The 223,446-nt window shown below is 59.5% G+C and carries 217 protein-coding genes, 4 tRNA genes, 3 pseudogenes and 1 riboswitch (2 of these 225 only partly in view); of the genes and pseudogenes, 114 read left to right on the forward strand and 110 right to left on the reverse strand.

Features of this window, described 5'->3' with window-relative positions; translation table 11 throughout:
• The 3 genes from mprF to J3D54_RS14705 form a co-directional block, all read right to left on the reverse strand.
• A protein-coding gene (gene mprF / locus J3D54_RS14695; RefSeq protein ID WP_253419348.1) for a bifunctional lysylphosphatidylglycerol flippase/synthetase MprF crosses the window boundary here: on the reverse strand, positions 1–690 show its start. 1,953 nt of this gene lie to the left of the window's left edge; only the first 690 of its 2,643 coding nucleotides appear in the window; the start codon lies at positions 688–690; its stop codon lies off the left edge, out of view.
• Between the two features lie 277 nt (positions 691–967).
• A tRNA-Met gene (locus J3D54_RS14700) sits at positions 968–1,044 on the reverse strand.
• 221 nt (positions 1,045–1,265) lie between these two features.
• A tRNA-Met gene (locus tag J3D54_RS14705) sits at positions 1,266–1,342 on the reverse strand.
• A gap of 301 nt (positions 1,343–1,643) precedes the next feature.
• On the opposite strand from J3D54_RS14705, the gene dinB reads away from it, so the two are divergent.
• On the forward strand, positions 1,644–2,705 hold the full coding sequence (dinB, locus tag J3D54_RS14710; protein ID WP_253419350.1) for a DNA polymerase IV: 1,062 nt from the start codon (positions 1,644–1,646) through the stop codon (positions 2,703–2,705).
• Positions 2,706–2,820: 115 nt separating this feature from the next.
• On the opposite strand, the gene J3D54_RS14715 is transcribed toward dinB, so the two are convergent.
• The 4 genes from J3D54_RS14715 to J3D54_RS14730 form a co-directional block, all read right to left on the reverse strand.
• Positions 2,821–3,774 carry a hypothetical protein gene (locus tag J3D54_RS14715; RefSeq protein WP_253419353.1) on the reverse strand — a complete coding sequence of 318 codons (954 nt, stop codon included), beginning with the start codon at positions 3,772–3,774 and terminating at the stop codon, positions 2,821–2,823.
• 17 nt (positions 3,775–3,791) lie between these two features.
• Complete coding sequence (locus J3D54_RS14720) at positions 3,792–5,507, reverse strand: proline--tRNA ligase (protein WP_253419355.1); 1,716 nt, start codon at positions 5,505–5,507, stop codon at positions 3,792–3,794.
• 135 nt (positions 5,508–5,642) lie between these two features.
• Entirely contained in the window at positions 5,643–7,211 is a 1,569-nt protein-coding gene (locus J3D54_RS14725; RefSeq protein WP_253419358.1) for an AmpG family muropeptide MFS transporter, read from the reverse strand.
• 44 nt (positions 7,212–7,255) lie between these two features.
• Positions 7,256–7,609 (reverse strand): MGMT family protein, encoded by a 354-nt coding sequence (locus J3D54_RS14730; protein ID WP_018926938.1) that lies wholly within the window; start codon positions 7,607–7,609, stop codon positions 7,256–7,258.
• 164 nt (positions 7,610–7,773) lie between these two features.
• Here J3D54_RS14730 and J3D54_RS14735 point away from each other — a divergent pair, with 164 nt between their 5' ends.
• The gene (locus J3D54_RS14735) at positions 7,774–8,781 is read left to right on the forward strand and encodes a DUF481 domain-containing protein (RefSeq protein WP_253419361.1); all 1,008 of its coding nucleotides are present in this window, start codon (positions 7,774–7,776) and stop codon (positions 8,779–8,781) included.
• 122 nt (positions 8,782–8,903) lie between these two features.
• On the opposite strand, the gene J3D54_RS14740 is transcribed toward J3D54_RS14735, so the two are convergent.
• Both J3D54_RS14740 and J3D54_RS14745 read right to left on the reverse strand, forming a co-directional pair.
• Entirely contained in the window at positions 8,904–10,349 is a 1,446-nt protein-coding gene (locus tag J3D54_RS14740) for a toxin-antitoxin system YwqK family antitoxin (protein WP_253419364.1), read from the reverse strand.
• Positions 10,350–10,480: 131 nt separating this feature from the next.
• Positions 10,481–10,690 (reverse strand): cold-shock protein, encoded by a 210-nt coding sequence (locus J3D54_RS14745; protein WP_002554837.1) that lies wholly within the window; start codon positions 10,688–10,690, stop codon positions 10,481–10,483.
• A 354-nt stretch (positions 10,691–11,044) separates the two neighbouring features.
• Here J3D54_RS14745 and dcd point away from each other — a divergent pair, with 354 nt between their 5' ends.
• Complete coding sequence (dcd, locus tag J3D54_RS14750) at positions 11,045–11,611, forward strand: dCTP deaminase (RefSeq protein WP_253419367.1); 567 nt, start codon at positions 11,045–11,047, stop codon at positions 11,609–11,611.
• A gap of 107 nt (positions 11,612–11,718) precedes the next feature.
• Positions 11,719–11,925, forward strand: a complete 207-nt coding sequence (locus J3D54_RS14755; protein WP_253419370.1) for a hypothetical protein — start codon at positions 11,719–11,721, stop codon at positions 11,923–11,925.
• Between the two features lie 125 nt (positions 11,926–12,050).
• On the opposite strand, the gene J3D54_RS14760 is transcribed toward J3D54_RS14755, so the two are convergent.
• From J3D54_RS14760 to J3D54_RS14800, 9 genes are all read right to left on the reverse strand, one after another.
• Entirely contained in the window at positions 12,051–12,815 is a 765-nt protein-coding gene (locus J3D54_RS14760) for an ABC transporter ATP-binding protein (protein ID WP_253419373.1), read from the reverse strand.
• 13 nt (positions 12,816–12,828) lie between these two features.
• Entirely contained in the window at positions 12,829–13,947 is a 1,119-nt protein-coding gene (locus J3D54_RS14765) for a succinylglutamate desuccinylase/aspartoacylase family protein (protein WP_253419376.1), read from the reverse strand.
• A 12-nt stretch (positions 13,948–13,959) separates the two neighbouring features.
• On the reverse strand, positions 13,960–14,670 hold the full coding sequence (locus J3D54_RS14770) for an ABC transporter permease (protein WP_019580964.1): 711 nt from the start codon (positions 14,668–14,670) through the stop codon (positions 13,960–13,962).
• Positions 14,667–15,395, reverse strand: a complete 729-nt coding sequence (locus J3D54_RS14775) for an ABC transporter permease (RefSeq protein ID WP_253419379.1) — start codon at positions 15,393–15,395, stop codon at positions 14,667–14,669. The genes J3D54_RS14770 and J3D54_RS14775 overlap by 4 nt, the downstream gene beginning before the upstream one ends.
• 56 nt (positions 15,396–15,451) lie before the next feature.
• Positions 15,452–16,234 carry a transporter substrate-binding domain-containing protein gene (locus J3D54_RS14780; RefSeq protein ID WP_253419382.1) on the reverse strand — a complete coding sequence of 261 codons (783 nt, stop codon included), beginning with the start codon at positions 16,232–16,234 and terminating at the stop codon, positions 15,452–15,454.
• Between the two features lie 385 nt (positions 16,235–16,619).
• Positions 16,620–18,308: an ATP-dependent DNA ligase gene (locus J3D54_RS14785; RefSeq protein WP_253419386.1), complete on the reverse strand. Its 1,689-nt coding sequence runs from the start codon at positions 18,306–18,308 to the stop codon at positions 16,620–16,622.
• Positions 18,305–19,336, reverse strand: a complete 1,032-nt coding sequence (locus tag J3D54_RS14790) for a ligase-associated DNA damage response exonuclease (protein ID WP_253419388.1) — start codon at positions 19,334–19,336, stop codon at positions 18,305–18,307. The genes J3D54_RS14785 and J3D54_RS14790 overlap by 4 nt, the downstream gene beginning before the upstream one ends.
• A 252-nt stretch (positions 19,337–19,588) precedes the next feature.
• Positions 19,589–22,039 carry a penicillin acylase family protein gene (locus J3D54_RS14795; protein WP_253419390.1) on the reverse strand — a complete coding sequence of 817 codons (2,451 nt, stop codon included), beginning with the start codon at positions 22,037–22,039 and terminating at the stop codon, positions 19,589–19,591.
• A gap of 310 nt (positions 22,040–22,349) precedes the next feature.
• On the reverse strand, positions 22,350–22,994 hold the full coding sequence (locus J3D54_RS14800) for a glutathione binding-like protein (protein WP_253419392.1): 645 nt from the start codon (positions 22,992–22,994) through the stop codon (positions 22,350–22,352).
• Between the two features lie 146 nt (positions 22,995–23,140).
• Here J3D54_RS14800 and J3D54_RS14805 point away from each other — a divergent pair, with 146 nt between their 5' ends.
• The gene (locus tag J3D54_RS14805; protein WP_253426625.1) at positions 23,141–23,698 is read left to right on the forward strand and encodes a cysteine hydrolase family protein; all 558 of its coding nucleotides are present in this window, start codon (positions 23,141–23,143) and stop codon (positions 23,696–23,698) included.
• Between the two features lie 199 nt (positions 23,699–23,897).
• Here J3D54_RS14805 and J3D54_RS14810 read toward each other — a convergent pair whose 3' ends face one another.
• The 4 genes from J3D54_RS14810 to J3D54_RS14825 all read right to left on the reverse strand — a co-directional run bounded on the left by J3D54_RS14810 (position 23,898) and on the right by J3D54_RS14825 (position 25,638).
• Complete coding sequence (locus tag J3D54_RS14810; RefSeq protein WP_007906737.1) at positions 23,898–24,107, reverse strand: SEC-C metal-binding domain-containing protein; 210 nt, start codon at positions 24,105–24,107, stop codon at positions 23,898–23,900.
• Positions 24,104–24,598, reverse strand: coding sequence for an LEA type 2 family protein (locus tag J3D54_RS14815; protein ID WP_253419394.1), 495 nt, complete (start codon positions 24,596–24,598; stop codon positions 24,104–24,106). Before J3D54_RS14815 ends, J3D54_RS14810 begins: the two co-directional genes overlap by 4 nt.
• Before the next feature lie 61 nt (positions 24,599–24,659).
• Entirely contained in the window at positions 24,660–25,136 is a 477-nt protein-coding gene (locus J3D54_RS14820; RefSeq protein ID WP_253419397.1) for a YchJ family protein, read from the reverse strand.
• Positions 25,137–25,140: 4 nt separating this feature from the next.
• Positions 25,141–25,638 carry a DUF6231 family protein gene (locus J3D54_RS14825; RefSeq protein ID WP_253419399.1) on the reverse strand — a complete coding sequence of 166 codons (498 nt, stop codon included), beginning with the start codon at positions 25,636–25,638 and terminating at the stop codon, positions 25,141–25,143.
• Between the two features lie 179 nt (positions 25,639–25,817).
• On the opposite strand from J3D54_RS14825, the gene J3D54_RS14830 reads away from it, so the two are divergent.
• The 4 genes from J3D54_RS14830 (at position 25,818) to J3D54_RS14845 (ending at position 28,515) form a co-directional block, all read left to right on the forward strand.
• Complete coding sequence (locus tag J3D54_RS14830) at positions 25,818–26,513, forward strand: OmpA family protein (RefSeq protein ID WP_253419402.1); 696 nt, start codon at positions 25,818–25,820, stop codon at positions 26,511–26,513.
• 90 nt (positions 26,514–26,603) lie between these two features.
• Positions 26,604–27,323 (forward strand): OmpA family protein, encoded by a 720-nt coding sequence (locus J3D54_RS14835; RefSeq protein ID WP_253419404.1) that lies wholly within the window; start codon positions 26,604–26,606, stop codon positions 27,321–27,323.
• A gap of 162 nt (positions 27,324–27,485) precedes the next feature.
• On the forward strand, positions 27,486–27,764 hold the full coding sequence (locus tag J3D54_RS14840; RefSeq protein ID WP_253419407.1) for a DUF1145 domain-containing protein: 279 nt from the start codon (positions 27,486–27,488) through the stop codon (positions 27,762–27,764).
• The gene (locus J3D54_RS14845; protein ID WP_253419410.1) at positions 27,757–28,515 is read left to right on the forward strand and encodes a collagen-like protein; all 759 of its coding nucleotides are present in this window, start codon (positions 27,757–27,759) and stop codon (positions 28,513–28,515) included. The genes J3D54_RS14840 and J3D54_RS14845 overlap by 8 nt, the downstream gene beginning before the upstream one ends.
• Before the next feature lie 223 nt (positions 28,516–28,738).
• Here J3D54_RS14845 and J3D54_RS14850 read toward each other — a convergent pair whose 3' ends face one another.
• Positions 28,739–29,203: a CopD family protein gene (locus tag J3D54_RS14850; protein WP_253419414.1), complete on the reverse strand. Its 465-nt coding sequence runs from the start codon at positions 29,201–29,203 to the stop codon at positions 28,739–28,741.
• Positions 29,204–29,302: 99 nt separating this feature from the next.
• Between J3D54_RS14850 and dinG the strand changes: the two genes are divergently transcribed.
• The 5 genes from dinG to pdxH all read left to right on the forward strand — a co-directional run bounded on the left by dinG (position 29,303) and on the right by pdxH (position 37,229).
• The gene (gene dinG, locus J3D54_RS14855; RefSeq protein ID WP_253419417.1) at positions 29,303–31,447 is read left to right on the forward strand and encodes an ATP-dependent DNA helicase DinG; all 2,145 of its coding nucleotides are present in this window, start codon (positions 29,303–29,305) and stop codon (positions 31,445–31,447) included.
• Positions 31,448–31,543: 96 nt separating this feature from the next.
• Complete coding sequence (locus tag J3D54_RS14860; protein WP_253419419.1) at positions 31,544–34,048, forward strand: beta-galactosidase; 2,505 nt, start codon at positions 31,544–31,546, stop codon at positions 34,046–34,048.
• Between the two features lie 264 nt (positions 34,049–34,312).
• Positions 34,313–35,458 (forward strand): serine hydrolase domain-containing protein, encoded by a 1,146-nt coding sequence (locus J3D54_RS14865; protein WP_253419421.1) that lies wholly within the window; start codon positions 34,313–34,315, stop codon positions 35,456–35,458.
• Positions 35,459–35,573: 115 nt separating this feature from the next.
• A complete protein-coding gene (locus J3D54_RS14870; protein WP_253419423.1) occupies positions 35,574–36,557 on the forward strand; it encodes an OmpA family protein in 984 nt (327 codons plus the stop codon).
• Positions 36,558–36,581: 24 nt separating this feature from the next.
• Positions 36,582–37,229 carry a pyridoxamine 5'-phosphate oxidase gene (gene pdxH, locus J3D54_RS14875; RefSeq protein ID WP_105348464.1) on the forward strand — a complete coding sequence of 216 codons (648 nt, stop codon included), beginning with the start codon at positions 36,582–36,584 and terminating at the stop codon, positions 37,227–37,229.
• 5 nt (positions 37,230–37,234) lie between these two features.
• Here the strand turns inward: pdxH and J3D54_RS14880 are convergent.
• Positions 37,235–37,472 (reverse strand): annotated as a pseudogene (locus J3D54_RS14880) (hypothetical protein).
• Between the two features lie 169 nt (positions 37,473–37,641).
• On the opposite strand from J3D54_RS14880, the gene J3D54_RS14885 reads away from it, so the two are divergent.
• A complete protein-coding gene (locus tag J3D54_RS14885; protein WP_253419425.1) occupies positions 37,642–38,106 on the forward strand; it encodes a glycine zipper 2TM domain-containing protein in 465 nt (154 codons plus the stop codon).
• Positions 38,107–38,188: 82 nt separating this feature from the next.
• Here the strand turns inward: J3D54_RS14885 and J3D54_RS14890 are convergent, their stop codons facing one another.
• The 3 genes from J3D54_RS14890 to nhaA form a co-directional block, all read right to left on the reverse strand.
• On the reverse strand, positions 38,189–38,425 hold the full coding sequence (locus tag J3D54_RS14890; RefSeq protein ID WP_253419427.1) for a hypothetical protein: 237 nt from the start codon (positions 38,423–38,425) through the stop codon (positions 38,189–38,191).
• A complete protein-coding gene (locus J3D54_RS14895; protein ID WP_253419429.1) occupies positions 38,422–39,603 on the reverse strand; it encodes an S-type pyocin domain-containing protein in 1,182 nt (393 codons plus the stop codon). The genes J3D54_RS14890 and J3D54_RS14895 overlap by 4 nt, the downstream gene beginning before the upstream one ends.
• Before the next feature lie 121 nt (positions 39,604–39,724).
• Entirely contained in the window at positions 39,725–40,912 is a 1,188-nt protein-coding gene (gene nhaA / locus J3D54_RS14900; protein ID WP_253419433.1) for a Na+/H+ antiporter NhaA, read from the reverse strand.
• Positions 40,913–41,162: 250 nt separating this feature from the next.
• On the opposite strand from nhaA, the gene J3D54_RS14905 reads away from it, so the two are divergent.
• Positions 41,163–42,257 carry a PLP-dependent cysteine synthase family protein gene (locus J3D54_RS14905; RefSeq protein ID WP_253419438.1) on the forward strand — a complete coding sequence of 365 codons (1,095 nt, stop codon included), beginning with the start codon at positions 41,163–41,165 and terminating at the stop codon, positions 42,255–42,257.
• Between the two features lie 159 nt (positions 42,258–42,416).
• Here J3D54_RS14905 and J3D54_RS14910 read toward each other — a convergent pair whose 3' ends face one another.
• The 3 genes from J3D54_RS14910 to J3D54_RS14920 all read right to left on the reverse strand — a co-directional run bounded on the left by J3D54_RS14910 (position 42,417) and on the right by J3D54_RS14920 (position 45,484).
• Positions 42,417–44,030 (reverse strand): NAD(P)/FAD-dependent oxidoreductase, encoded by a 1,614-nt coding sequence (locus J3D54_RS14910; RefSeq protein WP_253419440.1) that lies wholly within the window; start codon positions 44,028–44,030, stop codon positions 42,417–42,419.
• A 95-nt stretch (positions 44,031–44,125) separates the two neighbouring features.
• Positions 44,126–44,791 carry a COG3650 family protein gene (locus J3D54_RS14915; protein WP_253419442.1) on the reverse strand — a complete coding sequence of 222 codons (666 nt, stop codon included), beginning with the start codon at positions 44,789–44,791 and terminating at the stop codon, positions 44,126–44,128.
• A 93-nt stretch (positions 44,792–44,884) separates the two neighbouring features.
• Positions 44,885–45,484 (reverse strand): short chain dehydrogenase, encoded by a 600-nt coding sequence (locus tag J3D54_RS14920; RefSeq protein ID WP_253419444.1) that lies wholly within the window; start codon positions 45,482–45,484, stop codon positions 44,885–44,887.
• A gap of 106 nt (positions 45,485–45,590) precedes the next feature.
• Here J3D54_RS14920 and J3D54_RS14925 point away from each other — a divergent pair, with 106 nt between their 5' ends.
• The gene (locus J3D54_RS14925) at positions 45,591–46,505 is read left to right on the forward strand and encodes a LysR family transcriptional regulator (protein ID WP_019580939.1); all 915 of its coding nucleotides are present in this window, start codon (positions 45,591–45,593) and stop codon (positions 46,503–46,505) included.
• A 41-nt stretch (positions 46,506–46,546) separates the two neighbouring features.
• On the opposite strand, the gene J3D54_RS14930 is transcribed toward J3D54_RS14925, so the two are convergent.
• From J3D54_RS14930 to J3D54_RS14970, 9 genes are all read right to left on the reverse strand, one after another.
• On the reverse strand, positions 46,547–47,032 hold the full coding sequence (locus J3D54_RS14930) for a DoxX family protein (RefSeq protein ID WP_253419446.1): 486 nt from the start codon (positions 47,030–47,032) through the stop codon (positions 46,547–46,549).
• Complete coding sequence (locus J3D54_RS14935) at positions 47,029–47,790, reverse strand: DUF2063 domain-containing protein (RefSeq protein WP_253419448.1); 762 nt, start codon at positions 47,788–47,790, stop codon at positions 47,029–47,031. Before J3D54_RS14935 ends, J3D54_RS14930 begins: the two co-directional genes overlap by 4 nt.
• Positions 47,787–48,641 (reverse strand): DUF692 domain-containing protein, encoded by an 855-nt coding sequence (locus tag J3D54_RS14940; RefSeq protein WP_253419450.1) that lies wholly within the window; start codon positions 48,639–48,641, stop codon positions 47,787–47,789. Before J3D54_RS14940 ends, J3D54_RS14935 begins: the two co-directional genes overlap by 4 nt.
• Positions 48,642–48,666: 25 nt before the next feature.
• Entirely contained in the window at positions 48,667–48,972 is a 306-nt protein-coding gene (locus tag J3D54_RS14945) for a DUF2282 domain-containing protein (protein WP_019580935.1), read from the reverse strand.
• A 295-nt stretch (positions 48,973–49,267) separates the two neighbouring features.
• Positions 49,268–49,969: an ABC transporter ATP-binding protein gene (locus J3D54_RS14950; RefSeq protein ID WP_030128348.1), complete on the reverse strand. Its 702-nt coding sequence runs from the start codon at positions 49,967–49,969 to the stop codon at positions 49,268–49,270.
• Positions 49,970–50,737, reverse strand: coding sequence for a high-affinity branched-chain amino acid ABC transporter ATP-binding protein LivG (gene livG / locus J3D54_RS14955; RefSeq protein WP_253419453.1), 768 nt, complete (start codon positions 50,735–50,737; stop codon positions 49,970–49,972).
• Positions 50,734–51,990: a high-affinity branched-chain amino acid ABC transporter permease LivM gene (locus tag J3D54_RS14960; RefSeq protein ID WP_253419456.1), complete on the reverse strand. Its 1,257-nt coding sequence runs from the start codon at positions 51,988–51,990 to the stop codon at positions 50,734–50,736. Before J3D54_RS14960 ends, livG begins: the two co-directional genes overlap by 4 nt.
• On the reverse strand, positions 51,987–52,910 hold the full coding sequence (livH, locus tag J3D54_RS14965) for a high-affinity branched-chain amino acid ABC transporter permease LivH (protein ID WP_253419459.1): 924 nt from the start codon (positions 52,908–52,910) through the stop codon (positions 51,987–51,989). Before livH ends, J3D54_RS14960 begins: the two co-directional genes overlap by 4 nt.
• A gap of 231 nt (positions 52,911–53,141) precedes the next feature.
• Positions 53,142–54,269 carry a branched-chain amino acid ABC transporter substrate-binding protein gene (locus J3D54_RS14970; RefSeq protein WP_253419462.1) on the reverse strand — a complete coding sequence of 376 codons (1,128 nt, stop codon included), beginning with the start codon at positions 54,267–54,269 and terminating at the stop codon, positions 53,142–53,144.
• 350 nt (positions 54,270–54,619) lie between these two features.
• Between J3D54_RS14970 and J3D54_RS14975 the strand changes: the two genes are divergently transcribed.
• Positions 54,620–54,925, forward strand: coding sequence for a DUF2288 domain-containing protein (locus J3D54_RS14975; protein ID WP_367399651.1), 306 nt, complete (start codon positions 54,620–54,622; stop codon positions 54,923–54,925).
• Between the two features lie 297 nt (positions 54,926–55,222).
• On the opposite strand, the gene J3D54_RS14980 is transcribed toward J3D54_RS14975, so the two are convergent.
• Positions 55,223–57,418: a hypothetical protein gene (locus tag J3D54_RS14980; protein ID WP_253419466.1), complete on the reverse strand. Its 2,196-nt coding sequence runs from the start codon at positions 57,416–57,418 to the stop codon at positions 55,223–55,225.
• A gap of 197 nt (positions 57,419–57,615) precedes the next feature.
• On the opposite strand from J3D54_RS14980, the gene J3D54_RS14985 reads away from it, so the two are divergent.
• The gene (locus J3D54_RS14985; RefSeq protein WP_253419469.1) at positions 57,616–58,512 is read left to right on the forward strand and encodes an NAD(P)-dependent oxidoreductase; all 897 of its coding nucleotides are present in this window, start codon (positions 57,616–57,618) and stop codon (positions 58,510–58,512) included.
• Here the strand turns inward: J3D54_RS14985 and J3D54_RS14990 are convergent.
• The gene (locus tag J3D54_RS14990; protein ID WP_253426627.1) at positions 58,403–60,685 is read right to left on the reverse strand and encodes a bifunctional diguanylate cyclase/phosphodiesterase; all 2,283 of its coding nucleotides are present in this window, start codon (positions 60,683–60,685) and stop codon (positions 58,403–58,405) included. The genes J3D54_RS14985 and J3D54_RS14990 overlap by 110 nt on opposite strands.
• A gap of 149 nt (positions 60,686–60,834) precedes the next feature.
• Complete coding sequence (locus J3D54_RS14995) at positions 60,835–61,200, reverse strand: YkgJ family cysteine cluster protein (protein ID WP_253419471.1); 366 nt, start codon at positions 61,198–61,200, stop codon at positions 60,835–60,837.
• A gap of 281 nt (positions 61,201–61,481) precedes the next feature.
• On the opposite strand from J3D54_RS14995, the gene J3D54_RS15000 reads away from it, so the two are divergent.
• Complete coding sequence (locus J3D54_RS15000) at positions 61,482–62,831, forward strand: MFS transporter (protein WP_253419473.1); 1,350 nt, start codon at positions 61,482–61,484, stop codon at positions 62,829–62,831.
• A 114-nt stretch (positions 62,832–62,945) separates the two neighbouring features.
• On the opposite strand, the gene rapA is transcribed toward J3D54_RS15000, so the two are convergent.
• Positions 62,946–65,792 (reverse strand): RNA polymerase-associated protein RapA, encoded by a 2,847-nt coding sequence (gene rapA / locus J3D54_RS15005; RefSeq protein WP_253419476.1) that lies wholly within the window; start codon positions 65,790–65,792, stop codon positions 62,946–62,948.
• Positions 65,793–66,021: 229 nt separating this feature from the next.
• Between rapA and J3D54_RS15010 the strand changes: the two genes are divergently transcribed.
• The 3 genes from J3D54_RS15010 (at position 66,022) to ccoM (ending at position 66,890) form a co-directional block, all read left to right on the forward strand.
• Positions 66,022–66,363 (forward strand): aspartate-semialdehyde dehydrogenase, encoded by a 342-nt coding sequence (locus tag J3D54_RS15010; RefSeq protein ID WP_105348394.1) that lies wholly within the window; start codon positions 66,022–66,024, stop codon positions 66,361–66,363.
• Between the two features lie 104 nt (positions 66,364–66,467).
• Positions 66,468–66,629: a hypothetical protein gene (locus J3D54_RS15015; protein ID WP_253419479.1), complete on the forward strand. Its 162-nt coding sequence runs from the start codon at positions 66,468–66,470 to the stop codon at positions 66,627–66,629.
• Between the two features lie 144 nt (positions 66,630–66,773).
• Entirely contained in the window at positions 66,774–66,890 is a 117-nt protein-coding gene (gene ccoM / locus J3D54_RS30330) for a cytochrome c oxidase subunit CcoM (RefSeq protein WP_018926882.1), read from the forward strand.
• A 317-nt stretch (positions 66,891–67,207) separates the two neighbouring features.
• Here the strand turns inward: ccoM and J3D54_RS15020 are convergent, their stop codons facing one another.
• Positions 67,208–68,683 carry an inorganic phosphate transporter gene (locus J3D54_RS15020; protein ID WP_253419481.1) on the reverse strand — a complete coding sequence of 492 codons (1,476 nt, stop codon included), beginning with the start codon at positions 68,681–68,683 and terminating at the stop codon, positions 67,208–67,210.
• 378 nt (positions 68,684–69,061) lie between these two features.
• Complete coding sequence (locus J3D54_RS15025) at positions 69,062–69,262, reverse strand: hypothetical protein (RefSeq protein ID WP_084321752.1); 201 nt, start codon at positions 69,260–69,262, stop codon at positions 69,062–69,064.
• A gap of 210 nt (positions 69,263–69,472) precedes the next feature.
• On the opposite strand from J3D54_RS15025, the gene J3D54_RS15030 reads away from it, so the two are divergent.
• The 12 genes from J3D54_RS15030 to pcaC all read left to right on the forward strand — a co-directional run bounded on the left by J3D54_RS15030 (position 69,473) and on the right by pcaC (position 80,938).
• A complete protein-coding gene (locus J3D54_RS15030; RefSeq protein ID WP_253419484.1) occupies positions 69,473–69,670 on the forward strand; it encodes a hypothetical protein in 198 nt (65 codons plus the stop codon).
• A gap of 250 nt (positions 69,671–69,920) precedes the next feature.
• Positions 69,921–70,763, forward strand: coding sequence for a pca regulon transcriptional regulator PcaR (gene pcaR, locus J3D54_RS15035; protein ID WP_253419487.1), 843 nt, complete (start codon positions 69,921–69,923; stop codon positions 70,761–70,763).
• Between the two features lie 294 nt (positions 70,764–71,057).
• Positions 71,058–72,404 (forward strand): MFS transporter, encoded by a 1,347-nt coding sequence (locus J3D54_RS15040; RefSeq protein WP_253419489.1) that lies wholly within the window; start codon positions 71,058–71,060, stop codon positions 72,402–72,404.
• A gap of 210 nt (positions 72,405–72,614) precedes the next feature.
• Positions 72,615–73,472, forward strand: coding sequence for a CoA transferase subunit A (locus J3D54_RS15045; protein WP_253419492.1), 858 nt, complete (start codon positions 72,615–72,617; stop codon positions 73,470–73,472).
• On the forward strand, positions 73,472–74,251 hold the full coding sequence (locus J3D54_RS15050) for a CoA-transferase subunit beta (protein ID WP_253419495.1): 780 nt from the start codon (positions 73,472–73,474) through the stop codon (positions 74,249–74,251). The genes J3D54_RS15045 and J3D54_RS15050 overlap by 1 nt, the downstream gene beginning before the upstream one ends.
• Positions 74,248–75,453 (forward strand): 3-oxoadipyl-CoA thiolase, encoded by a 1,206-nt coding sequence (gene pcaF, locus J3D54_RS15055; protein WP_253426629.1) that lies wholly within the window; start codon positions 74,248–74,250, stop codon positions 75,451–75,453. Before J3D54_RS15050 ends, pcaF begins: the two co-directional genes overlap by 4 nt.
• 53 nt (positions 75,454–75,506) lie before the next feature.
• Positions 75,507–76,211, forward strand: coding sequence for a protocatechuate 3,4-dioxygenase subunit beta (pcaH, locus tag J3D54_RS15060; protein WP_253419498.1), 705 nt, complete (start codon positions 75,507–75,509; stop codon positions 76,209–76,211).
• Between the two features lies 1 nt (position 76,212).
• Positions 76,213–76,779 carry a protocatechuate 3,4-dioxygenase subunit alpha gene (gene pcaG / locus J3D54_RS15065; RefSeq protein WP_253419501.1) on the forward strand — a complete coding sequence of 189 codons (567 nt, stop codon included), beginning with the start codon at positions 76,213–76,215 and terminating at the stop codon, positions 76,777–76,779.
• 231 nt (positions 76,780–77,010) lie between these two features.
• Positions 77,011–78,306, forward strand: a complete 1,296-nt coding sequence (locus J3D54_RS15070; RefSeq protein WP_253419504.1) for an MFS family transporter — start codon at positions 77,011–77,013, stop codon at positions 78,304–78,306.
• A 45-nt stretch (positions 78,307–78,351) separates the two neighbouring features.
• Positions 78,352–79,716, forward strand: coding sequence for a 3-carboxy-cis,cis-muconate cycloisomerase (locus J3D54_RS15075; protein ID WP_253419507.1), 1,365 nt, complete (start codon positions 78,352–78,354; stop codon positions 79,714–79,716).
• A gap of 11 nt (positions 79,717–79,727) precedes the next feature.
• Positions 79,728–80,534 carry a 3-oxoadipate enol-lactonase gene (gene pcaD / locus J3D54_RS15080; RefSeq protein WP_253419509.1) on the forward strand — a complete coding sequence of 269 codons (807 nt, stop codon included), beginning with the start codon at positions 79,728–79,730 and terminating at the stop codon, positions 80,532–80,534.
• Between the two features lie 11 nt (positions 80,535–80,545).
• Complete coding sequence (pcaC, locus tag J3D54_RS15085) at positions 80,546–80,938, forward strand: 4-carboxymuconolactone decarboxylase (protein ID WP_253419512.1); 393 nt, start codon at positions 80,546–80,548, stop codon at positions 80,936–80,938.
• 156 nt (positions 80,939–81,094) lie between these two features.
• On the opposite strand, the gene J3D54_RS15090 is transcribed toward pcaC, so the two are convergent.
• A complete protein-coding gene (locus J3D54_RS15090; protein ID WP_253419515.1) occupies positions 81,095–82,354 on the reverse strand; it encodes an OprD family porin in 1,260 nt (419 codons plus the stop codon).
• Positions 82,355–82,971: 617 nt separating this feature from the next.
• Here J3D54_RS15090 and J3D54_RS15095 point away from each other — a divergent pair.
• The 4 genes from J3D54_RS15095 (at position 82,972) to J3D54_RS15110 (ending at position 86,980) form a co-directional block, all read left to right on the forward strand.
• Positions 82,972–83,232: an Os1348 family RiPP precursor gene (locus J3D54_RS15095; RefSeq protein WP_253419517.1), complete on the forward strand. Its 261-nt coding sequence runs from the start codon at positions 82,972–82,974 to the stop codon at positions 83,230–83,232.
• 109 nt (positions 83,233–83,341) lie between these two features.
• Positions 83,342–83,818 (forward strand): GNAT family N-acetyltransferase, encoded by a 477-nt coding sequence (locus J3D54_RS15100; protein WP_253419519.1) that lies wholly within the window; start codon positions 83,342–83,344, stop codon positions 83,816–83,818.
• A gap of 14 nt (positions 83,819–83,832) precedes the next feature.
• Positions 83,833–84,993, forward strand: a complete 1,161-nt coding sequence (locus J3D54_RS15105; protein WP_253419521.1) for an HEXXH motif-containing putative peptide modification protein — start codon at positions 83,833–83,835, stop codon at positions 84,991–84,993.
• A gap of 16 nt (positions 84,994–85,009) precedes the next feature.
• Positions 85,010–86,980 carry a DUF692 family multinuclear iron-containing protein gene (locus J3D54_RS15110; protein WP_253419523.1) on the forward strand — a complete coding sequence of 657 codons (1,971 nt, stop codon included), beginning with the start codon at positions 85,010–85,012 and terminating at the stop codon, positions 86,978–86,980.
• Positions 86,981–87,051: 71 nt separating this feature from the next.
• Here J3D54_RS15110 and emhC read toward each other — a convergent pair whose 3' ends face one another.
• Genes emhC through J3D54_RS15125 form a run of 3 tightly spaced genes read right to left on the reverse strand, consistent with a single transcriptional unit; the run spans position 87,052 to position 92,834 of the window.
• Positions 87,052–88,512, reverse strand: a complete 1,461-nt coding sequence (gene emhC, locus J3D54_RS15115) for an efflux RND transporter outer membrane subunit EmhC (protein WP_253419526.1) — start codon at positions 88,510–88,512, stop codon at positions 87,052–87,054.
• Complete coding sequence (emhB, locus tag J3D54_RS15120; protein WP_253419529.1) at positions 88,512–91,673, reverse strand: efflux RND transporter permease subunit EmhB; 3,162 nt, start codon at positions 91,671–91,673, stop codon at positions 88,512–88,514. The genes emhC and emhB overlap by 1 nt, the downstream gene beginning before the upstream one ends.
• 3 nt (positions 91,674–91,676) lie before the next feature.
• Entirely contained in the window at positions 91,677–92,834 is a 1,158-nt protein-coding gene (locus J3D54_RS15125) for an efflux RND transporter periplasmic adaptor subunit (protein ID WP_253419534.1), read from the reverse strand.
• Between the two features lie 264 nt (positions 92,835–93,098).
• Between J3D54_RS15125 and emhR the strand changes: the two genes are divergently transcribed.
• The gene (gene emhR, locus J3D54_RS15130) at positions 93,099–93,731 is read left to right on the forward strand and encodes an efflux system transcriptional repressor EmhR (RefSeq protein ID WP_253419537.1); all 633 of its coding nucleotides are present in this window, start codon (positions 93,099–93,101) and stop codon (positions 93,729–93,731) included.
• Between the two features lie 300 nt (positions 93,732–94,031).
• Here emhR and J3D54_RS15135 read toward each other — a convergent pair whose 3' ends face one another.
• Genes J3D54_RS15135 through J3D54_RS15145 form a run of 3 tightly spaced genes read right to left on the reverse strand, consistent with a single transcriptional unit; the run spans position 94,032 to position 96,601 of the window.
• Positions 94,032–95,081 (reverse strand): alkene reductase, encoded by a 1,050-nt coding sequence (locus J3D54_RS15135; protein ID WP_253419540.1) that lies wholly within the window; start codon positions 95,079–95,081, stop codon positions 94,032–94,034.
• Positions 95,082–95,102: 21 nt separating this feature from the next.
• Positions 95,103–96,272 carry an MFS transporter gene (locus tag J3D54_RS15140; RefSeq protein WP_253419543.1) on the reverse strand — a complete coding sequence of 390 codons (1,170 nt, stop codon included), beginning with the start codon at positions 96,270–96,272 and terminating at the stop codon, positions 95,103–95,105.
• 26 nt (positions 96,273–96,298) lie between these two features.
• Positions 96,299–96,601 (reverse strand): helix-turn-helix transcriptional regulator, encoded by a 303-nt coding sequence (locus J3D54_RS15145; protein ID WP_105348352.1) that lies wholly within the window; start codon positions 96,599–96,601, stop codon positions 96,299–96,301.
• Positions 96,602–96,756: 155 nt separating this feature from the next.
• Between J3D54_RS15145 and J3D54_RS15150 the strand changes: the two genes are divergently transcribed.
• Positions 96,757–97,335, forward strand: a complete 579-nt coding sequence (locus tag J3D54_RS15150; RefSeq protein ID WP_253419546.1) for an ACP phosphodiesterase — start codon at positions 96,757–96,759, stop codon at positions 97,333–97,335.
• A gap of 45 nt (positions 97,336–97,380) precedes the next feature.
• Here J3D54_RS15150 and J3D54_RS15155 read toward each other — a convergent pair whose 3' ends face one another.
• Together J3D54_RS15155 and olsB are read right to left on the reverse strand one after the other, a co-directional pair.
• Positions 97,381–98,172 (reverse strand): 1-acyl-sn-glycerol-3-phosphate acyltransferase, encoded by a 792-nt coding sequence (locus J3D54_RS15155; protein WP_253419549.1) that lies wholly within the window; start codon positions 98,170–98,172, stop codon positions 97,381–97,383.
• Positions 98,172–98,927, reverse strand: coding sequence for an L-ornithine N(alpha)-acyltransferase (gene olsB / locus J3D54_RS15160; protein WP_019580897.1), 756 nt, complete (start codon positions 98,925–98,927; stop codon positions 98,172–98,174). The genes J3D54_RS15155 and olsB overlap by 1 nt, the downstream gene beginning before the upstream one ends.
• Before the next feature lie 154 nt (positions 98,928–99,081).
• Here olsB and J3D54_RS15165 point away from each other — a divergent pair, with 154 nt between their 5' ends.
• The 5 genes from J3D54_RS15165 to J3D54_RS15185 all read left to right on the forward strand — a co-directional run bounded on the left by J3D54_RS15165 (position 99,082) and on the right by J3D54_RS15185 (position 103,426).
• Positions 99,082–99,969, forward strand: a complete 888-nt coding sequence (locus J3D54_RS15165; protein ID WP_253419551.1) for an acyl-CoA dehydrogenase family protein — start codon at positions 99,082–99,084, stop codon at positions 99,967–99,969.
• 182 nt (positions 99,970–100,151) lie between these two features.
• On the forward strand, positions 100,152–101,246 hold the full coding sequence (locus J3D54_RS15170) for a serine hydrolase (RefSeq protein WP_253419554.1): 1,095 nt from the start codon (positions 100,152–100,154) through the stop codon (positions 101,244–101,246).
• Positions 101,243–101,569, forward strand: a complete 327-nt coding sequence (locus J3D54_RS15175; protein ID WP_253419557.1) for an amidase — start codon at positions 101,243–101,245, stop codon at positions 101,567–101,569. Before J3D54_RS15170 ends, J3D54_RS15175 begins: the two co-directional genes overlap by 4 nt.
• Before the next feature lie 107 nt (positions 101,570–101,676).
• On the forward strand, positions 101,677–102,267 hold the full coding sequence (locus tag J3D54_RS15180; RefSeq protein WP_253419560.1) for a YceI family protein: 591 nt from the start codon (positions 101,677–101,679) through the stop codon (positions 102,265–102,267).
• A gap of 1 nt (position 102,268) precedes the next feature.
• Entirely contained in the window at positions 102,269–103,426 is a 1,158-nt protein-coding gene (locus J3D54_RS15185; protein ID WP_253419563.1) for a phosphatidylserine/phosphatidylglycerophosphate/cardiolipin synthase family protein, read from the forward strand.
• A 160-nt stretch (positions 103,427–103,586) separates the two neighbouring features.
• Here the strand turns inward: J3D54_RS15185 and bglX are convergent, their stop codons facing one another.
• The gene (bglX, locus tag J3D54_RS15190; protein ID WP_253419566.1) at positions 103,587–105,878 is read right to left on the reverse strand and encodes a beta-glucosidase BglX; all 2,292 of its coding nucleotides are present in this window, start codon (positions 105,876–105,878) and stop codon (positions 103,587–103,589) included.
• Positions 105,879–106,124: 246 nt separating this feature from the next.
• Here bglX and J3D54_RS15195 point away from each other — a divergent pair, with 246 nt between their 5' ends.
• The 4 genes from J3D54_RS15195 (at position 106,125) to J3D54_RS15210 (ending at position 109,534) form a co-directional block, all read left to right on the forward strand.
• On the forward strand, positions 106,125–106,736 hold the full coding sequence (locus J3D54_RS15195; RefSeq protein ID WP_253419568.1) for a LemA family protein: 612 nt from the start codon (positions 106,125–106,127) through the stop codon (positions 106,734–106,736).
• Positions 106,737–106,779: 43 nt separating this feature from the next.
• On the forward strand, positions 106,780–107,520 hold the full coding sequence (locus tag J3D54_RS15200) for a YgcG family protein (protein ID WP_253419571.1): 741 nt from the start codon (positions 106,780–106,782) through the stop codon (positions 107,518–107,520).
• Between the two features lie 48 nt (positions 107,521–107,568).
• Entirely contained in the window at positions 107,569–108,186 is a 618-nt protein-coding gene (locus tag J3D54_RS15205; protein ID WP_018926845.1) for a TPM domain-containing protein, read from the forward strand.
• A gap of 133 nt (positions 108,187–108,319) precedes the next feature.
• A complete protein-coding gene (locus tag J3D54_RS15210; protein WP_253419574.1) occupies positions 108,320–109,534 on the forward strand; it encodes an SAM-dependent methyltransferase in 1,215 nt (404 codons plus the stop codon).
• 59 nt (positions 109,535–109,593) lie between these two features.
• Here J3D54_RS15210 and J3D54_RS15215 read toward each other — a convergent pair whose 3' ends face one another.
• Complete coding sequence (locus J3D54_RS15215) at positions 109,594–110,499, reverse strand: DMT family transporter (RefSeq protein ID WP_253419577.1); 906 nt, start codon at positions 110,497–110,499, stop codon at positions 109,594–109,596.
• Between the two features lie 304 nt (positions 110,500–110,803).
• On the opposite strand from J3D54_RS15215, the gene J3D54_RS15220 reads away from it, so the two are divergent.
• The 3 genes from J3D54_RS15220 to J3D54_RS15230 all read left to right on the forward strand — a co-directional run bounded on the left by J3D54_RS15220 (position 110,804) and on the right by J3D54_RS15230 (position 112,142).
• Positions 110,804–111,385 carry a DJ-1/PfpI family protein gene (locus J3D54_RS15220; RefSeq protein WP_253419580.1) on the forward strand — a complete coding sequence of 194 codons (582 nt, stop codon included), beginning with the start codon at positions 110,804–110,806 and terminating at the stop codon, positions 111,383–111,385.
• 14 nt (positions 111,386–111,399) lie between these two features.
• Positions 111,400–111,705 carry a ribbon-helix-helix domain-containing protein gene (locus J3D54_RS15225; RefSeq protein WP_007935755.1) on the forward strand — a complete coding sequence of 102 codons (306 nt, stop codon included), beginning with the start codon at positions 111,400–111,402 and terminating at the stop codon, positions 111,703–111,705.
• A gap of 92 nt (positions 111,706–111,797) precedes the next feature.
• The gene (locus tag J3D54_RS15230; RefSeq protein ID WP_253419585.1) at positions 111,798–112,142 is read left to right on the forward strand and encodes a YegP family protein; all 345 of its coding nucleotides are present in this window, start codon (positions 111,798–111,800) and stop codon (positions 112,140–112,142) included.
• Positions 112,143–112,272: 130 nt separating this feature from the next.
• Here J3D54_RS15230 and J3D54_RS15235 read toward each other — a convergent pair whose 3' ends face one another.
• Together J3D54_RS15235 and J3D54_RS15240 are read right to left on the reverse strand one after the other, a co-directional pair.
• Positions 112,273–113,160, reverse strand: coding sequence for a dihydrodipicolinate synthase family protein (locus tag J3D54_RS15235; RefSeq protein ID WP_253419588.1), 888 nt, complete (start codon positions 113,158–113,160; stop codon positions 112,273–112,275).
• Positions 113,161–113,189: 29 nt separating this feature from the next.
• Positions 113,190–113,972 carry an aldolase gene (locus tag J3D54_RS15240; protein WP_253419590.1) on the reverse strand — a complete coding sequence of 261 codons (783 nt, stop codon included), beginning with the start codon at positions 113,970–113,972 and terminating at the stop codon, positions 113,190–113,192.
• A 109-nt stretch (positions 113,973–114,081) separates the two neighbouring features.
• Here J3D54_RS15240 and J3D54_RS15245 point away from each other — a divergent pair, with 109 nt between their 5' ends.
• A complete protein-coding gene (locus J3D54_RS15245) occupies positions 114,082–114,624 on the forward strand; it encodes a helix-turn-helix domain-containing protein (protein ID WP_253419593.1) in 543 nt (180 codons plus the stop codon).
• 153 nt (positions 114,625–114,777) lie between these two features.
• On the opposite strand, the gene J3D54_RS15250 is transcribed toward J3D54_RS15245, so the two are convergent.
• Positions 114,778–115,797, reverse strand: a complete 1,020-nt coding sequence (locus tag J3D54_RS15250) for a DUF4917 family protein (RefSeq protein WP_253419596.1) — start codon at positions 115,795–115,797, stop codon at positions 114,778–114,780.
• Between the two features lie 156 nt (positions 115,798–115,953).
• Here J3D54_RS15250 and yiaY point away from each other — a divergent pair, with 156 nt between their 5' ends.
• Complete coding sequence (gene yiaY, locus J3D54_RS15255) at positions 115,954–117,102, forward strand: L-threonine dehydrogenase (protein WP_253419599.1); 1,149 nt, start codon at positions 115,954–115,956, stop codon at positions 117,100–117,102.
• Here the strand turns inward: yiaY and J3D54_RS15260 are convergent.
• The gene (locus J3D54_RS15260; RefSeq protein WP_253419602.1) at positions 117,099–118,265 is read right to left on the reverse strand and encodes an MFS transporter; all 1,167 of its coding nucleotides are present in this window, start codon (positions 118,263–118,265) and stop codon (positions 117,099–117,101) included. The two genes, yiaY and J3D54_RS15260, sit on opposite strands and share 4 nt — an antisense overlap.
• Before the next feature lie 19 nt (positions 118,266–118,284).
• Positions 118,285–119,520, reverse strand: coding sequence for an aminotransferase class I/II-fold pyridoxal phosphate-dependent enzyme (locus tag J3D54_RS15265; protein ID WP_253426631.1), 1,236 nt, complete (start codon positions 119,518–119,520; stop codon positions 118,285–118,287).
• Between the two features lie 240 nt (positions 119,521–119,760).
• Between J3D54_RS15265 and J3D54_RS15270 the strand changes: the two genes are divergently transcribed.
• The 9 genes from J3D54_RS15270 to J3D54_RS15310 all read left to right on the forward strand — a co-directional run bounded on the left by J3D54_RS15270 (position 119,761) and on the right by J3D54_RS15310 (position 128,136).
• Positions 119,761–120,669, forward strand: a complete 909-nt coding sequence (locus J3D54_RS15270; RefSeq protein ID WP_253419605.1) for a LysR substrate-binding domain-containing protein — start codon at positions 119,761–119,763, stop codon at positions 120,667–120,669.
• A gap of 185 nt (positions 120,670–120,854) precedes the next feature.
• Positions 120,855–122,048 (forward strand): CaiB/BaiF CoA-transferase family protein, encoded by a 1,194-nt coding sequence (locus J3D54_RS15275; protein WP_253419608.1) that lies wholly within the window; start codon positions 120,855–120,857, stop codon positions 122,046–122,048.
• A complete protein-coding gene (locus J3D54_RS15280; protein ID WP_253419611.1) occupies positions 122,045–122,971 on the forward strand; it encodes a hydroxymethylglutaryl-CoA lyase in 927 nt (308 codons plus the stop codon). Before J3D54_RS15275 ends, J3D54_RS15280 begins: the two co-directional genes overlap by 4 nt.
• Positions 122,972–123,157: 186 nt before the next feature.
• Positions 123,158–124,489 carry an MFS transporter gene (locus J3D54_RS15285; RefSeq protein WP_253419614.1) on the forward strand — a complete coding sequence of 444 codons (1,332 nt, stop codon included), beginning with the start codon at positions 123,158–123,160 and terminating at the stop codon, positions 124,487–124,489.
• Between the two features lie 226 nt (positions 124,490–124,715).
• On the forward strand, positions 124,716–125,132 hold the full coding sequence (fos, locus tag J3D54_RS15290; RefSeq protein WP_253419617.1) for a fosfomycin resistance glutathione transferase: 417 nt from the start codon (positions 124,716–124,718) through the stop codon (positions 125,130–125,132).
• 62 nt (positions 125,133–125,194) lie between these two features.
• Positions 125,195–125,833: a LysE family translocator gene (locus tag J3D54_RS15295; protein WP_253419620.1), complete on the forward strand. Its 639-nt coding sequence runs from the start codon at positions 125,195–125,197 to the stop codon at positions 125,831–125,833.
• Positions 125,834–125,936: 103 nt separating this feature from the next.
• Positions 125,937–127,286 carry a diguanylate cyclase gene (locus J3D54_RS15300; protein WP_253419624.1) on the forward strand — a complete coding sequence of 450 codons (1,350 nt, stop codon included), beginning with the start codon at positions 125,937–125,939 and terminating at the stop codon, positions 127,284–127,286.
• Between the two features lie 116 nt (positions 127,287–127,402).
• Entirely contained in the window at positions 127,403–127,558 is a 156-nt protein-coding gene (locus J3D54_RS15305) for a stress protein (RefSeq protein WP_253419626.1), read from the forward strand.
• A 74-nt stretch (positions 127,559–127,632) separates the two neighbouring features.
• A complete protein-coding gene (locus tag J3D54_RS15310; protein WP_253419628.1) occupies positions 127,633–128,136 on the forward strand; it encodes a DUF4142 domain-containing protein in 504 nt (167 codons plus the stop codon).
• A gap of 49 nt (positions 128,137–128,185) precedes the next feature.
• Here J3D54_RS15310 and J3D54_RS15315 read toward each other — a convergent pair.
• A pseudogene (locus J3D54_RS15315) lies at positions 128,186–128,417 on the reverse strand (low affinity iron permease family protein); the annotation flags it as partial.
• A gap of 247 nt (positions 128,418–128,664) precedes the next feature.
• Between J3D54_RS15315 and J3D54_RS15320 the strand changes: the two are divergent.
• Positions 128,665–129,752: pseudogene (locus J3D54_RS15320) on the forward strand (type I restriction endonuclease).
• A 188-nt stretch (positions 129,753–129,940) separates the two neighbouring features.
• On the opposite strand, the gene J3D54_RS15325 reads toward J3D54_RS15320, so the two are convergent.
• Together J3D54_RS15325 and J3D54_RS15330 are read right to left on the reverse strand one after the other, a co-directional pair.
• The gene (locus J3D54_RS15325) at positions 129,941–130,480 is read right to left on the reverse strand and encodes an AidA/PixA family protein (protein WP_253426633.1); all 540 of its coding nucleotides are present in this window, start codon (positions 130,478–130,480) and stop codon (positions 129,941–129,943) included.
• Between the two features lie 123 nt (positions 130,481–130,603).
• Positions 130,604–131,107 (reverse strand): inclusion body family protein, encoded by a 504-nt coding sequence (locus tag J3D54_RS15330; protein WP_007903283.1) that lies wholly within the window; start codon positions 131,105–131,107, stop codon positions 130,604–130,606.
• A 442-nt stretch (positions 131,108–131,549) separates the two neighbouring features.
• Here J3D54_RS15330 and J3D54_RS15335 point away from each other — a divergent pair, with 442 nt between their 5' ends.
• The 3 genes from J3D54_RS15335 (at position 131,550) to J3D54_RS15345 (ending at position 135,031) form a co-directional block, all read left to right on the forward strand.
• On the forward strand, positions 131,550–131,879 hold the full coding sequence (locus J3D54_RS15335) for a hypothetical protein (RefSeq protein ID WP_253419630.1): 330 nt from the start codon (positions 131,550–131,552) through the stop codon (positions 131,877–131,879).
• Between the two features lie 71 nt (positions 131,880–131,950).
• Positions 131,951–132,721: a trans-aconitate 2-methyltransferase gene (gene tam, locus J3D54_RS15340; protein WP_253419632.1), complete on the forward strand. Its 771-nt coding sequence runs from the start codon at positions 131,951–131,953 to the stop codon at positions 132,719–132,721.
• A gap of 183 nt (positions 132,722–132,904) precedes the next feature.
• The gene (locus J3D54_RS15345) at positions 132,905–135,031 is read left to right on the forward strand and encodes a TonB-dependent siderophore receptor (RefSeq protein ID WP_253419634.1); all 2,127 of its coding nucleotides are present in this window, start codon (positions 132,905–132,907) and stop codon (positions 135,029–135,031) included.
• Between the two features lie 133 nt (positions 135,032–135,164).
• Here J3D54_RS15345 and J3D54_RS15350 read toward each other — a convergent pair whose 3' ends face one another.
• Entirely contained in the window at positions 135,165–135,512 is a 348-nt protein-coding gene (locus J3D54_RS15350) for a hypothetical protein (RefSeq protein ID WP_253419636.1), read from the reverse strand.
• A gap of 318 nt (positions 135,513–135,830) precedes the next feature.
• Between J3D54_RS15350 and J3D54_RS15355 the strand changes: the two genes are divergently transcribed.
• The 5 genes from J3D54_RS15355 to J3D54_RS15375 are packed head-to-tail and all read left to right on the forward strand — an operon-like array spanning position 135,831 to position 140,860.
• Complete coding sequence (locus tag J3D54_RS15355; protein ID WP_253419638.1) at positions 135,831–137,303, forward strand: cytochrome c oxidase subunit II; 1,473 nt, start codon at positions 135,831–135,833, stop codon at positions 137,301–137,303.
• A 48-nt stretch (positions 137,304–137,351) separates the two neighbouring features.
• Complete coding sequence (gene ctaD, locus J3D54_RS15360; protein WP_253419641.1) at positions 137,352–139,127, forward strand: cytochrome c oxidase subunit I; 1,776 nt, start codon at positions 137,352–137,354, stop codon at positions 139,125–139,127.
• Entirely contained in the window at positions 139,124–139,810 is a 687-nt protein-coding gene (locus J3D54_RS15365) for a cytochrome c oxidase subunit 3 (RefSeq protein WP_253419645.1), read from the forward strand. Before ctaD ends, J3D54_RS15365 begins: the two co-directional genes overlap by 4 nt.
• A gap of 6 nt (positions 139,811–139,816) precedes the next feature.
• On the forward strand, positions 139,817–140,530 hold the full coding sequence (locus J3D54_RS15370) for a heme-copper oxidase subunit III family protein (protein WP_253419648.1): 714 nt from the start codon (positions 139,817–139,819) through the stop codon (positions 140,528–140,530).
• 12 nt (positions 140,531–140,542) lie between these two features.
• A complete protein-coding gene (locus J3D54_RS15375; RefSeq protein ID WP_007935708.1) occupies positions 140,543–140,860 on the forward strand; it encodes a cytochrome C oxidase subunit IV family protein in 318 nt (105 codons plus the stop codon).
• A 51-nt stretch (positions 140,861–140,911) separates the two neighbouring features.
• On the opposite strand, the gene J3D54_RS15380 is transcribed toward J3D54_RS15375, so the two are convergent.
• From J3D54_RS15380 to J3D54_RS15440, 13 genes are all read right to left on the reverse strand, one after another.
• Positions 140,912–141,466 carry a magnesium transporter gene (locus tag J3D54_RS15380; protein WP_253419650.1) on the reverse strand — a complete coding sequence of 185 codons (555 nt, stop codon included), beginning with the start codon at positions 141,464–141,466 and terminating at the stop codon, positions 140,912–140,914.
• Between the two features lie 256 nt (positions 141,467–141,722).
• Complete coding sequence (locus tag J3D54_RS15385) at positions 141,723–143,255, reverse strand: Fic family protein (protein ID WP_253419653.1); 1,533 nt, start codon at positions 143,253–143,255, stop codon at positions 141,723–141,725.
• Positions 143,256–143,584: 329 nt separating this feature from the next.
• Positions 143,585–143,658, reverse strand: a tRNA-Gly gene (locus J3D54_RS15390).
• A gap of 182 nt (positions 143,659–143,840) precedes the next feature.
• Positions 143,841–144,725 carry an alpha/beta fold hydrolase gene (locus J3D54_RS15395; protein ID WP_253419656.1) on the reverse strand — a complete coding sequence of 295 codons (885 nt, stop codon included), beginning with the start codon at positions 144,723–144,725 and terminating at the stop codon, positions 143,841–143,843.
• Positions 144,726–145,042: 317 nt separating this feature from the next.
• Positions 145,043–145,735 carry a pseudouridine synthase gene (locus tag J3D54_RS15400; protein WP_253419659.1) on the reverse strand — a complete coding sequence of 231 codons (693 nt, stop codon included), beginning with the start codon at positions 145,733–145,735 and terminating at the stop codon, positions 145,043–145,045.
• Between the two features lie 45 nt (positions 145,736–145,780).
• Positions 145,781–145,999 carry a cysteine-rich CWC family protein gene (locus J3D54_RS15405; protein ID WP_253419662.1) on the reverse strand — a complete coding sequence of 73 codons (219 nt, stop codon included), beginning with the start codon at positions 145,997–145,999 and terminating at the stop codon, positions 145,781–145,783.
• Between the two features lie 121 nt (positions 146,000–146,120).
• A complete protein-coding gene (atzF, locus tag J3D54_RS15410) occupies positions 146,121–147,899 on the reverse strand; it encodes an allophanate hydrolase (protein ID WP_253419665.1) in 1,779 nt (592 codons plus the stop codon).
• A gap of 25 nt (positions 147,900–147,924) precedes the next feature.
• On the reverse strand, positions 147,925–151,557 hold the full coding sequence (uca, locus tag J3D54_RS15415) for an urea carboxylase (protein ID WP_253419668.1): 3,633 nt from the start codon (positions 151,555–151,557) through the stop codon (positions 147,925–147,927).
• A gap of 215 nt (positions 151,558–151,772) precedes the next feature.
• Positions 151,773–152,414, reverse strand: a complete 642-nt coding sequence (locus J3D54_RS15420) for an urea amidolyase associated protein UAAP2 (protein WP_253419671.1) — start codon at positions 152,412–152,414, stop codon at positions 151,773–151,775.
• Positions 152,415–152,425: 11 nt separating this feature from the next.
• Positions 152,426–153,151: an urea amidolyase associated protein UAAP1 gene (locus J3D54_RS15425; RefSeq protein ID WP_253419674.1), complete on the reverse strand. Its 726-nt coding sequence runs from the start codon at positions 153,149–153,151 to the stop codon at positions 152,426–152,428.
• Between the two features lie 12 nt (positions 153,152–153,163).
• The gene (locus tag J3D54_RS15430; protein WP_253426635.1) at positions 153,164–153,952 is read right to left on the reverse strand and encodes an ABC transporter ATP-binding protein; all 789 of its coding nucleotides are present in this window, start codon (positions 153,950–153,952) and stop codon (positions 153,164–153,166) included.
• A gap of 20 nt (positions 153,953–153,972) precedes the next feature.
• On the reverse strand, positions 153,973–154,788 hold the full coding sequence (locus tag J3D54_RS15435; RefSeq protein WP_253419678.1) for an ABC transporter permease: 816 nt from the start codon (positions 154,786–154,788) through the stop codon (positions 153,973–153,975).
• Between the two features lie 17 nt (positions 154,789–154,805).
• Positions 154,806–155,873 (reverse strand): putative urea ABC transporter substrate-binding protein, encoded by a 1,068-nt coding sequence (locus tag J3D54_RS15440; protein ID WP_253419681.1) that lies wholly within the window; start codon positions 155,871–155,873, stop codon positions 154,806–154,808.
• A 62-nt stretch (positions 155,874–155,935) separates the two neighbouring features.
• Positions 155,936–156,036, reverse strand: a riboswitch (guanidine-I (ykkC/yxkD leader).
• 281 nt (positions 156,037–156,317) lie between these two features.
• Here J3D54_RS15440 and J3D54_RS15445 point away from each other — a divergent pair.
• Both J3D54_RS15445 and J3D54_RS15450 read left to right on the forward strand, forming a co-directional pair.
• A complete protein-coding gene (locus tag J3D54_RS15445; protein ID WP_018926798.1) occupies positions 156,318–156,554 on the forward strand; it encodes a hypothetical protein in 237 nt (78 codons plus the stop codon).
• A gap of 212 nt (positions 156,555–156,766) precedes the next feature.
• Complete coding sequence (locus J3D54_RS15450) at positions 156,767–157,192, forward strand: hypothetical protein (protein ID WP_253419684.1); 426 nt, start codon at positions 156,767–156,769, stop codon at positions 157,190–157,192.
• A gap of 50 nt (positions 157,193–157,242) precedes the next feature.
• On the opposite strand, the gene J3D54_RS15455 is transcribed toward J3D54_RS15450, so the two are convergent.
• Entirely contained in the window at positions 157,243–158,355 is a 1,113-nt protein-coding gene (locus J3D54_RS15455) for an enoyl-CoA hydratase/isomerase family protein (RefSeq protein ID WP_253419687.1), read from the reverse strand.
• A 132-nt stretch (positions 158,356–158,487) separates the two neighbouring features.
• Here J3D54_RS15455 and ung point away from each other — a divergent pair, with 132 nt between their 5' ends.
• Entirely contained in the window at positions 158,488–159,180 is a 693-nt protein-coding gene (ung, locus tag J3D54_RS15460; RefSeq protein ID WP_253419690.1) for a uracil-DNA glycosylase, read from the forward strand.
• Between the two features lie 160 nt (positions 159,181–159,340).
• On the opposite strand, the gene J3D54_RS15465 is transcribed toward ung, so the two are convergent.
• From J3D54_RS15465 to J3D54_RS15485, 5 genes are read right to left on the reverse strand one after another with little or no spacing between them, the layout of a single operon-like run.
• Positions 159,341–160,381, reverse strand: coding sequence for an AbrB family transcriptional regulator (locus J3D54_RS15465; protein WP_253419693.1), 1,041 nt, complete (start codon positions 160,379–160,381; stop codon positions 159,341–159,343).
• Entirely contained in the window at positions 160,374–161,888 is a 1,515-nt protein-coding gene (locus J3D54_RS15470; RefSeq protein WP_253419696.1) for a tripartite tricarboxylate transporter permease, read from the reverse strand. Before J3D54_RS15470 ends, J3D54_RS15465 begins: the two co-directional genes overlap by 8 nt.
• A 1-nt stretch (position 161,889) precedes the next feature.
• Positions 161,890–162,348, reverse strand: coding sequence for a tripartite tricarboxylate transporter TctB family protein (locus tag J3D54_RS15475; RefSeq protein WP_253419699.1), 459 nt, complete (start codon positions 162,346–162,348; stop codon positions 161,890–161,892).
• 58 nt (positions 162,349–162,406) lie between these two features.
• On the reverse strand, positions 162,407–163,384 hold the full coding sequence (locus tag J3D54_RS15480) for a tripartite tricarboxylate transporter substrate binding protein (RefSeq protein WP_018926791.1): 978 nt from the start codon (positions 163,382–163,384) through the stop codon (positions 162,407–162,409).
• Between the two features lie 38 nt (positions 163,385–163,422).
• Positions 163,423–164,715, reverse strand: coding sequence for an OprD family porin (locus J3D54_RS15485; protein WP_253419702.1), 1,293 nt, complete (start codon positions 164,713–164,715; stop codon positions 163,423–163,425).
• 234 nt (positions 164,716–164,949) lie between these two features.
• On the opposite strand from J3D54_RS15485, the gene J3D54_RS15490 reads away from it, so the two are divergent.
• Both J3D54_RS15490 and J3D54_RS15495 read left to right on the forward strand, forming a co-directional pair.
• Entirely contained in the window at positions 164,950–165,621 is a 672-nt protein-coding gene (locus J3D54_RS15490; protein WP_017336961.1) for a response regulator, read from the forward strand.
• Positions 165,614–167,002, forward strand: coding sequence for a sensor histidine kinase (locus tag J3D54_RS15495; RefSeq protein WP_253419704.1), 1,389 nt, complete (start codon positions 165,614–165,616; stop codon positions 167,000–167,002). Before J3D54_RS15490 ends, J3D54_RS15495 begins: the two co-directional genes overlap by 8 nt.
• A 44-nt stretch (positions 167,003–167,046) precedes the next feature.
• Here the strand turns inward: J3D54_RS15495 and J3D54_RS15500 are convergent, their stop codons facing one another.
• Positions 167,047–167,868, reverse strand: a complete 822-nt coding sequence (locus J3D54_RS15500; RefSeq protein WP_019580846.1) for an HDOD domain-containing protein — start codon at positions 167,866–167,868, stop codon at positions 167,047–167,049.
• Positions 167,869–167,903: 35 nt separating this feature from the next.
• On the reverse strand, positions 167,904–168,845 hold the full coding sequence (locus J3D54_RS15505) for a folate-binding protein YgfZ (protein WP_253419706.1): 942 nt from the start codon (positions 168,843–168,845) through the stop codon (positions 167,904–167,906).
• Positions 168,846–168,994: 149 nt separating this feature from the next.
• On the opposite strand from J3D54_RS15505, the gene J3D54_RS15510 reads away from it, so the two are divergent.
• Both J3D54_RS15510 and J3D54_RS15515 read left to right on the forward strand, forming a co-directional pair.
• Positions 168,995–169,249: a succinate dehydrogenase assembly factor 2 gene (locus J3D54_RS15510; protein ID WP_007898624.1), complete on the forward strand. Its 255-nt coding sequence runs from the start codon at positions 168,995–168,997 to the stop codon at positions 169,247–169,249.
• Complete coding sequence (locus J3D54_RS15515; RefSeq protein WP_253419708.1) at positions 169,233–169,685, forward strand: protein YgfX; 453 nt, start codon at positions 169,233–169,235, stop codon at positions 169,683–169,685. The genes J3D54_RS15510 and J3D54_RS15515 overlap by 17 nt, the downstream gene beginning before the upstream one ends.
• On the opposite strand, the gene nadB is transcribed toward J3D54_RS15515, so the two are convergent.
• Positions 169,654–171,270 (reverse strand): L-aspartate oxidase, encoded by a 1,617-nt coding sequence (gene nadB / locus J3D54_RS15520; protein WP_019580843.1) that lies wholly within the window; start codon positions 171,268–171,270, stop codon positions 169,654–169,656. The two genes, J3D54_RS15515 and nadB, sit on opposite strands and share 32 nt — an antisense overlap.
• A 558-nt stretch (positions 171,271–171,828) precedes the next feature.
• On the opposite strand from nadB, the gene rpoE reads away from it, so the two are divergent.
• Genes rpoE through J3D54_RS15535 form a run of 3 tightly spaced genes read left to right on the forward strand, consistent with a single transcriptional unit; the run spans position 171,829 to position 173,999 of the window.
• A complete protein-coding gene (gene rpoE, locus J3D54_RS15525; RefSeq protein ID WP_003172477.1) occupies positions 171,829–172,410 on the forward strand; it encodes an RNA polymerase sigma factor RpoE in 582 nt (193 codons plus the stop codon).
• 30 nt (positions 172,411–172,440) lie between these two features.
• Positions 172,441–173,028 carry a sigma-E factor negative regulatory protein gene (locus tag J3D54_RS15530; RefSeq protein WP_253419710.1) on the forward strand — a complete coding sequence of 196 codons (588 nt, stop codon included), beginning with the start codon at positions 172,441–172,443 and terminating at the stop codon, positions 173,026–173,028.
• An 8-nt stretch (positions 173,029–173,036) separates the two neighbouring features.
• The gene (locus tag J3D54_RS15535) at positions 173,037–173,999 is read left to right on the forward strand and encodes a MucB/RseB C-terminal domain-containing protein (RefSeq protein ID WP_253419712.1); all 963 of its coding nucleotides are present in this window, start codon (positions 173,037–173,039) and stop codon (positions 173,997–173,999) included.
• Between the two features lie 5 nt (positions 174,000–174,004).
• Here the strand turns inward: J3D54_RS15535 and J3D54_RS15540 are convergent, their stop codons facing one another.
• Entirely contained in the window at positions 174,005–174,211 is a 207-nt protein-coding gene (locus J3D54_RS15540; RefSeq protein ID WP_253419715.1) for a hypothetical protein, read from the reverse strand.
• Positions 174,212–174,245: 34 nt separating this feature from the next.
• Here J3D54_RS15540 and J3D54_RS15545 point away from each other — a divergent pair, with 34 nt between their 5' ends.
• Positions 174,246–175,673 (forward strand): DegQ family serine endoprotease, encoded by a 1,428-nt coding sequence (locus J3D54_RS15545; RefSeq protein ID WP_253419717.1) that lies wholly within the window; start codon positions 174,246–174,248, stop codon positions 175,671–175,673.
• Positions 175,674–175,748: 75 nt separating this feature from the next.
• On the opposite strand, the gene J3D54_RS15550 is transcribed toward J3D54_RS15545, so the two are convergent.
• A complete protein-coding gene (locus tag J3D54_RS15550; protein WP_253419720.1) occupies positions 175,749–177,182 on the reverse strand; it encodes a M48 family metalloprotease in 1,434 nt (477 codons plus the stop codon).
• 98 nt (positions 177,183–177,280) lie between these two features.
• On the opposite strand from J3D54_RS15550, the gene J3D54_RS15555 reads away from it, so the two are divergent.
• Both J3D54_RS15555 and J3D54_RS15560 read left to right on the forward strand, forming a co-directional pair.
• Positions 177,281–177,520 carry a sulfurtransferase TusA family protein gene (locus tag J3D54_RS15555; RefSeq protein ID WP_253419723.1) on the forward strand — a complete coding sequence of 80 codons (240 nt, stop codon included), beginning with the start codon at positions 177,281–177,283 and terminating at the stop codon, positions 177,518–177,520.
• Between the two features lie 31 nt (positions 177,521–177,551).
• Positions 177,552–178,622, forward strand: a complete 1,071-nt coding sequence (locus J3D54_RS15560) for an AI-2E family transporter (RefSeq protein WP_253419726.1) — start codon at positions 177,552–177,554, stop codon at positions 178,620–178,622.
• 106 nt (positions 178,623–178,728) lie between these two features.
• Here the strand turns inward: J3D54_RS15560 and J3D54_RS15565 are convergent, their stop codons facing one another.
• Together J3D54_RS15565 and J3D54_RS15570 are read right to left on the reverse strand one after the other, a co-directional pair.
• On the reverse strand, positions 178,729–179,202 hold the full coding sequence (locus tag J3D54_RS15565; protein ID WP_253419729.1) for a peroxiredoxin: 474 nt from the start codon (positions 179,200–179,202) through the stop codon (positions 178,729–178,731).
• A 10-nt stretch (positions 179,203–179,212) separates the two neighbouring features.
• On the reverse strand, positions 179,213–179,773 hold the full coding sequence (locus J3D54_RS15570) for a glycine cleavage system protein R (RefSeq protein WP_007898662.1): 561 nt from the start codon (positions 179,771–179,773) through the stop codon (positions 179,213–179,215).
• A 327-nt stretch (positions 179,774–180,100) separates the two neighbouring features.
• Between J3D54_RS15570 and dapA the strand changes: the two genes are divergently transcribed.
• The 5 genes from dapA to J3D54_RS15595 all read left to right on the forward strand — a co-directional run bounded on the left by dapA (position 180,101) and on the right by J3D54_RS15595 (position 183,791).
• On the forward strand, positions 180,101–180,979 hold the full coding sequence (gene dapA / locus J3D54_RS15575) for a 4-hydroxy-tetrahydrodipicolinate synthase (RefSeq protein ID WP_007941448.1): 879 nt from the start codon (positions 180,101–180,103) through the stop codon (positions 180,977–180,979).
• A gap of 17 nt (positions 180,980–180,996) precedes the next feature.
• Positions 180,997–182,112, forward strand: coding sequence for an outer membrane protein assembly factor BamC (gene bamC, locus J3D54_RS15580; RefSeq protein WP_253419732.1), 1,116 nt, complete (start codon positions 180,997–180,999; stop codon positions 182,110–182,112).
• Between the two features lie 4 nt (positions 182,113–182,116).
• Positions 182,117–182,875: an MBL fold metallo-hydrolase gene (locus tag J3D54_RS15585; protein WP_253419734.1), complete on the forward strand. Its 759-nt coding sequence runs from the start codon at positions 182,117–182,119 to the stop codon at positions 182,873–182,875.
• 28 nt (positions 182,876–182,903) lie between these two features.
• Positions 182,904–183,617, forward strand: a complete 714-nt coding sequence (gene purC / locus J3D54_RS15590) for a phosphoribosylaminoimidazolesuccinocarboxamide synthase (RefSeq protein ID WP_007898671.1) — start codon at positions 182,904–182,906, stop codon at positions 183,615–183,617.
• Positions 183,618–183,701: 84 nt separating this feature from the next.
• Positions 183,702–183,791 (forward strand) — tRNA-Ser (locus J3D54_RS15595).
• 225 nt (positions 183,792–184,016) lie between these two features.
• On the opposite strand, the gene J3D54_RS15600 is transcribed toward J3D54_RS15595, so the two are convergent.
• Together J3D54_RS15600 and J3D54_RS15605 are read right to left on the reverse strand one after the other, a co-directional pair.
• Positions 184,017–184,259: a hypothetical protein gene (locus J3D54_RS15600; RefSeq protein WP_019580101.1), complete on the reverse strand. Its 243-nt coding sequence runs from the start codon at positions 184,257–184,259 to the stop codon at positions 184,017–184,019.
• 12 nt (positions 184,260–184,271) lie between these two features.
• The gene (locus J3D54_RS15605; RefSeq protein ID WP_253419738.1) at positions 184,272–184,772 is read right to left on the reverse strand and encodes a hypothetical protein; all 501 of its coding nucleotides are present in this window, start codon (positions 184,770–184,772) and stop codon (positions 184,272–184,274) included.
• A gap of 318 nt (positions 184,773–185,090) precedes the next feature.
• Between J3D54_RS15605 and J3D54_RS15610 the strand changes: the two genes are divergently transcribed.
• The 3 genes from J3D54_RS15610 (at position 185,091) to J3D54_RS15620 (ending at position 186,800) form a co-directional block, all read left to right on the forward strand.
• Positions 185,091–185,282, forward strand: a complete 192-nt coding sequence (locus tag J3D54_RS15610) for a DUF1508 domain-containing protein (protein ID WP_253419741.1) — start codon at positions 185,091–185,093, stop codon at positions 185,280–185,282.
• Between the two features lie 170 nt (positions 185,283–185,452).
• Complete coding sequence (locus tag J3D54_RS15615) at positions 185,453–186,382, forward strand: LysR substrate-binding domain-containing protein (protein ID WP_253419745.1); 930 nt, start codon at positions 185,453–185,455, stop codon at positions 186,380–186,382.
• Positions 186,383–186,437: 55 nt separating this feature from the next.
• Positions 186,438–186,800: a 5-carboxymethyl-2-hydroxymuconate Delta-isomerase gene (locus J3D54_RS15620; RefSeq protein WP_019647992.1), complete on the forward strand. Its 363-nt coding sequence runs from the start codon at positions 186,438–186,440 to the stop codon at positions 186,798–186,800.
• 3 nt (positions 186,801–186,803) lie between these two features.
• Here J3D54_RS15620 and J3D54_RS15625 read toward each other — a convergent pair whose 3' ends face one another.
• The 3 genes from J3D54_RS15625 to J3D54_RS15635 form a co-directional block, all read right to left on the reverse strand.
• Positions 186,804–187,739: a LysR family transcriptional regulator gene (locus tag J3D54_RS15625; protein WP_253419748.1), complete on the reverse strand. Its 936-nt coding sequence runs from the start codon at positions 187,737–187,739 to the stop codon at positions 186,804–186,806.
• Positions 187,740–187,886: 147 nt separating this feature from the next.
• Positions 187,887–188,834 carry a DMT family transporter gene (locus J3D54_RS15630; protein WP_253419751.1) on the reverse strand — a complete coding sequence of 316 codons (948 nt, stop codon included), beginning with the start codon at positions 188,832–188,834 and terminating at the stop codon, positions 187,887–187,889.
• 15 nt (positions 188,835–188,849) lie between these two features.
• Positions 188,850–190,034, reverse strand: a complete 1,185-nt coding sequence (locus tag J3D54_RS15635; RefSeq protein ID WP_253419754.1) for a cyanate transporter — start codon at positions 190,032–190,034, stop codon at positions 188,850–188,852.
• 529 nt (positions 190,035–190,563) lie between these two features.
• On the opposite strand from J3D54_RS15635, the gene J3D54_RS15640 reads away from it, so the two are divergent.
• The 6 genes from J3D54_RS15640 (at position 190,564) to J3D54_RS15665 (ending at position 197,098) form a co-directional block, all read left to right on the forward strand.
• On the forward strand, positions 190,564–191,946 hold the full coding sequence (locus J3D54_RS15640; RefSeq protein WP_253419757.1) for a glutamine synthetase family protein: 1,383 nt from the start codon (positions 190,564–190,566) through the stop codon (positions 191,944–191,946).
• Positions 191,947–192,112: 166 nt separating this feature from the next.
• Positions 192,113–193,762, forward strand: a complete 1,650-nt coding sequence (locus J3D54_RS15645; RefSeq protein WP_253419760.1) for a phosphoethanolamine transferase — start codon at positions 192,113–192,115, stop codon at positions 193,760–193,762.
• 73 nt (positions 193,763–193,835) lie between these two features.
• Positions 193,836–194,498 (forward strand): class I SAM-dependent methyltransferase, encoded by a 663-nt coding sequence (locus J3D54_RS15650; RefSeq protein ID WP_253419763.1) that lies wholly within the window; start codon positions 193,836–193,838, stop codon positions 194,496–194,498.
• A gap of 123 nt (positions 194,499–194,621) precedes the next feature.
• Positions 194,622–195,755 (forward strand): ribonuclease D, encoded by a 1,134-nt coding sequence (gene rnd, locus J3D54_RS15655; RefSeq protein ID WP_007942204.1) that lies wholly within the window; start codon positions 194,622–194,624, stop codon positions 195,753–195,755.
• Complete coding sequence (locus J3D54_RS15660) at positions 195,752–196,045, forward strand: YcgL domain-containing protein (protein WP_253419765.1); 294 nt, start codon at positions 195,752–195,754, stop codon at positions 196,043–196,045. The genes rnd and J3D54_RS15660 overlap by 4 nt, the downstream gene beginning before the upstream one ends.
• A 120-nt stretch (positions 196,046–196,165) precedes the next feature.
• Positions 196,166–197,098: a D-2-hydroxyacid dehydrogenase gene (locus tag J3D54_RS15665; RefSeq protein WP_253419768.1), complete on the forward strand. Its 933-nt coding sequence runs from the start codon at positions 196,166–196,168 to the stop codon at positions 197,096–197,098.
• A 185-nt stretch (positions 197,099–197,283) separates the two neighbouring features.
• Here J3D54_RS15665 and J3D54_RS15670 read toward each other — a convergent pair whose 3' ends face one another.
• Positions 197,284–197,877, reverse strand: a complete 594-nt coding sequence (locus tag J3D54_RS15670; protein WP_253419771.1) for a nitroreductase family protein — start codon at positions 197,875–197,877, stop codon at positions 197,284–197,286.
• Positions 197,878–198,152: 275 nt separating this feature from the next.
• Here J3D54_RS15670 and J3D54_RS15675 point away from each other — a divergent pair, with 275 nt between their 5' ends.
• Positions 198,153–198,602, forward strand: a complete 450-nt coding sequence (locus J3D54_RS15675; RefSeq protein ID WP_007942199.1) for a YcgN family cysteine cluster protein — start codon at positions 198,153–198,155, stop codon at positions 198,600–198,602.
• 95 nt (positions 198,603–198,697) lie between these two features.
• Positions 198,698–199,927, forward strand: coding sequence for a hypothetical protein (locus tag J3D54_RS15680; protein ID WP_253419774.1), 1,230 nt, complete (start codon positions 198,698–198,700; stop codon positions 199,925–199,927).
• A 121-nt stretch (positions 199,928–200,048) separates the two neighbouring features.
• On the opposite strand, the gene J3D54_RS15685 is transcribed toward J3D54_RS15680, so the two are convergent.
• The 4 genes from J3D54_RS15685 to J3D54_RS15700 form a co-directional block, all read right to left on the reverse strand.
• Entirely contained in the window at positions 200,049–200,426 is a 378-nt protein-coding gene (locus J3D54_RS15685; RefSeq protein WP_253419777.1) for a DUF2892 domain-containing protein, read from the reverse strand.
• An 80-nt stretch (positions 200,427–200,506) separates the two neighbouring features.
• Positions 200,507–200,977, reverse strand: a complete 471-nt coding sequence (locus J3D54_RS15690; RefSeq protein WP_007942196.1) for an RNA methyltransferase — start codon at positions 200,975–200,977, stop codon at positions 200,507–200,509.
• A 208-nt stretch (positions 200,978–201,185) separates the two neighbouring features.
• Positions 201,186–201,560 (reverse strand): YajD family HNH nuclease, encoded by a 375-nt coding sequence (locus J3D54_RS15695; RefSeq protein ID WP_007942195.1) that lies wholly within the window; start codon positions 201,558–201,560, stop codon positions 201,186–201,188.
• Positions 201,561–201,609: 49 nt separating this feature from the next.
• The gene (locus J3D54_RS15700; RefSeq protein WP_056742522.1) at positions 201,610–202,296 is read right to left on the reverse strand and encodes a spermidine synthase; all 687 of its coding nucleotides are present in this window, start codon (positions 202,294–202,296) and stop codon (positions 201,610–201,612) included.
• A gap of 95 nt (positions 202,297–202,391) precedes the next feature.
• Here J3D54_RS15700 and J3D54_RS15705 point away from each other — a divergent pair, with 95 nt between their 5' ends.
• Positions 202,392–202,676 carry a hypothetical protein gene (locus J3D54_RS15705; protein ID WP_253419780.1) on the forward strand — a complete coding sequence of 95 codons (285 nt, stop codon included), beginning with the start codon at positions 202,392–202,394 and terminating at the stop codon, positions 202,674–202,676.
• Here the strand turns inward: J3D54_RS15705 and J3D54_RS15710 are convergent.
• Both J3D54_RS15710 and J3D54_RS15715 read right to left on the reverse strand, forming a co-directional pair.
• The gene (locus J3D54_RS15710; RefSeq protein WP_019580817.1) at positions 202,673–203,140 is read right to left on the reverse strand and encodes a cyclic nucleotide-binding domain-containing protein; all 468 of its coding nucleotides are present in this window, start codon (positions 203,138–203,140) and stop codon (positions 202,673–202,675) included. The genes J3D54_RS15705 and J3D54_RS15710 overlap by 4 nt on opposite strands.
• A 212-nt stretch (positions 203,141–203,352) precedes the next feature.
• Positions 203,353–205,407, reverse strand: coding sequence for a S9 family peptidase (locus J3D54_RS15715; protein WP_253419783.1), 2,055 nt, complete (start codon positions 205,405–205,407; stop codon positions 203,353–203,355).
• Positions 205,408–205,709: 302 nt separating this feature from the next.
• Here J3D54_RS15715 and J3D54_RS15720 point away from each other — a divergent pair, with 302 nt between their 5' ends.
• The 3 genes from J3D54_RS15720 to J3D54_RS15730 are packed head-to-tail and all read left to right on the forward strand — an operon-like array spanning position 205,710 to position 207,572.
• The gene (locus J3D54_RS15720; RefSeq protein ID WP_253419786.1) at positions 205,710–206,207 is read left to right on the forward strand and encodes an MFS transporter; all 498 of its coding nucleotides are present in this window, start codon (positions 205,710–205,712) and stop codon (positions 206,205–206,207) included.
• A 32-nt stretch (positions 206,208–206,239) separates the two neighbouring features.
• Positions 206,240–207,016 (forward strand): class II glutamine amidotransferase, encoded by a 777-nt coding sequence (locus tag J3D54_RS15725; protein ID WP_007934123.1) that lies wholly within the window; start codon positions 206,240–206,242, stop codon positions 207,014–207,016.
• A 13-nt stretch (positions 207,017–207,029) separates the two neighbouring features.
• A complete protein-coding gene (locus J3D54_RS15730) occupies positions 207,030–207,572 on the forward strand; it encodes a DUF2937 family protein (protein WP_253419789.1) in 543 nt (180 codons plus the stop codon).
• Positions 207,573–207,651: 79 nt separating this feature from the next.
• Here the strand turns inward: J3D54_RS15730 and J3D54_RS15735 are convergent, their stop codons facing one another.
• From J3D54_RS15735 to J3D54_RS15750, 4 genes are all read right to left on the reverse strand, one after another.
• Positions 207,652–209,763: a TonB-dependent receptor gene (locus J3D54_RS15735; RefSeq protein ID WP_253419792.1), complete on the reverse strand. Its 2,112-nt coding sequence runs from the start codon at positions 209,761–209,763 to the stop codon at positions 207,652–207,654.
• Positions 209,764–209,777: 14 nt separating this feature from the next.
• Entirely contained in the window at positions 209,778–210,989 is a 1,212-nt protein-coding gene (locus tag J3D54_RS15740) for an MFS transporter (protein WP_253419795.1), read from the reverse strand.
• Positions 210,979–212,901: an IucA/IucC family siderophore biosynthesis protein gene (locus J3D54_RS15745; RefSeq protein WP_253419798.1), complete on the reverse strand. Its 1,923-nt coding sequence runs from the start codon at positions 212,899–212,901 to the stop codon at positions 210,979–210,981. The genes J3D54_RS15740 and J3D54_RS15745 overlap by 11 nt, the downstream gene beginning before the upstream one ends.
• Before the next feature lie 109 nt (positions 212,902–213,010).
• A complete protein-coding gene (locus J3D54_RS15750; RefSeq protein ID WP_253419799.1) occupies positions 213,011–213,940 on the reverse strand; it encodes a LysR family transcriptional regulator in 930 nt (309 codons plus the stop codon).
• 160 nt (positions 213,941–214,100) lie between these two features.
• On the opposite strand from J3D54_RS15750, the gene J3D54_RS15755 reads away from it, so the two are divergent.
• The 4 genes from J3D54_RS15755 to J3D54_RS15770 all read left to right on the forward strand — a co-directional run bounded on the left by J3D54_RS15755 (position 214,101) and on the right by J3D54_RS15770 (position 217,833).
• A complete protein-coding gene (locus J3D54_RS15755; RefSeq protein ID WP_253419803.1) occupies positions 214,101–215,387 on the forward strand; it encodes an MFS transporter in 1,287 nt (428 codons plus the stop codon).
• A gap of 78 nt (positions 215,388–215,465) precedes the next feature.
• Positions 215,466–216,218, forward strand: a complete 753-nt coding sequence (locus J3D54_RS15760; protein ID WP_253419806.1) for a 5-oxoprolinase subunit PxpA — start codon at positions 215,466–215,468, stop codon at positions 216,216–216,218.
• Complete coding sequence (pxpB, locus tag J3D54_RS15765; protein WP_253419809.1) at positions 216,215–216,919, forward strand: 5-oxoprolinase subunit PxpB; 705 nt, start codon at positions 216,215–216,217, stop codon at positions 216,917–216,919. The genes J3D54_RS15760 and pxpB overlap by 4 nt, the downstream gene beginning before the upstream one ends.
• The gene (locus J3D54_RS15770; RefSeq protein ID WP_253419812.1) at positions 216,916–217,833 is read left to right on the forward strand and encodes a biotin-dependent carboxyltransferase family protein; all 918 of its coding nucleotides are present in this window, start codon (positions 216,916–216,918) and stop codon (positions 217,831–217,833) included. The genes pxpB and J3D54_RS15770 overlap by 4 nt, the downstream gene beginning before the upstream one ends.
• Positions 217,834–217,993: 160 nt before the next feature.
• Here the strand turns inward: J3D54_RS15770 and J3D54_RS15775 are convergent, their stop codons facing one another.
• Positions 217,994–219,172, reverse strand: coding sequence for a VWA domain-containing protein (locus tag J3D54_RS15775; protein ID WP_253419815.1), 1,179 nt, complete (start codon positions 219,170–219,172; stop codon positions 217,994–217,996).
• Positions 219,173–219,193: 21 nt separating this feature from the next.
• Complete coding sequence (locus tag J3D54_RS15780; protein ID WP_253419818.1) at positions 219,194–220,039, reverse strand: MoxR family ATPase; 846 nt, start codon at positions 220,037–220,039, stop codon at positions 219,194–219,196.
• 202 nt (positions 220,040–220,241) lie between these two features.
• Between J3D54_RS15780 and J3D54_RS15785 the strand changes: the two genes are divergently transcribed.
• Positions 220,242–220,472: a DUF4160 domain-containing protein gene (locus tag J3D54_RS15785; RefSeq protein ID WP_253419821.1), complete on the forward strand. Its 231-nt coding sequence runs from the start codon at positions 220,242–220,244 to the stop codon at positions 220,470–220,472.
• Positions 220,460–220,963, forward strand: a complete 504-nt coding sequence (locus tag J3D54_RS15790) for a DUF2442 domain-containing protein (RefSeq protein WP_253419824.1) — start codon at positions 220,460–220,462, stop codon at positions 220,961–220,963. The genes J3D54_RS15785 and J3D54_RS15790 overlap by 13 nt, the downstream gene beginning before the upstream one ends.
• On the opposite strand, the gene J3D54_RS15795 is transcribed toward J3D54_RS15790, so the two are convergent.
• Entirely contained in the window at positions 220,960–222,036 is a 1,077-nt protein-coding gene (locus J3D54_RS15795; protein ID WP_253419827.1) for a DUF748 domain-containing protein, read from the reverse strand. The two genes, J3D54_RS15790 and J3D54_RS15795, sit on opposite strands and share 4 nt — an antisense overlap.
• Before the next feature lie 126 nt (positions 222,037–222,162).
• Between J3D54_RS15795 and cysK the strand changes: the two genes are divergently transcribed.
• Both cysK and J3D54_RS15805 read left to right on the forward strand, forming a co-directional pair.
• On the forward strand, positions 222,163–223,137 hold the full coding sequence (cysK, locus tag J3D54_RS15800) for a cysteine synthase A (RefSeq protein WP_253419830.1): 975 nt from the start codon (positions 222,163–222,165) through the stop codon (positions 223,135–223,137).
• A gap of 211 nt (positions 223,138–223,348) precedes the next feature.
• Positions 223,349–223,446 carry the beginning of an aspartyl/asparaginyl beta-hydroxylase domain-containing protein gene (locus J3D54_RS15805; protein ID WP_253419833.1) on the forward strand. The gene runs 841 nt beyond the window's last position, so the window shows 98 of its 939 coding nt (coding positions 1–98); its start codon is at positions 223,349–223,351; its stop codon lies off the right edge, out of view.

Below are 223,446 nucleotides of genomic sequence, written 5' to 3' on the forward strand. Positions count from 1 at the left end.
GGTGCGGCGGCCGACCTTGACCAGCAGGTTGTCCGGGTAAGGCTGTTCCGGCAAGCGACGACGGTAGATGCCGATCGCCAGTACCGTGGTGAGCAGCAGCACGCCCATTGCAATCGCACCCAGCAACGTCTCGGAGAAACCCAGGGCCAGTGAAGCGGCAGGCAGGTTGCTGAGGGTGGCGAGGGCGGCCAGGGGCGGGAGGGCACAGCCGAGCGAGAGGCTGGCAAACAGCGTCATGTGTGCGACTTCCGAAGCCCCCACGCCATGCCGTGCATATAGACGGTAGCGAACCGAGCCCCCCGACAGCAGCGACAGACCGATGGCATTGCCGATGGCGAAGGCGGTGAAACCGCCCAGCGCCACGACTCGCGGTGCCAGCGTCACGCCGGCATAACGACTGGCCGACCATTCGTAACCCAGCAGAATGATGAAGCCGACGACGGTCGCGCCTAACGCACCCAGCAAGGCCGGTCTCGGCACTTCCAGGATCGAGTCGTGCAGCGCGTACAGATCGAGTTCGCTCAGCAGATGACGACAGGCAATCAGCGCGATAGCGAACAGCAGCAAAGTGACCGCCAGACCGATGGGTTGACGGTATTTGCTGATTCGATCCAGCAAGCGCAGACGCTCCGCTTTGATCGGTTGTGTCGCTGTGACGGTGTCTTGTGGATCAGACGAGTTGGCGCGCATCAATCACCTCTTGGATTGTGCGCGACAGGATGGGGGTATCCAGCCAAGTTACCAATCCCTGTAGAAAAAAATAATCACAAATATTAACGCGTCTCACCGGGTATCGGCGATGGCGCATCACCAGTCATCAAGGGTTTTCCTTGCGGTTCAGCCTCGTCTGAACTCACAGTCTGGCGACCCCGAACGGCTCACTGCACAGTGACAGATCATTGTTGCGAAAGGACTTTTTCAACAGATACAAAAAAGGCCACTCTTTCGAGTAGCCTTTTTTGATGTTTGGTTGCGGGAGCCGGATTTGAACCGACGACCTTCGGGTTATGAGCCCGACGAGCTACCAGACTGCTCCATCCCGCGTCTGTGTGGCGGCATTCTACAGGCGAATGCCGGAGTGTCAACCGTTAATCCAAGTATGGTTCAAATAAACCAGAATTAGCGGCGAACGGTCGCCGAGGAGCGCTAAGTTATGGAATCAGAACGATTTCTCGTTTCTGCTCGGTAAAGCATGAAACGCTGATTTTTTATAAAACAGGCGCGCACAAAAAAGGCCACTCTTTCGAGTAGCCTTTTTTGATGTTTGGTTGCGGGAGCCGGATTTGAACCGACGACCTTCGGGTTATGAGCCCGACGAGCTACCAGACTGCTCCATCCCGCGTCTGTGTGTCGGCATTCTACAGAGGATCGCCGGGCTGTCAACCTTCAATTTTGGTAAAACCTCTTCCTGTTCAATCGCTTAGGTGAAAACAGGGGAGGGTGATCAGGCTGAAACGCAGGCAGGGCAAGGCTTTAGGCTCTATCGGTAGGTGGCTTTCGATTGAGAAAATAAATTCCTCCGGTACTTTTCCTACCGCTTGAAAAGAAGATTCAGACTACTGGTGCTATATACAGGTGTCAGTGAGATACTGCCGGCACGATACATCGATACTTCATTTCTTCGCCATGAACACTGCTTTTATATGACGCAGCGAAAAATCATCCACGTCGATTGTGACTGCTTCTACGCCGCCATCGAGATGCGTGACGACCCACGCCTGGCCGGTAAGCCTTTGGCGGTGGGCGGCTCGGCGGATCGGCGTGGGGTGATTGCTACCTGTAACTATGAAGCGCGGGCGTATGGCGTGCGCTCGGCCATGTCTTCCGGGCATGCCTTGAAACTGTGTCCGGACCTGACCATCGTCAAGCCGCGCATGGAGGCCTATAGAGAAGCGTCGAAGGAAATTCATACGATCTTTCGCGATTACACCGACCTGATCGAGCCGCTTTCCCTGGACGAGGCTTACCTCGACGTGTCAGACAGTGCGCATTTTGGCGGCAGCGCCACGCGAATCGCCCAGGATATTCGCCGCCGGGTGTCCAACCAGTTGCACATCACCGTGTCGGCCGGCGTGGCACCGAACAAGTTTCTCGCCAAGATCGCCAGTGACTGGAGGAAGCCCAATGGCTTGTTCGTGATCACGCCCGATCAGGTGGACGACTTTGTCAGCGGGTTGCCGGTGAGCAAGCTGCACGGTGTTGGCAAAGTGACTGCCGACAAACTGGGCAAGCTCGGCATCGTCGATTGCCTGCAATTACGCGAGTGGAGCAAATTGGCGCTGGTGCGTGAATTCGGCAGCTTCGGCGAGCGACTCTGGAGTCTGGCCCGTGGGATCGATGAGCGGTTGGTGCACAACGACAGTCGTCGGCAGTCGATCAGCGTTGAAAACACCTACGACGTGGACCTGCCGGATCTGGTGAGTTGTCTGGATAAGTTGCCCGAGCTGCTGGAGTCCCTGAATGGCCGCATGGCACGGATCGACAGCAGCTATCGCCCGGGCAAGCCATTCGTCAAAGTGAAGTTCCATGATTTTACCCAGACTACGTTGGAGCAAGCCGGGGCAGGGCGGGATCTGGGGAGTTATCAGCTGCTGCTGACCCAGGCTTTCAATCGCGGCGGGAAACCGGTGCGGTTGTTGGGGGTTGGGGTGAGGCTGGAGGATTTGCGGGGCGGGTTTGAGCAGTTGGAGTTGTTTGAGCGGTAGGGGCAGGGTTTTGATGCGGTGGGGAATGTCAGGCCGCCTTCGCGGGCAAGCCTCGCTTCTACAGGTATTGCATAGTTCCTTGTAGGAGCGAGGCTTGCCCGCGAAGCTTTTGACTTTAATTCGGCCCCGGATCCGCCACCAGTCGCCCGGCATCCTTGGTCAGTGACTTGAGGAACTCGGCTTGCAACTCGGGATCGTTGCGGGTCAGTTCGATCAGGCTCTGTTCCAGTTCGCTGGCTTCTTCTTCCAGACCCAGTTCCGACAGACGTTTGACCCGGTGCACCCACTGGCTGACTTCGTCGTCTTCGAGATCGTCGTAAATCAGCCCATGGGCTTCGAGCAACTTGCCACGCAAGTTGTTGCTGATCGCCAGGGACGAGTCGGTGTGCACATCGTCCTTGCTGTCCTCGACACTGATCTGCAGCTTGCCCAGATGATTGAGGTCATGTTCGGCGAACGGGCTGTCCAGCAGGTTCAGGCGCAACACGCCGTTGCGGTCGGTGTTCATATCGAACGTGTCCTTGCCGGCCTTGACCTGCACCGGACGCTCGCTCCATGGCAGGCTCGAATATTCCGTGCGCTTGTCGCGCTGGACTTCGTCGATGCCCGCCAGGTTCTGCTGCGCGCGACCGTGAGACTGCACGTTCATGAACGGGTTGAGTCCGGCAAAACCATAGCTGAGCCAATCCTTCGTCACGCTGTCCGGCAGATTGCCGAGGGCGAACACGTTGACCACGTTCGCACCGACACCGGCCACCACTGCCACCGCCCCCAGCGGGATCTCATAGATCTCCCTCCAGGGTTGGTAAGGCGTGTAACGGTCATAGTGGCGTGTGACTTCGAACTCGGTGACTTCGAAGGTCTTCTGCTCGTGGATTTTCACCCGACGTTGCGGCAGCTCCAGCACTTTGGGTTCGCCGACATCGATCTGCAGGCTGTGATCGAGCAATTTACGCTCGACCCGCTCTTCGTGCTCGCTGCGTTGTGACATGTGATTGGCACAGCCGCTGACCAGCAGGGCGCCGCACAAGGCGGCACCACCGAGGCCTAAGGTGTTTCGCTTGAACATGACGTCTCTATCTGGTGTCAGCGGCGGATACGGGCCTGGAGGAAAGACAGCACGTCAGCGACCGGCAGCGCTTGCGCTTCAGGTTCGGTGCGGCTCTTGTATTCCAGATTGCCGTCGGCGAGGCCGCGGTCACTGACCACGATCCGGTGTGGAATGCCGATCAGCTCCATGTCCGCGAACTTGATGCCCGGGCTGGTTTTCTTGTCGCGGTCGTCCAGCAGCACGTCGAAGCCGGCAGCAGTCAGTTCTGCGTAGAGCTTGTCGGTGGCTTCACGTACCTGTTCGGTTTCGTAGCGCAGCGGTACCAGAGCAACCTGGAACGGGGCCAGAGCATCGCTCCAGATGATCCCGTTGTCGTCGTTGTTCTGTTCGATGGCGGCAGCCACCACGCGGGATACGCCAATGCCGTAGCAGCCCATTTCCAGGGTGACTGGTTTGCCGTTCTCGCCCAGCACTTCGCACTTCATCGCTTTGCTGTACTTGTTGCCCAGCTGGAAGATGTGCCCAACTTCGATGCCGCGCTTGATTTCCAGAGTGCCTTTGCCATCCGGGCTTGGGTCGCCAGCGACGACGTTGCGCAGGTCGGCAACAGTCGGAACCGGCAGATCGCGCTCCCAGTTCACGCCGAAGTAGTGCTTGTCGTCGATGTTGGCACCGATGCCGAAGTCGCTCATCAGCTCGACGGAACGGTCGATGATGATCGGCAGTGGCAGGTTCAACGGGCCGAGGGAGCCGGCGCCGGCGCCAATGGCGTCGCGCAGTTCGGCTTCGGAAGCCATGACCAGCGGGCTGGCAACGCCAGGCTGGTTGGCGGCCTTGATTTCGTTCAGCTCGTGGTCGCCACGGATGATCAGGGCAATTAGCTTGCCTTTTTCTTCAGCGTGCACCACCAGGGTCTTGATGGTTTTTTCGATCGGCAGGTTGAAGCCTTCGACCAGTTGCGCGATGGTCTTGGCGTTCGGGGTGTCGACCAGACGCAGCTCTTCGGCTGGCGCAGGGCGAGACGTTTCGCGCGGTACGGCTTCTGCCTTCTCGATGTTGGCGGCGTAGTCGGAGCCGTTGCTGAAGACGATATCGTCTTCGCCGGATTCGGCCAGTACGTGGAACTCGTGGGAGCCGGCACCACCGATCGAGCCGTTGTCGGCTTCAACCGGACGGAATTTCAGGCCCAGACGGGTGAACACGTTGCAGTACGCCTGGTGCATGCGGTCGTAAGTGACTTGCAGCGATGCCTGGTCGGCGTGGAACGAGTAAGCGTCTTTCATGATGAATTCGCGGCCGCGCATCAAACCGAAGCGTGGGCGGATTTCGTCACGGAATTTGGTCTGGATCTGGTACAGGTTGATCGGCAGCTGTTTGTAGCTGCTCAACTCGTTGCGCATCAGGTCGGTGATGACCTCTTCGTGAGTCGGGCCGGCGCAGAAGTCGCGACCGTGGCGATCCTTGAAGCGCAGCAATTCAGGGCCGTATTCTTCCCAGCGGCCGGATTCCTGCCACAGCTCAGCCGGTTGAGTGCTCGGCATCAACACTTCGAGAGAACCGGCGGCGTTCATTTCTTCACGCACGATGGCTTCGACCTTGCGCATCACTCGCAAGCCCATCGGTAGCCAGGTGTACAGGCCCGAGGCGAGTTTGCGGATCATGCCGGCGCGCAGCATCAGCTGATGGCTGATGACGACCGCGTCGGAAGGCGTTTCTTTCTGTGTGGCGAGCAAAAATTGACTGGTGCGCATGGTTGGCCGTTGTCGGTTGCTGATAACGAGAATTGATGGGGCATTGTACGGGCGAGATCTGCTGGCGTACAGGCGTGCGGCCGGCAGGGTGGCTGGAGGGCGAGAATCTGCTCGCCCTCTGCGATGCTTCCTACATCAAAGAGGCTGCGATTCTTCCGTGACCGGGGTCTGAGCCGGTTCAGGCGTCGGGGGCGGACCGATGCGGCGGTTTTCCTGGAACCAGTGCAGGGCGATCAACAGCAGTGTCGGAACGCCCAGCAGGGCGGTGATCAGGAAGAAGTTGTGGTAGCCGAATTTTTCTACCATGACCCCTGAATAGCCGCCGATCAGGCGTGGCAACAAGAGCATGATCGAGCTGAGCAGGGCGTACTGGGTCGCGGAGAATTTGAGGTTGGTCAGGCTCGACAGGTAAGCGACGAACGCTGAAGTCGCCAGGCCCGAGCTGAAGTTATCCAGGGAAATGGTGACGATCAGCATCTGCAGGTTGGCGCCCATGTCCGTGAGCATCAGGAACAGCAGGTTGGTGGTCGCCGATGCGGCGCCGCCAATGAACAGGATGGGCAGAATGCCGAAGCGCACGATCAGCAGGCCGCCCATGCCGGCGCCGACCAAGGTCATGATCAGGCCGAAAAGCTTGCTGACGCTGGCGATCTGATCCTTGGTGAACCCCTGGTCGATGTAAAACACGTTGGCCATCACGCCCATGACCGTATCCGACATCCGATAAGTGGCGATCAACCCGAGCAGCAGCAGGGCTTGCCAGCGGTAACGCAGAATGAAGTCATTGACCGGTGTCAGCACTGGCGCCAGGCCACGACGGCCCATGGTCGACAGGCACAGTGCGGTGAGCGTGGTATAGAGGATCGCCCGCAGGAATGCGCGGTCTTCGAGCAACAGGTCGAGCAGGCTGACGCCGTTGAACAGTACGCTGGCGAAGTCAGTGTTGTAGAGCTGGGTGAACATGGCTGGTACGGACACCAGCAGCACGATCAGCACGAACACTGACGCCAATTGGTGCACAAAGCTGTAGCGCCCGGCCTGAAGCTGAGTGCGTAGGGGCACCGGCGGTTCGCGCATGAACAGGGAGGTCAGCAGCGCCGGGATCATCAAGACGCCGAACAGCACATAGGTGCCGGTCCACGCCCCATGCTTGTAGTTGAAACCGGTGGAGCCGAAGCCTTCGGCGAAGAACAGTGCGCCGGCCGTCGCCAGCAGGGCCGCGACCCGATAACCGGCCATGTAGCTGGCCGCCAGTGCAGCCTGGCGGGTGTCGTCGGCGATTTCCAGGCGATAGGCGTCGATGGCAATGTCTTGCGTTGCCGAAGCGAAGGCGACTACCACGGCAATGGCGATCAGCCAGGACAGGTGCTTTTGCGGGTCGCAGAAACCCATGCCGATCAGGCCGAGGATCACCAGTGCCTGGGCCAGCACCAGCCAGGAGCGTCGTCGACCGAGCTTGCCGAGCAGGGGCAGGCGCCATTGGTCGAGCAGCGGGGACCAGACCCATTTAAAGGCGTAGGCCAGGCCGATCAGGCTTGCATAGCCGATGGTTTCGCGAGCAACACCGGCTTCGCGCAGCCAGACTGAAAGTGTCGAAAACACCAGCATGTAGGGCAAGCCGGCGGCGAAACCAAGCAGCAACAGCACGAGCGTCGAGGGGCTGGCATAGGCGGCGAGCGCGGCGCGCCAGGTTTTACGGGGCATGGGCTGAAGTCTGCCTCAAGAGTTACGGAAACAAAGCGCGCACTCTAACCGCTGTGCTCTACCGGGCGCCAGCCATGACGCTGAATATCAACACGATTGTTCAGGACACTGATGCCTTCCATGCGCAATCGGGCCCGCTGTTCATCCCCCGAAGGGCTGCCTGCGGGCAGGCTGATCCGGCCGCCGGCACCCAGTACACGATGCCAGGGCAATTTAGTGTCACCGGGCAGTTGGCTCAGTGTTCGCCCGACCCAGCGGGCAGCGCGCCCCAGTCCTGCCAGCTCGGCGAGCTGGCCGTAACTCACGACTTTGCCCTCGGGCACTTGTGCCAGGGTCAGGTAGAGTGCCGTGCGTCGGATTTGCGCCGCGCTTTCAGTTTCAGCGGTTGAGTCGGTCACGTCCGGGTTCCTGAAAAAAATCGTATTGACCGTCTGTAGAGTAAATCCTGGATTGTCGGTTGAGAAATGAACTCAATATAAATAGTCGGGTCAGTCCTTGCCAGGGCCTTATTTCCAGGAATGATGCCGACTTTTTTTCGCAAAGTTGAGCTTTCGATTCGCTTATGTTGTCCAGAACCTTGCTGTGCCTCGCTGTCGTCAGTACTTCCACTCCCTTGCTCGCCGATACGGTCTGGTTGAAGAACGGTGACAAGCTGAGCGGCAAGATTACGCTCTTCGACGGCGGCAAGCTGTTGATCCAGACCCCATATGCCGGGGCGGTCCCGATTGACTGGAAAGAGGTCAAAACCCTGGAAAGCGATCAGCAAATGCTGGTCAAGCAGGATGCCTATACCGGCGAAAAGGCCAAGTCGCTGCACGCGGCGGAGGACGGCAAGGTCACCCTGGCCAATGGTGATGGTCCCAAGACTGTGGAGTTGGCCAGTATTCAGCAGATGCTCAAGCCCAAGCCGGTGGTCGAAGATTTGGTGTGGAAAGGTAATGTCGACATGGCCCTGGATTATCGGCGGGCGGAAAAGGATACCGATGATTATGATGTCCGCTTCAAAACCAGCGCGCGTCATGGTCGGTGGCGTCATACGGCGGAAGGTGAGTACAATCGCGAGTTCCAGGATAACGTGGTCACCACTGATAACTGGCGTGCCGAGTATTCTCTCGACCGCTTCCTCACTGAGAAGTGGTTCTGGCAGGGGCGTTTGAATTACAAGCGCGACAAGGTCGAAGAGCTTTCCCGTCAGCGCACCGTCGGTACCGGTCCTGGTTATCAGTTTTGGGATGACGAACTGGGCGCCTTCTCCCTGGGCTCGCTCCTCAACCGCACGGACTACGAATATTCCGATGGCGGAAAGCAAAACTTCTACTCGCTGGCCATGAAGTGGAACTACAACCGCTACCTGATCGGCAAGAAGGTTGAGTTCTTCACCAGTGGTGAAGTCGGCAAGCCGCTGTCCGGTGTCGCGGATTACGCACTCGATGCCGAGGCCGGCCTGCGTTACAAAGTCACCGATTGGGCGTCGCTGAACCTGAAGGCCGAGAAAAACATCATCAGTGGCGCTGACAATGCAGACCTGAATAAGACCCGATATACCGCAGGGTTTGGCGTGGCCTGGTAAGTCGCCAAAAAAGATCGCACCTGTAGGCGTTGCCGAAGGGTGCGATCTTTTGATCTAAAAACTCGCAGGCACGAAAAACGCTTTTGAGGAGGCGTTTTACTAAACCGGGTCTCGTTCTCGGTTTATGCCTTGGGTTTCGTGCATTCGCTTTGGCGGACACCTGCGTCGTAGTGACATTCCATAGTCACGCTGCCATCCGGCGCCCAGAAGTGGCTGACACCCTGCTCAATGCCATTCTTGTATTCCACCGACGAATTCATCTGACCACTTTCGTACCAGGTGAGGGCGGTGCCCTCAAGCTTGCCATCTTTGTAGATCTTGTGATCCTTGAGTTGGCCAGTGCCATACCACTCTTTGAAGTCGCCCTGTTCGCGGTGTTGTTCATCCCACTGCCATTGCACGGTTTGCACGCCCTGGTCAGTCCACGTTGCGTAACTACGCTGCACGTTTTGTTCGTCGTTGAAGACCTTCTGTTTCACTTTTCCGTTGGGGTGGTATTCGATATGCCAGCCCAGGGGTTTGTTGTCGACATAGTCCCCGCTGCTTTGTAGCGTGCCGTCCGGGTAGTAAGAGGGGCTTGGGCCAACCTTTTTGCCTTCGACAAACTGACCGCGATACTTGATCTTGCCGTCTGGGTAATAGCCGAAAATCGGACCGTCCGGTACATCGTTGCGATAGCTGACGCGGCCGATCAAGGCGCCGTTTTCGTCATATTCCAGGTACTCGCCGTCCACCCGCCGACCTGAATGCCAGTTGTAGGACTCCGATTTCTTGCCGTTATCGTGGTAGGTGGTTTCCCAACCTTCCAGTTCGTCGTTCAAGTAATGGGTGCGCTTGGTGACAATACCGCTGTCGGAGTAGGTCAGCATTTCGCCCTGACGCTGCCCCTTCATGTCGTACTTGATGGTTTGGCCGATCTTTGCGTCCGGGTAGTAAGTTTTCGACTCAATCACGGGCTTGCCTGAAGCGAAATCCTTGGTGTCGACGAAGTAGTCGCGGCGTACTGTGCCCGATTCGATGTAAAAAACTTTGGCATGCCAGGCTTTGCGCTTGCTGTCGTAGGTCAGCGGCATCGGCAAGAAATAAGAAGCCTGGCCCTTTGTTGTTGGCGCGTACTGCTCATCCAGATACAGCTTGCCGTCCACCAGTGATGCGGTCATTGCGCTGCACTCTTCTGGCGTACAAGCGCGTACCTTTTCGAAAAAGGCCCGTTTGCCGTCGCACTCCGAAAGCGTCAGCAGCAGTGGGGTTTCATCGTCGATCAGTTGCTGAACTTCGTCGAGGAGCCTGCCAAACGACTCATTGGGGATGCCCACCGATTCTGGTGTGAGGTAGACCTCGTTGCTGCCGCAGGCATGCGCCGTGGAGAGGGTCAGCAATGCCGCAGCTCTCAATTGGGCCTGGGGAACGCCCTGTATTTCCGGGCCTTTGCCGATATACGTTGCGTTAGGGTCCATGCCGATAATGATTGTCGGATGATCCGGTCGGGGGGCATCGGCGTGAGTCGAGAAGGAGAGCGTGAGTGTGATCAGCGCTGCGCCCAGCGACTTCCATTGCTTGTATTGCATCCTGCTGCTTCCATATGATTTTCCAGGCGGCGAATCATATAGATGACAGACGGTCGGTGTAAGGGGAAAACAGACGCCCACAAAAAAGCCCCGCTTTTGAGGGCGGGGCCTTTTACTAACGCAAGTACAAGTTAGATAACTTGAACTTCTTCAGCTTGCATGCCTTTCTGACCGCGGGTAGCGATGAAAGAAACCTGTTGGCCTTCTTTCAGGCTTTTGAAGCCGTCGGATTGGATAGCTTTGAAGTGAACGAACAGGTCGTCACCGGATTGTGGAGTGATGAAGCCGAAGCCTTTTTCATCGTTGAACCACTTAACGGTACCGGTTTGGCGATTAGACATGGTGTAACTCCTTGAACAAAGATAACTGCGACTCAGGAAGAACCCTGGCCGAGACTGAGTGCAAAGAGCAGGAAAAATTCTTGTAGATGGTTGGATCGAAATTCAACATATCGTGTAGAGATTCTCAGTGACACAAGCAGCACAGTGGCGCCACCTTAACCCTTTTTCCGGAACGTGCCAATGGTTCTTGCGAAGGTTTCTCTTTTTTAATGACTGACGGTGCATAACATGGCGGTGAGGCCCCGGAATTCACGGGGGATCGGCGGGAATTGTCTCCCGGACTTTGAACCCGGAGCGCCTGCCCGGTAAGATGCCGGACAGAATTTTTCCACCTCGCTATTCAGGACACCCGCCATGAGCATCAAATCGGACAAGTGGATTCGCCGCATGGCGCAAGAGCACGGCATGATCGAGCCCTTCGTGGAGCGCCAGATGCGCGGCGAAGGCGCCGAGCGGCTGATTTCCTATGGCGTTTCGAGCTATGGCTACGATGTGCGCTGTGCCGACGAGTTCAAGGTGTTCACCAACATCAATTCGGCAACCGTCGATCCGAAGAATTTCGACGAGAAGAGCTTCGTCGACGTCAAAAGCGATGTCTGCATCATCCCCCCGAACTCCTTCGCCCTGGCGCGCACCGTGGAATTCTTCCGTATTCCGCGCAACGTGCTGACCATTTGCCTGGGTAAAAGCACCTACGCTCGCTGCGGCATTATCGTCAACGTCACGCCGCTTGAGCCCGAGTGGGAAGGCCATGTGACCCTGGAGTTCTCCAACACCACCACCTTGCCGGCGAAGATCTACGCTAACGAAGGCGTGGCGCAGATGCTGTTCTTCGAATCCGACGAAGAGTGCGAAGTCTCCTACAAGGACCGTGGCGGCAAGTATCAGGGCCAGCGTGGCGTGACCCTGCCGCGTACCTGAGTCAACCGTCTGACAAACCGTTGGAATTCCTGAGCGGGCGTACACTCTATGGGGTGTACTGCTCCGATTCGCGCAAGGCGGATCGGGCCATCGCTCAGGAGTGCTTCATGAAGATCGATCCACGAATAAGTGCCGAACTGGCAAGGCTTGAGCCCAATCAGGTTGGTGTGCTGGCCTGGTCCTTGTTGGCACATCCGCCAGTCATGGCAGGGGGCATCCCTACTCAGCCGGATCCCGACACGCCCAACGAAGAGCCACAAGAACCCGGAGAGCCCACTGTGCCGGACAAGCCACCGCCCGCGCCTGTGGCCTGATATCTGTTAACGAAATCCGCTTTTGTAGGAGCGAGGCTTGCCCGCGATGAAGGCAACGCGGTCTATATGATGACCGCGTTATCGTTCTTCGCGGGCAAGCCTCGCTCCTGCAGGACGGTGGCGTTTTATTTCAGGTTACCGCTCAAAAACTGCTGCAACCGCTCACTCTTCGGATTGCCCAGCACGTCTTCCGGTGCGCCTTCTTCTTCCACCAGCCCCTTATGCAGGAACAGCACCTGGCTCGACACCTTGCGAGCGAAGCTCATTTCGTGGGTGACCATGATCATGGTCCGGCCTTCTTCGGCCAGGCCCTGGATCACTTTCAGCACTTCGCCCACCAGTTCCGGGTCCAGCGCGGAGGTCGGTTCGTCGAACAGCATGACTTCCGGCTCCATGGCCAACGCGCGGGCAATGGCTACCCGTTGTTGCTGGCCCCCTGAAAGGAACGCCGGGTACTGATCCGCCACACGCGGCGCCAGGCCAACCTTGTCGAGGTAACGTCGGGCACGGTCCTCGGCTTCCGCCTTGCTGCAACCGAGTACCCGCCGCGGGGCCATGGTGATGTTTTCCAGCACCGTCATGTGGCTCCACAGGTTGAAGTGCTGAAACACCATGGCCAGGCGGGTGCGGATCCGTTGCAGCTCATCGGGGTCGGCTACATGGATGCCGTGACGGTCCTTGACCATGCGGATGTTCTGGTCGTCCAGGCTCATGGTGCCGTCGTTGGGTTGCTCTAGAAAGTTGATACAGCGCAAAAAGGTGCTTTTGCCCGAGCCGCTGGCGCCGATCAGGCTGATGACGTCGCCGGTTTTGGCCTTGAGCGAAACGCCTTTGAGCACCTGATGATCGCCATAGCTTTTATGCAGGCCTTCGATGGTCAGTTTGTACATGGGGCATGCATCCTCAAGGCGAAAGTAGGTAGCCGCTGCGATAGGCTTCGGTGCCCGCGACATGGGCGATCACCATGCCCGCAGTGGCCATGCGGCGCAGCGAACGGGCGTACATCAGCCCGGCGGCGGTGCAACGAACAGGGGTGACGCGATCATTGATCGGGTCGATGATTTCGGCGATCAGTTGCCCGGCCTCCAGGTATTCCCCGGGCAGGGCAGTGAACACCAGCAGCCCGCCCACGGGGGTCGCGACCGGCTCGACACCGGCCAGCGGCGTGGCCGGGTAGGGCAGTTCCGGTAAGGGCGCAGGCTCACCGGCAATCGCGCCGAAGTGAATCAGATAATCGATCAGCGCCTGGCAGTCGAGGCTGGCCAACGGGTGGTTGACGTCGCCCTGGCCACGCAATTCGACGGTGACCGAAAAGCTGCCCAGCGGAATATCGAAATGCTCGCCGAAGCGTTCTTTCAACTGCCACCAGAGCAGAGTGAAGCATTCATCGAACGACTGGCCGCCAGAGTCGGTGGCCAGCAGGCTGGCTTCGGCACCGATGTAACGCGCCAGCGGCTCGACCTGAGGCCAGGCCTCGGGCGTGGTGTAGAGGTGCGCGACGGCTTCGAAATCGCAATGCAGGTCCAGCACCATGTCCGCATCGCAAGCCAGCCGTTGCAGGGTCAGGCGTTGGGATTGCAGTTGCGTGCCAGCGGTCTGGCGCGCCAATGCGTCGCGCAGGCTGCTGCGGATCAGTTCGAGGTTACGTTGCGGATCGTCGCCCAGCAGGCCTTCGATCGCATTGCCGACGTCTTCACTCAAGTCGACGAACCAGCGATTGAAGTTCTGCCCGCTTTCCAGCTCGTAGCGGCCCAGTGGCACGTCCATCAACACTTGTTCCAGGCCGACCGGGTTGGCCACGGGCACCAGCACGATTTCGCTGCGCAGGCGGCCGGCGGCTTCCAGCTCTGCCAGACGCTGTTTGAGGTGCCAGGCCACCAGCATGCCGGGCAATTCATCGGCATGCAGGGAGGACTGAATGTAGATCTTGCCTTTGGCCGCCTGGGGGCCGAAGTGGAAGCTGTGGATCTGTCGCACGGTCCCCGGCAGTGGGGCCAGCAGGTCATGAATCTGGTGGCGCATGTACGAATTGTCCTAGTGAGTCGGCCCGAGGAAGGCCAGCCATCGGCGTTCGGCGAGGCGGAACAGGCCGACCAGCGCAAAGGTAACGGTCAGGTAGATCAGCGCGGCGATGCCGAACGACTGGAACGTCAGAAAGGTCGCGGAGTTGGCGTCGCGAGCGACTTTCAGGACGTCCGGGATGGTCGCGGTGAACGCCACGGTGGTCGAGTGCAGCATCAGGATCACTTCGTTGCTGTAGTAAGGCAACGAGCGACGCAGCGCCGACGGCATGATGATGTAGGCATAGAGCTTCCAGCCTGACAGACCGTAGGCCTTGGCCGCCTCGACTTCACCGTGCGCCATGCTGCGAATCGCCCCGGCGAAGATTTCCGTGGTGTAGGCGCAGGTGTTCAGGGCAAAGGCCAGGATCGTGCAGTTCATCGCATCGCGAAAGAACGCATCAAGGACGGGCTGCGCGCGCACGGCCGCCAGGCTGTAGATGCCGGTGTAACAGATCAGCAGTTGAATATAGAGCGGCGTACCCCGAAACAGATAGGTGTAGAACTGTACCGGCCAGCGCAGATAGAACTTGGGGGAAACCCGAGCGATGGACAGCGGGATCGACACCAGAAAACCGATGAAGATCGACGCACTGAGCAGCCACATGGTCATGGCCAGGCCGGTGATGTTGTAGCCGTCGGTATAAAGGAAGGGTTTCCAGTATTCCTGCAAGAGTTCGATCATCGTACGGCCTCCCGGGAACCGGCGGCGTAGCGACGTTCGAGCCGGCGCAGGACGACGTTGGAGGCGCTGGTGATCAACAGGTAAATCAGTGCGGCGAGCACCAGGAAGTAGAACAGTTGATAGGTGCTTTTACCGGCGTCCTGCGCGGCCTTGACCAGGTCGGCGAGGCCGATGATCGAGACCAGCGCGGTGGCCTTGAGCATCACCATCCAGTTGTTGCCGATACCCGGCAGAGCGAAACGCATCATTTGCGGGAACACCACGAAGCGAAAACGTTGGCCGCGTTTGAGGCCGTAGGCGGTGGCGGCTTCGACCTGGCCCCTTGGCACGGCGAGGATCGCCCCGCGGAACGTTTCGGTGAAGTACGCACCATAAATGAAGCCCAGGGTGATGACCCCGGCGCTGAACGGGTTGATCTCGATGTACTCCCATTCCATGAAATCGGTAAATGAGGTCAGCCAGGTTTGCAGGCTGTAGAAGATCAGCAGCATCAGCACCAGATCCGGCACCCCGCGAATCAGCGTGGTGTAGAGCTGGGCCGGTACCCGCAGCAGTTTGACTTTTGACAGCTTGGCACTGGCGCCCAGCAGGCCGAGCAACACGGCCACCAATAGCGACAACACCGATAATTTGATGGTCATCCAGGTGCCTTCCATCAGCAACGGACCGAAGCCCTGAAGGCTGAAGGCTGAGAGCCCCAGGTTTTGTAAGAGGTTTTCGAACATAAATCAGCAACCTGATCGGATAAAAAAAGCGCCCATCGCGAGATGGGCGCCGGGCATTATTTGCCGCTGTACAGATTCAGATCGCCAAAGTGTTTCTTCTGAATGGTGGCGTAGGTGCCATCGTCGTGTAACGCTTTGATACCTTTATCCAGAAGCGCCTTGAGGTCTTTGTTACCTTTCGAGATACCGATCGCTATTTTGGCAGGCAGCAATTCGCTGTCGACCGGCTTGCTGATTTCGTAATCGGCGCCTTTTGGCGACTTCAGGAAGCCCAGTTCGGCTTGCAGCATGTCCTGGATTGCTGCGTCGAGACGGCCGGAAGTCAGGTCGGAATACACCTGATCCTGGTTTTGATAGGCCTGGGTTTTCACGCCCGCCTTGTCCAGCACGGCTTTGGCATAGGATTCCTGAATGGTGCCTTGCTCGTAACCGACGGTTTTACCCTTCAACGAAGCGACATCTGTGCTCAGACCGGAGCCTTTCTTGAACACGTAGGCGGTAGGGCCGGAGAACAGCTCGCTGGAGAAGTCGATGACTTTTTCGCGGGCGGGCGTGACGGTCATCGAAGAGATCACACCGTCGAATTTATTGGCCTTGAGGCCCGGAATCATGCCGTCGAAATCGCTTTCGACCCATTTACACTTGACCTTCAACTCGGCGCAGATCGCATTGCCCAGGTCGATGTCGAAGCCTACCAGACTACCGTCGGCTGCTTTGGACTCGAACGGCGCGTAGGAAGGGTCAACGCCAAAACGCAATTCTTTGTATTCCTTTGCCAGCGCGGAGCCGGCAGCCATGCACAACGCCAGTGCAGAAAGGGTCAGCAATGCTTTTTTCATTATTCAATCCCTAAGAACCAATATGAGCGCTTGTGGCGCAGAAGTACTGTTACTGAAAAGCGTAAGACCCATTAAAAGTAGCAATTTCCGAACCAGAGTCCCGAACAAGCGTTTTAAAAGATGACTCAGGAAATGGCAAAGCGGGATTTGTGCACGAAAACGGGCATTGCCGGATTCCTGCGCCTGGATGGTGCGCAGAGTGGCGAGAGGCGAGCCCTGAGGCCGTTAAGTTAAGACGCAAATACTGTAGGAGCGTGGCTTGCCCGCGAAGAATGCACCGCGGTTTTTCAGGTATTACGCGTCATCGTTCTTCGCGGGCAAGCCACGCTCCCACAGGTTCTGTGCCTGACTTCCCGGCATCAGGGCTTGCCCCTTCGCCACCGGATCAGGCCAGCAAATCCTGCAACGTCGCCAGGCTGTCAGCTTCTTCCACCGATTTATCCAGTCGCCAGCGCAACATCCGCGGAAACCGCACCGCTATCCCGCTCGGGTGCCGTTTCGACGGGGCAATGCTCTCGAATCCCAGCTCAAACACCAGGCTCGGTTTCACCCGGATCACCGGTCCGGATTGTTCCACCGTGGTCTTGCGTACGATGCTGTCGATCTGGCGGATTTCTTCGTTGGTCAACCCGGAGTAGGCCTTGGCGAAAGGCACCAGTGTTCGCTCGCTGGCATCGGGTGGGCCGTCCCACACGGCGAAGGTGTAATCGGTGTAGAGACTGGCCTGGCGGCCATGACCCTGCTGGGCATGGATCAAAACTGCATCGACACTGAACGGGTCGACTTTCCATTTCCACCATACGCCCGTGTCTTTGTTCCGCCCGACGCCATACTGCGCATCGCGGGCCTTGAGCATCATGCCTTCGACCCCCAGTTTGCGAGAGGCTTCCCGTTGGCGTGCGAGGTCGAACCAGTCTTCGCCGATCAACATGGGCGAGGCCAGTAACACCGGGTTTGCGCAGGTGGTGACGAGGTGTTCCAACTGAGCGCGGCGCACGGCCTGAGTCTGGTTGCGCAAATCCTGACCCTGCCATTCCAGCAGGTCAAAGGCCTGGAGGACCACGGGCACCTCATTGAGGATTTTCTTGTCCAGTGTGTTACGGCTGCCGCGTTTTTGCAGCAGGGCGAAGGGCTGCACCGCCAGCGATGTTGGCGATTGCCGGCCGGAAGCGTTCCCGGAGCCCGAGGGCGCGGTTTTCCAGGCGACGATTTCACCGTCGATCACCGTGCCGTCGGGCAAGCCGTGGACCAGGCTGCCCAGTTCAGGGAAACGTTCGGTCACCAGTTCTTCACCTCGCGACCAGACCCACAAGCGCCCATCGCGCTTGACCACTTGGGCGCGGATGCCGTCCCATTTCCACTCCACTTGCCATTGGCTGGCCGGGCCGAGCAGGGCTTCGAACTGCTCAACCGGTTGCGACAACGCGTGGGCAAGGAAAAACAGGTAGGGCTGGCCACCCCGTTGGGCCTGTTCATCGGCTGCTTCAGGGGCAATCAGCTTCAGGTAACTGGCGGCGTTCGGGCGGTGCGACGGGTCGGTGTAACCCACCAGCCGTTGCGCTAGGCATTTGCTGTCGAGCCCGGCCGTGGCTGCCACGGCGCGGGTGAGCAGCGATTTGGAGACACCGACACGGAAACTACCGGTGATCAGTTTGATGCACAACATCAGGCTCTGGCGATCCAGTTGCGCCCACAGCGCGGGCAGGCGTTCGGCGAGGACCCGCGGAGGCGCGCTGCGCAACGGAAGCAGTTTGTTTTCAATCCACACCGTCAGTCTGTCGGTGGACGTGTGAGGCGTTTCGGGCAGCACCAGCGAAATGGTTTCCGCCAGATCACCCACCGCCAGGTAGCTTTCCTCGAACAACCAGGGCGAGAGCCCGGAACACGCGATTGCCACGTCGCGCAGCACCCGTACCGGCACCCCTTGCCGAGGCCGCCCGCCGGCCAGCAAATACACCGCCCAGGCGGCGTCTTCGGGCGTGGCCTGGGCAAAGTAATGCTGCATCGCCGCCAGTTTGGCGTTGCTTGAGGTGGTGGCATCGAGTTCGGCATACAGCTCGGCGAAGACTTTCATGCCTGCACCTCGTCGCTCTCGGGTTCGAGGGCTGCGTTGCCCTCGTCGTCGCCGTATTCGGTGCCGATTCCTATGGCATCGAGGCCCTGTTCGCGCAGATGCCGCACCAGCACGCCGATCGATCCATGGGTGACCTTCACCCGCTCGGCCCCGGACTGCTCGATGGCCCAGAGCAGGCCAGGCCAATCGGCGTGATCGGAGAGCACGAAACCACGATTCACGCCATGCCGCCGCCGCGTGCCGCGCAAACGCATCCAACCGCAGGCGAGGGCATCGCTGTAGTTGCCGAAGCGCCGTGCCCAATTGCTGGCGCCAGTTGCAGGCGGCGCGAGGACCAGCGCTTTGCGCATCATCGGATCCTGCTTTTTTACTTCGCAGGCATAAATCGTTGGCGGTAAATAGATACCGCTCTGGCGATAAAACTGATTGATCGGTTCAACCGCGCCATGCACCAGGATGGGGCCCAGGCTGGCATCGATGCCATGAAGAATCCGCTGAGCCTTGCCGAGGGCATGGCAGAGCAGCACGCTGGTTTTGTCGACTGCGGCATTGCTCTGCCACCACTGATTGATCTCGGCAAGGATCTGCGCCTGGGGTTGCCAGCGGTAAATCGGCAGGCCAAACGTCGATTCTGTGATGAAGGTGTGACAGCGCACCGGTTCGAACGGTGCACAGGCGCCGTCGGGCTCTGTGTTGTAATCACCGGAGGCGACCCAGACCTCACCGCCGCATTCCAGCCGCACCTGGGCTGAGCCGAGCATGTGGCCTGCGGGGTGAAAACTCAGTTTCACCCCGTGATGCAGCAATTGCTCGCCATAGGGCAGCGTTTGCAGGTTGATGTCCTGGCCCAGCTGCGCGCGCAGGATGCCTGCACCCGGTGCCGCCGCCAGATAGTGTTGATTGCCACGGCGAGCATGGTCGCTATGAGCATGGGTGATGACTGAACGCTCGACGGGGCGCCACGGGTCGATATAAAAATCCCCGCGCGGACAGTACAAACCTTCAGGACGTGCGATAACAAGGTCCATATTGTTACCAGAATGGAGAGGCCTGTTAGCTAGGAGATTTGCCTGAGACGAGAAGTTCTATTTATTTTCAAGGAAAAATGAAGGCGTTAATCCGGCCGCTTTCGCGAGCAGGCTCGCTCCCACATTTAACAGGTGTCATGCACAGAATCTGCGCCTGGTCCGGTCAACTAATGTGGGAGCGAGCCTGCTCGCGATGACGATGTCCGGCTCGCTGATAAAATCGAACGAGAGGCCGCTATCGCGAGGAGGGAGTTACTTGCCAGGCGTCAACGTCAGTCGCGTCTTGCCATACACCTTGTCAAAGTTCTGCGGCTGCATCGGCAGGCTCATGTATTGACCCTTGAGCCATGCATCGACGCTGTCGAGATAGTGCGGGCTGGCCGGATTGCCGGATTGGCCGGTAGCGTTCTGGCCCATCAGCGGTTCGGCCTGGCCGAAGTCGACGATAAAGCGCATGGCCGGGGCCTGCGTGGTGTTGAAGTCCTGACCCCAGGCGAATGAGGCGGTGTTGAGCGTGGTGTGATCGCCGCCGGCCGCCAGTGGACCGCGCACGGTCTGGCCGATGGCGTTTTTCCACTCGTAGCGGTGCAGTTTGCCCCACTGCCAGGCTTTGTGATCACCGCCCAACTGACTGTCACCCGCGCTGATAGCGGCCGCGAGACTACGAGCCAGGATCGCCGGTTTGTCTTCTTTCTGCGCGGTGCGTACGTCATCCCAGAACGGGCTGTCCTCACGCCCAAGCAGGTGATCGGCCTGGGCGGCGTAGGATAATTTGCCGTTGGCGATAAAGGCTTTCCACGCCGGGCTGCTTTCCGGGCCCAGTTCGTCGAGGAAAATCTGTTTAGTGCTTTCCTGCAGGAACAACTCGTAAATCGCCGCGTCGGCGGAAGTCGGGCTGAGTTTGCCGTCGAAGGCCATCAAGCGGGTATAAGCCTCGCGAGCCTTGCCGCGATCGGCCACCGGCAACGCTTCGATGGCCTGTTTGAGCGGCTGGGACATGCCCGGCGCTTCAAACATCTTCTTCAGTTTGGTGGCGAAGGTGGTGGTCTGGTCATATTGCATGGCGATCAGGCTACGGGTGTCGTGTTTGCCCACGCCCGCCAGTTCGGCCATGCGTTCGCCACGCTCCGGAGCCGCCCAGGAATTGGACAATTGCATGCCGTAGCCATGGGGAATGACCCGCTGGTTGGCGGTGCCGAGCCAGCCTTGTGCCGGGTCCTGGTCATACGGATGGAGCATCGGGTCGGCGTAACCGTCCCAGTCGTAGCGACCTTCCCAGCCCGGCGACGGCAGCAAGCCTTCGCCTTCGCGACGGTTCGGGTAGCGACCGGTGACTTGCCAGCCGATGTTACTGGCATCGGCAAACACCAGATTCAGGGCGATGGCGCGTATTTCACGGCTGGCGTCCGATGCCTTCTCGGCGCTCTGTGCCCGGGACAGGTCGAAAAACGCATCCAGGGTTTTGTCGTCAGTGAAGTCCGGCGCCTGCAAGGCCAAGCCGAAACCATTCGCAAGCGCAGTGCCTTGGGCGCTGTTGAGCAGTGGCCCGTGGCGGGTTTCGTACACCGCTTCGCGAATCGATCGCTGGCCTTTGACGAAGTAAGTTTCGTTGCGCACGATCGCCGGCTGCCATTTGCCGCCCACTTCGTAGGCAAGGCCATTGCCCTGGCGTTTGATTTTTTCCAGGAACAGGTCCTGGTTGTCGCCCATGACCGTGGTCATGCTCCACGCCACTTTGCCGTTGAAACCAGCGAGCACCATCGGTAGTCCGGCAATGGTTACGCCGGAGGCCTGGTATTTCGGTGCACGAATCTGCACGTAACTGAACAACGACGGGACGCCCAGCGGTCCATGGCTGTCGCTGGCCAGCAGGCTTTTGCCGCTGCGGCTGCGTTGCGGTGCGATCGCCCAGTTGTTCGAGGAGGTAGCGCCCAGCAGATTCAGATCCGACAGTTGGCCGGTGGCCTTGCTGATTTCGTTCAGCCCTGGGATTTGCCCGGTGAGTTTGATGCCCTGAAGTTTTTCAGCTTCAGCCACCGGCAGTTTTTCGTCGGGGGCCGAAGGTGTCAGCCACACCAGCTTGTCGGTGCTGACGGTCTGGGCCAGCAGCAGCGAGGAAATTTCTTCCGGCAGGTTCGCCGATTGGCTGAAATTCAGCAGGCAGAATATCAGCGCCGAATCTTCCGGCTTCCAGTATTCAGGCTTGTAGCCGGTGGCCGCGAGGTCCGCAGGCAGTTTGTCGCGATAGCGGAACAGGTAGGCGTTGACCCCGCGGGCATAGACTTCGAAGAACCGCTTGAGGCGTGGCGACGAGGCCTTATACAGCTCATCCGCGCTTTTCTTCAGATTGACCGCACGCATGTAGCGGTCGGCATCGAGCAGGTCCGCGCCGGACATCTCCGCCAGACGGCCCTGGGCCAACAGGCGCAGAGTGACCATTTGGCTGATGCGGTCGCTGGCGTGCACGTAGCCGAGGGTGAACAGGGCATCGTGGAAGCTGTTGCTCTCGATCAGCGGCATGCCCATGGCATTGCGACGAACCGAAACGTTCTGCGCCAGACCCTTGAGCGCTTGCACGCCAGAGGTGGGCGGGAGGGTGTCCTGGGCGTTCCAGGTCTGACAACCGGTCAGGCTCAAAACACCGGCCACTGCTGCGGCAACGCCGAACCGGGGAAGAAAATGTGTAAGGGCTGGCGAGGCCATGGCAAAGCTCCTGCGGGGGTAGTGACGCGATAAAGGCGCTACGTTAGTGAGCAGGAGGTGGCCGCGCAAGCGGGGTATGAGGTTATTTCAGGAAATGTCTGATAAACCCTGACTGGCGAGCGACGCGCCCCCGTGGCGAGGGGGCTTGCCCCCGTTGGAGCGCGCAGCGGTCCCAAGAACAATCACCCTGTTTACTTGAAGAAACGAGGTGGCAGGTTCCACGACTGCTGCGCAGCCGAACGGGGCGGTGCGGCGGTCCGACAAGCCCCCTGCCACAACAAGCTTCCCCACTACAGGGTTCGGGTTTTCCTCAGGATTTCGGCGGGTTGACCTTGGCCACCAACGCATACGCCTTTACCGTCGCCGGGCGGTTCTGGATGTGGTTGAACCAGCGCAGCACGTTGGGGAAGTCTTCCAGGTTCTGGCTCTGCCATTTATGGGAAACGATCCACGGGTAGATCGCCATGTCGGCAATGCTGTATTCACTGCCGGCAACAAAGTCATTATTCGCCAGTTGTTTGTCGAGCACTCCATACAGGCGGGCGGTTTCGTCGATGTAGCGCTTGATCGCGTAAGGGATTTTCTCCGGCGCGAACCGGCTGAAGTGATGATTCTGCCCGGCCATCGGCCCCAAGCCGCCCATCTGCCAGAACAGCCATTGCAGCGCTTGCTGGCGCCCGCGCAGGTCCTTGGGCAAAAACTTGCCGGTTTTCTCCGCCAGGTACTGAAGAATCGCCCCCGACTCAAACACCGACAATGGAGCACCGCCGTCGGCCGGCTCATGGTCGACGATGGCCGGGATTTTATTGTTCGGCGAGACTTTCAGGAATTCGGGTTTGAACTGCTCGTTCTGGCTGATATTGATCGGGTAAACGTTGTACGGCAGGCCGGCTTCTTCCAGGAATAGCGAAATCTTGTGGCCGTTGGGGGTGGTCCAGTAATACAGGTCGATCATGAAGTACTCCACATCAAGAGACATCGTCAGGTACGGACAGCGACCGTCGGCATCAGGTCGTCCTGTTTGCGTTTGATGGCTTGCCAGTAGCAAGAGGTGATGCTGAAGTGCGGATAATTCAATGATCTCGCATGAGAAAAGACGGCATGGAGCTTAAGACCAACGCGGCGCTGATCATCATCGATCAACAAAAAGGCATCCTGCATCCCAGGTTGGGGCGTCGAAACAACCCTCAGGCCGAAGAGCGCATCCTGGAATTGCTGGGGCACTGGCGTCGAACCGGGCGGCCGGTGATTCATGTGCAGCACCTTTCCCGCTCAGCGGATTCGGTGTTCTGGCCGCAGCAATCGGGGGTGGAGTTTCAAGAACGTTTTCAACCCTTGAGCGGCGAGCAAGTGGTTCAGAAGCAGGTGCCGGATGCATTTTGTTCGACCGGGCTGGAAGCGAGTCTGCGCGAGGCGGAGATTGATCAGGTGATCATCGTTGGCGTGGCGACCCATAACTCAGTGGAGTCTACGGCGCGAACGGCCGGGAATCTGGGGTTTGAGGCGTGGGTGGCGGAGGATGCGTGCTTTACCTTCGACAAGGCGGACTTTTTCGGCAATGCCCATTGCGCCGAAGAAGTGCATGCGATGTCGCTGGGGAATTTGCATGGGGAATATGCGACGGTCGTCAGCACCGCAGAAATATTAAAGACTGGCTGAACACCTGTGGGCGCGCGCTTGCTCGCGATAGCGGTGTGTCAGGCTCGGGGATGTTGGATGTACCACCGTCATCGCGGGCAATCCTGCTCCCACAGAGATTTGTGTCGTACGCGGAATCTGTGAACGACGATAACCCCTGTGGGAGCGGGCTTGCCCGCGATAGCGATTCAAAAGGCGAGAAAAACGCTCGCCCGAAGCCTCAAGCGCCGTGGCACTTCTTGAATTTCTTGCCGTTGCCGCACGGGCAAGGGTCGTTACGGCCGACGTCTTTCAAGGCATTGCGCACCGGTTCCTGGTGGGCGTGGCCGCAGTTTGGGCCGTGGACATGGCCATGGTCGTGATCATGGTGGTCGTGATGGTCATGATCGTGGTTGCAGTCAGGGCCATGGACGTGGGGTTGCTGAGTCATCGGGGTCGCTCCGGAATTAAATCGGCGGCGATTATCACGCCATTGCGCGCCAGGTGCACGTAGTGCGCGATGAATAAACCGGTTTCCAGCGTTCCTTCCAGGCGATAGGGGATGGGTTGGTCGGGTTTTTTCAGTAATTTCACCAGGTCCCGGACTTTGGGCCACAGGTTGGTGCGGATCGGTACCTTGAAATAGGCGCTGCGTTTGGGGCCGACAGTGAACCAATGTTCGTGTTCGCCTTCGGCCAGCAGGATGTCCCCCAGGTGAATGCGATATTCCAGAGCGCGCACCGTCAGGTCTTCGTCATTGGGGTTGTCGACGCGAAAATGCAGCAGGAATTTCTGCTCCAGCAACTTGGCCCGGACCACCTCGACCTTGACCAGATGCACTTGTGGATCCGGCAGGTCGTTGCTGAACCACGAGGCGCAGCCGCCGAGTCCCAGGAACAGAAGCAGGGCGGTTAGCTGCAATGCGCGCCGGCGGGTGGTCATGGTCGTATTTCTCCTTTTGTAGCAGCAGCCTCGCAAGCTCGACAGCTGCTACAGGGGCACCTCAAGCGCCGAAATAACTTGCACAACACTTCTTGAACTTCTGCCCGCTGGCGCACGGGCACGCATCATTGCGCCCGGCCTTGAGTGGCACGGTAGGGTCGATGAAGTACCAGCGGCCGGCGTTCTGGACAAATGACGAACGTTCTCGGTGGCTGTGTTCGCCGCTGCTGTCGTGCCAGCGAGCGGTAAAGGTGACAAAGGCGTGCTCCGGCTGGCCGCCGAAGACCTCGGCGCTTTCCACCTCCAGGCCCAGCCAGGTGCTTTGGGCGCTCCAATCGCTGATCGACTGGCGATCCAGGCCGGCCTGTTGCGCGGGCAGGGTGGTGGTCACCAGATAGTCGATCAGCCCCAGTACATAGGCGCTGTAGCGCGAACGCATCAGGACCTCGGCGCTAGGGGCCGGATGGCCGGCATGGTAATGGCCGCAGCAGGCATCGAGCAGCGTGCCGCTGCCGCAAGGGCAAATGGATGTACTCATTGCGTTACCACCAGTATTTCCCGAAGTTTTCCGGATTGGCCCAGAAGCGTGAGTTGAGCCAGTCGGGCACCTGTTTGTAGTCAAGCAGATCGTAGGTAAACAGCGTCAACACTTGATCATCGCGCTGGAAGCGTTCGCTGGCTTGCAAGGCCAGGGAGAAAAAATCCGTCTCTTGCCAACCGCTGGCCGGCAAGTCGGCCAGCACCGCAATGCGACTGGCATTGAGGTTGCGTATTCCGCCGAGCAGATTCAGGCCGTCGCGCTTGGGCAAGTGTTCGAGGCAATCGACCACCAGCGCCAGATCAAACCGCTGCGCCGCCAGTTCGGCCGGCAGTGGTCCGGGTGCGGCAAAGGCGACGATGCTCTGCGGGTGCGCGAGTTTGAACGCCTCAAGCGCGGGGAACTCACTGGCGCCAATCAGCAACAGACGCGTCGGGGCGTAACGATCAAGCAAAGCGGCCAACGCCTGTTGGGGCGTGCGCGAAGAAATACCTGCAATCATCGAAAATCCTCAATCAGAACGCCAAGACTAACTTGTCTTGCAGAGTGGGTTTAAGCAAAAAGCAGCGATCTTCCGCGAACATAGGGCGAAACAGCAATGGCCTATTGCTGGCGGAGATTAAAAGTCCAGTCTTTACTCCTTGAAATCGGTTATTAGCCGATCCCTCAGGAGAAAACTAGATGAGCATAGTTCGGACAGCATTACCTTTGGTTCTGCTAACCAGTGTGTTGACTGGTTGCGCAGGTTTGCAGAAAACCGACTGGCCGACCTGTGCTGCGGTCGGTGGTGTCGTCGGTGCGGGGCTCGGTGCGACAGAGAGCTCTTCATGGGCGGGGTATGGCGCGCTGCTGGTCGGCGGCACGGCAGCAGCGTATTGCTGGGTGCATGGCGATGGCGACGAAGACGGCGATGGCGTGCCGGACAGCCGCGACAAGTGCCCGCACACACCTAGAGGCGTGCGAGTCGATGCCGACGGCTGTCCTCCACCCGCGCCTGCGCCAGTGGTCGAAGAGAAGGCGGTGGTCAAGGAAGAAGTCATCGTTATCCGTGATGTTCACTTTCAGTTCGACTCGGCCAAGCTCACCCCTTCCGATAAAGAGGTACTCAACACCGTTGCCACGCGCCTGAAACAGGAACCCGCCAGCGCCCGGTTGACCGTGACCGGTCATACCGACAGCGTCGGCAGCGATAAGTACAACCAGAAACTGTCGGACAAGCGCGCCCATTCGGTAGTGGAATACCTGATTTCCCAAGGCGTGCCACGCAGCAGTTTCGTGTCTGTGACCGGTGCCGGTGAAAGCCAGCCAGTGGCCGATAACAAAACCGCTGACGGCCGCGCGCTGAACCGGCGTACGGAAATCAAAATCGACCGCTAACCCCCTTGTATTCCGCGGCTTGTACAGTCGCGGATGCGGGTCTTTACTCCTGTGTGACCGGTATGAGCCGGTGACACAGGAGCATTCACAATGAGCGTTCTCACAAGGACCGTCTTGCCGGTTCTGCTGCTTGGCAGCCTTCTGACCGGTTGCGCGACTCACAGCGATGGCACTGCCCCCTTGAATCAACGTACCTGGCCGATCTGCAGTGTCATTGGCGGACTGGTTGGCGGCGGTTTGGGCGCGATCGAAAGTGGCGGTTGGGCGGCAGGCGGAGCGGCGCTTGGCATCTTGACCGGTGGCTTGATCTGTTATGCCCAGGATGGCGATGAAGACGGCGACGGTGTCTTCGATCGCCGCGATCGCTGCCCCGATACGCCTGCCAATACACCTGTCGATCATCACGGTTGTCCGCTGCCGCAGTACCCGGCCAGCGTGAAACCGGCTGAACCCGAAGCCGCGAAATCCGAAGTCATCACCCTGAGCAGTAAAGTGTTGTTCGCGTACAACAAATCCGACCTGACGCCCGCAGCACGCAGCGCGCTCGATTCGCTGATGCCCAAATTGCAGAGCGCCGATGTGGTGAGCGTCAAGGTCGTCGGCCATACCGACAGCCAGGGTTCGGACGCCTATAACCAGAAACTGTCGGAACGGCGTGCCAGCAGCGTGGCGGCCTACCTGTTGAGCCAGGGGCTGGCACCGAACAAAATCACTAGCGAAGGACGGGGCGAAGCCCAGCCGGTGGCCGATAACGACACGGAAGAGGGGCGGGCGCAGAATCGTCGCGTGGAGTTGCACATCAATCGCTAGGCTCGGCGATCAAGAGGCCCGTGATAGAGCCGTCGGATGACCATCAAGGTGGGTCCGGCGGCCATTCGATGCCTTTCGGAAGAATTTTCTGCTGCCCTCTGGCTTATCCCGCGCGTATGCCGTTACTGTGCGTGCAAATAAAAATTCTCGACGGGGGAGCGTATGAAGGTGTTTTGGGGGCTGGGGAAGTTGTTGACCCTGTTGTTCTGGTTGGTGGTGCTGGTCAATCTGCTCATACCGTTTGTTCGTCCACTGCACCTGTTGGTCAACCTGACCGGCAGCCTGTTGGCGCTGGCTCATCTTCTGGAGCTGGTGTTCTGCAATCGCAGCCTCAAAGGTAGAGCCCACCCCTGGCGTGATCGCCTGAAGATTGTCTTTTTCGGCGTTTATCACCTGCAAACCATTCCGGCCCCGGCCACTGCGAAGGCTTCCCATGCGTAAACTCTGTCTGCTTGCCGCACTCATCAGCCCATTGGCCTGCGCCCAAGTGGTGAGTGTCGAAACCAATTCGCTGATGCGCTTGCCCAACACTGCCAGTTCCTTGCAACTGGAACGACTGGAAGTCGCCGATTACGGCACTTTATTAATCCCCTCGAACGTGACCGAAGTGACGGTCGGGGAGCTGCACCTGGGGCGCGACGCGCGGATCGCCGTTGTGCCGAGCGAACAGGCTCTGGAACTGAAGGTCAACCGTGCCGAGTTTGCCGAAGGCAGCCAGATCACAGCGCGGGGCGCTCCCGGAACGTATCTCAAGGCCGCCCGCTCAGGGCGCAATCTGAATGTGCAGATCAAAGCGCTGAAGGCGCCGCAATTGTTGGTGGACGCTCGCGGTGGCGCGGGCGCCCCGGGTTTTGTCGGTCTTGACGGGGCCAACGGCCAAGCACCGGGTTGCACCTGGGGCCAGGCTGGTCGCGGCGCCGACGGCAGTGATGGCAGCGACGGCCAGCCAGGTGCGCCGGGGGCGCTGGTTCGGCTGGAAGTGCCGCGTGACTATCCGGCGCAGCAGATCAAGGTCGAGGTGGAGGGCGGTGTCGGTGGCGCGGCCGGACCGGGTGGCAAACCGGGAGCGGGCGGCAAGGCCAAGGGCTGCATTGTCTATAAAGCCGATGGCGGCAAGAGCGGTCGCCCCGGTGTCGACGGCCAGCCAGGGCCTGCCGGGGCGGCAGGTTCGGTGAGCATTCAGCGGTTGTAAGAACTCACAAATCACTCTGTGGTGATGGAGCTTCTGTGGCGAGGGGGCTTGCCCCCGTTGGGTCGCGAAGCGGCCCCAAAACCAGCGATCCCATTTTTTCTGAATGAATGCGGTGACTGGTTTACGACTGCTTCGCAGCCGAACGGGGCGGTGCGGCGTTCCGACAAGCCCCCTCGCCACAGAAAAGCCATTTTCACAGGCAAGTCCGTCACCACGAGCCGCCTCAGAACATCGGCCGAGCCGCAGCAATCGCCACCAGCACCAATCCGACCATCAGGTTAACTCCCACCAACCGGCGAATCTTGCCCAGCGTCGCCGCGCCCGTCGGCCAATCCTGAGCCGCTACCGCCGTGCGCAGTTCCGGCAACAGCAATGCCTGAATCCGGATGAACAGCGCCGTCATCACCACATACAATCCCATCATCGCCTGCACATACCGCGGTGCCGCTTCAAACCCGGTGAACTGCAAATGAATCATGCCCACACCGCTGATCGGCAAAAGCACCACCGCGACCCAGACCCAGCGGAAAAAACCTTGAAACACTTCCACCCACAGCTTCAACCGGGCAGGGCCTTCCAGCGCCTTCATCGCCGCCGGGCGCAGGACCATCCAGGCGAAAAACATGCCGCCGACCCACATCAACGCGGCCAGGACATGCAGGGTATAAACGATGCCAAAAGGTGTCATTGAGGTACTCCGTTCTGCGCGGGATTAATTAGCGGGGTATGATAGCGGCCGATCCGAACCACTGAAAATTTATCCAGCCTTTTTTGCGCCCGACAATCCATGATCAGCACTGAACTCAAAACCACGATCCAGGGCGCTTACTCGCGTTTTCTCGAAGCCAAGAGCCTCAAACCGCGCTACGGCCAACGCCTGATGATCGCCGAAATTGCCAAAGTCCTCGGTGACATCGACACCGACGACGAAGGTCGGCGCAGTGGCGACCCCGCGATTGTCGCGGTGGAAGCCGGCACCGGTACCGGCAAAACCGTGGCCTACAGCCTGGCGGCCATCCCCGCTGCCAAGGCCGCCGGCAAGCGTCTGGTGATCGCCACGGCCACCGTGGCCCTGCAAGAGCAGATCGTCTACAAGGATTTGCCCGACCTGATGCGCAACAGCGGGCTGAATTTCAGCTTCGCCCTCGCCAAGGGCCGAGGGCGCTACATGTGCCTGTCCAAGCTCGACATGTTGCTCCAGGAAGGTCACGCGCAAACCGCCACCGCCCAGCTGTTCGAAGAAGAAGGCTTCAAGATCGAGGTCGATGAGGCCAGTCAGAAGCTGTTCACCAGCATGATCGAGAAACTTGCCGGCAATAAGTGGGACGGCGACCGCGACAGTTGGTCCACCGCGCTCGAAGACGCCGACTGGGCGCGCCTGACCACCGATCACAGCCAGTGCACCAACCGCCATTGCCCCAACTTCGGCCAGTGCGCTTTCTACAAGGCCCGCGAAGGCATGGGCAAGGTCGATGTGATCGTCACCAACCACGACATGGTCCTGGCCGACCTGGCCCTGGGCGGCGGTGCGGTTCTGCCGGATCCGCGTGACACGATTTACGTGTTCGACGAAGGCCATCACCTGCCGGACAAGGCCATCGGCCACTTCGCCCATTACACACGCCTGCGTTCCACCGCCGACTGGCTGGAAACCACCGCCAAGAACCTCACCAAATTGCTGGCCCAGCACCCGTTGCCGGGCGATCTGGGCAAGTTGATCGAGCAGGTGCCGGAGCTGGCGCGGGAGATCAAGACCCAACAGCAGTTCATGTTCAGTGCCTGTGAGCAGGTTGCCGACTTCAAGCCCGGCGAAGACGTCGAAGGCCGCGAGCGACCGCGTCACCGTTTCGTCGGTGGAGTGATTCCTGAGCACATGCGTGAAATGGGCATCGAGCTGAAAAAGGGCTTTGCCCGGCTGACCGACCTGTTCACCCGGCTCACCGAACTGCTCAAGGAAGGCATGGACGGCGAGGTCAACATCGGCATCGCCAGCAACCAGGCCGAAGAATGGTATCCACTGTTCGGTAGCCTGCTGTCGCGCTCTTCGGGCAACTGGGAGTTGTGGACCGCCTTCACCGTCGAAGACCCGGAAGATAACCCGCCCATGGCCCGTTGGCTGACCCTGGCCGAAAGCGGTTCGCTGTTCGATATCGAGGTCAATGCCAGCCCGATCCTCGCGGCGGACATGCTCCGGCGCAACCTGTGGAACGTGGCTTACGGGGCGCTGGTGACATCGGCGACCCTGACCGCTCTTGGCGCCTTCGACCGTTTCCGCATGCGCGCCGGCCTGCCTAAAACCGCCGTGACCGCAGTGGTCCCGAGCCCGTTCCATCATGCCGACGCCGGTGTGCTGCGGGTGCCGGACCTGAAAGCCGACCCGCGCGATGCACCGGCTCACACCGCGGCGATCATTCGCGACTTGCCGGAACTGGTCGAGGGCTCCCGTGGCACCTTGGTGCTGTTCTCCTCGCGCAAACAGATGCAGGACGTGTTCGACGGGCTGGATCGCGACTGGCGCAAGCAAGTGTTCATTCAAGGCAACCTGTCGAAACAGGAAACCCTGAACAAGCACAAGGCACGGGTCGATGGCGGGGATTCCAGCGTGCTGTTCGGCCTGGCGAGTTTCGCCGAAGGCGTGGATTTGCCCGGTGCCTACTGCGAACACGTGGTGATCGCCAAGATTCCATTCTCGGTGCCCGACGATCCGGTCGAAGCCGCACTGGCTGAGTGGATCGAGGCTCGCGGCGGTAACCCGTTCATGGAAATCTCCGTGCCGGACGCCTCGCTGAAACTGGTCCAGGCCTGCGGCCGCCTGCTGCGTACCGAAGAAGACCGCGGCACCATCACCTTGCTCGACCGTCGTTTGGTCACGCAGCGCTACGGTAAAGCTATTCTCAATGCATTGCCGCCATTTCGTCGTGAAATTTCCTGATGCGCCGGTGGGCAAATTTGCCCACCGCGTTGTCTACCTCACTGCCACTGCCTTTCCACTGGCCCATTGATGGTCGTTAGGGAGAACCACGTTCTTATGATTCGCCGTTCGTTGCCCGCTGTTTTTGCCTTGATGTTCGCAGCGCCTTTGCTGGCGGCCCCTGCCGGCCAGCAGACGCTGTTCAACTTTGTGCGTCCTGCTGACGTGGTTCAGGTGGCGACTCAGGACGCCAGCCTGCCGCAATCCAATGCGGAGCAAACGGCCGAAGGCGAAGTGCTGCGCCGTGTGACCTTCAATCCGGTTGCCCAGCCGACTTTGCGCCTGACGCCGCAGACCGGTGCCTGGGACTGGTCGCAGTCGGGCGTCATGAGTTTGCGGATCCAGAGCGCGATGGACTGGGCCGTGACCCTGTACGTGAAAATCCAGAGCAACGACGGCAAGACCCTGGTCAGCCGTGTCGATCTGCCGGCCGGCCCGGCGCAGACCTTGCTGGTGCCGCTGCAGCCGAGTTCGCCGCTGAGCCAGGGCATGAAAGCCGGCCCGCCAATGCCGATCAACTTCGAAGGGCAGCGTGTATTGCTGGCCAGCAGCACCGGTGAGCTGGATCGCAGCCAGGTGGTGTCGGTGACCTTGTCGATGGATCAGCCGAAAGTCGCCCAAAGCATCCTGCTCGAGCGCTTCGGCGTGCAGGACGGCGAGGCCGTGACCAAAGCCGCTTATGGCGGTCTGGTGGACGCTTACGGTCAATCGACCCGGGCCAAATGGCCGGAGAAGATCAGCAACGACGAACAACTGAAATCCGCCGCTGGCAAAGAACAGCAACAACTGAAAACCTGGCTGGCCGAGCGTGAGAAGGCATCCCTGGACAAGTTTGGCGGCTTGAATAAAGGCCCGGTGTTCAAGGCCAGCGGCTTTTTCCGCACCGAAAAGCGTGACGGTCGCTGGTACCTGGTGACTCCGGAAGGGCATCCGTTCTATTCCCTCGGCGTCAACACCGTGACTCCGAGCGTCAACCAGACCTACGTCGCCGGGCGCGAGTGGATGTTCGAGTCCCTGCCCAAACCCGACGAACCCCTGGCCAGCCACTATGGCGAAGGCGATAACCGTGGCGGCAATGGTGCCGATCAAGGCCGAGGCTACAGCGCCGGTCGTTGGTACGATTTTTATGGCGCCAACCTACAGCGGCTGTACGGCAAACCTTGCGCACCGGGCGGTGATATCAAGGCCGGTGTTGCCGAAGCAGCCAAGGCCGAGGCGGTGGAGGCGACGGCTGACAAGGCCGCCGAACAATCAGCCGCTCCTGCGCCCACCGAGTCTAGCGCCGGTGTAGCCGAAGCGGCCAAGACTGGCGCGGTTGAAGCGTCGGTCAAAAATGCGGCCGTCGAGCCCTGCAAAGTGGCTGTCGACGAGCAACGCTGGGCCAGTCACACCCTCGACCGTCTGCAGGCCTGGGGTTTCAATACGCTCGGCAACTGGAGCGCACCGGTGTTGGGCAACGCTGACCGTGTGCCATACACCTTGCCGCTGTCGATCGTCGGCGATTACGCCAGCATCAGCACCGGCACCGATTGGTGGGGCGGCATGCCCGACCCGTTCGATCCGCGTTTCGCCATGGCTACCGAACGCGCCGTGGCCATTGCTGCCCGGGATCATCGCGACGATCCGTGGCTGATCGGTTACTTCGCCGACAACGAACTGGCCTGGGCCGGTCCCGGTGACGACCCGAAGGCCCGCTATGCGCTGGCCTACGGCACCTTGAAAATGACCACCGACGTGCCGGCCAAACGCGCCTTCCTCAAACAATTACGCGACAAATACCGCAACCAGGAGGGGTTGTCGAAAGCCTGGGGCATTGATCTGCCAGCCTGGGAATTGATGGAAGACCCTGGTTTCGTGCCGCCGCTGCCGAGCGCCGAACACCCGGAAATCGAAGCCGACTTCAAATACTTCCAGAAGGTCTTCGCCGACACCTACTTCAAGACCGTTTCCGACTCGCTCAAATGGCATGCGCCGAACCAGTTGTTGCTGGGGGGGCGCTTTGCCGTCAGTTCCCCTGAGGCGGTCGAGTCCTGTGCGCAATACTGCGACGTATTGAGCTTCAACATGTACACCCTGCAACCTCAGGATGGTTACGACTTCGCCAAACTGCGCAGCCTGGACAAACCGGTGCTGATCACCGAGTTCAATTTCGGCTCGGCGGATCGCGGCCCGTTCTGGGGTGGCGTGACGCAGCTGGCGAAGGAAGAAGACCGTGGCACGGCCTACGCCCACTTCCTCAAACAGGCGATGAGCGAACCGTCGATTGTCGGGGTGCATTGGTTCCAGTACCTCGACCAACCGGTGACCGGTCGCCTGCTGGATGGCGAAAACGGGCACTTCGGTCTGGTGGGCATCACTGATTTGCCGTTCCAGGGCTTTGTCGACAGTGTGCGTAAAAGCAATGTGCAGATCATTGATCAACTCGGCAAAGAAGCCGAGAAGGCCCGCGCTGAAGCGGATAAAGCCAGTCATGATCTCGAGGGCGGCAGGAAAGGCGAGGCAGGCAAAGGCCCGGGCAAGGGTGCTGGCCATGCGGGTGGGCATTCGGGCAATGGTCACTGAGTTCTTATAGACCCGTGGCGAGGGGGCTTGCCCCCGTTGGGCTGCGAAGCGGCCCCCATGCTTACAGATGCACCGCGAATACAGGTTTTTGCGACCGCTTAGCAGTCGAACGGGGGCAAGCCCCCTCGCCACAGGGATCGCATCGTTGATGTCTGTGGCATTTCCATAATTGGGCGACCACCCAGCCCGATCTTGTTCCCAAATCCCTCAAGGACTGGAACAATGCGGGCCACTTTGTAGAGCGTTTATCCGGGAGAGTTGCGGGTGCAGATTCAGGGTCATTACGAGCTTAAGTTCGAAGCGGTGCGCGAGGCGTTTGCAGCACTGTTCGACGATCCTCAGGAACGTGGCGCGGCGTTGTGCATCCGGATCGGTGGTGAAACCGTCCTCGACCTTTGGGCCGGTACCGCCGACAAGGATGGCCATGAGGCCTGGCACAGCGACACCATCGCCAACCTGTTCTCCTGCACCAAAACCTTCACCGCCGTGACGGCGCTGCAATTGGTGGCTGAAGGCAAGCTGCAACTCGATGCCCCGGTCGCCCGTTACTGGCCCGAATTTGCCGCTGCCGGCAAAGAATCCGTGACCCTGCGCCAATTGCTCTGCCATCAGGCCGGACTGCCGGCCCTGCGCGAGTTGCTGCCCCCTGAAGCGCTTTACGACTGGCACACCATGGTCGATGCCCTGGCCGCCGAAACGCCGTGGTGGACGCCGGGTGAAGGTCACGGTTATGCGGCAATCACCTATGGCTGGCTGGTTGGCGAATTGCTGCGTCGTGCCGATGGTCGTGGGCCGGGCGAGTCCATCGTGGCGCGGGTCGCCAAGCCTTTGGGGCTGGATTTCCACGTTGGCCTTGCCGACAGAGAGTTCCATCGCGTGGCGCACATCGCCCGTGGTAAAGGCAACGTCGGCGATGCCGCGGCCCAGCGCTTGCTGCAAGTGACCATGCGTGAACCGACGGCCATGACTACTCGGGCCTTCACCAACCCGCCTTCAATCATGACCAGCACCAACAAACCGGAATGGCGGCGCATGCAGCAGCCGGCCGCCAATGGCCATGGCAATGCCCGCAGCCTGGCCGGTTTCTACGCCGGTCTGCTCGATGGCAGCCTGCTGGAAAGCGAAATGCTCGACGAGCTGACCCGTGAACACAGCGTTGGCGAAGACAAGACTTTATTGACCCGGACCCGCTTCGGCCTGGGTTGCATGCTCGATCAACCGGACGTCCCCAACGCCACCTACGGCCTCGGCCCACGGGCGTTCGGTCACCCGGGTGCTGGCGGCTCCGTCGGTTTTGCCGATCCGGAGCATGATGTGGCCTTCGGCTTTGTGACAAATACCCTGGGACCGTACGTCTTGATGGATCCACGAGCCCAAAAACTTGTGCGAGTACTGGCCACTTGTCTGTAAATCACGCTTAAGGGGGCCAGGGCCGGAACCCGAAAGCTTTTGTGGTTTCAAAGCGTCTGTTTAACCGGGGGCAACTCCGGTCTGACTTTTCATTACCTCATTTTGTGGATATCCAATGTCGTCCAATAAAACCCTCGCCCTGGCCCTGTGCTTCGCTATCACCGGTTGTGCACAAACCCCACAAAATGATGCCGCAGGTGGCAGCAGTTGGTGGCCGTTCGGTTCTTCCGACAAGGTTGCGACTAAAGAACCCGCCCCGGCCCCGGCGCCCCTGAAACCTGCTGCCACAGCACCCGTCGCCAAGACTGAAGCCGATGCCGGTGGCAAATGGTGGTGGCCGTTCGGCGGCAAGGAGCAGAGCACCGCCAAAGTCGTGCCGATGCCCGACCCGAAAGTCACCCAGGCCTGGCTCGACGACTATGAACCGCGCCTGCGCGAGGCGATCAAGGGCAGCAACCTGCAACTCGAACGCCGTGAAAACGTGCTGGTCGTCACGGCTCCGGTAGAAGGCTCGTTCAACCCTGACCGTCCGGCCATGTTGCTGCCGGTGACCCTTGGCCCATTCACCCATGTCGCGAAAATCCTCGAAGCCGACCCAAAGACTGCCGTGCTGGTACTCGGTCACAGCGATACGTCGGGTTCCGCACCGGCCAACGTGAAACTGAGCCAGGAGCGCGCCCAGGCAGTGGCGGCGATCTTCCGTCTCAGCGGTCTGCAGCGTGATCGCCTGATGCTGCGCGGCATGGGCGGTGAGGCACCGCGTGCCGCCAACGACAGTGCTGAAGGTCGTGCCTTGAACCGTCGTGTCGAGTTGCTGGTGACGCCGGCAAACACCATGGTCGCGTTGTTGAGCAAGTACAACATGCCGGCTCCGGCGCCGCTGACCAAGGTCGTCGCGCAAGACGTCAAGCCAGCGGCCACGCCTGTGACCCCGGCACCTGCTGCGAAAAAAGCGGCTGCCCCGGCGAAGAAAAAGGCACCGGCCAAGAAAGCGGCCGCCAAGGCTCCAGCCAAAAAGGCACCCGCGAAAAAGACCGCGCCGGCCAAAGCCGCTGTCGATTCGAAGAGCACCACCGCCACCGATGCCACAAAGCAGTGATTCGTTAACCAAAAGGAATGCGCCATGACCCGGCCCTTGGCAGATATGCGTCGCGACTACACCCGAGATGGCCTGACCGAGGCGCAAGCCCCGGCCGAGCCGTTCGCGCTGTTCCATCAGTGGTTCGCCGATGCGGTGAAAACCGAGCAGGCGCCGGTGGAGGCGAATGCCATGACGTTGGCCACCGTCGATCAGGACGGTCGGCCGCATTGCCGCATTTTGCTGCTCAAGGGCCTGGACGAGCAGGGCTTCACCTTCTTCACCAACTACGAAAGCGATAAAGGTCAGCAATTGGCAGCCAATCCATTTGCAGCCATGACGTTTTTCTGGCCGGCCCTGGAGCGCCAGGTGCGCATCGAGGGGCGGGTGGTGAAGGTCACGCCTGAAGAGTCCGACGCCTACTATCAGGTCCGCCCTCTGGGCAGTCGTCTCGGTGCCTGGGCATCGCCCCAGAGCCGGGTGATTGCCGATCGCGGCGAACTGGAAGCGCTGCTCAAGGACACCGAGCAGCGTTTCAGCGACACCCAGCCGCACTGCCCCGAGCATTGGGGCGGTTATCGCTTGCTACCCGAGCGCATCGAGTTCTGGCAGGGCCGTCCGAGCCGTCTGCACGATCGCCTCAACTACCGCTTGCAGGGCGCCGACTGGGTTCGTGAACGCCTGGCTCCCTAAACGGTCTACCGATCGGGATACCCTGCCGCAGCGGCCTCAAGCCACTGTGGCAGGTCTCGACGCTTGATCTTCTGCGCTTGAGCGTTCGCCAATTGCTGGAGCATGAAGACTCTTTTTTTGTGGGTCTTTATCCGCCAGTGACAACGCCAGATCGCGGTCCCCCCAGCGTTTTATCCGCACGTACAACCACCAATGGAAGTACAAACCGGCGATGGTCGTGACGACAATGATGAAGTAATCCATAAAAATCCTTGGGTCTGCGGCGCAGATTTCGTAATGTGACGCTACTGTGTGGTGAGTTCGAGAAAGTGCCTGTACCAGGCCTGAATGAAACCAATTTTATCCGGGCGATGCCGTGACAGGCGTCAAGCTGCGGGTTTTAATGGATACCTGTCCTATGGAGTTTGATGCTATGCGTAAGTCTGTTCTGCTGGTTGCTTCCTTTTCCACGATGGCGATGTTGCTCACTGGCTGCCAATCGAGCCTGACCGGTGACTCCTACTCCCGTGACGAAGCGCGTCGTGTGCAGACGATTCGCATGGGCACCATCGAATCCCTGCGTCCAGTGAAAATCGAAGGCACCAAAACCCCAATCGGCGGCGCTGCGGGCGCAGTCGTGGGTGGTGTCGGCGGTAGCGCCATCGGTGGTGGTCGCGGCAGCATCGTCGCAGCGGTCATCGGCGCTGTAGCGGGTGGCCTGGTGGGCTCGGCTGCCGAAGAAGGCCTGACCCGTACTCAAGGCGTTGAAATCACCGTGCGCGAAGACGATGGTAGCATGCGCGCCTACGTGCAGGAAGTTCAGCCAAACGAAGTGTTCCGTGTGGGTGAGCGCGTGCGGATCTCCACCGTGGGTGGGACCAGCCGCGTTTCGCACTAAGCGGGAATGTAGGGTAAAAGAAAACCCCGATCGGGTGACTGGTCGGGGTTTTGTTTTTGGCTGTGGGGTTGAACCAGAGCGTTTACTTGCTTGCATAGCAACCGAGCTGAAAATCGTATTGTGGATCGTAGAATGATCGACCGACTAACGTTTCCAGTTTTGTTATCTGCTGAGAATCAAGGTCATAGCCATAGATTTCTTCTTCAGCTTCAGTCCAACTCATTATCTCCCTAAGCTGTTCAATGTTGTCTGCGGGGACGGGCACTTCGAATACCAGCGCTTCTGTTTCTTTATCAAAAGCATAAATTACGTGGTTCACGGTTCTATCCTTCTTTTCGGATCTGCCGGCTTGTTTTGATTACCTGTTTCAGCATCAAACTCACCAAGATGGCGACCTCGTTTGTCGTACATTTCTACTGCTCCATGCTGATAATCCCATTCTAGAATTCGCCCTTCAGCAGTTCTCCAGCGCATTCGGGTACCTCTACCTTTGCCCCGTGTCTTCTGTTTTGCCGGTGTGGCATCAGGAAAAGCGGTAAGCCCCTTTGGCGCCGGATGATATTTGTGGTCCGCAATACTCACCACAATATAAACCGGCAACACCCCCGAATCCGCCGGAAACACAAGAATGAAATCCTTGTACTCCGGCGGATACACCGGGTTCACGATGATGCTGTCAGCCGCTTTCGTCGGCGGGTAAACCCAGATGTGCGGCGCTTGTGGTGCGGCTTCCAGGGCGGGGATACCGAGGATATTTGAACCGTCCTCGACCGGCGTCCATATCAGCTCGACGCCGTCCCCGAGATCAGCCACTTGCTGACTGCGGCGCAAGGTGAACTGCACGACATCGACCATCTCCCAGTCGCGGTTTTTGCCGGTGTAGAAACCGTATCCCTTGAGACTGCCGTCAGCCTGTTGCTCGATCCGCAGGCGAACGCGAGTGCGGGCCTGTTTGAGGGCGCGCAGTTGGTCTTCGGTATAGAGCGAGCTGTCGCCAAGGCTCGACGGCATGACCAGGGCCATCAGTCCTGCCAGGGTGGCCGCAGCGGTGCTGGCGGCGATGCTGGGTAATGCGGCGAATGCAGAACCACCCAGGGCGAAGCTGCCGAAACCCGCTGGAATGGCGGTGCCACTGATTTTCTTCAGCGGCACCACACCGGTTTCATCAGCCTCGCGAGCGCCGAGCAGCACCAGTTCGCCGTAGTCTTTCAGGCTATCAGTCGGAACAACGCCAGAGGTGTTCGTGTAGTCGATGATTGCATCGGGCAGCTTGCAGGACTTGGCGAACACGCATCCCGCGCGGGCAACGTTGTCCTTTTTCGCTGCGACTTGAAGGCCGTCTTCGAAGGCTTGCTGCCTCGCGAGCATGGCGTCGTAGGCGTTTTGTCTCGCATCGCGCTCGGCCAGCTCGGTGGCCGTCATGTAGCGGTGAGTGATGTGATGACCGTCGCCTGACGGTGGGTTTTGCACCCGGGGGATGTCCTTGTGGCCAGCCACTGATTGTCCTTTCGCTCGTCCATCGGCAACCCCCGAAAGAGGGGCTGCACGACGTTAACGAACGTGGTTAATCGTGACTGTAGGACGAATCCTCAATGTCGCTAAGAGTGTTCTCTATCGCTCAGGAAGGCAGCGCAGCGCTCTTGCGACTCGCCGCCGCCGTCACTGCATAACCGATCAATGCCGCCAGGATCGAGCCGGTCAGAATCCCCATCCGATCCATCCCGGCGTATTCACTAGCGCCTGGTACGAAGGCCAGGGAGCCGACAAACAGACTCATGGTGAAACCGATGCCGCAGAGGATCGCTACGCCCATAATCTGGCCCCAGTTGGCGCCTTGGGGCAGGGCAGCGATGCCGATTTTTACCGCCAGCCAGGTCAGGCCGAAGACACCGACGGTCTTGCCCAGCAGCAGGCCGACGGCGATGCCCATCGGCACGTGGTGGGTGAAACTTTCGACGGTCACGCCGCTCAGGGACAGGCCGGCGTTGGCGAAGGCGAACAGTGGCAGGATGCCGTAGGCCACCCACGGATGCAGGGCATGTTCCAGGGTCAGCAGCGGCGACGGCTCGGCGTTTTTCGTGCGCAGCGGAATGCAGAAGGCCAGGGTCACACCGGCCAGTGTGGCGTGCACGCCGCTTTTGAGCACGCACACCCAGAGGATCAGCCCGATGATCATGTACGGCCCGAGCTTCACCACACCGAGTCGGTTCATCCCGATCAAGGCTGCGATGCAGGCCGCGGCCAATGCCAGGGACAGGGTCGACAGTGCGCCGGAATAGAAGATCGCGATGATGATGATCGCGCCCAGGTCATCGATGATCGCCAGGGTCATCAGGAACAGTTTCAGCGACACCGGCACGCGTTTACCCAGCAGGGCCAGTACGCCGAGGGCGAAGGCGATGTCGGTGGCGGTCGGGATGGCCCAGCCACTCAGCGCGGTCGGGTTGTCACGGTTCAAAAACCAATAGATCAGCGCCGGCACTACCATGCCGCCAATCGCCGCCGCGCCGGGCAGGACGATCTGCGAGGGTTTCGACAGTTGACCGTCGAGGACTTCGCGCTTCACTTCCAGGCCGATCAGCAGGAAGAACAGGGCCATCAGGCCGTCGTTGATCCACAGCAGCAGCGGCTTGGCGATCTTCAGCGCGCCGATCTGCGCCACCACGGGGGTGTCCAGCAGACCGCTATAAAGCCATGACAGCGATGAATTGTTGATGATCAGGGCGAGGACAGCCGCGGCGATCAATAACAGACCGCTGGCAGCTTCCAACTGAAAGAAACGCGTGAACGTGCTACGCAGAGGCAAGGTCGCTCTCCATCGATGAATTCATAAGGTGGCACACCCTAACCCGTACCGTTAGTTGTTAAAACAAAAGTTATATTCTTTTTTGTTATATGTCGTTACAACGTGGTCGGTCAGCAAAGGCCTGAGCCTAGCAGTTACCGGACGTATTGGACCCCAGCTGTATCTGTGCGTGATGTAGGATTTTTCCTAAGCTTGTGGACTGAGCCTTGCGACAAGGCCGACTCTTGCCTGATTCAACGAGAAAACCACCATGAGCGACAACCGACAGTGGGCCCGCGAAGCCATCCGGATCATCGAAGCCGACTTTCAGCGCAGCGCCGACACCCACCTGATCCCGTTGCCGCTGCCGGGGTTGCCGGGCATCGAGTTGTACTTCAAGGATGAGTCGAGCCATCCCACCGGCAGCCTGAAACATCGGTTGGCCCGCTCGTTGTTCCTCTATGCGTTGTGTAACGGCTGGCTCAAACCCGGTGCACCGGTGATCGAAGCCTCCAGCGGTTCGACGGCGATTTCCGAGGCGTACTTCGCCCGTTTACTGGGGTTGCCGTTCATTGCGGTGATGCCTGCGAGCACGTCCAAGGAAAAAATCGCGCAAATCGCTTTCTACGGTGGCAAGAGCCATCTGGTGGACGATCCGACGCAGATTTACGCTGAATCCGAACGCCTGGCTCACGAACATGACGGGCATTTCATCGACCAGTTCACCTACGCCGAACGCGCCACCGACTGGCGAGCGAACAACAACATCGCCGAATCGATCTTCCAGCAGATGCGCTTCGAGCAGCACCCGGAACCGAGCTGGCTGATTTCCAGCCCTGGCACTGGCGGTACCACCGCGACGCTGGGTCGTTACGTGCGCTATCGCCAGCATTGCACTCGAGTGCTGTGTGCCGATGCCGAGCGTTCGGTGTTCTTCGATTACTACAAGACCGGCGACGCCAGTCTGCGCCTGGATCATGGTTCACGGATTGAAGGCATTGGCCGGCCGCGGGTGGAAGCGTCGTTCCTGCCTAAAGTGATCGATGCGATGGTCAAAGTGCCGGACGCGCTGTCGCTGGCGGCCATGCATTATCTGGCTCAGCGTTTGGGGCGACGGGTTGGCGGATCGAGCGGGACCAACCTGATCGGCGCCTTGATGGCGGCCCAGCAGATGGTGGCGGCGGGGGAGTCGGGGTCGATCGTGGCGATTCTGTGCGATGGCGGCGAGCGCTATGCCGACACCTATTACGATCAAGTCTGGCTCAAGGCCCAGGGGTATGAGTTGAGTGGTTTGATGGATGCCGTGGCGGCCAGCGTCGAACGCGGAGAGCCGCTGCCGGCCAGCGTGTTGCGCGCAAATATCTGAGATATCTCAGACGCTGAAGACTCTTGTGGGAGCCGGCGGTGCGACGATCCGACTTGCCCGTGATGGCGGATTCAAATTCAACAGAGATGTTGACTGAAGCACCGCTATCGCGGGCAAGCCCGCTCCCACAGGTTATGTGTTGTTTCGGTGATTTGTGTATCAGGCCTCGAGGCCAAGGATGTCTCGGGCCACCGCTTCAGCAATCCGGATCCCGTCGACGCCCGCCGACAGAATCCCGCCCGCGTAACCCGCGCCTTCACCGGCCGGGAACAAGCCCTTCACGTTCAGGCTCTGCATCGACTCGTTACGGGTAATCCGCAGTGGCGATGAGGTGCGCGTCTCGATCCCGGTCAACACCGCGTCGTGTAGCGAGTAGCCACGAATCTGCTTCTCGAACGCCGGCAAGGCTTCGCGAATCGCTTCAATGGCGAACGCCGGCAGGGCCAGGGCCAAATCACCCAAGGCAACGCCCGGTTTGTAGGACGGCTCAACGCTGCCCAATGCGGTCGACGGTTTGCCGGCAATGAAGTCGCCGACCAGTTGCGCCGGTGCTTCGTAGTTGCTGCCGCCCAGCACAAAGGCGTGGGATTCCAGGCGTTCCTGCAATTCGATGCCGGCCAGCGGGCCGCCCGGGTAATCGACTTCCGGGGTGATGCCGACGACGATCCCGGAGTTGGCGTTGCGTTCGTTACGCGAGTATTGGCTCATGCCGTTGGTGACCACGCGGTTCGGCTCGGAGGTCGCCGCCACCACGGTGCCGCCCGGGCACATGCAGAAGCTGTAGACCGAACGACCGTTCTTGGCGTGGTGCACCAGTTTGTAGTCGGCAGCGCCGAGTTTCGGGTGGCCGGCGTATTTACCCAGGCGCGCGCGGTCGATCAGCGACTGCGGGTGTTCGATGCGGAAACCCACCGAGAACGGCTTGGCTTCCATGTACACGCCACGGCCGTGAAGCATGCGGAAGGTGTCCCGCGCACTGTGGCCGAGGGCCAGAATCACGTGCTTCGAATGGATCTGTTCGCCGCCATCGAGTTCGACGCCAACCAGTTGGCCGTCGTCGATCAGCACATCGGTCACCCGCTGCTGGAAGCGCACTTCGCCGCCCAGGGCGCGAATTTGCTCACGCATGTTTTCCACCACACCGGTCAGACGGAACGTCCCGATGTGCGGCTTGCTGACGTAGAGGATTTCTTCCGGCGCACCGGCCTTGACGAATTCGTGCAGCACCTTGCGACCGAGGAATTTCGGGTCCTTGATCTGGCTGTAGAGCTTGCCGTCGGAGAACGTCCCCGCGCCACCTTCACCGAACTGCACGTTGGATTCGGGGTTGAGCACACTTTTACGCCATAGGCCCCAAGTGTCCTTGGTGCGCTGGCGCACTTCGGTGCCGCGTTCGAGGATGATCGGATTGAAACCCATCTGCGCCAGCAGCAGGCCGGCGAAGATCCCGCACGGGCCGAAACCGACCACGATCGGACGCTGGCTCAGGTCCGCCGGGGCCCGGCCGACCACTTTGTAGCTGACATCCGGCGCCACGTTGACGTTACGGTCATCGGCGAACGTGCGCAGCACCGCCGCCTCATCGCGAACGTTGAGGTCGATGGTGTAGATGAAACACAGTTCGGAGGACTTTTTGCGCGCATCGTAGCTGCGCTTGAACAAGGTGAAATCGAGCAGGTCATCACTGGCGATGCCCAGGCGCTGCACGATGGCAGGGCGCAGGTCTTCTTCGGGATGGTCGATCGGCAACTTGAGTTCGGTGATTCGTAACATGACGGGATCCGGTTCGCGGGGCGCACAACTGCGCCAGGGCGTTTGAAGCCCGCGATTATAAGCCTCAAAGGATGATTCCAGTGAGGATAAAACGATCAGTCGTTACGCGATCCGCCGAAATACCCGCAGCCGCGTTGCACCTGGCCGTCGATACGCAGCTCGGCGCTCATGTGCTGCACGCTGCCGGTGCTGCTGTCGACACAACGTTGCGGCGCGACCCAGAGTTCGATGCGTTGATTATTGGCTTCGGTGCTGAGGTTGAAGCGACCATCGCCCAGTTGTTCTTCAACGTACGGCAGGGCCAGGGGCGGCTGACCGGCGCGGTCGATGACCATGCCCTTGCCGCTGACTTTGACGTTCCACTCGGGGCCATGGCCGGTGGCGCGCAGGATCAGCTGTTTGAAATTGGGATCGTCGCATGCGGTGCCCGAGCGCTCGACGCGGTACAACTGCGTAAGGTCGAGCTGGCTGTCAGCGCCACTGGCAACGATCCGACCGCGCACGTCGGCGAACAGCTTGCCTTGATCATCGGCGAGGGTCGCGGCCTCTTGCAGGATGCTGCTACCACCAGTGTCATTGACCACATAGCTGCGTAGCTCATTACACGGCTGGAACAGCAGCTTGCCGTTTGCCGCCGTCAATTGGCCCTGCATGCGGGTCTGGCCCACATGGGAAGCACTTTGCCGTGGGCCATCAAGCAACTGGCAGGCGGCGAACAACGGAAGCAGGGCAACAAGCACTAAGGAACGGGCAACACGCATCTTTGAGTCTCCTGACAAGTGCCGCCACGTTACTCAGCCTGACTGTTCATCACAACCCTGCAATGTTCTCGCTTTCCTGTGGGCGAGTTTGGTTTAGCCGACGCGGTAGGTCTGGCCGGTCTGCAAGCCTTCCACGCTTTTGGCGTAGGCCAGCGCCACGTCGGCGGCGGGAACCGGTTTGAAACCACGGAAGTACGGCGCATAGCTGCCCATGGCTTCGACCAGCACGTTCGGGCTGACCGAGTTGATACGCAGGCCGCGTGGCAGTTCGATCGCCGCCGCACGGACGAAGGCGTCCAGGGCGCCGTTGACCAGGGACGCGGAGCTGCCGGTACGAATCGGATCGTGGCTGAGGATGCCGGTGGTGAAGGTGAATGACGCACCGTCATTGGCGAATTCCCGGCCGATCAGCAGCAGGTTGACCTGACCCATCAGCTTGTCCCGCAAGCCGAGTTCGAAGTCTTGTGCGGTCATGGTGGCCAACGGCACGAAGTTGACGCTGCCAGCGGCGCAGATCAGTGCATCGAAGTTGCCGGTCTGTTCGAACAGTTTGCGGATCGAGGCGCAGTCACTGATGTCGACCTGGAAATCACCGCTTTTACGGCCGATACGGATGATTTTGTGGCGCTGGGACAGTTCATAGTCAATGGCCGAACCGACGGTGCCGGAGGCGCCAATCAACAGAATTTTCATCGTGCAGTTCCTCAAATGGGTTGGATTTAAAGTTAAGTCTAGTGTGGTTTTTTTTATTAATAAGCGCGCTAATGGGCAACCTTTGGTTTTCAAATGGAAACAATCCATGAGCGAAATGGACGATCTGGCGGCGTTCGCGGTATTGATCGAGGCGGGCAGTTTCACCCTGGCCGCCCAGCAACTGGGTTGCAGCAAGGGCCAACTCTCCAAGCGCATCAGCCTGCTGGAAACGCGCTTTGGCGTGGTGTTGCTGCAGCGCACCACGCGTCGCTTGAGCCTGACGGCAGCGGGTGCGGCGCTGTTGCCGCAAGCCCAGGCGCTGGTGGTTCAAGTCGAGCGGGCGCGTCAGGCGTTGGCGCGGCTCAAAGACGACATGGCCGGCCCGGTGCGGATGACGGTTCCGGTTTCATTGGGGGAAACGTTCTTTGATGGCGCACTGTTGGAGTTTTCCCGGCAGTACCCCGAGGTGCAGATCGAGCTGGAGCTCAACAACCACTATCGCGACTTGTCCCGGGATGGTTTCGATCTGGCGATCCGCTCGGAAGTGGCCAACGACGAACGCCTGGTCGCCCGACCGCTGCTGGCCTGGCATGAGATGACTTGCGCTAGCCCCGCGTATCTGGAGCGATTCGGTGAGCCGCTGACGCCTCAGGCCTTGGCCGAACACCGCTGCCTGCTCAACAGCCATTACAGCGGTCGCGAGGAATGGCTTTATCACCAACAGCACGAGTTAACGCGGGTGCGAGTGTCGGGGCCGTTCGCCAGCAACCATTACAACCTCTTGAAGAAAGCTGCATTGACCGGTGCGGGCATTGCGCGTTTACCGTCCTATCTGTTGCAAGAGGAATTGGCCGACGGACGTTTACGCTGGCTTCTGCGCGATTATCAGACCCGCAGCATGCCGATGTATTTGGTGCATCCGTATCAGGGCGGGCTGCCCAAGCGTACCCAAGTGCTGGCGGATTATTTGATCGGCTGGTTCAAGCGCAGTGGTGAGGCGTTGGATCGGCTTCAACGATAATGTCTCACCACACAACCTTTATGGGAGTTCCGAGGTTGGTATCAGCGGGCGTAACGCCGGGCAATCAGGTGATCGATCGACAACTTGCCAGGTCCAGTCGCCATCAAGTACAACAACACCGCCGCCCAGGTGCCGTGGGTCGGATACGCATCGGGGTACACGAACAGTTGAATGGTCAGGGTCATGCCCAGCAGCGCCAGGGCCGAAAAGCGCGTGGCGAAGCCGATCAGGATCAGTATCGGAAAGAAATGCTCGGCGAAGGCCGCCAGGTGCGCCGCCAGTTCCGGGGAAAGTAACGGCAGGTGATACTCGCTCTGGAACAACGGGATGGTCGAGTCCGCCAGCCTTGGTACGCCGAGTTCAAAGGTGCCGTCGATCAAGTCGATGGCCAGGCCTTCCACCTTGGTCTGCCCGGATTTCCAGAACACCGCGGCAATGGAAAAACGCGCGATAAAGGCGATCAGGCTGTGGGGGATTTTTTCCAGCAGCGCGATGGCGCGGGCGATGGGGTTGTGCTGAATATTCATGGCGATACCTGGTTGTGGCGTAAATGAGTGATGGCGTTGTGGCTGATCAGCAGTGCCAGGGTTTGGCTGAGATCGAAGGCCGGGGCGCTTTCCAACGCTTGGCTCAGGGGTTGGCCGAGTCGCAGGTTCTGAATGAATGTGCTGGCGCCGTGGTCGATGGCGAAAACCTCGACCTCCAGTGCGTTGCGCAACACCAGCGCGTTTTGCCCGTGGCCGAGGTCGATCCCGGCCAGCGTTGCGTCACGCTGATGAGCCGCCCAGATCGCGACCACGGGGCGGGCTGAAGTCAGCAGATTCAAGGAGGGGTGAAGCCCGACCGTCAGTTCGTTCAGCACCTGCGGGTCTGACAGCACGGCGGCGATGTGCTCATGGCTCAAAGGCTGCGCATCAGCGGCGTGATAGGCCTGAACGCGCAAGCGCTCCAGCCGCGCCACATCGGCCAGATAAGGCACGCTGGCTGCCGGTTCAAAACTGTCGATGAAGTCGGCGAAGTCCTTGCCGTAGTCGTTGATGAGAGGGCTTTGTGGCGGGCAACTCTGTACATACAGCCGCGCCATCACCCGGAAAAACTCATCACCGACCAACTGCACAACCACCGGATAACTGTTGACCAAGGCGTCGATCAGCGAGCTCTGCACATTGTTGCGATACACCGCAAAACGGCTGGCCGGATCGGCGCCGTTGGCACTGCACACACCCTCGGGGCAGGGCTGTTGCGGATCGAGCAGGGCGGCGGTAAACGCGGCTTGAGTGCTCATGGCCGGCTCCCGGCGCGGTGCAGCAACTCATCGGCATGCCGGGCTTCGGCGTGCAGCACGCTGAAGGCCGGTAACCGGTTGTCGCGTTCGATCAACGTGGCGATCGGACCGACCCGCTCCAGCACCCGTGAGTACAGCGTCCACACCGCGTTATCGACGGGCGCACCGTGATCGTCGATCAGCAGACGGTCACCGAGGCTGTCGGTGTCTTCGGCAAACCCCGCCAGATGAATCTCTCCCACGGCCTGCAGCGGCAGGGCGTCGATGTAGGCCAGCGGATCTTTTTGGTGGTTGATGCAGGAAACGTAAACGTTGTTGACGTCCAGCAGCAGGCCGCAGCCGGTGCGGTGAATGACTTCACTGATGAAGTCGGCTTCATCGATTGTCGAGTGCTGGAACGCCAGGTATGTCGCCGGGTTTTCCAGCAGCATCGGGCGTTTGAGGGTGTTCTGCACCTGATCGATGTGCTCGCAGACGCGGTTCAGTGTCGGCGCATCGTAGGCCAGGGGCAGCAGGTCATTGAGAAACACCGGGCCATGGCTGGACCAGGCCAGGTGTTCGGAAAAGGAGTGGGGTTGATAGCGCTCGATCAGCGCGGCGAGCCTTTGCAGGTGCTGACCATCCAGCGGACCTTCGGCACCGATGGACAGGCCAACGCCGTGCAGCGACAGCGGATACAGCTCGCGGATCAACCCCAGAAAATGATGAAACGGGCCGCCGGCCACCATGTAGTTTTCGGCGTGGACTTCGAAGAAACCGATGTCCGGTTGTGCACCGAGCACTTCACGAAAGTGCTCGGTCTTGAGCCCCAGCCCGGAGCGGGGCGGGAGCCCGGAGAATGAATGGTTCATGGTCGACACTCAGGCTGGGGGCTGATTACGACTTGGCTTTGTAGGCTTCCATCTGGCCGAAACCGGTTGGCGAAGTCTTGCTCTCGGTGGTCATGCAGGTGCCTTTCGGGACGAGTTTCCAGGCATTGGCCTGGTGATCCATTTTGGCGGTGCCGGCGCAAGTGGTGCCAGCGCCTGCGGCGCAATCGTTATGACCTTTCATGGCCACGCCGAAGCATTTTTCCATGTTGGCGTCAGCGGCATGGGCCGTGGAGACCGCGGCGATGCTCAAGGCAGAGCCAAGGGCCAGAACCAGGGCGGTGGCGGACAGGGTGCGGGTGGTAGCAGTCATGATGTTTCTCCGAAATTGAGCTTGGTTTGGCAAGCGTTTGTGCTTGCTTACCGCTCTAGAGAAACGACAGGGTGAGGCGTTACAGCTGACTGCAAATTTTTTTAAAAATCCTCAAAACACCATTCCTTGTGGGAGCGAGCCTGCTCGCGATAACGGTGTGACATTCAGCGTTGATGCTGGCTGACACTGCGCTATCGCGAGCAGGCTCGCTCCCACGGGGATTTTCATTTGCTGTGGGGTTTGTGCCGGGCACAAAAAAACGGCCCGAAGGCCGTTTTCTGTTTACCGCAAAGACTCAACCACCCAAGTACGCTTCACGCACTTTCGGATCCGTCAGCAACGCCTCCCCAGTGCCGGTCATCACCACTCGACCGTTCTCCAGAACGTAGGCACGGTCGGCGATTTTCAGGGCCTGGTTGGCGTTCTGCTCCACCAGGAACACCGTCACGCCATCCTTGCGCAGCTGTTCGATGATGTCGAAGATCTGCTGGATAATGATCGGTGCCAGGCCCAGCGATGGCTCGTCGAGCAGCAACAGCTTGGGCTTGCTCATCAGCGCGCGGCCGATGGCGAGCATTTGCTGTTCGCCGCCGGACATGGTGCCGCCACGTTGGGCAAAGCGTTCTTTCAGGCGTGGGAAAAGTCCGAGAACCTTGTCCATCTGTTCCTGATAATCGCCCTTGTCGGTGAAGAACCCGCCCATGGCGAGGTTTTCTTCGACGGTCAGACGGGCAAACACCCGACGGCCTTCCGGAACCACGGCGATACTTTTACGCATGATCTGCGACGAGTCCTGGCCGACGAGCTCTTCGCCCATGTAGCGGATGCTGCCGCTGTGGGCTTGCGGCGAACCGCAGAGGGTCATCAGCAGGGTCGACTTGCCGGCACCGTTGGCGCCGATCAGGGTCACGATCTCGCCCTGGCGGACTTCGACGTTGACGCTGTGCAGCGCCTGGATCTTGCCGTAGAAGGTGGAAACGTTTTCGAACTGCAGCATTTACGCTTCCCCCAGGTAGGCTTTGATCACTTCAGGATTGTCGCGGATCTGCTCCGGCGTGCCGTTGGCCAGCGGTGTGCCCTGGTTGATCACGAAGATGTGGTCGGAAATGCTCATGACCAGTTTCATGTCGTGTTCGATCAACAGCACCGTCACGTTATGCTCTTCACGCAGAGTGCCGATCAGCGCCTTGAGGTCCTCGGTTTCCCGCGGGTTGAGGCCGGCGGCCGGTTCGTCGAGCATGAGGATCCGCGGGCGGGTCATCATGCAGCGAGCGATTTCCAGGCGACGTTGCTGACCATAGGCCAGGGTGCCGGCCGGGCGGTTGGCGAACTCCTTGAGGTTGACCTTTTCCAGCCAGTACTCGGCGTATTCCATGGCCTCGCGTTCGCTTCGGCGGAACGACGGGGTCTTGAACAGGCCGGCCAGGAAGTTGGTGTTCAGGTGACGGTGTTGCGCGATCAAGAGGTTTTCGACCGCCGTCATTTCCTTGAACAGCCGTACGTTCTGGAAGGTCCGCACCACGCCTTTGAGGGCAATCTTGTGGCCCGGCAGGCCCTGGATCTGCTCGCCGTCCAGCACGATGGTGCCGGCGGTTGGCTGGTAGAAACCGGTCAGGCAGTTGAATACAGTGGTCTTGCCGGCACCGTTGGGGCCGATCATCGATACCACTTGTTTCTCTTTGACACTCAGGGCCACGCTGTTGACCGCCAGCAGGCCGCCGAAGCGCATGCTCAGGTCAGTGACTTTCAGGATCTCACGGCTCATTTGCGCAGCTCCATGTGGGGGCGTTGCATCGGCAGCAGACCTTGAGGACGCCAGATCATCATCAACACCATCAAGGCGCCGAACATCAACATGCGGTATTCACTGAATTCACGCATCATTTCCGGCAACAGAATCATCACCGTGGCGGCGAGTACGACGCCCAGTTGCGAGCCCATGCCACCCAGCACCACGATGGCGAGGATGGTCGCCGATTCGATGAAGGTGAAGGATTCCGGTGTCACCAGGCCTTGGCGCGCGGCGAAGAAGCTACCGGCGAAACCGGCGAAGCAGGCACCCAGGGTGAAAGCCGACAGCTTGATGACCGTAGGGTTGAGGCCCAGCGCACGGCAGGCGATTTCGTCTTCACGCAGCGCTTCCCAGGCACGACCCAGGGGCATGCGCAGCAAGCGGTTGATGACGAACAGGGCGAACAGAGACAACAACACCGCGATCAGGTAAAGGAAAATCACCTTGTTCACCGGGTTGTAGGTCAGACCGAAGTACTCGTGGAAAGTCTGCAGACCCTCTGCGGCGGTTTTATCGAAGGTCAGCCCGAAGAGTGTTGGTTTGGGAATGTTGCTGATGCCGTTCGGGCCGCCGGTGAGGCCGGTCAGGTTACGCAGGAACAGACGGATGATTTCACCGAAGCCCAGGGTCACGATCGCCAGGTAGTCACCGCGCAAGCGCAGCACCGGGAAACCGAGCAGGAAGCCGAACGTGGCCGCCATCATTCCGGCAATCGGCAGGCAGATCCAGAAGCTCAGGCCGTAGTAGTGCGACAGCAGCGCATAACTGTAGGCGCCCACGGCATAGAAGCCGACGTAACCGAGGTCGAGCAGGCCGGCCAGGCCGACCACGATGTTCAGGCCCAGGCCGAGCATCACGTAGATCAGCACCAGGGTGGCGATATCCACCGCACCGCGAGAGCCAAAGAACGGCCAGACCAGTGCACCGATGATCAACGCAATGATGATCCAGCGCTGGGTGCTCGGCAGGGTCAGGAAATTACTGGCCTTGGCCGGCATGACCGGCATGTTGGGCGAGGATTTCCAGGCCGCGCTGATCTGCTGGTCGAACAGCACCCGCAGGAACATCAGCACCGAGCACGCGGCGATGGTGATCAGTGTGGCGGTACTGGCGCCCTGGACTTCGAGGTTGATGCCGACGATGGTCAGTTTCAAACCGAGTACCGGGTAGGCAACGGCCCACACCAGCAAGGCGCTGAACAACGCCTGTTTAAGATTCCTAGTCATACTTTCTCAACCTCCGGACGGCCCAACAGGCCGGTTGGCCGGAACAACAACACCAGGACCAATAGACCGAACGCCACGACGTCCTTGTACTGGTCGCCGAAGATATCGGCACCGAAGGCTTCCGCCACCCCAAGCACCAACCCGCCGAGCATCGCGCCGGGGATGCTGCCGATACCGCCCAGTACCGCGGCGGTGAAGGCCTTGAGGCCGACCAGGAAACCTGCGTTCGGGTTGATCACGCCGTATTGCATGCTCAACAGCACAGCTGCGATAGCCGCCAGTGCCGCACCGATGACGAAGGTCAGGGCGATGATGTTGTTGGTGTTGATGCCCAGGAGGTTGGCCATCTTGATGTCTTCGGCACAGGCACGGCAGGCGCGACCCAGACGAGAGCGGGAGATGAACAGTGTCAGGCCGAGCATGGCGATCAGCGTCACCACGAACACCACGATTTGCATGTAGGAAATCAGCACTTCATGTGCGCCACCTGGCCCGATGGAGAAGTTGCCGGGGATCAGGTTGGAGATGGATTTGTCCTTGGAGTCTTGCGAAAGCAGAACCGTGTTCTGCAGGAAGATCGACATGCCGATGGCGGAAATCAGCGGGATCAGACGGTTGCTGCCGCGCAGGGGGCGGTAGGCGATCCGTTCGATACTGTAACCGTAGGCACTGGTCACGACGATGGTCGCGATGAAAGCCGCGGTCATCAATAACGGGACGCTCTCGAGTCCCAGCATGGCCAGCCCGGCGATGGCGATGAACGCCACGTAAGAGCCGATCATGTACACCTCGCCGTGGGCGAAGTTGATCATTCCAATGATGCCGTAAACCATCGTATAGCCGATGGCGATCAGGGCATACGTGCTGCCAATGGTCAGACCATTAACCAGCTGTTGGAAAAAGTGATAGATGTCAGGCATTACAGCGCTCCTAAAAACCTGATACGCATTTCACTGGTGGAGTCATTTTCCCGCTCGAGGCCCATGGATCTGCATCCACTTCGAATTCGAGGTTTGCCAGCGAACCGCTGATGACGGTTTTGAGATTTTCAGGTGGGGAGGCTGGCGGATCACGCCAGCGCGGCCCAATACGTTCGTAAAATAAAGCCCACGGCACGCCGTGGGCTTTATTGGCAGTCAGTCAGGCACGCCTTATTGAGGCGAAACTTCAGTTTTAGGTTTGCCGAAGTGCCACTGGTAAACCACGAACTTGAAGTCTTTCAGGTCACCCTTGGCGTCGAAGCTCAGGTCGCCAGTCGGGGTCTTGAAGGTGCCTGCGTGGATGGCAGCAGCCACTTTGGCAGTGTCTTCGCTCTTGGCAGCCTTGATGCCTTCGGCGATGACTTCCACAGCCGAGTAGGCCGGGAACACGAACGGACCGCTCGGGTCTTCTTTCTTGGCTTTGAACGCGTCAGCCAGGGCGATGTTGGCCGGATCCTGGTCGAAGGATTTCGGCAAGGTCACCAGCAGGCCTTCGGAAGCCTCCTTGGCGATTTGCGAAATGGAGTCGTTACCCACGCCTTCCGGACCCATGAACTTGGCTTTCAGGCCCTTTTCCTCGGATTGACGCAGGATCAGACCCAGTTCCGGGTGGTAGCCGCCGTAGTAAACGAAGTCGACGTTGGCTTGTTTGAGCTTGGCGATCATCGAGGAGAAGTCTTTGTCGCCGGCGTTGATGCCTTCGAACACCGCAACCTTGACGCCTTTGGCTTCGAGGGTTTTCTTCACGGCACTGGCGATGCCTTCACCGTATTGCTGTTTGTCGTGCAGTACGGCAACGATTTTCGGTTTTACGTGATCGGCGATGTAGTTACCGGCGGCAGGGCCCTGGGCGCTGTCCAGACCGATGGTGCGGAACACCATTTTGTAACCACGGGAGGTGATGTCCGGGCTGGTGGCAGCCGGAGTGATCATGATCACGCCTTCGTCTTCGTAAATGTCGGACGCCGGTTGAGTGGAGCTGGAGCACAGGTGACCGACCACGAACTTGACGCCGTCGTTGACGACTTTGTTCGCGACGGCAACCGCTTGTTTTGGATCGCAGGCATCGTCGTATTCAACGGCTACGAGCTTCTTGCCGTCGACGCCACCCTTGGCGTTGATTTGTTCGATGGCCATTTTGGCGCCGCTGAACTGCATGTCGCCGTATTGGGCTACAGGGCCGGTTTTAGGGCCGGCGATGCCGATCTTGATGGTGTCAGCGGCGAACGAATGGCTGGCAACTCCGGCCAGAACCATAGCGGCAAACAGTTTTGAAATCTGCTTAGTAGCCTTAGTCATAGTGCTCCACTCTTACTGTTGTAGTTTTTATAGTCCTGGCGCCGTAGCAGCAGAACCGGGTCAGATATCGTCGATATCCTCCGGAAAATGCCCCCGGCAACTGTACCGGTACAGTGTAGAGCGCCGATTGTTGGCCTGGGAAGCTGGCGCCAGGGGGCAAAACCTGAGGGTGTCGCTTTATTGAAAGAAAAAGACAGAATAGCGGCGAGATGTTAGCTGGCTAATACTTGAAGCAGCAGCATTCCCTGGCTTTCCCGGGTTTTTCAATCGGTAACGCAATTGCATCCGGGTTTTTCTGGCGCAACACCGACGTTATCATTCACATCGATTTCTTTTGCGGACAGGAACCCATGACTCAAGAACCTAGCACCCTCTATGCCAAGCTGCTTGGTGAAACCGCATCTATTACCTGGAAAGAGTTGGAGCCGTTCTTTGCCAAGGGTGCCCTATTGTGGGTCGATCCTGGTCTGGATTTGATCGCCGCGGCAGAAGCAGTGGCGACCGATGAAGGCGAGAAAGTCGCTGCCTGGCTGGCCGCCGACAAGGTCGCCAAGCTGTCTGAAACGCGGGCGCTGGATCTTTTCGAGCGCGATCCGCAGCTGTGGGCTGTGGTGGTTTCGCCGTGGATCATGATCCAGGAAAGGGCGAAGGCTTGAGTTCATGCACCTGTTTGGTGCTGACATTTATCAGGAAAAAGTGTGTAGCCGAGTAGCGTGATGGCATGTTGCCGTGGAGAAAGGCCACAGAAAGGCCGCTATAACGGTGACGTAAACGTAACGGGAACAGTTTATTGAGCAGCCGATGGGCTGCTTAATTGTTTCTGGATGTTGGGACTTGTGGTGAGCTTTATGCCGCCATCACGGGCAAGCCCGCTCCCACAGGTACTGCGTTTTTTCAAAAGACAACGCAGTCCTTGTGGGAGCGGGCTTGCCCGCGATTGGGGGCGCCGCGGTTTAAGCCGTCTTGCCCGTATGGTTATTCAGCGAAATAACCTTGGTCTTGCCAATCCGGTGACGATAGATCTCGCGCAGGTACTTGATCGCCTTCTTCACGCAATCGCGCGACAACCGAATGTCGTTGATCGAGACGAACTTCTCCTTGTCGTTGATCAGCTCGCGGTACTTCTTCTCATACATCGGTTTGATCGCGTACCAGTTGGTGTCGAGGATCTTCGCCGGGTTTTCGAATTCGTTGAGCAGTTCGTCAATGCGGTTTTCGTCGAAGTCTTCATTGATGATGAAGTCCAGGATCGAGTTGTCCAGGGTGTCATCGAAGCGGTACGGGTTTTTCGCAAAACAACGCTTGATGAACGCCACGATCAGCGTCAGGAAATCGTCCGACAGGCACGGGCTCTTGGCGATCAACGTGGTCAGCGACAGGTTGGCCGAGGCGCCGATCACCAGTGCATAACGCTTGAGCGTGGTGTTGGGGAACAGGCTGTTGAGGTGGGTCTTCAAGCGGTTAAGGTCCATATAGGACAGCTTGTAGTCCTTGGGCAAGGACACAATCGACACCACCGACGAGCAATTCTTGAAGAAGTGCAGGTCGTGCAATGCGGCCGCGTCATAGCCCGAATTCTTGTACTGCTCAAGCGAGGCGCGATAGCGCTTGGACTCGATTGGCAACAGGCTGATGCCTTCGATGGCCTGGGTGACTTTGTTGAAGTGCGGCAGGTCGATGGAGCGGAAGAACAGATCGTCGATGTTCAGGCGCTGCGGCTCTTTCTCGAACACCTTGAACTTGTCGCTGCTTGGCGGCGGGGTTTCCGGCACCACGGACTCGGCGTAGGCAATTGCCACGGGGCCGGCCAGGCTCATGAACAGGTCGTTGGCGTCCAGGCGAATGGTTTCGCCGATGTCGATGCCGGCACGACGGAAATAGTTCTGGTCGTAGTCGGTGGTCACCGCCTGTGCCGTCAGAATGTTGAATATCTGCTGTGAGATGTACTGGTTGGCGTGCTTTTCCATCGCGTTGACGTCGATGTTCTGAATGTTGCCGTCATCGCTTTCTTCGGCATAACGCATGATGTCGTTGGAGATCAGCATCATTGCGTTCCAAGGGCGAATACGGCCCATGACGCTGGCTTCGCTGCTGTCTTCGTTGGCGAAGTTGTAGGAGAAGTCCCACTCTTCCGACAGGTATTTGCACAGCAGGCGACCGGCGTTGATGTGCAGCGCTTCGGACATTTCACTGCGGTGATCGGAAATGTTCGGCAGTACGCAGATGCCGCTGGTGAAAATCGGCTCGAAGACGAAGGAATGGCCACTCTTGCCGTCGTGTTCGTCCATCGGCTTGGTGTCGAACGTCTTGTTCATATACGAGTGCTGTTGGGCCAGGCCGAATTCCGAGGCCATACCCGAACCGGTACCGCCGCCGGCACTGAAGATCGAGAAATACAGGCGCGACTGGTTGGCCTTGATCCCGCAGCTGTCGATCAGGTACGAGTGAATCATCTTCCAGTCGGGGCTGGAGAAGCGCTGGGTGTCCTTGTTCAGGATGATTTTGGCCAGGTACTGGCCGAGGATCGGTGCGTTACCGGCGCCACCGGCGTGGACTTCCGACAAGTCCATGATTTTCATTTTGCTGTAGTCGCGCAAAAAGCCGCTTTTTTCGCCCTTGCGCGAGAAACGGATGCGACCGGCGATGTCCTTGTCCAGGTCGCCGAGCATCACCAGCGGTTCCACCAGGAACACCGGTTTGGTGGCCTTGTTCGGCCCCAGGCGCAGGTTGTTGCGAATCCACTGCGCCGGGCTGTAGCCCTTTTCGGCGTAGCGCTTGTCCGGCGACAGACGGTCTTCGTTATTGAATTCGTTGAGGTAGAACTTGCGGGCGTTGTACACCAGCTCCGCCACGTCCAGCGCGATGTTCGAACCGCAGCGGCCCAGGCCGATCAGGCACACCGAAGGGAATTCCTGGTCGTTGTGCTGTTCGTTGTCGCCTTCCAGATGGGGCGGGCGCGGGAACACCAGGTCGCGCAGGCCGTCGAGGTTGTCGAGGATGCGGTCGGTATTGGTTTCGGTGAAATACAGGTATTGCTGAGTCGACAGTGGACGCGACGGGGGCAATGGCTTCGACGATGAGGGGCTGTTCGCCGCGGGGCTCAGGGTCAGGTCGGATACCGCGGTGGCCGGATTGTTTTTAGAAGTCATTGTGCGCCATATACCTGGACTGGTCGGCTCGGCGACAAGTGTCATCGAGTCATCACGAAATGGGATCTCGCGTCTTTTTGCAGCGCGAATGTGACCCTAGCGTCAGGACCTTGGCCTGAACATCGCTCGGGGGAATCCTTTCCTTAACCATGATGAATCGGCCAATATTCGACGATCTTTAATCAACGGGAGGCTAAATGATGGCAACGTTGCCTGCGCTGGGGTTCGCCGGAATCGGCCTGATGGGGTTGCCGATGTGCCGACGTCTGTTGGCGGCCGGTTGTCCGCTGACGGTGTGGAACCGCCACCCGGCCAAGTGCGCAGCGCTGGTCGAGGCCGGCGCACGGCAAGTGGCGACACCGGCCGAGCTGTGTCAGCACGCCGATGTGGTGATGTTGTGCCTGGCCGATACCGCGGTGGTACGTGAGGTGGTGTTTGGCGCGGCAGGCGTTGCCGAGGGGGCGAAAAGCGGCCAGTTGCTGGTGGATTTTTCCAGCCTGGAGCCCACCGCAACGCGGGAAATGGCCACAGCACTGGCCAATAAAACCGGGATGGGTTGGCTCGATGCGCCGGTGTCCGGCGGGGTGGTCGGTGCCGAAGCCGGCAGCCTGGCGATCATGGTCGGTGGCGAGGCGGCAGACCTTGCGCGCGTGCGCTCGGTGTTGCTGACCCTTGGCCAGCGCGTGACCCACATGGGCCCGGTCGGCGCGGGGCAGGTGACCAAGGCCTGCAATCAGATGATCGTCGCCTGCAATGCCTTGGTCATCGCTGAAGTGGTGGCTCTGGCCGAGCGCTCCGGGGTCGATGCCCGGTTGATTGCCGAGGCGCTGGCCGGTGGTTTCGCCGATTCAAAACCGTTGCAGGTTCTCGCGCCGCAAATGGCCGAAAGCCGTTTCGAACCGGTGAAATGGCACGTACGCACGCTGCTCAAGGATCTTGATACCGCCGTGAAGTTTTCCCGCGAGCAGGGTTCGGCCACGCCGATCAGCGGATTGGCCGCACAACTGATGCGCCTCCATGGGGGGCAGGGGTTTCTGGAAAAGGATCCGTCGACGTTAGTGCAGCTATACCGTGAGCCAGACTCAACGAATTGATGGTGTGCATGTGCTTGCGCTGGTTGATTTCGGCCAGCACCGGGCGCAACTCAACCAGTGGCACCGGACGGCTCAGCAAGTAGCCCTGAACGAAATCGCAGCCGTGGCGTTCGAGAAAATCGTATTGCTCGAAGGTTTCGACGCCTTCGGTGACGACCTGCAAATGCAGGGTGTGGGCCATGACGATAATGGCCTGGACGATTTCCATGTCCTGGGTGGCCTTGGGGATGTCCTGAATGAACGAGCGGTCGATCTTCAGCGTGTTTAATGGCAGGCGCCTGAGGTAGGCCAGGGATGAATAGCCGGTGCCGAAGTCGTCGATCGACAACGAAACGCCAAGGGCGCGAATCTGCCGCAGCAATACCAGGGTGTTGGCGATATTGCCCATCAGCGCATTCTCGGTCACTTCCAGTTCCAGCCGGTGTGGTGCCACCCCGAAGAGGTGCAGGGCGTGTTCGATTTCATTGGCCAGCTCTTCTCGCGCCAGGTTCAGGGGCGAACAATTCACCGCGATTTTGAGGTCTTCGCAATTGTGGCGGGACAGTTCGCCCAAGTCCTCGCAGGCCTTGCGCAGCACCCAGTTGTCCAGATCGGCGATCAGGCCGTTGGCCTCGGCGATGGCGATGAACCGATCCGGTGTCAGCAATCCGTGAACCGGGTGTTGCCAACGGACCAGCGCTTCAAGTTTGGTGACTCGGCCGATTCTCAGGTCATGGATCGGTTGGTAATACAGCATCAACCCGATGTTTTCGCGCAGTGCGTGACGCAGTTCTTCTTCGAGTTGCAACTCCAGTGTGGCGCGGGTTTTCAGGTTTGAGCTGAAAAAGTGCAGGGCGTTACGACCGCAATCTTTGGATTGGTACAGCGCCAGATCGGCGTTTTTCAGCAGTTCTTCGCAGGTTTTGCCGTCTTCCGGAAACAGGCTGATGCCGATGCTGGTGGTCATGACCATGCGCCGTCCGGACAACTCGATGGGTTCCTTCATTTTCAGCATGATGCGCTGGGCCATTTGCCGCGCCTCTTCACGGTCGTAGAGGCTGATGAGGATGCAGAATTCGTCGCCACCAAAACGCGCCACCACGTCTTCGTGGCTGCGGACCGAGGCTTTGATGTGGCTGGCCAGGACTTTGAGCAATTCGTCGCCGGCGTCATGGCCGAGGCTGTCGTTGATTCGCTTGAAGTGGTCGATGTCCAGGAACATCACCGCCAGCATGCCGCCTTCGTTGGTTTTCTCGATGAGTCTCTCGGCGAAGAGCTGGTTGAAACCCCGGCGATTGATCAGGTTGGTCAAGGGGTCGTAGTGCGCCACCTGTTGCAGCGACATGCGTGCCTGGTCCAGTTGACCGAGCAGGGCGTTGACCCGCTGCAGGTCGGACTCCTTGTGTTGCAGCTTCTTGTCCGCCAGTGCGGCACTGATGCTGCTGCCGATGATCAGCAGCGCCATCACCGCCACCGTCAGCCCCAGTTGCAGGTGATTATTGTCGTCGGGCAGCGGTTGAAGGCTGTCATCGGGCAGCATCAGGTTGAGCGATGCCATGCCGGTGAAGTGCATGCTGACAATGCCGGCCCCGAGCACCAGACTGGCGGTGTATTTGAGCAGCAGATGATACGCACCGGTGTCATCGCGCAAGTGACTGGAAATCAATAGGGCAGCCAGGCTGGCCCCGATAGCGATCACGACGGAGAGCACGAACAGGACGGGTTGGTAATAGACCTGCGCATTCGATCGCAGCGCGGCCATGCCGACGTAGTGCATGGTCGCGATGCCCAGGCCGATCCACACCGCGGCCCGCAGGTATTGCCAGAAATTCAGCTGGGGATGGCTGAGGGTGTACATGGCCAGCCACGAGGCGGTCAGGGCGAACAACAGCGAGATCAGGGTGGTGGGCAGGTGGTAATGGATCTCGATCGGCGCCTGGAAGGCCAGCATGCTGATGAAATGCATGGACCAGATACCGCCCGCCAGACACCCGGCGCCGATCCAGCGCCAGAGTCGTTGAGAGGCGGATTTTTCCACATGACCCACCCGCTCGGTCATGTCCAGCGTAGCGAAACCGGCCGTGCAGGCGACCAGATAGGCCAGCAACACCAGAAACGGGTTATGGGTGCAATTGAGGATGACCTGCCCGCTTTCCGGTAGCTCGGTCATGAAATGCAAACCAAGCCACTCCATAGCATGTCCCATCTGTGAGTCATCCTGGCCTGCGTCATGCGCGCTGGCGAATGCTGGCAGTATAGAGGGCTTACACAGAGCGCAAGGGGTGATAGCACATTGATGTCGAATATTTTTCGAATGGGCTTGATTGCGGTCGCTGCCGAGCCTTAGACGATCTGCTCAAAAGGCGTTTCGAATTCAGGTTGCAGGGGGGGCAGCCCGAACGCGGCCCGTGCCGCATCGCAATCCACGTTCGCCTCGCCATTGGCCCAAGAGGCGTCGAACTCCCGACAGGTGCTGGAGCGCTGATCATAAATCGAGCACTGCACTGTGGTGCCCACTTCTCCCACCAGACCGACACAGCGAACGGGTTTGCAGTCTGTGCCCAGCATGGCCACCCGGCTGGGGCTGATGGACGTGACAAGTTCGTCAGGCACCGTTCCCCCGGCCGAGGTGCATTCACCCCAGAAAAAAGACACGCGGAAATGAGAACAGCAGGCACCGCAATTCAGACACGGACTGGCTTCGGACATGGGCAATGATCAAAGGAGGGATGGGGACAGGGTGGGCAGACAAGGTCGCTATTCTAGGCTTCGCCATGGCATTGGGAAGGGGGGCGCAGAGGTATTTTTCTATCCTCCGACTGAGGGTGAAATACCTGGCTCCCTGGCAGCACTCATCCCACAGGTTGTGCGTGGCGCCATGAGCTGATATCAGCCTTACAAATAATGACAGACAGCTCTGAGGGGCCTGACTAGATTGGAGGTTCCGGGGACAGTGAAAGCCCCAACAACAATAAAAAGAGACGGACCCCATGCAGAGCACGACCCAAGCGGCGAATGCCTGGCGCATTCTGTTCCTGTTGTTCCTGGCCAACCTGTTCAACTTCTTTGACCGCACCATCCCGGCCATCATCATCGAGCCGATCCGCATGGAATGGCACCTCAGCGACTTTCAGCTGGGGATCATCGGGACCGCATTCACCATCGTTTACGCCATTGCCGGCCTGCCTCTGGGGCGATTGGCCGATACCGGCTCGCGCAGCAAACTGATGGGCTGGGGCCTGGCGGCATGGAGCGGGCTGACCGCGGTCAACGGATTGGTGGGCAGTTTCTGGAGTTTTCTGATCGTGCGCATGGGCATCGGTATCGGTGAAGCCAGTTACGCGCCGGCTGCCAACTCGCTGATCGGCGACCTGTTCCCCGCGCACCGTCGGGCACGGGCCATGGGCATTTTCATGCTCGGATTGCCGTTGGGCCTGCTGCTGGCCTTTTTCACGATTGGCGCGATGGTCAAGGCGTTCGACAGCTGGCGTGCGCCGTTCTTCATTGCGGCGGTGCCAGGGTTGATCCTCGCGGTGTTCATGTTCTTCATCAAAGAGCCGAAACGTGGCGCCGCGGAAAGCGTGCAGGTTTCGCAGGAGCGCGTGGACCGGCCGATCCGTCGAGTGCTGGCGGTGCCGACTTTCCTGCGGCTGGTGATGGCGGGGCTGTGCTTCAACTTCGCGACGTATGCCTGTAACTCGTTTCTGGTGCCGATGCTGCAGCGCTATTTCCTGATGCCGTTGCAGGATGCGGCGGTGGCGACCGGGGTGATCGTCGGGGTGACCGGGTTGTTCGGCCTGACGCTCGGCGGCTGGATCGCCGACAAGATTCACCAGCGGGTGGCCAACGGGCGACTGCTGTTCGCCGCATTCAGTCTGGTCATTTCGACGTTGTGCACGGCTTGGGCGCTGCATGCCGGGCGAATCGAAATCGGGGTGTTTGTCGCGGTGTTCAGCCTGGGTTGGTTGTTCGCCTACAACTTCTATACCTGTGTGTACACGGCGATTCAGGACGTGGTCGAACCGCGCCTACGGGCGACGGCGATGGCGTTGTTCTTTGCCGGGTTGTATCTGTTGGGCGGTGGTTTGGGGCCGGTGGTGGTGGGCGGTCTGTCCGATCATTTCGCCCATAGCGCGATGCTCTCGGCGGGCGCCGAACAGATGACCGAGGCGTTCAAGGCTGTCGGTCTGCATGACGCGATGTACCTGATTCCTGTGGCGCTGTTTTTCACCATGGTGTTTCTGTTTTTGGCGTCGCGGTGTTTTGTCAGAGATGCCAAGCGGATGAAGGAAGGGTTGGTGGCGGTGGTTGAGCCTGCGGGTTCTGCGGTGACTGCCTGATCGCCATCGCGGGCAAGCCCGCGATGAGGCCCTCAAGAACACCACAACAACCAAGCAGACAAAAAAAGGCCCGCATCGCTGCGGGCCTTTTTTTTAGCAGTGGAGCAGAGGGGATTAACCCGCCACCAACACCCGAATCGCTTCCAGTCGCAGCGCGGCTTTGTCGAGCATGGCCAGGCCTTGCTCGCGTTGCTTGCGCAGTGCAACCAGTTCGCTGTCGCGCACGGTCGGGTTGACCGCTTGCAAGGCGGTCAGGCGCGCCAGTTCTTCGTCGGTATCGGCTGCCAGGCGACGTTGCGCCTCGGCCACGCGTTCGGCGTGACGCGGGGTGATCTTCTCTTCGCCGGCGTTGATCCGTGGCGTCAGCTGGTCGCGCTGGGCCTGGATGAACTTGTTGGCGCTGGCGCGGGGCACGCTTTCCAGTTGATCGTTCAGGGTTTCGAACGACACCCGGGCCGACAGGTCATTGCCATTGGCGTCGAGCAGGCAGCGCAGGGCCGCCGGCGGCAGGTAGCGGCCCAGTTGCAGCGAACGCGGCGCCACCACTTCGCTGACGTAGAGCAGTTCCAGCAACACGGTGCCCGGTTTCAGCGCCTTGTTCTTGATCAGCGCCACGGCGGTGTTGCCCATCGAGCCGGACAGCACCAGGTCCATACCGCCCTGAACCATCGGGTGTTCCCAGGTGATGAACTGCATGTCTTCACGAGACAGCGCCTGGTTACGATCGTAGGTGATGGTCACGCCTTCGTCGTCGCCCAGCGGGAAGCTGGCGTCGAGCATTTTTTCGCTGGGCTTGAGGATCAGCGCGTTTTCCGAATGGTCTTCGCTGTCGATGCCGAAAGCGTCGAACAGGGTCTCCATGTAGATCGGCAGGGCGAACTGATCGTCCTGTTCGAGGATCGCTTCGACCAGTGCATCACCTTCGCCTGCTCCGCCGGAGTTGAGTTCCAGCAAGCGGTCGCGCCCGGTGTGCAGCTCGTCTTCCAGGCGCTCACGCTCGGCGCGGGCCTCGTCGATCAGCGCTTGCCACTCGCCATCGTCGGCTTCTTCCAGCAGCGGCAGCAGGCGCGGGCCGAACTGATGCTGCAAGGCGTTGCCGGTCGGGCAGGTGTTGAGGAACGCGTTCAGCGCTTCGTGGTACCACTGGAACAGCCGCTCTTGCGGGCTGGTTTCCAGGTACGGCACGTGCAGTTCGATGACGTGCTTCTGGCCGATCCGGTCGAGACGACCGATGCGCTGCTCCAGCAGGTCCGGGTGCGACGGCAGATCGAACAGCACCAGATGGTGCGAGAACTGGAAGTTGCGACCTTCACTGCCGATTTCCGAGCAGATCAGCACCTGGGCGCCGAATTCTTCGTCGGCGAAGTAGGCGGCGGCGCGGTCACGCTCAAGGATGTTCATGCCTTCGTGGAAGACCGTGGCCGGAATGCCGGAACGTACGCGCAGGGCGTCTTCCAGGTCCATGGCGGTTTCGGCGTGGGCGCAGATCACCAGCACTTTGGTGCGCTTGAGCATTTTCAGGGTGTCGATCAGCCACTCGACGCGCGGGTCGAATTTCCACCAGCGTTCTTCTTCGTTGGCGTCCGGCTGGGCCTGGAAGCTGACTTCCGGGTACAGCTCGGCGTGATCGCCCAACGGCAGTTCGAGGTATTCGGCCGGGCACGGCAGCGGATACGGGTGCAGTTTGCGCTCCGGGAAACCCTGCACGGCGGCACGAGTATTACGGAACAGCACGCGGCCAGTGCCATGGCGGTCCAGCAGTTCGCGCACCAGACGGGCGCTGGCTTCGGTATCGCCATCATTGACGGCGGCCAGCAGCGCTTCGCCTTCATTACCGAGGAAGCCGTGAATGGTCTTGTGTGCTTCAGGCGACAGGCGCCCCTTGTCCAGCAGCTCCTGAACGGCTTCGGCCACGGGGCGATAGTTTTCGCTCTCGGCGCGGAAGGCGTGCAGGTCATGGAAACGGTTCGGGTCGAGCAGGCGCAGACGGGCGAAGTGGCTGTCCTGGCCCAGTTGTTCCGGGGTAGCGGTCAGCAGTAATACGCCGGGAATGACTTCAGCCAGTTGCTCCACCAGGGAGTATTCAGGGCTGACCTGATCTTCGTGCCACACCAGGTGGTGCGCTTCGTCGACCACCAGCAAATCCCAGCCGGCGGCGAACAGCGCGTCCTGGGCTTTCTCGTCTTCCACCAGCCATTCGAGCGCCACCAGGGCGAGCTGGGTGTCTTCGAACGGGTTGGCGGCATCGCTTTCGATGAAGCGTTCTTCGTCGAACAGCGCAACTTGCAGGTTGAAGCGGCGGCGCATCTCCACCAGCCATTGGTGCTGGAGGTTTTCCGGTACCAGGATCAACACACGGTTGGCGCGCCCCGAGAGCAGTTGGCGATGGATCACCAGACCGGCCTCGATGGTCTTGCCCAGGCCCACTTCGTCGGCCAGCAGAACCCTCGGCGCAATGCGGTCGGCGACTTCACGGGCAATGTGCAGCTGGTGCGCGATCGGTTGCGCCCGCACGCCGCCCAGGCCCCAGAGCGATGACTGCAACTGGCGGCTTGTGTGTTCCAGGGTGTTGTAGCGCAGGGAGAACCAGGCCAATGGGTCGATTTGCCCGGCGAACAAGCGGTCGCTGGCCAGTCGGAACTGAATGAAGTTCGACAGTTGGGTTTCCGGCAGGGTAACCACTTCGTTCTGCGCGTTGAGGCCGTGGTAAACCAGCAAGCCGTCGACGTCATCGACTTCCTGGACGGTCAGTTTCCAGCCCTCGAAGTGAGTGATCGAGTCACCCGGCGAAAATCGCACGCGGGTGAGGGGCGCATTCCGTAGCGCGTACTGGCGAGTCTCGCCAGTGGCCGGGTAGAGCACGGTCAACAAGCGGCCGTCCTGTGCCAGAACGGTGCCTAAACCCAGCTCGGCTTCGCTGTCACTGATCCAGCGTTGCCCCGGTTGATACTGCTGCGCCATGCTGCCTGACTCCCACCTTGAAAAAGCGGGCTATCTTAACGGAATCAGGCTCCAGACCAAAGGTTTACGTGTGTAGAGGCTGCTGATGGCTGCGATCTTTTAATCTTGGGGAACGCTTGAGTTCTGCGTTGTCCGATGGAAGATCGTACCAAGCGGGTCATAAGTTTTCGACCGATGGCTCAAGTCGCCATCCCCGCAGCCGACAGCCTGCTGACAGGAGACTAATAATATGCTGCCACCGATGCTCCCCTTGAGCGCCGTGCCGATCACTTCACAACAGGATCCGATCCGCCAGCGCCCGGATATTCCGCCCGTGGTGCCGGTGCAGGAAAGCTCCAATGAAAGCACCATCGACCTGCAAAAGCGCGACCCGGAAGAGGCGGGCCTGCAGCTGCGCGAGGAACAGCGCCGGCAGCAGGAACGGGAGCGGCGTCGTCGTGAAGCCGATGAAGATCCAGAAGAGCATCTGGCGATCCCCGGCAACGAACTCAATGCCGACAATACCGTGCCGGTGGCGCCATTGATGGAGAATCAGCCACGTCAGGGATTGTGGGTCGATATCGAGATCTGAAGTGTCGGATACTGGTCAGCGCCCGCGCCAGACCGCATTATTGGCGCAATCCTGTCGCCTTTAGCCGGCAGCTGAATTCATTTCCAAGCGATGCACTGAACGCCATGAGCCAAGATGACAAGCTGATCGACCTCAACTCTGAACGTGCCAAACGGGTTCATGACCTTAATGAAAAGCGCCTGAACGAAGTGCGCCAGGCATTTGAGCAGGCCATGCCGTTGGGTAAAACGAAGAAAAAGCAGAAGAACAAACCGAAAAAGCGTTGATACACCCTGCATCGATTGATGCAGGTCAGTTATTTCCCTTCCTTTACGCCCAGTCTCGGGCGGCATTGATCCCGGTCAATTTTCTCTCCTGCCCGATTGGTTAACTTAGCCCCATCGCAACAGGGCAAGTCCAGGAGGCCAGTCATGTTTTTCGATAACGTGGTGATCGCCGGAGTGCTGACAGTCGGCCTCATGGTTCTGTTTTTTGCAGGGTTTGGATTTTTTATCTGGAAGGATTCACATAAACGGAGAAAACCGTAGGTCTTTCTGGAGCAATGAGCACGCAAGGCATTTTGGGCGACTTCGGTCGCCCTTTTTTTTTGTGCGAATTTCTCTCGGATGCACACTGAACTTCTGTGGGAGCGGGCTTGCCCGCGATAGCGGTATATCTGTTACATCAATGTCGGATCTGTCGCCGTCATCGCGGGCAAGCCCGCTCCCACAGGGATCTGCGCTGAACATTAGACAATGTGTCTAGTCCTGAAACAGGTGTAAACCTTATTCAGGACGGGACACGGGACAGCAGCAATAAAAAAGGCGCGAACCTCACGGAACGCGCCTTTTTCAGTAGCGGTGTATCAGCTACCCAGTGCCTTGGAGGCCAGCCAGAACAGGCCGGCCGACAGGGCCACGGTGGCTGGTAGGGTCAGGACCCAGGCCAGCAGGATGGTTCTGACGGTGCCACCTTGCAGGCCGCTTTTGTTCGCGACCATGGTGCCGGCTACGCCTGAGGACAGGACGTGGGTGGTGGAGACGGGCAGGCTGAAGATGTTGGCCAGGCCGATCATGCTCGCGGTGGTGATCTGCGCCGACATGCCTTGGGCATAGGTCATGCCTTGCTTGCCGATTTTCTCGCCGATGGTCAGTACCACGCGTTTCCAGCCGACCATGGTACCCAGGCCGAGGGCCAGTGCGACCGCTAGAATCACCCAGAACGGGGCGTATTCAGTGGTGGTGGTCAGGTCCTTGCGCAGTTTGTCCAGGTCAGCCTTTTCACGGGCAGCGAGGCCAGGCAGCTTGCTGACTTTCTTCGCCGTGTCGTCCAGGCAGAGCAGGTAACGACGCACTTCGATGCGGCTTTCTGCTGGCAGCGAATGGTAGTCGGCTACACCCTTGAGGGTGTCGAGCAGGGCGGCGATGGTCGGTTCGGTCTGTTGCGGGTTGCAACGGAATTTCTCCGGCAGATCACCTTCCACGCTTTTGCCCAGGGCCAGGAATTCACCCAGCGTATCGGAATTGCGCTTGTAGAACTGGCTCAGGTGCAGGGTTGCATCGCGCGTCCGTTCGATCTGGTAGGTAGTGCTGCCCAGGTCAAGTACGAACTGCGCCGGCACGATACCGATCAGCACCAGCATGATCAGGCCGATACCTTTCTGGCCATCGTTCGAACCGTGCACGAAGCTCACAGCCATGGCCGAAATCACCAGAACCAGACGGTTCCAGAACGGCGGGTGTTTCTTGTCGTCGATCTTGCGGCGCTGTTCCGGTGTCTTGTGCATCTTGGACAGCGGACGCCACCATTTAAGGCCGATCAGCACCAGGGCGGCAACAAGGAAGCCGGCCATCGGCGAGAACACCAGGGACGCGCCGATGTCGATCGCTTTCTGCCAGTTGACGCCGTCGGCCAACGGAATGTCGTTGATCAGGGCGTTGGCCAGGCCGACACCGAGGATCGAACCGATCAGCGTATGGGAGCTGGAGGCCGGGATACCGAAGTACCAGGTGCCCAGGTTCCAGGTGATGGCGGCGGCGAGTAACGAGAACACCATGGCCAGCCCGTGACCGGTGTTCACATTGATCAACAGTTCTACCGGCAGCAGATGGACGATGGCATACGCCACCCCCACACCGCCCAGCAGTACGCCGAGGAAGTTGAACACACCGGAAAAGAACACCGCCAGATGAGGCGGCATGGCTTTGGTGTAGATAACAGTGGCCACCGCGTTTGCGGTGTCATGAAAGCCGTTGATGAACTCGAAGGCGAGGACAAAGGCCAGGGCGAGCAAGAGGCTCACAAGCACCCAAGCATCCAGTCCGCTGAATAAATCGATCATGAAGGTTTTCTGACCCGGTCGTAAGGGGGCGCGATTATGCCAGAAAAGACTGCTAATCGATGCACTTGCTGCTCATCGGTAACATTCTTCAACGAATTTATTTGTAGCAATCCCCTGAATCCCGAGTTTTTTCAGGGTTTTCCAAGCCATTGAATTTGCTTGGAAAGGCAGCAGCCACAAGGGTTTCTCTCGTCGGGACGAGAGGCTTGAACACTTGTGTGAAATATCTGAGAAGCAGGTCGGACAGGAGCCATTTTCCTCATCTGGCGGATAAGGGGGACCGCCGCCCGCTTGTAGCGGGCGCGAAAAGCATCATCGATACAACCCGCTTTTAACGGGTGCAGACGCAGGCTCTTGAAAGGATTCAAACCGAGGCGGTCATGGCTCTTCGGCTTTGAGTTCCTTTTCCATCTTCTGCAATTCCTGGGTGAAGGCCTGATCCTGAACGGTGGCGCGTTTACGCCAAGGTTTGCGTTCGGGTTCGGGCTGAGCGGCGTAGGTGGTGACTTCCCCGCCGTAAACTTCCTTGTAACGTTGTTCCTGGCGCTCAAGTTCCGCGCGCAGTTCTTCTTTCGTCACAGTGCTACCTGATTGAGTTGAGATTAATTCTGGTGAAACGCGCTGCATCGATCTATTGACCATGCTCGTCGAAAGGACAATGCCTGATACGACATCGCTCCCACGGCGCAATCAATACTTCAATGTTGCAGGCGGCCACGGCACCAGAGAAAAACAGCTGACGCAGCATCAGTCTCCTGTTTCAGCGAGCGCGTTGGCGGAACATATTAAATGAGCGTCAAGCGCTTGCTGCGGACAGCGGCGATGGATATCGCGCTGCCGGCGGGCGGAATCGGCACAAAAAAACCGGTCGCCTCTGAGATGCATTATAGCGGTCGATCCGAAGAACACTATCTCTTGGCAGTTAAAAGTAGTTCCTCATGTGATTGTTTTGTTACTCGCAACTTGCCGGTAACTACGATGGGCTGATGCCAGTTGCGGTGATGACTTTCTGACGCCATTAGGCAGGACAAATTATTACATCGTCCTCCTTTAAGCCAGTGACCGAAAATAACAAGCGTATTGTGGTGCGAGTGAAAGCAGGATGGCTGAATGTACGTCCATGATTGCGATTATCGGCCTGTGGTTCGATAATCGCCCAATCCTGGCAGCCGGTGGCTTGTGTGTCAGACCGGGGCTGCTTGTAATAGTCGCTGATCCGTGGGGGAAAAAACCTGATATGAACGATCAAATGCGCAATTCCTTCGCTTCAGTGGCACCGCCGATCGTCGCCTCGCCCGCCAAGCGAATCCAGGCCCTGACCGGTGACCCGGATTTCATGACCTCCCTGGCCCGTGGCCTGGCGGTGGTGCAAGCGTTCCAGGAGCGCAAGCGGCACCTGACCATTGCACAGATCAGCCATCGCACGGAAATTCCCCGCGCCGCTGTGCGACGTTGCCTGCATACGCTGATCAAGCTCGGCTACGCCACCACCGACGGGCGCACCTATTCGCTGCTGCCCAAAGTCTTGACCCTGGGCCATGCCTATCTGTCGTCGACCCCGCTGGCAGTGTCTGCCCAGCCGTATCTGGACCGCATGAGCGAGCAACTGCACGAGGCCTGCAACATGGCCACGCTGGAGGGCGATGACATTTTGTACATCGCGCGCTCCGCGACCACCCAACGGCTGATTTCCGTCGATCTCTCGGTGGGTGGGCGCCTGCCGGCCTATTGCACCTCCATGGGCCGGATTCTTCTTGCCGCGCTGGACGACACGTCGCTGCGCGAATACCTCGACCATGCAGAGCTGCAAGCCAAGACCAGTCGCACCCTGCATACCCCCGAAGCCTTGCTCGAATGCCTGCAAGAGGTGCGGCGACAAGGCTGGTGCATCGTCGATCAGGAGCTGGAGCAGGGCCTGCGCTCGATTGCCGTTCCGGTGTACGACGCTTCTGGCCAGGTAGTGGCGGCGCTGAACGTCAGCACCCACGCCGGCCGGGTCAGCCGCAGCGAGCTGGAACAGCGTTTCTTGCCTGGTCTACTAAGCGCCAGTCGAGACCTGAGCGCGCAACTGTTCGCCTAAGCTGTTCGATAAACGCACAGAGTCGCGTTTATCGAATTGACGCTGTTTCCCTCGGATCATTAATGTCGCGGCAGCGTCATCCGGCGCTGCTGGCCCTCAGCCAGAGCCAGTTGCTGGACGACGACCCAATAATAATGAGAAGAGGCATCGTCATGCACACGTTTCCCCGCTGTCGCTGTTCCCGCCGGCTTAGCTGCCGAAACCGGATCGCCTGATCCCGACCTTCTTTGCTTGTGACAGCGTCAGCCTCGGCTGGCAGTTGTTCGACTGCGTTCTTTGCGTGGAATAAAAATAATGAACCAGCCTCAGTCTGCTGTAGGAAACTGCCTCGACGTGCAGTCCTTCATCAACGCTCAACCCATTTCGCGCTACCAATGGCGGGTGGTGATCCTGTGTTTCCTGATCGTCTTCCTCGATGGCCTCGACACCGCGGCCATGGGGTTTATCGCGCCGGCACTGTCCCAGGACTGGGGCATCGATCGCGCCAGCCTCGGCCCGGTGATGAGTGCGGCATTGATCGGCATGGTCTTTGGCGCCTTGGGTTCCGGGCCGTTGGCTGACCGCTTCGGGCGAAAAGTCGTACTGGTGGGGGCGGTGCTGTTGTTCGGTGCCTTCAGCCTGGCGTCGGCTTACAGCAGCAACGTCGATCAACTGCTGGTGTTGCGTTTCCTCACCGGCCTGGGCCTGGGTGCCGGCATGCCGAACGCGACCACGCTGCTGTCCGAATACACCCCGGAACGCAAGAAATCCCTGCTGGTGACCAGCATGTTCTGTGGCTTCAACCTCGGTATGGCCGGTGGCGGGTTCATCTCGGCCAAACTGATCCCGGCCTTCGGCTGGCACAGCCTGTTGATGATCGGCGGGATTCTGCCGCTGATGCTCGCCGTCGTATTGCTGTTGTGGTTGCCCGAGTCGGCGCGCTATCTGGTGGTGCGCAATCGCGGTACCGACAAAGTGCGCAAGGCTCTGGCGCCGATCGACCCGGCGGCGGTGGCTCAGGCTTCGAGCTTCAGCGTGCCTGAACAGAAAACCGTGAAGGCACGCAATGTGTTCGCGGTGATCTTCTCCGGCACGTACAGCACCGGCACGTTGTTGCTGTGGCTGACGTACTTCATGGGCCTGGTGATTGTTTATCTGCTGACCAGTTGGTTGCCGACGCTGATGCGTGACAGCGGCGCGAGTATGGAGCAGGCCGCATTCATTGGTGCGCTGTTCCAGTTTGGTGGGGTGTTAAGCGCAGTGGGCGTGGGTTGGGCGATGGACCGGTTCAATCCGCACAAGGTCATCGGCACTTTCTACCTATTGGCCGGGGTGTTTGCCTACGCGGTAGGGCAGAGCCTGGGCAACATCGCCGTGCTGGCAGCCTTGGTGCTGGTGGCCGGGATGTGTGTCAACGGCGCGCAATCGGCGATGCCGTCGCTGGCGGCGCGGTTTTACCCGACTCAAGGGCGGGCGACCGGTGTGTCGTGGATGCTCGGGATTGGCCGCTTCGGCGCGATCCTCGGGGCGTGGATGGGCGCAACGTTGCTGGGCCTGGGCTGGAACTTCGAGCAGGTACTGACGGCGCTGGTGATTCCGGCCGCGTTGGCGACCACGGCGGTGGTGATCAAGGGCGTGGTCAGCCATGCGGATGCGACCTGATCCGGTTTGAGAGTGATCGTTCCCACGCAGAGCGTGGGAACGATCTGAAAGAGAACGATAGCGAGGTAACAATCTGTTCGATAAACGAACACTCAGTCGATTATCGGATTGTTTGGGTTTTTCCAGAGGCTTAACCTTCAGTCATTCCGGCGCTGAACCTCGCGCCTTTTTCTACCACTGTCGGTTCATAACAAAACGGGAGCCTGCCCCATGGCTGAAATCCTTTCGCTGCATGACGCGGTGAAGCAGTTCGTCAACGACGGCGATACCGTCGCGCTCGAAGGCTTCACTCACCTGATTCCTACGGCGGCGGGTCATGAAATCATTCGCCAGGGCAAGAAAGACCTGACCCTGGTGCGGATGACGCCTGACTTGATCTACGACCAGTTGATCGGTGCCGGTTGTGCTCGCAAACTGATTTTCTCCTGGGGCGGTAACCCTGGCGTCGGTTCGCTGCACCGTCTGCGTGACGCAGTCGAGCGGCAATGGCCGCATGCGCTGGAAATTGAAGAGCACAGCCACGCCGACCTGGCCAATGCCTACGTCGCGGGCGCTTCGGGCTTACCGTTCGCGGTGCTGCGTGCCTACGCCGGTTCCGACCTGCCGAAAGTCAACCCGCTGATCAAAACCGTCACGTGCCCGTTCACCGGCGAAGTGCTGGCGGCGGTGCCGTCGGTGCGTCCGGACATCACCGTGATTCACGCGCAGAAAGCCGACCGCCAAGGCAACGTGCTGCTCTGGGGCATTCTCGGTGTGCAGAAAGAAGCGGCGCTGGCGGCCAAACGTTGCATCGTCACCGTCGAAGAAATCGTCGATAACCTCAATGCACCGATGAACGCCTGCGTGCTGCCGACCTGGGCTCTGAGCGCGGTCTGCCACGTACCGGGCGGCGCGCATCCGTCCTACGCCCACGGTTACACCGAGCGTGACAACCGCTTCTACCAGGCCTGGGACCCGATTGCCCGCGACCGTGAAACCTTCACCGCGTGGATCAACGAGTACATCCACGGCTGCGCTGACTTCAGCGAGTTCCAGGCCAAGCTGGCCGCTGCTTCGGAGGCCAAGTAATGACTTACACCACCAATGAAATGATGACCGTCGCCGCCGCCCGCCGCCTGAAAAACGGTTCGGTGTGCTTCGTTGGTATCGGCCTGCCGTCGAAAGCCGCCAACCTGGCGCGACTGACGTCCTCGCCGGATGTAGTGCTGATCTACGAGTCGGGTCCGATCGGTGCCAAGCCAAGTGTACTGCCGCTGTCGATTGGTGACGGTGAACTGGCGGAAACCGCCGACACCGTCGTCCCGACCGGTGAGATTTTTCGCTACTGGCTGCAGGGCGGGCGCATCGACGTCGGTTTCCTCGGCGCCGCGCAAGTCGACCGCTTCGGCAATATCAACACCACGGTCGTCGGTGACTACCATCAACCGAAAGTTCGCCTGCCAGGTGCCGGTGGCGCGCCGGAGATTGCCGGTTCCGCCAAGAGCGTGCTGATCATCCTCAAACAGTCGGCGCGTTCGTTCGTCGACAAGCTCGACTTCATTACCTCGGTCGGCCATGGCGAGGGCGGTGATTCGCGCAAACGTCTCGGCCTGCCGGGCGCCGGTCCTGTCGGCATTATTACCGACCTGTGCATCATGGAACCGGAAGCCGGCACCCATGAATTCGTGGTCACCGCGTTGCACCCAGGGGTGACCCGCGAGCAAGTGATCGCGGCCACCGGTTGGGCGATTCGTTTTGCCGACACCGTTGAGAACACTGCCGAGCCAACCGAGATCGAGCTGACCGCGCTGCGTGATCTGGAAGCCCGCACTGCGGCGGCCCACGGCCAAGCACCCGGAGAAGCCTGATGCGTGACGTTTATATCTGTGACGCGATTCGTACCCCCATCGGCCGTTTTGGCGGTGGCCTGTCGGCGGTTCGCGCCGATGACCTGGCCGCCGTGCCGATCAAGGCGCTGATGGCGCGCAACCCGTCGGTGGACTGGAGCGCGGTGGACGAGGTGTTCCTCGGTTGCGCCAATCAGGCCGGCGAAGACAATCGCAACGTGGCACGCATGGCGTTGCTGCTGGCGGGGCTGCCGGAAACCATTCCCGGCGTGACCCTCAATCGACTGTGCGCTTCGGGCATGGATGCGATCGGCACTGCATTTCGGGCCATCGCCAGCGGCGAGATGGAGCTGGCGATTGCTGGCGGCGTCGAATCGATGTCCCGCGCGCCGTTCGTGATGGGCAAGGCCGACGCGGCGTTTTCGCGCAACATGAAACTGGAAGACACCACCATTGGCTGGCGATTCATCAACCCGTTGATGAAAGCCCAGTACGGCGTCGATGCAATGCCGCAAACCGCCGATAACGTGGCCGACGATTACCAGGTTTCCCGCGAGGATCAGGACGCTTTCGCCCTGCGCAGCCAGCAACGGACAGCCGCCGCGCAAGCCGCAGGATTTTTCGCCGAAGAAATCGTTGAAGTGCGCATTGCCCACAAGAAGGGTGAAACAGTGGTCAGCCAGGACGAACATCCTCGCGCCGACACTACACTCGAAACCCTGGCCAAACTCAAACCGGTCAACGGCCCCGACAAAACTGTCACCGCCGGCAATGCCTCCGGTGTGAACGACGGTGCTGCAGCGCTGATCCTGGCTTCGGCCGAAGCCGTGAAAAAACACGGCCTGACCGCCCGCGCCAAAGTGCTCGGCATGGCCAGCGCCGGTGTCGCACCACGGGTGATGGGCATCGGCCCGGTGCCGGCGGTGCGCAAATTGACTGAGCGCCTGGGCCTGGCGGTCAACGATTTCGACGTGATCGAACTCAACGAAGCCTTCGCCAGCCAGGGTCTGGCGGTGCTGCGTGAACTGGGACTGGCGGATGACGCGGCCCAGGTCAACCCGAACGGTGGCGCCATTGCCTTGGGCCATCCGCTGGGCATGAGCGGTGCGCGTTTGGTGCTGACCGCACTGCATCAACTGGAAAAGACAGGCGGCAAGAAAGGTCTGGCGACCATGTGCGTCGGTGTCGGCCAAGGTCTGGCCTTGGCGATCGAACGGGTCTGACACACTTGGTTGTGAATAAGACGTGTCGACTAATAAGAATTGAGGAAAGCGCAATGACTGACAAACCAGGTTACCGTCGCCCGCAGGCGGGCACTCAGCCGGAATACCTGCACCCTCCTTATCAATCCACCAACCTTCGTTCGCCGTCCAAGCCGTTGGTGTTTTTGCCTCATTCGCTGTCGGAAATCACCGGCCCGACCATCGGCGCCGAGCGTATTCAGGAGCGGGACAACGACCTGACCGCCCAGCACTCGGGCGAGCCATTGGGTGAACGGATCATCATTCACGGGCGTGTGCTGGATGAAGACGGTCTGCCGGTGCCGGGCATTCTGGTGGAGATCTGGCAGGCCAACGCCGCCGGTCGTTACAACCATGCTCGCGACCTGCACGACGCGCCGCTGGACCCGAACTTCACCGGCACCGGCCGCACCGTGACCGATGCCGATGGTTGCTACCAGTTTCAGACCATCAAACCTGGCGCCTATCCGTGGGGTAACCACCCCAATGCCTGGCGCCCGGCGCACATCCATTTCTCCCTGTTCGGGCCGAGCATTCTGACGCGCCTGGTGACCCAGATGTATTTCCCGGGTGACCCTTTGCTGGCTTACGACCCGATCTACAACTGCGTTCCCGATACCAGCGCCAAAGAGCGTTTGATCGCCAGTTTCGATCTGGAAAAAACCATCCCTTCCTATGCCCTCGCTTATCGTTGGGACATCGTTTTGCGCGGCCGCGACGCCACGCCGATGGAGAAATAAGATGACGCTGAACGCGACCACGTCCCACACCGTCGGACCGTACTACCACATCGGCCTGACCTGGCTGAACCGTGAAGACCTGACCGTTGAACAGACCCTCGGCGAGCGTGTGGCGATCACCGGGCAAGTCGTCGATGGCAATGGCGACTTCGTCAACGACGCCATGCTCGAAGTCTGGCAGGCCAATGCCGCCGGCAAGTACGATCACCCCGAAGACGATCAGGACAAACCCCTGGACCCGAACTTCGAAGGGTTTGGCCGGGTGCCGGTGGATGCGCAAGGGCGCTTTCGCTTTACCACGATCAAGCCGGGCACCGTGGAAGGCCTCAAGGGCACGACCCAGGCGCCGCACCTGGTGGTGCTGGTGTTTGCTCGCGGGTTGGTGAAGCACTTGCTGACGCGGATTTACTTTGATGGCGAACCGGCCAACGTGGCGGATCCGCTGCTCGAATGCGTGCCTGCCGAACGGCGTGGCACCTTGTTGGCGAAGCAGGATGCTGCGGGTGTTTATCAGTGGAGTGTGATTCTGCAGGGGACGGATGCGGAGACGGTGTTCTTCGATTATTGAGTGGCGAGGGCTCTGCTGACCAAGGAGCTTTTTTGTGGCGAGGGGGCTTGTCGGATCGCCGCACCGCCCCGTTCGGCTGCGAAGCAGTCGTAAACCGGTTGGCGCGATCTACCTAACAGGTCGCGCCAACCGGTCTAGGGCTTGCTTCGCAAGCCAACGGGGGCAAGCCCCCTCGCCACAGCTGTTGCGAAATATGTCTAGACTCTCACGGTCCCCACAGAGTGAAAAACAATGACAACCTCCACAGCTGTCTACACCGGTGAAGAACGCAACAAAAGGATCTTCGCGATTGTCGGCGCCTCGTCCGGCAACCTGGTCGAGTGGTTCGATTTTTACGTCTATGCCTTCTGTGCGATCTATTTCGCGCCTGCCTTTTTCCCGTCCGATAACCCCACGGTGCAGTTGGTCAATACCGCGGGCGTATTTGCCGCCGGGTTTCTGATGCGCCCCATCGGCGGCTGGATCTTCGGTCGGTTGGCGGACAAACACGGGCGCAAGAATTCGATGCTGATCTCGATTCTGATGATGTGCTTCGGTTCGTTGCTCATCGCCTGCCTGCCGACCTACAGCAGCATCGGTGTCAGGGCACCGATCCTGCTGCTGTTCGCGCGCTTGCTGCAGGGCTTGTCGGTGGGCGGCGAATACGGCACCACCGCGACCTACATGAGCGAAGTTGCCCTCAAGGGCCAGCGCGGGTTCTTCGCGTCGTTCCAGTATGTGACGCTGATTGGCGGACAGTTGCTGGCGGTGTCGCTGGTGGTGATCCTGCAGCAGTTCCTCAACGAGGATGAATTGCGTGCCTACGGCTGGCGGATTCCGTTCGTGGTCGGTGCGGCGGCGGCGTTGATTTCGTTGTTCCTGCGTCGTGCGCTCAAGGAAACCAGCAGCAAGGAAATGCGCGAAAACAAGGACGCCGGCAGCATCGGTGCGCTGTTCCGCGATCACAAGGCAGCCTTCATCACCGTGCTGGGTTACACCGCCGGCGGTTCGCTGATTTTCTACACCTTCACCACGTACATGCAGAAGTACCTGGTGAACACCGCCGGCATGCACGCCAAGACTGCCAGTTACATCATGACCGGCGCACTGTTCCTTTATATGTGCATGCAACCGTTGTTCGGCATGCTCGCCGACAAGATCGGCCGGCGCAATTCGATGCTTTGGTTCGGCGCCCTTGGGACGTTGTTCACCGTACCGATCCTGTTGAGCCTGAAAAGTGTCAGCAGTCCGTTCCTGGCCTTTATCCTGATTACCGTGGCGCTGGCGATCGTCAGTTTCTACACCTCGATCAGCGGTCTGGTAAAAGCCGAAATGTTCCCGCCCGAAGTGCGCGCCTTGGGCGTCGGCCTGGCGTATGCGGTGGCCAATGCGATCTTCGGCGGTTCGGCGGAATATGTAGCGCTGAGCCTTAAAGCCGGGGGCATGGAAAACTCGTTCTACTGGTACGTGACGGTGATGATGGCGGTGGCGTTCCTGTTCAGCCTGCGTTTGCCGAAACAGCCGAAGTATCTGGAAAACGACCTTTGATCTTTCCGCGGGGGCCTCATTGGCCCTCGCCTGCAAGGACTGTCTATGAATCAGCGACCGGGCAATCAACTGTTCGATGCCTACTTCACGGCACGTGACATGCGTGAGGTGTTCTGCGATCAGGGCCGGGTTCAGGCCATGCTTGATTTCGAAGCCGCATTGGCCCGGGCCGAAGCGCGGGTTGGCCTGATTCCGCAGACGGCGGTTGCCTCTATCGAAGCGGCCTGTAGGGCTGAACATTACGATTTCGCCGCCCTCGGCGAGGCGATTGCCACGGCGGGCAATTCGGCGATTCCGTTGGTCAAGGCGCTAGGCAAGCAGATCGCCAGGAGCGATGCCGAAGCCGAGCGTTACGTGCATCTGGGCGCGACCAGCCAGGACGTGATGGACACCGGCCTGGTGTTGCAATTGCGCCGCGCGCTGCAACTGATCGAAGCTGATCTGGCGCAGCTGGGGGAAACCCTCGCGACCCAGGCCAAGCGATACGTCGCCACGCCGCTGGCCGGGCGCACCTGGTTGCAACACGCGACGCCGGTCACCCTCGGCATGAAGATCGCCGGTTGGCTGGGCGCGGTGACTCGTAGTCGTCAGCGCCTGCTGGAACTTAAACCGCGCCTGCTGGTGCTGCAATTCGGTGGCGCCTCTGGCACCCTCGCGGCCCTCGGCGAGCAAGCGATGCCGATTGCCGAAGTCTTGGCCGCGGAACTGCAACTGACCTTGCCGGAACAACCTTGGCACACCCAGCGTGATCGTCTGGTGGAGTTCGGCGCGGTGCTTGGCTTGATCGCCGGCAGCCTCGGCAAACTCGGCCGCGACATCAGCCTGTTGATGCAGACCGAAGCCGGCGAAGTGTTCGAACCGTCGGCGCCGGGCAAGGGCGGTTCCTCGACCATGCCGCACAAACGCAACCCGGTGGGCGCGGCGGTGCTGATCGGTGCGGCGACGCGGGTGCCGGGTTTGCTTTCGACTTTGTTCAGCGCGATGCCCCAGGAGCACGAGCGCAGCCTGGGCCTGTGGCACGCCGAGTGGGAAACCCTGCCGGAGATCTGCTGTTTGGTGTCGGGCAGCCTGCAGCAAGCACTGTTGGTGGCCGACGGGCTGGAAGTGGACGCGACGCGCATGACGCGCAACCTCGACCTGACTCAGGGCCTGGTGCTGGCCGAAGCGGTGAGCATCGTCCTGGCGCAACGGGTCGGTCGCGACACCGCGCATCATCTGCTGGAGCAATGCTGCAAGCGCGCCGTGGCGGAGCAACGTCACCTGCGCGCGGTACTCGGCGACGAGCCGCAAGTGACCGCCGAGCTGTCGGACGCTGAACTCGATCATCTGCTGGACCCCGCCCATTACCTCGGTCAGGCCCATACCTGGGTCGAGCGAGCGGTGGCTGAACATTTTGCGTTGACTGCCTGAAGGAGACTGCTGTGGCATTCGTACAACTCGCCGAGGGCGAACTGCACTACCAAATTCAAGGGCCGCAACTCGATGGACCGGCGGATGCGCCGGTGCTGGTGCTGTCCAACTCACTGGGCACCAACCTGCACATGTGGGACGCGCAGATGCCGGCGTTCACCGAGCATTTCCGCGTGCTGCGTTTTGACACCCGTGGTCACGGTAAGTCATTGGTGACGCCGGGGCCGTACAGCATTGAGCAACTGGGGCGCGACGTGTTGGCATTGCTGGATGCGTTGCACATCGACCGTGTGCACTTCTGTGGTTTGTCCATGGGCGGGTTGATCGGCCAATGGCTGGGGATCAACGCCGGTCAGCGGTTGAACAAACTGATCGTGTGCAACACCGCGGCGAAAATCGGCGATCCATCGGTGTGGAACCCACGAATCGAAACCGTGCTACGTGAAGGCGCGGCGGCGATGGTCGCCCTGCGCGATGCGTCGATTGCACGCTGGTTTACCCCGGATTTTTCCGCCGCCAATCCGGCAGCGGCGAAGCAGATCACCGACATGCTCGCGGCCACCTCGCCTGAAGGTTACGCGGCCAATTGCGCGGCGGTGCGCGATGCCGATTTCCGCGACCAGCTGTCCTCGATCAAGGCGCCGCTGCTGGTGATCGCCGGCACTGAGGACGCAGTGACGCCGCCATCTGGCGGGCATTTCATTCAGGAACATGTGCGGGGCGCGGAGTACGCCGAGTTCTACGCCGCGCACCTGTCCAACGTCCAGGCCGGTGCTGCGTTCAGCGACCGGGTGCTGGCGTTTTTGTCAGCTCATTGAGGGGATTTTTTGTGGACGAGAAACAACGTTACGACGAGGGCATGAAAGTCCGTCGCGCAGTACTGGGCGACGCCCACGTCGACCGCAGCCTGAACGCGCTGACCGAGTTCAACTCGGAGTTCCAGGAGATGATCACCCGCCACGCCTGGGGTGACATCTGGACCCGCCCGGGCCTGCCGCGCCACACCCGCAGCCTGATCACCCTCGCCATGCTGATCGGCATGAACCGCAACGAAGAACTCAAACTGCACCTGCGCGCCGCCGCCAACAACGGCGTCACCCGCGGCGAGATCAAGGAAGTGATCATGCAGAGCGCGATCTATTGCGGTATTCCGGCCGCCAATGCGACGTTCCACCTGGCCGAGTCGGTGTGGGATGAGTTGGGGGTTGAATCGCGGGAGTAACTGTCCACGACAATCCCCGTGGGAGCTGGCTTCTGTGGCGAGGGGGCTTGCCCCCGTTCGGCTGCGAAGCAGTCGCAAAGCTTTTGGGGCCGCTTCGCGCCCCAACGGGGGCAAGCCCCCTCGCCACAGAAGCTCGCTCCCACGTTGGGTCTGGGTTTACAGCAGGCTGATCGGATAGCTGACGATCAAGCGGTTCTCGTCGAACTCGTTGTTGCTGAAGTCGCGCCGGATGGTGGAGTTGCGCCATTTGACGTTGAGGTCTTTGAGTGCACCGCTCTGCACGGTGTAGCCCAGTTCGCTTTCGCGGCCCCATTCCTTGCCGTCGCTGGTGGTGGCGGTGTGTACGTTGTCGCCGCTGATGTAGCGGTTCATCAGGGTCAGGCCCGGCACGCCCAGAGCGGCGAAGTTGTAGTCGTGGCGTACTTGCCAGGATTTTTCCTTGGCGTTGTCATAGCTGGCGTTGTAGCTGTCGTTGGCCAGGGTGCCGCCGCTCGTGCCGTTGACCCGCATCCAGGCGCTGTCGCCGGTGAGTTTTTGCAGGCCGACGTAAAAGGTGTTGCCACCGTATTTGGCCGAGAACAGACCCGACCAGGTCTTGTTGTCCAGCTCGCCCGCCCGGGCGCTGCCGTCATCCTTGCCGTAGAAGAACCCGAGATTGGCGCCCAGCGTCCAGTCGCCCAGCGGTTGGGTGTGGATCAGGTTGACGTATTGCTGGCTGTAGATGTCTTTGAGTTCAGCATTCCACAGGCCGATCTGAGTGCGCTTGTCGTTGAAGGTGTACTCGCCGCCCTGGAAGTTGAAGCGGTCTGAGGTGAACGCCGCTTTGCCGGTCATCGACATGTCATTCATGCTGCTATCGTCGCGCGGGCTGTTGGCGCGGAACTGGCCGCCGTAGAGCGTCAGGCCGTCGATTTCCTTCGAGGTGATCTGGCCGCCACGGAAGGTTTGCGGCAGCGAGCGACCGTCGTCCGAACGCAGGATCGGCAGCACCGGCATCCATTCGCCGACCTTCACTTCGGTCTGGGACAGCTTCGCCTTGAACGCCACATTGGTGCGACCGAAGTTATCCGCCGGGCGGCCATCGTGATCCAGCGGCAGCAACTGCGTCCCCCCGGTGCCTTTACCGCCGTCAAGCTTGACCGAATACAACCCCAGCACGTCCATGCCGAACCCGACGGTGCCCTGGGTGAACCCGGATTTGGCGTCGAGGATAAAGCTTTGCGTCCACTCTTCAGCCTTGCCCTGGGTCTTGGTCGGGTTGGTGAAGTTACGGTTGATGTAGAAGTTACGCAGGTTCAGGTTGACCTTGGCACCTTCGACAAAGCCCGTTTCCTCGGCCAAGGCGGGCAGGGCCGCGCCGGCCAGTGCGATGGCGATCAGGCTGGGGAACAAATACTGCGGGGTGGAGGAAGTCATGGGCTCGGGTCTCTCTAATTGTCAGGAGTAAGGCAGTGCACAGCCGCAACCAAGGGGTCGCAGACAAAAAATCGAATTTGGATAAGGGGGCGGGCGAGATCAGCCGGAGCGCAGAGGGCGCGTAGTCATGGTGTCGGACCTTGTTGTTATTGATTTTTGCAGGTGCGGACAATGGTGCGAGGGATGGGCAGGGGGATTCAATTGGGGGGGATGGGGTTTTGGGCGATTAACGAACACTAATCGACGCCAGGCTGGGCGCGGGCGGTATGAGGCATTCTTAATCAAATCCCATAGTTATTCGGGTTGATAGGGCACATCCGGGGGGGCGTTCTATTAATGGCGCTTTGTTTTGTTGATGTTAGAGGGCAGTATTTATTGCTTTAGTTGTAAGACGTTTCCTACAGTGCGGGCCGTCATTAAAGGGTTATCGATAATCGCCGGTTAAACTTAAGAATTGGTATTGTTGGTTATCGTAAAAAGATTTAAAGAGAGCCATGGGCTTGGCTGGAAAAGAAAAGAGGCCTTGCTATATTCAAAGTCCTCAGGCGGGCAAAAGACACTCTCATGCTTCGTCAGGGGATATTTTTCGTCATGCCGAAATAACAAGGAGAAGTACCATGAGTAATAAAGTCAATCAGGAACGTTTGGCCTCGGTTCTGGGACGGGCCGTGCTGGACGAAAAATTTGCCAGCGCCTTACACAGTGATCCGGCAGGGGCGGCTAAAAATATTGGCGTGCACTTAAGTACTGACGAGATCGCAGCGGTTAAAGGTATTGATGCTGCAAAACTGACGGCAGCCTCCTCCAGTATCCGGAACAACCTGGGGATACGCGCGGTATTTGATACACAGCAGCAGCAACAAGCGCGAATGGATTAACAATGGGTGATGCCATTTGGCGTGCCACGAAAGGTGGGCTTTCACGGTGGTACGCCGAATGGCCTTGTTAAACGCGTGACCTGAAGCGCGGGCACGGAGTGCATGATTCATGTCTGTCACCTTGGCTCCAATGAATGACGCGGACTTTGTTACGTTCGCCGAAAGAGCCCTTGCTGAATATGGCGACGGGATGGTCGCCGCAGGCGAGTGGGTCCAGGAGGAGGCGTCGCAAAGGGCACGAAGCGTCTTCGAGCAGTTATTGCCGCAAGGGCGATTGACTGAAAAGAATCAACTCTGGGTGATCCAGGATCAAGCGCGGCGTATCGGTGAGTTATGGGTTGCCGAACGACACGCGGGCGCCGGTCGGATCGCCTTCATTCTGGATATTTACATTGACCCCGGCGAACGCCGCCAGGGTTACGCAAAACAATCGCTGCTGGCCCTGGAGTCATGGGCGAGTCAGGCGGGATGCAAGGAAGTGCGGTTGCATGTCTTTGGTCGCAACGATGCGGCGCGTCGTCTCTATGAACAATTGGGTTATGGCATTGCCAGTCTGACAATGGCAAAGCCGTTACCGCCAACCTAAGGGAAGGTTGAGAAATGGACATCGGTAACAGTGGTCAACGTGAGCTGTCGGTCGAGGATTTATTTCAGGGCACGACCTTCCTTGCGGATTCGGAGCCTTCGCGATTTGAAGTCTTGCTGGAGCGTGTCAGTCGAAATCGATACACCAGCTTTGTTGCGCTGTACACCGAACTTTTTCAGTTGTTCCCCAATGCTCCGCATCTGGCAGAGTTTTTTGAGCAGGCGTTTAATCTTATCGTTCCTCCGACCCGTGAACAGCGCTTGATTATTAATGACCCGGTGTTTCAAGTGTGGAATGTGCTGACGGCTCATTATGCCAACCTGGTCATTACGAAAAAGACAGAGGACAGGAGTGAACTGGAAAAAATGCTGTTTGAATTTCCAGAGATGTTAGTGCGCGTTAAAGCGTCCGACAGTTCCCGCGTGAATCATTATTGCCCCCCCGTGCATCGCTTTGATGTCGATCCGCTGGTTGCGACAGTGATGCCGCCCAGCTATGAGTTTCCGAAAGATGAAGCCGTCCGCAAACAGTTGGAGCGTAGCGGTTATTCAGTACGGTTTTTTTGCGATGTGGTGAATATTGCCCTGTTGCGCATAGAACACACTTGGCCCGCCTGCCGCGAGCAAATCAAAAAACTGGTCAAGTCGATTTTTTATTTACCCGATGGTTCATTTCGAAGTTGTTCGGCTTCCCGCTTCACCGGAATCATCCTGTTGTCGAGTCGGGATGATTCGATACTCGATCTGGAAGAGTCCCTGGTGCATGAGGCCACTCATCAGTTGCTCTATCACATTGTCGAGGCGTGCCCGATCGTTAAGGAAGAGACCTCGCGGGAGCCGTTGTACACCTTGCCGTGGTCGGGACAGAAGCGTGACTTTTATGGCTACTTCCACGCGTTCTTCGTGTACATCGCGTTGGTCAAATACCTGGGGCGGGTTCGTTCGCGTTCGACCGAGGAGCTGCAACGGGCGCAAAACCGTCTGTTGTACATTCTGCGAGGCTTGATCAAGGCATTGCCGGACTTCGAGGCCAGCACTGATTTCACCCCACAAGGACGTCAACTTCTGGAAAACCTCGCCAAAGAGGTCAGAGCACTGGAAAACCAATATGCCGGGCTGTTGGCGATATCGGGAACTGACACTGAGCAACAACGCTTGCTGGGTCTGACCGCTTGAAGCCAGGGAGGCTCACATGGGGATGTTTGATGCCTCGTCCTATCCCGAGGCTGGAGTAGGGCTGGAATACCATTTGCCACGGCACGGCCTTGAGGATAAATGGTCGGAGAATGGACTTGACCCGACTGTCGAGCGAATTCTCGCTGAGGGCTTGCCGCATTTCGATTACGTCGAGTTTCAGCCGACCCACTGCATCCTGCAGCCTCGTTTACTTGACGTCAGCGCTCAAGTACCGAGCCTGCTGCACTCGTCCAGTTTGTCCTTGGGCAGCGTGGGGATCGCGATGGATCGCGAGTTTCTGCGCATGACGCGGCGACTGTGTGACAAAACCCGCTCGCCGTGGCTGGCCGAGCATATTTCCTGGTCGCGTTTCCACGGTGGCGACACGCAGCACTTCATTTTGCCGACCCTGGCCCAAGAGGTAGCGGACACAGTGGTGGCCAATGCCATCGAATTGCGCGAGCTCACGGCAACGCAGCTGGTGCTGGAAAACGCACCGCGGTTGTTTTCATTGCCGGGAGAACAAGAGCAGTCCGAAGGCGAGTTCATCTCCAGTGTGGTGGAGCGCAGCGGTTCGGGCTTTCTGCTGGACCTCGACAGCGCGATGGCGACCGCCAGAACCCAGGGGTACGACCTGAACGACTATTTGCGTTCGTTGCCGCTGGACCGACTGATTGAAATTCATACCGGCCATCCGCGGCGGGATTGGGACATTTTGCGTGAATTGTTTACGTCATCCCCGGTGAGAGCGATCACCCTGGAGTGGGATATTTCGCGCAAAGCCGATGACGCGGAACTGTTGACCTTGATCAAGGCCATCAAGTCCTTGAGGCCCAAGGCCATGTTCTGGCAGGGACTTGATCAACAGGGCGCGCAAGAAGTGCGGGTGGAGGATGCACAGACCCCATTGAAACTCAGGGAAAGTACCTGGCTCAGCATTGGGGCGGAGTCGTTTTTTATTCGGGATCGGCAACGAGACTTGAGCCTGGAGTTTGACGTGACGTTGCTGCCGTTACTGCGCCACTTCTTGAGCCCGCAGACGCTGGAGAGTGCCTTGTTGCTGCCGGGGGTTTTGCAGAGTCCTGCGCAGGACGATAACCTGGTGTTCCTGAGAATGCTGGTCAATCACGGTGTTTTGTTGCCCGTCGCCAATCAATCGGACAGCGCCCCGTCCGGGGAGGGTAAACATCCGCTCAACCTTTGGAGTCGCTGGGATGCGGCGCTGGAGTTTTACCTGAGTACCCGGACCGGTTCGCACACGCCCTACATCAGCGTTGCCGAGCTGGAAACGGAGCTGGAGCTAAAGGCCTCGGCGCGACGCCAGCCGTCGGCGTTCAAGGACTATTGGTCCCATCCGTTCATTGCCCTGGAAAACCCGTTGCTGCCTGCCTGCACGATTGCTCAGCCGACACTGCTGGACTCGCTGTGCAATCGCCGCACGTCACGAACCTTCAGTGATCAGCCGTTGAGTCCGGCGCAACTGTCTCTGTTGCTCTACTACACGTGGGGCGCGACGGTCATGGAGCATAACCGCATGGGCGACTACTTCCTGAAGAAGACCTCGCCGGCCGGCGGTTCGCTGCAGGGCACCGAGGTGTATGCGGTGCTGATGAATGTGCAAGGTTTCGAGCGGGGTCTTTACCACTATTCGGTACGCCGTCATGGGCTTGAGCTGCTTTCCCTGGAAGATCCGCGAATCTGGATCAGCGAGGCCTGTGGCGGACAGGCGTGGATCAAGGATGCGGCAGCGGTGTTCGTTTCCACGGCGCGGGTCGAGCGAATGGCCTGGAAATACGAATTCAGCCGCGCGCTGCGGGTGGCGCTGATGGATGCCGGGCATCTGAGTCAGACCTTTTCACTGCTGGCCACCGCGCTGAACCTGGGCTGTTTCACCACCGCGGCACTACGCGACGAAATGTTCGAAAACCGCTTGGGGCTCGATTATCTGGAGGAGCCGGTGTTTCTGGTCAATGGAGTCGGGGGGTGAAGTGAACTGGCTGGTTTATTCACGGCCAACAAAAAGCCCACCAATCGGTGGGCTTCGTGTTTACCGCGCTATCAGAACAACTTCATCTTCGGCGCTTCTTCTTTCAACGGCTCGTTCTTCGCCGTCTGTTCATTCCAGCCACCGCCCAACGCCTTGTACAGGTTGACCGCACTGGTCAGCTGCGCCAGACGGTCGGTGATCAGCGCTTGTTGGGCACTGAACAGCTGGCGCTGGGCGTCGAGGAAGGTCAGGTTACTGTCGACACCGATGCGATAACGACGCTCGGCCAGACGGTAGTAGTCCTGGTTCGCGCTGACGAAATCACGCTGAGCCTGCAACTGCTCGGTGTAAGTCTGGCGTGCGGCCAGGCCATCGGCGACTTCCTGGAAGGCCGTTTGAATGGACTTCTCGTAGTTCGCCACGCCGATGTCTTTCTGGATCTTGGAGTAATCCAGGCTGGCGCGCAGGCTGCCGGCGTTGAAGATCGGCAGGTTGATTTGCGGCTGGAACAACCAGGTGCCCGAACCGCCCTTGAACAGACCGGACAGGTCCGGGCTCAGGGAACCGGCATTGGCGGTCAGGCTGATGCTCGGGAAGAACGCAGCCCGTGCCGCGCCGATGTTGGCGTTGGCAGCCTTGAGGTTGTATTCGGCCTGGAGAATGTCCGGGCGACGTTGCAGCAAGTCCGACGGCAGGCCGGCCGGCACGTCGCTCAGCAGGTCATCCGACAGTGGCTTGGCCACTTGCAGATTGGCCGGGATACCGGTGCCGAGCAACAATACCAGGCTGTTTTCATCCTGGGCGACCTGACGGGTGTACTTGGCCTGTTGCGCACGGGCGTTTTCCACCGTGGTACGCGACTGGGCCAGATCCAGCGCCGAGGCTACACCCACTTCGTTGCTGCGCGAGGTGAGCTTGTAACTCTCTTCGTAGGCCCCGAGGGTTTCCTGGGTGAGTTTCAGCAGCTCCTTGTCAGCCTGCCAGGTCAAGTAGGCATTGGCCACGCTGGCCACCAGACTGATCTGCGTGCTGCGGCGCGCTTCTTCAGTGGCGAAGTATTTCTGCAGGGCTTCTTCGCTCAGGCTGCGCACCCGACCGAACAGGTCGAGTTCATAGGCGCTGATGCCGACGGTGGCCGAGTAGGAACTGCTGATGTTCGCTTCACCGGTTTGCGAGGCCCGTGCCGGAACCCGCTGACGGCTGCCGCTGCCGGTGGCCGAAACCGCCGGGAACAGATCGGCACGCTGGATGCGGTACTGAGCCGCATAAGCGTCGATGTTCAGCGCCGCGACACGCAGGTCACGGTTGTTCTCCAGCGCGGTCTGAATCACCTGCTGCAGCGCAGGGTCGTGGAAAAACTGCTTCCAGCCCTGTTCGGCGGCGGCCTGGTTGGGCGCCTGGGCCGACGAATACGCCGGGCCTTGCGGGTATTGGCCCGCCACCGGTGCTTCAGGCCGCTGATAATCGGGTATCAGCGAGCAGCCACTTAGCACGAAGGCGGTGACTGCCAGGGAGAGTAGCGACTTGCGCATTAGCCAGCCTCTTGAGGAGTTTCAATGGCGTCATCCTGGTCGGCGACTTTGCGCTGGCCCATGGACGACACGGTGACGAAGAACAACGGAACCCAGAAGATCGCCAGGATCGTGGCCGTGAGCATACCGCCAATCACCCCGGTACCGATCGCATGTTGGCTACCCGAACCTGCGCCCGTGGAAATGGCCAGCGGTACCACGCCGAGCACGAACGCGAGCGAGGTCATGATGATCGGTCGCAGACGCATCCGGCAGGCTTCGATCGCGGCATCGCGCAGGCTACGCCCTTGCTCATGCAGTTCCTTGGCGAACTCGACGATCAGAATGGCGTTTTTCGCCGCCAGACCGATGGTGGTCAACAGCCCCACCTGGAAATACACGTCGTTGGACAGGCCGCGCAGGCTGGTCGCCATCAGGGCACCGATGATCCCCAGCGGCACGACCAACATGACCGCGATCGGGATCGACCAGCTTTCATACAACGCCGCCAGGCACAGGAACACCATCAGCAGCGACAAGGCGTACAACGCTGGCGCTTGCGAGCCGGACAGACGTTCCTCGTACGACAGACCCGTCCAGGAAATACCGACACCAGCCGGCAGTTTCTTGGCCAGGGCTTCGACTTCGGCCATGGCTTCACCGGTGGAATAGCCAGGCGCCGGGGCACCGAGGATTTCCATCGCTTCCACGCCGTTGTAACGGGCCAGTTTCGGCGAGCCGTAGATCCATTCCCCCCTGGCGAACGCCGAGAACGGAACCATGGTGCCGGCGCTGTTGCGCACGTACCACTTCTTCAGGTCTTCAGGGCTCATGCGAGCGCCAGGCAGGCCTTGCACGTAAACCTTCTTCACACGACCGCGGTCGATGAAGTCGTTCACGTAGCTACTGCCCAGGGCAATCGACAGGGTGTTGTTGATGTCGGTGAGGGTCACGCCCAGGGCGCTGGCCTTCTCATCGTCGATTTCCAGCTGGTACTGCGGCTCGTCGTTCAGACCGTTCGGACGGACTTGCGACAGGACCTTGCTTTGCGCCGCCATACCGAGGAACTGGTTACGGGCTTCCATCAGCTTGTTGTGACCGATACCGGCGCGGTCCTGAAGGAACACGTCGAAACCGGTGGCGTTACCCAGTTCCAGTACCGCCGGTGGTGCAAAGGCAAACACCATGGCATCGCGGAAGGTAAAGAAGTGCTGTTGGGCACGGGCCGCCAGTTTGAACACGCTGTTGTCGGCGTTACGTTCGTCCCACGGTTTGAGCATGATGAACGCCATGCCCGAACTCTGGCCACGGCCGGCGAAGTTGAAGCCGGTCACGGTAAACACCGAGGCCACCGCATCGGCTTCGCCGCCATCCTTGCTCGGACGCAGCAGGAACTCGCGCATTTCATCCACGACCACTTGTGTGCGCTGGGAGCTGGAGCCGGCCGGGGTTTGCACCTGAGCAAACAGTACACCCTGGTCTTCTTCCGGCAGGAACGCCGTTGGAATGCGGGTGAACAGCCAGATCATGCCGACCACGATGATCAGGTACGCCAGCAGGTACGGAGCCTTGTACGCGAGCATGTTGCCGACGCCGCGCTCGTAGCTTTTGACGCCTCGGTCGAAGTTACGGTTGAACCAGCCGAAGAAGCCGCGTTTCGGCGTGCCGTGCTCGCCTTTCGGAATCGCCTTGAGCATGGTGGCGCAGAGCGCCGGGGTGAAGATCAATGCAACCATCACCGACAAGGCCATGGCCGAAACGATGGTGATCGAGAACTGCTTGTAGATCACACCGGTGGAACCACTGAAGAACGCCATCGGCAACAGTACCGCCGACAACACCAAGGCAATACCGACCAGCGCGCCCTGGATCTGCCCCATGGATTTCTTGGTGGCCTCCTTGGGTGACAGGCCTTCTTCGCTCATGACCCGTTCGACGTTTTCCACCACGACGATGGCATCGTCCACCAGCAAGCCGATGGCCAGCACCATACCGAACATGGTCAGGGTATTGATGCTGAAGCCGAAGGCCGCGAGGATCCCGAACGTACCCAGCAATACCACCGGCACGGTCATCGTGGTGATGACGGTGGCGCGGAAGTTCTGCAGGAACAGGAACATCACCAGGAACACCAGCACGATCGCTTCGACCAGGGTTTCAACCACACCCTTGATCGATTCGGTCACCACCGGGGTGGTGTCGTACGGGAACACCACTTCCATCCCTTGCGGGAAGAACGGTTTCAGGTCATCGATGGTTTTGCGCAGGGCCTTGGCGGTGTCGAGGGCGTTGGCACCGTTGGCCAGTTTCACCGCCATACCGGAAGCCGGGCTGCCGTTGAACTGGGCGCTGACGCTGTAGTTCTCGCCACCCAGGCCTACTTCGGCGACGTCTTTGAGGCGAACCTGCGAGCCGTCCTTGTTGACCTTGAGCAGGATTTCCTGGAACTGCTCGGCGGTCTGCAGGCGGGTCTTGCCGATGATCGTAGCGTTCAGTTGCTGGCCGGGCAGGGCAGGCAAGCCGCCGAGTTGACCGGACGAGATCTGGACGTTCTGCGCCGCGATGGCGGTTTTCACGTCCACCGGGGTCAGGTTGAAGTTGTTCAACTTGGCCGGGTCGAGCCAGATCCGCATCGCGTACTGGGCACCGAAGACCTGGAAGTCACCGACACCGGCGGTCCGCGAGATCGGGTCCTGCATGTTCGACACGATGTAGTTGGACAGGTCGTCCTTGGTCATGCTGCCGTCGCGTGATACCACACCGATGACCATCAGGAAGTTTTTCACCGACTTGGTCACGCGGATACCCTGCTGCTGTACTTCTTGCGGCAGCAGCGGGGTGGCCAGGTTCAGTTTGTTCTGGACCTGAACCTGCGCGGTATCGGAGCTGGTGCCCTGCTCGAAGGTCGCAGTAATGGTCATGCTGCCGTCAGAGTTACTTTCCGACGAGACATAACGCAGATTGTCGATACCGTTGAGCTGTTGCTCGATCACCTGCACCACGGTGTCTTGCACGGTTTGTGCAGACGCGCCCGGGTAAGTCACAGAGATCGCAATGGCCGGAGGCGCAATGCTCGGGTATTGGTTGATCGGCAGCTTGAGAATCGATAAAGCCCCGACCAGCATGATCACCAGGGCAATTACCCAGGCGAAAATCGGACGGTCGATAAAAAATTTCGACATGGTTTACTCCCCTTTGCCGCCGACAGCGATTTTGGCTGTCTGTGCGGGGACCGGGCTCTGGGCGCCAACGTTGGTGGCTTCTGTGGCCTTGACTTCAACGCCGGGTCTGACGAATTGCAGCCCTTCGGTGATCACGCGATCGCCGGCCTTCAGACCGTCTTCAATCAGCCATTGGTTACCAACGGTGCGGCTGGCCTTGAGCTGACGCAGTTCAACCTTGTTGTCTGGACCGACGACCAGTGCGGTCGGGGTGCCTTTGAGGTCACGGGTCACGCCTTGTTGCGGAGCCAGAATCGCCGCGCTGTTCACGCCGGATTGCAACTGAGCGTGAACGAACATGCCCGGCAGCAGGGTGTGATCAGGGTTCGGGAACACCGCGCGCAGGGTCACGGAACCGGTGGTCTGGTCAACCGAGACTTCGGAGAACTCAAGCTTGCCGTCCACGGCGTACTGGCTGCCGTCTTCCAGGGTCAGCTTGACCGCGGCGGCGTTGTCGCCCGCTTTTTGCAGACGACCGCTTTCCAGTTCGCGGCGCAGCTCAAGGAGCTCCACCGAGGACTGGGTCACGTCGACATAGATCGGGTCCAGTTGCTGGATGACGGCCATGGCGTCGCTCTGGCCGCTGCTGACCAGCGCGCCTTCCGTCACCGACGAACGGCCGATGCGACCGGAGATCGGTGCGTAGACCTTGGTGTAGCGCACGTTGATCTGGGCGCTCTGCAGAGACGCTTCCGATTGCAGGCGGTTGGCCAGGGCCGTGTCGTATTCCTGACGGCTGACGGCCTGTTCGTCGACCAGTTGTTTGTAGCGATCCGAGATCGATTTGGTCGAACGCAGGTTGGCCTCAGCGCTTTTCAGGGTCGCGTCATAGACTGACGGGTCGATCTGATACAGCTGCTGACCGGCCTTGACGTCGCCGCCTTCCTTGAACAGTCGTTTGAGAATGATGCCGTTGACCTGTGGGCGAACTTCGGCAATGCGGAACGCACTGGTGCGCCCCGGAAGTTCGGACGTCAGGGTGAAGGCTTGTGGTTGCAGGGTTACGACGCCGACCTGAGGGGTGGGTGCGGCAGGTGCCGCCTCTTCCTTTTTACATCCGCTGAGCAGCGATGCCAGGGCGATGGCAGTAACCAGAGCGGTAACAGCTGGCTTGAGTTGCATGAAGATCCTCGGGTCAGGCGCGCAAATTGCGCACAAGAAATGTGGAAGGTTTAAAAATTTTACCGGGTGGATAAGTAGCTTGCTAATGAATATACTTACGTTCATGGTTGTTTGTAAAGGCCTTGGCGGCGTATCCATACGGTTACAAAAGCCGATCAAAGGTTTGAATTGTAGGCCCGGGACGAAGCCCGAGAGTGCTCGTCCCACTTTTATTCAGCGGATATTCAGACATCGCTGAGGCACCCTGATTGAGGTTTTACTGCCATGGTTCGTCGTACCAAAGAGGAAGCTCAAGAAACCCGAAGCCAGATACTCGAAGCGGCAGAAAAAGCCTTTTTCGAGCGGGGCGTGGCACGCACGACGCTGGCGGATATCGCCACCCTGGCCGGGGTGACCCGCGGGGCTATTTACTGGCATTTCAGTAACAAGGCGGATCTGCTGCAGGCGATGCTCGATACACTGCATGAACCACTGAATGAAATGGCCAAGGCCAGTGAAAGCGAAGATGAACTCGATCCGCTGGGCTGCATGCGCAAGCTGCTGATTCATTTGTTTCAGCAAGTTGCCATGGACCCGAAAACCCGACGCATCAACGAGATTCTGTTTCATAAGTGCGAATTCACCGATGAAATGTGCGACCTGCGCCAGCAGCGCCGAACGGTCAATCTCGATTGCAATGTGCGAATCGCGCTGGCCCTGAGTAATGCAGTGAATCGTGGGCAGTTGCCGGATAACCTCGACACTGCTCGCGCGGCCATCAGCCTGCATGCCTATATTGATGGCATCCTGTATCAGTGGCTGTTGGCGCCCGAGAGTTTTCAACTGCACGCCGAAGCCGAGCGTTGGGTCGATACAGGGTTGGATATGCTGCGCTTGAGTCCCAGCCTGCGCAAATGAAACAAAGTGCGTAATTGGATCCACTTGTGTCAAGGCATGACGCGGGAAATATCCCTGATTCGCTCGCCTTGGTGTAATGGGGTGCTTTTATATACGTACGCTCATCAGGTTGATAGATAGTGAGCTACGTATTTTGTAGGGATTTTGTGTCGAGTCTGTGAATGAGTGTGAACGCACCGGCTACCAGGACGCCGATTAGCCGACCAAAGGCATCGCATTTGCCTCAGTGGTTTTTGATCTTCCATACGCAAAAGCCCCGGCTCTTTCGAGTCGGGGCTTTTGCATTTCAACGGTTGATGCTTACAGCGCCGGGTAGTCGATATAACCGACCGGGCCCTTGCCGTAGAACAGTTCCGGACGCGCCTCGTTCAACGGCGCATCGGCCTTCAAGCGTGCCGGCAGATCGGGGTTGGCGATAAACGGTACGCCGAACGCCACCGCGTCAGCCTTGCCGCTGGCCAACCACTCGTTGGCGCTGTCCTTGGTGAAACGTTCGTTGGCGATGTATGGGCCGCCGAAGGCTTCTTTCAATTGTGGGCCGAGGCTGTCGGCGCCTTCTTTTTCGCGTGAGCAGATGAACGCGATGCCGCGTTTGCCCAGTTCGCGAGCGACGTAGGTGAAGGTCTCGGACAGGTTGTCGTCGCCCATGTCATGGGAATCGGCGCGCGGTGCCAGGTGCACGCCAACGCGGCCAGCCCCCCAGACTTCGATCGCAGCGTCAGTCACTTCCAGCAACAGGCGCGCACGGTTTTCCAGGGAGCCGCCATAGTTGTCGGTGCGCTGGTTGGTGCTGCTTTGCAGGAACTGGTCGAGCAGGTAGCCGTTGGCGCCGTGGATTTCCACGCCGTCGAAACCGGCGGCCTTGGCATTCTCGGCACCCACGCGGTAAGCGTCGACGATGTCGGCGATTTCAGCGGTTTCCAGGGCGCGCGGGGTCGGGTAGTCGGCCAATGGACGAACCAGGCTGACATGGCCCTTAGGCTGGATGGCACTGGGTGCGACCGGTGCTTCGCCGTTCAGGTACGAAGGGTGGGAAACCCGACCCACGTGCCACAGTTGCAGGAAGATTTTACCGCCCGCGCCGTGGATTGCTTTGGTCACGTTGCTCCAGCCGCGCACCTGATCGTTGGACCAGATACCGGGCGTGTCCGGGTAGCCGACGCCCATCGGCGTGACCGACGTGGCCTCGCTGAGAATCAGGCCGGCAGAGGCGCGTTGCACGTAGTACTCGGCCATCAGCGCGTTCGGCACACGGCCTTCGTCGGCGCGGCAGCGGGTCAGCGGTGCCATGATGATGCGGTTGGCCAACTCGAGGTCGCCCAGTTTGATCGGATCGAAAATAGTCGTCATTTAATAGCTCTCTTTTGGAGATCAGTTAGAAGTAGCTGGGGCCAGTTCGGGGTCGCCGCTCTGACGGAAAGTAATCAGGGTTACCAGCAGGGCGAGCACCGCCAGTGCGGCGGCTGCGAGCGGCACGCGGGTCAGGCCGAAGCCATGGGCGATGACGCTGCCGCCGACCCAGGCACCGAGTGCGTTGCCGACGTTGAATGCGCCGATGTTCAGGGTCGACACCAGGTTCGGTGCAGCCTTGCCGAAGGTCACCACGTTCACTTGCAGGGCGGGGACGGCGGCAAAGCACGCGGTGGCCCAGAGGAACAGGGTGATTTCGGTCGGGATCAGGGCCACGCTGGTCCAGGTCAGCACGGTGGAGACCACTGCCATGCTGATGAACACGCCGATCAGCGTCGCCGCCATGCCTTTGTCAGCCAGCTTGCCGCCGATGATGTTGCCGACTGTCAGGCCCAGGCCGATGAGCACCAGGGTCCAGGTAACGCCGCGTGGGGAGACACCGGTGACCTCGCCCAACAGTGGGGCGACATAGGTGAATAAGGTGAAGACCGACGCGGCGAACAAGGCGGTCATGCTCAACGATAGCCAGATACCGGCGCCCTTGAGGGCGCGCAGTTCGGCGCGCATGTCGAGTTTCTCTTCATCGCGCTTGGCCGGCAGGAAGCGGATCAAACCGATCAGTGCAACCACGCCGATCACGGTCACCGCCCAGAAGGTCGAACGCCAGCCGGCTTCCTGGCCGAGCGCGGTGCCCAGTGGCACGCCGAGGACGTTGGCCAGGGTCAGGCCGGTAAACATCAGGGCCACGGCCGACGCGCGTTTATTGGCCGGCACCAGACCTGCCGCCACCACCGAACCGATGCCGAAGAACGCGCCGTGGCACAGCGCCGTGACCACTCGGGCAAACATCAGGACGTTGTAGTCACTGGCCAGGGCGCAGAGCAGGTTGCCGATAATGAAAATCCCCATCAACACTACCAACGCGGCCTTGCGCGGCAGCCTGGCGGTGGCCAGTGCCATGAACGGCGCACCGATGGCCACGCCCAGGGCGTAACCGGTCACCAGCCAACCGGCGCCGGGGATCGACACGCCGAGGTCCGCTGCCACATCGGGCAGCAAGCCCATGATGACGAACTCGGTGGTGCCGATGGCGAAGGCGCTCAAGGCCAGAATGAGTAGCGAGAGGGGCATGGTTGATTCCTTATCGGCGTAAAGGGTCAGAGCTCTTTGCTGAAGGTGCGGAGGAATTCCTGGATGGTTTCCTCGTTGCGTTTGAAAAAATGCCACTGGCCGACTTTGCGGCTGCTGATCAGGCCGGCGCGTTGCAGGGTCGCCAGGTGTGCAGACACCGTGGACTGCGACAAACCGCAACGTTGATCGATCTGCCCGGCGCAGACGCCGTGCTCGTTGCTATGGGTCTGGTCGGGGAATTCGACGGTCGGGTCTTTGAGCCAGTGCAGGATTTCTCGCCGTACTGGGTGTGCCAGGGCTTTTATTATTTCGTCGAGGTCGAGGTTCATGATTTGGGGCTCGTGATGAGTAAAACGCTATATCGCGATGGGGCGAACTTTAAATCGGTATTTCGCGATATACCAATATGGTTTTGATCTGATAACTGCATAAATCGTTATATCGGGTTATAACGATATGGATGGCACAGTGCTAAGCTGCGCCCATGAACTATCTCGCACATCTGCACCTCGGTGGTCAGCGTCCCGGTCAAATGCTCGGCAGTCTGTATGGCGATTTCGTCAAAGGGCAGCTGCAAGGGCAGTTCGATCCGGAGATCGAGGCGGCCATCCAGTTGCATCGCAGCATCGATGTCTTCACCGACCGTCATCCGTTGGTGGATGTCTCGTTGTCACGGTTTTCCATCACGCGCAGGCGTTATGCGGGGATCGTGCTCGATGTGTTTTTCGACCATTGCCTGGCGCGGGACTGGGCGCTGTACGCGGACCAGCCGCTTACGCAATTCACCTCGGATGTTTACCGGGTGCTGCTGGCCGAGCCGCAGTTGCCGGAGCGCCTGGCGAAGATTGCACCGCACATGGTGGCCAATGACTGGTTGGGGGCCTATCGGGAATTCGAAGTGCTTGAGCAGGTGTTGCGGGGGATTTCACGCAGACTGACGCGGCCCGAGGAACTGGCCGCAGCGATGCAGGAATTGCGGGTTTTGTATGAGCCGTTGAGCGAAGACTTCAGGTTGTTCTACCCGCAGCTCCAGGATTTTGTGCAGAGTCAGCCAGCGACATAAAACCTCTGTGGGAGCGGGCTTGCCCGCTCCCACAGAGACGTGTGTTTAAGCGGCGATGGCGGGGCGAATCGGGACTTGTCGGGGTTCCGGAATCGCCCCGAACAACGCCTTCTGCACCGCCTCCTGTGCCTCGAACGCCAGCGCCGCGCGTTCCCGCTCCTGGCACTCGATCGGTTTGAGCAGATGAATCCCCACCTCACCCCGATCATTGGCGAACAAGCGCATCAGGTGCGACAGCAAATCATCATCGCCAATGAACGGTGCCAGGGTATCGAGCTCGCCGTTGCGCAGATAACGAATCGCCACCGGTTGCAGCGCCACTTCGGAGTCGATCGCCGCTGACAGCAAACGACCGTGGAAGGTGCGCAGCGAACGACCATCGGTGGTGGTGCCTTCCGGGAACATCAGCAGCGGGTGCGCTTGCTCCAAATGGCGGGTCATTTGTTTGCGGATCAACTGGCTATCGCCCGAACCACGGCGAATGAACAAGCTGCCAGCCTTGGCCGCCAGCCAACCCGCCACCGGCCAGGTGCGCACTTCGGCCTTGGACAGGAACGACATCGGCGTGAGCATGCCCAGCAGTGGAATGTCGGTCCAGGACACGTGATTACTGACCCAGAGCATCGGCACCTTCGGCAGTTGACCGTGGACGGTCACGCGAAAGGGCAGGGCATTGCTCAGCCGCGCCATGAAAAACCGCGACCAACGCTGGCGGCGGACCATCGAATGGGCAATCCCCAGTCGTTCGAACACACCGAAGACGCTGGCCATGCTCAAGCCCAGCGCCACCACCATCAGCACTCGCGCAATTCGCGCGTACACCCGCAAGCGGCTCATTACACAGCCGCCTTGAAGTGCTTGGCGTAACGCGGGCAGAGCTCGTCGCGCTTGAGCAGGATGAACACGTCGGCCACCTGGAAGTCTTCGTCCCAGCACGGCTCGCCGCAGATTTTCGCCCCCAGGCGCATATAAGCCTTGAGTAGGGGTGGCATTTCGGCGATGACGTTGGATGGAATATCCAGCGTCGGCAGTGGCTTCTTCGGCTCGGCCCGCAGGTGTTCAGTGCACAGGTAGCGTTCGCGCAGGCGTTGCATGATCGCGTGGGCCTGGATGCCGCCGTCCTGCATTGGAATGCTCGCGCACCCCATCAAATAGCTGTAGCCGCCCTGGTTCAGCACTTCGGCCAGTTCACCCCAGAGCACGGCGATGGTGCCGCCGTTGCGGTAGGCCGGGTCGACGCAGGTGCGACCGATTTCCAGGATCGGGCCTTTGAGATGGACCAGGCCATGCAGGCTGAACTCTTCTTCGCTATAGAACTTGCCCAAGCTGCTGGCGGCCGTGTGGTCGAGCAAACGAGTGGTCGCCACCAGGCGCCCGGTGTTCAAGTCACGCACGCCGATGTGGGCGCAGTGAACATCATAGTCATCCATGTCCAGACCCAATTCCGCGCCTTTGAGCCTGGCGTTGAATTCGCCGCTGAACACGTTGAAGCGCAAGGCCTGGGCTTCCTGCAGCGCCTCGGCGCCCACCAGGCGTTCGGCTTGCAGGCGGCGTTCATTGCCGGTGTCGCTGATGCGGGCGATCTGAGTCATTGCGAATCTCCGTACGGGCTGGCCACCCGTCTTGGGTTGCAGCCGATCGACTTTCTTTATGCAGCCGTGTTGTGCAAAGTCAGGCTATGTAGCCCCGGTGTCATCGCCATGAAGCTTTGGTGATGCTTATATGACAGCCCACAAGGAGCCGCTTATGCCCTGGCAAACCCTGTTGAACTGCAGCGATCGCTTGCCCGCTGACCCAGACCTTGGCGAAGGCTTTGCGACCTTGTTGCACCGGTTGGGCACGGTCACGCCGTTCGAACTGGCGGTGAACGGCGGACGGCTGATGGCGACACCGGGGTTGGCGTTTCTGGTGGGGTATCAGGCGGCGCTACGCATGCTCTGGCCGAGCGCGCCGCTGAGCCTTGGTGCGTTGTGCGCGACCGAGCAGCGCAGTTTGCGGGTGGCGGACATGCAGACTCGGCTGCGCGATCTGCGCTTGAACGGGCGTAAGGATTTTGTTACCGCCGGCGATGCCGCCGACTGGCTGCTGGTGGCCGCTCGCAGCGAAGAGCCCGGCGAAGCGCCACGCCTGAGTCTGGCGGTGGTTTACCCCGGCGAACCGGGCGTGCGTCTGGAAAAGCTCGCGTCGATGCCGCTGATGCCGGACATCGGCCACGGCCGGCTGTTTCTCGACAACGCACTGTGCGAATTGCTGGCGGGGGATGGCTGGGACGCTTACGTCAAACCGTTCCGTACCCTGGAAGACATTTATGTGCTGAGCGCCATGACCGCGTGGCTGTTCGGCATTGGCCAGGACAACGACTGGCCGCACACTTTGCAACTGCGTTTGCTGGCGCTGCTGGCCGGGTGCGCGGAGGTTTGCCGCCAGGCGCCGAACAATCCGGCCGGGCATGTGTTGCTGGGCGGTTTATTTGCGCAATTCGATGGGCTCAAGGTTGAAGTGAATCAGGCCATGACCGATGGCCCGCCGCAATGGGCGGCGATGTGGCAGCGCGATCAGGCCGTGATGGATCTGGCGGCAGGGGCGCGGGGCAAGCGGTTGGCCAAGGCATTGGCGGGATCTTCGTTGGGGTGACGGGCCGCCATCGCGGGCAAGCCCGCTCCCACAAGGATCTCTGGTGTGCAAAATATTGTGTACGACGCAGATCATGTGGGAGCGGGCTTGCCCGCGATGGCGGCCTCATTGGCGACGCACATTCCAAAACTGTCATCAACCTCGACTAGGCTCTGCAGGTTCATCCTCCCGAGCGCCCCTCCATGTTCAAAGGCTTGTCCCTGACTTTCGTCCTGCTGCTAAGCCTCACGGCCCGGGCCGAAAACTGGCCGGCCGAGCAATGGGCTCCCGGTCCGACAGTCACCGGCCCAGCCCTTCAAGCCCTGGAGAACTACGCTTTCCCACCCCGCAACGACACCTCCCGCGAAGGCATCCGCACCGATGCCTTGCTGGTGATCCATGACGGCCAACTTGTCTACGAGCGCTACGCCGAGCCGACCCGCGCCGACACCCCGCACCTGACCTGGTCGATCAGCAAAAGCCTGATGGCCACGGTGCTCGGTGTGGCTTATGGCGAAGGTCTGTTCAACTTGCAGGACCCGGTGGTGCAGTTCTATCCGCCACTGGAAAAACACCCCGCCATGACCATGGCCGACCTGTTGCACTGGGCCTCGGGCCTCGATTGGCAAGAAGACTATGAATACGCACCGTTGAAATCCTCGGTGGTGGCGATGCTCTATACCCGAGGTCATCGAGACATGGCCGCGTTTACCGCCGACCACGACGCGTACGCCAGGCCCGGTCAGGCATTTCGCTACTCCAGCGGCGACAGCAATCTGCTCTCCGCTGCGTTAAAAAACATTGTCGGCCCGGCCCGCTATCCGGATTATCCGTGGACCGCGCTGTTCGAACCTTTGGGGATTCGAGGCGCGGTTTGGGAAGCGGGTGCCACGGGGACATTTGTCGCATCGTCCTATGCCTACCTCACCGCCCGGGACTTGGCACGCGTCGGCCTGTTGATGGCGCGTGACGGTCGCTGGCGCGAGAAGCAGCTGCTGCCCAAGGCGTGGGTCGACTTCAGTCGTGAGCCGTTCGCCCACTACCGAGCCAACCAGGATGAAGCGGTGCCCGGCGGTCATTGGTGGCTCAATCGGGCAGTGGACGGCGCGGCACAACCCTGGCCCGATGCGCCCGTCGACACCTTCGCCGCGTTAGGCCATTGGGGCCAGGCCATGTATGTGATTCCCAGCGAAAAGCTGGTGATCGTCCGCTACGGCGATGATCGCGACGGGCGTTATCGACACAACGAACTGCTCAAACTCGCGCTCAAGGCGTTTGCCATCAAGGTGCAGCCATGAGCCGCAGCTTTGTCCGCCGTCGGCCATTGAGCACGCTGTTGCTGGTGCTGCTGATCGCTTTGCTCGGCTGGGTCTGGCAGGAACGTGTGGCGTTGTGGGCGTTCCCGGACATCATCAGCGCCTATACCGCCAAGGAATACTGCTCGTGCCGCTATGTGATGCACAATCCGGCGGCGTATTGCCAGGGCTATGTGAAGCAGTATTTGCCCACCAGCGGTTTCGTCGATGATGCCGCGAGCAAGCGGGTGACGGTTGGCGGTATGGGGCGCAAAAACAGCGCACAGTGGATCGGCGAGCGCCAGGGTTGCCGCCTGCAACCCTGAGAAATGGTCCGGGTTTCTGCGGCGAGGGGAATGTCTTCGACTCAAGAGTTTGCAACTGACTCGCGGGCGGTTAAGGTTCGCTCAGGTTTATCTGCCCATGAGTCTCTATGTTCAACCGCTTTGTCTGCAAAACCCTCGCTTCCCTGCTGCTGGCCGGTGTCACCGTGTCGGCCCAGGCCAATTGGTATCTGGACGGCGAGTCCTCGCGACTGTCGTTCATCAGCACCAAAAACGCCAACATCAGCGAAGTGCAGCGCTTTCTGGTGCTGCACGGCAAGGTCGACCCCAAGGGGTTGGCCGAGGTTGAAGTCGAGCTGGAGTCGGTCAACAGCGGCATTCCGCTGCGTGACGAGCGCATGCGCAAGGAGCTGTTCGAGATCCAGACGTTTCCCGAAGCGCTGATTACCACGCAGATCGACCTGCGGCCAATCAACGACCTGGCGCCTGGTGCGCAACTGGAATTGCGCTTGCCGGTAACCGTCAACCTGCATGGCAAGCAACACCAATACAACGCCGAACTGCTGGCGACCCGTCTTGATGACCAGCGCTTTCAAGTCGTGACCCTCGAACCGTTGGTGATCGGTGCCGAAGATTTCGACCTGGCCCCAGGCCTGGAAAGCTTGCGCAAGCTCGCCGGTTTGTCGGCCATCAGTCTGTCGGTGCCGGTGGGTGCGGTGCTGATTTTCACGGCGCGCTGACATGCGTGGCGCAATTTTTCCGTGGCGCGAAGGTAATCGCTTTGAACTGCTGATCGACGGCCCGCAGTTTTTCCCGCGCATGCTGGTGGCGATTGCTCGCGCTGAAGAGCAAGTCGAACTGGAACTGTATCTGGTGGAGGCCGGGGCCTGCGCCGAGGCCATGGTTCAGGCGCTGGTCCAGGCGGCCGAGCGCGGCGTGCGGGTACGCTGTCTGTTCGATGACTATGGCAGCCTGGCCTTCACCCTGACTTTGCGTCAGCGCCTGATGGCCGCCGGTGTCGAGTTGCGTTTTTACAATCGGCTGAGCTGGCGGCGCTGGGTGGGCAACTTCTATCGCGATCACCGCAAGTTGCTGCTGGTGGATCAATCCCTGGCGGTCGTCGGCGGCACTGGCGTCACCGATGAGTTCTGGTCGCCGGGCGAAGACACCTGCGAATGGCACGAGGTGATGGTGGAAATCACCGGCCCCCTGGTCATCGACTGGCAATTGCTGTTCGACCGCCAATGGATCGCCAACCGCTATCGGCGTGCCTGGCGACCCGTTTCGCATTTCGGTTTACCGCGCCTGCCGCGAGTGCCGGTCATGGGCGAGGGCATGGGGCGGGTCGCTTATGCCGACGCCCGCCAGCATCGGGACATTCTGCAATCGCTGGTTCGCGCGCTGAACAGCGGCCAGCAGCGAATCTGGCTGGCCACGCCCTATTTCCTGCCGACCTGGAAAGTCCGCCGCTCGCTGCGCCGGGCGGCGCATCGTGGTGTCGATGTGCGTCTGTTGTTGACCGGGCCACGCACCGATCACCCGTCGGTGCGCTACGCCGGACATCGCTACTACCCGCGACTGCTCAGGGCTGGGGTGAAAATCTTCGAATACCAGCCGTGTTTCCTGCACCTGAAGATGGTGTTGATTGACGATTGGGTGAGCATCGGCTCGTGCAACTTCGATCACTGGAATCTGCGTTTCAATCTGGAGGCCAACCTCGAAGCCCTGGACCCTGGGCTGACCCGAGCGGTGGCGGCGAGTTTCGAGAATGACTTTGGCTTGAGCCAGGAAGTCAGCCTCGAGGCATGGAAACGCCGACCGTTGTGGCGACGGGTCAAGCAGCGGATGTGGGGATGGGTGGATCGGCTGGTGGTGAATCTGCTGGATCGACGGGGGTAGTCGTCACACCGAAGACCATTGTGGGAGCGGCGGTGCGGCGATCCGACTTGCCCGCGATAACGGCCTTACATTCGACATAGATGTTGAATGTGATGGCCTCATCGCGGGCAAGTCGGATCGCCGCACCGCCGCTCCCACAGGTTTTGTGGCGTATGACTAATTACAACAACTCAAAGCTCTGCTGCGTCACGTCCTGGGAGTCCTGGCCGATCTGCACGTTGAACTTGCCCGGTTCCGCGGCGTACTTGAGTTGGGCGTTGTAGAACTTCAGGTCATCCTCGGTGATGGTGAAGTGCACGACTTTCTGTTCGCCGGCCTTGAGCATTACTTTCTGGAAGTTCTTCAGTTCCTTGACCGGGCGGATCATCGAGCCGGTCACGTCCTGAATGTACAGCTGCACCACGGTTTCGCCGTCACGCTTGCCGGTGTTCTTCACAATAACGCTGGCGTCGAGCTTGCCGGTTTTGTTCAGAGTGGTCGAAGACAGGGCCATGTCGGTCAGGCTGAACTGGGTGTAGCTCAGGCCGAAGCCGAACGGGAACAGCGGCCCGGTGGTGTCTTCGAAATACTGCGAGGTGTAGTTGCCCGGTTTGCCCGGGGTGAACGGCCGGCCAATGCTCAAGTGGTTGTAGTAGGTTGGAATCTGACCCACCGAACGCGGAATGGTGATTGGCAATTTGCCCGACGGGTTGTAGTCGCCGAACAGCACGTCAGCGATAGCGTTGCCGCCTTCGGTGCCGCTGAACCAGGTTTCCAGAATCGCGTCAGCCTGCTCTTTCTCTTCGAGAATCGACAGCGGACGACCGTTCATCAATACCAGCACCAGCGGTTTACCGGTGGCTTTCAACGCCCTGATCAGCTCGCGCTGGTTGCCCGGGATGTTCAGGTCGGTGCGGCTCGACGATTCGTGGGACATGCCACGGGACTCGCCCACCGCAGCCACTACCACATCAGCATCCTTGGCGGCTTTTACCGCTTCATCGATCAACACGTTGGCCGGACGCGGATCGTCCACCACTTCTGGCGCATCGAAGTTGAGGAAATTGAGGTAATCGAGGATTTTCTTGTCGTCGGTGATGTTCGCGCCACGGGCGTAGATCAGCGTCGACTGCGCGCCGAGGGCATTGGTCATGCCGTCGAACAGCGTGACCGATTGCGCCGGTTTACCGGCGGCAGCCCAACTGCCCATCATGTCGATCGGTGCTTTGGCCAGTGGGCCGACCAGCGCGATTTTCGCGGTTTTCTTCAGGGGTAGGGTGTCGCCCTGGTTCTTCAGCAGCACCAGGCTACGGCGCGCGACATCACGGGCCTCGGCACGGTGCAGGCGGCTTTCGGCGTAGGTGTCGGCCGGGTCATCCTCGGCCTTGCCGATGCGCAGGTACGGGTCTTTGAACAGGCCCATGTCGTATTTGGCGGCGAGCACTTCACGCACGGCGTTGTCGATGTCTTTCTGTTCGATCTCACCGGCCTTCAACAGCCCTGGCAACTCCTTGCCATAGAGGGTGTCGTTCATGCTCATGTCGATGCCGGCCTTGATCGCCAGCTTCGCGGCTTCGCGACCGTCAGCGGCGACGCCGTGCTTGATCAGTTCGAAAATCGCCCCGTGGTCACTGACCGCCAGGCCCTTGAAGCCCCATTCCTTGCGCAGCAAGTCGTTCATCAACCAAGTGTTGGCGGTAGCCGGCACGCCGTTGATCGAGTTCAGTGCAACCATCACCCCGCCAGCACCGGCGTCAACGGCGGCGCGGTACGGCGGCAGGTAATCCTGGTACATCTTGACCGGGCTCATGTCGACGACGTTGTAGTCGCGACCGCCCTCGACCGCGCCGTACAAGGCAAAATGCTTGACGCTGGCCATGATGCTGTCGGCCGCGTTCGCACCGCTGCCCTGGAAGGCCTTGACCATCACCCCGGCAATCCGCGAAACCAGATAGGTGTCTTCGCCGAAACCTTCGGAGGTCCGGCCCCAGCGTGGGTCGCGGGAGATGTCGACCATCGGTGCGAAAGTGATGTCGAGGCTGTCTGCCGCGGCTTCCTTGGCGGCGATGCGCCCCGACAGGCCGATGGCGTCCATGTCCCAGCTCGAGGCCAGGGCCAGGGGAATCGGGAAAATGGTCCGGTGGCCGTGGATCACGTCATAGGCGAAGAACATCGGGATCTTCAACCGGCTGCGCATGGCCGCGTCTTGCATCGGACGGTTTTCCGGGCGGGTGATCGAGTTGAAGGTGCCACCGATATTGCCGGCCGCGATTTCCTTGCGGATCATTTCCCGAGGCATTTCCGGGCCGATGCTGATCAGGCGCAACTGGCCGATCTTTTCATCGAGGGTCATCTGCTTCATCAGGTGGCTGATGAAGACGTCCTTGTTCTCTATCGGTGCGGGTGTCGTGGCGGCCAATACGGTATGACTGGCCAGGCTGACGAACAGGCCCAGCAAACACAGCTTCTTCATGGATGTTTTTCTCAAAAGGCCCAAGCGGCAGTAAATACGCGCCGGTCAGCCAAAATTTTGGGAGCGACTATTGTTGTTCGGGTGTTGCTCAGAAAAATGCAGCACACTTCTTACTGTTTTTCGCTGGGCATCTTTTAGCCCATTGGCTCGATGCAATCCAGTAGCGGCGCAGATTATGCCCCAAGAGCCGGGGTCAAAGTTCGCCGGTTGTTTTATCAACGTAGTGTGCAAGGGAGCATCAACCAGATGAATGTACGACACCCCTATCGGTCGAGCCTGCAGGTTGCAGCCTTGATGTTGCTGGCCACATTGTTGGCCGGTTGCGGCATCAACACTATCCCGACCCTGGACGAACAGGCCAAGGCTGCCTGGGGCCAGGTGCAAAACCAGTATCAGCGCCGCGCCGATTTGATCCCCAACCTGGTGGAAACCGTCAAGGGCTACGCCAAACACGAGGAAGAAACCCTGACTGCGGTGGTCGAAGCCCGGGCCAAGGCGACGTCGATTCAGGTGGATGCCAGCACGCTTGATAATCCGGAGAAGCTCAAACAGTTCCAGCAGGCACAGGATCAGTTGACCGGCGCGCTGAGTCGGTTGATGGTGGTGTCCGAGCGTTATCCGGACCTCAAGGCCAACCAGAACTTCCTGGCGCTGCAATCGCAGCTCGAAGGCACCGAGAACCGCATCGCCGTGGCACGTCGCGACTTCATCCTCGCGGTGCAGAAATACAATACCGAGCTTCGTACCTTCCCCGGTCGCTTGTGGCACGCCGTGATGTACAGCGATTTGCCGATCCGCGAAACGTTCGAGGCCACCAGCCCCGGTGCTGAGAAAGCGCCTGAAGTGAAGTTCAAGTAAGCGCCGGACAGAGTTCGAAGCGCCACCACGGATGAGGTTGCCCATGCGCGTGTTGAAAATGGGCCTGATGCTGTTGCTCTGGGTGTTTGCCCTGACGGCCCAGGCCGAGTTGAAGTTCCCGGAATTGACCGGGCGGGTGGTGGATAACGCCCAAATGATCGAGCCCGCGGTGCGCGAGCAGCTTGTTCAGCAGCTTAATGCTCACGAAAAAACGACCGGCGAGCAGTTGGTGGTGGTCACGTTGCCAGACTTGCAGGGCGCCGACATCGCGGATTTCGGTTATCAGCTGGGACGCTACTGGGGCATTGGCCAGAAGAACAAGAACAACGGCGCGCTGCTGATTGTCGCGCGTGCCGAGCGAAAATTGCGGATCGAAGTCGGTTATGGCCTGGAAGATCGCCTGACCGATGCGCAGAGTTCGGTGATCATCAATCAGGTGATCACGCCTGCGTTCAAGGCCGGCAACTTCAGCAAGGGCATCAGCGATGGCGTCTCGGCGATGTTGGTGGTGCTGGGGGGCAATCCGCTGAACGAGCCGTCGACAGTGTATGAGTCGCGTGGCAATCAGGAGAGCGATTTCGTTGCGCGGCATCCGGGGATATTCGTGTTCCTGGTGCTGCTGTTTATCCTGACGATCTTCGTCGGCCAGATGTTCGGTATTCTGCCAAGTGGACGTGGGGGCGGCGGTTTCGGTGGCGGAGGTTTTGGCAGCGGTGGCGGTGGCGGGGGCTTCAGTGGCGGTGGGGGCAGTTTCGGCGGCGGCGGTTCGTCGGGCGGCTGGTGATGACACGGCAGCAAACACAACAACAATAGCGAGCAGGCACTCATAAACATGGCATTACTGACTGAACACGAACAACGCAAAGTCGCCGAGGCGATTGCCCGGGTCGAGCGCGACACCGACGCCGAGCTGGTGACAGTGCTCGCGGCCCGCGCCGACGACTATGCGTATATTCCGCTGCTCTGGGCCAGTCTGCTGGCGCTGGTGGTGCCGGGTATCGTGCATTACCTGACCGGCTGGCTGACCATGCACAGTTTGTTGCTGGTGCAATGGGTGAGCTTCATCGTGTTGTGCCTGGTGTTCCGGATTCCGAAAGTCACCACGCGCCTGATCCCGCGCTCGGTCCGTCACTGGCGTGCGTCGAACCTGGCGCGTCGGCAGTTCCTGGAGCAGAACCTGCACCACACCGTGGGCGGCACCGGCATGCTGATTTTTGTCTCCGAGGCCGAGCGTTACGTGGAAATTCTGGTGGATGAAGGGATTTCCAAACGGCTGGACAACAAGAATTGGGACGCGATTGTGGCGACGTTTACCCAGCAGGTGAAGCAGGGGCAGACGTTGCAGGGGTTTGTGACGTGCATCGAGGCGTGCGGCGAGTTGCTCAAGGTGCATGTGCCGGTGACCCAAGTGCGCAATGAATTGCCGAATCGGTTGGTGGTGTTGAGCTAAACATCCGATTCCCGGCAACGACTCGTTCTTTCTAGGATCGCACCGTTTGGTAAATAACTGCGTGTCCCGAACGGCCATCCCCCCTAAAATACCCGCCATTCCCCGATTCGCACCGCCCGAGGCCGTTTTTTCCATGTCTGTCACCGTCACTCCCGCCAGCCTCGCGCCGGATCACCACGCCCAGTTCATCGACCTGCTGCAAAACAGCCTGGACGCCAATGCCTTCATCAAACTGGTGCTGGCCAAGTACGTTGGCGGCGAAGCGGACTTGCAGCGGCTGATCATCAAGCAGCTGACGGTCAAGGATCAGCCGTGCCTGTCCTTCGTCTATCGCTACAAGACCCGCGACATCACCAAGAACCTGCCGATTGCCGAAGGTGTGGCGAGCATTGCCGCGCTGTTACCGGCGTCGTTCAAAAATGCGCATTTACTGTCATTGACCGACGAAGCCCAGCTCGAATACAGCAAAAAGGGCAAATCTTCGCTGTTCAAGAGCAAGCCTCAGCAATTGCGTGAAGTGCCGTCTGCCGAGCATAACCGCGAGAAGAACCGCTTCCTCGACCTGAGCCGGCCGTTCCTCAACGACCTCGGCGTGACCAACGCGCAACATGAATTGATCCCGGCGATGTCGCGCAAGTGGAAGCAAATCAACAAGTTCATCGAAGTCTTCAGCCATGCGCTGACCTCATCGCCGCTGGCGCTGGACAAACCGGTGCGGGTGGCGGATTTCGGCTCGGGCAAGGGTTACCTGACGTTCGCGATCCATGACTACCTGCGCAACACCCTGAAAGCCGAGGGTGAAGTGACCGGCGTCGAGCTGCGCGAAGACATGGTCAAGCTGTGCAACAGCGCGGCGGCGAAACTGGAGCATCCGGGGCTGGTGTTCAAATGCGGTGATGTGCGCAGCGTGGCGCCGAGCGAGCTGGATGTGATGATCGCCCTGCATGCCTGCGACATCGCCACCGACTATGCGATTCACACCGGCATTCGTTCCGGCGCTTCGATCATCATGTGCTCGCCGTGCTGCCACAAGCAGATCCGCCTGCAGATCCAGAGCCCGGCGCTGCTTAAGCCAATGCTGCAATACGGCCTGCACCTGGGGCAGCAGGCGGAAATGGTCACCGACAGTTTGCGTGCACTGTTCCTGGAAGCCTGCGGTTACGAGACCAAGGTGTTCGAGTTCATCTCACTGGACCACACCAACAAGAACAAGATGATTCTGGCGGTCAAACGCGCCGAGCCGGTGGACCCGGCTCAGTTGTTGGTGAAGATCCAGGAACTGAAGGATTTCTACCACATCAGCGAGCATTGCCTGGAAACCCTGCTGCGGGCTGACGGCTACCTCTGATCCTGTGGGAGCGAGCCTGCTCGCGAAGGCGGTGTAACAGTCAATCTGGATGTTGAATGTTATGGCCCCTTCGCGAGCAGGCTCGCTCCCACATGGGGTTTGACTGCGGTCTTGCGCCCCAACATCACCGTCACGATCACCCCGGCAGCAAACAGCCAGGTAATTGGCTCGACGTGCTCACCGAAGAACAACGCCGAAAACGCGATGGTGAAGAAGATCTGCAGCAGCTGGATCTGACTGACCCGGGCAATGCCGCCCATGGCCAGCCCGGCGTACCAGGCAAAGAACCCGATGAACTGCGAAAACAGCGAGACATAACCGAAGGCCCACCAGGTCCTGGCCGAAATCTCGCCCTGATGTTGCAGCGCCAGGTACAACACCGGCCCGATCAGCAGCGGCGTCGACAGCACCAACGCCCAGCAGATCACCTGCCAGCCGCCCATCTCCTTGGCCAGCCGGCCGCCTTCGGCATAACCCAGTCCGCCCACGGCAATCGCCCCGAGCATCAGCAAGTCACCGGGCTGAATGCTGCCGGCGCCGCTGATCAGCGCATAACCGAGTACCAGCGCACTGCCCAGCGCGGCGCAGGCCCAGAAGGCTTTCGATGGACGCTCATGGGACAGCCACGCGGCATACAGCGCCACGCACAGTGGTTGCAAGCCGTTGACCAGTGCGCCGTGGGAGGCGGGCAGCGTCTGCATGGCCCAGGCCGACAGCACCGGGAAGCCGAGGATGACGCCCGCTATCACCAGTGTCAGGCCTTTGATCTGTTTCCAGGTCGGCCATTTTTCCCGGCGCCACAGTAATAGCAGCGCAGCTGGAATCGCCGCGAACAGCGCCCGGCCGAGGCCGTTGAGCAGCGGGTGGAGTTCCTGCACGACGATCCGTGTGAAGGGCAGGGTCAGGCTGAAGATAACGACGCCGAGCAGGCCGAGGGCCATGCCGGTGTTTTCGCGCGAGGACATGATGGCAACCAGAATCGAGGATGGCGGGAAGAGCCTTCATCTAGCCATAAACCGGGGACGTTGCTCTGTTACAGCTAGGCGCAGAGTTATCCGTACAGTTTGAGGCCGCCATCGCGGGCAAGCCACGCTCCCACAGGTTTTGCATCGCCCTCAAGAACAATACAGTACCTGTGGGAGCGTGGCTTGCCCGCGATGAACGATGACGCGGTCCATCAGGTAGTAGATGGTTATTACCCGACCCGCCGGATAAGGACTACCTTGAATACTCCTGCAGGCCCACGCATTTTCCAGAGGAGTCCTCCCCATGGCTGCTAAAAAAATTCTGATGCTGGTCGGCGATTACGTCGAAGACTACGAAGTGATGGTGCCCTTCCAGGCGCTGCTGATGGTCGGCCACACGGTGCATGCCGTTTGCCCGGACAAAACCGCCGGCCAGACCGTGCGCACGGCAATTCATGACTTCGAAGGCGACCAGACCTACAGCGAAAAACCCGGTCATCTGTTTGCCCTGAACTTCGATTTTGCCAAGGTCGAAGCGGCGGACTACGACGCGCTGCTGATCCCGGGTGGTCGTGCGCCGGAGTACCTGCGCCTGAACGAAAAAGTCCTGGCGCTGGTGCAAGCGTTCGACAAGGCTGGCAAACCGATCGCCGCTGTGTGTCACGGCGCGCAATTGCTGGCCGCCGCCGGGATTCTTGAAGGTCGCGAGTGCAGCGCCTACCCGGCCTGTGCCCCGGAAGTGCGCCTGGCGGGTGGTACGTACATCGATATCCCGGTGACGGAAGGCCACGTTCAAGGCAATCTGGCCACTGCCCCGGCCTGGCCGGCGCACCCAAGCTGGCTGGCCGGTTTTCTCGGGTTGCTGGGTACCAAAATCACGCTGTAACGAGGGACCTGTCCATGTGCGAGCTCTACGTCAAGGCCGACCCGATTCTCTACGAATCGCGCTCCCGCTCGCTGCGCATCTGCGGGGTGGTCACCACCCTGCGGCTGGAGAATCAGTTCTGGGACATCCTCAGTGAAATCGCCGAGGTCGACGGTATGACCACCAATCAGTTGATCGCCAAATTGTATGAAGAGGTGATGGACTACCGCGGCGAAGTGGTGAATTTCGCCTCGTTCTTGCGGGTCAGTTGCATGCGCTATTTGAGCCAGCGCCGGGTGCAGGCACCTGAGTTGTCGGTGGTGCGGGCGGTGGTGAAGTAGCGAGATTGTCAGGTGACCTTGCCAGCGACAGAAGCAGCGGGGTGGTCTTTACTCTGAAGCGCGAAACCTCTCAATCGCCAAGGAGAACAAGCATGTCTGGATGGTACGAAGTGAGCAAAACCGGCAATGGTCAGTTCAAGTTTGTGTTGAAAGCGGCCAACGCCGAAACCATTCTGGTCAGTGAGCTGTACACCACGCGCAAAGCGGCCGACAGCGGTATCGCCTCGGTCCAGGCCAATAGCCCGCTGGACGAACGCTACGAGAAAAAAAACACCAAGGATGGCCATCCTTACTTCAATCTGAAGGCCGGTAACCACGAGATCATTGGCAGCAGCGAGTCTTATTCATCCGATGCTGCGAGGGAAAAAGGCATCGCCAGCGTCAAGGCCAACGGCCCGACCACGGTGATCAAGGACAAAACTTTGCCGGTGTTCTAAGCACACCGCTGTTCAACTGTGGGAGCGGGCTTGCCCGCGATGACGGCCTGACATTCAACGAAGAGGTTGGATGTACGATCGCTATCGCGGGCAAGCCCGCTCCCACAGTGGTTTTGTGTGTGGCTGAAGATCAGCGCAATGCGTTTAACATACCCTGCAACTGACTACGACCAGCCTCACCCAACGCAAACACCGGCAACCGCGGGTCACCCGCTTCCAGCCCGGTCAGGCGCAAACCAGCCTTGATGGTCGCCGGCAGACCGCCCTTAAGGATGAAGTCCAGCAGCGGCAACTGGCGATAGAACAGTTCGCGAGCCTTGCTCAGATCATTGGCCAATACAGCTTCGTACAAATCGAGATTGAGCTCCGGGATCAGGTTCGGTGCCGCCGTGCACCAGCCTTTGGCGCCGGCCGCGAACGCTTCCAGCGCCAATGGATTGCAGCCGTTATAGAACGGCACCTGGCCCTCGCCCAGCAGTTGCAGTTTGTGCATGCGCTGAATATCGCCAGTGCTCTCCTTGACCATGGTGACGTTGTCGACCGCGTTGAAAATCCGCAGGATCAACTCCACCGACATGTCGGTGCCGCTGGTGGCCGGGTTGTTGTAGAGCATGATCGGCACGCCGATGCTCTCGCCGATGGCGCGGTAGTGGGCGAGGATTTCCGCTTCGCTGAGTTTCCAGTACGACGCTGGCAGTACCATCACCACATCGGCGCCGTGGGCTTCGGCGAAACGCGCGCGGCGCACGGCTTTGGCGGTGGTCAGGTCGGACACGCTGACAATGGTCGGGACGCGTTTGGCCACGTGGCGGAGGCTGAATTCGCTGACCTGATCCCATTCCGCGTCGCTCAAATAAGCGCCTTCGCCGGTGCTGCCCAATGGGGCGATGGCGTGGACACCGCTGTCGATCAGGCGGTCGATGGAACGCCCTAGCACGTCGAAATCGACACCTTCGTCATGGGCGGTAAACGGGGTGATGGTGTAGCCGATGATGCCGTGAATGTTTGCGGTCGACATGGCGTCTCTCCTTTCAAGAATGAGTGGGGTCAGTGCAGGCAATCGGCGTGTTGGCGCAGGTTCTGCCGGGCGTAGTAGTTGAACGCGGCGGCGTGGCGCTTGGGCTTGGATATCCAGTCGTGGGCTTCACGGCCCAGCTCGGGAAGAATCGGTTTGATCACACCTGCGGCCATGGCCAGCAACTGCAACTTCGCTGCGCGTTCGATCAGTTGCGCAATGACGCAGGCTTCTTCAATGGTCGCGCCGGTGGACAACTGGCCGTGGTGGGAAAGCAGGATCGCCCGCTTGTCGCCCAAGGCCCCGGCAATCAGTTCGCCTTCTTCGTTGCCCACCGGCACTCCCGGCCAGCCCTCGAGAAAGGCGCAGTCGTCGTAGAGCGGGCAGAGGTCCATGTGGGAAATCTGCAGCGGTACTTCCAGCATGGACAGCGCCGCGACGTGAGTCGGGTGCGTATGAATGATGCAGTTCACGTCCGGCCGGGCGCGGTACACCCAGCTGTGGAAGCGGTTGGCCGGGTTGGGCATGCCGTGGCCTTCAAGCACTTCCAGGTCTTCGTTGACCAGCAACAGATTGCCTGCGGTGACCTCATCGAAACCCAGCCCCAGTTGCTGCGTGTAATAAGTACCCGGCTGCGGGCCGCGAGCGGTAATTTGCCCGGCCAGGCCGGAGTCGTGGCCGTTTTCGAACAGAATGCGGCAGGTCAGGGCCAGCTTTTGCCGGTCGGTCCACGTATTATCCGCCAGGGTGTTTTGCATCTGTGTCAGCGCTTGTTTGACCAGTTGCTCCTTGGGTAGTGCTAATGTCTTGGCCATATCGGTGTCCTTTGGGTGGGGCATGCAAATGACACTAAAGAGGCTATATGACACATTGTGTCATTGGCAAGGACAAATCGTTGCCTCCTTGATGGATTAATCGCTCTACATGTCTATCCGTTTGAAATTACTGAGAAAAAAACTTGGCGTGACGCTGGAGGGCTTGGCCGAAAAATCCGGCATGACCAAGAGCTATCTGTCGAAAGTCGAGCGCGGGTTGAATACCCCGTCGATCGCCGCAGCGCTGAAATTGGCCAAGGCGCTGAACGTGAAAGTCGAGGAATTGTTTTCCGAAGACAACGTCAGCCTCGACAGCTACAGCCTGGTGCGCAGCGACGAACGCCAGTCCCTGGCCGCCAATGACCAGAGCCCGGGTTATGCGGTGCTGGCCCATCAGGTCAGTGAGCGCAGCCTGTTGCCGTTCATCATTTACCCGCCGAGTGAGTTCACCGACAAAACCTTCAAGGAACATCTGGGGGAAGAGTTTCTGTTCGTTCATGAAGGGCAGGTGGAAGTGGACTTTATGAACGAGCGAGTGCTGCTCAACCGTGGGGATGCGCTGCACTTCAATGCGCAGAAACCGCATCGCCTCAGATCAGTGGGCGAGGCGCAGGCGCAGTTGCTGGTGGTGGTGCATAGCAGCGAGGAATGAAGTCATCGGGGTTTTGTGGCGAGGGGGCTTGTCGGAACGCCGCATCGACCCGTTCGGCTGCGCAGCAGTCGTAAAACCAGAGAACTCGGTGTGACTGAAGATACTAGGGGGGCCGCTTCACAACCCAACGGGGGCAAGCCCCCTCGCCACAGATCAGACCTCGACCGGCACGGTCAGCTTAGGGTTACCCAGCGCATGGGTCTTCGAATCAAAAAACCGCAACGCCACACCCGTGCCCTCGAACACCTTCGCGTAATGCCGTTTCTGATGCTGGATGAACGCCTTGCTGCGTGGGTAAATCGAGATCGCTACGACTTTCGGTTTCGCCTGGCGCAACGCATGAACGATGTGACTGTCCTGCTCGCCAAGGGCCTGCCCGAAGATGCACAACCCGTCGCCATGGCCCAGTAACTGGTCGTAGCAGAACGACAGGTAATCCGAACTGCGAATCGTCTTGAGTTTGTCTTGCGCCGGGCCTTCGTTGACGAACAGCGGCACGTCGTCGAGGGTCTTGATCGTATTGTTGATCGCGAAATTGCCCAGCAACGTCCCTTCGGTCGACATCAGTTTGCGTGCCGTGCCGTCCTGATTGCGCACCAGATGCAAGCCGCCGTGCAGGTACAGCAACCGCGGCTTGTCGGTGGCGCTGGCGCTCAGATCGAAGCCCGGTTCGTCGCCCTGGAACAAGTCGGTTACGACGTCCGGTCGATGCTGGATCGCCCAATAGCTGAGCAAGTCGTAGTTGGTGGTGAACACCGTCCGATAGCTGCCCAGTTCCTGATTGATCGTCGCCAGCGTCGAAGGCTTCACCAGCCGCCACGGGATGTGCACCGCGTGCACGGTGTTGATCAGCGCTTCCTTGATCGCGTAATAGCGATTGCGCGGTGCTGCGGAGCTGACGGCCAGGGCCTTGTTGACCCGGCTAGTGGTTTTCAGCGCGCCGAGAACCTGCTCGAAACTGCGCGTCTGCATCGCGTCGAACACGCTCAGCTCGGACTGGCTCAGCGGTTTTTCTTCGACGGTGCGGGCGTTTTCGAACAGCGAGTCGTAGCCGAAGTCGTCCCACACGGCGCGGCTGGCACCGTTACCCACCAGCAGGCCGCCGAACGAGGCGGTGGTGCGCAAGGCGTTCCAGTCTTCAAGTTGGGCATCGACATCCTGGAAATCGGTCATTGCGTTTGTCGTCTCGAAGCAAAAGGTCTGATGGACGGCGACTTTATCACGCTCAGGCGTTGAGCCAGATCAACATACCGCGTGACTGATCGGTCGACCCTGTGCGCACCCGCCGAATCGGCATTGTCGATTCGGTTTCAGCCAGGAGACTCGCGCATGAGCAGTACGTTTTTCATTCCCGCTGTGAACATCATGGGCACCGGTTGCCTCGACGAAGCCATGGACGCCATTGGCAAGTATGGTTTGCGCAAGGCGCTGATTGTCACTGACGCCGGGCTGGCCAAGGCTGGCGTGGCATCAAGGATTGCCGAGAAACTGGCGTTGCAGGACATCGACTCGGTGATTTTCGACGGTGCCAAGCCGAATCCGAGCATTGCCAACGTCGAACTTGGCCTGGGTCTGCTCAAGGAAAGTCGCTGTGACTTCGTGGTGTCTCTGGGCGGTGGTTCGCCTCACGACTGCGCCAAGGGTATCGCCTTGTGCGCCACTAACGGTGGGACGATTCGTGATTACGAAGGTGTCGATCGGTCGGCCAAACCCCAACTGCCGCTGATCGCGATCAACACCACCGCCGGCACTGCCAGCGAGATGACCCGTTTCTGCATCATCACCGATGAATCGCGCCACGTAAAAATGGCCATCGTCGACCGCAACGTTACGCCGCTGCTGTCAGTCAACGACCCGGCGTTGATGGTCGCCATGCCCAAGGGCCTGACCGCCGCCACCGGCATGGACGCATTGACCCATGCCATCGAAGCCTACGTCTCCACGGCAGCCAACCCGATTACCGATGCCTGTGCGCTGAAAGCCGTCACGTTGATCAGCAACAACCTGCGCCTGGCTGTACAGCACGGTAGCGACATGAGCGCGCGGGAAAACATGGCTTACGCGCAATTCCTGGCGGGCATGGCGTTCAACAATGCGTCCCTTGGTTATGTTCACGCGATGGCCCACCAGTTAGGCGGGTTCTACGACTTGCCCCATGGCGTGTGCAACGCGGTATTGCTACCTCACGTGCAAAGCTTCAACGCGCTGGTTTGTGCTCCGCGCCTGACCGACGTTGCCCACGCGATGGGGGCTGACATTCGCGGGCTCAGTCCGGAAGAGGGCGCGCAGGCGGCGATCGCGGCGATCCGCAGCCTGGCCAGGGATGTAGACATTCCCGCCGGTTTGCGTGAGCTCGGTGCCAGGCTCAATGACATCCCGGTCCTTGCCAGCAATGCCCTCAAAGACGCCTGCGGACTGACCAATCCACGGGCAGCGGATCAGCGGCAGATCGAGGAGATTTTCCGCAGCGCGTTCTAAGCGTTTCGACGGCCGGGCGCGAGCACTACGCAAAGCAACGCGCCCAAGGCCAGCAAGGTGCATAACAACGACAACGGCCATGCCTGCTGGCTGGCTGCCAGGCTGGCGATACCGCCGATAATGGCGGCCATCAGTTGGTGAATGAAGCCACTCAGTGCCATCGCATAAGCTCCGCCGACCGGCGAGCCGTGGTTGGCCAGGGACAGGCTGATCGGGTAAATCAGCGATTGGCCGAATACTGCAAAGCAATAGGGCAACCAGAACAGCAGCGCGATAGAGGTGCCTGCAAGGCTACCCAGCAACATGACTGCGCTGCCGGCCAGTATCAGCCCGACGCCCGCTGTCATCAGCCATCGCTGACCGGTACGCAATACGAAGCGATTGACCGCCACGGCCCCGAGAAAGTACGCCGCGCTGATTGGCCAGCCCAACAAGCCGTATTCCACTGCCGACCACTTGAAGGCGCCTTGCAGAATCAGCGGCGCAGCGGTGTTGAACGCGACAATCACCCCATACCCCAAGCCTCCGGTGAGGGCCGGTAACAGGAAGGCCCGATGACGCAGAATGTGCCCGTAGCTCGTCCAGGCGGATGATGGTGTGTTCTCTTCTGCCAGCATCGGGAACGTGACCCGCGCCACCACCACCGCCATCAACAGGCTCACACCACCCAATAAGTAGAAAATCGCCGACCAGCCCAGCGCCACCTGGATGATCGACCCCAGGTATTGACCGATGCCCAGCGCCACCACAAAGGAAATCGATATCCAGGACAATGCCTTGGCTAGCAAGTCGCCGCGAAAACTGTCGCGGATCAGCACCCGGGCCATGACTGAAATCCCGCTGGCGCCAACCCCCTGAATCAGGCGAAAAACCAGGAACGACTCAAGCGTCTGGCCCAGGGGCAGGGCCAGGTTGCCCAGCCCATACAGGCCGAGCGCCGCGAGCAACACTGGTTTGCGGCCAATGCGCTGGCCCAGGCTGCCCCAGAACAGCATCGGCAGCGCCATGCCGATCAGATACACCGCCAATCCCCATGAAACCTGCGAGGCATCGGCGGACAGATCACCGGCAATTTCCGGCAGCGCCGACAGGTAAATGCTCATGCCCAATTGAGCGAGAAAAACCGTGCAGCAGGTGATGAGGAGGGTGGTGCTGCTCTTCATTTGATCTTCCCTGTTTTTTTCAGCCGCCGATGTCCCGGCCGTGCGTGCGTAAAAGCTCGGTGATGAGTTCACAGAAATGGCGGATCAGCGTCGTCTCCATGTCGGCGCGCAGGGTGATTCTGATGGCTGCCTTGCCTTGTGCAACCATCGGGAAAAAGACTGCCGAGGTGAAGAATCCGTGATTGGCCAGTTCAATGGCGATGTTGTTGGCCAGCGATGCCTCACCGCAATTGACCAGTCGAATCGCCATGTTGCTGTTGTGTTGTTCGGTTCGTATGAGGCTGTCAAAGAGGCGGATATTAACCTGAAGCTTTTCCTGCAGCGCAGCGAATTCCAGGGTGTGGTGTAACTGGATGGATGCCCGGCCCGCGCCAATGGCTGCACTGTTCAGGCTTTGCGACCAGTTGCTGGGGCCGCCGTAACGCGCAATGAGCTTCTTCTGCCGTTCACTGCCCAGCATCACCAGACCGCCACTGGCGCCGAACGACTTGGCCAGCGAAGCGACAATGAGGCAGTCATCATCCAGGGTATGCAGCCTGGGACGCACAAGACCGGCGCCGAATGTTCCTACAGCGGAAAGCGCGTGGGAATCGTCCAGATACAGAAACAGCCCGTAGCGGTCCTTCAGATATAAAAGGCTGTCCATGTCCGCAACCCCGCCCATGCTGTAGGCGCCGTCGGCGACATACGCGACCCTGGTGTGCTGTTGACACAGCGATTCGAGGAAGTCCATGTCGTTATGCGGGCACGTCACGACCTTGGTTTCATCGGCACAGGCGGCTTTGAGGTGATTCATCGAGTAATGCGCCAACCGGTCGAAAGCCATCACTGGAGGGCGATTTTCCGTGAATACGCCGCTGGCCAGCAGCGGCAGGATCCCGGCACTCGCTGCACTGCACGACAGAGTGCTCAGGCAACTGGCGCCGAACAACTCGGACAGTTCGGTTTCGTATTGGTCCAGAATTGCCAGCTTGCAGCGGTTCTTTGAATTGGCGATGCGAAGTGTGCCGGTTTCCCACAGCGTGGTCATGGCACCGTCGAGAATATCGGGATGGTGATCCAGACCCAGGTATGACGTCGTACAGAAATGATGAAACGCTCGCCCGTACTGATCGAGCATGCGGTTGGCACTTTTTATCTCAACGTTGAGCCCCGCGATTTTTCCGGTTTCGGCGGTCTCCCAATCATGATCGGCCAAGGAAACGAGTTTGCGGTAGTTGGTGAAGGTGCGCGCCGTGTACGGTATCTGGTTCATGTGTGAGTGACATTCCTTGAGTGAATCTATCCGTGGGTTTGTTGCAGTTTGTGTGTATTGCCAGACTTTACAGAGAGTCCCGATGGGCTTTGAATCGGCTGTTTCCGGTAGTACTGAGAGTTGTAAGAGAATTAGTTGTAGGGCGATGCCCCGGGGTGCTGTGGGTAATTGGATGGCGGGCACGAATCGAATCCGGGCTATCCTGCCGACTCAGTCGAACCGAAATCATCGAGCCCTGCCATGCTGCAAAAAAGCCTGATCCGCCGCCTCGACCTGATCACTCTCCAGCTGTTTGTGGCCGTCCACGAAGAGGGCACCTTGACCCGTGCCGCCGCCCGCGAAGCGATCGCGGTGTCGGCGGCCAGCAAGCGGTTGATGGAGCTGGAGGAGGCGCTGGGCATCAGCCTGTTCGTGCGCCAGGCCAAGGGCATGACGCTGACGCCGGCCGGTGAAACCCTGCTGCACCATGCCCGGCAGATGCTGTTCAACGTCGAGAAAATGGGTCTGGAACTGGGTGAACACAGCCACGGTGTGCGGGGGTATGTGCGGATGCTCGCCAACCTGTCGGCGATCATTCAATTCCTGCCCGAAGACCTGCGGGACTTTTCTGCGCGCCATCCGCAGGTCAAGACCGACCTCGAAGAACGCCCCAGCAGCGGGGTGATTCAGGGCGTGCTCGATGGCGTGGCGGACCTCGGGATCTGCTCCAGCGACAGCGACGTCAAAGGGCTGCACAGTGTTGTTTATCGCCAGGATAAACTGGTCGTGCTGATGCCGGCCGATCATCCGCTGGCGAGTCGTTCGGCCCTGGCGTTTGCCGACACGCTGGACAGTGATTACGTCGGTCTGCATTCGGCCAGTTCCATCAACATGCGCACCCATGCGGCCGCGCGCAAGGCCGGCAAGGTGCTGAGGCTGCGGATTCATGTGCCGGGGTTCGACGCCATGTGTCGGATGGTCCAGGCCAACATGGGCATCGGCATCCTGCCGCAAAAGGCTTACGAACTGTTTGGCCGGGCATTGGGTTTGCACGCGGTGCCGCTGACGGATGACTGGTCGGATCGTGCGTTGATTCTGGTGGTGCGCGATCAAGCGGCGCTGTCGCCGGTGAGCCGGATGTTGTTTGAGTATTTGCGCGGGGCGATCTGATCATTCTCGAATGGTTGGACGGGCCTCATCGCGGGCAAGCCCGCGAAGACTGACCTGAGGTCGCGGTAATTCTTCTGCCAGGCATTCGCGTTTCGCGAACGGTCGTTGCCAACAGAAGGTTGGATTCCATGCCACTTGGTCCTCTAGCCTTGGCGCATATTCCAAGAACAAGAGGTCCCCCCGCGATGACTGCCCCCTTGAGTGCAATCAAAGTGATCGAGATCGGCACGCTGATCGCCGCGCCGTTTGCCGCGCGCATGCTGGCCGAGTTCGGTGCCGAAGTGATCAAGATCGAAGCCATGGGCCAGGGCGATCCCCTGCGTAAATGGCGCAAGCTGCACGAAGGCACTTCGTTGTGGTGGTACCTGCAATCGCGAAACAAGCAGTCCCTGGCGCTGAATCTGAAATCCCCTGAAGGCATCGAACTGGTCAAGCAACTGGCGAGCGACGCCGATGTGCTGATCGAAAACCTGCGCCCCGGCGCGCTGGAGAAACTCGGCCTGGGCTGGGACGTGTTGCATGCCCTCAATCCCAACCTGACGCTGGTGCGCATTTCCGGTTATGGCCAGACCGGCCCGTACCGTGATCGTCCGGGTTTTGGTGCGATCGGCGAGGCCATGGGCGGGATTCGCTACACCACCGGCACCCCCGGTTCACCGCCGGCCCGGGTGGGTGTGAGTCTGGGGGATTCCCTGGCTTCGCTGCACGCGGTCATCGGCGCCTTGATGTCGCTGCTGCGGGTCAAGACCGGACAGGGCGGTGGGCAGGTGGTCGATGTGTCGTTGGCCGAAAGCGTGTTCAACGTCATGGAAAGCCTGGTGCCGGAATACGACATGCTCGGTCATGTGCGTGAGCGCAGCGGCGGGGCGTTACCGGGTATCGCGCCGTCCAATACTTATCTGACCGCCGACGGTGCCTACGTGGTGATCGCCGGTAACAGTGACCCGATCTACAAACGCCTGATGGCGGTGATCGGCCGGGCCGACTTGGCCGAAGCGCCAGAGTTTGCGCATAACGATGGCCGCGCCGCCAAAAGTAATGTGCTCGACGCAGCCATCACTCACTGGACCAGCAGCTTGCCGATCGATGAGGTGTTGGCTGCTCTGGAAGCTGCCGAAGTCCCGGCCGGGCGCATCTATTCGGTGGCCGACATTGTTGCCGATCCTCACTATCAGGCGCGGGGTATGCTGCTCAACGCTGAACTGCCGGGTGGCGCCTCGGTGAAGATGCCGGGCATCGTTCCGAAACTGTCCGAGACCCCCGGTGGCGTGAACTGGTCGGGGCCAAGTCTGGGGCAACACACCGACGGCATTCTTGCTGGCCTGGGCCTGACTGCGCTGGACATTGAGCGGCTGAAAACTGAAGGGGTGGTGCAATGATCACTGACTATTCCCAAACCCTGATCGTTCAGGAAGTCTCCCCGCGTGACGGCTTGCAGATCGAGCCGACCTGGGTCGAAACCGCCGACAAGATTGCGTTGGTCGATCAGTTGTCGCTGGCGGGGTTCAGCCGTATCGAAGCCGGTTCGTTCGTGTCGCCCAAGGCGATTCCGGCGCTGCGCGATGGCGAGCAAGTGTTCAAGGGCATCGCTCGACAGTCGGGCGTGATCTATGTCGCGCTGATTCCTAACCTCAAAGGCGCACAACGGGCACTGGACTCGGGTGCCGATGAGCTGAACCTGGTGATGTCCGCCAGCCAGACCCATAACCTGGCGAATATGCGGATGCGCTGCGAGGCGTCATTGGCGGCGTTTGGCGAGATCGTCGAGTTTGTTCGCGGTATGCCGGTGCGGCTGAACGGCAGCATCGCCACGACCTTTGGTTGCCCGTTCGAAGGTGGGATCGATGAGGACCGCGTGCTGCAGATTGTCGAGGCTTATCAGGAACTCGGCATCCAGGGCATTACCCTGGCCGATACCACTGGCATGGCCAATCCACGCCAGGTCGATCGCTTGGTGCGACGGGTGTTACAGCGGGTTTCACCGGCGGATCTGACTCTGCATTTCCACAACACCCGAGGCCTCGGCCTGTGCAACGTACTGGCTGCCTATGAGGCCGGTGCCCGGCGCTTCGACGCGGCCCTCGGTGGCCTTGGCGGTTGCCCGTTTGCACCGGGTGCCTCGGGCAATATCTGCACCGAAGATTTGGTCAACCTGTGCGATGAAGTCGGCATTCACACTGGCATCGACCTGCCGTTGTTGCTGCGATTGTCGCGAGGCTTACCCGCGTTGCTGGGCCATGAAGTGCCCGGGCAGCTCGCCAAGGCCGGACGTAACTGCGACTTGCACCCGACGCCGTCCTGACTCAACCCAAAAACCTGTGGGAGCGGGCTTGCCCGCGATGACTGAGTCACATCCAGCCTAGATGTCGACTGATGCACCGCAATCGCGGGCAAGCCTGCTCCCACAGAAAAGCAGCCAATCAGATCACTTAAACCAGACAACAAAAACAATCGGACTCCCACGGGAAGTCTGCCTGGAGAAACCACGATGAGCCTCAATGTTCTGGAGGCGGGCGTGAGCCCGTCCGTTAGCCACGACGCCGAAAAAGCCCTGGTCCATAAAGTTGCCTGGCGACTGATGCCGCTGATCATGGTCTGTTATCTGTTCGCGTTTTTCGACCGCATCAACATCAGCTTCGCCAAGTTCCAGCTACAGACCGACCTGAGCCTGAGCGACACCGCTTACGGTCTCGGCGCCGGGTTGTTTGTAGTGGGTTATGTGATCTTCGAAGTGCCGAGCAACATGATGCTTTACAAGGTTGGCGCCCGACGCTGGATCGCCCGGATCATGATGTCGTGGGGACTCGCGACGGCGGCCATGGTCTTCGTCAACAGCGAATGGCAGTTCTACGCCCTGCGTTTCGTGATCGGCGCGATGGAGGCGGGTTTTGCGCCGGGCGTGCTGTATTACCTGACGCTGTGGTTCCCGCAGCACTATCGCGGGCGCATCACCTCGATGCTGTTTCTCGCGTCGGCGTTTGCCGGGCTGGTTGGCGCCCCGTTCTCCGGGTTGGTGCTGCAACACCTTGATGGCTTCCTCGATATGCGCGGTTGGCATTGGCTGTTTCTGCTCGGTGGCGTGCCTTGCATCGGCCTCGGTTTGCTGGTGCTGACCTTACTCAAGGACCGCATTGAAGACGCCCATTGGTTGAGCCCGTCGGAGAAGACACTGCTCGCCAGCCGTATCGCTCACCACGAACCCCACAAGAGCGGCGGCTCCTTGCTGGCCGCGCTGCGGATTCCGGGTTTCCTGACATTGGGGTTGATCTACTTTCTGATTCAAGTGGCGTCCTACGGCTTGAATTTCTGGGCACCGCAACTGATCCGCAGTGCCGGCACCGAGAGCCCGGTGATGATCGGCTTGCTGACCGCCATCCCCTACATCTGCGGCGCCATCAGCATGGTGGTGATCGGGCGGTTATCCGATGCCACCGGCGAGCGGCGCAAGTTTGTCGCAGGTCTGGTGGCGGTAGGCGCGGTGGGGTTCTTCTGCGCAGGAATTTTCGCCAACCACACGACCTTCCTGATTGTCGCCCTGGGCTTGCTCGGTGCCGGGATCATCGCGTCCATCCCCAGCTTCTGGACTTTGCCGCCGAAATTGCTGGCCGGCGCCGGAGCGGGCGCTGCCGGTGGGATCGCGGTGATCAACACCCTTGGCCAGTTCGGTGGGATCGTCAGCCCGGTCATGGTCGGGCGGATCAAAGACCTGACCGGCAGCACCACTCCAGCGCTGTACGTCATTGGCGTCGCTGCGTTGATCGCCGCGGCTTTGTTGCTGTGGGGGTTGCCACAGAAACTGCGCACGCTCGACAAGTTCTGAAGCGTGCAGTGCTGGGCCGGACGCCATCGCGCGCAGGCTCGCTTGTATATTTAGACTTGAAGGGGTGGGCACAGGATTGGTGCCCGCCGCCAATCCCTGTGGGAGCGGGCTTGCCCGCGATGGCGTACGGCCCAGCCAACAACGCCCCAGCGGCTTTACGCTCAAGGATGTTTAAGCTGTACTCTCCGTTCGCAACCACCCAGAGCGACTCAAGGTTACTGGATCCATGCTAACCGGCCTCAACCACCTGACCCTCGCCGTCACCGACCTGAACCGCAGCGTGGTGTTCTATCGCGATTTGCTGCAACTTCAGCTTGAAGCGACTTGGGACACCGGCGCCTATCTCTCGCTATCCGGTCTGTGGCTATGCCTTTCTCTCGATCCACTGCGCGAATCCACGCCCGCCGCCGACTACACCCATTACGCTTTCAGCCTCGATGCTGCGGTTTTCCCGTTGTTCGTCGAACGCTTGCGAGCCACCAAGGTGCGGGAATGGCGGGACAACCGCAGCGAAGGTGCGTCGTTCTATTTTCTCGACCCGGATGGGCACAAGCTTGAGGCGCATGTCGGGGATCTGGCGTCGCGGCTGGCGGCTTGTCGGCAGTTGCCCTATGCGGGGATGAAGTTCTTCGACGATCAGTGAGCCGATGTTCAGGGGCCTGAGATAGAATTGCGCCTCTTCACCCGGCGTCCACAGGAATTCCCATGACTCCATCGCTGCTAATGGCCGTTCTCGCCTCGGGCTTCATTTATGGCATCACGCCGGGACCGGGTGTGCTGGCGGTGTTCGGCATCGGCGCGGCGCGCGGACGGCGGGCCGGGGCGGGGTTTCTGTGCGGGCATTTGCTGGGCGACGTGGTCTGGTGCAGCACTGCGCTGATCGCGATTGTCGGTGCGCGGGAAATCGGCAGCACTGCGTTCGATGTGCTGGGTGTGCTCAGCGGGCTTTATTTGTTCTGGCTGGGCCTGCGCGCGGTTCGCGCTCGTCGCGCCAGTGCCGAGGCGCCTCAGGGCCCGGCGCGGCAGCCGTTCTGGCACGGCATCCTGTTCGGCCTGACCAACCCCAAGGCATACCCGGTGGCGGTGGCGACGTTTACAGCGCTGTTGTCCAGCCGTGCAGAGTTGCTGCATTGGTCAATGTTGCCTTGGTTGATCATCTTGAGCTTCACTGGTGGCCTTTTGGCCTACGCTATTCTCATTGGCATCGTCGGTGCGCGTCAGGTGCGCACGTTTTATCAGCGTCATGAACTGGCGATCACCCGATTATGCGGGGTCATGTTCATCGGTTTCGCTATCAATGCCCTGGTGCATGCGCTGCCGGGGCTGGTGACGAACAAGGCTTGAGGCAGAGCGCAGGGACGCGTCGGCTGCACAGTCATCGCTCGGGCGTATGACCGGTCAGGGAGGGTTGTTCAATGTTGCATTGTCCGGACATGCTCTCGGCATCATGGAAACCAGAAATTCCGCGCCACTGGCGAGCTACATCGACCTCTTGCTGGACGCCGTTTGTGCGGTGGACAAACAAGGTCGCTTCGTATTTGTCAGCGCGGCCTGCGAGCGCATTTTCGGATACGCCCCCGACGAGTTGATCGGCCAGTCGATGATCGACTTGGTACATCCCGCCGACCGACAGCGCACCCTCGACGCCGCGCGGGAGATCATGGGCGGCGAGCCCAAGCTCAACTTTGAAAATCGTTACCTGCGCAAGGACGGCCGGGTGGTGCACATTCTCTGGTCGGCACGCTGGTCGGAGGTCGATCAGTTGCGTATCGCCGTGGCTCGCGACATCACCGAGCGCAAACAGGCCGAGTCCCGACAAGCGGCGCTGTATGCGATCTCCGAAGCGGCCCACGCGGCGGAAGATTTGCTGGCGCTGTTCAAACGCATCCATTCGATCATTGGTGAATGGCTGCCGGCGTTGAATTTCTCCGTGGCGCTGTATGACGAGCACTGTGCGCAGCTGAATTTCCCCTATCACGTCGACGACCATGAGCCGCAACCCGAGGAGCCCGGGACTGTTACCGGGCGTTTGTGCGCAGAAGTGATTCGCAGTGGCTTGCCGATCCTGCTGACCCCGGATCAGGACAATCTGCCTGAGGGGTTTGCAGCGCTGGTCGAGAGCCAGAATTCGCCCTGCTGGCTGGGCGTACCCTTGAGTTCGCAGAATGGCACCATTGGCGCGCTGATCGTCAAAAGCATGCCGGGCGGCGAGCGTTACACCGAACAAGACAAGGAGCTGCTGCAGTATGTTTGCGCCCAGGTCGCCACCGCGATCGAGCGCAAGCAATTGCATGCCCGGCTCCAGCGCATGGCCCAGTACGATCAACTGACTCAGTTGCCCAATCGCGAATTGCTGCGCGAACGCCTCAAAGCCTCGCTGGCGCTGGCCCGGGTAGACTCCGGACGAATGGCGTTGCTCTACGTCGACCTCGACCGTTTCAAGCAAGTCAATGACACCCTCGGTCATGCCGTCGGCGACATGCTGCTGCAAGCGGTCGCCAATCGGATCAAGGGCTGCGTGCGCGAAACCGACACAGTGGCGCGCATTGGTGGTGATGAATTTGTCGTGTTATTGCACAGTATCCACGCCGCCGAAGACGCCGAGAATGTGGCGGGGAAAATCCGCCAGGTGCTGGTTCAGCCCCTGCGTCTGGACGGGCACAACCTGACGATCCAGCCGAGCATCGGCGTCGCGCGATACCCCGAACATGGCACCGAAGAACAACAGCTGTTCAGGCATGCCGATGAGGCGATGTACGCCGCCAAGCGCCAGCACCATTCGCGTCTCGGGGTCTGAAAAACCGTCACCGTTCGTCGCGACGTTGCCAGGTTTTCTAAACCTTTTTGGGTATGGAAATTCATATCTTATGCGGGCGTCTGCTCGCTGTGATCATCACCAAGAGGATGAGAACCATGCCTACTTCAAAAAATCCGAGCCCGGGTAGCGCCATCGATCGAACGAAGGCGTCTGAAGCCGCTCGCAAAGGTGGGAAAACTACCACGACGACTGTTGATAAAGACCCTGCCAAAGGCGGCATGGGCCGTAAAGGCGGTCAGAAATCCCGGTAAGAGGTGAAGGTGGTTTTTGTTTAATAGACGGGGGCGCGAGCTCCCGTTTTAATTTCAAGAAGGAGGGCGCGACCATGAGCCGGATGGCCACCCGTTTACGCAATGCCAGTTTTGCCACGTTGCTGGGCCTGTGCGCCAGCAGCGCCTTTGCCCAGTCTCCTGCCGAATTCGTCAATGAGGCGTCGGCCCAAGGTCTGGCTGACATCGAAGCCAGCCGCCTGGCACACCAGAAAACCGCATCCAAAGAGGTCAAGGATTACACCATCGTGGTGATCAACGATCGCACCACCGCCAACCAGCATCTGGCGAAAATTGCCAAACAACTCGATTTACCGGTCGCACCACGCGAGGAGGTGGTCGACAAGGCCAAAGCCTTGATACCGCCAATGAAGGACGACGCCTCTTTTGATCAGGCCTATGTCGCCAGCCAAATGAAAACCACCCAGGAAGCCATCGAACAGCTTCAACAAGTAGCGCAGACTACGGATGTGCCGCAAATCAAAGCCTTCGCCGAAGAAACCCTGCCCAAGCTGCAAAACCATCTGCAAATGGCCCGGGCGCTGCAAGCCAGTCGCTAGCTGCCTGCCCCGCGGGTGACCTCGGTCACTCGCGGGAAATGGGTCAGCATTATTTCAAATCCGGCTTCTTTGTTTCTTCGACGACCGTGCCGTCCAGGGAAATCGTTTCCCCCTCACCGAGGCTGCGATATTTCTTTCTCAACGCTTCCAGTTGATTGAGGTCCAGCGATTCGAGCCCCCAGCATCGCGTTCTGCGCTTCCTTGGTTACCCGCAATAACTCATCGATCTTCAAGTGCAAAATGTCCGTGTCGCGGTTCTGGGTGTTCTGGATCAGGAACACACCATTTCCTGTCCGAGTAGGTCAGTGCTTCAAGCTCCTGAAACTGGAGAAGAGCATGAACCTCGCCCGAACATTTTGTCTTTCCTGCTGCCTGCTTGTGCTCTTCGTAGGAGTCTGACTTATGGCTTACTGCGTCTGGAATCTTTGATTGGAGTCTTTCTTTGTGCCGGTTTGTGTCTAGTATCAATGGGAGTCAATTTGCCAGCACGCAAACACACGGATCGACACGCCAAGTAAGAGGTCACTCATGGAATTCTTTGAGAAGTTAGCAAGTCTAGCCGCCAAGGTTCGTTTGCAAAGCGCTGCAATTCAAACAGAGGAGGCCACCAAGAATGCTTTCGTCATGCCCTTTATCAGCACTGTGCTGGGCTATGATGTCTTTGATCCCCGAGTGAGGTGACTCCTGAATTCGTTTGCGATATAGGAACGAAAAAAGGAGAAAAAATTGACTATGCGATCATGAAGGAAGGAGAGGTACAGATTCTCATCGAGTGCAAAAAAATAGGCGAGCCGCTGCACATCAATCATGCCTCCCAACTGTTTCGTTATTTCCATGTCACCAGTGCTCGAATCTCCATCCTCACCAATGGCCAGGTCTATAAATTCTTCACCGACCTGGATGCGCCGAACAAGATGGATGAGAAGCCGTTTCTTGAGCTCGACCTTTTGGATATCGATGAGTACTCCGTCCCTGAATTGATCAAGCTCACCAAGTCTGCATTCGACGTGGATTCGATCATCAACGCCGCAGGTGAGTTGAAATACGTCAGTCAGATCAAAAAGGTCATTGCTTCGCAGGTACTCAAACCTGATGACGACTTTGTAAAAGTCTTTGCCTCCCGGGTGTACGACGGGGTCATTACCCAGAAAGTCCGTGAACAGTTCCAAGAGCTGACGAGAAAAGCGGTCGTGCAGTTTCTCAATGATCAGATCAATGACCGACTCAAATCAGCCATGAGTGGTGCCATTCAGCCTGCGCTGGCATCGATACCTGCTCCAGCCAGCGGCGGAGATCTGACAGGTCAGCGTGATGAATCAGAGGATAAAGTGCTGACGACTCTGGAGGAGTTGGAGGGGTATCACATTGTTCGTGCAGTAGTTCGTTCGGTTGTGGACGCTAAACGGATAGTGCAGCGCGACACGCAAAGCTACTTTGGCATCTTGCTGGATGACAACAATCGTAAACCGATTTGTCGCCTTCACTTCAATCGTTCACAAAAATACATTGGGATTTTTGACGAAGAAAAAAATGAGACGCGGCATCCGATTGGATCGGTTGATGAGATTTACGATTATTCGGACCACTTGAAGAAGACTGTTGGATATTACAACTAGCACCGTTGAGTAATCGCCATATAAAAACCGGCCTTTGAGGCTAATGCCAGTCAGTGAAGTGAGTGAGCCGCTTTTCGTAGGAGCCAGGCTTGCCGGCGAAGGCGCACTTACGGACGCCTTCGCCGGCAGCCTGGCGCCTACAACTGACCTGCATTGGCCTCTGATGCCGGTTTTTTGTGCATATCTGTTCACGCCGACAGCGTTACCTCAGTCTTCCAGCTGAAGTACCCCAATGCTTCACAGCGCTGGTTGATCAGCATGAAGCTCAGTTCGCAGGTTGCCACGCCCGTGCTCAGTTGCGAGCACTCCCAATAATGATCATCGGCCTTGTGGCTACCCGGCTGGGTCGGGTTGGTGGGGTCGGGTGCGGGGACGGTCTGGTCGCCGTGGACGATCAGCTTGGGCGGCGAAAGGACCCCGGCATCGCTCACTGTTATGTTGTGAAATACCACGCTGTGTTCGGCTAGCAGGCTGACGGTTCTGCCGCGAATATGGAAGACCTTTCCGTTGTGGGCTGTCAGCATTATTTTGCTGTCATTTTCAGCACTTTGTGTCGTCGTGCTACTAGTCACGGGGAAGATGAAAACATCTTCAATCACAGTCGGGTTCTGCGATTCAAGACTGGGTTGCGGATAGTGTGAAAGCAACGATTCGGCATCGACAATCAGAAGCACACTACTGGCTATCACTGCACCCGCCGAAGGGGAGGTAATCGGTTCGGAAGTCATCATGGATCCTTTCATGATGTTGACGCAAAACGGTAACCGCTTCGGTTCAAGCGAGACATCCTGTTCCAGCCGAGGCGGCACGAGCTCGGTAGGCCCCTCGTTGCCGAGGGGCCCGGCCCAGTATCAGTTACGGATGGTAATGAACGGATCCCATGTGCAGCAGCCGATGATCTGGCAGTCGCGATTCACGATCAGAAACTGGAAGTGATAGGTCACGCTGCCGCAGGCAAGGGTTTCCGAAGACCAGTAATGGTTATCGACCTTCTGGCAGCTGGGCACCGACGGATTGCTAGTGTTCGGGACTGCAAAGGAGGCGGTAGCCTTGCGTGGCGTGGGCGTAGAGATCAACTCGTTGCCTGCGTTACCGACGAACTTGTAGAAAATCACTGCTTGCTCGAAGCCCAGCGACAGGCTGGCTTCACGCCAGCGAATCAAATCGCCTACCTGGGCTTTCAAGTTGAGCTCGCCACCGGCCTGGCCGCTCACCACGTTGTTCTGATTGGTCACCATGTACACATGATTGACGTCGATCATCGTCGGCGCAGCAGGGTTTTTGCTGATGTTCGGGTAGTTTTTCAGAATGGTTTCAGTGTCGATGGAAACAAGTACATCCGTGACTCGAGACATAGTGAAGCTCCTTTTAACATAGTGATTGTCTGGCTACTGACCAGGCACGACAACGCTTGCTTGCCTTGTGGCTGTTGCGAACACACTACTGGGGAACCCACTCGATCTCGGGGGCGAGCTGGCCTTGCTCCTTGCCTTGAAATGACGGGTTGGGTTCCTTCCAACAGGCCGCGATAGGACTATAGATGCCATTTTTATACTGTCAAAAATGCTTTGATGGTCGGTCGACGAACGGTCATCTTCGGTTATGGCGTCCAACGATTTGGCGATAAAAAGGCTCATTCAGATCCCCGGTGTTTTTCACTCGTCAAGTGATCCGGGTTCAGGCAATAGACAGACAAGACCTGTTAAAAATGCAGTGAACCTGGCAGGAGCCTGGTTGGAAAAGGGGGCTGTTTTTTGCTGATTTACTCGATTTGGCTTTCAAGCCAGAGGAGGCTGCATGTGGTTACGTTACACGGTGTTGCTAGTGGTGGTGGTTGCTGCGGCAGGGTGTGTGCAGGAACGGGTCGTTCATGACCGGCGTCCGGTGCAGCGTGAATATGTTGAGGTCATCGCACCGCAGCCGCCACCGGAACGCGTTATTGAGGTAGAGCCCGCGGGGCGCCCGGGTTATCTCTGGTCCAGGGGGTACTGGCGTTGGGAAGGTGGGCGTTATGTCGCGGTTCATGGCCATTGGGTCCCGGAGCGGCCGGGGTATCGTTATGTGCATCCGCATTGGGAGCAACGTAACGATGGCTGGCATTGGCGGGTGGGGGCGTGGGTTAACTGACGCGGACGATGTATCGTAGCCAGCCGGTTGTCTGCCCCTGGCTACAACAATGCACCCGACAGGAGAGCGATATGAGTTGGTCCGCCAAACAATACGTAGCTTTTGAAGATGAGCGCACGCGCCCGGCGCGTGACTTGCTGGCCGCCATTCCTGCAGTGAACGTCCGTTCGGCCATCGACATCGGGTGTGGCCCCGGTAATTCGACCGAGTTGCTGGTGCAGCGCTTTCCCGATGCCGCGGTGCGTGGGTTGGACAGTTCGACCGATATGATCGAGGCCGCCCGCAAGCGTTTACCTCAGATGCGTTTCGACACCGCTGACATTGATACCTGGAACGAGACCGGCCCGTTCGATGTGATTTTCGCCAATGCGGTGCTGCAGTGGGTGCCGGATCACGCAAGGCTGCTGCCGTCGCTGGTAAACAGGCTCACGCCCGGCGGCAGCCTGGCGATCCAGATGCCCGATAACCTCAACGAACCGTCGCACCGGTTGATGCGGGAGGTCGCAGCGAACGGCCCATGGGCTGACAAGCTGACAAGGGCTGCTAGCCAGCGAACGGAGATGGAGGGTGCAAGCGGCTACTACTCGATGCTGCGTGGCCACTGCACCCGGGTCGATGTATGGCGCACCACTTACTATCATCCGCTCGCGGACGGTGCGTCGGGCGTGGTCGAGTGGTTCAAGGGCTCCGGTTTGCGGCCTTTTCTCGAACCACTGGATGATGCGGAGCGGGTGCACTATCTCAAGCAGTATCAGGCGGCAATCGAGCAGGCCTATCCAGCGCTGAGCGATGGTTCGGTGCTGCTGCCGTTTCCGCGATTGTTCATGGTGGCGACGCGCTGACGAACAAAGGGACACGCTTGGTCGATTGTCCCTTTTGTTTTTGTCACTAGAGCCCATTGGTGGGTTTCGTGAAGTATTCAAATGCGAATACGTATCAAAGGCTAACGATACGGTATACCATGCGCCGAAAATTATTGGCACGTATGCCGTCCCATTTGGCCTCTCCACCAAGGTTCATCATCAATGCGTCGTACTCTGTTTTCTATCTGTGTGCTCCAGGCGTTTTCTCCGTCTACATGGGCAGAGCAAGCCGCTACTGAAAAGGCCAGTCTGGAGTTGCAAGCGACCGACATCATCGGTACGACGGACTATGAAACGGCACAAGGGCCGGTGAAGGGGTATCACGCAACGCGGTCGGCCAGTGCGACACGCACCGACACTGCGATTCACGAAACGCCACAGTCCATTAGCGTGGTGTCCAAGGATGTTGTAGAGGACCTCGGTGCAACTCGCCTTCAGGACGCCCTCGATTATGCCGGCGGAGTGGGGCGGGCTAACAACTTCGGTGGTCAGGGGCTGACCACTTTTACGGTGCGTGGATTTACCACCGGAGAGTTTTATCGCAACGGTTTTCCGATCAACCGTGGTTATCCGAACATGCCGGATGCAAACACCATCGAGCGGCTGGAGGTGCTGCGCGGCCCAGCGACCATGCTCTACGGTCGAGGCGACCCGGGTGGCACGTTTAACGTGGTCTCCAAACAGCCGCTGGCTGAGCGCTCCGTCACTCTGGGGAGTCAGCTCGACGACCAGGGTATGCAGCGCGGTACGCTGGATGCCTCTGGCCCGCTCGACGAAGAAGGTCGTCTGGCGTATCGCCTGAATGTGGTGGGCGAGGGCGGGGAAACCTTCCGTGATCATGTCGAAACCGAACGCTATGGTGTGACGCCGGTTCTTTCCTGGCAGGCCAACGACGACACCAAGGTGATTTTCGAGGGCGACTTCATGCGCAACAATCACCCTCTGGACCGCGGTCTGACGCGTTATCCGAATCAAATTGGCACAGCGTCTCGTGACACCTTCTTCGGTGAAAAAGACGCGGGCAAATTGCACAACGACAACAACATGGCGCAGCTGCGGTTCGAGCACCTGCTAAGTGATAACTGGACATTGGGTGGTGGTTTTCAATGGCTCGATGGCACCTTGCAGGGCAACGCAATTGAAGCCAATGGTGTTGCCGCGGATGGGCGCACGTTGGGTCGTAACTTCAGCTACCGCAAGCTGGAGTGGACGGATAAAGACACTCAACTGAACCTCACCGGGCATTTCTCCACGGGCGGCTTCGAGCACACGCTGTTGACCGGTGTCGAGTACGAGGATTATGACTACAAGTCCATCATCCAGCGCTCCAGCGGAGCGGTCGGCGCTTATTCGATCGACCTCTTCAATCCGGTGTACGGCCAGCCTCGTCCAGCCTTGACCCGTACCCCGACCAACGACAAGGAAAACCTCAAGACATACGCAGCCTTCGTTCAGGATCAGGTGGCGTTGACCGAGTGCTTAAAAGTCCTGGCGGGCGCCCGCTTCGAGCGCTTTGAGCACGATTACGAAACTTTTGTGCCGGGTGGCAGGAGCTGGGCAGCGAGCGACAATGCGGTGACGCCGCGTCTTGGGGTGATTTACGATCTTACCGATACTGTCGCGGTGTATGCCGATGCAGCGCGCTCCTTCAAGCCCAATACGGGGGCCAGCCGCCAGGGCGGAGGTTTTGAGCCGGAAAAGGGTAAGTCTTATGAGATGGGTATCAAATGGGAAGCCCTGGATCGCCAGTTGAGTGTTGACGCGGCGATATACCAGATTGAAAAACGCAACGTCCTCACCACCGATCCTGTGGACTCTACATTCAGCGTAGCGGCCGGCGAGGTGCGCAGCCGTGGCTTTGATCTGAACGTGGCCGGCAATCTGACTCCAGAATGGCGAGTGATTGGCGGCTATGCCTATGTCGATGCCGAGGTCACCAAGGACAATGTGATCCAGTCGGGAACCCGGCTGATGAACATTCCGCAGAACAGCTTCAGCCTGCTCAACGTCTACGAGTTCCAGGATGGCACGTTCAAAGGGCTAGGCTTGGGTGTGGGGGGGAAGTACGTCGATGAGCGTGCGGGCCAGACCGCTAATACGGCGTTTTCGATGAGCAGTTACACCGTTGTCGATCTGCTCGGTTTCTACAAGGTCAATGACAAGGTCAGGCTCAATCTCGATGTGAAGAACCTGTTCGACCGTGACTATGAAGAAGGCGCCTTTGGCAATGTCTATGCCTACCCTGGTGAGCCGAGAACAGTTCAGGTCGGTATTTCTTACACGCTCTAGCCGATCTTCAAGAAGCGAGCCCCTCAAGGGGAATGCCAGTCAGTCAGGCTGACTGGCATTTTTATTTCCAGGCGGATACTTCGGGGATTCAAATCTGATGGCCCGAGGATCGATCAGGCATGGCATGGTGCCGCTAAAGCAACTGGTCAATCATAACCGCGTTGGTATAGATCACGCTGCCATCGCTCGCTCGATGCCCGACCAAATGGAACTGACCGCGCTCGTAATCGCGCTCTTTATGTATATAGACGCGCATTTGGCAATCGGACAAGGGGCCGTATCCCTCTGGCAAGACCAACTCCATTGTGCTCATGTCGACGTCGACCATGGCTTCACGCTCATGGGTCTTCTGCAGGCGTTCTTCAGCTTCCTCCAGACGCAGGTGGAGGGGGCCGTCGACGTAAAATTGGATCTCACCGACCGGGATGGACTTCTGGTCGGGACTGGGCTTGCACCAGCCTTCGAGCGTCAGGGCACTCATGACAAAACCTCCATCGTGGACTGCTGGACTCGGCGGCGCTTGTCTCTTTTTAACTCAACGCCATCACTGATCTGACTGCTACGCATAGGCAGGGTTCGTTTTTTTGGGCCGCTGCTGGCCGATCTCTGCCGTCCGCAATCTGAAATTGAGTATAGCTGGCAACCGGACCTCGCTTGCCCACCTCACGGTCCAGCCCGATGGCTCTATACTTCTTACTGACTTTGCCACCGGGATGGGTGGCAGTTGTCTGCCCTGCTTGGACGTCAGCGGCGATGCTTTGGCATAACCAATGAGCAACAGGAACAGGATGAAGAGAACATGGCAATAGCAATTGTCTTGATACTAATCGTTATTGCATCAGTACTCTTCAATATACTCGCGCCTTGGCATGCAACACCGGCAGCTTCCAACTGGGGATCCATAGACACCACCCTGTTCATCACCCTGATCATTAGCGGAATATTCTTCATCGCCATCACGGTATTCATGGCGGTAGCCGTGATGCGTTATCGTCACAAGGAGGGGGCCAGGGCGCACTACCAGCCAGAAAGTAAAAAGTTGGAGTTGTGGTTAATCATCGTTACCTCGGTAGGTATTATCGCCATGCTGGCGCCAGGCCTGGTTGTTTACAATGATTTTATCCGGGTGCCGAAAAATGCCTATGAGCTTGAAGTGATCGCCCAGCAGTGGCAGTGGGCCTTTCGTTTCCCTGGTAAAGACGGGAAGTTGGGTAAGTCGGATATCAAGTTTGTTGATTCCACTAACCCCCTCGGCCTTGATCCCAATGATCCTGCCGGGCAGGACGATGTACTGATAAAAAGCAATGAAGTTCGTCTTCCGGTCGATAAGCCGGTGAAAGTTTTACTGCGATCCAAAGATGTACTGCACGATTTCTATGTACCGCAAATGCGCAGCAAGATGGACATGGTGCCGGGGATGGTGTCGTACTTTTGGTTTACGCCGACCAAATCCGGGGACTATGAAATCCTGTGCGCTGAATATTGTGGTGTCGGTCATTACAATATGCGCGGCCATATGATCGTGGAAGAACAGGCCGTCTTCGATCAATGGCTGAACAGCCAACCGACGTTTGCGCAGACATTAGCGACAGCTGCCAAGCCCAGTCAGGACAGTGTGCTGGAAAAAGGCCGCCTGTTGGTCGAAAAGTACGGTTGCGGGGCCTGCCATAGCCAGGATGGCAGTGCCAGTCTCGGGCCGGGATGGAAGGGCTTGTACGGCCGCACTGAACAGCTTGCCGATGGCAGCAGTGTGCAGGTCGATGAGGCTTACCTGAAAGAGTCGATCCTCGATCCGAAGGCTCGCCTGGTACAAGGCTACCCTCCGGTCATGGTGACCTATACTCTCAATGACGATGAACTGGGTGCACTCGTCGCCCTGATCAAATCACTGGGTGCTGCGCAACAAGGCGATGAGTCTTCTGCCGGCCAAGCGCCGAGCCCCGGTGAAGACTTGGCGGCGCAGGGACAGCAACTGGCCAAATCGCTCGGTTGTCTGGCCTGCCACAGTGTCGATGGCAGCAAGGGCATCGGCCCCAGCTGGCAGGGCCTGTACGGCAAGACAGAGACCCTTGCCGACGGTACAAGCGTCAAGGTCGATGAGGGCTATATAAAAGACTCGGTGCTTAATCCCGCTGCCAAAATCGTCAAGGGTTACGCAGCTGTCATGCCGGTCTTTACTCCCAGCGATAAGGAGTTGAATGCACTGATCGCTTTTATCAAATCCAAAGCGAATGCCGACGCTGATGCGAGCAAGGCGCAGCCAGGGAAATAGCCGTAAGCAGCCAGCAATACACCGAAACTTCGACAAGAGGATGACGTGATGGCCTATGCGGACCAAGCCGAAACAGAAGCACTGCACGAGCCCAAAAGTTTCCTGACCAAATACATCTGGAGTCAGGACCACAAGGTCATCGCCATTCAATACTCCTTGACGGCTCTGTTCGTGGGGCTTATCGCCGTGGTGTTGTCCGACTTGATGCGCATACAGATAGGCTTCCCCGGCAGCTTGGCATTCATGGACGTCAATACTTACTATCAGGCGATGACCATGCACGGCATGATCATGGTCATTTATTTGCTGACGGCCCTGTTTCTGGGAGGCTTCGGTAACTATCTGATCCCGCTGATGGTGGGGGCCCGCGATATGGTCTTCCCCTACGTCAACATGCTGAGCTACTGGTTCTACCTGCTAGCGGTAGTGGTGTTGCTCTCCAGTTTCTTTGTCCCTGGCGGCCCCACCGGTGCGGGCTGGACGCTCTATCCGCCACAGTCCATTTCTCAGGGGACACCGGGGGTCGAGTGGGGCATCGTCCTGATGCTCGTCTCTCTGGCGATTTTTATTGTCGCAGCCACCATGGGCGGGCTGAACTACGTCACCACGGTATTGCAGGCGCGCACGCACGGCATGACATTGTTTCGCATGCCGCTCTCCGTATGGGGCATCTTCATGGCCTCGATCATGGCCTTGCTGGCCTTCCCGGCGTTGTTTGTCAGTGCAGTCATGATGCTGTTCGACAAGCTGTTGGGCACCAGCTTCTTTATGCCGGCGATCATCTCGCTGGGGCAGCAGCTCAATCATCAGGGCGGCAGCCCGATTTTGTTCCAGCACCTGTTCTGGTTCTTCGGCCACCCGGAGGTCTACATCGTGGCTCTTCCTGCGTTTGGCCTGGTCTCCGACTTGATCAGCACGCATGCGCGTAAAAATATCTTCGGCTACCGAATGATGGTGTGGGCGATCATTGCGATTGGCGTGCTCAGCTTTGTGGTCTGGGCGCACCATATGTATGTCAGCGGGATGAACCCGTACTTTGGCTTTTTCTTCGCCGTCACCACCTTGATCATCGCGGTGCCGACTGCACTGAAAGTCTATAACTGGGTGCTGACCCTGTGGCGGGGCGACATTCATCTGACCGTGCCGATGCTGTTCGCCTTGGCCTTTATCGTCACGTTCCTGGTGGGCGGTCTGACCGGGTTGTTTCTCGGCAATGTGATCGTGGACATTCCGCTCTCGGACACCTATTTCGTCGTCGCCCATTTCCATATGGTCATGGGAGTCGCGCCGGTACTGGTGGTGTTCGGCGGCATTTATCATTGGTTCCCGAAAGTCACCGGGCGCATGTTGAATGACACCCTGGGCAAGCTGCATTTCTGGATTACCTTTCTAGGCACCTACGCCATCTTCTTCCCCATGCATTACCTGGGTTTCCAGGGCATGCCGCGCCGTTACTACGCCTATGAAAACTACGCGTTCATCCCGCAGTCGGCGCAGGAGTTGAATGCCTTTATTACGGTGGTCGCATTGACCGTCGGCGTTTCCCAGTTGCTGTTTCTGTTCAACCTGGCCTGGAGTGTATTTAAAGGTAAACCCGCGGGAAGTAACCCTTGGGGGGCGGCCAGTCTGGAATGGCAAACGCCGAACACCCCGCCGGTACACGGTAACTGGGGAGCGAAGCTGCCGGTGGTGCATCGCTGGGCCTATGACTACAGCGTGCCGGGGATAGACCAGGATTTCGTTCCGCAAACGGTCTCCGCCGAGGAGTTGGAGCAAATGCGGCAACTCAGTGGCGGAACCAAGATAGCGGACGTTAAAACATGAACAGACTGCTATTGAGAAACGCCGATGACGCTGACCCCGGCGGCAGTTGGAATCGCGATCCTGAAGGTATTCAGGCCGTCGCCGATAGAAGCCAAACGGCAAGAATAGGCCTGCGCTTGTTTCTGGCTGTGGTGAGCTCGTTATTCTTTCTTTTTCTGCTCGCCTTTATCGCCCGCTCACAAATGGCCGACTGGCTACCCCTGACAGACCCCTTGGCGCCGTTAGCCAATCCATGGCCGTTGTGGGTGAATTCGGCTTTTCTGGTCTTCAGTTGCATCGCACTGCAGTGGTCGCGCCTGGCCGCCCGAAAGGGTCAACTGGATGCAACGGTTATTGGTTTTGTAGTGGGGGGCGTATTTGCAATGGCCTTTTTGACGGGACAACTCTGGGTCTGGCAGCAGTTTGTCGCCTGGGGCTACTTTGTCGCCAGCAATCCGGCTAACAGTTTCTTCTACCTGTTGACCGGTGTGCACGGCCTCCATCTGTTGGGCGGGTTGATAGCCTGGGGCAGAACCGTCGTTAAATTTCTGCGTCATGTGCCATTGCCGCAACTCAGCGCCAGCGTAGAACTCTGTGCCATCTATTGGCACTACTTATTGGGTCTTTGGTTCGTGCTATTCGCGCTGCTGACCAGCACGCCACAAACCTATGAAGCCATCGCCAGATTCTGCGGCCTGAGGTGAAAAGCCATGGCATCGCACCCACAAGCCCCAAGCGAGTCAAGTTCATCCAATCCACCAGGCTCGCCATCTGCACCCGGATGGCAGGGCATCGCCAGCGACTGGGCCTCGGACAGGGAGGCCTTCAAGCAGGTCCCCTGGGGCAAGGCGATGATGTGGATATTCCTGCTCAGCGATACGTTTATATTCACCTGTTTTTTAACCGGCTACATGTCGGTCCGCATGACCATCACCGCTCCTTGGCCAAACCCCAGTGAAGTGTTCGCATTGACGATCGGCGGCCGAGAAATCCCGCTTATCCTGATCGCCATCATGACTTTTGTGCTGATCAGCAGCAGCGGCACCATGGCCATGGCCGTTAACTTCGCCTATCGCCGTGATCGCGCGAAAACCACGGCCCTGATGCTGGCGACCGCGGCCTTGGGCGTGACCTTCGTCAGCATGCAGGCATTTGAATGGAGCAAGCTCATCGCCGAAGGGGTGCGTCCTTGGGGGAACCCCATGGGCGCGGCGCAATTTGGGGCCAGCTTCTTCATGATTACCGGTTTCCACGGGCTGCATGTGTCAATCGGCGCCATTTACCTCAGCATCGTGGCGATGAAAGTCAGGCGAGGCGATTATGAGCGCTCCGGAAACTATCAGAACGTCGAGATAGCCGGGCTTTACTGGCACTTCGTGGATTTGGTGTGGGTGTTTATTTTTGCTTTCTTCTATTTATGGTAGAGGAGCCTGATGATGGCGCACGCTCAGGGTCAGCAACATCCGATTAGTTTGTACCTCAAAATCTGGGGGCTGTTATTCGTCCTCAGCACGATGTCGTATCTCGTCGACTATTTTCACTTCCATGGCTACCTTCGGTGGGCCCTGATTATCACTTTCATGTTGTTGAAGGCAGGTTTAATTGTCTCCATCTTCATGCATATGGCCTGGGAGCGGTTGGCCATGGTCTACGCCATATTGGTGCCACCGTTGTGTTTGCTGGTGCTCGTCGGGCTGATGGCCACCGAGGCGGATTATGTGTTCCTCAGCCGGGTCATTTTCTTCGGTCAATAAGCCGCTTACGGAGGGCCTTGAGCCTCCGGGTTTAGTCCGCAATAAATGGCGTTATATCGTTCGTTTGAACTGATGCCATTTGTGCAGCCAGGCGACTGTCCAGTGAGGGGATGCCGCACCCGTACCGGCGATCGTCAGCTTTGGATGATGTTCAATGACCCGATCCAATACCGGCTCCTGATTCGGTTCAACATCCACGAAGAAGATATGTTTGCCGTCTTCTACCATCTGTTTAAAGTTGCGGAAGTGCGCGTTCGGCACCTGGATACCAAAAAAGCCGCCTTCCCAGATGCAGAAGCCAAATATAACAATGGCAAGGAAGATAAAAGGCACCCAGCCTGCGGCGGTTTCGGTCCAGCCCATCCAATAGGCACCGCCAAGGATCAGCGCCGCGAGTGGCACACCAACCACTGCGCCAATCTCGCCAGAGTGAACAACATCCTGTTTCATCAACGAGTTGACCTCGTGGAGGTGATGTTCTTCAACATCTGCCACTTGTTCACTGAGCACATGAATTTGTTCGGTATTGATGCCGTTGGCTTCCAGTTCAGTTTCAACGGCTTCGAGATCGTCGAGATTGTCACTGATGTAATAGTGTCGGTTCATGCCACACCTCCCATCTCGTGTTGGCCGTAGGCCTCCTCTGTCCTGCAGCCGTAAACTGAGATTTGCAGTCGGTATCTGCGCCCGAGGGGAACGTTGCACACTTCATGCAATCCGTAGGAAGTATAGCATTCGCTGGTATGCGGGGCGGGAGGCGTCAGGGTCTGGAAGGAAGCATTGGGGCTTGGCGTGCGCCGACGAATTCTGCATAGCAACGTAACCGGTTCGCCCCAACGAGGGCGGAAACAGGAGCAGATGCTCATCCCATCTCTCGATCCTCAAACGCAGAACGCACGGCCTCTACGACGCGCTCCGCCATGCGCTCATCTTCAAGCTGCGGGTACCCTTTCTTTAGCTTGCCGGACACTACCCAGCCGTTCTCCTTGATGGAACGGATGATGCGGTTCGCATCCAGGTCTGGCATCTCCAGTACCTCTTTCAGCTGCTCCTGAGCTCGCTGAAAGATCACCAGTACTCTGGCTTCATTCGCCATTTCCTTTCGAATCGTGTGCTCGACGACGCGTGCGGTGTACAGAACGTGTTCGGTCAGATCGGGATAGCGCCAGGCGAAACGCGCGTCCTCGTATTCATCGAAGATGAAGTTGCTGCGAGTTCCGTCCTCGTAGGTCACGAGTTCGCCGAACCGATAGGCCGCTGCGTAACGTCGCATGAACGGGCGCGAGAACACTTCGAGCGTACGGTCGTAGCCGGCTCTGAAGTCGATCGAACTCGTGATTGTGGCTGACACTGGCAGTATCACGCCGTCGGGCACTGCCTTATCCCGAATCAGGGTGTCGTTGATCAGGAAGCGATGAATCCGGCCATTGCCATCGCGCATGGGATGGATGTAGACAAAGCCAAATGCCAACACAGCGGCTCTTGCCAATGATTCCGCACCACGCGTTGCAACTTCAAACTCATTGAGTCCTGCCAATAGCTGAGCGAGATCCGCGAAATGTGGGGCAATGTAATGCACGATGTCCTCGCGCATCGTGGCTTGTCCCACAAACACCGGAGAGCGCCGCAGGCCCAGTCCAATGGCATCACGCCCCAGAATGCCGGCTTGCAGGGAGTGCAGGCTGTCGTTGCTCAACGGGTCTTTGATATGTCCGCAGTACTGGGCGATGACATGGGCAAACCGCTGGATGCGATCGGCCTGGTCGGCTTCCTTTTCGATGAGAAAGCTCGCGCGCGATTCCTTGAACGTCAGCCAACTAGCGGTACGCATCAGGATGTCGGGGCCAAAGGCCTGATCCAATTCATCCAATGCCTCGCGTAGATCGAATTGCAGGGCCTCCTGCACTGGCGCCGTACGACGAACCAAGGGGCAGAACTCAGCCGTCCCTGGCAGGTTGTTATTGACTCGCCAACGCCGCGTTCGCAGCGCCTCGCGACGAGTCAGGTAATCCTTTGGCGAAAGTACATCGACATAGCCGCCATTGGTCACGTCTGGCACATCCAGACGTTGCCCTGTCAGCCATTCGTAGAGGAATCCCGTGCGACGGGCATACTGGCCGAATGGCTCCCGTCGACACCAGTCTTCGACAGGCTGCGGACCTATGGCCGCAAACAGGCGGGCGAAGAACTCGAGATGGATCTCTTCGTACTTGAGGCCGAACTCGAAATGCCCTGCGAAATCGTCTGCGGGCCGATAGCTTGCCGGATACCGGTTCTCCGCATTGCCGTCACTTTCGCGACTGACACGTACAGTGCCGATCATCGAGTCGACTCGTAGGGGCTGTACCAGTGCGATGTCGTAACGATTTGCGAGGGTCTTGAAACCGACTTGCATTGACGAAATCCTTTACTGGGGCAAGAAAAACGCTAACAGAACGTCGATCATATGCGAAAACGCTAATTTCCGTGGATATGAAAATCTTAACGTTTAATGAAATTCGATAATAAATCCGTGTCTCTCGAAAAAAACGCTAACGGACTTCAGGGTAGTCGCTAGCGCCCCGAGAGCACTTACTCATCGATCAGCGGACAACGGGACGAAAATGGGGAGATGCCTCAGAGCCCGATTCCACCAAACCCCAGACACAAAAAAACCGGCCATCAAGGCCGGTTTTTTCTTTACTTGCATCCCCCGTCAAAAACGACGTGAGACTGAAATCTGATTGGAGCGGGTGAAGGGAATCGAACCCTCGTTATCAGCTTGGGAAGCTGGAGTAATGCCATTATACGACACCCGCTCAGAGCGGCTGACTTTGTACCAGATGTGAGCGCGGATTTGAAGTTTTTCTTTATGCGCGATGGCTTTAGCGCCAGGTGAAACACAAACAGGGACCGCTTGGCGGTCATTCGCGGGCAAGCCTCGCACCTACGGGAGTGCGTTCAACACAGTAGGGCGGGACTTGCTCGCGATGACTCTGTTTCAGATTGCAAATGCATGGTGGTCCTGGACGTACTGGTAACGCGGTCGGCTTTCGAGTTGCGCCGGTTTCAGGAAGCCCAGCAGTGCGTTGCGGCTGTCTTGGCAAGCGGTTTTGTGTTCCATGTCGAGAAAGTGGCCGGTGGCCTGAAGGGTGCTGAAGGTGCTGTGTTGCACATGGCCGGCGAACAGCTTGGCATCGGCGGGGGCGGTGTACTCGTCCCATTCGCCGTTCATGAACAGCACTGGCACATTGATTTTCTTTGCCGCGTTCAGGTAGCAGTCGCGATCGCTGTTGAGCACGTCGTTGATGTGAAAATGCATTTGCCCGTATTCATGTTCGGCCAAGGTGCTGACGTGACGGTGGTTGAAGCGCTTGAACAGCGAGGGCAGGTGTTTGCCAATGGTGCTGTTCACCAGGTGGCCGACCCGGTTACCGTCGCGGCTGCCGAGGTAATCGACACCGCGCTCAAGGTAGTCGAGCATGTGCTCGTTGACCACCGGCGAGAACGAGCTGATCACAGCCTTCTCGATGCGCCGTGGCCGTTGGGCGAGGGCGACGAGCGTGGCGGCACCACCAAAGGAGAACGACAGCACGTGTTCGGCGGCGAAGTGGTCGATCAGCTCGAGGAGGATCTGCCCTTCGATTTCCTTGGTCAGCATTTTCTCATGCAGGTTGTGAGCCTTGGACTTGCCCGCGTAGGGCTGGTCGTAGCACACCACATTGAACTGCGGATAAAGGTTTTTCACGGTCTGTGCAAACGACGCAGTCGTGGACATCGAGCCGTTGACCAGAATGATGGTCTTTTCTGCGGCGTCTGCGCGATAGAACTCCGTGTAAACCCGATACTGACCCTGTATATCCAGCACAGCGATTTCTGGCCTCATGACATAAGACTCCTGGCAAGCGGGTATGCGCGCAAATCAGATTGCACGAGCTTTGTGACAGGTAGGCATACGCCTGGAATTTTTTGAAGGCCCATGTCGATCCATTGCAGGCCGGTCGACGGGTATTGTTATAAGCGGGCAGTTTGCCGGGGGAAGGCGGAACCTGAGGGTTCTCTGCCGGCAAAAAGTTTCTTAGAGTAGTTTTGGTGACTCGTCGGTCACGTTTCGCGCCGACGTCCTGATTCAAGCAGGGGTCACGTCATCGCGCAAGTATCTTTCGTAAAATGTTCGACAACTTCTGCTGAGCGGTCGTTTGCTTAGATCAATCGGATCTCTGCGACGCTCAACGGCCGGTATTCGCCGGGCTTCAGCGCGTCGTCGAGCAGCAGCGGCCCCATGCGTTCGCGGTGCAGGCGCAACACCTTGTTGTCGAAGTGGCCGAACATCCGTTTTACCTGATGATAACGGCCCTCGACGATGCTCAGGCGCGCCGATTTTGCCCCAAGCACGACCAGTTCGGCAGGTTGGGTGGTGAGGTCTTCGAAGGCGAAGTACAGGCCTTTGGCGAACGTGATCGCGTAGTCGGCAGTGATCTCCTGCTCCGTCTCGACGTAGTAGACCTTGGGCAGTTTGGTCTGCGGTTGGGTCAGGCGTCGCGACCAGCTGCCATCATTGGTGATCAGCATCAGGCCGGTGGTGTTGAAGTCCAGGCGACCGGCGATGTGCAGGTCATCCTTGTCCGGTTCATGGATCAGGTCGAGCACCGTCGGGTGTTGCGGGTCGCGGGTGGCGCTGACGCAGCCGGGCGGTTTGTGCAGCATGAAGTAGCGGGCCGGTTTGCCGACTTGCAGCACTTCGTCGTCGACCTCCACGCGGCTGAACTCAAGCACCTCGGCGTGAGGGTCGCTGACGACATTTCCGTCGACCCTGACGCGTTTTTCCACCAGCAACAGGCGTACCTGCTTACGGTTGAAGCGGGGCAGGTTGCTGAGGAAACGGTCAACGCGCATGGTCAGGGATCGGTGGGAGGATTCGGTGGGAGAGCGCCGTGCATCTTACGTGATCGGCCAGGCGGCTGCTTGTAACTGCGCCTCGACCCGGGCGCAGGCCGGGCACAGGCAGGACTTGTCGCGCAGCTCGGCTGGCAGCGTTTCGAACACCGCCGGGTCGATGCTGACGCCGTAGCACCAGCAGGCACGATCGACGGTTCGTGGGTCGGCCAGGCTGCAGTCATTGGAAGCGCCGCAGGCCGGGCAGAGGTCAGGCGTATTCATGAAAGGGTCATTCGGTAATGGCCGGTTTGCTTGGCCCAAGCTGCGCATGATCGTCCGGCAGGCCGCCATGTGCAAGCTAACGCCCGCACATTCCTGAAGGGCCTTGCCGGCGATCCGGCGATCAACCCAGGCTTTTCAAATACGCCCGCCAGCCGCCCAAATGACTGATATCCACCGCGCCTTCCAACCCATACGGTTCGCAGATGAACCCGCTCTCCCAACGCCCATCCGCCAGTTGCACCTTGCCCAACCCCAGCGGCGCAGGAATCCCGGTGAGGAACGAACCCAATTCACTGTTCGGCAACTCCCATACTTCCACCGCGATGGCCGCGCCGCCCTCTTTAACGCGGACCATGCCGGGGCGATACGGTGGGCCGCCGGCCAGGGCGTACAGCTGATAGTCGGGAAAGCTGTGAGTGATTTCGACCAGCCGCGCTCCACGCTGTTTGAGTTGCCAGTTCAGCGCCAGCCCCTCCAGGTGCGCGCCGCAGACCACCAGCCGTGCCCGGTCATTGCGCGCGACGGCCGCCGGTACGGGTGAAGCCAGGCCCTGCTGACGTTGCAGGGCATCCGCCACGCTCAACAGATACTGATCGGTAAACGCACGACCAAACAGGGTCACCCCCCAAGGCAAGCCGTTGCCCATGACTCCGCTGGGTACGGCGACGGCGGCGTAGTCGAGCAGGTTCATGAAGTTGGTGTAATACCCCAGTTCCGAGTTGCGCAGTACCGGTTCGGCCGCCAGTTCCGCCAGCGTCACCGGGCGGCCGATGGTGGGCGTCAGCACGCAGTCCAGTCCCTCCAGTGCTCTGTCGCACAGCGCCTTCAAGGCTTGCAGCCGGTAGTGGGCACGGAAGGTTTGTACGCCGGTTACCGCCGGGGCCTTGGCCAGCACGGCACGAATCACCGGCAGCACCGCTTGAGGATGTTGCTCCATCAACTCGCCGGCCACGCTGTAACGCTCGGCCACCCATGGCCCTTCGTAGAGCAATCGCGCCGCTTCGAGGAACGGCGACAAATCCAGTTCCACCGCTTCACCGCCCAGGGCTTTGAGCTGGTCGATGGCGTCGCCGAACAACAGCGGGCCTTCAGGGCAGCCGAAGAATGCCAGGTCCTGTGCACGGGGCACACCGAAACGAAACGCGCGCGGCGTGCCGAAGGCCGAGCCGTCATTCCACAGCGGATTGCTGCGGCTGTATTCGTCCCGTGGATCGAGATGAGCGGTCAGAGCCAACAACTGACTGGCTTCCCGGGCCGTGGCCGTAAAGGTCGTGACGCAATCGAGCGTGCGACAGGCCGGAACCACCCCGGCCGTGGAGATCAGCCCTTTGGTGGCTTTCAAACCGACCAGATTGTTCAGCGCCGCCGGTACGCGCCCGGAACCTGCGGTGTCGGTGCCCAGGGCAAAACTCGCCACGCCGAGCGCCACCGCCAGTGAAGACCCGGCGCTGGAGCCGCCCGACGGATATTCCGGCAGCACGCTGTTCGGGCATGCGCCATACGGCGAGCGGCTGCCGTTAAGGCCGGTGGCGAACTGGTCGAGATTGGTCTTGCCCAACGGGATCGCGCCCAGTGCCAGCAGTTGCTCGACGATGGTCGCCGAACATTCCGGCAGGTAGGCAAACGCCGGACACGCCGCCGTGGTCGGAATCCCCGCCAGATCGATATTGTCCTTGATCGCGAACGGCACGCCGTACAGCGGCAGGCTGCCGGGGTCACGACCATCGAGGGCGGCGAGGTACGGTTCCAGTTCCTCGACGCTGAGCAAATGAATGAACAGGTGATAATCGGGGTTCAGCGCCGCGGCTTTTTCCCGCAGGTGCAGCAGCAGTTGCCGAGGCGTGGTGTGGCCGTCACGGTATGCGTTGCGCAGGGCGTCGAGTTGCAGATTGATGTTCATGGTTCAGATCCTTGTTGAAATGGCTTCAGTCGAGTTCCAGCACCACGACGCGCTGTCCGGCGCGCACTGCCGAGCCCGGTTGCACACGAATCTCGCGCACCACACCGGCCATGGGCGCGAGCAGCGGGATTTCCATCTTCATCGACTCCAGAATCACCAGCACATCACCCGCGACCACTCGGCTGCCGACCTCCACTTGAACCTGCCAGAGGTTGCCGGCGATGTGGCTATCGATGCTGTGTTGCCCGTTGGTCAACAGCGCCTCTTCGGCCACTTGCGGCGCCGGTTCTTCACTGTCGAAATGCGCCTGACCGCTGGCGATCCAGCGTTCGCGTTCGGCGTTGAACGCGCCTTTTTGCTGATCGCGAAACGCGGCGATGCTGTTGGCTTCTTTCGCCAGAAACGCCTGGTAATCCGCCAGGTTCAACTGACTGTGCTCGATGTTCAGGGCGAAGCGCCCGAGCGGGAAATCCCGTCGAATGCGCAACAGTTCATCGGCGCTTACCGGGTAAAAGCGGATCTGATCGAAGAACCGCAGCAGCCACGGTTTGCCATCGAACGCAGCGACCTCACGGTAGCGGTTCCACATCTGCAAGGTCCGGCCGACGAACTGATAACCACCAGGGCCTTCCATGCCGTACACGCACATATAGGCGCCACCGATGCCCACCGAGTTTTCCGCGGTCCAGGTGCGGGCCGGGTTGTATTTGGTGGTGACCAGGCGATGCCGTGGGTCGAGCGGGGTGGCGACCGGTGCGCCGAGGTAGACATCACCCAGGCCCATCACCAGATAACTGGCGTCGAACAGCGTGCGTTGCACTTCGTCGAGGTTTGGCAGGTCGTTGATGCGCCGGATGAACTCCAGATTGCTCGGGCACCATGGGGCGTCCTTGCGCACGGTGGTCATGTATTTCTCGATGGCCAACTGGCAGGCCGGGTCATCCCAGGACAGCGGCAGATGCACGATGCGTGAAGGAACCTGCAAGTCTTTGGCGGCGCACACGGCGTCCCACTCACCGGCGACGATACCCAGCAGATCGGCGAGCGGCAGTTGCTCCGGTTGGTAATGCACCTGCAGCGAACGGATGCCCGGTGTCAGGTCGATCACGCCATGCAGGTGTTTGCTTTCCAATGCCTGCATCAACGCATGGGCGCGGAAGCGCAGGACCAGGTCCAGTTCAGGGGCGCCGATTTCCAGGAGCAAATGCGTGTCGCCTGACAATCTCGCCACCAACCGGGTGTCATCCTGACCAATATCCAGAATCACAGGCGACACAATCCCCTGTGGGAGCTGGCTTGCCTGCGATGAAGTTGATGTGGTGTCTGGTCGGGCCTCATCGCAGGCAAGCCAGCTCCCACAGGAACGCCATTTCAAGGCGAGGTTGCGGGCGGTCTTGAGATCGACCGGTTGGAACTGCACCTTGTCCCCAGCCTTGAGCTGCCCCAGCTGCCAAAGATCCGCTTCGATCACCGTCACCGGGCAGACAAATCCGCCGAGGCTCGGGCCATCGGGACCGAGAATCACCGGCATATCACCGGTGAAGTCCACCGCGCCAATGGCGTACGGATTGTCGTGAATGTTCGACGGATGCAACCCGGCTTCACCCCCGTCGGCCCGCACCCATTCCGGCTTCGGCCCGATCAGCCGCACACCGGTGCGGCTGGAGTTGAAATGCACTTCCCATTGAGTGGCGAAGAAGGTGCCGATGTAGTGTTCGGTGAAGTATTCCGGTGCGCCATGCGGGCCGTAGATCACCCGGATTTGCCGCACCGCCGGTAACTCGGTGACCTGTTCGTCAGGCAATTGAACACCCGCGCTACGGTCGATCAAGGCTGGCACATGCAACACGTCCCCGGCACGCAACGCACGACCGCCATGGCCGCCGAACTGACCGAGGGTGAAGGTACTTTTGCTGCCCAGATAATCTGGCACCTGCAGGCCACCGCGCAGGCACAGATAGCTGCGAGCGCCTGCACCGGCGATCGTGCCGAGATGCAATGTGGCACCGGCCGGAATCAGCAGCGCGGTGTTCATCGGCGCGGCTTCACCATTCAGCGTCAATGGAATCTGCGCACCGGTCACCGCCACCACCGCATCACAATTGAAGCGCAACATCGGCCCGCTCATGGTGATTTCCAGTGCTGCAGCACCCTCGTCGTTACCCAGCAAAAGGTTGCCTAAACGCAACGCTCGGTTGTCCATCGGCCCCGACGGCGGCACACCGACCGCCCAGTAACCGAGACGCCCCGGATAATCCTGAACACTGGTCTGGGTGCCAGCGCTGATCACCTCAAAGGTGTTGGCCCGATAGACCAGCGCCTCCAGGCAGCGGGTCCACGGCTGGCCGCTGGCAAAGGGTGTATCGAGCAGAATCTGCCGCAGGTAATCGCGGTTGGTTTCCACCCCGTACAGCAGGCTGTCGCCCAAGGTTTGGAGCAGGTCAGCGCGGGCTTCTTCGCGAGTCGGCGCCCAGCGGATGACCTTGGCAATCATCGGGTCGAAGTACGGCGGGATCTCGCAACCGGCCTCGACCCAGGTGTCGATGCGCAGGTGTTTGCCATCGGCGACGGGGAAATTGACTGCCGTCAGCAGACCGGGACTCGGTTGAAAATCCCGCCCCGGATCTTCGGCGTAGAGCCTTGCCTGAATCGCATGGCCGTCGGCTTTCAAGCCTTGGCTCAATTCGCTCAACGGCGGTAAATCTCCGGCCGCCAGTTCCACCATCCAGCGCACCAGATCCACGTCCCACACTTGCTCGGTGACGCCGTGCTCCACCTGCAAACGGGTGTTCACTTCAAGAAAATAGAAACGCTGGGCGTCACTGTCGAAGACGAACTCCACGGTGCCGGCGCTGCGGTAATTCACTGCCTTGGCGAGTTTGATCGCAGCAAGGCAGAGCGCTTCGGCCATGCCGTCGGGCAGGTTGGGGGCCGGGGTTTCTTCGAGGACTTTCTGGTTGCGCCGCTGCACCGAGCAGTCGCGCACGCCGAGGGCAATCACCTCGCCCTGGCCGTCGCCGAACACCTGCACTTCCAGGTGCCGGGCGCGCTGGATGTATTTCTCGATGAACACACCGGCGTCGCTGAAATTGTTCTGCCCGAGGCGTTTGACCGCGTCGAAGGATTCGCTCAATTCGGCGGCGCTGCGGCACACGCGCATACCGATGCCGCCACCGCCGGCGGTGCTTTTGAGCATCACCGGATAGCCGACCTGTTCGCCGGCGATCAACGCTGCGTCAAGGCTGTCGAGCAGCAAGGTGCCTTCGAGCATTGGCACGCCGTGTTGTTTGGCCAGGGCGCGGGCAGTGTGTTTGAGGCCAAACACGCGCAGTTGCTCGGGTGTGGGGCCGATGAAGGCGATATCGGCTGCTTCGCAGGCCTCGGCGAACGCGGCGTTTTCCGAAAGGAAACCGTAGCCGGGATGAATCGCCGTCGCGCCGGTGGATTTGGCGATGGCGAGGATTTTGTCCACGGCAAGATAAGTGCCAGCCGCCGCGCCTTCGCCCAGGCTATGGGCTTCATCGGCGTGCAGGATATGCAGGCTGGCGGCGTCTGCTTCGGAGTAAACCGCGACGCCCTTGACCTGCAACTCGCGCAGGGTCCGCAGGATGCGGCAGGCAATGGCGCCACGATTGGCGATGAGGACTTTTTCGAACATGGCATAACCCCTGGAGGCGATGGCCCATCAGCCTCGACCTGGGATGCGGGTCGTCCCGCAGTTTTTCGATGAGCGCCGGGGTCGTCCCCGACGGCGGAATTACTAAACTTGAAGCCACCGCTCCCACAGGGTTTAGTGGTGTTTTTACTGTTTGAGGCACTGGCCGGAGCGGGCCTGGCACAAGGCAAACAACCACCGCCGCAAACGCGCCAATTTCAGTTCCATACCAAAAGCTCCGCAGGCGTGGGGTTGTAGGCGTTGCACGGGTTGTTCAGTTGCGGGCAGTTGGAGATCAGCACGATCACGTCCATCTCGGCCCGCAGGTCGACGTATTTGCCGGGTGCTGAAATCCCGTCTTCGAACGTCAGCCCGCCGTCGGCCGTCACCGGCACATTCATGAAGAAGTTGATGTTCGGCCCGATGTCGCCCTTGCCCAACCGACCGTCGTGGGCGCAGGCGCGCAGGTAGTTGTCGCGACAGCTGTGCATGTAGCGTTTTTCCAGGGCGTAACGCACGGTGTTGCTCTCTTGTGCGCAGGCACCGCCGAGGGTGTCGTGACGCCCGCAGGTGTCTTCGACGATGGTCAGCATTGGCTTGCCGAGGTTGGAATAGAGCACGCTGCCGGTGCTCAGGTAGACGCTGTTCTGCCGACGCAACGTGCGCTGCACGTCATAGCGTTCCTTGGGATTGGCAAGGCTGTAGAACAGAGTGTCGACCGCCTGATTGCCTTCCAGGTCAAGGATCCGCAGGGTCTGGCCGGCCTTGACCTCCATCAGCCAGGGTTCACCGGCGGGGATGGTGGCGCGGTAGACCGCAGCTTCTGGTTGCTTGTGAATAGTAGCGATAGCGAGTGACATGGCAGCGATCCTCAGGCGAACAGACGGTCGGTGTTGATGAAGCCGCGCTCGTTTTCCGGGCGCGAGGTGCGGCAGTGTTCGGCGACACTGGCGTCGGCGTTCATCCAGCTCAGCTTCAGCGGTTTCGGTGCGTATTCCGGCGACGGGTCCATCGGATGTTGCAGGGCAGTGAGCACCACCAGAGTGTCCATCGGTGCGTACAGTTCGATGTAATCGCCGGCCTTGGAGTTGCCTTCGACGAAGTGGAAACGGCCGGCCTCATCGACGTTCACACGGCTGAACAGATTGAGCGTCATCAGCAGGTCGGACAGGCCCAGTCCCCACTTGCCCAGTTCCACCAGCAAATTGTCGGTGCCGTTGCGGAAGAAGCCGTTGCGCAGCTCCTGATAGCGGCCCTGGCCATATTTTTGTGCGACTTCTTCAGCGCAGAGCACACCGCCGAGGCTGTCGCTCCAGCCACAGGTATCGGCAGTGATGGCTGCCAGCACGCGGCCCATGTCCGAGTACAGGCAATGGCCGCTGGTGAGCTTGGCGGTGTGTTGGCATTTGAGGCTGTCGGGCAGGTTCAGGCGCTCGGTTTTTTCGTTGGCGTTGAGCAACGTCAGGCTGACGTTGGCACCGCCACGCAGGTCGGTCAGGCGCAGCAATTGGCCGCGTTTGAGGACGAATGAACGATGGCCGCCGCCGGCGAGCATTTCTTCGGCGAACGGCGGGAACAGTTGGGGCGAATCAGTCATGTGCAAACTCCTCTAAGCGATGCGAAACGTGCCTGCCAACTGAGCCGGCAGGGCGTCGACGGCGGCACGGTTGGCGCGGCGGTCGCTGTTCAAAGGGATGTCGTAGGTGATGCGCGCGCCATAGGCGCCGGGGGCGTGCGGGTCGACGCGGACCTTGTCGAACACCAGCAAACGGGTGCCGAGACTGAAACCTTCGGACAGGTCGTGGGTGACCATGAACACCGTCAGTTGCGTCTCGCGCCACAGCGCCAGCAACAGGCCGTGCATGTCTTTGCGGATGCCCGGATCGAGGGCGCCGAACGGTTCGTCGAGGAGCAACACGCGGGGTTTCATGATCAGCGCCTGGGCAATCGCCAGCCGTTGTTGCATGCCACCTGAGAGCTGCGCCGGGTACTTGTCCAGCGAATGGCCGAGACCGACTTTGTGCAGCAATACCGCCGCCTGTTCCCGAGCGTCTTTTTTGGCATGGCCGAACAACCGCCCGAGTAAGGGGGAACGTGGCAGTTCGAGGCCGAGGGCGACGTTGTCCAGCACGATCAGGTGCGGGAACACCGAGTAGCGCTGGAACACCACGCCACGGCTCGAATCCGGTTCGCCAGCCAGTGCCTGACCGTCCAATAGAATCTCGCCTCGACTGGCGCGTTCCTGGCCGAGCAATAGCCGCAGGAACGTCGATTTGCCGCAACCCGACGCGCCGACCAAGGTGCAGAACTCACCTTCGTTGACGCTCAGGTTCAGCCCTTCGAGCACCACCTGATCGGCGTATTGCTGCCAGACGTTTTTCACTGTGATGAAGCTCATGCCCGCGCCCCTTTCATAACTCATTTGGAGGCACCTTGGTGCCAGGGAAAGGCCCGTTGGGTCAGGCGCTTGAGGCCCCAGTCCATCAGCCAGGCGAGCAGGGTGATCCACACCACGTAGGGCAGAATCACGTCCATTGCCAGGTAGCGGCGCACCAGGAAGATCCGGTAACCCAAACCGTCGGTGGAGGCGATGGCTTCGGCGGCGATCAGAAACAACCACGCCGAGCCGAGCATCAACCGCAACGAGATCAGCAGGCGTGGCAGCAATTGCGGCAGCACCACACGCAACATCAAGGTCCAGGTCGAGGCGCCAAGCGTTTGTGCCTTGATCAGCAGCTCGACCGGAATTTCCCGGGCGCGCTGTTCCAGATCACGGGCCAGGCACGGGGTGATGCCGATCACGATCAGCATCACTTTCGACAATTCCCCCAACCCGAACACGATGAACAGAATCGGCAGGATCGCCAGTGGCGGCACCATCGACAGCACCGTCAGCACGGGCGACAACGGTGTGCCGAACAGCGGCAGCGTACCGGCGGCGATGCCCAGGCACAGCCCGGCCAACGCACTGATGCCGAGGCCGACGGCCAACCGCTGCAGGCTGGAGGCGGTGTCTTGCCAGAGCAGGTATTCACCGGTGCGGGTGTCGGCGGTGAAGGCCAGGCGTTTCACCGCGTCGGTCATCTGCACGGCACTGGGCAGCAGTTTGTCGTTGGGGTTGTCCATCAGCCGTTCGGCCGAGCCCATGAAGTAGGCGAACAGCACCAGGGCGAACGGCAGGATCACCAACAGCAGGCGACTCGGGCGATCCGGGTGGCGATTGATCAGGCGCATGGCCAGCTCCTCCTGTCTTACAGCTTGGCGTCGGCGGCCATCTGCACGTAAGTCGGGTCGAAGCGCAGCTTGAGGTTGCCTTTATCGCCGCTGGTCACGCCATTGGCGAAGGCCATGCCGATGGCGCTGGTGTCCTTGGCTCCCTCACCCAGCAAGCCGTGCTGGAACGAGAACTCGGCGACCTTGCGCATGGTGTCGGGCAGTTGCTGGCTGGTGGAGAACGCCAGGGCTTCTTTGGGTGTGGCGAACAGTTTGGTGGTGTCCAGTTGCGCCTGGAAACCGGCCAGGTTGGTGCCCGAGGCTTTGGCCATGTGTTCGAGCGCGGCTTGGCTGGCGGCGTTTTTCGCATTCATCAACTCGACCACTTCGAACCAGGCGCCGGTCAGGGCTTTACCCAGGGCCGGGTTGTCTTTGAGGGTGGCGCTATTGACCACCATCATGTCCATGATTTCGCCGGGGATCTGGCTGGAATTGAACACTTCGGTCACCGCAGGCTTGGCCTTGATGTCCGAGAGCATCGGGTTCCAGGTGGTGACGGCGTTGACCTGTTCGGTGTTGAAGGCAGCCGAGATATCGGCATCGGAGGTGTTGACTACTTTCAGGTCTTTTTCGGTGAGGTCTACCGAGTCCAGAGCGCGGGCCAACAGATAATGGGAGACGGACAGCTCCACCAGATTGACGTCCATGCCCTTGAGGTCGGTGACTTTCTTGCCTTCGCCTTTGAGCACGATGCCGTCGTTGCCATTGGAGAAGTCGCTGACGATCAGCGCCGTGCTGTCAACGCCACCGGCCGCCGGAATGGTCAGCGCGTCCATGTTGGTCATGGTGCAACCGTCGAACTGGCCGGCGGTGTATTGGTTGATGGATTCGACGTAGTCGTTGAGCTGCACCACATCAATCTTGATGCCGTACTTTTTCGCCCATTTGTCGACGATGCCTTGGCTGCCGGCATATTCCCAAGGCATCCAGCCGGCGTAGATCGTCCAGCAGACGCTGAAATGGTCTTTCTGTGCGGCGTGGGACGAGACGCTCAGGAGGGCTGCAAAAGAAGCGGCGAGCAGGGCGGGTAAACGAAGTCGGGACATGGGATGGTTCTCCAGTTGATCAAGGGCGGACAGGAAGGCAGCGACACCGCGAACGGTGGCTTGTCTCCCGGGCTTTTGTCCCGCCGTGTAACCTCAACTGGAGGTCGCCAACTCTCGGACCAGTCACTCGCCTAAGCGAGCCGGAACCCTAGTCAGCCATTGCAAATTGTGGTGCCGCGAACCTGTGATGACTCCTGCACGTCTTTGGTTAAGCGAGAGCCGTGCCAAGTTGGCTTGAGCGCTCTGGCTGGGGACATGGGAGGGAGGGCGAGACAAACAGGGGAGGGCGCTTTGCCTTGTCATGGTGCGCAGCGCATGGGCATGCACCGTAGAAGGACAGCTAGCCGCTGATCTGACGGTCGCCGCGGATTGGCACTCGGTGCCTGTTTTAAAGTCAAAACAGGTGCGACTCGACTGCCGTTGCAGGTCTTTCAGGAGGCCTCCATGTTCTGTCAGAAAAAGCTCCGCCAAATACTGCTCAGTGTGTTTTTTGGTTTGGGTCTGTCCGGGTGTTACTACTATGTAGGGGGCGCCGATGTTTATCCGGCACCTTATTACTACCCCGGCTATTACTACTCACCTTATTACTACGGCGGCCCACGCTTTTACGGGGGGTATCGCTACTACTATTTCAGTGGGCCTCGTTATTACCATGGTGATCACGATCGCGGGCATCGTTAAACGGCTCATGAGCACAACGGCGCGTCCGGCTGACGGAGGCGCCGTTTTCCTTTGGGCAGGATGAAAAACCTTTCATCGGCTACTTGTTTCAACGTGTTGCAGAAACGCACCAGATCCCGATTTCACGGTCTTATCTTTCGACAGTCGCCGAACAATTGACTGTCGCCTGCCAGCGTCGCTGGTGTGGCTCACTCGCGGTCCAGGAGGCCGCCATGCTCTGTCGAAAACAGATCCAACAAATTCTGCTGATTGTTCTATCGGGATTGTCTCTTGGTGCGTGCGTACCCTATTCCGATGGAGGAGACAGCTACTACCGTTCCGAGGTCTATACGTCCCCGGCGCCGTATTACTCCGACGGTGGTTACTACCCAGCCCCGCGCAGGTATTACTCGCCGCCTGCACGGTATTACCAGCCATCTCCGCGTTATTACTATCAACCGCGGGTTTATCAACCGGCACCGCGCTATTACGACGACCGCGGCAACCAGAATCGCGGATGGGACCGACATGACCGCGGCGGTTGGGATGGTCGTAGTCGCGGCAACTGGAACGACGACTCTCGAGGCCATAGTGGGCGTGATCACCATGGCGGAAGAGGCGATCATGGCGACAACGATGGCCGAGGCGGCCGCCGTTAACCCGTCAATAAAAAGCGGCGCATGAAGCGCCGCTTTTTTGTGCCCGGATTTCAGTATTCCGACAGATCGGCCAGAGGGTGCCGACCTTCCCAGACCTTGCGAAAATGCGCTTCCACCGCCGCCTCCGGCACCGTGTTGATATCCGGCCAGTGCCAGTGAGGTTTCTGATCCTTGTCGATCAACCGCGCACGCACGCCCTCGCTGAACTCCGGATGACGGCAGCAATTGAGGCTCATGGTGTATTCCATCTGAAAGACTTGAGCCAGCGACAGGTGCCGGGCGCGGGCGATCTGTTCCCACACCAGATGAGCGGTCAGGGGCGAGCCTTCAATCATGGTGCAGGCCGCCCGACTGAGCAGCGGGTCTTTATGAACGCGCAGTGCACTGATGGCCTTCCAGGCACAACGAACATCGCTGACATCCAGCAGCTCGTCGATCTGCTGGCGTCGTGGCAACCACTGCGCTTCTGGCATTTTTACCAGCGCTTCTTGCTGCAAGGCCTTGAGCAGGCTGTTGAGCTGCATGGCGGTCTGTTCCTGCCAGTTCAATTGCAGCAAGCCTTCGATCAGCTCTTGCTGTTGCTCATCGAGCAAAAAGCGATCGGCCAAGTCCAGATCGATCGCGTCGCGACCGTTTATCTGAGCGCCGGTCAGGCCGAGAAACAACCCGAGCTTGCCGGGTAATCGCGACAGAAACCAACTGGCGCCGACGTCCGGGTACAGGCCGATGCTGATTTCCGGCATCGCCAACCGGCTGCTCGGTGTAACAACCCGAATGCTTGCCCCTTGCAGCAGCCCCATGCCGCCGCCCAGCACGTAACCGTGCCCCCAGCAGATCAACGGCTTCGGGTAGGTGTGCAGATTGAAGTCGAGGCGATATTCCGCCGCAAAGAAGTGTGCCGCCAGAGGCGGCACTTCTCCGGGATGGGCACGACACGCCTCCACCAGGCTGCGTACTTCACCGCCGGCGCAAAAGGCCTTGGCGCCATTGCCGCGCAGCAGCACGCAAACGATCTGTGGTTCCTTGGCCCAGGCGTCCAGTTGATCGCGCAATGCGTTGATCATCGGCAAGGAGAGGGCGTTGAGGGACTTCTCGGCATCCAGGCTGGCGATGCCGATGCGTGCGCCGTCGGTGCCGGTGAGTTCTTCGAAGTGCAAATTCATCGTGACCTCGATCGGGAATTTGAGCGTTCAGTATGATCGCTCTATAGGAAAGTGCCGGATCTGCGTCAGATCAATTGACAAGCGTGATGGGCTTTCCTAGGGTTCGCCCCATTGTTTTTGCCGGATGTAACCATGACTGCTGACGACCGTATCAAACTCGAACCGAGCTGGAAGGAGGCACTGCGTGCCGAATTCGACCAGCCTTACATGGCAGAGTTGCGCGCATTCCTGCAACAGGAGCGCGCGGCGGGCAAGGAGATCTATCCGCCGGGACCGTTGATTTTCAACGCGCTCAATTCCACGCCGCTGGACAAGGTCAAGGTGGTTATCCTCGGTCAGGACCCTTACCACGGCCCGGGCCAGGCCCATGGGTTGTGCTTCTCGGTGCAGCCGGGTGTACCGGCGCCGCCGTCGCTGGTGAACATCTATAAAGAATTGAAACGCGACCTGAACATCGACATCCCCAACCATGGCTACCTGCAAAGTTGGGCGGAGCAGGGCGTGTTGATGCTCAATACCACCATGACCGTCGAGCGCGCGAATGCCAACGCCCATGCGGGCAAGGGCTGGCAGCATTTTACCGACCGGATTATCGAAGTGGTCAGCGAGCATCAACCACATTTGGTGTTCCTGCTGTGGGGCGCGCATGCCCAGAGCAAGCAGAAACTCATCGACGCTACCAAACATCTGGTGCTGACGTCAGTCCACCCCTCGCCGCTGTCCGCTTATCGCGGCTTCCTCGGGTGCGGGCATTTCAGTCGGGTGAACAAGTTTCTGGAACAGAATGGCGAGACGCCGATCGAGTGGCGGTTGCCGCCGGTCTGAAGATTGTGGCGAGGGGGCTTGTCGGAACGCCGCATCGCCCCGTTGGGTCGCGCAGCGGCCCCAAAACCAGCCACACCGAAGCCCTCAGATTTTACGACTGCTTCGCAGCCGAACGGGGCGATGCGGCGTTCCGACAAGCCCCCTCGCCACAGGACTCATATCAGGGAGAATCCGGCTCCCGGTTCCAATACCGAAACAACGGCTCCGCCAAAAACAGCACAAACAACAGCCGCATCACCTGCATCGCCGTCACCAGCGGTACCGATAGTTGCAGGGTTTCAGCCGTCAGGCTCATCTCGGCAATCCCGCCGGGCATCATGCCCAGCGTCAGCGAACGCAGATCCAGATGGGTCAGGGCACTCAAGCCCAGCGCCGCCAGCGTGGCGATCAGCATGGTCAATACCGTACCGATCAAGGTCCGGCCCATGAAGGACGGTGCCCGCCGGAAGAACTGTCGATTGAAGTGGCAACCCAATCCACTGCCGATCAGCCACTGGCCGATCTGACTGCCGCCGTTGGGCAGGCCGATGTGCAGGTCCCAACCCATGCTCACCGCCGCACTCACCAGCAACGGCCCGAACAGCCAGGGGTTGGGTTGACGCAGGCGCTCCCAGATCCAGGCAGCCAGGGCGCCCGCCGGGAACAGAAGGCCCAGCCACCACCAACTGATGGTCGCTGCATGCAAGACCGGTGCACCGTCGCCCAACAGAGACTTGAACGCCGCCGGCACACACAGCACCACCACCAGCACCCGCAAGCTTTGCCCCGCCGCGACACGGCTGAGCACCGCGCCGTTGCGGGCGCCGAGGTTGACCATCTCCCCGGAGCCGCCGGGCATGCTGGAAAAGAACGCCGTAGCGCGATCTTCGCCGGTACGCCGCATCAACCAGACCCCGACCACCGCGGACAGGCTGGTGACCAACGCACCGAAGAAGATCAGACCGAAGTGGCTCAGCACCTGCTCCATCACCACTGGGGTGAAGTGCAGGCCGATACCGATACCGACGACCCACTGGCCGCATTTGCGCCCGCCAGGGATTTCCGCCAATTGCCAGGGGGTCAGGCAACGCACCAGGATGATCGCCAGCAACGAGCCGACCATCCAGGGCAGTGGCCAGCCGATCTGGCTGGCGAGGTAACCACCCAGCAGACCGACCAGCGGTGTTCCCCACCAGGCTTTGAAAGGTGTTCGATCAGACATCGGCGACAGCGCGCCGGGCGACCGAACGTTTGCGCCAGATGCGCAGCAGTGGCATCAGCAACATGATTGCCGTCAGCACCCAGCAACCGAAGGTGATCGGGCTCGACCAGAGGATTTCCAGTGCGCCGTTGGAAATCGACAGCGCGCGACGCAGGTTCTGCTCCATCAGACCGCCCAGGATGAAACCCAGCAATACTGGCGACAACGGGAAGTCCAGCTTGCGCAGGATGTAGCCGAAGATGCCAATGCCGATCATCAGGAACAGGTCGAAGGTTGTGGCGTGTACGGCGTAGACGCCGATCCCGGTGATGATCGCGATCACCGGCACCAGTGCCCAGTTCGGCACGGCGAGGATGCGGGTAAAGATGCGGATCATCGGAATGTTGAGGATCACCAGCATCACGTTGGCGACGAACAGCGATGCGATCAGGCCCCAGACAATATCCGGTTGCTGCTGGAACAACAGCGGACCCGGGGTGATGTTGTACAGCGACAGTGCGCCGATCATCACTGCCGTGGTGCCCGAACCCGGCACACCGAGGGTCAGCATCGGCACCAGGGCACCACAGGCTGCGCCGCCGATGGCGGTTTCCGGAGCCGCGAGGCCACGCATGTCGCCTTGGCCGAACGTGCCCTTGGCACCGGCGATCCGTTTCTCGGTCATGTAGGCCACCGCGCTGGCCAACGTCGCGCCGGCACCCGGCAACACGCCCATGATGAAACCCAGCAAACCGCAACGCAGGTTCACCACGAACACCGCCGAGGCTTCCTTGAAGTTGAACATCATGCGACCGGTGGCTTTCACCGCTTCCTGGCCACGGTGGGTTTTTTCCAGCAGCAGGAGGATTTCGCTGATGGAGAACAGGCCCAATACCAGCACGACGAACTGAATGCCGTCCGTCAGGTGAATGTTGTCCCCGGTGAAGCGGTATACGCCGCTGTTGGCATCGATCCCGACGCTCGACAGAAACAGACCGATCAGCGCTGCAATGAAGGTCTTGAGCGGTCGATCACCGGCCATGCCGCCGAGACAGACAATCGCAAACACCATCAGCACGAAATATTCCGCCGGTCCGAAGGCAATCGCCCATTTCGCCAGCAGCGGGGCGAACAGCACCATGCCGCAAGTCGCGATGAAGGCACCGATGAACGAACTCCACGCCGACAGCGACAGTGCCACACCCGCCAGACCCTTGCGGGCCATCGGGTAACCGTCGAGGGTGGTCATGACGGTGGAGGCTTCGCCTGGAATGTTCAGCAGGATCGAGCTGATCCGGCCGCCGTATTCGCAACCCAGGTACACCGCCGCCAGCAGGATCAACGCCGACTCTGGTGGCAGGCCGAGGGCGAACGCGATGGGAATCAGCAACGCCACGCCGTTGATCGGCCCCAGCCCCGGCAACAGCCCGACGACGGTGCCGATCAAGGTGCCGCACAATGCGGTCACCAGGTTGTACGGGCTCAGCGCAACGCCGAAGCCCTGACCCAAATAGCCAAGAGTATCCATATCAGTTCTCCAGAACGTCGAGCACGCCCAACGGCAGTGGCACGTCCATCAACTTGTCGAACAGCAGATAAAGACCGACGGCCATCAGGCTGATGATCACCGCGCTGGGCAGCCAGCGGCCGCCATACAGGCGTGCCATCGGGACCCCGATCAGAATGCTGGCGACGATGAAACCAAGGGGTTCGAAGGCCCCGGCGAACACCAGCAACAGCAGCACGCAGATGCCGATTTTGATCAGGGTTTCGCGGTCCAGTTTCGGGTCGTCATCGCTGTGCACGATCGGTGCCGGCCGAAACACCATGTACAGCAAGGCCAGGCCCATCAGGCCGAGCATCAACAGGGGGAAGGCGCGAGGCCCGACCGGTTCGTAGGAAAAAGCCGCTTGATACGGCCACGCCATCAGCGCCAGGCCGACACAGGCCAGCAACAGCACCGAAGCAAAAATGCGTTGTATGAGCATGGGGAACTCCTGGGCTACGACCCCGAGAACCGGGGCCACAGCCGCTAGACAGAGGCGATCACTGGATCAGGCCGAACTCTTTGGCCAGCACTTTGTAATCCGCGACTTGCTTCTTCACGTAGGTGTCCAGCTCCGGGCCGGTCATCGCGAACGGGAACAGTTCCCGCTGATCGCGCAGCTTGGCGAAGTCCTCGGAGGCCAGCAGTTTGTCGAAGGCGTTTTTCCACCAGGCGTAGTCTTCGTCGCTGACTTTTGGCCCGAGGTAGAAGCCGCGAACCACCGGCCAGACGATGTTGTAGCCTTGCTCTTTGGCGGTCGGAATGTCTTTCATTTCCGGCTCGTCCAGACGCTTCTCGGAGAACACCGCCAGCAGACGCATGTCGCCGCTCAGGATGTGTGGCATGGAGTCGGAGATGTCGGTGCTGCCAACCTGGATGTGGCCGCCGAGCAGGGCGGTGGCGATTTCACCGCCGCCTTCGAGGGCGACGTAACGCAGGTCACGCGGGTTGATCCCGGCCGCCTTGGCGATCAGGGCGGTCTGCATCCAGTCCTGGCTGCCGACGGTGCCGCCGGAACCGATCACCACGGAGCTCGGATCTTTCTTCAGGGCTTTGACCAGATCGTCCAGGGTCTTGTAAGGCGAATCGCTTTTCACCGCGATGGCGCCATAACTGGTGCCAACGGCGGCCAGCCAGCGCACTGCGCTTTCATCGAAACGCCCGAATTTGCCTTGGGCCAGGTTCAGCAGCGAGCCGCTGGACCAGGCCACCAGCGTACCGGCATCGGCCGGGCGCTGTGCGACCACCGCGTTGTACGCCACCGCGCCGACACCGCCGGGCATGTAGGTCACGCGCATCGGTTTGGTCAGCAGTTTTTCGTTGACCAGCGCGCTTTGCGCCAGTTTGCAGGTGAGGTCGAAACCGCCGCCCGGCGAGGCCGGGGCGATGCATTCCGGGCGTTTGGGTTCGGCCAGCAATTGGCCGGCGAACAGCATGATGCCGGTGGCCAGAGCAACTTTACGCAGTGATAGGTTCATTCAAGTCTCCTTGGAGTTTTTGTTATGGACGTACTGAATTACCAAAGGGCAACGCTATAGCTCACCAGCAGACGCACTTCATCGGCATCGCGAGCGGAGTAGTTGGAGCGGTAGGTGGCATTGCGCAGGCGCACGGCAACGTCCTTGAGGGCGCCACTTTGTACGACGTATTTGATCTCGGTGTTGCGTTCCCACTCTTTGCCTTCGTCGCCGTTCTTGAGCTTGATGTTGTCACCGCTCACGTAACGGCTCATGAAGCTCAGGCCGGGAATGCCGAGTTTGGCGAAATCATAGTCGTAACGTGCCTGCCAGGAGTGTTCTTCGGCGCCGGCAAAGTCATTGATCTGCACGAAGTTGACCAGGTACGGATCGCTGCCATCGACGTAGGGGAAGGCACTGTCGCCGGACATGTGCTGATAGCCGGCGCTGAGTTTATGCCCGCTCAAGGCGTAGCTCACCAGCCCGTTCAGGGATTTGTTGTCGATCTTGCCGCCACGGGCCGCGCCCTCGTCGTCACTGATGGCAAATCGCAGGTCGGTACCGAAAGTACCGGGACCGAACGGTTGCGAAGCGACAACACCGAGGAAGTGCTGATTGTAGACTTCATCGAGTTGAGCGAAGTGGTAGCTGCCGATGATCTTGTCGGTGAACTTGTAGTCCACGCCGCCAAAATCAAAATGCTTGCCGGCGACGGTGCCGGCGAAGCGGCTGTTCTTGTTGTTGAGGGCGATGTCTTCGAAGTCGGTGCTGTCGCGGTCCTTGGCTTTCTCCAGACGCCCGCCGGTGAAGGTCAGGTTCTTGATCTCTTTGGAGGTCAGCATCCCGCCTTCAAAGGTCTGCGGCAGAATGCGGCCGTCGTTGGGCTTGAGGATCGGCAGTTCTGGAATCAGGCTGCCGATTTTCAGTTCCGTGGCGGAGACTTTCACTTTGCCGGTCAGGCCGAGCTTGGAATACTCATCCGCCGCGCGCCCATCGTCATGGGTCGGCAGCAGGCCGGTGCCGGTGCGATCCGGACTCGAATCGAGTTTTACCCCCAACATGCCCAGTGCATCGACACCGAACCCCACGGTGCCGTCGGTGTAACCCGATTGCAGATTGAGCATGAACCCCTGGGCCCATTCGTCCCGCTTGGATTGCTGGGCGCTGGTGCCGTCGCGAAAGTCGCGGTTGAAATACATGTTGCGGGTTTCGAAGGTTGCCTTACTGTCTTCGAAGAAGGCAGCCTGGCTCAACGGCGAAAAGCCGGCGAGAGCGGCGGCACTGACAAGGGCGGTGTGGCTGAGGCGGGAAAAACGAGCAGGCGGGCAAGCCTGAAGCTGCATGGACAGCATGGTGACATACTCCGTTTATTGTTCTTATTGGCGAAAACGCTTCGAGGCGTTTTTCGTATCGCTATGTGCTCTGACTACGGCAGTGAAAGCTGTCCGTAGCGGGACTCTAACCGGCCAACCTTTCGCTAACCTTTCAGCTGACTTTCACGGTTTTCGGGCTTCACAGCGGCGGATGCGGCTGTAAACTCCGCGCCAAAGAATGGCGTCGACCATCCCTGAATGAGGTAAAGATCCATGCGTGTTCTGCTCGTCGAAGACCATCTGCAGCTTGCCGAAAGTGTCGCCCAGGCGCTCAAGAGCACCGGTTTGACCGTGGATGTGCTGCACGACGGTGTGGCGGCCGACCTGGCCTTGAGCAGCGAGGAATACGCCATGGCGATCCTCGATGTCGGCCTGCCGCGCATGGATGGTTTCGAAGTGCTGGCGCGCTTGCGGGCCCGGGGCAAGAACCTGCCGGTGCTGATGTTGACCGCCCGCAGTGACGTCAAGGACCGGGTCCATGGACTGAACCTCGGCGCCGACGATTACCTGGCCAAACCTTTCGAACTGACTGAACTCGAAGCCCGGGTAAAAGCCTTGCTGCGCCGTAGTGTGCTCGGCGGTGAACGCCAGCAGACCTGTGGCGTGCTGGCTTACGATCTGGACACCCGGCGTTTTACCCTTGGCGAAGAATTGCTGACCCTGACTTCCCGCGAGCAAGCCGTGCTCGAAGCCCTGATCGCCCGTCCCGGTCGGGTGATGAGCAAGGAACAACTGGCCGCTCAGGTCTTCGGCCTGGACGAAGAAGCCAGTCCCGATGCCATCGAGATCTACGTCCACCGCTTGCGCAAGAAACTTGACGGCCAACCGGTGGCCATCGTGACTTTCCGTGGCCTTGGTTATTTGCTGGAAAGCCGCGATGCATAAGCTCAGCAGTCTGCGTTGGCGGTTGCTATGGAACCTCGCGCTGTTGCTGGTGGTGTTGATGCTCGCCAGTGGTTTGAGCGCGTACTGGAATGGTCGCGAAGCCGCCGATACCGCGTATGACCGGACCTTGCTGGCCTCGGCCCGGACTATCGCCGCCGGCCTGTCCCAGCGCGACGGTAGCCTCAGCGCCAACGTGCCTTACGTGGCCCTCGATACATTCGCCTACGACAGCGCCGGGCGTATTTTTTATCTGGTCAACGACATCAATCAGAAGCTGATCTCGGGCTACGAAAACCTGCCGGCACCGCCGCCGGGAACACCGCGTACCGATGACTATCCTGCGCTGGCGCGTTTCTACAATGCCACTTATCAAGGACAGCACGTGCGGGTGGTCAGCCTGCTCAAAGCGGTCAGCGAGCCGAACATGAACGGCATGGCAGAAATTCGCGTGGCGGAAACCGATGAGGCGCGGGTCCGCATGGCACGTAGCCTGATGGCCGACACCTTGTTGCGTCTGGGCATGCTGGCGATCGGCGCGTTGCTGCTGGTGTGGTTTGCGGTCAGTGCGGCGCTGCGTCCGCTGGAGCGCTTGCGCACCGCGGTGGAAGAGCGTCAGCCCGATGACTTGCGCCCCTTGCCGCTGGTGGAAGTGCAGCACGAGCTGGGGCCGCTGGTGCGTGCGCTCAATCACTTTACCGAGCGGTTGCGTGGACAGTTCGAGCGCCAGGCGCAATTCATCGCCGATGCCGCCCATGAACTGCGCACACCGTTGGCGGCGCTCAAGGCACGACTCGAACTGGGCTTGCGCTCGAACGAACCAGAAATCTGGCGCAGCACTCTGGAAACTGTCGCCCAGGGCACGGATCGCCTGACCCATCTGGCCAATCAATTGCTCTCGCTGGCACGGGTCGAGAATGGCGCCCGGGCCATCGCCGAGGGCGGCGCGCAGTTGCTCGATCTCAGTCAATTGGCCCGTGAACTGGGCATGGCCATGGCGCCGTTGGCCCATGCACGTGGCGTGGCACTGGCGCTGGAAGCCGACGAACCGGTGTGGATGCGTGGTGAGCCGACGCTGTTGAACGAACTGTTGAGCAATCTGGTGGACAACGCGCTGGCCCACACGCCACCGGGCGGCAATGTGATTCTGCGGGTCACGGCACCGGCGGTGCTGGAGGTCGAGGACGATGGCCCGGGGATTCCCCTTGAAGAGCGGGAGCGGGTGTTCGAGCGTTTTTACCGGCGCAATCAGCAGGTGGCTGGATCGGGATTGGGGTTGGCGATTGTCGGCGAGATCTGCCGCGCCCATCTGGCGCAGATCAGCCTGCACGATGGCGAGCTGGCAGGGTTGAAGGTGCGGGTGAGTTTTATTGCGGGGGAGTGAGCAACACACCTGTGGCGAGGGAGCAAGCTTCCTCGCCACAGAAATCAGTAAAACATCGACCGCGACTCTTCCAGATCCTTGTACATCGCCTCGTTCTCCGGATCGATCCCCAGCTTCTTGAAAGCCGGCACACTGAACGGGTCGATACGGGCCAGGGGATGATCGGTGTCCTTGTGGCAATACAGGCTGGCCACTTGCACCAGATCGACATAGTCGACCCGCGCCGATTGCCGCTTGAAATCCAGATACAGCCCCGGCAATTGCACCAGCATTTCCGGAAAATCCCAGACCCTGAGCAATTTATCGCCGAGCAGCGGATGGATGCGTTCGATCACATGGTTGAGGCTGACCGGGTCCGACAACAATTCATAGTGATCTTCGGCGTAGGTCAGGATCGGCAGCACGCCAATCTGATGCACCAGCCCGCCTAGCGCCGCTTGATCAGGCTTGAGTTGTGTGTAGCTGCGGCACAACGCATAGCTGACGCCGGCGATTTCCAGGCTTTTGCGCCAGACCTCGCGCATTTTCTGTTCCACCACTTCGGAACGGGCGTTGAAGATCTGTTCCATCACCAGGCCGATGGCCAGGTTGCTACTGTAATTGACCCCCAGCCGGGTGATGGCCGTGTGCAAGTCAGTCACTTCCTGAGTCGCACGCAGCAACGGGCTATTGACCACTTTGATCAGGCGCGCCGACAGCGCGGTGTCGCGGCCGATCACTTTGCTCAGGGTGCTGACACTGATTTCCGGGTCTTCGGCGGCCTTGCGAATCTGCAGGGCCACTTCCGGTAACGTTGGCAGAACCAGGTCATCATTATCGATGGCCTCAACCAAATCCTGTTGGACCTTATCCGCCAGCTCACTCATTTCTTTTCTCTAGGGTATTGCGACAAGTGCTGCTGTTAACGCTGGATTTCGCGATCACGATCCAGTTGGTAAGGCAGGTCGAGCAGATGCAGGCCCGGACCTTCGAGTGCGCCAAGGTGCAGGTTGCCATCTTCTGCGGCTTCGGCTTGCAGCACGGCCAGGAGTTCAATGTTTTGCTCGGCGCGAGCAGCGATCACCACTTCACCGATCGAACTGCCGTGAGTCGGGGAGAACAGTGGGGTGCCGGGTTCAGGCAGTTCACTACCCTCCAGTTGCAAGCGATACAGACGACGCTTGAGTTTGCCCAAGTATTGCATGCGCGCAACGATTTCCTGGCCAGTGTAGCAACCCTTCTTGAAGCTCACGCCGCCAACGGCTTGCAGATTGAGCATCTGCGGGATGAACAGCTCGCGGGTGCTCGGCATGACCTGACCGATCCCAGCACGGATCTGGCCCAGCAGCCATTGATTCAGATCGCCTTCGGCCAACAGGGCGGACAACTTGCCCTTGATGGTGTCGGCCTGCGCGGCGCCCACCCAGAGTTCAGCGCGCTCAGGCGAGACGCGAAGGGCGATCAGGCCGTCATTACGCACAACGCTGTCGGTGTCTGCCGGTAGCGCCAGGCCCAGGCTGGCCAGCGCCGCATCGCCCTGCTCAAGGCCAAAACGAACCCAGCCGGCACTTTCGTCGGTCAGTTTCGATTTGGAGAACACTGCGTACTTTTTCAAGTCCGCCAGTTGCGGCTCCAGCAGTTCGCTGGCCATCGCCATGAGCACACCGTCGCCTTCCAGCAGAATGCGGAAGCTCGACTGCATCCGGCCCTTCTGCGTGCAACGTGCGCCAAGGCTAGCCTGGGTGTCGCTCAGGTAATTGAGGTTGCAAGTCAATTGGCCTTGCAGGAATTTGCTGGCATCCGAGCCGCGTACCGCGAGAACGCCTTCGTGAGACAGGGTGCAGAAAAAAGCAGAGTCGGCCATGGGTCATCGCAGGGTAAAGAGTCTGAGGGACATCATAAGGGGGCGCCCATGAAATGGGTAGTTCACAAAGGATCGTCGATGGCCGACCAAAGCCGACTGTTCGGCTCGTCTCGGGGCTGTATACTTGCGGCCTATTTGAGGAGCGCTCCATGGTCGAAGATGTTGAACTGAATCGCCTCTACTGGCACAGCCGCCGCGGCATGCTTGAGCTTGACGTGTTGCTGGTGCCGTTTGTGAAAGAGGTTTACCCGCACCTCAACGAAGTTGATCGCGCGTGCTACGTCAGGCTGCTCGAATGCGAAGATCAGGACATGTTCGGCTGGTTCATGGAACGCGCCGAATCGGAAGATCCGGAGCTGCAGCGCATGGTTCGCATGATCCTGGATCGTGTCCAGCCCAAGTAACGCGTTCGAATGCCGCTGGCATGCCTCACGGCAGTTGCTGGCGGCCTATCTTCTCGCCCAGCTGTTCGCGTTGGGTTCGCTGTTTCTTCTCTCTATACCGCTCTGGGCCAATCTGCTCGGCGTTGCATTGTGCGTGACTCATAGCATTTGGGCATTGCCGCGACAGATTTTGCTCACGCATCCACAGGCCTTTCGAGGCTTGCGTCGCGATGCCGATGGCTGGCAGTTGTGGAATCAGGCGCAAGGCTGGCAACCCGTACAACTACGGCCGGACAGCCTGGCGCTGCCGTTGGTCGTGGTGCTGCGCTTTCGCCTGCGGGGCGAGCGACGTGTCGGGGCGATATGTGTGCCGCGGGATTCGCAGGCGGCGGATGTGCACCGACGCCTGCGGGTCCGGCTCAAGTTCAGTCGGCGTAGGTGGGCGGCACCAGAATAGTGTCCAGGGCGACCGGCAGCAGATTCGGATAGTCGAGGGTGTAATGCAGGCCGCGACTTTCCTTGCGCTCCATGGCCGACCGGATCATCAGGTCTGCTACCTGAGCCAGGTTCCTCAGCTCGATCAGGTCTCGGCTCACTTTATAGTTGCTATAGAACTCGTCGATTTCGTCCAGCAACAACTGCACTCGGTGCTGGGCTCGTTGCAGGCGCTTGTTGGTGCGTACGATGCCCACGTAGTCCCACATGAATCGCCGCAGTTCGTCCCAGTTGTGCGCGATGATCACATCTTCGTCGGAATCGGTGACCTGGCTGGCATCCCAGACGGGCAGGGCGGTCGGAATCGACACCTCTGGCAACTGCTCAAGAATGTCCGCCGCCGCCGAACGGGCATACACGAAACATTCCAGCAGCGAGTTGCTGGCCATGCGGTTGGCACCATGCAGGCCGGTAAAGCTGGTTTCACCTATTGCATACAGGCCCGGCACGTCGGTGCGGCCCCGCTGATCGACCATCACGCCGCCGCAGGTGTAGTGCGCCGCCGGTACCACCGGAATCGGTTGTTTGGTGATGTCGATGGAGAATTCCAGGCAGCGTTCATAGACCGTCGGGAAGTGCGTCTTGATGAAGTCTTCAGGCTTGTGGCTGATGTCCAGGTAAACGCAGTCGATACCCAGGCGCTTCATTTCATGGTCGATGGCGCGGGCGACGATGTCCCGTGGTGCCAGCTCGGCCCGTGGGTCGAAGCGCTGCATGAAGCGTTCGCCGTTGGGCAGCTTCAGGTGTCCGCCTTCGCCGCGCAGGGCTTCGGTGATCAGAAAACTCTTGGCTTGCGGGTGATAAAGACAGGTCGGGTGGAACTGGTTGAATTCCAGGTTCGCCACTCGGCAGCCTGAACGCCAGGCCATGGCAATGCCATCACCGCAGGCGCCATCAGGGTTGCTGGTATAGAGGTAGACCTTCGCCGCGCCACCCGATGCAAGGATCACGAAGCGCGCGCCGTAGGTATCGACTTCACCCGTGCTGCGGTTGAGCACGTAGGCGCCGAGGCAGCGATCGCCTTCAAGGCCCAGGCGCTTTTCGGTGATCAGATCGATCGCGACCCGCTGTTCCAGCAGTTCGATGTTGGGTCGCTGTATGGCCTGATCGAGCAGGGTTCTGAAGATCGCCGCGCCCGTCGCATCGGCGGCGTGGATGATGCGTCGATGGCTGTGACCGCCTTCGCGGGTCAGGTGAAACTCGAAACCACCGTCTTCGGTGCCGGACTGTTCATCGCGGGTAAAGGGCACGCCTTGGTCGATCAGCCATTGAATTGCTTCTCTGCTGTGCTCGACAGTAAAGCGCACGGCGTCTTCATGGCACAGGCCACCCCCGGCGTTGAGGGTATCGTCGACGTGGGACTCGACAGTATCGGTGTCATCCAGAACAGCGGCGACACCGCCCTGAGCCCAGAAGGTCGAGCCATTGGCGAGGTCGCCTTTGCTCAATACAGCGATGCGCAAATGACCGGGCAAGGTCAGCGCAAGGCTCAAGCCGGCAGCACCGCTGCCAATTACCAGAACATCGTGTTGAAACTGTTGGCTCATTTCAGGATTCCGCTCAAAGCGACCCGGGTCGGGGGGTGGCGCAAGACAGCTGGATCGGCGAGTCAGGACAGCCACACAGCCCACTAGTATATAGAGGGGGGGAGCGGCACAATAGCCGGGCCCACATGGCATTGTGAAACTACTGTGACGGAAAAGACTGGACTCTTCGTCGGAAGTTTTTTTGACTGCTTTGCCGACAAGACGACTGTATCGTGGATTTAACAGTCTTTTTCGCTTCACGGTTGCACAATGTCGGTTACAGGCGGCTATAAGTATGGAACTTTTGCCAAAGGCTCAAGATCAATAGACGGTTGCCTGAAACAAGGGACAGTGTCGGTTTCGGTGCGGGACTTGCGGTTAGGTCCTTGCTGGCGAATCCGATGACAAGATTATTCGCGCAGCCGGGTTATTCCGCGCTGCGCTTTTCGTGCGTGCCAAATCAGAGCCCGCAGGAAACTTGCTTGGAGGGGGAGAACTTTTGCGAAAAGCCCGAGTCTATGTTTGCAAGTCTGGTCGTTCAGTAATGCAAGCCTCCTTCGAGCTTATCGAGGAGTGTTCATGCTAACCCAGGAAGAGGATCAGCAGCTGGTCGAACGCGTTCAACGCGGCGACAAGCGAGCTTTCGATCTGCTAGTGCTGAAATACCAGCACAAAATTCTCGGGTTGATCGTGCGTTTCGTGCACGACACCCATGAAGCCCAGGATGTCGCACAGGAAGCCTTTATCAAGGCATACCGTGCACTTGGTAATTTTCGCGGAGATAGCGCGTTTTATACGTGGCTTTACCGTATCGCCATCAACACGGCGAAAAACTATCTGGTTTCACGCGGCCGCCGGCCGCCGGATAGCGATGTCAGTTCCGAGGATGCAGAGTTCTACGATGGCGATCATGGCCTCAAGGATCTCGAGTCGCCAGAACGTGCATTGCTGCGGGATGAGATCGAAGGCACTGTCCATCGAACCATTCAGCAACTGCCAGAAGATTTGCGTACGGCTTTAACTTTACGTGAATTCGATGGTCTGAGTTACGAGGACATTGCCAGCGTCATGCAGTGTCCGGTGGGTACCGTGCGCTCTCGGATTTTCCGCGCCCGGGAGGCCATCGATAAAGCCCTGCAGCCGTTGTTGCAGGAAAACTGAGACAGCGGCGACAGCCAAGAGAGGAACGCCATGAGTCGTGAAGCCCTGCAGGAATCGCTGTCCGCAGTGATGGATAACGAAGCGGACGAACTGGAATTGCGTCGGGTATTGAATGCCTTTGACGATGTTGAAACCCGCGAAACCTGGGCTCGTTACCAGATCGCTCGGGCGGTCATGCACAAGGACCTGCTGCTTCCTCGTCTGGACATCGCTGCAGCAGTCTCTGCTGCGCTGGCTGACGAAGCCGTACCGGCAAAATCCGCCCGCGGTCCATGGCGCAGCCTTGGTCGTTTGGCAGTCGCTGCTTCGGTGACCATTGCCGTGCTGGCAGGTGTGCGTCTGTACAATCATGACGAGATCGCGGGTGTCGAACTGGCTCAGCAATCGAATCAGCCGGGTCTGACCACTCCTCAGGTCAAGGGTCCCGCTGTTTTGGCAGGCTACAATGAGAGTTCGGAAGCCACTGGTCCTATGGCCAACGGCGTATTGCAAGGTCAGCCAGGCTGGCACGATCAGCGTCTGCCAGGTTACTTGCGCCAACATGCTCAACAGGCTGCACTGAAAGGTACTGAAAGCGCTCTGCCTTACGCTCGTGCAGCAAGCCTGGAAAACCGTTAAGGAGGATCATGCGCGCCATACCTCTACTTACGCTTCTGCTCAGTGGCTGGTTTATTGTCCCAGCCCACGCCGATGAAGCCCAGGACTGGCTGAAGCGTCTGGGGCAGGCCGAGCAAACGCAGAGCTTTCACGGTACTTTCGTCTACGAGCGTAACGGTAGTTTTTCTACCCATAACATCTGGCATCGCGTCCAGGATGGCAAGGTCCGCGAGCGTTTACTCCAGCTCGACGGCTCGGCACAGGAAGTCGTGCGCATTGATGGGCATACTCAATGCGTCAGCGGCACCCTGATAGCAGGGCTGGGGGATTCCTCCAACTCCGCCGCGCGTGCACTCGATCCACAAAAGCTGAAGAATTGGTATGACCTTGCCGTCATCGGCAAGTCGCGCGTGGCCGGGCGTTCGGCGGTGATCGTCTCGTTGACGCCTCGCGATCAGCACCGCTATGGTTTTGAGTTGCATCTGGACAAGGAAACCGGCTTGCCGTTGAAGTCATTGTTGCTCAATGACAAAGGGCAACTGCTTGAACGGTTCCAGTTCACGCGGCTGGATACTGCCGAGGTGCCTTCCGACAGCGATTTGCAGGCAGGTTCTGAGTGCAAACCCATTAGCCTCGACAGCGACAAGGCGTCCGCCGTCAAGACTGCGCAGGTCTGGCATTCGGACTGGTTGCCGCCAGGTTTTGAACTGACCAGCAGTACTTCTCACAAGGATCCGGATACCAAAGTCCAGGTCAGTAGTTTGATGTTCGACGACGGGCTGGCCCGATTCTCGGTGTTCCTTGAGCCATTGAATGGGGCAACAGTCACCGACACTCGTACCCAACTGGGGCCAACAGTCGCTGTGTCACGTCGCTTGACCACTCCGCAAGGCGAAATAATGGTGACCGTGGTCGGTGAAATACCGATTGGCACTGCCGAACGAATTGCGCTGTCCATGCGCAACGATGCCGCGGCTACCAGCAAGCAGTGAGCTGATCAGCCATGCTCATCGATCGGCGTCTGGATGGTGCGGGAAGTCGCAATGGCTGCCCCGTCGTTGAGGCCTCGAAATGATTTGCCGAGCATTTTCATTTGCAAATATCCCGAAAATTTTTTATAGGTCAGAGCCCCTCGGCTCTGGCCTTGTTTGTTGTTCCCGGAACAAAAATACCGGCGTATCGTTTCCGGTGTTCCTTGCTCCATATCGCTTAACCATGCTCGTCGTAACGGGAGCCGTATGTCGATACCACGCTTGAAGTCTTATCTCTCTATTTTTGCCACCGTGCTGGTGCTCGGTCAGGCGGTCACTGCGCAAGCGGTCGAGTTGCCTGACTTCACGCAACTGGTCGAGCAGGCCTCGCCTGCGGTGGTGAACATCAGTACTACCCAGAAGTTGCCGGACCGCAAGGTCTCCAACGAGCAAATGCCTGACCTTGAAGGTTTGCCGCCAATGCTGCGCGAGTTCTTCGAGCGTGGCATGCCGCAGCAACGCTCGCCTCGAGAGGATCGCCAGCGTGAAGCGCAGTCCCTGGGGTCGGGTTTCATCATTTCGTCTGACGGCTACATCCTGACAAACAACCATGTGATTGCCGATGCCGACGAGATTCTCGTGCGCCTCGCTGATCGTAGTGAGTTGAAGGCCAAGCTGGTCGGTACCGATCCGCGTTCTGACGTCGCTTTGCTGAAAATCGAAGGCAAAAACCTGCCGGTTCTGAAACTCGGCAAATCGCAGGACCTGAAAGCCGGTCAGTGGGTCGTGGCCATCGGCTCGCCATTCGGCTTTGATCACACCGTGACTCAAGGCATCGTCAGTGCCATCGGTCGTAGCCTGCCGAACGAAAACTATGTGCCGTTCATCCAGACCGACGTGCCGATCAACCCGGGTAACTCCGGTGGTCCGCTGTTCAACCTGGCCGGTGAAGTGGTCGGCATCAACTCGCAGATCTATACCCGCTCTGGCGGCTTTATGGGCGTGTCGTTCGCGATCCCTATCGATGTGGCGATGGACGTTTCCAATCAGCTGAAAAACGGCGGTAAAGTCAGCCGTGGCTGGTTGGGTGTAGTGATTCAAGAAGTGAGCAAGGATCTGGCCGAGTCGTTCGGTCTTGAGAAGCCGGCCGGTGCGCTGGTAGCTCAGATCCAGGATGACGGTCCGGCTGCCAAGGGTGGCCTGCAAGTGGGCGACGTGATTCTGAGCATGAACGGGCAACCGATCATCATGTCCGCCGATCTGCCGCACTTGGTGGGCGCGTTGAAGGCCGGCTCGAAAGCCAATCTTGAAGTGATTCGCGAAGGCAAGCGCAAGAATGTCGAGCTGACCGTCGGCGCTATCCCTGAAGAAGGCAAAGAACTGGATGCCCTGCCTAAATCCAGCACCGAGCGCAGCAGCAATCGCCTGGGTGTTTCTGTTGCCGAGTTGACCGATGAGCAAAAGAAAACCTACGACCTCAAAGGTGGCGTGGTAATCAAGGACGTGCAGGATGGTCCTGCTGCGCTGATCGGCTTGCAGCCTGGTGATGTGATCACTCACTTGAACAACCAGGCGATTGGTTCCACCAAGGAGTTCACGGACATCGCCAAGGCGTTGCCGAAGAACCGCTCGGTATCGATGCGGGTTCTGCGCCAGGGTCGCGCCAGCTTCATCACCTTCAAACTGGCTGAATAAACCGGTTGTCGGCTGAATAAAAAACCGCCTCGAAAGAGGCGGTTTTTTTGTGTCTGAATTTTGACCCCGAAGCAGTCAGCCCATCATGTCCTTGATCATGCGTTCTTGCTCCATCAGCTCGCGTTGCCGTGCGTCGATCCGCGATGACAGCGGGAAGTTGCTGCCCGCCTTACGCTTGGCGAAGTCCAGTTGCTGGATTGCCTGGCGATAATCGCCGACCAGCGCAAAGTACTCCGCGCGGGCCTGATGCAGGCCGATGATGTTGCCTGACAGGCCGCGAGTCTCGGCCACCAGATACCAGACGTCCGGATCGTTGGGGCGGGTCTTGAGCAGGCTCTCCAGCGCTTTTTCCGCATCGGCCGCTCGATTCTGCTTTAGCAGCAGGTCAACACGCACCTGATTCAGCGGATAGTTGCCCGGATACTGAGTCAGCATCCGGTCAACCCGTGACTGAGCATCGGGCAGGCGATTATTGGTGATGTCCAGATCGACCTGCGCCAGATTGTAGATGATCTCGTTCGGCGATTTGGCCAGCAGTTGCTTGAGGTTCTCGCGAGCTTCATTCAGCTGGCCGCCCTTGATCTGGGCGATTGCCAGGCCGTAGCGTGCGACGTCGTTTTTCGGGTTTTCATCGAGTTGGGCGCGGAAGCGCTTGGCACCCAGGCCGGGGGTTTCTTCATAGATCAGCTGTACGCGCGCACGAATCAGCTGATAACGCATGCTGTCTTCGATACCACCCGGTTTGGCCTGTTCGGCGCGGTTGCGGGTGTCCGCGATCCGCGATTCGGTCACCGGGTGAGTCAGTAGGAATTCCGGCGGCTTGGCATCGTAGCGGTACTGGCGCATCAGCCGTTCGAACATGGTCGGCATCGAGCGCGGATCGTAACCGGCCTTCTCCAGATTCATGATGCCGATACGGTCGGCTTCCTGTTCGTTCTGACGCGAGAACCGTCGTTGTTCCTGCATCGCCGCCGCCTGAGTGCCGGCAATGGTCGCGATCCCGGCATCGCCTGCACCGGCAGCGGCAATCACGATCCCGGCCAGCAATGCAGCCATCATAGGCACTTGCATGCGTTGCGAGGCTTCGACACCACGGGCGAAGTGACGCTGTGACAAGTGGGCCAGCTCGTGGGCCAGGACCGAGGCATATTCGCCTTCGGTCTGGGCGTTGAGGAACAAGCCCCCGTTGACGCCGACGATCCCGCCCGGCGCGGCGAAAGCGTTGAGCTGCGGGCTGTTGATCAGGATGAACTCCAGGCGCCGGTCATTAACCTGGCTGGTTTCCACCAGCCGATAGACGCTGGACTCGACGTAATCCTTGAGTTGCGGATCGTTGAGTTGCGACACCTGGCTGCGCAGCATCGCCAGCCATGCACGGCCCAGTTGGTATTCCTGTTGCGGCGAGACGATGGCAGAACTGGCGTCACCGAGTGACGGCAAGTCGTCGGCGAAGCCTGGTGAGGCGAGCAGGCAAGCGAGCGTCAGCAGGGTAGGGCGCAAAAAAGTCATGCACAAAGCCTTAGTCGACAAAGACGTTACTGTAGCCGGACACTACGCTTGGGACCAGATATTCTAAGCGGCTCAACCCCCTGCCCCGGAGTGATTCGATGACTGACGCTGTAACCCACGACGCCGAGCTGGACGCCAGTGGTCTGAATTGTCCGCTGCCGTTGCTCAAAGCCAAGATGGAACTCAACAGAATGGCCAGCGGTGCGGTGCTCAAGGTGATCGCCACCGATGCAGGCTCTCAGCGTGACTTTCGCACCTTTGCCCGATTGGCCGGTCATACGCTGCTTCGTGAAGAAGATGAGGCGGGCGTTTACCGTTACTGGTTGAAAAAAGCCTGAAATCTGCTGCGTTCGTTCCTAAGGATTATTGATGTTCAAAGTGTTACGCGACTGGATTCAGCGTTACTTCTCGGATGAAGAGGCCGTGGTGCTGGCGGTACTGCTGTTTCTGGCATTTACCGCCGTACTCACCCTGGGCGGAATGCTTGCGCCAGTGCTGGCCGGGATGGTGCTGGCGTATCTGATGCAGGGGTTGGTGGTAATCCTCGAGCGTCTGCGCCTGCCGGGCGCCGTGGCGGTGGGGCTGGTCTTCGCGTTGTTCATGGGCGGGCTGCTGGTATTCATCCTCGTCGTGGTGCCACTGCTCTGGCATCAACTGATTACGCTGTTCAACGAATTGCCCGGCATGCTCGCCAAATGGCAGTCGCTGCTATTGCTGCTGCCCGAGCGTTATCCTCATCTGGTGTCGGACGAGCAAGTGCTGCAGGCAATCGAAGTGGCGCGGGGCGAGATCGGCAAATTCGGCCAGTGGGCGCTGACGTTCTCGCTGTCGAGCCTGCCGCTGCTGGTGAACATCATGATCTATCTGGTGCTGGTGCCGATTCTGGTGTTCTTCTTCCTCAAGGACCGGGAGATGATCGGCCAGTGGGTGCGCGGTTACCTGCCGCGGGAGCGAGCGCTGATCACCCGGGTCGCCCAGGAAATGAACCGGCAGATTGCCAATTACATTCGCGGCAAGGTCATCGAAATCTTCATTTGCGGGGGCGTGACGTACATCGCTTTCGTGGCGCTGGGGCTCAACTACGCAGCGCTGCTGGCGTTGTTGGTGGGTGTATCGGTGGTGGTGCCCTACGTGGGGGCGGTGGTGGTGACCGTGCCGGTGCTGCTGATTGCGCTGTTCCAATGGGGCTGGAGCGATCAGTTCATCTATTTGATGGCGGTCTACGGGATTATCCAGATGCTGGACGGTAACGTGCTGGTGCCGCTGTTGTTCTCGGAAGCGGTCAACCTGCACCCGGTGGCAATCATCTGCGCGGTGCTGCTGTTTGGCGGGTTGTGGGGCTTCTGGGGCGTGTTCTTTGCCATACCCCTGGCGACGCTGTTCAAAGCCGTGCTGGATGCCTGGCCGCGCAAGGAGCCGGAGGTGGCGCCGCTGCTTTAACGGTCAGTGCTGTTTGCGGTGAGGCTGATGGCCTCATCGCGAGCAGGCTCGGTCCCACAAGGTTTGCGCAAATCCTGTGGGAACGAGCCTGCTCGCGATAGATGAATCAGGCTTTATTGAGGGCCTGAGCAGCAGCCAACACCGCATCCACATGCCCCGACACCTTCACGCCGCGCCATTCCTGACGCAACACGCCATTCTTGTCGATCAGGAACGTGCTGCGATCAACGCCCATATATTCCTTGCCGTAGAGCTTTTTCAGCTTGATCACATCGAACAGCTGACAGATGGCTTCGTCCTTGTCGCTGATCAGCTCGAAGGGGAATTCCTGCTTGCACTTGAAGTTTTCGTGAGACTTCAGGCTGTCGCGAGATAGACCGAACACCTCGGTGTTGGCCGCCTTGAACGCCGCGTACTGGTCGCGAAAACCCTGGCCTTCGGTGGTGCAGCCCGGCGTGCTGTCCTTCGGGTAGAAGTAAATCACCACTTGCTTGCCTTTGAGGGCCGCGAGGCTGACGGTCTGCCCGCTGGTGGCGGGTGCTTCGAAGTCGGCAACCGGTTGGTCGATGGCTACGGCCATGAAAGCTTCCTTACATTGGGTTTTGTGGGCGCCACGGTTCAATCAGTGCGTCCAGGTTCATGGCATCGGCGAAATCCAGGAACTGGTCACGCAGCCAGCTGATCTGGGTGCCAGCTGGCAAAGTCACCGTGAACGTGGCGTTGAGCATGGTGCCGCCGGTCTGCGGAGCCTGATAGGTGTCGCAAGTCAGGTTCTCCAGTTCGACGTTGTGGTCCATGAAGAACTGGCACAGCTCGTTGATGATGTCCGGGCGGTAGGCCGAGCTGACGTAGGCGACGTATGGCAGGGCCTGGGGACGGTTCTCCAGGGCTGCGCTGCGCACCACGTTAACGGTGAAGGCGTGCCGTTTGGCCAGCACTGGCAGGCTGCCTTCGAGGCGCGCCAGGGCGTCCCAGCTGCCCGAGATCTCGAGGATCAGCGCACTGCATTCGCCATGACGCGTCAGGCGAGAGGTGACCACGGCGCAGCGGTTTTCATGGCTGGCGCGGCACAGGACGTTAGTCAGCTCCATGGGGTTGGCGCCGAGGGCACTGATGACAAGGAATTGTTCGCGAACTGTGGGGGTGGACATGCAGCATTCCTAAAGCGATGAGCGGTCGATACTGTTTATGGGCTTTTTACCGGGGACGAGCCTGCAGATGCGAATTCACAAACCCCCAGCCGAAGGTTGCAACGTGCTCCAGTATGGCAAGAGCGAGGGGTGGCAACGCTGGATCGGGGCTTGTGATGCCGAAAATGGAGGCTGGAACCCGGCGTACGAGCTTATCAGTACCGATCAAAGTCTGAAGGGTAGCGAAAAGCAGCGCCAAGGGGAATGGCGGCAGCGCAGTACTTCGCTTGTACAAGCATCTTGGCGCCAGTACCATTACCGCTCTCTTTTTCCGGCAGGAGCGGTTGCATGATTGCGGGCAGTATGGTGGCACTGGTCACACCCATGGATGCACAGGGTCGTCTCGACTGGGACAGCCTGAGCAAACTGGTGGACTTCCACCTGCAAGAGGGCACCAACGCCATCGTGGCGGTCGGCACTACAGGTGAGTCGGCCACGCTTGACGTGAACGAGCACATCGAAGTGATTCGTCGCGTGGTTGCCCAGGTTGCAGGGCGTATTCCGGTGATCGCCGGTACGGGCGCCAATTCGACGCGTGAAGCGATCGAACTGACGACCAACGCGAAGAACGCTGGCGCCGATGCGTGCCTGCTGGTAACCCCTTATTACAACAAGCCGACGCAAGAAGGCCTGTACCTGCACTTCCGTGCCATCGCCGAAGCGGTCGATATCCCGCAGATTCTTTACAATGTGCCGGGCCGTACCGCGTGCGACATGCAGGCTGAGACGGTGATCCGCCTGTCGACCGTGAAGAACATCATCGGCATCAAGGAAGCCACGGGCGACCTGCAGCGCGCCAAGGACATCCTGGCCGGTGTGAGCAGCGACTTCCTGGTCTATTCCGGTGACGATGCGACCGCGGTCGAGCTGATGCTGCTTGGCGGCAAGGGCAATATTTCGGTAACCGCCAACGTTGCACCGCGCGCCATGAGCGAGCTGTGCGCCGCTGCGATGGCCGGTGATGCCGTCAAGGCCCGGGCAATCCACGAAAAGCTGATGCCGCTCAATAAAACCCTGTTTATCGAATCCAACCCTATCCCCGTGAAATGGGCGCTGCATGAAATGGGCTTGATGCCGGACGGTATCCGTCTGCCGCTCACCTGGCTCAGTGCTGCCTGTCACGAACCGCTGCGGCAGGCCATGCGCCAGTCCGGCGTCCTGGTTTAATTGAGGAAGTACTACGCATGAAGCGAATGGCCGGACTTTCCGCACTTGCCTTGATTATCTCCAGCACCAGTGGCTGCGGATGGATCTGGGGCCCGGAAGGTTACTTCCGTGACCGTGGTAGCGATTACCTGGAAGCGCAACAGACTGCACCGATGCAACTGCCACCGAATGTCAGTACCTCCAAGCGTCTGGATCCGCTGTTGCCGATCCCGCGTAATGTGGCCGACGACACTGCCAAGGGCGAATATGTTGTGCCTCGTCCGCAGCCGCTGTCGGCAGCGGCTGATATCAGCGCCTACTCCTTGCAGAAGAGCGGCGATTCGCGTTGGATCATGGCTCAAAACCCACCGGCCGAAGTCTGGCCTGTGGCTTTGCAGTTCTTCCAGGACAACGGTTTCCGTCTGGACGAACAGCGCCCGCAAACCGGTGAATTCACCACCACCTGGCAGCATTCCGACGAACTGTCCGCAGCCATGGCCAAGCGCCTGAGCGCAGCCGGTGTCGGCGCCGACAGCGAAACCCGCGTGCGGGTGCGTATCGAGCCGGGCGTGCAGCGCAACACCAGTGAAGTCTACGTGGTCAGCGCCGAGCGTCCAGCCGGCAGCACCGCCAACGTCGATTTCACCAATCGTTCGATCAACACCGGCCTGGACGCAGCGCTGGTCGACGACATGCTCGCGAGCATGAGCCGCACTTCGGAGAAGGGCGGTTCGGTCTCTATGCTGGCGTCGCGTGATTTCGATACGCCAAGCCGTGTCAGCCTGACCGAGGACGGCAGCGGCAACCCGGTGCTCAACGTCGGTACCGACCTGGATCGTGCCTGGTCGAGCGTCGGTCGTGCGCTGGAACAGGGCGAATGGCGTGTTGAAGACATCAACCGCAGCCTGGGCCTGTACTACATCAACCTCGCCGAAAAAGCCGAGAAGAAGGACGAGCAGCCAGGTTTCTTCGGCAGCCTGTTCGGCAGCAAGCCGAACAAGGAAGAAGTTGAAGCCCGCGCCGAGCGTTATCAGGTTCGCCTGAGCAAGGTCGGCGAGAACGTACAAGTTACCGTCGAGAAAAACATCAATACCGTGGCGCCAGCAGACGTGGCGCGTAAAGTGTTGACCGTGATTCAGGACAATCTGGGCTGATCACATGCGTTTTGCCGTTCTCGGCAGCGGTAGCCAAGGGAACGGCACGCTGGTAGCCAGCGATGACACGTATGTACTGGTGGATTGTGGTTTCTCCCTGCGGGAAACCGAAAAACGCCTGCTGCGCCTTGGGGTGAACCCTGCGCAGCTGAGCGCGATACTTGTGACCCACGAACATGCCGATCACGTGCATGGCGTGGGTTTGCTGTCTCGGCGTTACAATCTGCCCGTCTACCTCAGTCGCGGAACCCTGCGCGGGATGCGCAAACCAATTGAACCCGCAGGCCTTCTGGCTGGCGGCGAGCAACTGCAAATCGGCCCTCTGAGCATCGGCGTCATTGCCGTGGCCCATGATGCACAGGAGCCGACGCAGTATGTCTTCAGCGACGGCCAGCGGCGTTTCGGCCTGCTGACCGACCTGGGCTCATACTGCAACAAGGTGCTGGACGGCTATCGGGACCTCGATGCGTTGATGATCGAGGCCAACCATTGCCGTGACCTGCTGGCTCGCGGTCACTACCCGTACTTTCTCAAGCAACGGGTGGGCGGTGAATTGGGACATTTGAACAACCATCAGGCGGCATTCCTGGTGGCCGAGTTGGGCTGGCAAGGCCTGCAACACCTGGTCCTGGCCCATCTGAGCAGCAAGAACAACCTGCCGCAGCTGGCCCGGCAATGTTTTGTCGACACCCTCGGGTGCGACCCGGACTGGCTGCAACTGGCCGATCAAGATTCAGGGCTCGACTGGCGATACATCGCCTAGCCCACCTACTTAGCAAGCGGAGCCCATCATGGAAAAACGTGAAGAACTCTACCGCGGCAAAGCCAAATCGGTTTACAAGACCGACGACGCTGACCGCTTGATCCTGCTGTTTCGCAACGACACCTCGGCGTTCGACGGCAAGCGTATCGAGCAGCTCGACCGCAAAGGCATGGTGAACAACAAGTTCAACGCCTTCATCATGCAGAAACTCGAAGCAGCCGGCGTGCCGACTCAATTCGACAAACTGCTGGGCGACAACGAATGCCTGGTGAAAAAACTCGACATGATCCCGGTCGAGTGCGTTGTGCGTAACTACGCCGCCGGCAGCCTGGTCAAGCGCCTGGGCGTGGAAGAGGGCATGAAGCTCAATCCTTACACCTTCGAACTGTTCCTGAAGGACGACGCCAAGGGCGACCCGTTCATCAACGAATCCCACGTTGTGGCATTCGGCTGGGGCACCGCCGAGCAACTGGTTCGCATGAAAGAACTGTCGCTCAAGGTCAACGAAGTCCTGAGCAAACTGTTCGACGACGCCGGCCTGCTGCTGGTCGACTTCAAACTCGAATTCGGGGTGTTCTCCGACGGCTCCATCGTTCTGGGTGACGAATTCAGCCCGGACGGCTGCCGTCTGTGGGACAAGGCCACCGGCAAGAAAATGGACAAGGACCGCTTCCGTCAGGGCCTCGGTGACGTCATCGAAGCTTATGAAGAAGTCGCCAACCGTCTGGGTGTACCGCTTTAATCGACGCAAGCATCTGATAGCACGGAAAAAAATCGCTAAAGGGGGTTCGCTTCCCGCGATTGTGCTGTTATGATGCGCGCCGTTGGAGAGATGCCAGAGTGGCCGAATGGGACGGATTCGAAATCCGTTGTACCTTCACCGGTACCTAGGGTTCGAATCCCTATCTCTCCGCCATACATAGAAAAGCCCCGTAGATGAAAATCTACGGGGCTTTTTCGTTTCTGGCGTTTTGGTTTAGGGCATTTTTAGGGCAAGAGCGAAGGGTGGTTGGCTCGGTTGCATCACCGATGAAGGAGAAGGCCCAAACATAAGGCTGAACGGGTCAGCATCAGAGGATTGGGCGCATCTAGGATCGTATGAGCTAGTTTGCTGGTTAACGCGATAAATCCCTACATCCCTTCAGCCAATCTGCTCAAACCGCCGCCTGGTCACGAACAGCCCCGCGCCCACCGGCACGGCAAGGACCGACATCAATCCCAAGTCAAAGCCCAGCAACTGGGTCTGGCTCACTGCAACGCAGCCGATTGCGCCTGCCACCACCAGCGTCACCCCTAGCCACTTGCGCAGCGGGTACGGCTTAAGAAACCGATCAAGTAGAAAGGCCAGCGCCACAACGATGACCGTCTGGGTAATTTCGGACATGTGCAGCCCCACTCAGGTCTTGATGATCAGGGATTCGGAAGAGCGCTGTGGGCCAATCCCACCATTGACCTGCGCCTGGATGCTGACGATTACGTCGCCAGCATGGTAGGTGGGCAGAGCGTCATTGACGTACGAGCGCACACCCGCCGTTACAACAGTACCTGCGGCGACACTGCCTGCAGGTCCGGCTAAACCGCCCACAGTACCGGCAGCGCCACCGAAAGCGGAGGCGGCCAGGTTGGCGATCTTGGTGCGTTGGGCATTGAGGGCATCGCCCTGTTGCCGGGTCAGCGGCTTGGAGATGCCGATCATCATCACGCACGGCAGGCTCTTGGCCTGCATCTTGTCGTACACCTCGACGACCTTGCTGTTGACCTCATAGTGGGCGCTTTTCGCCTCGCCAAAATGCAGCTCGCGCAGGCGTCCGCGTTCGCTGTCGGTGAGGGTGATCTGCGAGACGTTGAAGACGATCCCGTGAGTGCCCATGTATTGGAAAGTCCCTTCGAACTTCATCGCGCGCATCCTTTCGAGGCAGAGACGGCGATTCTCTACAAGGAGCGCATTGGGTTCAAATCATTTCGCCTTGCTGGCAAGGTGTGTTGGTCGGGCGCTTACACAACAACGTAAGAAAGATATGTCTATTCACGGGAAAAGTTACTCCGCCGAGTCGTTCGAATTACCACTCCCCGTATTTGTTGATCGTTTCGTCAATCAAGGGTTTTTCCCCGAAATATCCCCTGACATTGAAAGACTTTGCCTCAGAAATTCCTCATCTACTCTGGTTTCGCAGGTCACTGACCTGTCGTAATCAGCCATCGCAAGGAGCGATCAATGTACTTTGAGATTTACAGGCAAACCCGTGGCACCGAGCAAACCGGCAAGGGCCAATGGCGCTGGCGTTTGCGGGCGGGGAATCATGAAACGATTGCCAGTGGGGAGGCTTACGTCAACAAGTCTGATTGCGTGCATGCCATCAGTTTGATCAAAGGGACTCAAGAGCAAACCCCGGTCAAGGAAATATAGGTTGTAGGCGGTGAAGCTGCTCAGTCAGAGCAGCTTCGTTTCAGTCCGGTGCTCTTGAGTTGTGAGTGCCCCCCGGTTTTTATGGATCGGGTCGTTTGCCAACCTGCATAGACGCCGATCGCGACACCTCCCTAAACTGTCCCCCAGTCTTGGGGACCGGGGTGCAACGGATGAATCGTAACGAACTACGCAAGGCCGACATCAACCTGATGGTGGTGTTCGAGACATTGATGCTCGAGCGCAACGTCACGCGGGTGGCGGAGAAGCTGTTCCTCGGTCAGCCGACCATCAGTGCGGCGCTGAACCGTTTGCGGACGATGTTCAACGATCCGCTGTTCATTCGGGTCGGCCATCGCATGGAGCCGACGGCGCGGGCCGAGGAGATCATTCAGCATCTGTCGCCAGCGCTGGATTCGCTGTCGGTGGCCTTGAGCCTGACCCACGATTTCGATCCGCTCAGCAGCACCATGACGTTTCGCATCGGGCTGTCGGACGATGTCGAATTCGGCCTGTTACCGCCGCTGCTGCGGGCTTTGCGCCAGGAGGCGCCAAAGGTGGTGTTCGTGGTTCAGCATGTCGACTACTGGCGCATTCCCGACTTGCTGGCGTCCGGCGATATCACGGTGGGGATCAGCCAGACCCGCGGATTGCCGGCCAACGCCAAGCGCAAACTGTTGCGACATATCCAGCCCAGTATTTTGCGTGCAGATGCATCGGACACGCCGTTGACCCTCGATGAATATTGCGCGCGGCCGCATGTGCTGGTGTCCCACACTGCCAACGTCAGTGGTTACGCCGATGAATGGCTGGCGGAGATCGGCCGTACGCGTCACGTAGTGCTGTCTGTTCCGCAATACAGCTCATTGCCGGCGTTACTCGCCGGCACCGATTTGATCGCCAGCCTGCCGGATTACACGGCGGAGGCGATGGCCGCGTCAGGCCAACTGTTCAAGGAGCCGTTTCCGTTCAAGACACCGACCCTGGACCTGTCCATGGTCTGGCTCAGCCATGTCGACAGCGATCCGGCCGAACGCTGGCTGCGCTCGCGTCTGGAGGCATTCATGAGTGAGCGTGCGATCCTTCCATTGTCCAGTGAGTAGGGCGGGGCTCTGTGTTATATGTATGACCTTTCTGCCAATCCTCAGGAACCCCGTCATGCCCCACCTGCACATGGAATACACCGCCAACCTGTCCGAGCTGAATGCCGATGTGGCATTGATGCGACTCAACAACGCGCTGGTCGCTTCGGGGCAGTTTGAAGAGTTCGACATCAAGGCCCGTGCGGTGAAGGTCGAGACTTTCAGGGTGGGTACCGCACCGGGCGAGCGGGCGTTCATGCATGTAAAGCTGTCGTTGTTGAGCGGTCGCTCGCCGCAGATCAAGAAGCAGTTATCTGACAGCCTGCTGGCGGTGGTGCAGGATGTGTGCGAATGGCCGGTCGGTGTTGAGGTCCAGCTATGTGTGGAAATCATCGACATCGATCGAGAGTCTTACACCAAGACTGCCATCGGTCTCTGAGTTTCAGGCCATTTCCTGCTCGGCGCAGGCCTTGATCACTTGCTCGCGCAGCCAGGTGTTGGCGCTGTCCTGGTCGACGCTTTGACTCCACTGCATGTCCAGGGTGAAGCCCGGCAAGCCATTGGGCGCTTCGCAGTGATTGAAGATCGCCTCGTTGGCCAGCAATTGCTGGATGCGCCGGGGCAAGGTCAGGATGAAGTCGGTGCCGGTGATCATCTTCAGCGCCGCGCTGTAGCTGTTGGAGCGCGCGACAATCTGGCGTTTGTGGGCCTGTTGAGCCAGCCAGCCGTCCACCATGTTGGTGGCGGACGTCCAAGGCGTCGGGAACACATGCCGACGTTCAGTGAACGCTTGCAGGCTCAAGCGCGGTTCCAGTGGCGTGGCGCGTTTGTCGAAGACGCAGACCAGATCGTCCTCCAGTAATCGTCTGGAGTTGAAGTCAGTGTGGCTTCGATGAAAGTTCGGGCCGAAACAGATCACCAGGTCGAGGCTGCCGTCGCGCAGTTCTTCGGCCGGTATGTCGGTTTCGAACTTGTGCATGTTGACCATCACCGGCAAGTCGGCGAAATCGAAGCTTTTCAACAGACGTGGCAAGATCAGCTGTTCGAAGTATTCCGGCGCACAGATATTGAAGGTGACCGGTTGTAAGGTCGGATCGAACGTCGGTGTCCCGGCGTGACACAGGTTGATGCTTTCGAGAATCTTCAGCACATGGGCATACATGGTGCTGGCTTTGTAGGTGGGGCGCATACCCGTGCGGGTATTGATGAACAACTCGTCTTCGAAACTGGTGCGCAGTTTCTTCAGGCAGTAACTCACGGTGGACTGGCTGACGCAGAGAGCCTCCGACACACCGGTGACGCTGCTTTGCTCATACACGGCGACAAACACCATGAGGTCTTGCATGTCGAGTTTTCTAAGCAAGTTACTGTTCAGCATCCGTTCTGTCTCGCTGTGCTCCTTGCGCCGACTGTGCGCAAACGTGTGCGAACGATCCTAGCGGAACGATAGTGCCAAGAGAATGCCTTGTAGGACGTTTCATGGTCAGTTGTGGGACAGATAGTGTTATGAACACGACTTGTGAATTCAATCCCCCGAAACATGGCCAGAGGCCTTCAGCGCTGATTGCTGTGCAGGCATCGCATCGCGGCTGGATATTAACAGCGCCAACATGCCGATGCCCACCAGCAACGCGCCGATGATTTCCAGGGCGCGTGGCGACTGGCGTAGCCACAACCAGTGGAACAATGTGATGAACAGGGTGCTCAGGTAGATGTAGGAAATGACCGAGGAAGGGGCAATGACGCCAATGGCTCGATGCAGCAGCCAGAAAGTCGCCAGGGTGGCGAACAGTGCCAGGTAGATCAACCACCAGAAATCACTCACGCTCAGCAATGACGCCGAGCGCCAGCCGCCGCTGAACCCACAGAACGCCAATAGAAACAACGCGCCGAACAGCATGTTCCAGAAGGTCATGCCCACCGGGCCGCGCCCCTTGAGGCTGTTGGCCTTGAGCCGTTGACTCAGGGGCGAGTAGAGCGCCATTGCCAGGCAACCGACCCCGTACACCGATACCGCATACAGCGACGGCAGTTCGCCGGGGCCTGCGCCTTTCAATACCAGGAGCACGGCGCCGGCCGCGGCAACCAGCATGGGCAACACGCGTTGTTTCAGGCTGCTGTCGGGTGTCAGGATGGCTTCGAACAGCAGCGTCAGCAACGGCACCAGGGTGAACATCGTCCCGGTGTTCACCGCCGAGGTGTAGCGCAGAGCTTCGAACAACGAGCCGAAGTACAGCGCCAGCAGCATGCCGAGCACGGCATGACCGAGCAGACCGCGGGCGGTCACGGCGGTATCGCCCTTGAACAGCAGCAGGGGCAAAAATACCAGGGCGCAACATAGTAGGCGTAATCCGGTCAGCAGAATCGGGTCGATGGCCTGGCTGACCTGGGCTGCCGCGGAAAACGAGACGGCAATCAACAGCGCCCAGAGCAACATGCCGACGTGAGCGGCAGCAAAATCTGTGCGTTTCATGATGGGGGTTCCAAGTTAATGAATGTGTTTGGCGTAATGCCGCGGATCGAAGCGCAGGACCATCAGGATCATCAGCGCCATGACGCCCATCAGTGACCACCAGGCCCATTCGAAACTGCCCAGTTGATCGCGAATCATCCCGGCGATCAGCGGTGAGAGGCCGGCGATCAGGTAACCGATGCCTTGCACGAAGGCGGTCAACCCGCCCGCGCGTTGGGGATTGTCCAGATGATCCAGCGACACGATCAGGCTCATCGGGAACAGTCCGCCGATACCCAGTCCCAGCAGGCACGGCCACAGCAGGCTCAGGTGTTGCGGGCTCAGAATCAGCCCGCAGAAACCGGCCATGATCAGCGTCAGCAACACCACCAGCACCAGACGCCGGTCACGGCTGCGATTGGCGATGGCGGGTGTCAGCAGCCCCGACAACACTTCCATGGCCGTCAAAAAGCCCAATAACAAGCCGGCCTGTTGTTCGCTCCAGCCTTTTTCCACGTAGTACGGTGCCAGCCAGGCCAGCACGCAGGTGTAGGACGCCGTGCCCAGACCGAAGAAAATCGCGAGTAACCAGGCGCGGGAATTGCGGAAAAAGGATTCTTTACGGGGCGATTTCTCCCCCAATGTCGGCGTTCCCGTGCGTTGAACGCACCAGAACAGCAACGCCGCCAGCGCCAGTGCCGCCCAGATCGCCAACCCGACTCGCCAACTGCCGGTGCGGGTCATCACCAACGGCGCGAATGACGCCGCGATTGCCGCGCCAGCCATGATCGATGTCACATAGAGACCCATGCACACGGAAACATTGTTGCTGAAACGGGACTTGATCAGGGCGGGCATCAACGCCTGAATCAGCGCAATGCCGACGCCGGCCAACACGGCGCTCAGGATCAGTTCTGCTGCCGAATCAAGGAACAACCGCGACACCGTGGCCAGGCCGATGATCAGCAGCGACAGCACTACGGTGCGTTGCTCGCCCAGGCGTTGACTGATACCGATACCAAAGAACATCGCCAGTCCCATGGCCATGACCGGCAGCATGGTCAACAGCGAGGCCAGGCTGAAATTCAGCGGGATGTCACCGCGAATGGCTGACAGCAACGGGCCGACAGCGGCCATGGACGGACGCAGATTCAGGGCGACAAGAATGATGCTGAACATCAGCCAGAGGGCAGGGCGGGAGGTTGCGCGAACGTTTTCCATAATCGGGCCTTCAGAAACAAGGAGCCGATTAGGCGCGCGAGCCTCGGAGGCGGCAAATCAGAAAGTCTGGAGCAGTATTTAGAAATTAAATAACGGTGCCGCACCCACAAATTCCTGTGGGAGCGGGCTTGCCCGCGATAGCGGTAGATCAGTCAACATCTCAGCTGAATATAAAACCGTCATCGCGGGCAAGTCGGATCGCCGCACCGCCGCTCCCACAGGGATGGAGGGCGTTTGGCAGATTGATTGTTTAGTCTGTCCACACCCAAGGTTCTTCAAATCCCGATTTAACGGCTTAACCGCCCGTGTGACGCTGCTGCTCATCTGTTTATTGCGGTCTTCTCTATGGACGGTTGTCCAGTCGCACTCCCTTCCGAACTGGCCTTCTGGGCACTGTGGCACTGCCGTCACGCGCGCCCGCCGGATTCCTGCATCTCCCGCTGATTGTTCTGACAGGTCCTGCGCTGTACGCCTGGATCAAATCGGCAGCGCCTGTGCGTTTGCCTGACGCGGATAGACGAGAATTCCCATGAGCTGTGCCACGAGATCCTTCGCTACGAAAGAACAAGCCCTGACGTTTCTTGAACAGAACCCGGATATCGAGATGTTCGAGCTGTTCATCCTCGACAACAACGGTGTGCCACGAGGCAAATTACTGCATCGCGATGAGTTGCTGGCGGTGTACGAAAGCGGTCGGCCGCTGCCGAGTACCATCCTGGGCCTGACCATCAATGGCGATGACGTGGAAAACTCCGGGCTGGTCTGGGACGTCGGTGACATCGATTGCCGTGCTTACCCTGTCAGCGGCAGTTTGCAGCGCATGCCGTGGCGATTGATTCCCACGGCGGCGGTGCAGGTCAGCATGCATCCGCAAGAGGGCATGCCCGCGACCATCGCCGACCCACGGCACCTGCTGGCCAAGGTCATCGAAGGCTTGCAGGCCGATGGTTATTTTCCGGTGATGGCGGCGGAGCTGGAGTTCTATCTGCTGGACCGACAGCGCGACAGCAACGGTCGGCCGCAGCCGGCGCGGGATGTCGATGACGGGCGGCCACGCGAGACTCAGGTCTACGGCTTGCGTGAACTGGAACAGATCGAGCCGTTTCTGGCTGACCTCTACAGCGCCTGTAAGTTCCAAGGCATTCCGGCGCGCACGGCGATTTCCGAATACGCGCCGGGGCAGGTGGAAATCACCCTCGAACACCGCACCGACGCTTTGCAGGCGATGGACGAAGCAGTGCGCTACAAGCGGCTGGTCAAAGGCGTGGCGCACAAGCACGGGATGACGGCTTGTTTCATGGCCAAGCCGTTCGATGACCTGGCCGGCACCGGCATGCACATGCACGTCAGCCTGGCGGACAAGGACGGCAATAACCTGTTTGCCAGCGAGGCCCGGGACGGCACGCCGCTGCTCAAACACGCGGTCGGCGGGATGCTCGCCACATTGCTCGATGCGTTGCTGTTGTTCTGTCCGAACGCCAACTCGTATCGTCGTTTCCAGACCAACAGCTACGCCCCCCTGGCGGCCACTTGGGGCGTGGACAACCGCACCGTGAGTTTGCGAGTGCCCGGCGGGCCGGCCTTCTCCCGGCATATAGAGCACCGCATTTGTGGTGCCGACGCCAACCCGTATCTGGCGGCTGCGGCGATCCTGGCCGGTATTCATCGCGGCATCCGCGAGCAACTTGACCCCGGGGCGCCGGTGGAGGGCAACGGTTACGCCCAGGCCACGCAATTGTTGCCGACCGACTGGTTGACCACGTTGCGAGCGCTGGAAGGCTCGAATTGGGCCCGGGAAGCATTCGGCAGAGAGTTTCTTGGCGTTTATCTGGCCGTGAAACGAGCCGAATACCGGCAATTCATGGGCGAAGTCGGTGAGCAGGACTGGCGCTGGTATCTGCACCAGGCTTGAAACGGGTCGCCAGTGTTGAAAGTTTTGGCCTAATGCCATAAGCCAACTATTCGTTGGCTTCTTTTTCACGAAATATTGATGGTTGACTGCTTAAGATTTGTGGCGTCTCGGTCAATGAAATTTTCACATTTGCCGCGGGCACTTCTTTTCAGGAACAGCCGATCACATGTTGAAGTTCAAAGCCGTGCGCCCCGAATGGGTGACGTTGGTTTCCAGTGCCTTTCTATTGGCAGGGTTCAATTTAGTTCTCTGGCAACACCTCTTCGATATCACCACTGCAGATGGTCAAGGCATCGTCATGCGTGTCGCGTTCGGGCTGATGATCCTGGCAGCCTTCAACATTGTGCTGAGCTTGCTGGCCTTCCGACCCGTGATGAAACCCGTGTTGACGCTGATCTTTCTGATCAGTGCCGGTGTGGCGTACTTCATGAGCCAATATGGCGTGCTGATCGACGCCGGTATGTTGCGTAACTTCGCCGAAACCAATGCCACGGAAGTACGCGACTTACTCTCGCTAAAACTGTTTGTTTATATCGTGCTGCTCGGCGTCTTGCCGTCGTGGTTGTTGTGGAAAATTCCGGTTAATTACCGTCGCTGGCACCGTGAGTTATTAAGTAAAGTGCTGGTTTGTGTCGCCTCGGTTGCGGTGATCGGCGGTGTCGCATTGGTCAACTATCAAGGCCTGTCGTCGTTGTTTCGCAATCACCATGAATTGCGCCTGATGGTGGTGCCGAGCAACTACATCGGTGCCTCGTTCGGTTATCTGCGTGAGCAAGTGGTGTCTGCACGGCAACCTTTCGCCAAACTGGGTGAAGATGCCCAGAAAAACCCGGCCTGGCAGGCCCACGACCGTAAATCCCTGACGGTACTGGTGGTGGGCGAAAGTGCCCGGGCCGAGAACTTCGGCATCCTGGGTTATGACCGCGACACCACGCCGAAACTGAATAAGGAATCCGGCCTGATTGCCTTCACCGATGTGCATTCGTGCGGCACGGAAACGGCGGTGTCGGTGCCCTGCATGTTCTCCAACATGGGCCGCAAGGATTACGACGCCAGCAAGGCGAAGAACCAGGAAGGCCTGCTGGACGTGCTCAAGCGTGCCGGTCTCGAGGTGATCTGGCGCGATAATCAGTCGGGCTGTAAAGGCACCTGCGATCGGGTCACTGTCGATGACGTGAGTAACCTGAAGGACCCGGTGCTGTGCGCCAACAGCGAGTGCCGCGATGAAATTCTCCTGCAAGGCATGCAGCACTTCATCGACACGCTGAATAAAGACACCGTGCTGGTCCTGCACCAAATGGGCAGTCACGGTCCGGAATACTTCAAGCGCTACCCGAAAGAATATGAACACTTCACACCTGTGTGTGAAAGCAATGCGCTGAACAATTGCAGCCGCGAAAGCATCGTCAATGGCTACGACAATACGCTGGTGTATACCGACCACGTGTTGTCGACCCTGATCGATCTGTTACGCAGCAACCAGAACAAAGTCGATACCGCGATGCTGTATCTGTCGGACCACGGCGAGTCGCTGGGCGAATACAACCTGTTCCTGCATGGCACGCCTTACATGCTCGCACCGGAACAACAGAAACATGTAGCGATGCTGGCGTGGTTCTCCGACAGCTATCAAAAGTCGTTCTCGGTGGACACCCATTGCCTGCAACAGAGTCGCGAAAAGCCCCTGAGCCAGGACAACCTGTTCCATTCGATGCTTGGTTTGCTGGAGGTCAACAGCACGGTCTACAACCCGGGTCTGGATATGTTCGCCGGATGCCGCGGCGCAATGGGCGACGGTGTGCTGGCCAAAAAATGAGCGACTCGACCTTTTTTTCACGTAACGACCGCTAATCTGCGGCGCCTGGAACATCCAACAAGAGCCATTACACATGTCCGCGCAGCCCCCATCCGCCTTCGAGCTTGAGTTCGCCCGGCGCTACGATCAGGAACACGCCCGCGTCTGTAAACAGCCGCGACCGCGCGGCCTGGCGGGGCGTTTGACGTTCTGGCGCGAAGAGCAATTGGTGCGTAACGCGCTTCAGGTCGCAGGCGAGCCGGGATTGATTCTTGATGTGGCCTGCGGTGCCGGGCGTTTCTGGCCGGTTCTGGCCGAGCATGCGAACCGGGTGATCCTCGCGGCCGACCCGTCTCAGGACATGCTCGATCACGCCCGCACTCACCATCCGCAAAACCTGCTGAAACGGATCAAGACCTTTCAGAGTTCAGCCTTCACCATCGGCTTGTCGGCGAATGCGGTTGACTGCATTTTTTGCCTGCAACTGTTTCAACGCATCGACTGCCCCGAGCATCGATTGGCCATGCTGGGCGAGTTCCACCGGGTCAGTCGCGATACAGTGATTGTGGCGGTGCGGATTGATGGGCATTTCAAGCTCGAGCGTTTGGACGTGGAGGGCACACAGGTCCAGCCACAGGCCAGCAAGGCCGAGCTTGAGGCCGAGTTCAGGCAGGCGGGTTTCTGCCTGCTCAGTCATCAGGACTTGGTACCGGGTTGTACGCGGATGCGGGTCTACGTGTTGCGTAAGGACAGCTAGTCTCCACATGTCAGACAATTCATGCTGTCCGGCAGGTATTTTCGCTAAAGCTCTTGTTCAGTGAATGCGCGGAAATCGCCGGGGGCGATATATACTGCGCGCCATTCTTCAAGGGAGAGCCGTGTGGCCATCGATATTCACTGGATTCGCGACAACGATAGCCTCGGTCAGTTTTGCACCGAGTGGCAGCAGCTGCCATTCGTTGCCCTCGACACCGAATTCATGCGGGTCGACACCTTTTACCCTATCGCAGGCCTGCTGCAGATCGGCGATGGCGTACGCGCTTACCTGATTGACCCACTGACCATCGACAACTGGCAGCCTCTGGCCGCGTTGCTGGAAAACCCGGCCGTGGTCAAAGTCGTGCATGCGTGCAGCGAAGACCTCGAAGTCCTGCTGCGCCTGACCGGCAGCCTGCCGGCGCCGCTGTTCGACACCCAATTGGCCGCCGCTTATCTGAACCTGGGTTTCTCCATGGGCTATTCGCGGCTGGTGCAGGACGTGCTCGGCATCGACCTGCCCAAGGGCGAGACCCGTTCCGACTGGCTGCAACGTCCACTCTCCGACACCCAGATCAGCTACGCCGCCGAAGATGCCGTGCACCTGGCGGAGGTTTTCGTACAGCTGCGTCCGAAGCTTTCTGACGAGAAATACGCCTGGGTCCTGGAAGACGGTGCCGAGCTGGTCGCTAATCTGCGGCGTGAGGTCGACCCGTACGAGGTCTATCGCGACGCCAAACTGGCTTGGAAATTGTCCCGAGCCCAACTCGCCGTGTTGCGTGAGCTCTGCGCCTGGCGCGAGCGTGAAGCCCGGGCCCGTGATCTGCCGCGTAACCGCATTGTCCGTGAGCACTCCCTGTGGCCGCTGGCGCGCACCCAACCGGACAACCTCGGCGCACTGGCGAAAATCGAAGACATGCACCCGCGCACTGTGCGTCAGGACGGCGAATTTCTGCTTGATCTGATCAAGCGCTCTGGCAGTGTGTCGCCTGATCAGTGGCCGCCAGCGGTGCCGGAGCCATTGCCGGTGGAAGCCGCCGCGCTGGTCAAACAGCTGCGCGCCATCGGCCAGGCCGAAGCCGAGCGCCTGAACATCGCGCCGGAGCTGATGTTGCGCAAGAAAACCCTGGAAGCGCTGCTCAAGAGCGGCTTCCCCAATGGTCCTTACCAATTGCCTGATTCGCTGCGTGGCTGGCGCCGCGAATTGATGGGCCAAGCGCTGCTCGACAGCCTGGCCACCGCCGGAGAACAGCCTTGAAACGTATTTGCTCCATTTATCGAAGCTCGAAGAAAAACGAGATGTACCTCTATGTGCTCAAGAGCGATGCACTGGAGCGTGTGCCGGAATCCCTGATGGCGGCTTTCGGCAAAGCCATACACGCTTTCGATCTGGTGCTGAGCCCCGAGCGCAAGCTGTCGCGCGAAGATATTACCGTCGTACTGGAGAACCTCGACAAGCAGGGCTACCACCTGCAAATGCCACCGGCCGAAGACGAATACATCGAACACTTGCCCGAAGAATTGCTGCGCCGCAACGACCCGATGTGATCGGCAGACAGGCTCTGTTCAGAGCCTTTATGAACCACTGGAATGATTTTGGCGATGGCCGTGACGATGGAGTGATACTCCGTCGGCGGCCGTCTGCACTGTTTTTGAAAGGTTTGAAACATGCGCGTTCTGATTGCTGAACACGACCACCCTGTGTATGCCCAACTGTTGCGTCAGGCTGCGCCTGATCTGGAAGTATTGACCAGCGGCGACTCCGCCGAGCTGGCCCGTCAGGCCGCCGACTGTCAGGTCTGGCTCGGTCAGCCGGACCTGCTGGCGACGCTGTTGCGTCAGGGCCACACACCGGCATGGCTGCAGTCGACCTGGGCCGGTATCACACCGCTGCTGGCTGACGGTTTGCCACGGCACTATCGCCTGACTCGCGCGGTAGGGATTTTTGGTCAGCACATGGCCGAATACGTACTGACTTACATGCTCGGCCACGAACGCGAAGTGCTGGCGCGACTGGTCAGCCAGGTCGAGCGCAAGTGGGACAATCGCCAGGGTCAAAGTCTGGCTGGACGCAAGGTGCTGATCGTCGGCACCGGTGACATCGGTCAGACTGTGGCGCAGTTTCTGCTGCCGTTTGGCGTCGAGCTATACGGCATCGCCAGCACCGCCCGGGAGCAGGCGCCCTTTGTCGAAGTCGGAGCACTGAGCGACTTGCCGCGCCTGGTCGGTGAGGCGGATTACGTGATCAATCTGCTGCCGAACACCCCCAATACTCACGACCTGTATGACGCCGCCCTGTTCAAGCAGTTCAAGGCGACCGGGTTATTCATCAACGTCGGGCGCGGCGTTGCGGTGGTTGATGCGGACCTGGTGGAAGCCTTGAAGGAAGGGCATCTGGCGGGGGCGGTGATCGACGTCTGCCGTCAGGAGCCGCTGCCGCAACGTCATCCGTTCTGGACCGCGTGGGGTCTGCTGCTGACCGGTCACAGTTCGGCACCGACTTCGCCGCCGATGATGGCGAAGCTGTTTATCGAGAACTTGCGGGCGTATCAGGCGGGCGAAGCATTGCGTGGGGAAGTGGATTTCGCACGCGGGTATTAAATCTACCCAGATCAAATTGTGGGAGCGGGCCTGTGGCGAGGGGGCTTGTCGGAACGCCGCACCGCCCCGTTGGGATGCGAAGCAGCCCCAAAATCTCTGATATACCAAAGATCTTATGAGTGCTGCGCACTCAAACGGGGGCAAGCCCCCTCGCCACAGGCTTGCTCCCACATCTTCATTGTGGCTTAGAGGGTGAAATCACCCTCGGCCGCCAACTCGCTCAGCGGGCGACGCGGGCTTGGCTCTTCGCGCGCTTGCAGGTACTCGGCCAGCGTCGCCTTGTCGCCCAGCTTGCCAATCGCCACGGCAGCGTGCAGTGCGTAGCCTTCAGGAATGTTCAGCTCCTTGCGGGTCAGTTCCTGATCGAAACCGGCCATGCCGTGGGTGTGCCAGCCGCTGATGCTCGCTTGCAGCGCCAGGTGGCCCCAGGCCGAACCGGTGTCGAAGGTGTGCCACAGCGCCGGGGTTTCTTCGCTGGCGCCGGGTATTGCAAAGGTAGTTTTCGAGATCACGATCACCAGTGCCGAGGCGTGCTGCGCCCAGCTGCGGTTGAACTCGTTCAGCAGGCCCAGGTAACGCTCCCAGTTCGGCGTATCGCGACGCGCATAGAGAAACCGCCAAGGTTGCGAGTTGTACGCCGATGGCGCCCAGCGCGCGGCTTCGAAGAAGCTCAGCAGGGTTTCTTCAGGGATGTTTTCACCGGTGAAGGCGCGGGGCGACCAGCGATCGGTGAACTGAGGGTGAATGGCGTAGTCGGCAACGCGTGGATTAGCACTCATCAAGAGATTCCTTTACGTTTTGAAAGTGAGGGTCGTCGAAAAAACGGCGGGTACAGTTGAGCTGAGCGCCAGGTTTTTTGAGCCGGCAGTTCACCTGAATGCAACGCGGTTGAGCGTTAATGGCACTTGGGGAGGGCTCCTTGCGACTGGCAAAGCTACTGGGTGGCGCAAAAACTGACAAGTGCCATCGTACCGGCAGTCGCCAATGCTTGGCCCGCCGGTGCCTTGGCACTAGACTGGCGGCCTTTTCACCACCTGATGTTGATGCTTGAGCCATGGCCGCCAAAGTCGAACCGTTCTGGATACGCAAAACCCTCGATCAACTCGATCAAGAGGAATGGGAATCGCTGTGCGATGGCTGTGGCCTGTGCTGCCTGCAAAAGCTCGAGGACGAAGACGACAACGCCGTCTACTACACGCGCATCGCCTGCAAACTGCTGGACCTCAAAACCTGTCAGTGCACCGATTATCCCAACCGTCGCGACTTTGTCCCCGATTGCATTCAGCTCACGCCGGGCAAGGCCGATGAGTTCAAATGGCTGCCACCAACCTGCGGTTATCGACTGGTCAGCGAAGGCAAGGACCTGCCGCTCTGGCACCACCTGGTGTGTGGTGATCGCGATGCGGTGCATCACGAACGTATTTCCCAGTCCGGGCGCATGCTCGCCGAAGGCAGCGTGGCCGAAGACGATTGGGAAGATCATCTGATTTTTCGCGCGGGCTAGTGCGTAGCACTCACAGAATCTGCAGTGATTACAAGAAATTGGGGCCGCTACGCAGCCCCGCGCGAGCAAGCGCGCTCGCCACAATAGGAGTGTGTATGGCGGTGGGAGTGCTGCGGGCGTTGGCTGTCGGGCTGCTGGCCCTGAGTTCGCCCGTGTGGGCGGCGAAGAAAGTCGATCTGGATTATCACGTACGCCTGTTGCCGCAAAGCGATCAGGCCGAAGTGCGCCTGACCCTGGCCCAAGGCTCGGCGGTGCGCAGTCTGGATTTCGACTTGGGCGACGGCAGTCACTACAGCGATTTCAAGGCCGACGGCCAATGGCAGCTCACACCGGGCACGCAGGCCCGTGGTGTCTGGCGTCCGGCCGCCGACAAGGCCAGCCTGACCTACCGCGTGCGCATCAGCCATGGGCGCAAGAACGGCAGCTTCGACACGCGCATGACGCCAACGTGGGCGCTGATGCGTGGCGATGACCTGGTGCCCGCGGCCAAACTCGATCAGCAGGACGGTATCGAGTTGGTGTCACGCCTGGAATTCGAATTGCCCACCGGCTGGAAAAGCGTCGAAACCGCCTGGCCGCGGATCGGCAAAAACAAGTTCCGCATCGATAACGTTTCGCGCCTGTTCGACCGTCCCACCGGTTGGATGCTCGCCGGTAACCTCGGCAGCCGGCGCACGCGACTGGGGGAAACTGAAGTCACTGTGGCCTCGCCCCAGGGCCAAGGCATGCGCCGCATGGACGTGCTGACGCTGCTGACTTTCGTGTGGCCGCAAGTGCAGGAAGTTTTTCCGCGTCACCCCAGCAAACTGTTGATCGTCGGCGCCAATGACCCGATGTGGCGTGGCAGCCTGGCCGCACGTGAGTCGATCTACCTCAATAGCCGCCTGCCGCTGGTCAGCGAAAGCGGCACCAGTGCCTTGGTGCGTGAATTGGCTCAGGTGTTCGGGCGAATCAACGACAGCCAGGGCAGCGACTGGATCCGCGAAGGGTTTGCCGAGTATTACGCCATCGAACTGGTGCGCCGCGCGGGCGGTATGAGCGATGAGCGGTATGAGAGCCTGCAGAGCAAGTTGGCCAAGGACAGCCAGAAGGTCACGACCTTGCGCGGGGAGCAGATCAACCCGGCGCAGGTGGCCAAAGCGGTGGTGTTGCTACAGGAACTGGATCGCGAGATTCGCCTGAAGACCCGCAACAAGCGTTCGCTGGATGATGTGCTGCGTGGGGCGATGCGTTTGGAGAGTGTCGATACCAAGGCGTTCGTGCAGTTGGCGGAGAGCGTTATTGGCGAGTCTTCCAAGGTGCTCGACAGCGGGTTGCTTCAGTAATACTACCTTCGCGGGCAAGCCTCGCTCCTTGTGAGGATCGCGTTATTGTCCGTAGGAGCGAGCGATGCGGCGACCCGACTTGCCCGCGAAAAGGCCCCCAAGCCTCACTGCAAGTTCCGGATCAAACCCCGGTTTTCGGTGATTCCAGCGAATCATTACCCGTCACGGTAGCGGTTTGGGTCGCCGCTTGCGCATTCGCCTTCAACCGACTCAACTCTTCCCCGGCACGCTCAATTTTCGCCCGAACGTTATTCATGTCCTGACGGCTCTTCTCCAGAAAACTTTTCGCCGAACTGTGCCCGGTGATGCCGCGGGCCAGCGCCACGCCGCCAATCGCCACTTCAATCAACCCGAACACGCCACCGCGCCGCAGGCCTTTGCCGACCATCACCACGCCCCCGGCCAGAGAACCGATGCGCTCCCAACCCTGCACGTTCTGTGCGGGCTGAGTCTGGAACGGGGTGGATTCGATACGCTCTACGCGTTTGAGGTCGCTCATGATCTGTCTCCAGGCTTCAAGAATGGATAATTAGGCTGACTGCCGAGGCAGGCGACTCGTTCCATCGGATGTGCGGTGATTCAGCGGAATTTCGGGCCCGAGCGGGTGTTATTCCCCTTGGCCATGCGGTCGTACAGCACCACGTTGACCGTGGCCGCCAGGTTCATGCAGCCGGTGGTCGGGATGTAGACCACGTCTTCGCACCAGTCGCGGATCTCTTTATCTAGCGAGCCGTCTTCGGGGCCAAAGATGTAGAGAGCCCGGTCCGGGTGCGTGTATTCCGGCAGCGAGCGGGCGCCGTCGACCAGTTCCACGGCGACCGGTACACAGCCCAGCGGCAGGATTTTCTTCAGGTCATCGATGCCGATCAGCGGAATGTCGTAGTGGACTTTCTTGGTGTCGGTGACGAAGTCGGCGGCGCGCTCATAGCGCTTGCCGGTGTAAAACACCGACGCCACGCCATAGCAGCCGGCGGCGCGCATCACCGAACCGACGTTCTCCGGTGATTTGGGGTTATACAAACCAATGCAGCTGTACCGTTTGTCTGCCACGAGCGGGGTGCCTTCGGGAAAAAAGCGCGATTATACGGGGATTGGGGGAGGGGTGTTCAGTTTGGAGATTGGTGGTGTCTGGGCAATTGCTATCGCGGGCAAGCCCGCTCCCACAGTGATTGGCGGTGATTACACAGGTTGTGTACGCCGCATAAACCTGTGGGAGCGGGCTTGCCCGCGATGGGGCCGGTTCAGGCGCTGAACATCTTCAGTCTTCTTTCTTCATCAATCCGGCCAACGCCGCAAACGGGTTATGCGTCGCCTTGGCAATCTTCGGCGTACTCAGCGAGCCTTCGTCGAAATACTGCTGATCGGTGTAACGCGAATGCTCGTTGTCATGGCAGTACAGGCACAACAGTTCCCAGTTCGAACCGTCCTGCGGGTTGTTGTCGTGGTTGTGGTCGCGGTGGTGCACGGTCAATTCGCTCAGACGTTTGCCGGAGAACTCACGGGCGCAACGGCCGCACACGTGCGGGTACATCTTCAGGGCCTTGTCGCGGTAACCCATTTCCTTGTCGCGCTGGTTGTCGGCGAGGATGCGGTCCAACTTTGAGGTGTTGGTTGGAGGCGTTGACGAACTCATGGGTTCACCTTTGTAAAAGACTAATGACGGTTATGTGTTGAAGTTTAGTCTAGCCCTTGAGCTTCTCGGCAATCCAGATTGTATGACGGGTGCCTTTGTTGCCGTGGGCGAAGACTTGCACTTCCTCGGCCTTGAAGCCGGCCTTTTTCAGCTTGTCGGAAAACTGCCGGTCAGCGCTGGCTGACCACACTGCCAGCACGCCCTTTGGTCGCAGGGCCTTGGCACAGGCGCTCAGGCCGCCGGCGGAGTAGAGCCAGCTGTTGGCTTTCTGGGTCAGGCCTTCTGGGCCGTTGTCGACGTCGAGCATGATTGCGTCGAAACCCTGCGGCTCGGCTTGCAGCACCTTGGCCACGTCTTCCATGCGGATGGCCGTACGCGGGTCGAGCAGCGGGTTGCCGGCTTTTTCTCCCAGCGGCCCACGGTTCCACTCCACCACGCCGGGCACCAGTTCGGCGACCACCACTTCAGCCGTCTTGCCCAAATGCTTGAGCGCCGAGGCGAGGGTGAAGCCCATGCCCAGGCCACCGATCAATACTCGCGAATTCGGCCGGCCGGCGACCTTGCGGCAGGGGATTTCGGCCAGGGCATCTTCAGAGCCGTGCATGCGGGTGTTCATCAACTGCCCGCCGTCACCGCCCTGAATCTTGATGACAAAGTCCTCGCCGTATTCGAACAGGCACAGGGCACCGCCGTTCTCAGGGATGGGGGTGGTGTCGAGCAGAACGAAACGTTTCATGGGGCTCTCTTGGGGAGAAATGGACAGACGGAAGAAGGCAAACGAGCGCAGTTGGGAGTAGCCTGCAAAAGACCACAAGGCAAACGGAGCCATTGATGAAGCGCAGCATTCTAACGGCCATTGCCCTGGCCGCGCTCTCGATAACTGCAGTGCAGGCCCAGGAGCAGCAAACCATCCCCACCAGCCCCACGCCGATACCCGGTTCGCCCGGCACCGCCACGCCGACGCCGTACCCGCAGATTACCCCGACCATTGTGCCCAAGACCGGCAACGGTGGGCCACCGTTGTTGCCACCGATCGAAATGCCCAACCCGCCCAAGGACCAGACCTTGCCGGGCCTTGAGCCGAGCACGACCAAAATCAAAACGCCGGGCGGTTAATGCGAGAGCAGTTGCCCATCGGCCATGCGCAAGCGTTTGGAGAGGGAGACGGCGAGGGCGCGGATGATCTTGGCGGCGATTTTCGGCGCCTCGTTGAGCATCTTTTCCAGGGAGTCCTTGCCCAGGTTGAGCAACTGGCAGTTGCTCGCGGCCACACAACTGGCTGAGCGCCGTTCGCCGTCGAGCACGGCCATTTCGCCGAACGCCCGTCCGCTGCGCAAGGTGGCCATGGTCACCCGTTGCCCTTCGCTGTTGGTCTTTTGCACCGCGACCTGGCCGGTGTGGATGATGCACATGAAACTGCCGGCATCGCCCTCACGGAAAATCTCTTCGCCTTCGGCGATGGTGCTGATGCTGAAGTAACCCGAAGCCGCCACGAAGTCCGCCGGCAGCAGTTGATCGAACAGGCCGCAGTCCATCAGCCAGTCGCGAATTTCTTTGTTCAGTAAGGTCGGTTCTGACATGTTGTCACGGTCTTTTTTTGTGGTCTTTTACAGGGCGGGCCTTCAGTCATCAATCGTCCCCTGTGGGAGCGGGCTTGCCCGCGATGACGATGCCACAGCCAATGTTGATGTTGAATGTGACGGCCTCATCGCGGGCAAGCCCGCTCCCACAGGGTGTGTGTCGTGTCGGGTCCGGCGTCTGGTGTTAAGACCGGGACGCCGGGCCAAGTTCCTCAGGCAATGCCCAAAACCTTTAAAACAAATGCGTATTCGAGGGCTACGTCACGTAATCCCTGGTAACGACCGCTCATCCCGCCATGCCCGGCGCCCAATTCAGTCTTGAGCAGCAGCGGGGTGTTGTCGGTTTTGGTCGCGCGCAATTTCGCCACCCATTTGGCCGCTTCCCAGTACTGCACGCGACTGTCGTTGTAGCCGGCGATCACCAGCGTCGCCGGATAGGCTTGGGCGGTGACATTTTCGTATGGGGCGTAGGCCTTGATTCGATCATAGACGTCCGGTTCTTGCGGGTTGCCCCATTCGTCGTATTCAGTGACGGTCAGCGGCAGCTCCGGGTCGAGCATGGTGTTGAGCACGTCGACGAACGGCACTTCGGCGATCGCCGCGCCGAACAGCTCCGGCCGCTGATTGAGCACCGCGCCGATCAGCAGGCCACCGGCGCTGCCGCCGCTGATTGCCAGTTGCGATGAAGTGGTGAAACGGTTGGCGATCAGGTGTTCGGCGCAGGCGATGAAGTCGCTGAAGGTGTTGTGCTTGTGTTCCTGCTTGCCGGCGCGATACCAGGCTTCGCCCAATTCACCGCCGCCGCGTACATGCGCGATGGCAAACGCCATGCCGCGATCCAGCAGGCTCAGGCGGGCGTGGGAGAACCACGGGTCGAGGCTTTCACCGTAAGCGCCGTAGCCGTACAGATAAAGCGGCGTCGGTTTACCGAGGAATTCGCGTTTGACCACCAGGCTGATCGGCACTTGTGTACCGTCCGGGGCCGTGGCCCAAAGCCGCTGGCTGACATATGCGTCGGCATCGAACGGGCCGAGCACCGGGGTTTCCTTGAGCACTTTCTGCTCGCCGGTGGCCAGAATCAGTTGGCGGATTTGCGCTGGACGGTTCAAGGCCTCGTAGCGCAGACGGATTCTGTCGCTGACAAATTCCAGGCTGTTCTGCACATGCAGGCTGTAGGCCGCGTCCGGTAATTGCACGCGATACGGCGGCAGGCCTTGTGGGCGGATTTCAATGATCGGCAGGCCCCCTTCACGCAGGCTCAAGGTCATGGCCTCGGCGTTCAGGCTCATGCCATCGATCATCACCGTGTCGCTGTGGGGAATCAGGATCTGCCAGTCGGCTTCGGTCGGCGCGACGCCGGTGTCGACCGCCTGGTACAAGGCGAAGTTGATGCCGTCGCGGTTGGTGCGGATCAGCCACGTCCACTCGCCATCGAGTTTGCCGTGGTCGACATCGTATTCATGGTCTTCGACCCGCGGCGCCAGGCAGGTAAAGGCCTGATGCGGCAGCGAGGCGTCGAGCACCCAGACTTCGCTGGTGGTTTTGCTGCCCAGCGACAACAGCAATTGCCGTTCGGAACTGGAGCGGTAGCAGTGCAGGAAGAATCGGCCGTCCGGCTCATGGAACACTTCTTCGGCCGCGGTGCCGTCCAGCCGATAGCGGAACAGCTTGTGCGGGCGATGGGTGTCGTCGAGTTCGCCGAAAAACAGCGTCAGGCTGTCGTTGGCCCAGGTCATGCTGCCGTCGCAGTCCTGGAACTCCAGCTCGCTGACACGGCCGCTGGATAACTCCTTCACGAACAGCGTGTAAATTTCTTCGCCCGAAGAATCGATACTGTAGGCCAGGCGCTGGTGGTCCGGGCTGATGCTGAACGCGCCCAGGGAAAAGAAACCGCCCTTGGCCAGCTCGTTCGGATCGAGCAGCAGGAGTTCCTGGCTTTCGTCGATGCGCAGGCTGCCATCGGTCGGACGTGGGCAGCGGTAGTGGCGGACGTATTCGTCACCGGCGGTGGTGCGGGTGTAATACAGGTACGGACCCCAGGGCGAGGGCAACGACAGATCGGTTTCGAGAATCCGGCTCTTGATCTCTTCGAACAGGGTTTCGCGCAGCCCGGCCTGATCGGCGGTTTGCGCCTCTTGATAGCGGTTTTCAGCTTTCAGGTAATCGAGCACTGCGTCGGTGTCGCGCTCCTGCAGCCAGGCATACGGGTCATCGCCGTCGGCCTTGTGGGCAATCGGGGCGCTAGTGACGTTGGCGGATAAGGGCATGAATGGCTCTCGAACAAAGTACGGAATAGGGGCTTCGCAACCTGTGGAAGCGGGCTTGTGGTGAGGGGGCTAGTCTGTGGTGAGGGGGCTTGCCCCCGTTGAACTGCGCAGCAGTTCCTTTTTTGGGGCCGCTTCGCAGCCCAACGGGGGCAAGCCCCCTCGCCACATAAGCCCCTCACACAGACAAGCCCCCTCGCCACACAAGCTCGCTCCCACAGGGTCTGTGTCTTGCCCGACTGGTATTGGGACAAGCCTGATGTGCGAAAAGTCGTTACTATAAGCGTCTCTTTGCCTGCCTTGCCATGGACACCATGACCGAGAACGACTATCTGATCGCCTGGGGCCTCTACGCCTTTGCCGCTTTAGGCTGCCTGTTGGTGTGGATGCGCATCACCCGCTGGATGTGGCGCTGGCTGTGTGAGCCGCTGCGGCTGCTGATGGCGGTGTTGCTGTTCAGCCCGACCATCATCGACCCGGTGAAGGAAAAGGTCGCCCCGGCCATTGCCATTACTGCGCTCGATCTGCTGTTCAAGGTCGGCAACAACGCCTGGCGGGCGATTTCCGACCTGTTCATGTACGGCATGATTGCCTTCGGCATTTATCTGGTTTTCGTGGCGATCCGTTTCCCCATCGAGCGCGCCTCCAAGGCTCGCAAGGAGCGGGCGGAGGCCGCCAAGGCTGCGGCGCGTGCCGACGAGCCTGAAGGCGATCAACCGTTCGGCGGCGCTGGCGATGATCGTTACGGCCGGCCACCGGTGCCGAGCAACCCGCAGCGACTGCGGGTCGAGCCGCGTCTGTAACTGTGCCCCTGCCTTTCATCGAGAGTCCGAGCATGTGTGAGTTATTGGGCATGAGCGCCAATGTCCCGACCGATATCGTGTTCAGCTTCACCGGGCTGATGCAGCGCGGCGGCCGCACCGGGCCGCACCGTGACGGTTGGGGCATCGCTTTCTATGAAGGCCGTGGCCTGCGGTTGTTTCAGGACCCGGCGGCGAGCAGCGAGTCGGAAGTGGCGAACCTGGTGCAGCGCTATCCGATCAAGAGCGAAGTGGTAATCGGGCACATCCGCCAGGCCAATGTCGGCAAGGTCTGCCTGTCCAACACCCACCCGTTCGTGCGCGAGTTGTGGGGCCGCAACTGGTGTTTCGCCCACAACGGCCAGTTGGCCGACTTCAACCCGACCGCCAGTTTCTACCGTCCCGTCGGCGATACCGACAGCGAAGCGGCGTTCTGTGATCTGCTTAACCGGGTGCGTGCTGCGTTCCCCGAGCCGGTAGAAATTGAAGAATTGCTGCCGGACCTGGTGGCCGCTTGCGCCGAGTACCGCAGCAAAGGCGTGTTCAATTGCTTGCTCAGCGACGGCGACTGGCTGTTCTGCTACTGCTCGACCAAACTGGCGCAAATCACTCGCCGTGCCCCGTTCGGCCCGGCACGCTTGAAGGACGTCGATGTGATCGTCGACTTCCAGGCCGAAACCACGCCCAACGACGTGGTCACGGTGATCGCCACCGAACCCTTGACCGAAAATGAAACCTGGACCCGCTACGAACCGGGCCAATGGAGCCTTTGGCGACGCGGCGAATGCGTCAGCCAGGGCAAGACCGAATAAGGATCTCTCCCCCATGTTGCTCAGTTATCTACGGCTGGTGTTGTTTGCGGCTGGCCTGTTGATCGGTGTCCAGGTGCCTGGGTTCATCAATGACTATGCCAAGCGGGTCGAGGCGCATCTGATCGAGGCGCAAAGCGGTTTGAGCGGTTTTCAGGGCACTGCCAATCAGTTTTTCAAGGGCGACATGCAGGCGCTGGTGGCCCATTACCGTGCCAGCGAAGACCCGATCTTTCGCAGCGATGCCGACAGCCTGAGCTCCTTGCTCACCCGTCAACTGGCCCTCGACAAGCAATTCCAGGCGATGCAGGGCCCGTGGTACATCCGTTTCCTGCAAGTGGTGCTGGCGGCCGACCCGGACATTCGCAAGGAAACCTGGAACGGCTACAGCTACCAGATCCTGCTGACACCGGAAGCGATGATCTGGGGTATGAGCGGCGCGTTGCTGCTGTCGTTCGGCATTGAATGCCTGTTCCGGTTGATCGACTGGGTGGTGCTGGGCGGCAAGCGCCTGCGCCAGAGCCGGCCGATCGAAGAGCGGGATTTGCGCGGGTTGTAACACTGGAGCCGACTTGCTGGCGATTGCCGCGACACGGTAGGCCTGGCCGATCGCATCGCTGGCAAGCCGGCTCCGGTTTTTACCAATCGACCGAGTAGCTCATGCTCAGCGTGCGGCCTTCGGCATTGGCGTACGGTGCTCTGGCGTTGGCCTGGGTGAACAGGTTCTGGTACGTGCGGTTGGTCAGGTTGTACACGCCGCCTTCAAGACGACCTACCGGTAGTTGCACGGAGCCGAGCAGGTCCACCAGCGTATAGCCTTCGATCTCGCGTCCATTGTTGTCCTTGGCGGCGGCATCGTAATTGGCCAAACGCATGCCTTGCAGGCGAAGCGTGTAGTCGTCTTCGGTGTAGCCGACGAACAGTGTGGTCTTGGCGGGTGAAATGCGCGTGGCTGGCAGATCGATCCATTTGCCGTTCTGCTCGGTCTCGCCTTTGGCCCAGGCATAAGTGCCACCCACCGACCAGTGATCGGTCGCGCGGTAGGTCAGGCTGTTTTCGATGCCGCGAACCCGCTCTTTCTGGTTGATCAGGCGCAATACGCGATCATTGGCATCGTAGAACTGTGTCACGTCCGAGGTGTTTTCGTACACGGTGACGTCGGCTTGCCACTGGTCCCAGTTGCCACGCCAGCCCAACTCGTAACTGTCGACCTTGATCGCCTGGGCGTTAAGACTCTGGATGTCGAAGGTGCTGCTGACGTCACGCATGAAGCGCTGAATGTCCGGCAGCGAAAACCCCTGGCTGTAATTGGCGAAGACGTCCTGGTTTTCACTCAGGTGGTAGACCGCCCCCAGGTTGTACAGCGTGGCATCGTATTTGAGGGTGTCACCGGGCAGCGTTGCGCTTATGCCGGTCTGGACGATCTGACCATAGGCGATGCTGTCGGAGACCTCGCTTTCGATCCATTCGCGGCGCACACCGCCACGCAAGGTCCAGTCACCAATGTCCCAGGACATCTGCCCGAACAGCGATTTGGTGGTGGTTTCGATGTCCGGACCCAGCTCGTAGGTGGTGCCGGTCTTGGTGTAGTTCAGGCCATTGAGCGTGTATTGATCACCTCGTTGGCGCGAGCGCTCATTGTCATAGTCGGCGCCCCAGACCAGATTGCCCGTGGCGCTGCCGATCGCTGGCAGTGGCGTGTCGATGGCCGCGCGCAGGCCGTAGACATCCTGCACACTGTTGTTGTCGGAGATCCCGGCCTTGCCCCGCGACAGGTCCGGAAAGAACAGTGCATCGGCGCGGCGCCAGTAGCTTTCCAGTTGCAGGCCCTGACCGTAGAAGTCCTTGTCGGTGTAGTTGAGGTTGACCGCCTGGTTATGGGTGTAGGGTTGGTCGTCGAGTTTCAGCCCTTTGACTGCCACGGCTTGCTGCGAGTTTTTTGGGTCTTTGGTGTAGCCGGTGTCCTGCTGGTCCTTGTAGTCCTGCAGCGACAGGCTGAGTTTTTTGTCGGCATCCAGTTCGTAACCGAAACGACCTTGCAGGTCATAGGTTTCGGTGTCCATGTTGCTGCCCTGGGAGGTGTCCTGAGGGATGCGGTTGCCGTTGCCATCGAACTGATCGTTGCGCTGGGTCAGGTCGGCAGACACATACCAGTCCAACGCATCCTTGCGCCCGGTGGCACTCTGAAAGGCTTCGTAGGCGAAGCCTTTTCTATTGAGGTTGTTGCCGCTGGTCAGGCCCAGTTTGCTGCTGTAGGCAATGTCCTGGCCCTGATTGCGCTTGGTGATGATGTTGATGATGCCGCCTGAAGCACCAGCACCGTAAATGCTGCTGGCGCCGGAGATCACTTCGATGCGTTCGATGCTGGCCGGGGCGATGCTGTTGAGCTGACGGAAGTTGTCACGCGTGGCGTTCTGCGATACGCCGTCGATCAACACCAGCATGTTGCGCCCGCGCAGGGTCTGACCGAAGTTGCTCATGCCGCCGCTGGACGGCGCAATACCCGGGACCAATTGCCCGAGGATGTCGGAGACCCGGCGACCCGCGCCGCTCTGCTCACGGACTTGCTGTTCGTCGATCACCTGGACCGAGCCCGGAATCGAGGCGATGCTCGCCTCGCTGCGGGTCGCGGAGACGACGGTGGCTTGCATGTTCAAGGTGCCGGGCTGCTGCTCGGTATCCTCGGCCCAGGTCTGGGCGCTGAAGGTACCGAGTAGCGGGATCAGCAGGGAGAGTTTGGTTCGGGTCATGACGTGGTCTTTTTTTAGTTTTGATAAGTGTGGGGCGATAAGGTCGAGCGGTCGGGCGTGGCGTTGAACGACCGCACCCAGCGGATTCCGATGGCGGCTATGGCGTAGGTCAGCGCCACCAGCCAGAAGCTGTAGGCCAGGCCGACCAGGCCCATGCCGATCCCGCCAAGGACGACACCGAGCAGGGCTCCAGCCTTTGCCGCGCTGTTGCCCAGGCCAAGCGCGAAACCCTGCTGGGTTGTGGAAATGGTGTTGGCGATCAGGGCATAGGCGACGGGCAGCAGAGCGCCTTGCCAGATGCCCCAGACGAGTCGGCTGACGAGAAACCCCAGCCATTCGTTGGCCAATGCCGTGGCCGCCAGCGTCAGGGCACATAACCAGGCCACGCCTTCGATGACGCGCAAGGTGTAGGCCGGCTGCCAGCGGTCGAACAGGCGTCCCCACAGCGGAGCGGAAATGGCCAGGGTCGCGGCGCTCGCCGCGTAGGTGGCACCGATCAGCCAGCTTGGGGCCTGCAGAATGTTCGCGACGTACAGGGCGTAGAACGACTGCGGCATCATCTTCGCCGCCTGGATCAACACGATCACCAACAGGATTCCACTGAGCCAGCCTTTGGGCAGGGCCACCGGCTCAACAGATTTTTTCTTCGCGGTTCGCGCCTTGTCGGCTGGCAGGAAAAAACTCCCCAGTGCGCACAGCAGGCAAATCGCCGTCGCGCCATAACACAGCAAGGCAAACCCCGAGACGTCCATCAGCCAGCCACCCAGCACCGGGCCGATCAACGAGCCGACGGCCGTTGCCGATTGCAGGCGGGCCAGGGTGTGACCCCGTCTGGTACTGTCGCAACAGGCCAACGCATAGGCTTGCGCGGCCGCGAGAAAACCGGCCAATGCGCCTTGCATCACGCGAATACCCACCAGCAGCCACGGGTCGAGGGTGATGGCCGCCAACCCTTGGCACAGCGCGAGGGCCAGCAACGCCCGAACGATCATCGGTTTGTGTCCGGTGCGATCCCCCAACCGGCCCCACATGGGGGTCAGGAGCATGGCCGCCAGCATCGGGCCGGCATAGACCATCGCCGATAACAGCGCGGTGTAACCGGCGCCCTCGGGCCCAAGCAGATGCTGGATCTGCAAGGGCCAGAACGGGCCGCTCATTTCCATGGCGCCCATGGAGACAAACTGGATGACGATCAGCAGTCGCAGGGCGCGACCGTCAGCGTGCATGGGGGTTGGGTCGTAGCGGGTTGCTCAGGCGTCCGACGATGTCGGCATGACTGTCGAGCAAGCGCATGCGCATGAACGATTTGGCGGGCCAATCCAGTTCCAGCAAGGCCTGACGCTCGCTTTCCCAGCGAGCCGGTTCAACGCGCTCGCGCAAGGTTTCGAAGCACTGCACAACGTGCGCGGCCAATCGCTCCCAAAGGATATTTTCCGGCACATTCCAGTGGCGGGCACAGAGCAAAGTCAGCTCACCGAGGTGGCACATGAAGGTGGTGTGCAGGAGTTTGTCGCGGACAAAGCCTGCGTCGTCATACAGGGTCATTTTCGGATCGTGCAACTGGATATCCAGACCCTTGGCGTGCAGGGTTTTGCGATCAATACGAACGTCACCGAAATCACGCAACAGCAACCGGTTCAACTGCCCGTCAGCGCCCATCACCATGAAACTGTTTTGCTGATGCGCTTCGAACGCCACGCCATACAGCAGGTAAATGCCCAGCAGGCTTGGTACGGCAATCGACAGATAATCATCGAAGAACGTCAGCATGGCCTCGCTGTCGTCCCTGCCCTGAGCCAGTCTTACCCAATCACGCAGCAGCGGTTGTTCGAATTCGTTGACGGCGAACAGGCTGCCGACCGGCACCGCCAACTCGCCTTCTTGCAGCAGAGTCAGCGGGTTGTCGCGATACAGCACGCCAGCATGCCGGGAGCGCTCGTCATCGGCCGGCAGTGGTGCGTAATGCACGCCGATGCGCTCTGGAACGATGTTCAGCAGGCGCTGAATCTGCGGCTCCTGATCGAGGATATCCAGTATCAGTTGGCTGATGCGCGGACCCATTCGGGCCGAGCGCGGCGACACGGTGCGCTGCACGCTGGTCAGGCGCAAAGCCACTGGCAGTTTGACCATCGGTGCTGTGCGACTGGCCTGCGGGAGGACCGTGCGGAAGGACATGGTCGGGTGGCCGGTAAAAGCAACGATGTCAGTGACGATCAACAGGTTGTCGGCGATCTCGTTGGCGAACGAATGTGGCAGCTCTTCATGGGCTTGCCATGGGTGCGACGGAAGCGGGAGGTAGTCTTTTGCGTCCAGGCCCAGCTGCTGCAAGTGGTGTTGCAATTGCTCGGCGGCCTGTGGGAAGTGACCTTGCCACCAATCCCAGTAGTCCGTGGTGCCAGCCAGCGCTTCAACATGTGCGTACTGGCGGTGCAGGGCGCACAGCACAATCGGAAAACTCGCTTCGAATTCTGGCGAGAAAGCGATGACCTGAGCGGCGCTCAAGCCCAGTTTGGTCTTGTAGTTCGGGTGCCACGGGTGGCCGAGGGTGCCCCACTGTTCGAGCAGTGACGTCGGATTCTGGTGGCTGGGGACGCCTTTGAGCCACGCGAGCAGATTGTCGTCGTAGGTGGTGTCGATTTGCTCTCTCAGGCGTTCGGTCCATCCATGGTGAAACGCCAGGCACAGGGTGTCGTTGCTGAAGCTGTCATCCAGCTCCTGGGCCAGACGTTCCAGTACCTGCGGGGAGGCTGGCGGATTGAGCTGAGTGCTGAGGTGAGCGAGCAGTTCGCTGGGCAACTGGATTTTTTGCGGCAGTGTGTCGGGGGTGTGCAGGACGATGCTGCCGCGTACGTCCCAGCTGTTCATTCTGCTGCTGGACAAATGCTCGAAGCAAAGATGCGCGCCATCGCCAAGCGGCAGCCAGCAGCGGCTGGTGTCGTCGTATTCGCAGGTGTCGGGGTCAATCAGCTCTTCACGGAACAGCGCCTGGATCAGGCGTTGGAAACAGCGCTGGGCGGCGGGCTCCAGTGCATTGCTCAAATGATCGAGCGTGATGCGGTGGGACTGGAAAGCCTGAGTACCGAGAGCTTCGCTCCAGTGAGCGAGCAATTGCTGCTGTTGTTGCGTGTAATCGCGCATCAGGTCCGACTCCTTCTGGACAATTGATTCTGAAAGCGCGCAAAGAATACCGTTTTGAAAAATTAATGCAAATGATAGTGGTTCATATTTACACTTTGGAAAGTGACTTTCAGGCTCTGGCCTGCGGTTTGCTCAAGACGATGTAGTGCTCGCCCACTTTCTGCGCATAGCACTCCACGACTTGCTGACACAGCGCCACGATTTCCTCGACCCACTCCACACCCACCCGCCACGACACCACCACCGGCAAATTCGCTGGCCGCTGATCGATCGCCAGCAAGGTCAACTCTCCCCGGGCCAGTTCCTCGGCCACCAGCACCGGCGACAATGCGCCTATACCGAAACCGTCCCGCAGCAATCGGGTAAGCGCCGACACCGAGTTCACGCAGTTCAGCCGTGGCGCCATGACCCCGTTGGCCTGCATCAGGCTCAAGATGTCCTGGTGCGGACGGGAGTTTTTCGAATAGGTGATGATCCGCTCCCGCGCCAGGTCGGCGACACCTGAATACTCACGGTTGTAGATGGAATGGCTGGCCACGATCCAGCCCATCGGATGACTGGCCAGCTCCAGGCTGCGCACGCTTTCCTGGCGCAGCAGGTCGGTTTGCAGGATCAGATCGAGAAAGCCTTTTTGCAGCTGATCGCAGAGGTTGAGCGCGGTATCGGCCACCAGCTCGATTTCCACCAGCGGATAGTGATCCATCATCTGTGCCACCAACGGGCTGAGCCAGGTGTGGATCACCGTGTCCATGACGCCGATCCGCACCCGTCCGGCCTTGCTCGAACGCGTTTCGATCGACTGCTTGAGCGACTGCATCGTCTCCATCATCTGCTCGGCATATTCGAGCACTTTCAAGCCTTCCGGGGTCAGGCTCACACCACGAGAGTCGCGCAGAAACAGCTTCACCCCGAGTTCGCTTTCGAGCACGGCGATGCGGCTGGAAATCGACGCCTGGGTGGTGAAGAGCTTGTCTGCCGTCAGGCGAAAACTCTTGAGTCGGGCGACCCAGACAAATGTCTCGAGAAACTTCAGGTTCATGGGGTCAGCTCGTGGATAAAGTTTTTCTTATGTCTAGGGCGGGGTTTTATTAGTTGGACGCAGCAGGGCCAACCGCCCAAAAATCAGGCCATCCGGTTCCCACGATAGGCGTCGTCGGGGCTCAGAACAATACCAATAAAATATGCACGGAGATTTTGCCATGAGTGCGCCCGACACCCTCGACATCCCCAAAGCCACGGCTCGTCCGGGACCTTTCGACTGGTACCGCAACATCAACAAGCAGGAGCGTCGCACGTTCTGGAGCTGCAAGATCGGCTATGGCCTGGACGGCATGGACACCCAGATGCTCAGCTTCGTGGTACCGACCTTGATTGCCATGTGGGGCATCACCACCGGCCAGGCCGGGCTGATCCACACCAGCACCCTGATCGCCTCGGCCATCGGTGGTTGGGTGGCGGGGATTCTCTCCGACCGCATCGGTCGGGTGCGTACCTTGCAACTGACGGTGCTGTGGTTTGCGTTCTTCACATTCCTCTGCGGCTTCGCCCAGAACTACGAGCAACTGTTGGTTAGCCGCACGTTGATGGGCTTCGGTTTCGGTGGTGAATGGACCGCCGGCGCGGTGCTGATGGGCGAAGTGATTCGCGCCAAGGACCGTGGCAAAGCCGTCGGCATGGTGCAATCGGGTTGGGCATTGGGTTGGGGGCTGACAGCCATTCTGTATGCGCTGCTGTTCTCGGTGTTGCCGCCGGAAGACGCCTGGCGTGCGCTGTTCATCCTGGGCATCGTGCCGGCGATTTTCGTGATCTTCGTCCGTCGCCTGGTCAAGGATCCGGAAATCTACCGCGAAGCCAAAGCCAGGCAAGAGCCAAGCAACCCGGCGAAGTTTTACGAGATTTTCGCCCCCGGCATCCTCTTCACCACGATTCGCGCGTCGATACTGACCACCGGCGCACTCGGCGGTTACTACGCGATCACCTCCTGGCTGCCGACGTTTCTGAAAAACGAACGGGGCTTGAGCGTACTCGGCACGGGTGGTTATCTGGCGATGGTGATCATCGGGTCCTACATCGGATACGTCATCAGCGCGTATTTGACTGACATCCTCGGTCGTAAAAAGAACTTCATTCTGTTCGCCGTCGGCTCATTCACCATTGTTCTGCTGTACACCCAATTGCCCGTCAGCAATGGCGTGATGCTCTGGTTGGGCTTCCCCTTGGGCTTCTTCGCTTCGGGGATTTTCAGTGGCATGGGGTCGTTTCTGACCGAGTTGTTTCCCACGCGAATTCGCGGCTCGGGCCAGGGCTTTTGCTACAACATCGGTCGGGCGCTGGCGGCATTGTTCCCGCTGCTGATCGGTTTGCTCAGCCAGAAGGTGCCATTGAGCGTGGGAATCGGGGCTTTCGCGGCGGTGTCCTATGGGGTGGTGATCCTGGCGGCACTCAGCTTGCCGGAAACCCGGGGCAAACAACTCGACGCCGAATAACCGAGTGTTCAGTAACTGATAATCTGAGGGGCATATGCCCTTCAGCTAAAAAGACAAAAGCCTACAGGAGTGTTCACCGTGAACCGCCTGCTATTGAACTGCGACATCGGCGAGAGTTTTGGCAACTGGACCATGGGTCTGGACGCCGAGGTCATGCCCTTCATCGACTGCGCCAACATCGCCTGCGGCTTTCATGCCGGCGACCCGAGCATCATGCGCAAGACCGTTAGCCTGGCCCTGAGCAACGGCGTGCAGATCGGCGCGCATCCGGCCTATCAGGACCTGGTCGGTTTCGGTCGCCGTTCCATGGCGTATACCGCCCAGGAACTGCAGGACCTGTTGCACTACCAGATCGGTGCCCTCGACGGCATTTGCCGGGCTCAGGGCGGCCGGGTGAGTTACGTCAAACCCCATGGCGCGATGTACAACGACATGATGGCCAACCCGGCGCAATTGCGCGCGGTGATCCAGGCCGTGGCGGCCTATGACCGGACACTGCCGCTGATGCTGATGGCCACCCGCGACAACAGTGCGGCCCAGCAATTGGGCGACGAATACGGCGTGACCTTGTGGTTTGAAGCCTTCGCCGATCGTGCCTACGACAGCGCCGGCAGACTGGTCTCGCGGCAACTGCCGGGGGCCGTGCATCACGATCCCGAGAAAATCATTGAACAGGCGCTGATCATTGCCCGCGGTGACAACCTCACGGCCAACGACGGCAGCACCTTGCACTTGCGGGCCAATACCTTGTGCGTACACGGCGACAATGCCAGTTCGGTGGCCGCCGTGCGGCGCATTCGCGAGGCCTTGAATCAGCAGAGCGCATCATGAAGCCACGGGTGGAAGTGGTGGCGCTCGATTGCCTGATGGTGCGCCTGTTCGATGAAATTGCCGAGGCCAACATGCCGTGGATGCTGGCGGCCAGTGAGCGTCTACGAGAAGCATTCGCCAGCCATTTGATCGATCTGGTGCCGTCCTACACGACGTTGATGGTGCATTACGATCTGATGGGATTGAACCCGGCCCGGGCCCGGGAGTTGATTGCAGAAGCCCTGATCGATTTGACGCCCAACGCTCGGGCCAAGGGTAAATGCCATGTGCTGCCGGTCTGGTATGACCCGAGTGTCGGCCCGGAACTTGGCTTGTTATCTCAACGCAGCGGACTAGCGGTGCAAGAGGTGATCCGCCGCCATAGCGAACACGAGTATCAGGTGTTCGCGTTGGGCTTTGCGCCGGGGTTCGCGTTCATGGGGTTGGTGGAAGAAGTGTTGGCCGCACCGCGTCTGAGTACTCCGCGCAAAAAAGTCGCCGCCGGGAGTGTCGGTATCGCCGAACGCCAGACGGCGGCTTATCCGGTGGTGTCCCCTGGCGGCTGGAACCTGATCGGCCGCACCCCGGCCAAATTGTTCGACCGCGAACGCGAGGGCTACAGCCTGATGCAACCGGGCGACACGGTGCGCTTCGAAGCGGTCAGTCATGCCGAGTTCATCAACCTGGGCGGTGATGACACGCCGTTGGAGACCGTGGAATGAGCCGACTGACGATTGAAGCAAGTACACCGCTGTGCCTGTTTCAGGACGCCGGGCGATTTGGCGTGCGGCATCTGGGCGTGACCCAGGGCGGCGGGCTGGATTGGCGATCGATGTCGTGGGCCAATTGGCTGCTGGGCAATGGGCTGGATGCGCCGGTGATCGAAATCACCCTCGGCGGATTCAGTGTGGTGGCCGAGGACGATTGCTTGCTGGCATTGGCTGGCGCCGATCTTGGGGCGCAGATTGACGGTCAGGCCCTGGCGCCGTGGCGCAGTTTCAAACTGGGCAAAGGTCAGCGATTGCAATTCACGCAACCGCTGCTCGGCGCTCGGGCGTACCTCGCGGCACCGGGCGGGTTTGATGCGCCGAAGGTGCTGGGCAGCACTGCGACGGTGGTGCGTGAAGAACTCGGCGGTCTCGACGGCATGGGCCGGGCGTTGGCCAAAGGTGCGTCGTTGAAGTACTCCGCTGAAGCACCGCTGCTGGTACGGGAGCTGCCTCGCGAGCACGTTCCGGAGTTCAACCTCAATGCACCGCTGGACCTGGTGCTTGGTGCGCAAATCGGTGAATTCAGCGGGCAGAGTCTGTTTGATGCGTTCAACAGCGCCTGGACCCTCGACAGCCGCGCCGATCGCATGGGCATTCGTCTGTTGGGAACGGCGTTGCAGTATCAGGGCAAGCCGATGATTTCCGAAGGCATCCCGCTGGGCGCGGTCCAGGTGCCGCCGGATGGGCAGCCGATTGTGTTGCTCAATGACCGGCAGACCATTGGCGGGTATCCGCGGTTGGGGGCGTTGACGCCGTTGGCGTTGGCACGGTTGGCGCAGTGTTTACCGGGGGCGAAGGTGCGGTTGAGACCGGTGGTGCAGGATGTCGCGCATCGCGAGCACGTCGAGTATTTGCGCCGGTTTTAACTGTGGCGAGGGGGCTTGTCGGAACGCCGCATCGCCCCGTTCGGCTGCGCAGCAGTCGCAAAACCATTGCATGCGGTGTGTCTGATACATCGCGATTGCAGATTTCGGGGTCGCTTTGCAACCCAACGGGGGCAAGCCCCCTCGCCACCGATGCAATGCTTTATTTGGAAAGAAACCGCATCCCTTCCTCCAACCCCCGCAACGTCAGCGGATACATCTGATCGTCGATCAAATCCCGCACGATGTTGGTCGAGGAGGTGTAGCCCCAGGTGTCTTTCGGGTACGGGTTGATCCAGATGAGTTTCTTGTACTTTTCCTTGAACCGCTGCATCCACACGTAACCGGCTTCTTCGTTCCAGTGCTCGACGCTGCCGCCGGCCTGAGTGATTTCATAGGGCGCCATGGCGGCGTCGCCGATGAAGATCACTTTGTAGTCGGCGCCGTACTTGTGCAGCAAGTCCTGGGTGGCGGTGCGCTCCGAGGTGCGGCGCATGTTGTTCTTCCACACCGATTCATAAATGAAGTTGTGGAAGTAGAAATACTCCAGATGCTTGAACTCGGTCTTGCAGGCCGAGAACAACTCTTCACAGATCTTCACATGGGCGTCCATCGAGCCGCCGATGTCGAACAGCAGCAACAGCTTGACGGTGTTGCGCCGCTCCGGACGCATCTGGATGTTCAGCAACCCGGCGTCGCGCGCTGTGTGGTCGATGGTACCGTCGATGTCCAGTTCTTCCGCCGCGCCCTGACGGGCGAATTTACGCAAGCGACGCAGGGCGACCTTGATGTTGCGCGTGCCCAGTTCGACCGAATCGTCGAGGTTCTTGTACTCGCGCTGATCCCAGACCTTGGCCGCTTTGCCCTGACGCTTGCCGGCATCGCCGACCCGAATGCCTTCCGGGTTGAAGCCGCCGGAACCGAACGGGCTGGTGCCGCCGGTGCCGATCCATTTGTTGCCGCCGGCGTGGCGTTCTTTCTGTTCTTCCAGGCGTTTCTTGAACTCTTCGATCAGCTTGTCCAGGCCGCCGAGGGACTGGATCGCGGCCCGCTCTTCGTCGGTCAGGGATCGTTCGAATTCCTTGCGCAGCCAGTCTTCGGGGATCAACGCCTGAAGGTGATCGTCGAGTTTTTCCAGGCCATTGAAGTAGGCACTGAAGGCCCGGTCGAACTTGTCGAAATGCCGTTCGTCCTTCACCAGAATCGCCCGCGACAAGTAATAAAACTCGTCCATGTCGGCGAAGGTCACGCGCTGCTTCAGCGCGTTGATCAGGTCCAGCAGCTCGCGCACCGAGACCGGTACCTTGGCCGCGCGCATTTCATTGAACAGATTGAGCAGCATGGCGATCGCCCTTATTGATACTTAGCGAGAGCCGCGACGGCTCATGAACGCCAGACGCTCAAGCAGTTGCACGTCCTGCTCGTTCTTCACCAAGGCGCCGGCCAGCGGCGGAATAGCCTTGGTCGGATCGCGTTCGCGCAGCACCGCTTCGCCGATGTTGTCGGCCATCAGCAGTTTCAGCCAGTCCACCAGTTCGGAAGTCGAGGGCTTCTTCTTCAGGCCCGGCACCTTGCGCACGTCGAAGAACACGTCCAACGCTTCGCTGACCAGGTCTTTCTTGATGTCCGGGTAGTGCACGTCGACGATCTTCTGCAGCGTCACGCGATCGGGGAATGCGATGTAATGGAAGAAGCAGCGGCGCAGGAAGGCGTCCGGCAGTTCTTTTTCGTTGTTGGAGGTAATGATGATGATCGGACGTTTCTTGGCCTTGATGGTCTCGTCGATCTCGTAAACGTAGAACTCCATCCTGTCGAGTTCTTGTAGCAAGTCGTTGGGGAACTCGATGTCGGCCTTGTCGATTTCGTCGATCAGCAGAATCACCCGCTCTTCGGACTCGAAAGCCTCCCAGAGCTTGCCCTTTTTCAGGTAGTTGCGAACGTCGTGAACCTTGTCCACACCCAGTTGCGAATCCCGCAGGCGGCTGACCGCGTCGTACTCGTACAGGCCTTGATGTGCCTTGGTGGTGGATTTGATGTGCCAGGTAATCAACTTGGCGTCGAAGGACTCGGCCAGTTGCTCGGCGAGCATGGTCTTGCCGGTGCCTGGCTCACCCTTGACCAGCAGTGGCCGCTCCAGGGTGATAGCGGCGTTGACCGCCAGCTTCAGGTCATCGGTGGCGACGTAGGCCTGGGTGCCTTCGAACTTCATCTGCTAATCCTCGAACGGTAACGCCGACCTGAGCGAGGCAGGGCGGGGCGCAATAGTTGTAGTGTCCGACTATAACGCGCACCCCGGTCGACTGTGAACGCAGACGGGTTATTCAGTCTCTGAATGGGGCGTCACATCTTGACTCAGTCTCGGCTGCTGGCCAGTATTGAGCTATCGCCATTTTGGCGATAGCTTGCCGGGCATGTCTACTAAATACCGATTTTGCGATACGTACCGCATTCAGTTGCGCGAGAAGGATCATCCGCCGCCCCACGTCCATCTGACTGGTGGCGGGCTGGACGTCATGCTCAGCCTGGAAACCGTCGATGTGTTGATGGGCAAGGCGCCGCCGCTGATTATCAAGGAAGCGCTGGAGTGGGTCAGGGCCCATCAAGCGCAATTGCTGGAGGATTGGAAGCGATGTTACCCATGAAACGACCACGGTTGTCAGCTGTGCTGGCATTGCCGGAATACAGGCTGGCGCTGACGTTTATCGATGGCCAGCAGTTGAGCCTCGATTTAAGTCGCGACCTGCGTTCATACCCGGGACTGCAACCATTGCTGGGGGGGCGTGTTTTTGAAGAAGCAGCCTTGGGTGACGATGGCTGGAGCGTGGAGTGGCCCGAACTGGATATCCAGATTGGCGCGGACACGCTGTACCTGGATGCGCTCGCGCAGAATGCAACGGATGAAAACACCCGTATTTTCATTGATTGGCGTGCTCGTACTGGATTGCCGTTGAATCAGGCGGCCGAGGCCTTGGGCGTCAGTGCGCGCAGTATCAGTCGCTATAGCAGTGGTCGTGAAACAGTGCCCCGGGCGCTGGCGCTGGCCTGTCTGGGCTGGGACTTTTTGCAGCAGCAATCGAATCCGGCGCGGGCGGCGGAAGAAACCGGTCGTTACACCGTTACACGCAAATCTTAACCGGCATCCGGTTTGGGCTGTTCGTACTGGGCATTGAACGCCTGGATGAAACCGTTGCGTAAAATCTGTAAAAACGCCTCGAGCGCACTGATATTCCGCTGATGCACGTTGCCCCTGAGTTCGACGCGAGTGGCGAACTGGTTTTTCGCTTGGTTCTTCAACACATTCTGGGTGCCGCCGACGAGTGCTTCCCAGATGGAACGAAACATCCCTTTGTCTTTGTTCTCCACGTCCTGATGCCAATTGAACACTTCGACGTCTCGCAACAGTGGCTTGATGTAGCCAGTGAGTTGACCCTTGTTGGCTTTGGCCTCGATGACCACGTCGCCATGGCCGGCATTGAAGTCGAATTTGCCGTAGGCCGAAGCGAAGTCGTTCAGGCGTTTGAGTTCAAGGTTTTTGACGCGCAGGCGGAACTCGAAGTCTTCGAAATTGCTCAACGGATCGAAGGTTGCTGTTGTTTCCAGCGGTGCATGCCCCGGTAACAGCGCCTTGCCTTCGAAACGGGCATCGCGTTTGTTTTTGGTGTCGACTATGTTGGTCAGGTTGTAAATGCTGGCATTCACCTGAGTAGCGTTCAGGTTCACGGGTGGTTTTGAATTGAAGTTGTGAAAGGTGACCCGGCCATCGTTGATCCGTACTTCGTTCAGGGTAATCGGCAGCAGTTTTTCTAGCTGTGCCCGCCAGTCGGTGCCCTGGCCGGTCTGGGAGTTTTTCTTGTTGGCGCCGCCATCGACGAAGTTCACCTCGGGTTTGTCGAACTGCGCCTTGGCCACCACGGCGTGGTCGTACCAGAGCGAGTGCCAACTGACGGAGAGGTCGATCAATGGCGCGTTGACGAAAGGCACCGGGACCTTGCCTTCGACCTTGACGATTTTCAGCCCGTTGATTTTGTAGGCGCCGCGCCACAGGGCCAGGTCCACGTCGGTAATCTGTCCTCGGTAATCGCCCATGTCCGCCAGTTTCTCATTCAGGTAGTCGCGTACCAGATAGGGCAGGGCGATGTGCAGGGCAACCAGCAATATAAAGAGGCCGGCGAGGGTCCACAGAGGCCAACTGTATCGACGCTTCATGGCGGAAAATCTCTGGCGATGTAAAGCGGTTGACTGCTGCGGCAGCCGGACGTTCGACTGACTGGACGACCGCGAGTAACAGGCATACCTTGGTGGGCTAATTCAACGCTGTATAAGGACCCAGCCATGAGCCGCATCTATGCTGACAACGCCCATTCCATCGGCAATACGCCGCTGGTGCAGATCAACCGTATCGCCCCGCGCGGTGTCACCATTCTGGCCAAGATCGAAGGGCGCAACCCTGGTTATTCGGTCAAGTGCCGAATCGGCGCGAATATGATCTGGGACGCCGAAAGCAGCGGTAAACTCAAGCCCGGCATGACCATCATCGAACCGACCTCAGGCAATACCGGTATCGGCCTGGCATTCGTTGCCGCCGCCCGTGGTTATCGGTTGATGTTGACCATGCCCGCGTCCATGAGCATCGAACGACGCAAGGTGCTCAAGGCCCTTGGCGCCGAACTGGTGTTGACGGAGCCGGCCAAGGGCATGAAAGGCGCGATCGAGAAGGCCGCCGAAATTCTTGCCAGCGACCCATCCACCTACTTTATGCCGGGGCAGTTCGAAAACCCGGCCAACCCGGCCATCCACGAAAAAACCACCGGCCCGGAAATCTGGAACGACACCGACGGTGCCGTCGACGTGCTGGTGGCGGGCGTCGGAACGGGTGGAACCATTACCGGGGTTTCGCGGTATATCAAGAATACCCAGGGCAAACCGATTCTCTCGGTGGCGGTGGAGCCGCTGGTGTCGCCGGTAATCACCCAGGCGATCGCCGGGGAAGAGATCAAACCGAGCCCGCACAAGATCCAGGGCATCGGCGCTGGTTTTGTGCCGAAGAACCTGGACCTGTCGATGGTCGATCGGGTGGAGTTGGTCAGCGACGACGAATCCAAGGCGATGGCCCTGCGCCTGATGCAAGAAGAAGGGATTTTGAGCGGCATCTCTTGCGGCGCCGCCATGGCCGTGGCCGTGCGCCTGGCTGAAACCCCGGAAATGCAGGGCAAGACCATTGTGGTGATCCTGCCCGACTCCGGCGAACGCTACCTGTCGAGCATGTTGTTCAGCGATTTGTTTACTGAACAGGAAAATCAGCAATAACGTTTCATGACTGCTTTGTAGCCGAACGAGGGTTGATACAGGTCAGCCCCCGTTCAGGAGCCCTATGTTAAAAAGTGCTTTATTGCACAATCCTTAACACTGAATGTTGAGTAATGCGGGTTTTTCCCGAGGCCGGTAGTGTTTATCATGGCCGGCTGCCACGTCGGGTAAGTGGCGTTGTGCGGAGTTTCCTATCCTCAAGGAGTCGTAGATGAGCTTTTCCTTTTTCGCGAAGGCGTCGGTGTTGCTGCTGTTCCTCGGCAGCACGCTCTATGTGCATTTGCGTGGCAAGGCGCGTTTGCCGGTCCT

The sequence above is a fragment of the Pseudomonas sp. GGS8 genome (genome assembly GCF_024168645.1).
Taxonomy (GTDB): domain Bacteria; phylum Pseudomonadota; class Gammaproteobacteria; order Pseudomonadales; family Pseudomonadaceae; genus Aquipseudomonas.

What these genes read in the sequence shown, in the direction of transcription:
- dinB (WP_253419350.1), top strand. Translation starts at nt 1,644, where the DNA reads ATGACGCAGCGAAAAATCATCCACGTCGATTGTGACTGCTTCTACGCC.
- J3D54_RS14715 (WP_253419353.1), bottom strand. Translation starts at nt 3,774, where the DNA reads ATGTTCAAGCGAAACACCTTAGGCCTCGGTGGTGCCGCCTTGTGCGGC.
- J3D54_RS14720 (WP_253419355.1), bottom strand. Translation starts at nt 5,507, where the DNA reads ATGCGCACCAGTCAATTTTTGCTCGCCACACAGAAAGAAACGCCTTCC.
- J3D54_RS14725 (WP_253419358.1), bottom strand. Translation starts at nt 7,211, where the DNA reads ATGCCCCGTAAAACCTGGCGCGCCGCGCTCGCCGCCTATGCCAGCCCC.
- J3D54_RS14735 (WP_253419361.1), top strand. Translation starts at nt 7,774, where the DNA reads ATGTTGTCCAGAACCTTGCTGTGCCTCGCTGTCGTCAGTACTTCCACT.
- J3D54_RS14740 (WP_253419364.1), bottom strand. Translation starts at nt 10,349, where the DNA reads ATGCAATACAAGCAATGGAAGTCGCTGGGCGCAGCGCTGATCACACTC.
- J3D54_RS14745 (WP_002554837.1), bottom strand. Translation starts at nt 10,690, where the DNA reads ATGTCTAATCGCCAAACCGGTACCGTTAAGTGGTTCAACGATGAAAAA.
- dcd (WP_253419367.1), top strand. Translation starts at nt 11,045, where the DNA reads ATGAGCATCAAATCGGACAAGTGGATTCGCCGCATGGCGCAAGAGCAC.
- J3D54_RS14755 (WP_253419370.1), top strand. Translation starts at nt 11,719, where the DNA reads ATGAAGATCGATCCACGAATAAGTGCCGAACTGGCAAGGCTTGAGCCC.
- J3D54_RS14760 (WP_253419373.1), bottom strand. Translation starts at nt 12,815, where the DNA reads ATGTACAAACTGACCATCGAAGGCCTGCATAAAAGCTATGGCGATCAT.
- J3D54_RS14765 (WP_253419376.1), bottom strand. Translation starts at nt 13,947, where the DNA reads ATGCGCCACCAGATTCATGACCTGCTGGCCCCACTGCCGGGGACCGTG.
- J3D54_RS14770 (WP_019580964.1), bottom strand. Translation starts at nt 14,670, where the DNA reads ATGATCGAACTCTTGCAGGAATACTGGAAACCCTTCCTTTATACCGAC.
- J3D54_RS14775 (WP_253419379.1), bottom strand. Translation starts at nt 15,395, where the DNA reads ATGTTCGAAAACCTCTTACAAAACCTGGGGCTCTCAGCCTTCAGCCTT.
- J3D54_RS14780 (WP_253419382.1), bottom strand. Translation starts at nt 16,234, where the DNA reads ATGAAAAAAGCATTGCTGACCCTTTCTGCACTGGCGTTGTGCATGGCT.
- J3D54_RS14785 (WP_253419386.1), bottom strand. Translation starts at nt 18,308, where the DNA reads ATGAAAGTCTTCGCCGAGCTGTATGCCGAACTCGATGCCACCACCTCA.
- J3D54_RS14790 (WP_253419388.1), bottom strand. Translation starts at nt 19,336, where the DNA reads ATGGACCTTGTTATCGCACGTCCTGAAGGTTTGTACTGTCCGCGCGGG.
- J3D54_RS14795 (WP_253419390.1), bottom strand. Translation starts at nt 22,039, where the DNA reads ATGGCCTCGCCAGCCCTTACACATTTTCTTCCCCGGTTCGGCGTTGCC.
- J3D54_RS14800 (WP_253419392.1), bottom strand. Translation starts at nt 22,994, where the DNA reads ATGATCGACCTGTATTACTGGACCACCCCCAACGGCCACAAGATTTCG.
- J3D54_RS14805 (WP_253426625.1), top strand. Translation starts at nt 23,141, where the DNA reads ATGGAGCTTAAGACCAACGCGGCGCTGATCATCATCGATCAACAAAAA.
- J3D54_RS14810 (WP_007906737.1), bottom strand. Translation starts at nt 24,107, where the DNA reads ATGACTCAGCAACCCCACGTCCATGGCCCTGACTGCAACCACGATCAT.
- J3D54_RS14815 (WP_253419394.1), bottom strand. Translation starts at nt 24,598, where the DNA reads ATGACCACCCGCCGGCGCGCATTGCAGCTAACCGCCCTGCTTCTGTTC.
- J3D54_RS14820 (WP_253419397.1), bottom strand. Translation starts at nt 25,136, where the DNA reads ATGAGTACATCCATTTGCCCTTGCGGCAGCGGCACGCTGCTCGATGCC.
- J3D54_RS14825 (WP_253419399.1), bottom strand. Translation starts at nt 25,638, where the DNA reads ATGATTGCAGGTATTTCTTCGCGCACGCCCCAACAGGCGTTGGCCGCT.
- J3D54_RS14830 (WP_253419402.1), top strand. Translation starts at nt 25,818, where the DNA reads ATGAGCATAGTTCGGACAGCATTACCTTTGGTTCTGCTAACCAGTGTG.
- J3D54_RS14835 (WP_253419404.1), top strand. Translation starts at nt 26,604, where the DNA reads ATGAGCGTTCTCACAAGGACCGTCTTGCCGGTTCTGCTGCTTGGCAGC.
- J3D54_RS14840 (WP_253419407.1), top strand. Translation starts at nt 27,486, where the DNA reads ATGAAGGTGTTTTGGGGGCTGGGGAAGTTGTTGACCCTGTTGTTCTGG.
- J3D54_RS14845 (WP_253419410.1), top strand. Translation starts at nt 27,757, where the DNA reads ATGCGTAAACTCTGTCTGCTTGCCGCACTCATCAGCCCATTGGCCTGC.
- J3D54_RS14850 (WP_253419414.1), bottom strand. Translation starts at nt 29,203, where the DNA reads ATGACACCTTTTGGCATCGTTTATACCCTGCATGTCCTGGCCGCGTTG.
- dinG (WP_253419417.1), top strand. Translation starts at nt 29,303, where the DNA reads ATGATCAGCACTGAACTCAAAACCACGATCCAGGGCGCTTACTCGCGT.
- J3D54_RS14860 (WP_253419419.1), top strand. Translation starts at nt 31,544, where the DNA reads ATGATTCGCCGTTCGTTGCCCGCTGTTTTTGCCTTGATGTTCGCAGCG.
- J3D54_RS14870 (WP_253419423.1), top strand. Translation starts at nt 35,574, where the DNA reads ATGTCGTCCAATAAAACCCTCGCCCTGGCCCTGTGCTTCGCTATCACC.
- pdxH (WP_105348464.1), top strand. Translation starts at nt 36,582, where the DNA reads ATGACCCGGCCCTTGGCAGATATGCGTCGCGACTACACCCGAGATGGC.
- J3D54_RS14885 (WP_253419425.1), top strand. Translation starts at nt 37,642, where the DNA reads ATGCGTAAGTCTGTTCTGCTGGTTGCTTCCTTTTCCACGATGGCGATG.
- J3D54_RS14905 (WP_253419438.1), top strand. Translation starts at nt 41,163, where the DNA reads ATGAGCGACAACCGACAGTGGGCCCGCGAAGCCATCCGGATCATCGAA.
- J3D54_RS14910 (WP_253419440.1), bottom strand. Translation starts at nt 44,030, where the DNA reads ATGTTACGAATCACCGAACTCAAGTTGCCGATCGACCATCCCGAAGAA.
- J3D54_RS14915 (WP_253419442.1), bottom strand. Translation starts at nt 44,791, where the DNA reads ATGCGTGTTGCCCGTTCCTTAGTGCTTGTTGCCCTGCTTCCGTTGTTC.
- J3D54_RS14920 (WP_253419444.1), bottom strand. Translation starts at nt 45,484, where the DNA reads ATGAAAATTCTGTTGATTGGCGCCTCCGGCACCGTCGGTTCGGCCATT.
- J3D54_RS14925 (WP_019580939.1), top strand. Translation starts at nt 45,591, where the DNA reads ATGAGCGAAATGGACGATCTGGCGGCGTTCGCGGTATTGATCGAGGCG.
- J3D54_RS14930 (WP_253419446.1), bottom strand. Translation starts at nt 47,032, where the DNA reads ATGAATATTCAGCACAACCCCATCGCCCGCGCCATCGCGCTGCTGGAA.
- J3D54_RS14935 (WP_253419448.1), bottom strand. Translation starts at nt 47,790, where the DNA reads ATGAGCACTCAAGCCGCGTTTACCGCCGCCCTGCTCGATCCGCAACAG.
- J3D54_RS14940 (WP_253419450.1), bottom strand. Translation starts at nt 48,641, where the DNA reads ATGAACCATTCATTCTCCGGGCTCCCGCCCCGCTCCGGGCTGGGGCTC.
- J3D54_RS14945 (WP_019580935.1), bottom strand. Translation starts at nt 48,972, where the DNA reads ATGACTGCTACCACCCGCACCCTGTCCGCCACCGCCCTGGTTCTGGCC.
- J3D54_RS14950 (WP_030128348.1), bottom strand. Translation starts at nt 49,969, where the DNA reads ATGCTGCAGTTCGAAAACGTTTCCACCTTCTACGGCAAGATCCAGGCG.
- livG (WP_253419453.1), bottom strand. Translation starts at nt 50,737, where the DNA reads ATGAGCCGTGAGATCCTGAAAGTCACTGACCTGAGCATGCGCTTCGGC.
- J3D54_RS14960 (WP_253419456.1), bottom strand. Translation starts at nt 51,990, where the DNA reads ATGACTAGGAATCTTAAACAGGCGTTGTTCAGCGCCTTGCTGGTGTGG.
- livH (WP_253419459.1), bottom strand. Translation starts at nt 52,910, where the DNA reads ATGCCTGACATCTATCACTTTTTCCAACAGCTGGTTAATGGTCTGACC.
- J3D54_RS14970 (WP_253419462.1), bottom strand. Translation starts at nt 54,269, where the DNA reads ATGACTAAGGCTACTAAGCAGATTTCAAAACTGTTTGCCGCTATGGTT.
- J3D54_RS14975 (WP_367399651.1), top strand. Translation starts at nt 54,620, where the DNA reads ATGACTCAAGAACCTAGCACCCTCTATGCCAAGCTGCTTGGTGAAACC.
- J3D54_RS14980 (WP_253419466.1), bottom strand. Translation starts at nt 57,418, where the DNA reads ATGACTTCTAAAAACAATCCGGCCACCGCGGTATCCGACCTGACCCTG.
- J3D54_RS14985 (WP_253419469.1), top strand. Translation starts at nt 57,616, where the DNA reads ATGATGGCAACGTTGCCTGCGCTGGGGTTCGCCGGAATCGGCCTGATG.
- J3D54_RS14990 (WP_253426627.1), bottom strand. Translation starts at nt 60,685, where the DNA reads ATGGAGTGGCTTGGTTTGCATTTCATGACCGAGCTACCGGAAAGCGGG.
- J3D54_RS14995 (WP_253419471.1), bottom strand. Translation starts at nt 61,200, where the DNA reads ATGTCCGAAGCCAGTCCGTGTCTGAATTGCGGTGCCTGCTGTTCTCAT.
- J3D54_RS15000 (WP_253419473.1), top strand. Translation starts at nt 61,482, where the DNA reads ATGCAGAGCACGACCCAAGCGGCGAATGCCTGGCGCATTCTGTTCCTG.
- rapA (WP_253419476.1), bottom strand. Translation starts at nt 65,792, where the DNA reads ATGGCGCAGCAGTATCAACCGGGGCAACGCTGGATCAGTGACAGCGAA.
- J3D54_RS15010 (WP_105348394.1), top strand. Translation starts at nt 66,022, where the DNA reads ATGCTGCCACCGATGCTCCCCTTGAGCGCCGTGCCGATCACTTCACAA.
- J3D54_RS15015 (WP_253419479.1), top strand. Translation starts at nt 66,468, where the DNA reads ATGAGCCAAGATGACAAGCTGATCGACCTCAACTCTGAACGTGCCAAA.
- ccoM (WP_018926882.1), top strand. Translation starts at nt 66,774, where the DNA reads ATGTTTTTCGATAACGTGGTGATCGCCGGAGTGCTGACAGTCGGCCTC.
- J3D54_RS15020 (WP_253419481.1), bottom strand. Translation starts at nt 68,683, where the DNA reads ATGATCGATTTATTCAGCGGACTGGATGCTTGGGTGCTTGTGAGCCTC.
- J3D54_RS15030 (WP_253419484.1), top strand. Translation starts at nt 69,473, where the DNA reads ATGAGCGTCAAGCGCTTGCTGCGGACAGCGGCGATGGATATCGCGCTG.
- pcaR (WP_253419487.1), top strand. Translation starts at nt 69,921, where the DNA reads ATGAACGATCAAATGCGCAATTCCTTCGCTTCAGTGGCACCGCCGATC.
- J3D54_RS15040 (WP_253419489.1), top strand. Translation starts at nt 71,058, where the DNA reads ATGAACCAGCCTCAGTCTGCTGTAGGAAACTGCCTCGACGTGCAGTCC.
- J3D54_RS15045 (WP_253419492.1), top strand. Translation starts at nt 72,615, where the DNA reads ATGGCTGAAATCCTTTCGCTGCATGACGCGGTGAAGCAGTTCGTCAAC.
- J3D54_RS15050 (WP_253419495.1), top strand. Translation starts at nt 73,472, where the DNA reads ATGACTTACACCACCAATGAAATGATGACCGTCGCCGCCGCCCGCCGC.
- pcaH (WP_253419498.1), top strand. Translation starts at nt 75,507, where the DNA reads ATGACTGACAAACCAGGTTACCGTCGCCCGCAGGCGGGCACTCAGCCG.
- pcaG (WP_253419501.1), top strand. Translation starts at nt 76,213, where the DNA reads ATGACGCTGAACGCGACCACGTCCCACACCGTCGGACCGTACTACCAC.
- J3D54_RS15070 (WP_253419504.1), top strand. Translation starts at nt 77,011, where the DNA reads ATGACAACCTCCACAGCTGTCTACACCGGTGAAGAACGCAACAAAAGG.
- J3D54_RS15075 (WP_253419507.1), top strand. Translation starts at nt 78,352, where the DNA reads ATGAATCAGCGACCGGGCAATCAACTGTTCGATGCCTACTTCACGGCA.
- J3D54_RS15090 (WP_253419515.1), bottom strand. Translation starts at nt 82,354, where the DNA reads ATGACTTCCTCCACCCCGCAGTATTTGTTCCCCAGCCTGATCGCCATC.
- J3D54_RS15095 (WP_253419517.1), top strand. Translation starts at nt 82,972, where the DNA reads ATGAGTAATAAAGTCAATCAGGAACGTTTGGCCTCGGTTCTGGGACGG.
- J3D54_RS15100 (WP_253419519.1), top strand. Translation starts at nt 83,342, where the DNA reads ATGTCTGTCACCTTGGCTCCAATGAATGACGCGGACTTTGTTACGTTC.
- J3D54_RS15105 (WP_253419521.1), top strand. Translation starts at nt 83,833, where the DNA reads ATGGACATCGGTAACAGTGGTCAACGTGAGCTGTCGGTCGAGGATTTA.
- J3D54_RS15110 (WP_253419523.1), top strand. Translation starts at nt 85,010, where the DNA reads ATGGGGATGTTTGATGCCTCGTCCTATCCCGAGGCTGGAGTAGGGCTG.
- emhC (WP_253419526.1), bottom strand. Translation starts at nt 88,512, where the DNA reads ATGCGCAAGTCGCTACTCTCCCTGGCAGTCACCGCCTTCGTGCTAAGT.
- emhB (WP_253419529.1), bottom strand. Translation starts at nt 91,673, where the DNA reads ATGTCGAAATTTTTTATCGACCGTCCGATTTTCGCCTGGGTAATTGCC.
- J3D54_RS15125 (WP_253419534.1), bottom strand. Translation starts at nt 92,834, where the DNA reads ATGCAACTCAAGCCAGCTGTTACCGCTCTGGTTACTGCCATCGCCCTG.
- emhR (WP_253419537.1), top strand. Translation starts at nt 93,099, where the DNA reads ATGGTTCGTCGTACCAAAGAGGAAGCTCAAGAAACCCGAAGCCAGATA.
- J3D54_RS15135 (WP_253419540.1), bottom strand. Translation starts at nt 95,081, where the DNA reads ATGACGACTATTTTCGATCCGATCAAACTGGGCGACCTCGAGTTGGCC.
- J3D54_RS15140 (WP_253419543.1), bottom strand. Translation starts at nt 96,272, where the DNA reads ATGCCCCTCTCGCTACTCATTCTGGCCTTGAGCGCCTTCGCCATCGGC.
- J3D54_RS15145 (WP_105348352.1), bottom strand. Translation starts at nt 96,601, where the DNA reads ATGAACCTCGACCTCGACGAAATAATAAAAGCCCTGGCACACCCAGTA.
- J3D54_RS15150 (WP_253419546.1), top strand. Translation starts at nt 96,757, where the DNA reads ATGAACTATCTCGCACATCTGCACCTCGGTGGTCAGCGTCCCGGTCAA.
- J3D54_RS15155 (WP_253419549.1), bottom strand. Translation starts at nt 98,172, where the DNA reads ATGAGCCGCTTGCGGGTGTACGCGCGAATTGCGCGAGTGCTGATGGTG.
- olsB (WP_019580897.1), bottom strand. Translation starts at nt 98,927, where the DNA reads ATGACTCAGATCGCCCGCATCAGCGACACCGGCAATGAACGCCGCCTG.
- J3D54_RS15165 (WP_253419551.1), top strand. Translation starts at nt 99,082, where the DNA reads ATGCCCTGGCAAACCCTGTTGAACTGCAGCGATCGCTTGCCCGCTGAC.
- J3D54_RS15170 (WP_253419554.1), top strand. Translation starts at nt 100,152, where the DNA reads ATGTTCAAAGGCTTGTCCCTGACTTTCGTCCTGCTGCTAAGCCTCACG.
- J3D54_RS15175 (WP_253419557.1), top strand. Translation starts at nt 101,243, where the DNA reads ATGAGCCGCAGCTTTGTCCGCCGTCGGCCATTGAGCACGCTGTTGCTG.
- J3D54_RS15180 (WP_253419560.1), top strand. Translation starts at nt 101,677, where the DNA reads ATGTTCAACCGCTTTGTCTGCAAAACCCTCGCTTCCCTGCTGCTGGCC.
- J3D54_RS15185 (WP_253419563.1), top strand. Translation starts at nt 102,269, where the DNA reads ATGCGTGGCGCAATTTTTCCGTGGCGCGAAGGTAATCGCTTTGAACTG.
- bglX (WP_253419566.1), bottom strand. Translation starts at nt 105,878, where the DNA reads ATGAAGAAGCTGTGTTTGCTGGGCCTGTTCGTCAGCCTGGCCAGTCAT.
- J3D54_RS15195 (WP_253419568.1), top strand. Translation starts at nt 106,125, where the DNA reads ATGAATGTACGACACCCCTATCGGTCGAGCCTGCAGGTTGCAGCCTTG.
- J3D54_RS15200 (WP_253419571.1), top strand. Translation starts at nt 106,780, where the DNA reads ATGCGCGTGTTGAAAATGGGCCTGATGCTGTTGCTCTGGGTGTTTGCC.
- J3D54_RS15205 (WP_018926845.1), top strand. Translation starts at nt 107,569, where the DNA reads ATGGCATTACTGACTGAACACGAACAACGCAAAGTCGCCGAGGCGATT.
- J3D54_RS15210 (WP_253419574.1), top strand. Translation starts at nt 108,320, where the DNA reads ATGTCTGTCACCGTCACTCCCGCCAGCCTCGCGCCGGATCACCACGCC.
- J3D54_RS15215 (WP_253419577.1), bottom strand. Translation starts at nt 110,499, where the DNA reads ATGTCCTCGCGCGAAAACACCGGCATGGCCCTCGGCCTGCTCGGCGTC.
- J3D54_RS15220 (WP_253419580.1), top strand. Translation starts at nt 110,804, where the DNA reads ATGGCTGCTAAAAAAATTCTGATGCTGGTCGGCGATTACGTCGAAGAC.
- J3D54_RS15225 (WP_007935755.1), top strand. Translation starts at nt 111,400, where the DNA reads ATGTGCGAGCTCTACGTCAAGGCCGACCCGATTCTCTACGAATCGCGC.
- J3D54_RS15230 (WP_253419585.1), top strand. Translation starts at nt 111,798, where the DNA reads ATGTCTGGATGGTACGAAGTGAGCAAAACCGGCAATGGTCAGTTCAAG.
- J3D54_RS15235 (WP_253419588.1), bottom strand. Translation starts at nt 113,160, where the DNA reads ATGTCGACCGCAAACATTCACGGCATCATCGGCTACACCATCACCCCG.
- J3D54_RS15240 (WP_253419590.1), bottom strand. Translation starts at nt 113,972, where the DNA reads ATGGCCAAGACATTAGCACTACCCAAGGAGCAACTGGTCAAACAAGCG.
- J3D54_RS15245 (WP_253419593.1), top strand. Translation starts at nt 114,082, where the DNA reads ATGTCTATCCGTTTGAAATTACTGAGAAAAAAACTTGGCGTGACGCTG.
- J3D54_RS15250 (WP_253419596.1), bottom strand. Translation starts at nt 115,797, where the DNA reads ATGACCGATTTCCAGGATGTCGATGCCCAACTTGAAGACTGGAACGCC.
- yiaY (WP_253419599.1), top strand. Translation starts at nt 115,954, where the DNA reads ATGAGCAGTACGTTTTTCATTCCCGCTGTGAACATCATGGGCACCGGT.
- J3D54_RS15260 (WP_253419602.1), bottom strand. Translation starts at nt 118,265, where the DNA reads ATGAAGAGCAGCACCACCCTCCTCATCACCTGCTGCACGGTTTTTCTC.
- J3D54_RS15265 (WP_253426631.1), bottom strand. Translation starts at nt 119,520, where the DNA reads ATGAACCAGATACCGTACACGGCGCGCACCTTCACCAACTACCGCAAA.
- J3D54_RS15270 (WP_253419605.1), top strand. Translation starts at nt 119,761, where the DNA reads ATGCTGCAAAAAAGCCTGATCCGCCGCCTCGACCTGATCACTCTCCAG.
- J3D54_RS15275 (WP_253419608.1), top strand. Translation starts at nt 120,855, where the DNA reads ATGACTGCCCCCTTGAGTGCAATCAAAGTGATCGAGATCGGCACGCTG.
- J3D54_RS15280 (WP_253419611.1), top strand. Translation starts at nt 122,045, where the DNA reads ATGATCACTGACTATTCCCAAACCCTGATCGTTCAGGAAGTCTCCCCG.
- J3D54_RS15285 (WP_253419614.1), top strand. Translation starts at nt 123,158, where the DNA reads ATGAGCCTCAATGTTCTGGAGGCGGGCGTGAGCCCGTCCGTTAGCCAC.
- fos (WP_253419617.1), top strand. Translation starts at nt 124,716, where the DNA reads ATGCTAACCGGCCTCAACCACCTGACCCTCGCCGTCACCGACCTGAAC.
- J3D54_RS15295 (WP_253419620.1), top strand. Translation starts at nt 125,195, where the DNA reads ATGACTCCATCGCTGCTAATGGCCGTTCTCGCCTCGGGCTTCATTTAT.
- J3D54_RS15300 (WP_253419624.1), top strand. Translation starts at nt 125,937, where the DNA reads ATGGAAACCAGAAATTCCGCGCCACTGGCGAGCTACATCGACCTCTTG.
- J3D54_RS15305 (WP_253419626.1), top strand. Translation starts at nt 127,403, where the DNA reads ATGCCTACTTCAAAAAATCCGAGCCCGGGTAGCGCCATCGATCGAACG.
- J3D54_RS15310 (WP_253419628.1), top strand. Translation starts at nt 127,633, where the DNA reads ATGAGCCGGATGGCCACCCGTTTACGCAATGCCAGTTTTGCCACGTTG.
- J3D54_RS15325 (WP_253426633.1), bottom strand. Translation starts at nt 130,480, where the DNA reads ATGACTTCCGAACCGATTACCTCCCCTTCGGCGGGTGCAGTGATAGCC.
- J3D54_RS15330 (WP_007903283.1), bottom strand. Translation starts at nt 131,107, where the DNA reads ATGTCTCGAGTCACGGATGTACTTGTTTCCATCGACACTGAAACCATT.
- J3D54_RS15335 (WP_253419630.1), top strand. Translation starts at nt 131,550, where the DNA reads ATGTGGTTACGTTACACGGTGTTGCTAGTGGTGGTGGTTGCTGCGGCA.
- tam (WP_253419632.1), top strand. Translation starts at nt 131,951, where the DNA reads ATGAGTTGGTCCGCCAAACAATACGTAGCTTTTGAAGATGAGCGCACG.
- J3D54_RS15345 (WP_253419634.1), top strand. Translation starts at nt 132,905, where the DNA reads ATGCGTCGTACTCTGTTTTCTATCTGTGTGCTCCAGGCGTTTTCTCCG.
- J3D54_RS15350 (WP_253419636.1), bottom strand. Translation starts at nt 135,512, where the DNA reads ATGAGTGCCCTGACGCTCGAAGGCTGGTGCAAGCCCAGTCCCGACCAG.
- J3D54_RS15355 (WP_253419638.1), top strand. Translation starts at nt 135,831, where the DNA reads ATGGCAATAGCAATTGTCTTGATACTAATCGTTATTGCATCAGTACTC.
- ctaD (WP_253419641.1), top strand. Translation starts at nt 137,352, where the DNA reads ATGGCCTATGCGGACCAAGCCGAAACAGAAGCACTGCACGAGCCCAAA.
- J3D54_RS15365 (WP_253419645.1), top strand. Translation starts at nt 139,124, where the DNA reads ATGAACAGACTGCTATTGAGAAACGCCGATGACGCTGACCCCGGCGGC.
- J3D54_RS15370 (WP_253419648.1), top strand. Translation starts at nt 139,817, where the DNA reads ATGGCATCGCACCCACAAGCCCCAAGCGAGTCAAGTTCATCCAATCCA.
- J3D54_RS15375 (WP_007935708.1), top strand. Translation starts at nt 140,543, where the DNA reads ATGGCGCACGCTCAGGGTCAGCAACATCCGATTAGTTTGTACCTCAAA.
- J3D54_RS15380 (WP_253419650.1), bottom strand. Translation starts at nt 141,466, where the DNA reads ATGAACCGACACTATTACATCAGTGACAATCTCGACGATCTCGAAGCC.
- J3D54_RS15385 (WP_253419653.1), bottom strand. Translation starts at nt 143,255, where the DNA reads ATGCAAGTCGGTTTCAAGACCCTCGCAAATCGTTACGACATCGCACTG.
- J3D54_RS15395 (WP_253419656.1), bottom strand. Translation starts at nt 144,725, where the DNA reads ATGAGGCCAGAAATCGCTGTGCTGGATATACAGGGTCAGTATCGGGTT.
- J3D54_RS15400 (WP_253419659.1), bottom strand. Translation starts at nt 145,735, where the DNA reads ATGCGCGTTGACCGTTTCCTCAGCAACCTGCCCCGCTTCAACCGTAAG.
- J3D54_RS15405 (WP_253419662.1), bottom strand. Translation starts at nt 145,999, where the DNA reads ATGAATACGCCTGACCTCTGCCCGGCCTGCGGCGCTTCCAATGACTGC.
- atzF (WP_253419665.1), bottom strand. Translation starts at nt 147,899, where the DNA reads ATGAACATCAATCTGCAACTCGACGCCCTGCGCAACGCATACCGTGAC.
- uca (WP_253419668.1), bottom strand. Translation starts at nt 151,557, where the DNA reads ATGTTCGAAAAAGTCCTCATCGCCAATCGTGGCGCCATTGCCTGCCGC.
- J3D54_RS15420 (WP_253419671.1), bottom strand. Translation starts at nt 152,414, where the DNA reads ATGTCACTCGCTATCGCTACTATTCACAAGCAACCAGAAGCTGCGGTC.
- J3D54_RS15425 (WP_253419674.1), bottom strand. Translation starts at nt 153,151, where the DNA reads ATGACTGATTCGCCCCAACTGTTCCCGCCGTTCGCCGAAGAAATGCTC.
- J3D54_RS15430 (WP_253426635.1), bottom strand. Translation starts at nt 153,952, where the DNA reads ATGAGCTTCATCACAGTGAAAAACGTCTGGCAGCAATACGCCGATCAG.
- J3D54_RS15435 (WP_253419678.1), bottom strand. Translation starts at nt 154,788, where the DNA reads ATGCGCCTGATCAATCGCCACCCGGATCGCCCGAGTCGCCTGCTGTTG.
- J3D54_RS15440 (WP_253419681.1), bottom strand. Translation starts at nt 155,873, where the DNA reads ATGTCCCGACTTCGTTTACCCGCCCTGCTCGCCGCTTCTTTTGCAGCC.
- J3D54_RS15445 (WP_018926798.1), top strand. Translation starts at nt 156,318, where the DNA reads ATGTTCTGTCAGAAAAAGCTCCGCCAAATACTGCTCAGTGTGTTTTTT.
- J3D54_RS15450 (WP_253419684.1), top strand. Translation starts at nt 156,767, where the DNA reads ATGCTCTGTCGAAAACAGATCCAACAAATTCTGCTGATTGTTCTATCG.
- J3D54_RS15455 (WP_253419687.1), bottom strand. Translation starts at nt 158,355, where the DNA reads ATGAATTTGCACTTCGAAGAACTCACCGGCACCGACGGCGCACGCATC.
- ung (WP_253419690.1), top strand. Translation starts at nt 158,488, where the DNA reads ATGACTGCTGACGACCGTATCAAACTCGAACCGAGCTGGAAGGAGGCA.
- J3D54_RS15465 (WP_253419693.1), bottom strand. Translation starts at nt 160,381, where the DNA reads ATGTCTGATCGAACACCTTTCAAAGCCTGGTGGGGAACACCGCTGGTC.
- J3D54_RS15470 (WP_253419696.1), bottom strand. Translation starts at nt 161,888, where the DNA reads ATGGATACTCTTGGCTATTTGGGTCAGGGCTTCGGCGTTGCGCTGAGC.
- J3D54_RS15475 (WP_253419699.1), bottom strand. Translation starts at nt 162,348, where the DNA reads ATGCTCATACAACGCATTTTTGCTTCGGTGCTGTTGCTGGCCTGTGTC.
- J3D54_RS15480 (WP_018926791.1), bottom strand. Translation starts at nt 163,384, where the DNA reads ATGAACCTATCACTGCGTAAAGTTGCTCTGGCCACCGGCATCATGCTG.
- J3D54_RS15485 (WP_253419702.1), bottom strand. Translation starts at nt 164,715, where the DNA reads ATGCTGTCCATGCAGCTTCAGGCTTGCCCGCCTGCTCGTTTTTCCCGC.
- J3D54_RS15490 (WP_017336961.1), top strand. Translation starts at nt 164,950, where the DNA reads ATGCGTGTTCTGCTCGTCGAAGACCATCTGCAGCTTGCCGAAAGTGTC.
- J3D54_RS15495 (WP_253419704.1), top strand. Translation starts at nt 165,614, where the DNA reads ATGCATAAGCTCAGCAGTCTGCGTTGGCGGTTGCTATGGAACCTCGCG.
- J3D54_RS15500 (WP_019580846.1), bottom strand. Translation starts at nt 167,868, where the DNA reads ATGAGTGAGCTGGCGGATAAGGTCCAACAGGATTTGGTTGAGGCCATC.
- J3D54_RS15505 (WP_253419706.1), bottom strand. Translation starts at nt 168,845, where the DNA reads ATGGCCGACTCTGCTTTTTTCTGCACCCTGTCTCACGAAGGCGTTCTC.
- J3D54_RS15510 (WP_007898624.1), top strand. Translation starts at nt 168,995, where the DNA reads ATGGTCGAAGATGTTGAACTGAATCGCCTCTACTGGCACAGCCGCCGC.
- nadB (WP_019580843.1), bottom strand. Translation starts at nt 171,270, where the DNA reads ATGAGCCAACAGTTTCAACACGATGTTCTGGTAATTGGCAGCGGTGCT.
- rpoE (WP_003172477.1), top strand. Translation starts at nt 171,829, where the DNA reads ATGCTAACCCAGGAAGAGGATCAGCAGCTGGTCGAACGCGTTCAACGC.
- J3D54_RS15530 (WP_253419710.1), top strand. Translation starts at nt 172,441, where the DNA reads ATGAGTCGTGAAGCCCTGCAGGAATCGCTGTCCGCAGTGATGGATAAC.
- J3D54_RS15535 (WP_253419712.1), top strand. Translation starts at nt 173,037, where the DNA reads ATGCGCGCCATACCTCTACTTACGCTTCTGCTCAGTGGCTGGTTTATT.
- J3D54_RS15540 (WP_253419715.1), bottom strand. Translation starts at nt 174,211, where the DNA reads ATGGAGCAAGGAACACCGGAAACGATACGCCGGTATTTTTGTTCCGGG.
- J3D54_RS15545 (WP_253419717.1), top strand. Translation starts at nt 174,246, where the DNA reads ATGTCGATACCACGCTTGAAGTCTTATCTCTCTATTTTTGCCACCGTG.
- J3D54_RS15550 (WP_253419720.1), bottom strand. Translation starts at nt 177,182, where the DNA reads ATGACTTTTTTGCGCCCTACCCTGCTGACGCTCGCTTGCCTGCTCGCC.
- J3D54_RS15555 (WP_253419723.1), top strand. Translation starts at nt 177,281, where the DNA reads ATGACTGACGCTGTAACCCACGACGCCGAGCTGGACGCCAGTGGTCTG.
- J3D54_RS15560 (WP_253419726.1), top strand. Translation starts at nt 177,552, where the DNA reads ATGTTCAAAGTGTTACGCGACTGGATTCAGCGTTACTTCTCGGATGAA.
- J3D54_RS15565 (WP_253419729.1), bottom strand. Translation starts at nt 179,202, where the DNA reads ATGGCCGTAGCCATCGACCAACCGGTTGCCGACTTCGAAGCACCCGCC.
- J3D54_RS15570 (WP_007898662.1), bottom strand. Translation starts at nt 179,773, where the DNA reads ATGTCCACCCCCACAGTTCGCGAACAATTCCTTGTCATCAGTGCCCTC.
- dapA (WP_007941448.1), top strand. Translation starts at nt 180,101, where the DNA reads ATGATTGCGGGCAGTATGGTGGCACTGGTCACACCCATGGATGCACAG.
- bamC (WP_253419732.1), top strand. Translation starts at nt 180,997, where the DNA reads ATGAAGCGAATGGCCGGACTTTCCGCACTTGCCTTGATTATCTCCAGC.
- J3D54_RS15585 (WP_253419734.1), top strand. Translation starts at nt 182,117, where the DNA reads ATGCGTTTTGCCGTTCTCGGCAGCGGTAGCCAAGGGAACGGCACGCTG.
- purC (WP_007898671.1), top strand. Translation starts at nt 182,904, where the DNA reads ATGGAAAAACGTGAAGAACTCTACCGCGGCAAAGCCAAATCGGTTTAC.
- J3D54_RS15600 (WP_019580101.1), bottom strand. Translation starts at nt 184,259, where the DNA reads ATGTCCGAAATTACCCAGACGGTCATCGTTGTGGCGCTGGCCTTTCTA.
- J3D54_RS15605 (WP_253419738.1), bottom strand. Translation starts at nt 184,772, where the DNA reads ATGAAGTTCGAAGGGACTTTCCAATACATGGGCACTCACGGGATCGTC.
- J3D54_RS15610 (WP_253419741.1), top strand. Translation starts at nt 185,091, where the DNA reads ATGTACTTTGAGATTTACAGGCAAACCCGTGGCACCGAGCAAACCGGC.
- J3D54_RS15615 (WP_253419745.1), top strand. Translation starts at nt 185,453, where the DNA reads ATGAATCGTAACGAACTACGCAAGGCCGACATCAACCTGATGGTGGTG.
- J3D54_RS15620 (WP_019647992.1), top strand. Translation starts at nt 186,438, where the DNA reads ATGCCCCACCTGCACATGGAATACACCGCCAACCTGTCCGAGCTGAAT.
- J3D54_RS15625 (WP_253419748.1), bottom strand. Translation starts at nt 187,739, where the DNA reads ATGCTGAACAGTAACTTGCTTAGAAAACTCGACATGCAAGACCTCATG.
- J3D54_RS15630 (WP_253419751.1), bottom strand. Translation starts at nt 188,834, where the DNA reads ATGAAACGCACAGATTTTGCTGCCGCTCACGTCGGCATGTTGCTCTGG.
- J3D54_RS15635 (WP_253419754.1), bottom strand. Translation starts at nt 190,034, where the DNA reads ATGGAAAACGTTCGCGCAACCTCCCGCCCTGCCCTCTGGCTGATGTTC.
- J3D54_RS15640 (WP_253419757.1), top strand. Translation starts at nt 190,564, where the DNA reads ATGAGCTGTGCCACGAGATCCTTCGCTACGAAAGAACAAGCCCTGACG.
- J3D54_RS15645 (WP_253419760.1), top strand. Translation starts at nt 192,113, where the DNA reads ATGTTGAAGTTCAAAGCCGTGCGCCCCGAATGGGTGACGTTGGTTTCC.
- J3D54_RS15650 (WP_253419763.1), top strand. Translation starts at nt 193,836, where the DNA reads ATGTCCGCGCAGCCCCCATCCGCCTTCGAGCTTGAGTTCGCCCGGCGC.
- J3D54_RS15665 (WP_253419768.1), top strand. Translation starts at nt 196,166, where the DNA reads ATGCGCGTTCTGATTGCTGAACACGACCACCCTGTGTATGCCCAACTG.
- J3D54_RS15670 (WP_253419771.1), bottom strand. Translation starts at nt 197,877, where the DNA reads ATGAGTGCTAATCCACGCGTTGCCGACTACGCCATTCACCCTCAGTTC.
- J3D54_RS15675 (WP_007942199.1), top strand. Translation starts at nt 198,153, where the DNA reads ATGGCCGCCAAAGTCGAACCGTTCTGGATACGCAAAACCCTCGATCAA.
- J3D54_RS15680 (WP_253419774.1), top strand. Translation starts at nt 198,698, where the DNA reads ATGGCGGTGGGAGTGCTGCGGGCGTTGGCTGTCGGGCTGCTGGCCCTG.
- J3D54_RS15685 (WP_253419777.1), bottom strand. Translation starts at nt 200,426, where the DNA reads ATGAGCGACCTCAAACGCGTAGAGCGTATCGAATCCACCCCGTTCCAG.
- J3D54_RS15695 (WP_007942195.1), bottom strand. Translation starts at nt 201,560, where the DNA reads ATGAGTTCGTCAACGCCTCCAACCAACACCTCAAAGTTGGACCGCATC.
- J3D54_RS15700 (WP_056742522.1), bottom strand. Translation starts at nt 202,296, where the DNA reads ATGAAACGTTTCGTTCTGCTCGACACCACCCCCATCCCTGAGAACGGC.
- J3D54_RS15705 (WP_253419780.1), top strand. Translation starts at nt 202,392, where the DNA reads ATGAAGCGCAGCATTCTAACGGCCATTGCCCTGGCCGCGCTCTCGATA.
- J3D54_RS15710 (WP_019580817.1), bottom strand. Translation starts at nt 203,140, where the DNA reads ATGTCAGAACCGACCTTACTGAACAAAGAAATTCGCGACTGGCTGATG.
- J3D54_RS15715 (WP_253419783.1), bottom strand. Translation starts at nt 205,407, where the DNA reads ATGCCCTTATCCGCCAACGTCACTAGCGCCCCGATTGCCCACAAGGCC.
- J3D54_RS15720 (WP_253419786.1), top strand. Translation starts at nt 205,710, where the DNA reads ATGGACACCATGACCGAGAACGACTATCTGATCGCCTGGGGCCTCTAC.
- J3D54_RS15725 (WP_007934123.1), top strand. Translation starts at nt 206,240, where the DNA reads ATGTGTGAGTTATTGGGCATGAGCGCCAATGTCCCGACCGATATCGTG.
- J3D54_RS15730 (WP_253419789.1), top strand. Translation starts at nt 207,030, where the DNA reads ATGTTGCTCAGTTATCTACGGCTGGTGTTGTTTGCGGCTGGCCTGTTG.
- J3D54_RS15735 (WP_253419792.1), bottom strand. Translation starts at nt 209,763, where the DNA reads ATGACCCGAACCAAACTCTCCCTGCTGATCCCGCTACTCGGTACCTTC.
- J3D54_RS15740 (WP_253419795.1), bottom strand. Translation starts at nt 210,989, where the DNA reads ATGCACGCTGACGGTCGCGCCCTGCGACTGCTGATCGTCATCCAGTTT.
- J3D54_RS15745 (WP_253419798.1), bottom strand. Translation starts at nt 212,901, where the DNA reads ATGCGCGATTACACGCAACAACAGCAGCAATTGCTCGCTCACTGGAGC.
- J3D54_RS15750 (WP_253419799.1), bottom strand. Translation starts at nt 213,940, where the DNA reads ATGAACCTGAAGTTTCTCGAGACATTTGTCTGGGTCGCCCGACTCAAG.
- J3D54_RS15755 (WP_253419803.1), top strand. Translation starts at nt 214,101, where the DNA reads ATGAGTGCGCCCGACACCCTCGACATCCCCAAAGCCACGGCTCGTCCG.
- pxpB (WP_253419809.1), top strand. Translation starts at nt 216,215, where the DNA reads ATGAAGCCACGGGTGGAAGTGGTGGCGCTCGATTGCCTGATGGTGCGC.
- J3D54_RS15770 (WP_253419812.1), top strand. Translation starts at nt 216,916, where the DNA reads ATGAGCCGACTGACGATTGAAGCAAGTACACCGCTGTGCCTGTTTCAG.
- J3D54_RS15775 (WP_253419815.1), bottom strand. Translation starts at nt 219,172, where the DNA reads ATGCTGCTCAATCTGTTCAATGAAATGCGCGCGGCCAAGGTACCGGTC.
- J3D54_RS15780 (WP_253419818.1), bottom strand. Translation starts at nt 220,039, where the DNA reads ATGAAGTTCGAAGGCACCCAGGCCTACGTCGCCACCGATGACCTGAAG.
- J3D54_RS15785 (WP_253419821.1), top strand. Translation starts at nt 220,242, where the DNA reads ATGTCTACTAAATACCGATTTTGCGATACGTACCGCATTCAGTTGCGC.
- J3D54_RS15790 (WP_253419824.1), top strand. Translation starts at nt 220,460, where the DNA reads ATGTTACCCATGAAACGACCACGGTTGTCAGCTGTGCTGGCATTGCCG.
- J3D54_RS15795 (WP_253419827.1), bottom strand. Translation starts at nt 222,036, where the DNA reads ATGAAGCGTCGATACAGTTGGCCTCTGTGGACCCTCGCCGGCCTCTTT.
- cysK (WP_253419830.1), top strand. Translation starts at nt 222,163, where the DNA reads ATGAGCCGCATCTATGCTGACAACGCCCATTCCATCGGCAATACGCCG.